Origin of the sequence: Pedobacter suwonensis (assembly GCF_900111825.1) — a bacterium.
Classification (GTDB): Bacteria; Bacteroidota; Bacteroidia; order Sphingobacteriales; family Sphingobacteriaceae; genus Pedobacter; species Pedobacter suwonensis.
In genome coordinates this window covers 1-172,489 of record NZ_FOJM01000017.1, presented here as the reverse complement: position 1 = coordinate 172,489, position 172,489 = coordinate 1, and the positions used below count along the sequence as shown (strand labels likewise).

Genomic DNA, 172,489 nt, shown 5'->3' with positions numbered 1-172,489 from the left:
CTGCCCGGAAGGTTCTTGCTGTCAGCAGGGTTTACCAGCGTAACCTCAAAACCATCAGACTCTAAAACATCATAAAGGGTAATCCAATAAACTCCCGTAGCTTCCATAGCAACATGGGTTATTGAACATTCTTTTAGATAGGCACTCAATTCCCTATAACAAGAAGTAAAAGTGCGGAAATTCCTTACTGTCTGGTTTTCTACAGAAACATAAACCTTTTCACTCCCAATATCAATGCCTGCACTATTGGGATAAATTTTGTTTAAAACACTCATTTCAAATAACAGAGCTTTTTAAATAAGAAGATAAGCTTAACGTATTTCTGATAAGGATATTACTACCATGCGGGATATCAAATGACTCACCAATATTGATTACTATTATACGCTAAAACAAAGCTCAGGAACAGGCTAATGCACTATTAAGGCGACTGTTATGCTGCTTATCTCCCTTAAACTCTACATAAAGTTAACGTCATTTATATTGATTTTTATATCATAAATTATCCCTCAGGATGACACATTAATCAGGTGGGTGATAAGTATTTCCGCGCTATCTGTGTTTCCGTGGCAATAGACTTTCTATGTTGATCTGTGGCTAACAGATCTTTCGACTCCGCTCAATGGATGGACGTATTAAATCCATCATCCCTTTTCCATCTTACATCGTCCAAGGTCTAAAACGCTTCCGCTAAACTGATATAAAATCCTGCCTGGCGTTTTTCATTTGGCAATTTTTCGCCAATACCGTAATCAAGGCGCACACTCAAACCTTTTGCCGGATCAAAAAAGTAACGGCCGCCAAGGCCATAATTAGGCTTTAGTCCATCGGCACTGAACTGGCCATTGCTAAATACCTTACCCGTACCTGCAAAAGCTACAATACCAAAGCGGTTCATAAAACGGTAGCGGATTTCAGCCTGTGCTGCCATTAAATTCTCATCGCGGTAGCGCCCGCTGTAATAGCCCCGCATCATTTGGTCATTTCCTAATTGCTGCAACAAATAAAATGGCGTGTTTTTACTTTGGATGGTGTAATAAATTCCCTGGATTCCCAAAACCACTTTTGGGGCTATGCTAAAGAAACCGCGGAGATCGATTTTGACCTGTGAGCCATTGAAATTTTCTCCTCCAAAAAAATCCGGGGCATATTGATAGGTTGCCCTTCCGAAAAAACCTTTGGTAGGATAGTTGTTGCTATTGCGGGTATCATAACTTTGCGATGCACCGATCCAGGCAACAGAACCACCATCTCTATCTATGATTTGCGGATTAGTGGAATAAATGCCTCCTGGCTGACGGTCTGTAAAATGATGATTTTCAAAACCCATTGAAACACCGGTATAAGCTTTTGGTAAAGTATTCATTTCGGCATCGAAAAGTGTTTTAAAAATCCGCTGATCTAATTTGTTTTCATCTGATTTTGTCGTGTAGTTGCCAATGCCATAAAAATTAAAAGGCTGATTTTTAAAACGGATGTCGCCAATAAAATGGTATTTGTTCCCTTTGGTCCACATATCGCCTTTTAGCATAAAGTTTGCGGTCTTTTTGGTGGAATAAGTCGTGTTCAGTGCGAAATTGGAACTGCGGTTCATTGTATCCTTACGGTCTACATAAAAGGAATAAATTGCGCCAGCACCAAATTCAAACCCGGTTTCCTGACTGTATCCAAAAGCTGGCAAAGGTAAAAAGCTGGCTTTACGTGTAGTATCCTTTTCGTTCGAGAGCATCTTCCTGATCAGTTTCATTTGTGCAAAAGAACTTCCTGAGACAAGCGCAAGTAAGATAACCAGATAATATTTTTTCATCACCGCAAAGAAAAGGAAATTTAATTACAGTTCATTAGTTCAATAGTCATTCGTTCATTGGTTATATTTGAATGCAAATTGCTGAAAAGTATAAGTTTTTGGAAAGCAGATACTGTAGCATTTGGGTTTGTATAGTCCCGCCCCCGCTTCTGCTCCAATTGAAGAAATCGGAGCATCTCGCTACGGTCGGGTTTAGGTGGCCTGGCATATGCAATAATTTGGGGTTGCAACGCGCATAATGAGGCTGTTTATTAGAATGGAATAGGGGAAGTTTTAATAGCAGTATAATATAGCTCACTTAAACCGGATACCATTTAATAATGGCTACCGTCATTGCTTTTTCAAATGAAAGATCCTTCGACTCCTTCCAGGATAACGGTCGCTAGGGAATTAATGCAATAACCACCGCCAGCTAAACCGGATTGGAGGGGAAAGCCCGCAGGTGAGGCACGAGCCGAGGACTTGTACCGAAAAGCCGGGCTGACTTTAAAAATAGCTACTGTCATTGCTTTCCAAAAAAAAATGTGATCACTTATCTGCATGAAAGATCCTGAAAACAATTTCAGGATGACGCTTGCTGGGAGAATGTTGCATTTGTATGCTGACATTACTTTCTAAATGATAGACTGTTCTACGCTGTTCAGGATGATGGTCGCGAGCGAAATTGTTGCATTTTTATACTGCTATTGCCTTTTAATAAACGAGTTCTTCAATTCTGTTCTGGATGACGATCGCTGGGAATTAATGTAATGACCTCCGCCAGCTAAACCGGATTGGAGGGGAAAGCCCGCAGGTGAGGCACGAGCCGAGGACTTGTACCGTAAAGCCGGGCTGACTTTAAAAATAGCTACTGTCATTGCTTTCCAAAAAAGATGTGATCATTTATCTGCATGAAAGATCCTGAAAACAAGTTCAGGATGACGCTTGCGAGGAGAATGTTGCATTGTATGCTGACATTACTTTCTAAATGATAGACTGTTCGACGCTGTTCAGGATGACAATTGCGGGGAATCGGTTAATTGGCAACATGCACTATGCCCCAAACGTCACACTCCAAACGCTATACGCTTTTAATGTTTTCACTTTCGACCTAAATACCTATTTTTGCGAAAAACAATACAAAACGAAATGAGCAATACAAGAGGACCGATATCTCAGTTTATGGAGCGTAATTACCTCCATTTTAATGCTGCTGCAATGATGGATGCGGCTAAAGGATATGAAACGCATTTAGATGAAGGTGGTAAAATGATGATCACACTTGCTGGTGCTATGAGTACTGCAGAATTGGGCATTTCACTTGCAGAAATGATCCGCCAGGATAAAGTGGCCATTATTTCTTGTACAGGTGCAAACCTTGAAGAAGATATTATGAATCTGGTAGCACATTCTCATTATAAACGTGTACCAAATTATCGTGATTTAAGTCCGCAGGATGAATGGGATCTTTTAGAGAACCATTATAACCGCGTTACCGATACCTGTATTCCGGAAGAAGAAGCTTTCCGCCGTTTACAAAAACATATCCACAAAATCTGGAAAGATGCAGATGATGCAGGTGAAAGATATTTCCCACATGAGTTCATGTATAAGATGTTGCTGAGTGGTGATCTGGAGCAATATTATGAAATCGATCCTAAAAATTCGTGGATGCTTGCTGCGGCAGAAAAGAATCTGCCAATCGTGGTGCCCGGATGGGAAGACTCAACCATGGGTAACATTTTCGCTTCTTATGTAATCAAAAATGAGTTCAAAGCAACCACAATGAAAAGCGGGATTGAATACATGGGCTGGCTGGCCGATTGGTATGTTAAAAACTCAGAGGGAAAGGGAATTGGTTTCTTTCAGATTGGTGGCGGTATTGCCGGCGATTTCCCGATCTGTGTAGTGCCGATGCTTTATCAGGATATGGAAATGGAAAATATTCCTTTCTGGAGTTATTTCTGCCAGATTTCTGATTCGACCACTTCTTACGGTTCATATTCTGGTGCCGTACCAAACGAAAAGATTACCTGGGGCAAACTGGATATCCACACACCTAAATTTATTGTAGAAAGTGATGCTACTATTGTCGCGCCATTAATGTTTGCCTGGATATTAAAACAATAATCAGAAAAAATAAATAAACCAAATTGGTTTGTACTGTGCCCATTGAAGATTCTTTATCAAAATGGGCATTTTTATTGTTAAAATGGCTTGAAATGGCATTTGTTTAGAATGATTATAAATTGTATTTCAAGTCACTATTATGTCATGGGATTTATTAATAAGTTATACTTTTGTTCAAGTTTTGGTGGGGCTACCCCTAGTTCAGCATCAATTTCACAACAAAAAGTAAATTAAATAAGTATAAAGTGTTCATTATGAGAGATATCTCGATGATTTTAAAAAGCGTTTGGAAGTCGTTATTCGTATTTTCAGCAATTTCCGTAATAGCGGTTTCTACCGTAAATGCGCAGGATGCTAAAGAAGGAAGAACGCTTTTCAAAGCAAAATGTTCTTCGTGCCACGCATTAGATGCTAAATTAGTTGGTCCGGCCTTAAAGGGTGTAAGTGATCGCCACTCGGAAGAGTTCCTTTTAAAATGGATTCCAAATTCGCAAGGCCTCGTAGCTTCTGGTAACCCTGAAGCTGTTAAACTTTTTAACGAAAATGGAAAAGTGCCAATGACGTCTTTTCCTGAGTTAGACGAAACCAAGGTAAAAGATATCTTAGCCTACATTAAAGAGGGTGAGCCAAAAGCAGCAGTTGATCCAAATGCGCCTAAAGCTGGTGCTGCAGAAAGCGGTACTTCAGGTTTATCAATCGCAGGTATCGTAGCTATCGTAGTTTTAGCCATCGTTATTTTAGTGATCTTAGGTCGTGCTTCTAAATTATTAGAGCGTTTGATTCTACAGAAACAAGGTATCGAGATTGAGGAAGATGTGCCATTAAAGGTTGGTGTGCGCAAGATGTTCAAAAACAAGAAATTTGTGATGTTCTTTATCTTGTGTTTAATCATCTGTTTAGGTTCATTCGGTTGGATGGGCATGTGGAACACTGGTGTTCATACTGGTTATCAACCGGTTCAGCCTATAAAATTCTCTCACGAGCTGCATGCGGGTATCAATCAGATCGATTGCCAGTATTGCCACTCGGGTGCATTTAAATCTAAAAATGCGTCTATACCATCATTAAATGTTTGTATGAACTGCCATAAAGCAGTACAGGCAAGAGATAAATATGATGGTGAAGTTTCTCCTGAGATCAAGAAAATCTATAATGCTTTGGGTTACGATCCTGAAACACAGAAATATGATGAGAGTAAAGCTAAACCAATGGAGTGGGTACGTGTACACAATCTTCCTGATTTTGCTTACTTCAACCACTCTCAGCACGTAGTTGTTGCCGAAGATGCCATCCGCAAAGCAAAAGGATTACAACCAACAGAGCCTGTATGTTTCGCCTGTCACGGCCCGGTTAATACGATGGAAGAAATTTATCAGTATTCTCCGTTAACCATGAAATGGTGTATCAACTGTCATAAAGAAACAGATATTTCTGGTCAGAAAAATAATGCTTTCTACGCTAAGGTGATCGAAGCGCATGAGAAGATTAAAAAAGGCGAGAAAATTACACCAGCGTTATTGGGTGGTTTAGAGTGTGGTAAATGCCACTATTAATAGATTAGAGTTTAGTAAGAACGTTCGAATAAACAGTAATATAGCTTAAATGGAAAGCAACAAAAAATACTGGAAAGGCTTAGAGGAGTATAACAATACACCCGATTTTGTTAAAAATAACAAAAACGAATTCGCCGAGCCACTTCCAATAGAAGATGTTTTAAATGAAGCAGGGTTAAGTACCGTTACCCCACGCCGCGACTTTTTAAAGGCGTTAGGTTTTGGTTTAGGTGCTGTAACTTTAGCAGCCTGTCAAACTGCTCCTGTTCATAAATCTATTCCTTACCTGGTAAAACCTGAAGAGGTTACTCCAGGTATTCCTAACTATTATACTTCGAGCTTTAATGGCCAGAGTATTTTAGTTAAAACCAGAGAGGGCCGCCCAATTAAAATTGAACCAAACCCAAATGCAGGTCAATTTTTCCGTGGTACAGATGCGAGAGCGCAGGCGTCGGTTTTAGATTTATATGATGTATCTAAACTAAAAGCACCAGCTTTAGTAAAAGATGGAAGAGTTGAAGAAACGACCTGGGCAAAAATCGACAGCTTTGTAAAAGGCGAGTTGGCAAAAGCACAGGCTGGTGGCAAAAAAATCCGTTTGGTATCATCAACCGTAAACAGCCCGTCGACTAATGCGGTGATTGCAACTTTTATTGCAAAATACCCTGCAGCTAAATTGGTTCAGTATGATGCTGTATCTTATACAGGTATGATCCAGGCCAACCAGAATAGTTTCGGTAAAGCAGTTTTACCTAAGTATAATTTTGATAAGGCTGATTTAATTGTAAGTTTCGGTGCAGATTTCTTAGGTACCTGGATTAGCGGAGAAGAGTTTACTGCTCAATATACGGCTAACCGTAACTACAAATCGTTAGAAAATAAAAAAATGAGCCGCCACATTCAGTTCGAAAGTGGAATGAGCTTAACAGGTACCAATGCAGATACCCGCGTTCCGGTTAAGTTATCGGAAGAAGGACCTGCTTTGATTGCTTTATATAATGCCATTACAGGTAATGCTTTACCAGGCGGAACATTGGGTAACAATGCTACTGCTGATAAAGTAATTAAACTGGTAGCTAAAGAATTGGTACAAGCTAAAGGTAAAGGCCTTGTGGTTTGTGGTTCTAATGATGTTTCTACTCAGATTTTAGTAAATGCCATTAACGCAGCTATCGGAAGTTATGGTACTACCATTGATTTAGATAACCCTTGTTATTTATATGCAGGTAACGATGCCGAATTTAGTGGCCTGGTTGCTGAAATGAACCGCGGCGAAGTTGGAGCTGTTTTATTCTTAAACACTAATCCGGTTTATGATGCTCCAAATGCAAAAGCATTTACTGATGCGTTAGCTAAGGTTCCTGCTAAAATTTCATTCTCTGATCGTGCAGACGAAACGGCTACGGCTTGTGATGCTATTGCCATTAACCATAACTATTTAGAATCATGGGGTGATGCAAATGCTTACGAAGGATATTATTCTATCGTTCAGCCAACAATCAACCCTGTTTTCAATAGCCGCCAGGCTGAAGAAAGTTTATTAACCTGGGCTGATGCTCCTGTTAAAGACTACTATCAGTTTGTACGCAGCAACTGGGAAGCTAAAATGTTACCAGCTGTTGGTTTGAAATGGGAAGAGGTTTTAGAAAAAGGTGTGGTTACTTCAGCCGCTAAACCTGCTGGTGCTTATTCATTCACACAATCTTTAGCTCAGGTTGCTACTTCAATTGCGAATAGCAGCAAAGCCTTTAAAGGTGGTGACCAGATTGAGTTACAGGTTTACGAAAATGTACCGATGCGCGATGGTAAAAATGCCAATAACGCATTTTTACAAGAATTGCCAGATCCGGTATCTAAAGTAACCTGGGATAACTTTGTTGCCCTTGCCCCTAAAACTGCAGAGAGATTAAAAGTTAAAGAGTTTGACGTAGTTTCTGTTAAAGGAAGTAACGGATATTCTGTAGATCTTCCGGTATTGATCCAGCCAGGACAAGCACAGGGAACTGCATCTATAGCATTAGGTTACGGCCGTACCAAAGCAGGTAAAGCAGGTAACGATGTTGGTAAAAATGCTTTCCCATTTGTATCTTTTGTAAATGGAACTATGCAATATGCTACAAACGTAACCATTACCCCAACAGGTGGTTACTACGAGCTTGCACAAACCCAAACTCACCACTCTTTCGAAGGCCGTGCGGTAATTAAAGAAGCTACTTTTGCAGCATACTTAAAAAATGCCGGTGCGGGTAACGAAAAAGGCGAGCATAAAAATTACGATCTTTGGGATCAATACGAAAAGCCAGGTAACAACTGGGTAATGGCAATCGATTTGAATGCTTGTACAGGTTGTGGTTCTTGTATTGTTGCCTGTAACGTAGAAAACAACATCCCTGTTGTAGGGCGTGATGAGGTTCGCCGTCGTCGTGAAATGCACTGGATCCGTATCGATCGTTATTACAGTTATGAAACCAAGAATGGTGATGTAACCAAAGAGAAAGAGATTGCTAAGTTAGAAGACTTAGATCATGTTTCGGTGGTTCACCAACCAATGTTGTGCCAACACTGTGATCATGCACCTTGCGAAACGGTTTGTCCGGTATTAGCTACTGTACACTCAAGTGATGGTTTAAACCATATGGCTTATAACCGTTGCGTAGGTACACGTTACTGTGCAAATAACTGTCCATACAAAGTACGTCGTTTCAACTGGTTTAACTACTGGAACGATTCACGTTTCGATAACTATTTGAATAACGAGTTTACCCAATTGGTTTTAAACCCTGATGTAACGACACGTTCAAGAGGGGTAATGGAAAAATGCTCAATGTGTATTCAACGTATACAAGGTGGCAAATTGCAAGCTAAACTGGAGAAACGTCCATTAAAAGATGGCGATATTAAAATGGCTTGTCAGGAAGCTTGTTCAGCAAATGCGATTGTATTTGGAGATGCAAACGATCCAAATTCAGAGGTTTCAAAAGCATTACGTTCTGAGCGTATCTACTACGTATTGGAAGAGATCAATGTGAAACCGGGTATCGGCTACATGACAAAAATTAGAAATACAGATACAACAGTACAAGCGTAAGCTTTAGTATATAGAAAATACAAATTATGTCAGGACATAACGAATCAATACTTAGAGAACCATTAATTACCGGCGATAATATCACGTACGCAAAAATTACGGATGATATTTTAATGCCGGTAGAAAATAAGCCAAATAAGGCTTGGTGGATTGGTTTCATCGTTTCAGCATTGGGTGCTTTACTTTGGGTGGTAGCTGTTAGTTACACCTTTTGGAATGGTATCGGTGCATGGGGCTTAAATAAAACAGTTGGTTGGGCATGGGATATCACCGGTTTCGTATGGTGGGTAGGTATCGGTCACGCCGGAACACTAATTTCAGCAGTACTTTTACTTTTCCGTCAGAACTGGCGTAACTCCATCAACCGTTCGGCAGAGGCGATGACTATTTTCGCGGTAATCTGTGCCGCAACTTATGTGGTGTCTCACATGGGCCGTCCTTGGTTAGCTTATTGGGTTTTACCTTTACCAAATCAATTCGGATCACTTTGGGTAAACTTTAACTCACCACTGGTATGGGATATGTTTGCGATCTCTACATACTTCTCTGTATCATTATTATTCTGGTACACCGGTTTATTACCAGATATCGCAACCATCCGCGACCGTGCCGTTGGTACCCGTAGAAAAATCTATTCTATCTTTTCTTTTGGATGGAGTGGAAGTGTTAAAACCTGGCAACGTTTCGAAGCAGTGTCTTTAATCTTAGCCGGTATTTCTACACCACTTGTGCTTTCAGTACACACCATTGTATCAATGGACTTTGCAACATCCGTAATACCAGGATGGCACACCACCATCTTCCCTCCATACTTCGTGGCAGGTGCGATTTTCTCTGGATTCGCGATGGTATTAACCCTATTATTGGTTGCACGTAAAGTGCTGGGCTTAGAGAATTACATCACCATGTTCCACATCGAGTCGATGAACAAAATCATCATCTTAACCGGATCAATTGTAGGTGTAGCTTATTTAACCGAGTTCTTTATCGCATGGTATTCAGGTTCAGAGTATGAGCAGTATGCATTTATCAACAGATCTACTGGTCCTTACTGGTGGTCGTACTGGATGATGATGACTTGTAACGTAATCTCTCCACAATTATTATGGTTCAAGAAAATCCGCCTAAGCATTAAAGCAACCTGGATTTTATCGATCGTGGTAAACGTAGGTATGTGGTTTGAGCGTTTTGTAATTATCGTTACTTCCCTACACCGCGATTATATTCCGTCAAGCTGGGCCATGTTCTATCCAACCTGGGTTGATATCAGTGTATTCGTTGGTTCAATTGGATTATTCTTCACCTTATTCTTATTGTTCTTAAGGGTATTGCCGTCAATCGCTATTGCAGAGGTTAAATTATTATTAAAATCTGCGAGTGAGCAAGCTAAAATGAAACAGATTAAAGAAGGGCATGAGAATAAAGAATATGTAGCAGAGTACATAGAGTCTTTAGAAAAATTTGATAGTGTTAAACAAGAAGATTACGCAAAAATATAACAATGAGTGATATCAAATATATTTTAGGCAGCTTTGGCGATCCTGACGAAATGATGCATGGCATCGAAAAGCTTCAGGAAAATAACATCAGTATTTATGATGTATATACACCGATGCCTATACACGGAATAGAAGCCAAATTAGGAATTAAAAGATCTAGAATCGATATCGCGGCATTTTGCTTTGGTATTACCGGTACCTGCTGTGCATTTGCTTTGATTTATTTCTGCGCGGTAATCGACTGGAGAGTAAACATAGGTGGTAAACCATCATTCGCATTACCGGATTTTATTCCGATAATGTTCGAGCTTACAGTATTATTCTGTGCTTTCGGTATGGTGTTAACTTATTATGCGTCTACTCACTTATTTCCAGGAAGAGCACCAAGAGTGATGGATCTACGTGCTACTGATGATCGCTTTGTTATTGCAGTTGATGCAAAAGATAATACAGCGCATACTGTAATTGATGGATTATTAAAAGATGCAGGTGCTTTAGAAATAAAGTATAATGAAAGGAAGTACATTAGCTATGAATAAGAATAAATTTGTTTACACAGCGTTTTTAGCTATCGCTTTTGCAGCTACCTTTTCTGCTTGTAAAGATAAACGCAGTACTGGCTTAGAATATGCCAGAAACATGTATGATCCGATTGCTTACAATCCGGATCAGCCAAACAAAAATTTTAAGGATGGTAAAACAGCTCAGTTACCACCTGCACATACCAAACCGGTAGGTTTTACTGAATATGATGAGTATCCTAATACTAAAGAAGGATATGAAGCAGCAGGAGTGAGTATGGTAAATCCTTTACCAGTTGATACTGTTAATTTGGCCCAGGGTAAACACTTGTTTACCGTTTTCTGTAGCCCTTGCCACGGAGATAAAGGTGATGGACAGGGACACCTGGTTAAAATTGAGAAATTTAGTGGTGTACCTGCTTATCAAACCGGTTCATCATCCAGAGGTGGTAACATGGTTGATCTTACCGCAGGTAAAATTTATCATACCATTACATACGGTGTAAATAACATGGGCTCGCATGCTTCGCAAATCTCACCAACAGATCGTTGGAAAGTGGTGATGTATGTTCAACAATTACAAAAAGGACAATAGTAAAGCAAATATAAATGGGAACTCACAATATTAATTTTAGTGAACAGTTTGAGTTTACAGGGAAAGTAAAAACGTTAAGCATTGTTGGTATCGTTATCGGTATTGCGGCTGTATTGTTCGGTTTTTTGGCGGGCGATAAAGTAATGCATGAGCGTACTTTTGCTAACCTGTTGCTTATGGCATATTACTTTGCATGCGTTTGTATGTCTGGTACGTTTTTCCTGGCTGTTCAATATGTAGCGCAGGCAGGATGGTCTGCATCAATTTTACGTGTACCACAAGCTATGGCCAAAACTTTGCCTATAGCGGCTGTAATACTTGTAGTGGTTATTTCAGCAGGATTATACTCGCACAATTTATATCACCACTGGCATGCTGAAGGTTTAACCGATCAGAACAGCCCTAATTATGATGCTATTATCGCAGGTAAATCGGTATTCTTAAATGTGCCTTTTTTCTTAGGCCGCCAGGTGGTATTCTTAGGTGTTTACAGTATATTTTCGATCATGTTTGTTAAGTTTTCTTACAATGAAGACTTGGCAGGCGGTTTAAATTCATACAGAAAAAGCTTCAAAAATGCCTGTATCTTCCTGGTAATTTACGGTTTTACTACTCCGGTATTTGCTTTTGATACCATCATGTCTTTAGAGGCACACTGGTTCTCTACCATGTTTGGCTGGTATAACTTCGCTGCAATGTGGGTAAGTAGTTTGGCAACTATTGCTGTTATCCTGATCTTATTAAGAAGAGCTGGTTATATGCAATGGGTTAACAATAGCCACTTGCATAACTTAGGCCAGTTTATTTTTGGTTTCTCTATCTTCTGGACTTATGTATGGTTTGCTCAATTCCTATTGATCTACTATGCAAATATGCCTGAGGAGACTGTATATTTCTACAAACGTTTTGAATATTATAAGTTCTGGTTTTTCTTAAACCTGGCCATGAATTTCTTAGCGCCTGTATTATTATTAATGGATAGAGATAACAAAAGAACAGATGCCAAATTATTATTCGTTTCTATCGTGGTATTGTTAGGTCATTGGGTAGATTATTACCAGATGATTATGCCAGGTGCGGTTGAAGATGGTCATAATGGTTTTGGAATTGTAGAAATCGGTATTGCATTAGGTTTCGTAGGATTGTTTACCTTTACGGTTTTATCATCATTAAGCAAAAAGCCTTTAATTGCGAAGAATCACCCATTATTACAAGAAAGTTTGCATCATCAGCTTTAGTGATGATAAGATAGAGCAAATATTTAATTATTATTATAATTAGCAGTACAGCGTACTACTTTTAAGAAAATGAGTTTAAGAAAGTTTATAACGAATAAAACGACCGCAGCTTTGGCAGTATTGATTACTGCTTTTGCAAACACTAGCGTATTTGCGCAAGATGCAGCAGCAGGTGCTGCCGCGGCACCGAAAGTTGATATGGGCGAGGTTTATAAATCGGTAATATTTTATATTCTGGTTTTCCTTGCGGTATGCTTATTCATTGCTATTATTGGTAAAGCAATAAAAGTATATGAGTTAAGCCGCGAAGCACAAGGTAAACCTGTTGGTATCAACTGGAACAGGGTACATGCAAGTTTGTTTGCATTGTTTCTTGTGATCGGTTTATATGGGGTATATTGGGAATATACGGTACATGGATCAATGTTACTTCCTGATGCTGCATCTGAGCATGGAAAGAAAATTGACAGAATGTTTAATTTAACATTAATCATTACCACAATCGTTTTCATAGCAACACACATCCTGTTGTTCGGATTTTCTTACATCTATAAATATTCTGCAAAGAGAAAAGCTTACTACTATCCACACAATAATACCATTGAAAAAATCTGGACCATTGTTCCGGCTTTAGTATTAACTGTTTTGGTTTTAATGGGTTTCTTAACCTGGAGATCTATTTTCTTCAAAGTTGAGGATCCAAATAACAAGCCATTGCAGATTGAAGTTACTTCTGAGCAGTTCAAATGGTCTATCCGCTATCCTGGAGCTGACGGAATTGTAGGTAAAAAGAATTATAAGTTAACTACAGCAACCAATACATTGGGTATTGATTTTAAAGATGTTAATTCTCGTGATGATGAAATGGCAGATGAGATGGTGCTTCCTGTGGGTAAACCAGTTAAACTTATTCTGACGAGTAAAGATGTAATTCACAGTTTTTATATGCCACACTTTAGGGTACAGTTAAATACCGTACCGGGTATGAGAACGGTTTTTGAATTTACGCCTACAAAAACGACTGCAGAAATGCAGCAGGAAACCAACGATCCGAATTTTAATTACCTTTTCTTATGTGCAAAAATCTGTGGATCTGGTCATTATAACATGCAAAAAGTTGTTCGTGTAGTCTCAGAGGCTGAATACAAAACCTGGATTGCAGAACAGAAAACATACTTAAATGACGATTTAAGAAAACAATTTAATTTGCCAGTGGCACCTGCACCTGTAAAATCAGAAGCAGATTCAGCAGCTAAAGATTCAGCAGCTGTAAAAACTAACCAAATGGCTTTAAATAAATAATATTAAGCAGGAGCGAACGAATTATGTCAACAATAGCATTACACGACGAACACAATCACGATCACGCTGATCATGGGCATCATAAAGAGACTTTGATTTCAAAGTATATCTTTAGTATGGATCATAAAATGATTGCCAAGCAATTTTTGATTACCGGTATTATCATGGCGGTAATTGCAATGGGCTTGTCAATCCTATTCCGTATCCAATTGGCATGGCCAGATCAAAACTTCCCTTTCTTAGAAACTTTCTTAGGCAAATGGGCTGAGGGCGGTCGTATAAAGCCCGACTTTTATCTGGCTTTGGTTACCATTCACGGTACCATTATGGTATTTTTTGTACTTACAGCTGGTTTAAGTGGAACGTTTAGTAACTTATTAATCCCACTTCAGATAGGTGCAAGAGACATGGCCTCACCATTCTTGAACATGTTGTCTTACTGGTTCTTCTTTATGGCTTGTGTGATCATGATGTCATCATTCTTCATTCAAACGGGACCAGCATCAGGTGGTTGGACGGTTTATCCGCCATTATCTGTTGTAGCTAAGGCTATGCCAGGTTCAGGCTTGGGTATGACTTTGTGGTTAATTAGTATGGTGCTTTTCGTAGCTTCATCTTTAATGGGTGGTATTAACTACGTAAGTACGATTTTAAATATGCGTACTAAAGGGATGGATCTTTGGAAAATGCCATTACCGATCTGGGCTTTCTTCTTAACCGCAATTTTAGGTATCCTATCTTTCCCGGTTCTTGTAGCTGGTGTAGTGTTAATGGTATTTGATCGCAGCTTCGGTACCAGTTTCTATTTATCAGATATCGTAATGGGTACTGATATTTTACCAAATGAAGGTGGTTCACCAATCTTATGGCAACACTTATTCTGGTTTTTAGGTCACCCTGAGGTTTATATCGTAATTATGCCGGCATTGGGTATCTCATCTGAAGTGATTTCAGTAAATGCACGTAAGCCAATTTTTGGTTACCATGCAATGGTTTACTCACTAATCGGTATTACCGTATTATCATTCATCGTTTGGGGTCACCACATGTTTGTAACGGGTATGAATCCATTATTGGGAGGTGTATTTATGATTACTACGTTAATCATTGCGGTACCATCTGCAGTAAAAACGTTTAACTATCTGGCTACATTATGGAGAGGTAATATCCGTTTTACGCCGGCCATGTTATTCGCTATTGGTTTAGTTTCATTCTTTATCTCTGGTGGTTTAACCGGTATCTTCTTAGGAAATGCTTCTTTGGATATTAACTTACACGATACTTATTTTGTTGTTGCCCACTTCCACCTGGTAATGGGATCTGCAGCAATTTTTGGTATGCTTGCAGGTGTTTATCACTGGTTTCCCAGAATGTTCGGTAGAATGATGAATGCTAAATTGGGATACTTACATTTCTGGTTAACTTTCATTGCAGCTTACCTGGTGTTCTTTCCACTTCACTTCTTAGGTTTAGATGGGGTACCACGTCGTTACTATGCGTTTACCGAGTTTGAATTTATGAAGAAATGGTTAACTGTTAACGTATTTGTAACCTGGGCAGCTATTATGGCGGCTCTGGCTCAGGTAGCGTTCCTATTTAACTTCTTTTACTCCATCTTTAAAGGAAAAGTAGCCCCTCAAAATCCTTGGGAAGCGAATACTTTAGAATGGACTGCACCTGTTGAACACTTGCATGGTAACTGGCCAGGTGAAATCCCAACGGTTTACAGATGGCCATATGATTATAGCAAGCCAGGACATGACGCAGATTTTATTCCGCAAACTGTTCCTTTCTCTCAAACGATGAGCTCTAACTTACCTCATGATTTTGAAGGAAATGAGGAAGCGGAAAAAATTCAGCAAGATTGGGAATTAGCTAATCCTGTTACAGAAAACAAGAGATAGTTTAAGCTTTAAATAAAATTTCAAAGGGGTATCTGATTAAGTTTCTGCTTATCCGGATACCCTTTTTATCTTATAGATATATGGTCAGCAGATCAGAACAGCGTTTCATTAACATTAATCTTACAACCATCATAGTCACACTATTGGTTGTACTTGCCGGAGGTATTGTACGTAGTACCGGATCCGGCATGGGGTGTCCGGATTGGCCAAAATGTTTCGACCGTTACATTCCGCCAACCGATGTATCTCAACTTCCTGCCAATTATAAGGAGAAATATGTAGCTGGCCGCTTGAAGAAGAATGAAAAATTCGCTAAATACCTGGAAAGTATGGGCAAAGTTGCCCTTGCTGATAGCATCAGGAACGATAGAAGTATAACTATACCAGAAGAATTTAATCCAGCCAAAACGTGGACAGAGTACCTGAACCGCTTAGTAGGCGTAGCTGCAGGCATCTTTCTATTGCTTACTGCTATTTATTCTTTTACCTATCGGAAAACGGCTAAACGAATCATTGTATTGAGTGTACTGAATATTTTTGTTGTGGGCTATCAAGCCTGGCTGGGATCTATTGTAGTATCAACCAATCTGGCACAATGGGTGGTAACCGTACACATGCTTTTAGCATTGGTAATATTGGCCATCTCAATATATACGTATAATTACGCAAAACAGCTCAATAAAGCACCTTCGGTAATTATGTATAAAATATTATGGCTTAAAGGCTTTTTGTTCTTCACACTTGCAGTGAGCATTATTCAGATTATTTTGGGCACCGATGTAAGGGAGGCAATAGATGTAATTGCCAAATCTTTAGGCTATAGTGAGAAGGCAACATGGATTTCGAAGGTGGGACATATTTTTTCTTATCATCGTGATTTGGCCATTTTGGTGGTAATCACCAACGGTGTGGTTTATAAAATGGTTATTGACCGTTTTAGTGGTAAAGCGGCTCCGTTGCTAACAGCCAAGTTTATTTTAGTTACGCTCTTTGTTCAATTATTAAGTGGTTTAGCTTTAGCATATATTGCTTTTCCACCAGCAGCGCAGGCACTGCACATTTTGTTCTCTACGCTGTTGTTTAGTTTACAGTTTTATCTGTACTTACTGGTTTACAGAACAAGTACATATAAACAATAATATTTAAGAAAATTGAAGCAATATCTTTCAGATTTTTCTAAACTTATCAAATTCAGGCTATCGTTTACGGTGGTGTTTTCGGCATCGATTTCTTTTTTGATCGGGCAGAAAATGCAGGTAGGCAGAGGCCATATCCCGAGTATTGATTGGGGCAACTGGTTAATATTAATTGCTGGGGGATTTTTGGTAACCGCTGCTGCAAACTGTTTTAACGAGATTATTGAAAAAGATCTGGATAAATTAATGTCTAGAACCAAAGACCGCCCGATGCCGGCAGGTAGAATGACCACCGGACAGGGATTGATTTTGGGCGTTTTTATGGCATTTTCAGGTACCTGGCTGTTGGGACACTTAAATCTGGAAACAGGGTTATTATCGGTATTTTCAATTTTATTATATGCTTTTGCGTATACACCATTGAAGAGAAAATCGCCAGTTGCTGTTTTTGTGGGTGCTATTCCAGGGGCTTTACCGCCACTTATTGGTTATCTTGCCGCATTTGGGAGCTTAAAGGCTGAAATGTTTCATGAAATTGACTATTACATCGCTGTTATTTTGTTTTTGATCCAGTTTGTATGGCAGTTCCCTCACTTCTGGGCAATTGCCTGGGTTTTAGATGATGACTACAAGAAAGCGGGTTTCAGGCTATTGCCTACCAAAAAAAGAGATAAATTAACCGCACTTTTAACTTTTTTAAGTACGCTGATTTTAATTCCGGTAAGTTTATTGCCAACCATTTATGGTTTTGGCGGTTATTATATTGCTGGTTTATCCCTGATTGCCGGACTCATTTTTAGCTGGTTGGCTTTTAAACTTTTAATGAGCAGAGAACTGGCAGATGCCAGGAAAGTAATGTTCTGTTCTTTTTTTTACATCCCGGCGGTACAGTTGGGCTTATTATTAAATTTTATAGCAAAATAATTTATGGTGCTAACAATGGAAAAGATGCAGGATACGTTTGACCCAAAACCAAGAAAATTTATCGTTTGGTTATTTGTCGTATCATCAACAATTATGTTTGGTGGTTTTACCAGTTATTACCTGGTATTTGCCGCCTCAAAAGGGAAGGGACACGGTTTGGTATTGCCTGACGCCTTTATTTATTCGAGTTTGGTTATTTTAGCCAGCAGTATTACCTTGGTGTTAGCCTCCAGGGCTTTAAAGAAACTGAATTTCAGCTTACAGCGTAACATGCTTTGGATTACCGTAATATTAGCTGTTGCTTTTGGTGTGATGCAGTTCAATGCCTGGGGAAGTATGGTGAGAACCGGAGCAACTTTGGTAGGAAACAATGCCGCAATATCATTTATTTATGTGGTATCTGGAATGCACCTTTTGCACATTATTGCAGGTGTTGGCCTTATTATAAGTGCTTTAGCCGGTAGCTATAAAAGCCTGCCTGTTGCCAAAGTTCAGTATAGAATGGAAATCGCTTCTATTTTTTGGCATTTTATAGATATATTATGGATATATCTGTATGTTTTTTTACTTTTGAACCGTTAAATTTGTTAACAAACTATTATACTATTTCCAAATGAATGCAGTATCACAATTAGATCAAGTTAAAACCGGGCCATGGAATGGTGGTCGTTCTCCGTGGTCGGTAGAATATGGTAAAATCATGATGTGGTTTTTCCTTTTATCAGATGCTTTTACTTTTTCATCTTTATTGATCTACTACGGCGCTCAGCGTTTTTCTAAATTAACATGGCCAGATCCTGATTTGGTTTTCCAGTCTATACCTGGTATTAAAGATACAGGTGCTCCATTAGTATTCGTGGGTATCATGACTTTTATCCTGATCTTAAGTTCTGTAACCATGGTTATGGCAGTTGAGGCTGGACACCGTCGCGCTAAAAAAGAAGTAATCGGATGGCTTGTAGCTACCATTATCTTTGGTTTCATGTTCCTGGGCTGCCAGGCTTTAGAATGGAGTCACCTGCACCATGAAGGTTTCTGGTGGGGAACTATTCCATCGGCTGAAGAATTGAAACATTTATTTGATGGGCCTGTTTCCTTGGTTGCTGCTCAGCAGTTTGCAAACTTATTCTTTACCATTACCGGTTTCCACGGTTTCCACGTATTTAGTGGGGTTATGATTAATGTGATCATTTTGATTATGACGATTAACGGAACTTTCGAAAAAAGAGGCCATTATTTAATGGTTGAAAAAGTGGGTTTATACTGGCACTTTGTAGATTTAGTATGGGTGTTTGTATTTACATTCTTCTATTTGGTTTAATTTTCAATTTATAAAAATATTTAACATGTCACAACATTCGCATTTAGAAGAAGGACACGAGCATGGCGAACATGCTGGAATGGATAAAGCAAAAATCTGGAAAGTAGCAGGTATTTTAACTTTAATCACCGCAATCGAATTTATCATTGCACTATGGGCAATTCCTGGCGGACATATTCCGCAACATGTAGGTAACTATATCTATATCGCATTAACTTTGGTAAAAGCATTTTATATTGTGGCCTATTTCATGCACTTAAAATATGAAAAATTAGGCTTACAGTTAGCCCTAACAGTATCGTTCATTTTCATTATTTACTTTATTGTTTTGATGTTAATTGAAGGTGGATTCTTAAACATCCACATGATGAGCCATTAATGAAAAGAAGCCCTATAAAAAAGGTATTAATCCTGGTAAGCATTTTAGCTATACCGGGATTTTTGTTTTTTTACTTATTGCCACACTTTGCAAAAAATAGGTATAAGAGTTTACCCATCTTCGGCAAAAAGACGGTAGCTACTACCTTTCACAGCGTAAAGGGGAAGAAAATTCCGGATACCATTTATCATCTGGTTCCCGATTTTAAACTTATCAACCAGCATAACGATACCGTCAGCTGGAAATCATTTGAGAATAAAATTGTAGTACTCAACTTATTCTATGCCGGCGCCAGAAGCCAGCAGGCGAATAAGTACATCAAGCAACTATCAGATGGCTACGAGCAAAAACCACTGGTTAAATTTATAAGTCTGTCTGTCGATCCTGCAGATGTAAATAAGCTGAAAGATTTTGCTGCAAATTTTAAGGCCAAAGAAGGTAAATGGGATCTTCTTGCAGGAGATACCGCGCAAATTTATCCATTGATCAGGCAAGGTTTATTGCTTGATGTGGTAGCCAATGAGTCCAAAGGAGAAAACAGCTTCATATTTAGTAATAAAACAGTTTTAATCGATAACCTACATCGAATACGTGGCATTTACGATACTGATAGTGCTGAGGCAAATGCCAAATTAGAAGATGAAATAAAAGTGCTTATTGCCGAATACTTAAGAAATGTTAAAGATGGCAGATAGTAAGGTTGGCGATTAGTATTTAGCACTTAGCGTTCGAACGCTACACAAAGCAAAATAATAATTATAAAAGATTTAATATTCATGGAAAATAGTCCGATCGAGAAAAAATATAGCAAGTGGATCATTATCCTTTCTATTTTTATACCGGTAGCCGTAGCTTTTCTATTTGTGGTAAAGCTCAAAGATCTTGGTATTGATGCGCCTACCCTGCCTTTTTTGCCACCAATATATGCTACCATTAACGGAATTACTGCGATAGTGTTAGTGATTGCAGTTTGGGCGATAAAAAATGGAAAGATACAATTACACCAAAATTTAATGAAAACAGCCATAGGCTGCTCTTTATTGTTTTTGGTGATGTATATTGCCTATCACATGACTACACCCTCAACTAAATTTGGAGGTGAGGGAACGATAAAATATCTTTACTTTTTTATTTTGTTAACCCATATATTATTGTCAATTGCTATCATTCCTTTGGTTTTGGTTACTTATGTAAGGGCTTTGGCCGAGCGTTTCGATCGTCATAGAAAAATTGCACGGGTTACATTTCCACTATGGCTTTATGTTGCTATAACCGGTGTGGTGGTTTATTTGATGATTTCGCCCTATTACCAATACTAATCGCTTTAGGAAACTTTCAAACTCCAAGTGAAGCCTTACTGTAAAAAGTAGGGCTTTTGTTTTTTTTAATACATTTTTTAGTGCACAAAATTTACTAATCTGTATATTTGGTTATAAAGTTGTATTGTGGTTAAGCTAAATCAATTTAGTTTTCCATATCTATTCATCTATCAGTTAAGTCTTGTAGTATAATTACGGGGCAATTAACAAACAAATTTATGGCGGTAAGTAATGTGGATAAAGAGCGCGCCCTGATTGATAAAATCGTGGAAGGAGACGAGCAAGCATTTTCTGTATTGTTCTTTAAATACCTTCCTGTACTCCACATTTTTGCCTCTAAATTTACAAAGTCAGATGATGCTGCAGAAGAAATTATTCAGGATGCATTTTTAAGGGTCTGGCTAAATCGCGATAAATTGGCGGAAGTAGAGAATGTGAAGGCCTATCTGTATAAATATGTTTCTAACGAGTGTTTAAGTTACCTGCGTAAAAAATTAAAAGAAGATCGGGTTGTTGATGCATTTACAGCCAAACAATTAAACATTCATAACAATACGGTAGAAACCATCAATTTAAATGAGGTAACGAGGATTGTTGCAGTAGCTATAGATAAATTACCTGAGCAAAGGAAAAATATATACCAGTTGAGCAGACGCGACGGTAAAACTATCCCTGAAATAGCGGAAATACTTAATATTTCTCCCAATACAGTTAAAAATGCCCTTGTAATTGCATTAAAATCTATACGTACCCACCTAGAGCAGCATGGTATAGTATTTTTTTATCCAATTGTTTTTTTCTTTTTAAAAATAAAATAGAAAAAATAATATTCCGATAGTCCTAATTTTCTTTTGCTGCTTCTTAGTATCAGCATCTTTATGGAAGAACGTATACATTATCTATTACAACAGTTTACTGCTAAGACCTTAAGTCAGACCGAAAAGGAAGAACTTTTAGTTTTAGTAGAAAACGACACGTCATTAATTTCTGGCGAAATCGTGAAAATGATTATCTCAGAGGAAGAACATGCCGTTAATGTTGATGATGAAAAATGGAATCCGGTTCTCGATAAAATTCTGAAAGTAGATAAGCCAATGCGGTCGACTAAGCGGATTTTAATGAGTAGTTTAAAATGGGCTGCTGCTGCCGTGGTATTTGTTGTATTTTCTTTAACGGCCTACATATCTCTGCATAAAAAGAAAGAACATGTTTTTACCACGGATATAGCCCCTGGAAAAAATAAAGCTATTCTTACTTTGGCTGATGGGAGGAAAATCTCCCTTTCAGATGCAATAAAGGGCGATGTCGTAAAAGAAGCCGGTTTCTCCATCACCAAAACGGACGATGGCCAGCTGGTTTATAATGTTGCCGAATCTGAAAATACTAACGATGATCGGTTAAATACCATTTCTACGCCAAACGGAGGTGAGTGGCAAATTAAATTACCGGATGGTTCTACAGTTTGGCTAAATGCGGCCTCTTCACTGCAATACGCATTAAACATTGGTACCGCAAAACAGCGTCTAGTGAAATTAGATGGTGAAGCTTATTTCGAAGTAGCTAAAAATGCAGCACATCCTTTTATTGTAGAAACCGATAAACAAACGGTTGAGGTATTGGGTACTCATTTTAACATCAATAGCTATAAAGATGAAAGCGTTACCAAAACTACTTTATTGGAAGGTAGTGTGCGGGTTTCTCATAAAAACACCAATGAAAGTGAGGTGCTTAAACCTGGAGAGCAATCGTTGGTAACCCTTTCCGGCATGGATGTAAAAGAAGTAGATGTTGATGAAGCAGTTGCCTGGAAAAAGGGCTATTTCATGTTTAACAACGAAAAGCAGGTAAGTATTTTACGCAAGGTAGCCCGCTGGTATAATGTAGAAATAGAATATGCCGATCCTGAAGCTAAAGATGTAATGTATTACGGTACAGTTAGCCGGTTCGAAAAAATATCAAAAGTACTTAGAAAGTTTGAGCAGACTGGAGAAGTACGCTTTGACATTAAGGACAATAAAGTGATTGTCTATAAAGAGTAACTGGAAGAAAGATGAAGAAGTAACTAACCTTTATCTATAAAAAAGAAACAACTAATTAATCAACCATAAACCTAACAACCATGAATAAACTTCGACAAAACTCCTGACGATCCAAAAGTTGAACGAATAAAAAAGGAGTGCTTCTAACACCCCTTTTTAGATCTGTTTAGCTGTTCCGTAAAGCGGAATCGATTAAAAATCAATTATTTCTTGGATAACCCGCGAAACGCAATTTTGCGTCCAAACTTCATTGCGCTTCGCACAAAAAACAGACTATTAAATGTACAAAATTTATATTGAAATTTTATGTACGCACCGACGCTACATACCTAAATTACTACTCATGATGAAGTTAATTACGGTTGTTCTGCTGGCCTCGTTAATGCAGGTAAGTGCAGCTTCATTCGGCCAGCTGGTTACATTGAAAGAGAAGAATGTAACATTGGAGAAAATGTTCAGGGAAATCAGGCAGCAGTCTGGTTATGATGTGTTACTATCGACTAATACCATTAAAAGTAATACCATCTTAAATGCAAACTTCAGCAATGCAACCATAGAAGAAGTAATGAATAAAATTATTTCCGGAAGGGATTTAACCTATACTATTGAAGACAAAACTATTTTGATCAAACCTGCCGAGAAATCTATTTTTGATAAGGTGATCGGATATTTTGTGGCAGTAAAAGTTTCGGGTAAAGTGCGCGATAAAAACGGCGGTATTTTACCCGGAGTAAGTGTTCGTGAGAAAGGTGCTCCTAATGCCGTGTCTACCAATGCGGCTGGTGAGTATTTAATCTCTGTTAAAGAAAATGCAACCTTGGTTTTCAGTTATATCGGCTATAAAACAGTAGAAATTCAGGTAGGTTCTAAAACTTTGATTAACGTTACGCTGGAAGAGGATGCTGCAGAATTAAAAGAAGTTAATGTGGTATCTACAGGTTATCAGCAGTTAGACCGGAAATTGTTTACTGGTTCTTCAACTTTGGTCAAAGCAGAAGATTCTCAGCGTAATGGTGTTCCTGATATTAGTCGTATGTTAGAGGGCCAGGTTGCTGGTGTATCGGTACAGAACGTTTCTGGTACTTTTGGTGCTGCTCCTAAAATCCGAGTTCGTGGAGCAACTTCGATATCGGGAGATAACAAACCACTTTGGGTTGTGGATGGTATTATTTTAGAAGATGTGGTAAACATTTCCAATGATGCATTATCAACCGGTGATGCCAATACCTTAATCGGATCATCTGTTGCAGGCTTAAACCCTGATGATATCGAAAGTTTTAATATTTTAAAAGATGCGGCAGCAACAGCAATGTATGGTGCACGCGCAATGAACGGGGTAATTGTAGTGACCACTAAAAAAGGCCGTCAAACAGAAGGTGCTCCACGTATCAGTTATACTACCAATTTAACTACCTACTTAAAACCCAGCTATTCACAATATGACATTCTAAATTCTGCAGATCAAATGTCGGTGATGTTAGAATTGGAGAATAAAGGATATTTTCAGCAAACCTCAACTAAAACTGCAAATGTTGGTCCTTTTGGTAAAATGTATAATGCATTGTATAACTATAATGCAGCAACAAATACTTATGAATTAAGAAATGATGTCATCAGTCGAACCAAATACTTAGAAAGATATGCAAATGCCAATACGGATTGGTTTGATGTTTTATTTAAAAACTCTTTACTTCAAGAGCATTCGTTGAGTGTTAGTTCTGGTACAGAAAAATTTCAAACTTATGCTTCAACATCATATTTGCATGATAGCGGCCAAACCTTAGGAAATAGTGTTGATCGTTTTACAGGTAATTTCAGGGTAAATTTTAAACTTAGCGATAAACTAAGTGGTGAGCTATTAGCCAATGGATCAGTAAGGGATCAACGAGCTCCTGGTACTTTAACCAGAACTTCAGACCCTGTATATGGTAAATTTTCACGTGATTTTGATATCAATCCTTATTCTTACGCATTAAACACCAGTAGGGCAGTAACAGCTTATAACGAGGATGGTAGTTTAGAATATTTTAACAGAGGTTATGCCCCATTTAATATCATCAATGAGTTAGAAAACAATTACCTGTCATTAGGCCAGATTGATTTTAAAATTCAAGGAGGTGTCAAGTATAAAATCATCCCTTCTTTAACTTATTCAATTGATGGAGCATATCGTTTTGCCAAGACAGACCGTCAGCATTATATCAAAGAGGGTTCAAATATGGCCCAGGTATTTAGAGCTGGAGCCCAGGATCCGACTGTTTTAGGCAGTAATCCATTTCTATATCAAAATCCTGATGATTTTTCTGCTTATCCAATTGTTGTTCTTCCTGAAGGTGGTTTTTATAATGTAAATTATGATAACCTAAAAAATTATTATTTCAGACAAAACCTTGAGTTTGATAAGACGATCAACGAAGTACATAAGCTTAATTTCTTTGGATCAATGGAAGCCCGCTATATTGACAGGCAGACTTCTCGATTTGATGGGGTTGGCTATCAGTATGAAAATGGAGGCATTGTTAATGCTAATTATTTTTATTTTAAGAAAGCACAAGAGGCTGCTGCACCTTATTACGCGATGAGTGTTGGTGCTGATCGTTTTGCATCTTTTGCATTGAGAGGAGCTTATGCATACAAAGATAAGTATAGCTTTAATGCTACAACACGTTATGATGGTTCTAACCTCATGGGTAAAAGTAGAACGGCAAGGTGGTTGCCGACCTGGAACGTTTCCGGTGCATGGAATATCGACGAAGAAAGTTTCTGGCCTAAAAATGATTATTTAACATCTGCTAGAATTAGAGGAACTTATGGTTTGGTAGCCAATCTGGGTAATGCCAATAACTCAGCTGCGGTGTTTTATAATCAGCTATCGAGAAGACCGTATGATAATGAGAAGGAAACTGTTACCTATATATCAGGCCTGGCGAATGATGAATTGACATGGGAAAAATTGAAAGAGGCTAATATCGGTGCTGATTTATCTTTAATTAAAGGACGAATCAACTTAACTGTAGATTTATATAAAAGAAATATTTATGATTTAATCGGAGATATCAAAACCTCTGGTATTGGTGGCCAGTTTACTAAAACAGCCAATTACGCCAAAATGAAATCAAAAGGTATTGAATTTACCCTTGCCGGTAATGCAATCAATAAGGACGATTTTAGGTGGAGAACTCAATTTAACTTCGCATTCAATAAAAATGAAATTACCTCATTAGAAGTTAATCCTCAGATATTTAATTTGGTTGATGATAATGGCGCAGCCACACTTGGTCATTCACAGGCAGGTTTATATTCTATCCAGTTTGCTGGTTTAGATCATGATTACGGTTACCCTTATTATACGGATGAAAAAGGTAATAAAAATACCTATATCAATTTGCAGAGTGATAAAATCGGATACCTAAAATATGAAGGACCTATCGATCCAACCTTTACCGGCGGTTTTTATAACCAGTTTAGGTATAAAGGATTCAGCCTTTCTGCACTTTTTACTTTTGCAGCTGGTAATTATATCCGCCTGGCACAAACATTTTCATCAACTTACCCTGATTTATATTCGATGTCTAAGTCAATGTTAAACAGATGGATTCAACCGGGAGATGAGGCATTTACCAATGTACCTGCTTTATTAGATCCGTATACTGCTGCGAGGATTATTAAGGATGCCGACGGTGCTACTTTAAATGCAGTTTATCCTTATAATCTATATAATTTTTCAAGTGAACGGGTTGCGAAAGGAGATTTCATCAGGTTTAAACAGATTTCCTTAACCTACGATATCCCTAAAAAAATTGCTGCAAAGTTACACATGTCTAATGCGGCAGTATCATTGATCGGAAATAACATCGCTTTATTATATTCTGATAAACGATTAAACGGTCAAGACCCGGAATTTTTTGGCAACGGTGGTGTAGCACTGCCAATTCCTAAACAATATACATTTTCACTTAAAGTTGGATTTTAAATAGAAAGAACATGAAAATTAAAAAATCGATATATTCAGTTTTAGGGATGTGTTTGTTATTTAGCACCCAAGGCTGTAATAAATATTTAGATAAAGAACCGGATAATAGAACCGAAATCAATTCTGTTGAAAAAGTAGCACAACTTGTAGCTACTGCTTATCCACAAGCCGATTATTATACTTTTACTGAAGCGGCTTCAGATAATGCGGAAGATAAAGGAAATGGTGTGGGTACAATTGATGACGTGTCTACCTTACCATATTTTTGGAAAGATGTTATTGGTGATGATACTGGTACATCAACCAGTTATTGGAATGGGTGTTATTCTGGAATTGCTGCCGCAAACCAGGCCTTGGAATCAATTGAGAAAAATAATTTAGGTAACGGAGCCTTACCTTACAAGGGTGAAGCATTGGTTGCAAGGGCATATGCCCACTTTATGCTGGTTACATTTTTTGCAAAGGAATATGTGATTGGCGGCACGAACGACTCTCCGGGTATCCCTTATGTAACAGCTCCTGAGACTAAAGTTGTTCAACAATATGATAGAGGGACGGTTCAATCTACTTATGAGAAGATTGAAAAAGATTTAACAGAAGGAATGGCTTTGTTATCAGCTACTGCCTATAAAGTTCCCAAATACCATTTCACTCCGGCAGCTGCTCATGCTTTTGCCAGTCGTTTTTATTTATTTAAAGGTGAATGGCAGAAAGTAATTGATCATGCAAATGCTGTTACGGTTGGGGGAGATTACACAGGTATTGTTAGGCCGATCAATAGCACATTGTTTGCTTTAAGCTCCGCTGATTACAGGGCCGCGTTTACCAGATCAGATCAAAAATACAATCTATTGTTGGCCAACCAATATTCCGTTTATCAGAGATTAACAAGCCCTAAATACGGTTACGGTGCAAACCTGGTTAAAATGTTTGCTGCAGGTGGTACTTATGGAAACATTACGGGTAAAGCCTATGCTAATAAAATTCTTAGTTATGGCGTCCCAAATTATACTACCTATAAATATTACGAATATTTTTTCTTAACGGATCAGGTTGCTCAAATTGGTTATCCATACTTAATGGCTCCGCTTTTAACTACTGATGAAGCCTTGTTAAACCGGGGAGAGGCCTATGCGAAGCTAGGCCAATATGAAAATGCACTTAAAGATGCAAACCTGATTTTAGCAAATACGGTAAGAGGTTATACTGCAACAGACGCTGCAACCCAGGCTAAAGTTGCCACGTTTTATAATACTGCTGATCCTAAAGAAGGTATTGTTAAATTAATATTGGATATTAAAAAAGCTCAATTTCTACAAGAAGGCATGAGATGGATGGATTTGGTAAGAAATCACTTACCGGTAAAACATAACCTCTTCGATGCCAGTGGCGTAGAAACAACAGTAACCTTAGAGGCTAACGATCCGCGCCGTGTTTTCCAGATTCCTGAGCAAGCCAAACTTTCTGGTGTTCCGTTAAACCCAAGATAAAATATAACTATCATGAAAAAGAATATATTTAAGATTTTAAGCTTTATTGTGCTTCTTGGTATGATTATTTCCTGCCGCAAAGAAGCAGCATTAAATGTTGACTTAACAAAATACAATATCGATAATCCTGTTGCTAACACAGATTTAGATGCTTGGTTAAAGACGACGTTTTTAGACGAGTATAATATGGACGTTATTTACCGTTACAGCAGGTATTATTATGACAATGATAAAAACGTTGCCCCAAGCAATATAGCAAGCGTTAGACCGCAAATGCAAACCGTATTAGACGGTTTTATTTTGCCTTACCGTAAAATTGCAGGTGTTGCTTTTATTAAAAAGAATGTGCCAAAAGAATGGGTTATGTATGGTTCAGGAGCTTACCAAACTGATGGATCCATGATATTGGCTACCGCATCAGCCGGTAGACGTGTAACCATTTACGATATCAATAATTTTAATGTAAATGATGCTTCTTTGGTTACTGGCAAACTAAAAACCATACACCATGAGTTTACACATATTTTGAATCAATTGGTTCCCATGCCGGCTGATTTTCAAAATATTACAAAATCTACTTATAATGCAACCTGGACAACAGTAGCTGATGCTACGGCTCGAGATAATGGTTATGTAACCCCTTATGCCTCAAGCGAACCAGTTGAAGATTTTGCAGAAGTAACTTCACATTTATTAGTCTTCGGACAGGCCTGGTATGATGCACGTGCAAATGCTTCAACAGCTGTTGGTAAAGCTGCACTTAAAGCAAAGGAGGCAAGCGTGGTACAATATTTCACCGTCAACTTAGGTGTTGATTTCAGGAAATTACAACAAGAAATACAAAATGTTGTAAGAAATCAATATAAATACGCTCCTGCAAGTTTTCCTTATTGGATGGGACAGAATTTGTTTAAAACAATGACTATCAATTTAGAAAGTCCAATCTATGCTGATAATGGTATTTCTTCAGATTTCGCAACGCCTTACAATGCATTCAAGGCTGCGGTTTTAGCTGCCAATTCAACACAGAAATATCATCTTGATTATATTCAGATGAGATTCGAATCAGCTACTGTGTTGACAGTAAGAGCAGCATTTTCTAATGCAACAACACAGTATTTTGGCGATTACTCGTTTAACTATACGGTTAATGCAACTACAGGAGCGGTAACATTTACTAAAGTAGCCAATGGTACCGGTACAACATTTAATAATGGTACACTATTTACTGCCTCTTTTACCAATACAATTCAGGCCTACCTCACAGGTAAAACATTTATAGCCAATTGGATGCCAGCAACTATTAATTCTGATAATTTTAATAGTTATGGTGGATTTTACCTTAGCGGAACTCCTACAAATTATTTCTATGGTGTATTAGGGCAAACTCTTTAAGACTTTATCATTATGAAAAAAATATTTTATTTATTATGCCTGGCTTTAGTGGTTCTGGCAGGATGTAAAAAGACTGACTTTGAATCTACATTTGAAAAGAGTCCTGAAGAAAGAATGGCTGATGCCATTGCTTTAGTCAGTAATACACTTACTTCAGCACCTAACGGATGGATTGCGACATTGCCTACCTCTGCTGGGGGAGGCTATGGTTTCTATATGAATTTTGATGCAAACCAAAAAGTAACCATGTACAGTGATATTTCGGATGCAGGTGCTGCAAATGGAGCAGTATCAACTTATCGGGTTACTACTGGCTCTGGTGCAATGCTAGCCTTTGATACGTATAATTTTATCTCAATGCTTCAAGATCCAAAATCATCAGTTCTTGGAGGTGTACAGGGTAGTGGCTTCTCGTCGGATGTGGAATTTACTTATGTGCGATCAACCCCAGATAGTTTGATTATGGTGGGCCGTCAATTCCGTCAGCCATTATTGATGGTAAAAGCAACAGCTGCTCAAAAGGCGGCTTTCCTTGCCGGTGACTATAAAACTGCAATCGATAAGTTTAAATCATTTTTCTCGGCTATAAAATATCCATATATAGAAATCGTATCAGGAAACGCAACTTTGAAGGCTGGAATTGCCGTTAATGTTACGAATAACATGACCGCAGGAAAAAGAGTAAGCTTTACGGGAGTATTAGAAGATAACAAAACTGTTGTTGGAGGCAATTCCAAATTCGCTTTTAAGTTGGCAGGAGCAGACCTTTTAGGATCCGGATTGGTTTATAACGGAATTAAGTTCGTGAAATTTGCCTGGAAAGATGACACAACGTTAGCTGTTTATGATTCAACAGGGAAAGAATATATTGTGAAGAGCAGCCCAACGCCGCTTACTCCACTTTATTTATTAATTGGTGCAGGTTATACATTGGTTACCGTGCCTAATGCCACTACTTACGCGGGTTGGGGAGCAGACTATGTAACGAGAAGAGCAACTGCCGCTTCCGCAATGTTAAATGGTGGATATGCTTTGCGTCTAGAACAAATGGCATATACTTTTAATAATACCACTAAAAAGTTAACCTTAACAGTAAACATGCCTCAAAATGCTACTTTATATGTTGGTACAATAAACTATACATATACAAGAACAGACGATGGCATATTCAAATTTAACTATGTAGATGCTGATGGAAATGGTGCAATCATCGTTCCTTTTATGGTTACTTTACTAGGACAAAGATTAAATGTAGATAATTTTACGGTCGATTATCTTACGGATCCGGTTACCGGTGGCTTGTTTGCACAATTTAAAAGTGTTCAAAATCCAACTTTTACATTTTCTGGAGTTTTACAATAAAAACTTATAACTAACGCGCTTAAGCCTCCGGAATTTTTCGGGGGCTTTTTCACTAAATAACAATACGCTAAAATTATAGCTGACTGTTTGGTTTTTTTAACTTTAAAACACTACTTTGTTTCAAATATATAGTCATAAATTTCCTTTCAGCGGTTTTGTTTTTAACACTAATCTAATTGACCAAAAAACAACTTAGGATTCTCATATAGTTTTTTGATAAATTTATTCGATATGAACCGTATATCTTTACAGCTCACAGCGTTTATTGTACTTATCTTTAACCATATTGTTTATGCCATTTTAGATGTCAAACACCCATTCTCTGCGATAGTGTTTGCTACAATAATGATCTGTCTCGCTCTTATTGTAATATTTCTTTACGATTATTATTGTCATTTTAAAAAAAGTGGAAAATTTACGATTCCATTGTTTATTCCATTTTTATATAGCACCTTGATGTGGCTTTTCTCCGGTTTGTATTTCGCAGCAGGACTAAATGTTATTTTATCTATTGCTTGTATGTTCTACTTAAGACGTCTTAAACCAGAATAACCTGATCATGACTATTTTTATGACATAATTTTTAAACCCCTCCATGCGTTTATTCCTATATTTGTAAACCATGAAGAAGAAAGCAATTTTTATCCTGTTTGTATTGGTAATTACCTTTGCTGTAAGCGCCAATGTTAATGCTCAATGTTCCATGTGTACCATTAATGCCGAGCAGGGTGTAAAAAATGGCAATACACAAACTGCTGGCTTAAATACAGGTGTATTGTATCTTTTATCTCTTCCTTATTTAATGGCTGTTATTGTTGGTGTGGTGTGGTACAAAAAATACCGTAAAAAGAATATACAGCTGAACATGAAAAAAGAACCTTTTAATTTAAATTAAAAGCATGTCTGATCAAACGACCTCAAAACTTTACGCCATTGTACATTGTAAATGCCCGCATTGCCGCAGGGGAGATATTTTCACGGGCAGTATGTATGGCTGGAACATTCAGCACACCAAAGAAATCTGCGGACATTGCGCACAGCGGATAGAAATTGAACCTGGTTACTTTTATGCAGCTATGTATGTAAGCTATGCCATGAATGTGATTGAAATGCTGATCGCCAGTTTTCTTACCTATTTAATTTTTGGTCCGCTTACCGATGAAACTTTCTGGCCATACCTGATTGTTATTTTTACCGGTTGTTTTGTACTGTATCCCTTTAATTACCGTTATTCCAGGATCATATTGCTTCACGTTTTATCGCCAAATATTAAGTACAAGCCGTATTACGATAAGTAATATGGGTTAATCGTTTAAATCGTATAAACTGTTTAATTGTTGGTTTAGCGGTTAGTGATAAGCGTCTGGCGATGATTAAACAAGGTAACAATATGCTCTACTAAACCAATGGCTACTGAACTGATGACCAATGAACCCTGAATGATGCTTAAAAAAGAAACCCTGAATTTTATAAAGGATGTTACGGAAAATAACAACCGCGAATGGTTTGCTGCTAATAAAGATGTGTATGAAGCGGCCAAAGCTGATGTTTTGGCATTGGTAGGTAAGCTTATTCCCGAATTGGCTAAGGTAGATCCTTTGCTTTCAGCAGAAGCTGATCCTAAAAAAAGCCTGTTGCGCATTTACCGCGACGTGCGTTTTAGTAAAAATAAAGATCCCTATAAAAATAACTTCGGTATCTGGTTTTCGGCAAAAAGTAAAGGGGGCAACGAGCCGGGCTATTATCTGCATATCCAGCCAGGAACGAGTTTTCTTGCCGGCGGCTACTGGATGCCTGATGCACCGCATTTAAAATTGATCAGGCAGGAGATTGATTATAATATAGGCGATTTTAAAGAAATTATAAACGAAAAGGATTTTAAGAAAAATTTTAAACTTGGATTTGATAATGCCCTTAAAAATGCACCTAAAGGTTATGATCCTGCAGATCCGAACATCGAATTTTTGAAGCTGAAAAGTTTCGAAGCCACACAGAAAATCGATGACGAAGAATTTTTGAAACCAAACCTCGTTAATAAGTTGATAAGTTCTTTCAAAACAATACAACCATTAGTTGCATTTTTACGGAATGCGATAGAGCAGTAGACAGTTAGCAGTTGTCAATAACCAAAAACTAATTGCCAGTCTTGCTACTTGCTACTAAATACTTGCTACTTAATACCCGCTACTTGCTACTAAAAACTAAACTCTTGAAACTTTAAACATGAAAAATACCTTTTTTGCTTTTGCCGTTCTCCTTTTTATTTCTTCATTAACTTCTTGCGTAGTGTTATCCCCTAAAAAGTATAAAGCTTTACTAGGGACTAAAGATTCGCTTTACACCGCTTTTAATGAAGGTTTGATCAAAATAGAAAATCTTGAAAAAGAAGTGGCAGGATTAAAAAAGGATACCACATTGATGGCTGAGGAGCTTCGCGATCTGCAAAATAGCTACAATACTGTTGATGCGAACTACAAAAAGCTTAAAAGTAATTCCTCCAGCGAAATCACCAAGTTATCAGGCGATCTGGCTGCCCGCGAAAAGCGTTTGAAAGAGGTTGAAGAGGTGCTACGCAAACGCGATGAAGCCACCAACTCGCTCAAAGAAAAATTGCAGCAGGCCCTGTTGGGCTTCACCAAAAGCGGTTTAACGGTAGAGATTAAAAATGGTAAAGTATATGTTTCACTAACCGATAAGCTTTTATTTCCTTCAGGAAGTATTATTATTGATGAAAAAGGTAAGCAGGCTTTAACACAATTGGCCAATGTATTAAAACAGCAGCCAGAAATTAATATTGCAGTTGAAGGCCATACCGATAACCAGAAAATAAATAACCTGGGGCAGATTAAAGACAATTGGGATTTAAGTGTATTAAGAGCTACTTCTGTAGTGCGTTATTTAACAGAGAACGAGAAGGTAGAAAGTGTAAGAATGACGGCTACAGGTAAAGGCGAGTTTCAGCCCCTGGGCTCTAACGCAAGTGCAGATGGAAGAAGCAAAAACAGAAGGATAGAGATTGTACTTTCGCCTAAGCTGGATGAGCTTTACAATTTAATAAAATAATAGTAGGGGATTAATGGGACGGACTAAAAGGTTCCTGGTTTTCAACTTAAAGATCAATTTTAGGATCAGGAAATGATAAGCGGAAAACGGGAGCAATCCCGGTGTTTTGACATGTGTGTGCGTTTCATCAAAAAATAATTTTGTTTTAAGGTTCGGAAACGATAGGTCTGTGGTTCTTGGCGGCCTGCAGTCCCGCCATGCGCTATAGCTCCGATGAAAAATCGGAGGCTGCCGCTACTGTCGGGTTTAGGAACAAAGGCTGGCGCCCTGCAAACGCTCAAAATGAAATACTGCCCTTACCACTTAGCCCCGGTTGAAGCGGTTACCCTGCAACAACGAGGTCCGAGGCAGCGAAGCGTAAAAGCGAAAACGGGAGGGAATTTAGTGTTGAGTACAGTCTTTGTGCTTCATATGAAATTATAGTTTTTTAGGAAACGATAGGTCTGTGATTCTTGGCGGCCTGCAGTCCTGCCATGCGCTATAGCTCCGATGAAAAATCGGAGGCTGCCGCTACTGTCGGGTTTAGGAACAAAGGTTGGCGCCCTGCAAACGCACAAAATGAAATACTGCCCTTGCCCTTTAGCCCCGGTTGAAGCGGTTACCTTGCAGCAACGAGGTACGAGGCAGCGAAGCGTAAAAGCGAAAAACGGGACGGAGTTTAGTGTTGAGCACAGGCCTTGCGCTTCTGTATAAAAAGATGCTAAACAAATGGCTAAATACCACCTATATTATAGATTTTGGTGTCGGCGATAAGATTTTAAGATCTTAAAAGTATGCTCAAATTCGTGGCTGCTAAAGTTAGCATAATCGGGCATGGAGCGTTTATGGGCTGTTAAAAAGTTCAGCAGTTCTTTAATTACATTTGAAACTTCTTCCGATTCATCGGTATGTTTCAGGGTGTCGATTTTACTTAACAGTAAGGTTATTTCATACATCTTAAAATTATTCTTTTTGGTAACAGCCAAGCCTGTATTGGCTTCTATAAGCGCTTGTTCATAATGGTGTGTAGCATTGTAAAAGTTTGCTTTAAAAACATTAAAGCTGGCCAATATAAAATTGGTATAATAGGTATAATCGCTGCTTATAATTTTATCTACGAAATGTATAATACGCTGTGCTTTCTTAAAATAATTTAACTTAACATAGGTTTGACCTAAATGAAGCAACAAAAAAGGAGAGAATACTGAATATCTGACGTAAAAAATATTGGGATATTTATGCAGTATAGCCATAATAAAACGGTGGCATTCTGCATAACTTTTTTGAGAAAACAAAACCATTAACACTAACCGATAAGAAAGTATTTCGGCTGAAGTGATTTCTTCATTTTTCTTTGGTTTACTCTGATCTATCTGCTGGCAAAGTTTTATGATTTTATCTTCCAGGCTTTTGCTCTCATTAGGTTTGTTAATCAGGTTATTATGGAAATAAAGTATTAAATCGTAAGGATTGATCGGAAAAAGTTCGTTTAATCTTTTATAATTCCTTTTTAATAACTGCATTGAATTGGCAAGTGCCAATTTATCAACATCAATAATATTAACATTGGATTCGATTACATGCAGGATAATCTGAATGTCCTCGTTCAGCACATTTTTCGATATTGTTCTGATGGTTTCTTTGTACAGGTTGCCCATCGTGCGCCCTGTAGTCATAATATCAATAAAATCGGTATCCACACTCAGTTTGTTGAAGTTCGCATTGGGCTTGCTTAACTCATATTTTGATACATAACAAATAAAATCGAAAGCATTATTCTTCTCGCGGTTAGAGAACGGTAGCCTGAAGATGTTTTTTAAGGCAGCAATTTCGTTACGGTTGATACAAAATCTGATCGACCAGTTCAGAATATGGTCTCTTTGAGCGCTTTGACAACGGAAACTCTTCAGGATGTACTCAAAAAAAGGTTTATCAGGTTTATATTCAAATTTATCAGTAATCTGTATAAACATAAAATAGGTATAAATATCGTCACTCAGAAAGCGAACGATCTCTGTAGGGATGGTTGTACTCAACCTTTTCTCTTCAATGATAATACCAGCGTTTAAAAGTTCTTCATACGTATCAGGATAACAATTAATGTAGCTCAAGATTTTTTCTTTGGAAACCCTTAGCTTCTTATTCCCCTCTGAAATGCAATCACTTATCTTTTTAAGCAAAAATATTTTTTCGGTGCTTTTTTTTGCCAGGAATACACGCTTTTCCAGAAAATAATTAATTAGTTCATAACATAATAATGGATTGTTCAGCTCAAGCTGCTGATTTTCGTCTTTGAGTTTGAAATAAACCTGTAACCAAAAAGGCGTTTTAAACTGCGTTAAAAGTGATGGACTTACGTCAGCACGGTTGATAATTTTATTTTCTAAATGGCTTAACGTGTAGAGTATCTCATCAACATTTAACGATGGTACATTACTTAGCGTTTCCTCATCGTAAAATAAACCCGTGTACCAGGCTTTTGTTAAAGATGCCGAACTGTAAATGGCCGGCTGAATATTAATCCAGGTATCTGTCCGCATACCAAATACCAGCTTAACAAAATTGTTTTCTTCTATGCTATATAGAAAATCGATAAATATTTTAAAATAATTGTTTTTGGCCAGATGCTCGTCAATACCATCAACAATAATAACAAAACGACCTTCGCGCTTTTCGGCATTTTTTTTGAAAAAACTGATTAACTCACTAAGGCTTCCGAATTTAAATTCTTTTAAAAACCACTCTTTTAATGTATCGCTGTTTTGGATAATGGTATTAAGACTGGTAGAATTAATCAATAAAACGATATCGTTTTTGTAAAGAGCATTTTCTGAAAAGAAAAAATACTCGACCATATGGGCAAGAAGTATTGATTTTCCTTGCCCCGGCTGTGCACTTATCGTCGTAAACTGGTAGTTGTTCTTTAGGAAATAATCAAAGTCCGGATAAAAAAAACTCCTGTTGGCGGTGGTCGTAAATGGAACCCCAGAATTATTTTTCTTGGCAATTAATGACACTTCTGTAATGGCATGTGCCTTTAACTTTAAATCCTGCCAGATACTTTGGGCTGAACTGGTTTGGTTTTCCTTATCCTTACAGAATGCATCCCAATCGTTATAACCTACATACTGAGAAAGGCTGTTTAAAGTGAACAAAGAAAATTTATGTAATGTGTTTGCAAAGCCAAAAAAACGTTTGATTGTTGTTTCACTTACATAATTCTTAGTTTCCTGATATACATACTCAGAAATTATCTTACAATGAGCCGGGTCGATATTTCTCAAACCAGATTTTAGAAGAACAAACTTCCGGAGTTCGATAAGGAGATCGTTAGCATTCATGAACTATCTTATAGGATGACTTTTGCTAATGTCATCATAATTTCACAATTGAAGAAATCTATTCACGAAGAAAGCCCTGTATGAATAAAATGAATAAATGAGGCATAATAAAAATGAATAGCAATGGATAAGGGAGGTAGCTATTCTAAATTTAGATTTGTCATGATTATATAATGCACTTGGGAAAAACAACCAAACAAGGGCATTTAGCACATCGTAAGTCTCCTAAATAACGCCTGATATGATGAAAAATTTTACTTTATTGACCCGCTTAGGGATAATCCGCAATGTATATATTGCAGTCATCATTGTATTAACGCTCTTCTCTACTCAATCGTATGCGCAGACTAAAATTTTTGCAAATACAGTATCTGCTCAAAGCAGAGTAGATAATGCAATCAATGCAACTTTAGACAATAACACTTTCGCTACTGTTAACTCATATGGTGGAATTGCGGTTGGAATTGGGTCATATAGTGGCGAGTTGGAATTAAAATATCCGGCTGCTGTTGCTGCTGGAATTACATCTTATATCAGGATAGATTTTGATGCCGATGTGCTGAACAGGTTGTTGGGGGGGAGTTTAGGAACCTTGCTGGCTAACGTAGGCGGAACGGTGGTTTTGGGAAACCATTCTTTCCAGGTAGGTGCCAGAAATGGTGCTTCGGTAGTTCCTCCGACAGGCGGTAGCAGTGTTGACGGATTTTCTTCAGAAAATCTGCGGTTGGTGAAAGATGCAAATGGTTTCTTTTACATTGCAATAACGCCTACACAGGCTTATGATCGGGTATTTGTTAAAGATGTAACCAATGCACTTCTGGTTTCGGTGGCTAATAATACAAAGGTTTATTATGCTTTTTATACCTCAGGTACCGATCCCTGTGCACAGGCATTTGCTACAGGATTTGAAGGAACCGGAATTACACTAGATGCCTTACAATTAGGCAGCTCAGGCGTAACCAATAGCGAAAGGGCAATTGATTCAGATTCAAATAATTTTTCTCAACTGAGTTTAGGAGTACTTGGCGTGGGATCATCCATTAGCCAAAATTTCTATTTTGCAACACCGTCAAATCCTGGCGATGATATTAACCTGAGGATCAGTGCTTCACCTGCATTGTTAACGGCGGGGCTGCTACAAAATATTTCTATAACAGCCTACAATGACGGTACTCAGGTATATACCGGTTCGGCCGCAAGTTTATTAAACCTGGATTTATTGGGCTTACTCAATAGTGGGCAGCCAGTATCAATACCTTTTTCTCCAGGTGCCAATGTAGTTTACGATAGGGTGAAGGTTACGCTCGGTTCAGTAGTTGCTTTAAACCTTACACAAACCATCAATTTATATGGTGTAATCCGTTCTGCAGGCAGGCCAACGCCAGTAAGCACAGCGATTGCTGCATGCTACAACAATACTGTGGCATTAAATGCTACTACGCCCAATACTAACGAATTGAGGTGGTATGAAGAAATAGAAGGCGGAACCGCATTACAAACGGTTGCTTTTAATGGCACTTTTACTACACCTGCGCTGAACGCTAATAAAACTTATTATGTCGCTGCCAGAAGGGTAGGCTGTACAGCCGAATCGGCAAGGATACCGGTTGTGATTACCGTAAATCCACAAATTATTTTCAATGGCGCTACTTTAACCAATGCCACGCCAGGTTTCGCCTATTCTAAACAATTGGATGCCGCCACAGGTGGAACTGCAGGCTATACTTATGCTTTGGCGCCAGGCAGTACGTTGCCGGCAGGTTTAAGTTTATCATCGGCCGGCGCAATTACCGGAACCCCAACGGTAGCGAATACCTATAGTTTTTCTGTCGTAGCAACTGATGCCAAAGGCTGTAAAGCAACTGCAACTTATAGTTTAACAGTTACGGCTGCATTGGTTCTTACCCCAGGTGCATTGCCAGATGGTTTAACAGGAACAGTCTATCCAACACAAACCATTCCCGCTGCAACCGGTGGAACCGGACCGTATATTTATACCGCAGCAGGGGTTCCTCCAGGCTTAACTTTTAATCCAACAACAAGAGAAATTACCGGAACACCAACCCAGCCTGGAACATATACGATACCAGTTGCGGTTGTTGATGCAAACAGTAATACACTAACATCTAATTATACCGTAAAAATAACCGATCCATTATTACTACCAACAGCAACTTTAGCTGATGGTACTACCGGAACAGTTTATACTACGCAGATTATACCAGGCGCAACAGGTGGAACCACGCCTTATACTTATTCGGCAACCGGTGTCCCTCCGGGTTTAACTTTCAATTCATCAACCAGGGCCATTACCGGTACGCCAACAACTGTTGGTTCTTATACTGTAACCGTTACGGTAACTGATGCTGACGGAAAAACGGTTACCACCAATTATACAATTAACATTAACAATCCGCTTCTTTTGCCTGCTGCAACCCTGCCAGATGGAACAGAAGGAACAGTTTATGCTACGCAAACTTTACCGGCCGCCACCGGTGGTGTGGGGCCTTATACTTATGCTGGTGCCAATCTTCCTGCCGGACTATCTTTTAACGCAAGCACCAGGGAGGTTATAGGTACACCAACACAGGCAGGTAATTATGTTATTGCTGTTACCGTTACTGATAGCCAGGGTAAGATAGCCAGTAACAATTATCCTGTTAAAGTAAACGGTACCTTAACCTTACCAACCAAAACTTTACCTAACGGTATTGTCGGTACTTCTTACCTAACGCAAACTTTACCGGCTGTAACCGGTGGAACCTCTCCATATACCTATGCGGCAACAAACCTTCCGCCGGGACTGTCGTTTAATTCAACTACCAGAGAGATTACCGGCACACCAACATTGGGTGGAATCTATAATATTTCTTTAACGGCTACAGATGCTGACAACAATAAGGCAACTACCACTTACGCCTTAACTGTAACGGTAAATGCGCCGGTTGTGGCTTCAGCTACCGTATGTACCGGAAGCGCAGCTACTTTAACGGTAAGTAACCTGCAGGCAGGCGTAACTTATAACTGGTATGCATCAACAGGAGGTGCACCATTGGCAACTGGCAATAATGGTACTTATGTAACACCGGAAGTAAACTCATCGACTGTATTTTATGTTGAAGCCGTTTCTGGAACAGCAATTAGCAGCAGGACATCGGTTACCGTTTCAGTTAACCCACCGGCAACGTTAGCAACCGTTACCACTAATAACCAGGTCATCAACTCCGGACAAACTACCACTTTAACCGCTACTGCTGATACTGGAAATACCATCGCCTGGTTTGATGCTCCATCAGCAGGTACGCAGGTTGGAACGGGGCCTTCATTCACAACGCCAGCTTTAACGGCAACGAAAACCTATTACATAGAAACCACAAGCAGCAATGGCTGTAAAAGTGCAGGCCGTGTTCCCGTTACTGTAACGGTAATTAACGGTGGTGGCGCAACAGCTTGTAACGTAGCAAACAGTCAAAATACGGGTATTAATGGGATCTGTTTATTATGTGCTGTAAATGGTGCAGGTAATTCTACTGATGCTGATGCCAATAACTTCACCAGAATTTCTCTTGCTGTGGGGGTTACGGCAACAGGCTACCAACAATTAATTTTCCCAACTGCCGGGGTTGCTGAGGATAGTATCCGTTTAGACCTGGCTTTACCAACAGGTTTAGCTGATGTTGGTCTTTTAAATAATATAACTGTTACCATATTAAATGGGAACACGGTTGTAAAAACAGTTCAATTAAATGGTGCATTGCTGAGTCTTCAACTGTTATCAGGCAACCGTTTTACGGCAACTGTTTTAGCGGGCGGGGCTTACGATAGGGTTCAGGTAAGCTTTGGTGCACTTGCATCCGCTTTAACCAGCCTGGATATTTATGGAGCGACAATAGTTTATCCCAATCCAACATTTATAGCCGGTGCACAATCTGTTTGTGCAGGCAGTACGGCAACAATTAGCGCAACTGCAAATGGTGGCACTACTTTAGCCTGGTTTGATGCTGCGACAGGCGGTAATCAAGTGGGTACAGGCGCAAACTTCACCACGCCTGCATTAACCGCTACAACAACTTATTATGTTCAGGTCAGTAAGGGAAATTGTTCAAATACCACAAGGGTTCCGGTGGTTATTACTGTTAATCCGGCAATTGTATTTACTGGTACTGCTTTAACCAATGCAACCATTGCCTCGCCCTATAGTAAACAACTTCCGATAGCTACCGGTGGAACACCAGGTTATACTTATGCTTTGGCTGCAGGTAGTTCTTTACCAGCAGGTTTCACTTTATCAGCTAATGGTCTGTTAAGCGGCACGCCAACTGCAACAGGTAACCCAACATTCGATGTTGTAGTAACAGATACAAAAAGCTGTAGCACAACAGCAACATTTACGCTAACCGTAACCCCAGCATTGGCATTAGCTCCGGGTGCATTGCCTAACGGCGTAACAGGTACAACTTATACCACCAATGGGATTCCTGCTGCAACCGGAGGAACAGGTCCTTATACTTATTCCGCTACCGGTGTTCCGCCAGGATTAACCTTTAGTCCTGCAACAAGAGAAATTACAGGTACGCCAACCCAGACCGGAACTTTTACCATTCCGGTTACGGTAACTGATGCCAATGGCAATACAGTTACGGCGAGCTACACACTTAAAATAACCGACCCATTGGTTTTACCTGCGGCAACTTTAGCCAATGGAACTACCGGTACCGTTTACCCTACTCAAACTATTCCATCTGCAACAGGCGGAACCGGTCCTTATATTTATGCGGCAACTGGTCTTCCTCCGGGATTAACTTTTAACCCCGCTACAAGAGAAATTACCGGGACACCAACACAATCAGGAACTTTTACGGTAGCCGTAACGGTAACCGATGCTGATGGAAAAACAATAACCACTAATTATGCAATAGTAGTGGTTGATCCACTATTATTGCCAGCAGCAACTTTGCCTGACGGAACTGAGGGAACAGTTTATGATACGCAAACCTTGCCATCTGCAACTGGTGGTGTTGGTCCTTACACTTATGTAGCAAGCAATCTGCCCGCTGGATTGACTTTTAATCCGGCAACAAGAGCAATTTCCGGAACACCTGCACAGGCTGGAAATTATTCGATCGCTGTAACCGCAACAGATAGTGAGGGCAGAACAGCAGGTAATAATTATGCACTTAAAGTAATAGGTGTATTATCGTTACCAGGTGCAACTTTGCCAAACGGTATTGTGGGTACACCTTACCCAACACAAACTTTGCCAGCAGTAACAGGTGGAACAGCGCCATATACTTACCTGGCTACAAACCTTCCCCCGGGCTTAAGTTTTAATACTACAACAAGGGAAATCACAGGAACGCCAGCTTTAGGCGGAACTTTTACCATCTCTTTAACGGCAACAGATGCTAACGGAAACAAAGCTACAACTGCATACAGTTTAACTGTTACGGTTGATGCTCCTGTAGTTGCTGCAGCAACGGTTTGTGCCGGAAGTTCAGCGACGTTAAGCGTTGGTAACTTGCAGGCCGGCGTAAGTTATAATTGGTATGCTTCTACCGGAAGTACACCATTAGTTACCAATAATACAGGTGTTTTTGTAACGCCCGCAGTAAACGCCTCAACTGTATTTTATGCTGAGGCAGTATCTGGAACTGCAGTAAGTTCGAGAACTTCCGTTAGTGTTTCGGTTAACCCACCGGCAACTGCGGCTACGGTAACTACCAACAGCCAGGTAATTAATGCCGGGCAGTCTACCGTATTGTTAGCAACAGCTGATGCTGGAAATACCATTCAATGGTATGATGCTGCTACAGGTGGAACACAGGTAGGTGCGGGTTCGTCATTTACCACACCAACACTGTCTGCTACTACCACCTATTATGTAGAAACTACAAATGCCAGCGGTTGTAAAAGTGCAAGCCGTGTGCCGGTAACGGTTACGGTGTTAAATAATGGCGGTGGTACTGCATGTAACGCAGCCAATGCGCAAAACACCGGAATTAATGGAATCTGTTTATTATGCGGTATAACCGGTGCAGGAAACTCTACTGATGCAGACCCTAATAATTTCACCAGGATATCGCTTGCAGCAGGTGTAGGCGGATCGGGTTACCAGCAATTGATTTTCCCTACCGCCGGAACAGCTACAGATAGTATTCGTTTAGATTTAGCCTTGCCTACCGGTTTGGCAGACTTAGGTTTGTTAAATAACGTAACTGTTACCGTGTTAAATGGTAGTACAGTTGTAAAAACAGCACAGTTAAATGGCGGATTGTTAAGTCTCAGACTTCTATCAGGTAACCGTTTTGCAGCAACGATATTGGCAGGTGGTACATATGATCGGGTACAGGTTAGTTTCGGTGCATTGGCTACTGTTTTAACCAGCCTGGATGTTTATGGTGCTAACGTAATTTATCCTGGTCCGGCAGTAACCGCCGGTGCTCAAACCATTTGTTCGGGAAGTACGGCAACATTAACTGCAACGGCAAACGGCGGTACAACATTGGCCTGGTACGATGCAGCAACTGGTGGGACACAACTGGCCACTGGCGAAACATTTACCACGCCAGCGTTAACAGCTACTACAACTTATTATATCCAGGTAAGCAAAGCTGGTTGCCCGAATACAAGTAGAATTCCGGTAACTGTTACCGTTACACCAGCATTACCAACGCCGGTGCTGGCAACTATTGCAGATGTTTGTGAGGGTTCGTCAGCAACCTTAGCGGTTGCTAATCCAGATGCTTCAATAACCTACAGATGGTATGATGCTGCAACAGGAGGAAACCTGATTTTTACAGGTGCAGTATTTTCAACACCGGCATTAACAGCTGCTACTACTTATTATGTAGAGGCTGCGCAAGGGAACTGTACAAGTGCCGCACGTGCTGCCGCAGCTGTATCGGTAAATCCTCGCCCGGCTTTACCTGGTGTAACCGCAAGTTCATCAACAGTAAGCACAGGACAAACTGTAATTTTAACAGCCAGTTCTGCAGATCCTACCCATACTTTCAATTGGTATACTTCAAATACCTCCACTACGCCTGTTTATATAGGTGCTACTTATGTTACACCGCCTTTATTGGCTACTACAACTTACTATGTAGAATCGGTTTCTACTAACGGTTGTACTTCAGCAAGCCGTGTTCAGGTTACCATTACTGTTGATGGAAACGGATCTCCAAACCCTGTACCATGCGAGGCCGCAACAACACAGATTGGTGGCGTTACAGGTGTAGCTTTATTAGCAGGTGTGTTTAACCCAACATTGGCTATTGATAACGATACGCAAACGGCTTCTTCTTTGGTGATGCCTGTTGGAGCACTCGGTGCCTCTGTTTATCAAAGAGTTGGTTTTGGGTCATTATCCAAAGTTGGAGATACGGTACGCGTTTTGGTCTCATCACCAGGAAAACTGTTATCACTTTCGCTCTTAGGAAACGCTTCAATTACTTCTTATGTCGGCACCAACAGCAATGGCGATTCCAAATTGTTAAATGATAACCTGCTCAATATTCAATTGTTGAGTGGTAATACCCAGGCCTTAATCACTTTTGTGCCAACAAATGTTTTCGATGGGGTAGAAGTTAGGTTAAACTCAGGTGTATTGGGTGCCTTAACATCTATTAACTTAAATTATGCACAGCGAATTCTTGTCGCGCCTGCTGTAGCATCAGCAAATGTTACCGCTTGCGTTGGCCAGACTGCGCAGCTTGAAGTAAGTAACCCGTCGGCAAGTTTAACTTACAGATGGTACGATGCTTCGGGTACCTATTTAACCGGTAAAGATGGTATCATATTCACCACACCGGTATTAACAGGCGATACGAAGTTTTACGTTGCCGCGGTTTCTGCTACGGGTTGTATAAGCTACAAAACTTTAATTAATGTAACCACAAACCCGGCACCGGTAGCGCCAGATTTACTTTCAGCATCTGTTAATACCTGTCCGAATACATCGGTTACGCTTCAGGTTAAAAATCCAATTGCAGGCACAACCTATAACTGGTACGATACCGCAACCTCAACAACCATCTTATTTACTGGCGACAATTTTACAACGCCATTAATTGCAGCTGATAGAAGTTATTTTGTTGCCGCAGTAAATGCCTGCGGCAGTTCATCAGCAAGAACTGAAGCCAAAATTATTTTGGGAACCATTGATGTTCCGGTAATTACACCTCCATCAATTACCATTAGTGAAGGGTCTGTGGCCGTATTAAAGGCAACATCAAGTACAGCAGGAGCAACCATTAACTGGTATACTACAGCAAACGGAACAGCTCCGGTATTTACTGGCGAAACCTATGTAACACCACAATTAAGCACAACCACTACCTATTATGTAGAAGCAACTATTCCGGGTGGCTGTACTGCGACCAGCAGGGCAACTGTAACGGTTACGGTAATTCCTAACGGTAACCCGATAACTACTCCTTGTGGGGTAGCTACAACAACAGTTGCAACTGGCGTAACAGGTGTAGCCGTATCGGCGGGAGTTTTCAACCCAACCTTTGCGGTCGATAACGACATCAATACCGGATCCAGTCTGGTTATTCCAGCGGGATTCTTAGGTGCTTCTGTTTATCATCAGGTTGGTTTTACAGGATTATCAAACATTGGCGATACACTAAGAGTGAAAATTACCGCTCCTGGTACATTGCTTTCAGCAGGTATATTATCTAATTTAACGATAACCACTTTCCAGGGTTCAGCCAGCAATAATGATGCGGTTTCAATAGCTAGCCCATTAATCAACTTACAATTATTATCTGGCGGAACATCGGCGATAATAACTTTGGTACCAACCAGTAGATTTGACGGCATGGAACTAAGGTTAAACTCCGGACTTCTTGGTGCGTTAACTTCTGTTAATCTAGATTACGCCCAAAGGGTAATTACTGCGCCAACCATCACAGCAGCTACTGCTAGTGCTTGTCAAGGATCATCAGCAACTTTAAGTGTGCAGAACCCGCAGGCAGGTGTGGTGTATAAATGGTACCTGAGAACCACTTATCAGGCAGGCAAAGATGGCGCAATTTTTACAACAGACCCTGCTTTGGCTGCGGGAACTTATGTTTATTCAGTAACTGCTACGGCTAATGGTTGTGAAACCCCTGGAACCAAAGTAACTGTAATCATTGTAACGCCACCGGCACCACCACTTCCATCAACTACCAATCCAACCTCAACCTGCATCGGTTCATCTGCTACTTTAAGCGTACAGGCCGTTGCAGGGGTAACTTATAACTGGTACGATGCTGCGGTAGCTGGAAATTTGCTGGTAACAAACAATAGTAGTTTTACTACATCTGCATCTCTTGCAGCAGGAACATATGATTATTATGTTGAAGCGGTAAGTGGAACAGGTTGTTCAAACGCAACGCGTACAAAAGTTTCCATTACGGTTAATCCATCCGCATTAGCTACTGATGTAACCGTAACCGGAACGACATCACTATGTGCTGCTGGTACTGCAGTGCTTACGGCTACCAGTACAACTGTAACCAGTCCGGTATTTACCTGGTATTCTGATGCGGCATTAACACAGGTTGCTTATGTAGGGCAGGTATTTAATACGCCAGCGCTTACCACAACCACTAAATACTATGTTACGGTTAGCGGAACAAATAAATGTGCAAACGCTGCAGGTAACGCAAAAGAGGTTACGATAACCGTAAACCCTGCAGCTACCCAAACTGACATTAACCTGGCTGGAACAGGTACCGTTTGCGGTGGAGCTTCAGTTACCTTAAATGCAACAAGTACAACCGTAATCAACCCGGTATTTACCTGGTACAGTGATGCAGCTTTAACTACAGTAGCATTTACCGGTGCTAATTTCATTACTCCGGTACTTACAGCAACAACCACCTATTATGTAACGGTTAAAGGAGATAATAAATGTGAAAATACAGCGGCTAATGCAAAATCAATCACCATTACCGTTAATCCTTCAGCCACTGACTCAGACATTGCCATTAGCGGGTTTACTTCAATCTGTAAAGGATCTCCAGCTGCACTATCTGCCTCAGCAACATCGGTGATCAATCCTGTATTTACCTGGTATAGCGATGCTAATTTAACTACAGTAGCTTATGTAGGTGCTAGCTTTACTACTCCTGCGCTTAATGCAACTACTAACTATTATGTAACTGTAAAGGGGGATAATAAATGCGAGAATTTAGCTGCAAGTGCTAAGATTGTTACGGTAACCGTTAAAGAATTTGCTACAGCTGCCGATATTGCAGTAAGCAATGCCCAAATCTGTTCAGGTTCTACCGTGATGTTAATGGCTTCAAGTACTACGGTTACTCAACCCGTATTTACCTGGTATAGCGATGCTTCATTAACAAACGCAGTATTTACCGGGCCAACATTTACGGTAGCGGGTTTAACTGCCACTACTACTTATTATGTGAGTGTTAAGGGGGCTAATAAATGTGAAAACAGTGCTGCAGATGCCAAAGCGGTAACCGTAACAGTTAATCCACTGGCTACTACTACTGATATAATCCTCAACGGAAGTACCATCGCCTGTGCAGGATCATCAGCGGTATTGAGCGCAACATCTCCATCAGTAACTAATCCCGTATTTACCTGGTACAGTGATGCAGCTTTAACCAATGTAAGTTTTATTGGCGCAACATTCACCACTCCACCATTAACTGCCACCACTACTTATTATGTAACCGTTAAAGGTGATAATAAATGTGAGAATGCGCCTGGTACAGCCAGAGTAGTCACCATTAATGTTAGCCCGGTCGCTACTGCTGCTGATGTTGCTTCCGCTGATGCGACAATATGCTCTGGTGCTGGTACAACTTTGGTAGCAAGTACAACAACCGTAACTAACCCTACATTTACCTGGTACAACGATGCGGCTTTAACTTCGGTAGCTTATGTAGGTGCATCATTTGCCACGCCTGCATTAACTGCAACAACTAATTATTATGTAACGGTTAAAGGCGATAACAAATGTGAAAACTCAGCAATCACCGCTAAAATGGTAACGGTAACTGTAAACGAAGGTGCAACAGCTGCAGATATTGCCTTATCTGTACCGCCCAAGCTGTGTGGTTCTGGTTCCGCCGTAATCAATGCAAGTTCAACAACGGTAACTAATCCGGTATTTACCTGGTACAACGATGCCTCATTAACCAGTGTAGCCTTTACCGGACCAACATTTAACACACCGGTATTAACCGCTACTACCACTTATTATGTAACTGTTAAAGGAACCAATAAGTGTGAAAATACGGCAGCTAATGCAAAACCGGTAACCGTAACGGTTAACCCAAATGCTGTAGCAGCGGATATTACGGTAAATGGATCAACCTCAGTTTGTGGCAATACTGCAGCAACATTAGCTGCAACGAGCACAGCGGTAACCAACCCGGTATTTACCTGGTATAGCGATGCTACTTTAAATACGGTGGTATTTACAGGGCCAGTATTTACGACACCGGTATTAGCGGCAAATACAACATATTACGTAACTGTTAAAGGCGATAACAGATGTGAAAATACGTCTGCAACAGCAAGGGCAGTAGTGATTACGGTAAATGCGTCGCCAGATAATCCGGTAGTATCAGTGCCAAATGGCGGGATATGCGCGGGTGACGGAGCAACACTTACCATAACCAATGCTCAGGCAGGTGTTACTTACGAGTGGTACAATGCAGCAGTTGGTGGTAATTTACTGTTTACTGGTACAATATTTAATGTAACAGCTTTAACAACAACAGATTACTATATTTTAGCCATTGGAACAGGCGGTTGTACCAATAACGGTGGCCGCGTTAAAGTAACGGTCACCGCCAATACAAAACCTTCGGTGCCAACGGTGGCTGCTACATCAGTTAGCGTTTGTACAGGAAGTACAGCAATATTAACCGTTACGAATCCCCAAACAGGTGTTGCCTACAATTGGTATACTACATCGGCAGGTGGAACGGCAGCTGGAACAGGTATAAACTTTACAACACCAGCGGTCAATGCAAATACCACTTACTATGTTGAAGGTGCAAATGGAACTTGTATATCATCATCCAGAACAGCCGTGAATGTAATTGCACTACCCGTACCGGTTGCACCGGCATTGGTAACAGCGGCAAATGGAACACTTTGCGCAGGTAGCTCAACGATATTAACAGTAAATAATCCGGTAGCAGGATTAGCATACAGATGGTATGCTGCAAGCTCGGGTGGAACAGTGCTGGCAGAAGGCACCGCTTTTACCACACCAAACTTAAATGTGACTACAATCTACTATGTAGAAGCAATTGCAGCAGGTGGCTGTGCAAGTGCAACAAGAACAGCTGTTACAATAACTGTGTTGCCGGTATTAGCAAAACCAACCGTAGTTGTACAAACTACAACAGCTAATAGTGTAACGTTTGCATGGACCGCGGTAGCAGGTGCTACAGCATACGAGGTTTCACTAAATAATGGTTTAACCTGGGTTATCCCAACGGGCGGATCAACCGGAACAACTTACCTTATAGCAGGCCTGAAACCAGATCAAAGTGTAAGTATCCTGGTAAGGGCTAAAGGCCAGATCGAATGCCAGACCAGCCAAAATGGTTCGGCAACCGGCAAAGCCGCTAATCCTTTTGGCGATCAGGTTTATATACCGAATGCATTTACGCCAAATAACGACGGTAAAAACGATGTATTTCTAATTTACGGTAATACCATATCAAGCGCGAAAATGAGTATTTACACACAATGGGGCCAGTTGATATTTCAGTCAGATAACGTTGCAAACGGATGGGACGGAACCTTCAAAGGAGTAAATCAGCCGAATGGAGTTTATGTGTACATGGTTGATATAACCTTCAGTAACGGAACAACATCAATGAGAAAAGGTACAGTAACGCTGATTAGATAAGAAAAAGGATTAATAATAAACAGATAAAATCAAAGACCATGAAAATACTATCGGCTTTAAAAATATATGTTGCAGTACTGGTATCGTTGCTGTTTACAGCTAAGTCCTTTGCACAAACTGATCCGCATTTTTCACAATATTATGCAAACCCATTATACCTAAACCCCGCCTTAACCGGGGTAATAGATGGCGATTACCGTGCAACTGTAAATTTTAAACAACAATGGAGTGCACTAAACAGCTCTTTTTTAACCGGCGGCGCATCTTTCGATATGGCTCCAAAAAAGAACTTCGCATTTGGTGCAACCATTTTAAATCAAAGGGCGGGAGAGTTGGATTTTAACTATTTATCTGCTTTGGTATCAGGTTCGTACCGTTTAAGGTTTGGTGCCGAAGGACTGCAGATGGTGAGCTTTGGCTTACAGGCTGGTATCATTAACCGTAGTTTCGATTTCTCCCAGGCCAGGTTTGGTAACCAGTTTAATCCGATTACGGGTTACGATGGAGGCATGATGAGTGGAGAAACACTTTCATCTCAATCATCTTTGGTTCCTGACGTAAACGCCGGTATCATGTTTTTTGATGGCGATCCCAACAGAAACATTAACGTTTTCCTGGGTGCTAGTGCGGCACATTTAACCAGGCCTATGGATCGTTTCTCAGGTACAAACTCACGCGTTCCGGTGCGTTTTACCGGACATGGTGGTGCGCGCATCAGGGCGTCAGAGCTATTGGATATTGTACCTAATGCCTTGTTTATGTATCAGGGTAATACAAACGAAGTGTCATTAGGCGCTTATGCACAACTTAATGTCAATCCATCCGCTAATATTTTGTTCGGAGGTAACTACCGTATTAAAGACGCAGCCATTGCTTTTGTTGGTTTACAGTTAAAAAACATGGTTTTCGGGTTAAGTTATGACGTAAATACCTCTTCCTTTAATCGTGCATCAAACAGTAATGGTGGTTTAGAACTCTCCATATCGCTTATAGGCCGTAATGGTATAATTGGTCCGAACTTCTTTTGTCCACGTTTATAATTATTCAGGATAATATGGTTATGACTTGGAAATCATGACGTTTTATCACTATTGAAAACAAGTTTAGAAAGATGAGAAAAATATTATTCTTTTTTTTATTGGCATTTGGCGGTTTTGCAAACGCACAGTATGTGGTAAATTATAAAAAGGTGGCAGATACTTATTTCGAGAATAAGGATTATTATGCTGCAGCTACCTTTTATAAAAAAGCATTAAAAATTACTGGAGATAGCAGTCAGGTAGTTTTGCCTTATGGCAAGGAAAGAAAATCGGCAACTGATGATAAGGTGATAGAAGATTATGAAGGGGCGATATATAATCTTGCGGAATCCAGCAGGCTTTATAGGGAATTTAACGATGCTGAAAAATATTATGCTATTGCCATAACCTTTACCAATACACGTTACAAAAAGGCATTATTTTATTATGCCGAGAGCTTAAGGGCAAATAAAAAATTTAACCAGGCTATTGATGCTTTTCAGCAGTTCATCCAGAAAAATCCTGGAGATCCTTTAACTAAAGATGCCAAAAAGGAAATAGAATCGTGCAAGTTTGCGATTGAAGAAATGCGTTTCCCACGTATGATACAGGTTAAGAAAGTTCCAGCCGGTATAAATGGCCTGGGATCTAATTATGCACCTGTTAAAATCAATAGTGAATTATATTTCACCTCATCCCGCCCGGTTACAGTAGGAAGTAAAAGAGATATGGTTAAAACAGCTACCGGAGAAATTCAGGTATCAACTAAAGCCAACCCATTTATTAATAACATTTATACGACTAAAGGAGAATTCAGTTCGGCTGAAATTGACGTAAAAAAAGTAGATATCAATTTTCCCAAAAATATTGAAATCGCTGCAGCTGCTTTTACGCCTGACAGAAATACCATGTACTTTACCGCCTGGAAGGATAAAGAAAAATATGCTATCTATTCGTCAAGGAAAGCCGGTGAAAAATGGTCAGATCCACAGCCGGTTGGTTTACAGGTAAATAGTAAAGATTTCAACTCTTCACAGCCTTTTGTTACCAGCGATGGTAAATTCCTGCTTTTTTCATCTGATAGAAGTGGCGGTTACGGCAAATTCGATCTTTGGTATTGTGCCATCCGCGAAGATGGTTCATTAGGTCAGGCGGTAAATTTTGGACCAGACATTAACACCGCAGATGATGAACATGCGCCATATTATAATACGCTAACTAAAAAGTTATTGTTCAGTACCGATGGGCGTGTTGGTTTTGGTGGCCTCGATTTCTTTGAATCAGAAGGAGATCTGGTAAACTGGTCTAAGCCAAAAAACCTGGGTTTTCCATTCAATTCGTCAAAAGATGATCTTTACTTTACCGCTAGCGATGACCAAGGAACCAAAGGCTACATTAGTTCTGATCGCGAATCATCTTGTTGTCTGGAAGTATTTGAAGTGAAAAAAGAATACCTTTCTATAGCCGGTCTTTTAACTGATTGTAAAACCAGGTTACCGCTGGCAGATGCCGATGTAACTTTGACCAATGCAGAAGGATCGCAAAAGATGATTACAGGTTCTGACGGTATTTATACGTTTAAAGTAGACTCTAAAAGACCGGTCAAGTTACTTTTTGCAAAAGATAATTATTTCGCGGTTACTAAAAACTATCTTTATGAGGAGTTGGCAAAAGCAGATACCCTGCTTGATAAAGAATACTGTTTGAGTCCTTTTAAACTGGGCATACCCATAACCTTGGAGAATATTTATTATGAATTTAACAGTGCAGAGCTTACAGAGCCTTCCAAAAAAGTCTTAGACTTCCTCATTCCGATTATGGAAGATAATCCTCAAATGGAAATCGAATTGAGTTCCCATACCGATAATATCGGAACAGAAGAATACAACCTGGACTTATCGAACAGAAGAGCAAAATCATGTACAGATTATTTGGAAAGTAAAGGAATAGCTGCGGCTAGAATGACTTCTAAAGGTTACGGAGAATCGATGCCTATTGAGCCGAACGAAATTATTGTAAAGCGCAAGAAAAAAGATAATCCTGAAGGAAGGGCAAAAAACAGAAGAACAGCGTTTAAAGTAATAAAGAAATAATACTTGTTATCATCCCAATTGAGCCATCTTCCTGAAATGGAGATGGCTTTTTTATGCCACCTGATTTATTGGTAAGCCACGCGATTATGCGTAGGATCTTCAATCTACTATTTAGAAAAGTTACAGTTTCCGATTACCATTTTGCAATAAATTGTTTCAGGCTCGAGCCGCCATGAACAAAAAATAATTATAAACTTAATGCTCATTATCCCTGCAGATGTTGTTTTGGAGATCAATAATTGAACAGATCGTCTCCAATTCTAAACTGAAAATTAATAATTGAATTAATCTTTGTAATTTTCGGCTTATCTTTTAACGCAATGAAGCTGACTATTCAACCAACCATAATTTTTAGAACCCCTAAATTTTCATATCAATCCGAGCTGGTAGATTGTTGGGAGGAATTGAAGTCTGCCATCTCCATATCTTCAGCTGCTTTTTACGAAACTATCAAAGAAGTAAAGGCAAACGAACTCCATGATCTTCCGCCTAAGGTTTATTTTACCATTTGGAAATATTTTAACCGTGCAAAATTCCGGTCGACTCCTTATGGAACGTTTGCTGGTTTCAGTTTGTTAAACGATGCCATTAAGCCATCTGAAAGTAGGATCGTAATTGATGAAGACCAGAAAATACGTGAGCTGATTGATTGGCCATACAAGAATAATATTCAACTGCCATTGCAAGATTTGTTGCAAAAGAACTGTCTGCTATTTAGTAACAGCAGCTATTATTTAACACCGGATAGTATCCGTTATATTGCCTGCACTGATGGTGTTTTTGAGCTGGCTGAGTTGGATCAGAACGAATTTGTACAACAGATATTGGCTGCCTGCCTAAAGCCGGTCCGACTTAATGATTTACTAAACCAACTAAGCTTAACTGATACTGAAACGCAAAATCTCTTTGGCTTGCTGCAAGATATGCATGATCTACAGCTCATTTTTACCAACTACGACCCCAATATTATAGGAGATGATTATTTTGAACGTTTGGGACTAACCGCCACCGAAGATCTGCCAAAATACCTTATTGCGCAACGTAGAGCTTTATCGGGATGCATCAATGACCGTTTGCTTCAGTCTGTTCCGGGTTTGATCAGTATATTACATAACATGATGCCAGTAAAAGGTCATGGTGCCCTTGATCAGTTTCGGAATAGGTTTAAGAAGAAATTCGAAGATCAGGAAGTACCGTTGTTACTGGCGCTAGACCCTGAAATGGGCGTAGGCTACGACGAATTGGAGCAAGCCGGTCAAAACAGCGGTTTTATAACACGTTTCATTAATAAGCCGGCTAAAAAAGAAGAAACAGAAAATCTGAAAACAGCATTAAAAAGTCATCTTGCCGAACAGAGATTTGAAAAAGATAAAACTATTTATCTGAACAAACTTGATTTACCACAGCATCAGAAGCTGGTGCCCTTACCTAACTCATTTAGCATGGTCATGTCGGTTCATGATGACCTGATTTTTGTAGAACAGATTGGTGGAGTTACATCCAACGCCTTAAGCGGAAGGTTTACCATGGCTGATGAAAGTGTAGCAAATTATGCAAAAGCCATTGCCGCTGCAGAACAAGAGGCAAATCCCGATGTTTTGTTTTTTGATGTGGCTTATATGGTAGAAGCTAATGTAGATAATGTAAACCGGCGGAAATTAATCTATGGGCATCAGTTGTCAATTTTAAATTTCGATACCTCATCTGTTCCACTTGCATTAAATGATATACAAATTTCAGTTAAGGGTACGGAGATTATCCTTCGCTCCAGGCAACTAAATAAAAGGTTGGTGCCAAGAATGGCCTCTGCCTATAATTATATCCGTTCAGACCTTTCTGTATTTAGGTTATTATGCGATTTGCAGCATCAGGGCTTGCAAACCAGTCTTTCCTTTCCGCTTGATGCCATTATTCCTGATCTTGACTACTACCCAAGGTTGCAATATCAGAATATTGTTTTAAGCAGCAACAAATGGAAAATTAAAAAAGAAGCGCTGTTGGGTACCGATAAAAAATTGCTTTCCATCACCGAGTGTAGATCATACCTCAAAAATTTAGGCATAAGTGAATATTTTAAAGCCGGTATGTCTGATCAGACCTTGTGCTTTGCCTTAAACAACGACGATGATATAAATGCTTTTTTGCAGTATGTGCAAAAACAGGGCAATACTTACGTTGAAGAAGTGATAATGCCTGAAAATAGCATTGTGGTTGATGAAGCCGCTAAGCCCTATTTCGCACAGTTTGTTCTAAGCATCAGCCATGGCGAACAAATTTACAGGCGTTTGGCTAAAACATCCGCAGATGAAGGTGTTACCCGTTTTTTTCTGCCAGGTAAAGAATGGCTGTATTTCGAAATTTATTGCCACCAGCAAAGGAGCGATGAGATTTTGATGGATGTAATCGCACCCTTCCTGATTACTTATGCAGATCAGGTAAAATCATGGTTTTTTATCCGTTACAACGAAAATGGAAACCACATTAGGTTTAGGGTTCAACTCAACAATCCAAATGGTGGGCAGTTGTTGATATCAAAGTTGATGGATGATCTGGAAGTGTTTGTAAATTCGGGTTTCGTGTCAGATGTGCAACTTAAAACGTATAAGCGCGAACTGGAACGTTATGGCAGTAATATAATCGAAGATGTAGAGAAACACTTTGGTATAGACAGTAGATTTGTATTATCGCTTTTAGAAACGCAAACCGATGATTTTAATAAATATAGATTATGTAGTGTTTTATTTTCTAAGGTTATTAAATCTAACATAATCGATAATTCGGCCATCAGTAAGATCGTGAGGTTAATGTCTGATAACTTTAATGAAGAGCATAGGTTGGATGCAGCCGATTTTAAGCAACTAAATATTCATTACCAGGAATTTCGGAAAACCGAATGGACAGCATTAACTGTAGAACAGGAGCAGTGGTTTAATGCTTTTTCTGATTCGTTGATCAAAACCCTTGCACAATGTGGCGCGGAAAATGCACCAAAGTTATTGACCGATTTAATGCATATGCACGTAAACCGGCTTTTCAACAAAGATCAGCGAACACATGAAATGGTGATGTACTATTTTCTGCTAAAGGATATCCAGCGCCAAAATGCGACAAGAACTTAACGGTTTAGCCTGGCCAATGGGTTATTTACCGTTACCTCTATTTCAGTAATATAACGGTTAAGCGGGTCTTGATAATACTTGAAGACATAGTCATTGCCATAAAAATTACTTAAACGTTTGCCAACATTTTCAATGCCTACATGATGGCTTTCTGTCTGTTTGCCATTATTATCATTAATCATATTTATGGTACTGATATTCAACTTGTCATTTTCGTAAGCAATTTTAATAATTGCCGGCTGGGTAGAGTGTGAAACGTTTCCGTGCTTAAATATATTTTCGACCAGTGTCAATAAAATAAGCGGAGGAAATCTTATCCCAAACATATCGCCTGTTACTTTAAGTTCCAGATTAATGGTATTAGCTGTACGGAGCTTATGGAGGTTGATCAGGTGTTCGATCTGTTCGATTTCTTCACTCAGCGGAACCATCTCTGATGCTGATGGGCGTTTTAGCGCATAACGCATCATTTCTGCCAGGTTCATAATGGCATCAGCCGCCATAGGCGCCTTTTTGCGCGCATCGTTATAAATGAAGTTTAAGGTATTAAACAGAAAGTGTGGATTGATCTGGCTACGCAGATAATTGTTTTGCGATTGAACAAGATCATTTTCCAAAGCCTGCTTTTCTATCTGTGTAACCAGATTCTGCCGTTCTAAGGCTTCTACTTTTTTCTGATCCTGAAATGATTTAACAACGTATATGTAGCCGGTAGAATAACCAATATATAATATGGAGCGATAAATGCATGGAAGTATAAATTCCATGTTAAACGATCTAGATGGATTTATTTCAATTAACCCGATCTGCTCAAACAAAATAATAAGCAGAAAGGTAGAAACAACGTATGCAAAAATGATTATGGTAATAAGGGCGGCAATCTTAAGAAGTTTTATGGGAAAGGATCCGGTTTTGAGTATTTTTTTTAGAAAAAAACCGTACACGTAAAAGGTAAAAATATTAACAATATAAACTAACAGGTAAGCTCCGGGTTCTCTGAATCTATGGGTAGCTAAACCCAGAATAAATACTTCATAAATGATATAAAGACTCCATACCAATAAGTGAAACTTATACTTTTCGTAGAATTTTTTTAAATGTAAAAAGCTCATTTTTTTCTTTTAATCTATTAAAATGGGGTTTTTATCTCCCAAAAACAGGGGTTGGTGTAAAAAAGTAGTTGGGGCTAATTTTGCGGTGCATCTTTACAGAAAATTAATCACAACGATAATAACAAAAATTTAAATACTATATATTATGAAAGCTCAACATACCAATCCTTCTGCAAAACTTGCTAAAAAAACTGTTTTTGTTTATAAAAATGTTAAAGCAAAAAACAACTTCTCTACTAACCCGACAGGAGATCAAAGCCACACGGTAATGACCAGTTTTATTATCGAATTTTAATTTCAAAATAACTCATTTTAATAGTTAACTCATCATTTTTAACATCATCATCATCATGAAAGTTCAACACACTGATTCTGCTGCAAAACTTGCTAAAAAAACTGTTTTTGTTTATAAAAATGTTAAAGCAAAAAACAACTTCTCTACTAATCCGACAGGAGATCAAAGCCACACGGTAATGACCAGCTTTATTATCGAATTTTAATTCTTAATAAGATATTCAATATTATATCATCATATTTAAACATCGCTACCATGAAAGCTCAGCACACAGGCAAACTTGCTAAAAAGACTGTTTTTGTTTATAAAAACGTTAAATCCAAAAACAACTTTTCCACTAACCCAACAGGAGACCAAAGTCACACGGTAATGACTAGCTTCATCTTCGGATTGTAGTCTCTTACTTCATCACTTATCCTATTAGTGAGAAACCAGAAGGGTATTAATTTCGGTTCGATTTTAATAAACTACTCTGTACATAGGCGAAGAAAGCCTCTTTGTAACCTTCTCCTATTTGTATCATCTCGTTATTGATGAGCCTGATTATATTTCCGTCTACTTTCTTAATTGCTGCCTTGGCAACAATATTTGATTTATTGACACGGATAAATGCATGATTTTCCAGGGCCTTTTCAATTTCCTTCAGCGTAAGGTAAGTAGTGTGGATCTCAGATTTTGTAATAATCTGTATATAATTCTGTAGTGCTTTGATATAAAGTATTTCATCTATAGCAATATTTGAAAAAGCATATTTGTGGTCGCCTTTAATATAAAGGGCGGCAACCTGATCAGCTTCTTTCGTTGTAGCCTTGTTGCTATTGTTTGATTCCTTCTTTAATATCCGATCAATACCTAATGCAAATTTTGCAAATGAAATAGGTTTTAATAAGTACTGATCTGATTGTACATCAAATGCTTGCAGGGCATAATCGGGATGCGCAGTTGTAAAAACAAGATACTTCGCCTTTTCCCTGATATTTTTGGCCAGTTCTAATCCGTTTATTCCTGGCATATCAATATCCATAAATAATAAATCAATTTCGTCTTCGATACTTATTTCGGTAAGTGCCTGGACAGGACTGGTAAAAGTTTTAAAAACAGTTAAACCAGGCATTTCTGCAATGTGGTCAGTTAATACTTCAATTGCATGTTGCTCGTCGTCTATAACAACGCATTTTAGATTCATGTGTAGAATTTGTGGGTTTATTTGATTTGAATGCAAGTTAAATAAAAATGAGTTGAATTAACAATTGCGCCTTAAAAAAACTTATCTCCCGGTTTTGTCTATTGAAAACCTGGGTTTCGTGTAATATTCCGGGTGGTTGATGTAAAAAAATTAACAGCGCTTCTTCTTTTTATAATCTTTATACTGTTTGCCAAAAACAAATGATTAGTAGTTAAACGTTACTAATTGCAAAAACATCTGCCTGCCCAATCTTGTGTAGCCTGTAGATAATAATATTAAAAACAGGCCATACAATACTGGGTTTGATAGTGAAAACCTAAAAAAAGAAATACCGGAAAACCAAATAAATATTCCCTACATCTACCCATCCTCCAAATGAAAAACAACGAATACGAATATTTACTTAATAAGATCTACTATAAGGGGATTCTGAAAAATCAAGGAATTAACTCAGACATGTACCAGAGAATGCAAAATGAATATAGCAATCTTAACGGACAGCAGCCTGTTAGAGGCCAATTGGAGCGTGAATATGCCTTCAGGAAATCTTTCCTGGTTGTACGTAATTATGTACAACAGGCAATAAAAGATGGTATGAGAAGTTTTCAGTTTAAGATGGAAACAAATGACATCAATAAATTGACTTATATGGTTGATATGTTGGACAGAAACTTTTTTGATAAACAAAGCTTAGATCAGATTATCGCTACAGCAAATTCGGTATTCAACCAGTATCATTTAAAAAATTAACTATCTATAATAGGTAACAATATGGAATTGAAAGACGAAATCGGGCAATTTGCCGTAAGAATTAAGAAAATGCTTCCGCAAGTTCAATCTGAGGATTTAACCAGGAATGCGTTGGTTATGCCTTTTATCCAAATCTTAGGATTTGATCCTTCTGAGGTTCAATCTGACGCTGTTCTAGACTTCGGAGTTAAAAAGAGTAAAAAAGTTGATTATACCATTATGAAAGATGGTGAGCCAACAATTCTGGTTGAATGTAAACACCACAATGACAATTTGGATATTCACGATTCGCGCTTATCTAAATACTTCCGTAAAACAAAAGCCAAATATGGTTTATTGACCAATGGTTTGGTGTACCGCTTTTATACGGAGAAAATGGTGAGATCAAAGAAAAATCAAGAGCCTTTGTTCGAGTTTAAAATAACCGATACCAAAGCGGCTATCATTGCAAAAATGATCGAAGATCACAAAGATTATTTTAATGTAGATCAAAAAGTAAATGTTGTAACAGCTGGCTAAGCCTATTAAAACTATTTTAAGCGTTCTCGAAAATGCTTTAAAAGTCTTGATCTGATCAGGACTTTTTTTGTGTCTTTATATCAAAAAGAAGGGAGAAACCGATCCGATTTCTCCCTTGAAAATGATAGTATAATAAAACTATATTAATTCTACACTTCTGCTTACAAAAGCAGTTAACTCTGCTCCGGTTAACATACCTTGCGCCAAAAGCGCTAAATCTACTGCTTGTTTAGCCAGGTTTTGCTGCTCTTCTCCTTCAGCATTTAAAATTTTTCCTACCAATTTATGGTTTCCGTTAATGGCAACTTTGTAATTGTCGGGCATTTGACCATAAAAGTTCATTCCGCCTCCCATTGCAGCCATATCCTTCATCCTGCGCATAAATTCGTCCATGGTAATTGTAACTGGTAACTCATCCGGATGTAAAGCTACAACTTCTACATGCATGCCAGGTTTGGTAATGGCTTTTTCAAAAATAGCGGTTACCTCTTTCACCTGATCCTCACTTAAAACATGCTCGTTCTGCTCATCTTTCTCAATTAATTTATCCACCACACTAGAGTCAACCCGTTTAATTGATGTTTTTTCTAATTTTTGCTCCAGTTGATTAATAAAGTGATTGTCAATCGGCGAATCTAACACCAAAACATCATAATCCTTTTTATTGGCTGATTGGATAAACGCATCTTGTTTTGCAGCGTCGTTAGTGTATAAATACACAACATTTCCATTTTTATCCGTTTGTAAGGCTGTTACTTTTTCTTTATATTCAGGAAGTGTATAAAGCTCATTTTTAGTATTGCCAACTAAAGCGAAGTCCTTGGCTTTATCGTAAAATTTCTCTTCGCTGATCATGCCGTATTTAACAAAAAGACCAATGTCTTTCCATTTATCTTCGTAGGCTTTGCGATCTTTAGCAAATAATTCACTTAATTTGTCTGCAACCTTTTTAGTAATGTAGTTATTGATTTTTTTAACGTTGCTGTCGGCCTGCAAGAAACTACGTGATACATTTAAAGGGATATCAGGAGAATCGATTACGCCGTGCAATAACATCAAAAACTCGGGAACAATATCTTTAACCTCGTCGGTAATAAATACCTGGCGGGAGTATAATTTAATTTTGTTGCGTTGCATTTCGAAATCGTTTTTCAACTTAGGGAAATACAGTACGCCGGTTAAATTAAAAGGATAATCAACATTCAGGTGGATCCAGAATAATGGTTCCTCGCTAAATGGGTATAATTCACGGTAGAATTTTAAATAATCCTCATCTGACAAATCTGCAGGCGCCTTTGTCCAGATCGGGTTAGTGGTATTGATGATGTTATCAACTTCAACATCTTTATATTTAGTTTTGCCTTCTTCATCGGTACCGTCTTCTACCGATTCGGTTTTAGTGCCAAATTTAATTGGAACCGGTAAAAATTTAGCGTATTTGTTAAGGATTTCCTGCAGTTTACTTTCTTCTAAAAATTCTTCCGAATCTTTGTTTACATGTAAGATAATATCTGTACCACGGGTAGTTTTAGTGCCTGCTGTAATTTCAAATTCTGTACTTCCATCGCAAACCCAGCGTGCAGGCTCAGCACCATCCTGATAAGATAAAGTTTCAATTTCAACCAGATCAGCAACCATAAAAGCCGAATAGAAGCCTAAACCGAATTTACCGATAATTTCGTTGGCATCTTTCGCATCTTTAAATTTCTCTACAAACTCACTTGCGCCAGAAAAAGCAACCTGGTTAATGTACTTTTTAATTTCCTCTGCCGTCATTCCCAGACCATTATCGCTAATGGTAATGGTTTTTGCATCCTTATCAACCGCAACTTGTACTAACGGTGCGCCAACTTCGCCATTAAACTGGCCTAATGAAGCAAGTCTTTTAATTTTCTGAACAGCATCTACTGCGTTAGAAACCAATTCACGAAGAAAAATTTCGTTATCAGAGTATAAAAACTTTTTAATTATCGGGAAAATATTCTCAGTATGTATAGAAATATTTCCTTTTTCCTGTATGCTCATATGTAAATAAATTGTTTAATCTACATCCTGCATATCAAGGGTTGTTCCAAAAGAATTTGTTTGCCAAAATGACAGTAAGATGTAAGATGGAAAATGGGAGATGGAGAAAGAATGATTAATTTCTTTAGTAAAGATTCAAGACGATCGGCACTTCGAACGAAGTGCAACGCAGTAGAAATTTAATGTGATTCCGGAGTCTGTGTCCTCAGAACACTATTCGTTTTTATTGTTATACAATTTAAACTATGATTTGAAACGCAAAACCTGTATTTCAATTCATCTTAACCCGCTGTATCTTCTGCCCTGGATGAAAAATCCTATCGTGTGAACACATCTTTTTTAAGAATGGTATGGGCATTTTGCTAGCCAACTTTATTAAAGCACGGATTTTAGCTAAGGACGCTGTCAACCCACTAGTTGTTTTTATTGTTATACAATTTAAACTATGATTTGGAAAGCAAAACCTGTATTTCAATTCACGTTAACCCCGCTGTACCTTCTGCCCCGATGAAAAATCGGGGGCATTTGTGCCATCGGGTTTAGATCATTTGGTGTTGGTGCTAATAGGAGCGGTTTCCACTCAAGGCGCCGATTCTATCGTCTTTATTTTAAGTTAAGCTCAGTTTTTGTTAGTTTAATACCATGGTTTTTACGGCCCACCGACAACAAGTATTTATTACTGCTCTTCTTCACTATAGGCCAATTCAATATCTATAAACTGGATAATCAGTGAACATACATTACCTTCTATATCAAAACCATAATAAACAGGGTAAGTGCCATCACCAAAGCCACTTTGAAAAAATGGAATATGATAATTAGTCTCTGGTATTTTCCAGTTAATCCAATCACCATCTTTACGTTGGTAATCAGGGTTCTCAGCATAGCTGGCTGCAAAAAGTGCAGCGAAATAGTCATCATAGAGGTTTTTACCTGGATGTTCGTTATGAAATTTATCCTGAAACGCACAGAAATGTTTTAAAGTTTCTTTATCCAGTACACAAGCCAAGCCTGCATCCACATTAAAACCGAAAAATTCACCTTCATTGAAATCAATCAGATTTTCTGTGCCAATTAATGCTTCTTCAAAGCGAATGGCATCATAAGCTGTAAACTGCACTTTAACGGCAGCATACCGCGCGCAATCATCGTCGCCAGGAATAATAATAGCCGCTGTTACCGGAAATTCACCAATAGGAACCTTAATCAAATATGGCTCGGCATTTTTCTGGATATATACCAGGGGATCTCTAACCAGAATTTCTCCTGTAGGGATAGATACACTTCCCAGTTCAAGGCGATCTATCTTTTTGCCAGCCACAGCTGTTTCTTCAAAATAATCGTTCAGGTTGTTGGGACAGGTTAATAATGCGCGTTTCTCGTTCCAGGTTTTTAACCATTCATTGCTTGGTATCATTAATATCAGGTTAATTTTTTTGAGAGATGATTTTGTGCTGTAAATAAAGAAGCCAAGAAAATTTAAGATCTTCTTGGCTGAATATTTAAATCTGAATGAGTTTAATTTAAAAGAAAACTTGGCTTATCTTCTTCCAGCGATAAGATTTTAGTGATTTTTTTTAGCAACACATCCATTTGGAAAGGTTTTGATAAAAAATCATCCTGGCCATAATTTAAGGTTGTAAAATCTTTTTGATCGTATAAGCCGGAGATAAGAAGGATAGGTATTTTAGAAGTGCTTTCAATAGATTTTAGCTGTTCACATAATACACGGCCATCTATATGGCCTAAAGAAATATCAAGTAAGATTAAATCAGGACTGAATTTTTCAATTCTGTTAAAAATTTCTTCACCATCATTTAGTGCCGAAACTTTAAACCCTCCAATTTCCAGGATCAATTGTATGGTTTCTAAAACCTCAATATCATCATCTACTACCAATATTCTCTTCATATGTGTGTGCAATTATATGCTTTTAAAAGTATAACAAAAGTTTGCGCGGATATGTTTACCATATTAAGCACATTTTAACAAATTATGATGTAAATGTATATTTTAACTTAACTGGCCTGTTGTGCAATGCCCTCTTTATTTAAGATGAAACTAAACAGCTCATCTATTGGTTTTTGTAAAATTTTGCCAGCTTCGATGCCGTTTTCCTGTAATACCGAAATGAGTTCATCCTGATAATAATAGGCTATGGAGCCTACGAAGTGGCAAGGTACGTTTTTGTATCTGGGATAGTCTTTAACGTTCGTATCTACAAATTCCTGAAAGCCATTTCTTAATATCTCCTGAATAAAAGGGTGGTCTTTATGGCTGGCCATGAAGCGGCTAAAGCTTGCCAGGTAGATGTTGGGGAAAGGTTTCTGATAAACATTGGTAATAATCTGCTCTTTTTCGGCGGGGAAGGATTTTTTAAATTCTGCTGCCAATGTTGATGGCATTTTTCCGTACAGATAGCTTAGGAGCACCTTTTTCCCAAAGAAGGTGCCAGAACCCTCATCACCTAAAACATAGCCCAGACCATGGTGACCATCATGAATTTTTTTGCCATCAAAATAACAGATATTAGATCCGGTACCTAAAATACAGTTTAATCCTTCGGCGCTTCCACAGGTAGCGTATACTGAACCCAGAAGGTCGTGGTCTACAGAAATAAAAGCACGGCTAAAAACAGCTGATAAACCGTTTGAAACCACCTCATGTTTATCTGGCGAAGAACAACCAGCTCCAAAAAAGTAAATCTCTTTCACCTCACCGGCGTATTGCAATAAGGATTCGTTTTTCGAAATCAGCTTGGTAATTTCTTGTTCACTTAAAAAATATGGGTTTATTCCAGGGGTATTAAATTTAATGGTTTCGCCATTATGATAACCCATCCAATCGGTTTTTGATGAGCCACTATCTGCAACAAGTATCATGGCCCTAAATATAAAAATTAATTATAGCATTTTATATTTGAAATAATTTCGTTACTTCTTTTAAAGCTTACTGGCACCGTTTTAGATATGGCTGTATTTTAGAAAGTTTGATAGTATGCCTTATGTCTGATTGCTCTTGGCAATGGATTGAAACTTATTAGTTCAGCAAATCAACACTTCCGCTAATTGTTTTTAAAGTGTTTTCGGCTATTTTTGCCTGATATTGCATTTCGATGAAACGGTTTTGAGCGTCGATGGCATTACGCTGTGCTTCTCTCAGTTCTAACGGAGCTATGCTGCCCAAACGGTATTTTGCCAGAGTAATATCTAAATTCTGTTTCGCTATATCTACATTCCGCTGTTCTAATCTAATCAGATCAAGATAAGTACTATAATTTTCATAGGCAGCAAGTAACTGCGCATTCACATCCAATCTGGTTTTGTTCAGGTTAAGAATCGAATTATCGATCTCGATTTTGGCATTGCGCTCTTGCTGACGCTGTAAAAAGCCATTAAATAAATTGATACTTGCTGTAACGCCATAGGTAAATCCATTGGCCGCAAATTTTTGGTTAAAACCCGTGGGGCTGGTACTGTTTGCCCTGCTGTAACCCGAGTTCAGGCTAACTGCCGGATAACGGGCCCCACGGATAGACTTTAAATTCAAAGAAGCAATGCGTTGATTGATAAATGCATTCTGCACATCAGGGTTCTGCTTTTCAGCCATTTCGGCCATCTTGCTAAATAAGATACCTTTGTCTACATCAATACTATCAGCAACAGAAAAAGTGGTTCCAATATCCCTAACCATTAATTGGTTTAAGCGAACTTTAGCGATCTGCAGCGCATTTTTGGTTTGCAGGTAATTTGATGTATCCGTATTATAATCAACCTGTGCGGTCAGCACGTCCAGTTTAGAACCACGTCCAAGCTGTAATTTCGTTTTGGCAATATTGGTGCGCAATATCGAAACATCCATAGCGCTATCCGCTGCTTTAACCAGTTGTTGTTGTCTTACAATATCATAATAGGCTGCAATTACATCAGCAACAGTAGTTAAAATGGTTAAGCGCGAATTTAATTCACCCTGTTTTTGCAATTCCTTTAAGCGATCGTAATTGGCAAACATGCGAAAGCCATCGAAAATGGTCCAGTTTAATTCTGCACCATAACTGTTATTGGTACTTTTAGCCCCGGTAATCACCCGATCAGGACCAGTTACAGGACTTTGCCTGGTATTTTGGATACTTCCGCCATTGGTGTAATTTCCGGTTATACTGGGTAGCATACCGGCATTGCCAATATTGGTATTGTTCTTTGCTATATCGATCTGATTTTTGCTGATTTTGATGTCGTAATTGTGCTGTAATGCAATGGAAATGGCTTCCTGAAGGCTTAACTTTTCTTGTGCAAAACCTGAAAACGATAAGCTTATCAGCATGATAAATGTTTTTAATTTCTTGCTCATCTTATTCTTCTGTATGTAAAGCTTCCTGTTCAAAACGATGTGCTTCTTTTAATTCTTGATTGGGCCGGTAAGGTTTTGCCCAATAAGAGTAAATGGCCGGTATTACAAATAGGGTTAATACCAAAGAGAATAAAGTTCCGCCTACAATAACGGTTCCCATGCTCATTCTGCTTTTTGCCGCAGCACCCAATGCGAGCGCGATAGGTAAGGCACCAATGGCAATGGCCAAACTGGTCATTAATATTGGGCGTAACCTCGAAACCGCAGCTTCCCTGATGGCCTCTGGGATGGGAATGCCTTTTTCTTTAAGCTGGTTGGCAAACTCTACAATTAAAATTCCGTTTTTAGTTACCAAACCGATCAGCATAATGGTACCGATCTGACTGAAGATATTCCAGCTTTGGCCACACAACCAGAGCGATAAAAATGCCCCTGCAACTGCCATTGGTACAGTTAAAATTATAATAACCGGATCTTTAAAACTCTCAAACTGCGCAGAAAGAATTAAATAAACCAAAAGCAGGGCCAAGCCAAACGCGAAAACGGTATTGGAAGAACTCTCCTTAAAATCGCGCGATTCTCCACCTAAGTCAGTAGAGAAAGTCTCATCCAATACTTTTTTTGAAATGGCATCCATCGCTTCTATACCTTCACCAATACTTTTGCCCGGTGCTAAACCTGCCGAAACGGTAGCGGCAATAAAGCGGTTATTACGGTACAGCTGTGGCGGACTGCTTTCTTCTTTGGCGGTTACCAGGTTATCAAGCTGCACCAATTCCCCTTTGTCGTTACGTACGTAAACTGAACTTAAATCCAATGGATCTTTTCTATCACCCCGGTCAAACTGCCCAATTACCTGATACTGTTTTCCATTCATAAAAAAGTACGAGAACCTTTGTCCGCTCAACCCTAAGTTCAGGGTTTGGGCAATGGCCGAAATAGAAACACCTAAATTTTTGGCCTTATCCCTGTCGATGGTCAGGTTAATTTCGGGTTTGTTAAATTTCAGGTTCACATCCGAAACGGTAAATGTGGGGTCTTTGGCTACAGCATCCATAAACAATGGAATTTTCTCACGTAGCTTTTCAAAATTTTGAGCCTGGATAATGTAGCTGATGGGTAAGCCACCACGGCGTCCTACTGATATGGTAGGTTGCTGGTTCACAATGGTTTTGCCTTCGGTATATTTCTTAGTTACGCGGGTAAGCATATCTGCAATCTCCTTTTGCGAACGCTCACGGGTTTCCGGATCGGTAAGGCCCATCCGTACATATCCAGAGTTTACCGCGCCAGAGCCGCCAAAACTTGGCGAAGTAATGGTAATGTTCACATTTTTTTCCGGAACAGAATCAATCACCAACTGATTCAGCTTCATGATAAACTTATCCGTGTAGGCAAATGAAGCGCCTTCCGGTGTAGATACGTTGATGTTGATGGCACTCCTGTCATCATATGGGGCAGTTTCTTTCGGTAATATCTTCCAGAAAAGGAAAATAAGCCCCATACAAACTAATATAATCGGCACAGAAAGCCATCTTTTAGCCAAAAATTTATTCAGGTTCGATCCGTATGCATCATTCAATTTTACAAAATAGGGTTCTGTCCAGTTGTAGAATCTAGATGGCTTATGCCCCCCTTTTTTCATCAGGTAGGCATTTAACATCGGTGTTAGGGTAAGCGATACAAAGGCAGATATCAATACTGCAGCGCCGATTACTACACCGAACTCCCTAAATAAGCGACCAACAAAGCCTTGTAAGAAGATTACAGGTAAGAATACGGCTGCAAGGGTAATGGAAATCGAAATTACCGCGAAAAAGATTTCATTGGATCCTTTAATGGCTGCCTCAAATGGCGACATCCCTTCTTCAACCTTTTTAAAGATATTCTCGGTAACTACAATACCATCATCTACCACCAGGCCCGTAGCAAGTACAATGGCCAATAAACTTAGTACGTTTATAGAAAAGCCAAAGGCATACATAATAAAGAAGGTAAAAATCAATGATACAGGGATATCAATCAATGGCCTGAAGGCGATGGCCCAATCCCTGAAAAAAAGATAGATGATTAAAATTACCAATACCAGCGACAAGCCAATCGTTTCAGCTACTTCGGTTACCGAACGTTTGATAAAAAGGGTATTATCTAATGCCACTTTTAGTTTAATATCCTGCGGTATATCGGCTTTTAACTTATCAAAACGTTTGTAAAACTCTTTACTGATGTCAAGATAATTAGCGCCCGGCTGGGGGATAATAGCGATGGCCACCATCGGTTTGCCCGATTCGCGTAAAATGGTTTCTTCGTTTTCTGGTCCCAAAACTGCAAAACCCACGTCTTTCAGTTTAACCACCTGGTTGCTGTCGGCTTTTAAGATTAGGTTGTTAAACTGACTTTCGTTGGTGAGTTTTCCTAAAGTTTTAACCGTTAGTTCAGTGGTAGCCCCGGTAATTTTTCCTGATGGGAGTTCTACGTTTTCATTATCTAAGGCCGTAACAATATCTTGTGAGGTTAAGCCATAAGCACTGAGCTTATTCGGGTCCATCCAGATACGCATGGCATATTTCCTTTGCCCTTGGATTTGTACACTACTAACGCCGGGAATGGTTTGAATCCGGTCGGCAATTACGTTTTCGGCAAAATCACTTAATTCGAGCGTATTGCGTTTATCACTCTGTATCGTCATCGATAAAATCGGATCGGAGTTGGCATCGGCTTTACTTACTACCGGTAAACCATCAATATCTTTTGGTAAAGTTCTGGCCGCTTGCGATACTTTATCACGTACATCATTTGCGGCCTCTTCAATATTTTTATCAAGGTTAAACTCTATGGTAATATTACTTGCTCCCTGGTTACTTGATGAAGAGATATTTCTGATCCCATCAATAGAATTGATCGATTTTTCTAACGGTTCAGTAATTTGTGATTCAATAATATCGGCGTTGGCCCCGGGGTAGGAGGTTCTTACCGAAACTACGGTCGGATCAATGGAAGGGTACTCGCGGACACCCAAAAAAGTGTAACCTATAATCCCGAAAAGAACAATTAGCAGGTTCATCACAATGGCCAGCACCGGCCTTTTTATACTCGTGGTAGAGATACTCATAATTATTCTTTAACCAAATGAACTTTAACCGGTGCACCTTTTTTCAAAGCCATTGATCCGGTGGTTAATACCGTGTCACCAGCTTTTAATCCTGATGTAATCACAATGTTTTCATCGGTACGCGTACCCGCTTCTACCTTAACCTCTTGTGCTTTACCATCTTTTTGGATATAAACGATCTTACCTTTTAAAACCGGAATAACTGCTTCGTTAGGAATCAGAATAGCATTTTGAAGGGTACTTAAAGCCAGTTTGATTTTCGCAAAGGAACCTGGTAGCAAAGTGTTGTCCGCATTGGGAGCTAAAGCCCTAATTTGTAAGGTTCTGGTAGCGGAATTAATCCCCGGTTCTATCGCATAAACTTTTCCCTTGTTTTCTTTTGAAGAGCCATCAGTAGTAAATATGATTTCGGAGTTCACTTTGATCTGCCCTGCATATTTCTCCGGAACCGAGAAAGTAACTTTAACAGGATTTGTACTCACCAGGTTGGCAATCACTGTGGCGGGCGTTAAATAAGTGCCGATAGAAATGTTACGTAAACCTATTCGGCCTGTAAAAGGTGCGCGGATAGTGGTTTTGGCTAATTGCGCCCGTACTAATTGTGCTTGGGCCTGCAACGACCTTAAATCTGCTAGGGAAGTATCGTATTCTTCCTGACTGATTGCCCCTTTTGCAAGCAATTGTTTTGCCCTGTTCTCATTTGTGCCGGAAAGTTTTTGTTTCGTCAGTGCATCCTGCAATTGCGCTTGTATATCCCGGTCATTTACTTTAACCAGTACACTTCCTTTTGATACCATAGTGCCTTCCTTAAAATAAATTCCGGTCACCAGTCCCGACACTTCACTTTTTAATACAACCGATTCGTTTGCGTCAATAGCGCCGGTTATTTCCAGGTCATTGTCAAACGATACCGGCTTTACAATAATTCCATCCACTGCCAGTGGAGCAGAGGCGCCTCCCTTACCAGCCTCTTTACCCTTTCCGGCACCAGCAGATGCACCACCTTTTCCTTCTAGTTTTTTATTTGCATTAATTCTGTAATATACCAGATAAGCCAGGCCTATTGCTAAAACAGCATAGATAATATACCTTTTCTTCATGTTATGATTTGTGTAGTGCGTATTCCAACGTTAAAATGATATTAATGTTTGGAATTAGAGCGTAAAAATATTCAAATAGTTTAGTCCTAATTTTGTTGTATTAAGGATGTTACCATCTCGGTCCGAAGTTCACAGCTTGGTTGCAGCATAATATTTATACTAAGTGTTATTCCTTCATAAATCAACCAGTTAATGCCTGATGACATTTGGTGCTAAATCGCCCTGAGTTTTTCGCAAATAGCCAAGCGCCAGACATAAATTGAACAGAAACAACTATTTTACACCACATTGAGCTATTTTATATTAAAACCCCATCAATAAATCTAAATTTGTAGCAAAACACAGTGAATATGTTTAATAAAAAATCAGTTTTAAGTTTAGTTTTACTACTAACGTGTATTATGGCAGCGAAGGCGCAGGTAAAAATAGGCTTCGAGGTTTCTTTCAAAGAACCGCAAGCGCATTATGCAGAAGTGCAGATGAATATTTCTGGACTGACAAAAGATTATGTAGATGTAAAAATGCCTGTATGGACACCAGGTTCTTATTTAGTGCGTGAGTTTGAAAAAAGTGTTGAAGAATTTAAGGCTACTGCGGGCGGTAAAGCGGCAAAGGTTGAAAAGGTTAGCAAAAACACCTGGAGGATTTTCTCGGCAAAGACTCCTAACATTCAGGTCAATTACCGGGTTTATGCATTTGAAATCTCAGTGCGTACACCATTTATTGATGAATCTCATGCTTTCTTATCACCAACAGGTATTTTTATGCACCCTGACGGCATGATCAAATCGGCAAGTACGGTAAAAATCGTTCCGTTCAATACCTGGAGTAAGGTTTCTACCGGCTTAGCTCCTGTTGCTGGCGAGCAGTTTACTTATAAGGCCAGCGATTTCGATATTCTGTACGATAGCCCTATTGAGGTAGGCAATCAGGACACTTTTGAATTTACAGCTGCCGGTGTTCGGCATGAAGTGGCTATGTATGGAGGCGGTAATTATGATAAAGAAAAACTAAAAGTTGATATGGCCAAAATTGTAGAAAAGGAAACTGCAGTTTATGGCGAAAATCCTAATAAATATTACCTGTTTATTGTTCATAATTTCTTAAAGGGGGGCGGTGGTCTGGAACACCTCAACTCCACTACTTTAGGTGCTACTAGAAACGCTTACAATACACCTGAAGGTTATAAAGGCTTTTTAAGCCTGGTTGCACATGAGTATCATCACCTGTGGAATGTGAAACGTTTGCGCCCTATTGCTTTAGGCCCTTTTGATTATGATAATGAAAATTACACCACCAACCTTTGGGTGGCTGAAGGTTTTACCTCATATTATGAGAACAAATACCTGCACCGCGCAGGTTTTACCGATGTGAACGAATTTTTGAAGGATTTAGTTGGTGGCGTGGGTACAGTCTTAAATACCCCGGGTGCCAAATACCAGTCGGCAGCTTCGTCTAGTTATGATGCCTGGATTATTGGTTACCGCCCGAATGAAAATTCGAAAAACAATTCAATCTCTTATTACAATAAAGGCGAAGTAATTGGTATTTTAATGGATCTGGAAATTATCAATGCCACCAAAGGTGCTAAAAGCCTGGATGATGTAATGAAAGCGATGTATCTGCAGTGCAAAACTTTAAAGCGAGGTTATACCGATGCCGAATTTAAAGCCATGGTGGAGAAAATATCCGGAATCAGCTTTACCAATTTTTGGGCTAAATATGTAAATGGGGTAGATGATGTAGAATATGTGAAGTACTTTGGTTATGCCGGTGTAGATGTTTCGACAGAAAATGCAACTCCAGGTAAGCCGGTTACCGGTGCTGCCGGACAGTTGACCAATGATGGTCTGGTAATTACTTCAACAACAAGAAATTCTGCGGCCTGGATCAGCGGATTGAACGTAAATGACGTTGTACTCAGTTTAGATGATACCTCATTAGGTGATGCGCTAGCAACAGTAAGGTTGAAAAGCCCGATGATTTCGTTGGATGTTATCCCGTTGGTAGGTAAAAAGAATATTGGTGATGTATTGAAACTTAAGGTTAGACGTGATGGATTAGAGAAAGAAATTTCGTTAACCCTGAAAGAGAATCCAAATGTACGCCTAAAAGCAACTGTTAACGAAAATGCCACACCGGAGCAAAAAGCAGTACTTAAAAAATGGACAGGAGTTTAATTTTTAATCGAGAATCTTTAGTCTATATATAAAGCACAAAAAAATCCCGTAAGGAATTAATCTTACGGGATTTTTTATTAAATGCTTTACTATACAAAGCTTAACGTCATGCGCTTAGCGCTAAACGTTATAACTAGAAAGTATATCTAAATCCTAGACCAAATCTTCCAGCATTAAAATCGCTGTTGTTGTCGCCAATGTAAAGTCTTGGTCTCCAATCTAAAGCCAATGCCAATGGTGCACCAGAGAATTTATAGTCTAAACCAACCATTGGAACAAGGTAAAAATTAGAACCGCCATCGTACAATTGAACTGAAGGACCACCACCTAAATACCAATCTAAACCTTTTGCACCACGGATAGATGAATTGTATTGAATGAAACCTTGAATAACAGTTGAATTTCCACCAAACAATACATCTCCCTGAATGGCCGCCTTAGGGCTGAAGTGGTGTCTGATTGAAGGACCTACCAATGTAGCGCCGTCTCCGAAGTCAATACCTAAGCCTAATCCGGTTTTGTAGTTTTGGGCTTTAACGTTTGTTGTACTAAGGGCAAATAATGCAATGCATCCTAAAATTGTAAATAACTTTTTCATAATTTAAATGTTTTGTAAATAATTATCAGCCTAACAACTTTAATGCCGTTTCTGTTTTTTCGGTAAAAATTTTAACCTGATAAAAAACAATGCTTGCATAGTAATTTTGTAATCGCTAAGTTTATTAAAAATATTTTAACGGAAAGTAAATACGGCATTTCACTCATTGCCAAGTATTATTTTCATTAATAAATACGCATAAAGTAACCATCTTTATGTTTGATTTTTTTAATTTAACCAAATAATATACAATTCATATGGCGGCAGAAATTAAACGGGTTTTTGATCTTTTAAAGTACAGCCTCGAAAATCCTAAGCAGGAATTCATCAGCGGAAAAATTAACGGGAAATGGATAAATTATAGTACAGTAGATTTTTGCAATGCTGTAGATAACTTAAGCCGTGGACTAATTAAACAAGGTATTGGGAAAGGGGGAAGGGTTGCTGTAATGTCTCACAACCGGCCTGAATGGAATATTGCTGATTTTGCTGCTAGCCAGATCGGGGCTTACCAGATCCCCTTATATCCAACCTTAGCCGAGCATGATATTCAATTTATCTTAAAAGATGCAGAAATAGCCATAATTTTTGTAGCTGACGAAGAATTGTATAAAAAAATTAAACCTTGTGCCGATGCCATAAATCCTGATATTAAGATTTATACTTTTAACGAAGTTACAGCAACCGAAAACTGGAATACCTTAATTGAACTCGGTAGGGCAAGTACGGATATTGACCTGGAAGCCTATCGGTCAAACGTGGAGCCAGATGATGTTTTGACCTTAATTTATACTTCAGGTACAACAGGAACGCCAAAGGGAGTAATGCTAACGCATAATAACTTAGTCGCAAACTTTGTAAACTCGGCTGTAGTTATGCCCGAGGGGGTCAACAAAAGTTTAAGTTTTCTGCCTTTATCGCACATTTTTGAGCGGATGATCATTTATCTATACCTGTTTAATTATACGGGGATCTATTATGCAGAAAGTATGGAAACCATTGTTGCCGATATTCAGCATGTAAAACCTAATGCCTTTTCTACTGTTCCAAGGCTTCTTGAAAAAGTGTACGATAAGATCATGGAAAAAGGGAAGGCGTTAACCGGGATAAAAAAAGGAATTTTCTTTTGGTCGGTAGCCTTGGCCGAAAAATATACCATCAATGCAGGTGCCTGGTACAATTTCAAGCTGGGTATTGCCCGTAAACTGGTGTTCAAAAAATGGAAAGAAGCTCTGGGTGGAGAAATCGTGGTCATCGTATCTGGCGGTGCTGCCCTCAATCCGCGATTGGCGAGGATTTTCTGGGCAGCTGGTATGCCTGTTTTTGAGGGTTATGGATTGACCGAAACCTCGCCTGTAATTACCGTTAATCATTTCGGCGGAACCATGTTTGGTACCGTTGGTGAGGTAATTAAAGGTGTGGAAGTTAAAATTGCCCCTGATGGGGAAGTATTGACCCGCGGGCACCAGGTGATGAAAGGTTATTATAACCGGCCCGACTTAACTCAGGAGGCTATAGATCAGGATGGATGGTTTCATACCGGAGATATTGGTGAGTTGGTTGATGGCCGTTTTTTAAGAATTACTGACCGTAAAAAAGAGATGTTTAAAACAGCTGGTGGTAAATACGTTGCCCCGCAAATGCTGGAGAATAAATATAAAGAATCGATTTTTATCGAGCAGATCATGGTTCTGGGCGAAAATAGAAAATTTCCTTCTGCATTGATTGTTCCTAATTTCGAAACCTTAAAAACCTGGGCAGGCAGAAAGGGCATTAATTTCAGCTCAAACGAAGAGATAATTAAAAATGAGCAGGTGCTTGCTAAATATAATGAGGTTATTGAAGCGGCAAATGTGGATTTTGGTAAATGGGAACAGGTAAAGCGATTTGCACTATTACCTAAAGAGTGGAGCATAGATGGCGGCGAGCTAACGCCAAAATTAAGTTTGAAAAGAAAAGTGATTACCGAAAAAAACAGTGAAATAATCGAAAAAATCTATCGGGATGCAGAAAACTATAAAGCCCCTCACTAATTATAAAAAATCAGCAATATACCTAAGCATGATGTTTTTATTGGCTGGTTGTGTAACCGGACAATTGGGTAAAAACAATAGTGGCGAATATAAAAACGGCATGGTGGTTTCAGCTCATCCGGAAGCATCTCAGGTAGGTATAGATATCTTAAAAAAGGGAGGAAATGCAGTTGATGCGGCTGTTGCTGTTCAGTTTGCCCTGGCAGTGGTTTATCCTAATGCGGGAAATATCGGGGGAGGCGGTTTTATGGTTTACCGCAGTTCAACCGGAGAAATAAATGCCCTGGATTTCAGGGAAAAAGCAGCAAAGGCTGCTGCCAGAGATATGTATCTGGATGGAGCCGGCAATCCAATTGTAGATAAAAGCCTTTATGGCCATTTAGCTGCGGGGGTACCAGGATCGGTAGATGGTATGGTAGAGGCGCATAAGAAATATGGAAAGCTTTCCTGGGCGCAGGTACTACAGCCAGCAATAGACCTGGCTCAAATTGGTTTTAAAATTACCAAAAGGCAGGCCGCTGAATTGAATGGTTTGCATAGAAAGTTTATGGAGTTTAACCCAAATGGAACAGCATTTGTAAATTTAGAAAGCACCTGGCAGGAAAATGATGTGTTGGTACAAAAAGAGCTGGCCAGTACTTTAAAGCTGATCCAGGAGAAAGGCAGAGCCGGTTTTTATGAAGGGGCTGTGGCCGATTCGCTTGTAGCCGAAATGCAGCGCGGAAAAGGACTTATTACAAAAGAAGATTTAAAAAATTATCATGCCGTTTGGCGTAAGCCGGTAACAGGCAATTACCGGGGCTATAAAATTATCACCATGCCGCCAACATCAAGCGGAGGCATTGCCCTCATCCAGCTGCTTCAGTCTGTAGAGCCTTATCCTTTAAAAAAATGGGGACATAATGCCGATTCAACCATACAGGTAATGGTCGAGTCAGAAAGAAGGGTATACGCCGATCGCGCAAAGCATTTGGGCGATCCTGATTTTTATGCCGTTCCGCAACAGCAGTTATTAGATGCTGCGTATAATAAAAACCGGATGGCAAACTTTAGCTGGGCCTCTGCAACTCCAAGTAGTGTTGTGTCAGCCGGTGAAATAAATGGCAAAGAACATGAAGAAACCACGCATTTCTCTATCGTAGACCGTGATGGAAATGCCGTTTCCATTACCACCACTTTAAACGGTTCTTATGGATCGTTGGTCGCCGTAAAAGGAGCAGGTTTTTTGTTGAACAACGAAATGGACGACTTTTCAGTTAAACCAGGCGCACCAAATATGTACGGCTTGGTTGGCGGCGAAGCTAATGCTATCGCCCCGAATAAAAGAATGTTGAGCTCCATGACGCCGAGCATTGTGGAGAAAGACGGAAGATTATTTATGGTGGTAGGTACACCAGGAGGTTCCACCATTATTACTTCTGTATTCCAAACCATTATTAATGTAATCGATTTCGATATGTCTATGCAATCGGCCGTTAATGCTAAAAAGTTTCATCACCAGTGGTTGCCAGATGAAGTGTATGTAGAAAAGGATGCTATTGACAGCTTATCAATATCGAAGTTAAAGGCAAAAGGTTATAAAATTTTACAGCGAGGCCCAATTGGCAGAGTTGATGCCATCTTAAGAACCAAATGGGGAAATTATCAGGGTGGTGCCGACCCAAGGGGTGATGATAAAGCCATTGGCTGGTAGCCATTTCGTTTCAATTCATTAATTTGATATTGTATCAAATTAGCTACATATTAATTGGCATAATTTGGTGTATGATATGCTCAATAATGGTATAACTAAACAATAGACCTCATAATTGCTTTTTACTATTTAACGTGAGCTTTGGATCTTAATTTGCCGACATGCATGAACGTTTGGCTAAGCCACAGCAGAAAATCTTCGTTCTCGGGATCACCGGCCTAACATCCCGATTGCTATCGGGATTCGGGAAGCACAGTCAAAGCCTACTCGCTGCCTTTAGCAGAAAAATTTTCAGCCGGCGTTTTTTGTTTCTTTCAAAAAGAAAGAAGCCATCCCGCCATGACAAATAGAATGCTCAATTAACATAAAAATACAGTTGTTATTATCGCAAATGATCTTTTAGATCCATAGTTCACGTTATTTAACAGAGGTTTCAATAGCGCAAATTGGTGTTGATAAGTTAATAAGTATTTTTACCGCGTTGTATTTTTGGTATGGCTATTGTAACGATTGTGAGACGCTATTTAACGTTAAACAGAAAATTATGAAACTACAATTATCTAAAGCCCTACCAGTTGCAATTGCTGGTTTATTAATCGGGTCGGTTGCTTCAGCTCAGGAAAGTCCGGCAACTTCAACTACAACATTAAGAACATGGTCTATTGGAGTAAACGCTGGTGTGCTAACGCCATTGTCACCACTGGGCGGAAAAAATGATTTCAGTAATAACAAATCAAGTTTGGGATATGGCCTATACATCAAAAAGCAGTTTACGCCTTATTTCTCTCTACGTTTAGATGGCGTTCGCGGTAAATTAAAAGGCGATAACTCCGAACCCTATGAAAGCGGTTTGGTAAACAACGCTCCGGTAAAATCTTTTGATACTGACTTATCTTATTCGGGAAGTTTAAATGCTGTTGTAAACATGTTCAATATCGATATGTTTAAAAAAGAAAATACTTTACAGCTTTATGCTTCTGCAGGAGCGGGTATTGCTGCTTACAAACCTACCATCACTACAGCAGCAGGAACTTCAGTATTTGGTAGTGGTGATAACATCCACGAATTGATTATTCCGGTAGGTTTAGGTGCTAAATTTAAAATTTCTGATGCCGTAAACTTTGATCTGGGTTGGACAATCAACTTTGTTGATGGCGATAACTTAGATGGTTACTATAAAAATGGAAACGATAAATACAACTATGCTTATGCAGGTTTAGAGTTTGCTTTAGGTAGTGGGAAACAACTGGCTTTCCATAATCCGGTAGCTTTAACTTATGATGAAGCCCTAAAGGCAAAACAAACTGCAGAAGGTTTACGGTCTGAATTGAATGCCCAAAAAGCTGATAATGCAAAGCTACGCTCAGAACTTAACGATGTATTGAAAGATTCAGATGGTGATGGCGTTGCTGATAAATTGGATAAATGTCCGGATACACCATCAGGTACCGTTGTGGATGGTGCTGGTTGCCCGTTAAAAACGCCGGAGAAAGTAGTAGAAAAAGTTATCGTAACAGAAGAAGACCGTAAAGTAGTTAACGAAGCGATTAAAAACTTAGAGTTCGATTTAGGTAAAGCTACTATTCGTTCTAAATCTTATGCTTCATTAAATAGGGTTGCAGCATTGTTGATACAGAAAAACTTTAGCTTAAAATTAGCTGGTCATACCGATAATACAGGATCAAAAGAACTAAACCTGCGTTTATCAAAAGAAAGAGCAGAATCTGTTAAAGCATACTTGGTTTCTCAGGGTGCCAACGCTTCACGTATTGAAGCTACAGGTTACGGCATGGGTCAACCGATTGCAACTAACAAAACAGCAGCCGGACGTCAACAAAACCGTCGTGTAGAGTTTACACTTTACTAAGTTGTTTTTAAACAATATTAAAAAGTCCTGGTGAAAATCAGGACTTTTTCAGTTTATGGTGTTTTATGTATGGTCGCTAGCTGATTTGGTTAATGGCTATAAATGCGGGTTGTCATCCTGAACGCAGAATCAATTTGCTTCAATGTAGGGGTAACTAAATGGCTATAAATACGAATTGTCATCCTGAACGCAGTGAAGGATCTTTCTTAGGCTTACTTGCGGCACGATTGGATTTGAAATTATGAGGAAATAGGTCTTATGGTAAAGATTCTTCACTGTGTTCAGAATGACAGCCTAATAATTAGTATTTGAAACCCAACTTATTTCAGTGATACAATCACCTTTTTAATCTCGCTTAAATCGTTCATCTCAAAATCCGGCGATTGCGGGTAAAAGCGTTGATAAATAATCTTATCATCTTTACTGTCGTATACACTGATGATTTTATCGTTATCTCGCTGCGTATAAACCACATATTTAACAGGAGCAGCGTTATTCAGGATTAAACTATCCAATGCTTTATACGATACAAACTTAAGTTTATAATTATAAGGTTCGGCAATAATTCCTGATGGTGGTAAGAGAGCTAATCTCGATGAAAAAACCTCCTTAATATATTCGGGTACATACAGCGTTTCTTTCGCCAGTTCCGGCAAACGCACTCTATTGTAAAATTGGTAATCTAAATTACAATTTTCGCTGGCGAGCAATCCATCGTTTATTTGTTTTAAATAACCGCTTAAAAAGCCGGGCGACCAATTATAGAAACTGGCTTTATTATAGAAATGAGATAAAATATTATTTTTTATCCTTCGTTTCGTGCCATATTGCTGATCCTGTGTTTCAACCAGGAAATTGGTACTCGGATCAGCAAAAAGCGCTACTGCCGCCAATAAAATTTCTTCTTTTACCTTAGGCTTTTTAGACGGTGTTATTAACTTCAGGGCATAAATAATATTTGTATTGTTAATAGTGTCTGACTTTTCGGTATAAGCATCAAAGTAAAAAAGTGAATAATTGGCAAGCGTATCATAACGACCCAACTCTTCGGGTTTAATGATTTTATATGGTGTGATTTTCCAGTTTTTTTTAATGGCCTGCTCAAATTTTTCCAATTCAGCATAGTCATTATACTGAAAGGTAAATAAAGTGGTTGTTTTTTTGAAAACCTCTAGCTTTTGACTGTTTAGAAGAGATTTTCCAAAATAGGCAACCTGGCTTTTTCCAATAGCCGCCCATGAAATAAAAAAACTAAACAAGAGTATTTGCTTTACTTTAAACATATTCTGCGGTTTCATTTTGTGTATGGCTATGATAAGAAAAAATTGACAAATATTTTGAATTTTTCTATTGCATTAACAAAATACATTCATTAGCTTTGTTATGCAAGCATAATAAATTAGTGAAAATGAAGCAACAACAAACCATAGATTACCATATTAAGTTTGCCTGGCAAAATATGTTTAATAAGTATAATCAAATGGCTTCCAGTTTCGGGATTACACAGGCTATTGGTTATATGCTTATTAATATAGATGATGTTGAGGGCACTGCGGTTTCAAATTTAGCTGGCTTGCTTGGGGTTAAAGCAACCAGTTTATCGCGTATGCTGAATAACATGGAAGAGGCTAACCTTATTTTTCGGGAAACATCAGTAGGGGATAAACGTTCGGTAAAGGTTTTTTTGACTGATTTTGGTAAAGAGAAAAAACAGTTGGCCAAGGGGGTTGTTCGGAAATTTAACGAATATCTTGATGAGCATTTTTCAAAAAAAGAAAAAGAGACCTTTATCAACCTTCTGATTAAATTGAATGACATAACAGTAGCCTATACTGTAGATTAATAAATATAGTAATGAAATCTGTTTGACAAGGACTGTATAAAACGGTTCGTCAGACTAATGAAAAGCAAATAGATGATGAAACGAAGCATTAATAAAGTTGCAGTTTTAGGGTCGGGTATTATGGGTTCGCGTATTGCATGCCACTTCGCCAATATTGGTGTTGAGGTATTGTTGTTGGATATCGCACCAAAAGAACTCAGCCCCGAGGAGCAGGCAAAAGGATTAACATTGGACAACCCCATTGTAAAAAACCGGATTGTAAATACTGCTTTGCAAACGGCCGTGAAAACAAATCCATCTCCGGTTTACTCAAAAAAAGCCTTAAATAAAATTAAAACCGGAAACTTCGAAGATGATATGTCTAAAATTGCCGCTTACGACTGGGTGATTGAAGTGGTTGTCGAAAACCTAGATATTAAGAAAAAGGTTTTCGAACAGGTAGAGCAATTCCGTAAACCGGGCACCTTAGTTACATCAAATACGTCTGGTATTCCCATTCATTTAATGGCTGAAGGAAGAAGCGAAGATTTTAAATCGCATTTCTGCGGGACACACTTTTTTAATCCGCCACGTTATTTAAAGTTGCTGGAAATTATTCCTACGCCACATACCAAGCCGGAAATTGTTGATTTTCTGATGCAATATGGTGATAAGTTTTTAGGGAAAACAACTGTTTTATGTAAAGATACCCCGGCGTTTATTGCCAATAGGGTTGGCGTTTATTCGATTATGGCACTTTTGCATCTGGTCGAAAAATTAGATTTAACGGTAGAAGAGGTTGATAAATTTACAGGGCCGGCATTGGGCAGACCAAAATCGGCCACATTCCGCACATCAGATGTTGTAGGTTTAGATACCATGATCAAAGTGGCAAAAGGGCTTTATGACAACTGCCCTGATGATAAAGCACACGATTTGTTTAAACTTCCTGCATACGTGCAAAAAATGGAAGAAAATAAATGGCTGGGCGATAAAACCAAACAGGGTTTTTATAAGAAAACCAAAACGGCTGACGGAAAAACTGAAATTCTTGCACTCGACTTAAAAACATTAGAATATAAGCCTCAGCAGAAGGTCAAATCGGCGACTTTAGAAATGACCAAGCCGGTGGAAAACCTTCGCGAGCGCATTAAGATTTTTGCCAAAGGAAAAGATAAGGCAGGCGAATTGTTCCGCCATTCTTCATTTGGTTTATTTGAATATGTATCAGATAGGATCCCAGAAATTTCTGATGAATTGTATCGTATTGATGATGCGATGCGGGCTGGTTTTGGCTGGGAACTCGGTCCTTTTGAATTGTGGGATGCCGTTGGCGTAAAAGAAGCCATCGAGGGGATGGATCAATATGGCAATAAAACTGCAGCCTGGGTACAAGAAATGCTGGACGCTGGAAATACGTCATTTTATAAAGTAGAAAACGGGGTTAAAAAATATTACGATATCCCTTCCAAAAGTTATAAAGCGCTACCAGGAACAGAGGAGTTTATCATTTTGGATAACCTGCGCGATAATAAAACGCTTTGGAAAAACTCTGGTGTTTCCATTATTGATCTCGGTGATGGCATTCTGAATGTAGAATTTCATACTAAAATGAATACCATTGGCGGTGACGTGATTTCGGGAATCAATAAGGCCATTGATATGGCAGAAAAAGATTACCGTGGTTTAGTTATCGGCAATGATGGCGCAAATTTTTCTGCCGGTGCCAACGTAGGGATGATTTTCATGATGGCGGTAGAACAGGAGTGGGATGAATTAAACATGGCGATCAAAATGTTCCAGAATACGTCAATGCGCATCCGATATTCTTCTATTCCGGTGGTGGTAGCCCCGCATAATTTAACCCTGGGCGGAGGCTGTGAATTTAGTTTACATGCTGATCATGTTCAGCTTTCTGCCGAAACCTATATGGGCCTGGTTGAATTTGGTGTAGGTGTAATTCCTGGCGGTGGCGGTACCAAAGAGTTTGCTTTGCGTGCTTCTGATGAGTTTAAAGACGATCAGATTGTGCAGAATGCCCTGAAAGATCGTTTCTTAACTATCGGTATGGCCAAAGTCTCCACTTCAGGTTACGAAGCTTATGAACTGGGTTATCTGCAAAAAGATAAATTCTCGATCTCAATGAACCGCAACCGTTTACTGGCCGATGCAAAAGCAAAAGCGATTGAGCTTGCAGATGCCGGTTATACCAAACCAGTACAACGTAACGATATTAAAGTATTAGGAAAGCAGGGATTGGGAATTGTTTATGCCGGTGCAAATAGTATGTACGCAGGTCATTTCATCTCCGAACATGATAAAAAAATCTCTGAGAAACTTGGCTATGTAATGTGTGGTGGTGATTTATCTGCACCCGCAGAAGTAACCGAACAATATTTACTGGATCTGGAAAGAGAGGCGTTTTTATCCCTTGCAGGAGAAAGGAAGTCATTAGAACGGATTCAGAGTATCATTACAAAAGGGAAACCGTTGAGAAATTAGATGTGAGACAGTAGACATTAGATTTGAGACAGTTTGCATCGTTCATAGCATCAGTAATAATAGAATATGAATAATTTAAAAGAGTTAAAAATTTGGAATAAGGCTATTAATTTAGCTGTTGATGTTTACAAAGCAACATCAACCTTTCCGACTGATGAGCGCTTTGGCTTAACCAGTCAATCTCGAAGGGCAGCTATCTCAATTCCATCTAACATTGCCGAAGGTGCCGGAAGAAATTCAGTCAAAGAATTTAATAATTTTTTAGGGATAGCTAATGGATCTTCTTATGAATTGCAAACTCAATTGGTAATCGCTAACAGACTTGATATTCTCGAATCTGAAATTTTAGATCTTTTACTGAATCAAATTGATGAACTACAAAAAATGACTTATGGTTTTCAGCAGATGCTGAATAAGAAAATTAATATGAAAAAGATGTGAGGGAGTAGATTTGAGGCCAATTATCATCTCGTGTCTCACATTTAATGCTTTAAATCTAAATACTAATCGATTTGAGTTATTAGTTTGGGTTAAGTCTCACATCTAATATCTCAAATCTCAAATTTCAAACAATGGAAGCATATATTATAGCCGGATATCGTACAGCAGTGGGTAAGGCACCCCGTGGCGTATTCCGTTTTACAAGAGCTGATGATTTGGCCGCAGAAGTAATCAGGGCTTTGGTAGCATCAGTCCCAAATTTGGATAAAGAACAGATTGATGATGTAATTGTGGGTAATGCTACGCCAGAGGCAGAACAAGGCCTGAATATTGGCCGTATGATCTCGCTGATGGGCCTGGATACAGATAAAGTACCAGGTGTTACCGTAAACCGTTACTGTGCATCAGGTTTGGATACCATTGCCACAGCAGTTGCCAAAATTAAAGCGGGCATGGCCGATTGTATTATCGCGGGTGGCGTAGAGGTAATGAGCGGAATGCCTTTTGGTGGCTGGAAACTGGTGCCAAATGCAGAGGTAGCAAAAAACAATCCAGACTGGTATTGGGGCATGGGCTTAACTGCTGAAGCGGTAGCCAAAGAATATAATGTAAGCCGTGAAGATCAGGATGCTTTTTCATTAAAATCTCATGAAAAAGCTATTCACGCCATAAAAAACGGTCATTTGAAAGACGGCATTTTGCCAATTACGGTAAATGAAAACTATCTGGATGACAACCTTAAAAAGAAAACCCGTTCTTATGTGGTTGATACTGATGAGGGACCACGTGCAGACACAACGCTGGAAAAGTTGGCGAAACTGAAACCTGTATTTGACGCAGTGGGCAGTGTAACGGCTGGTAATTCCTCGCAAACATCGGATGGGGCTGCATTCGTTCTGGTCGTTTCTGAAAAGAAAATGAAAGAATTAAATGCCGAGCCGATTGCCAGATTGGTAAGTTACGGTATTGCAGGTGTGCCGCCACGCATTATGGGCATTGGTCCGATTGAGGCGATTCCAAAAGCTTTGAAGCAAGCCGGATTGAAAAAGGAAGATATTGATTTAATCGAACTGAATGAAGCTTTTGCCTCACAATCGTTAGCGGTAATCAGAACATTGGATTTAAACCCAGATGTGATCAATGTAAACGGTGGAGCAATTGCCCTGGGCCATCCACTTGGTTGTACCGGAGCAAAGCTTACTGTGCAGATCATGAACGAGCTGAAAAGACAAAACAAAAAATACGGAATGGTAACCATGTGCGTAGGAACCGGGCAAGGTGCAGCTGGAATTTTTGAGCTTCTTTAGATCTGAGATCTTAGATGCGAGATTTGAGAAAATGTATAAGAACATGCCTGAGACAAATAATTTTTACAAAATGAATAATTTGAAAGCGCTAAAAATCTGGAATAAAGCAATTGATTTGGCCGTTGATTTATATAAAGCTACTTCAACATATCCGTCAGATGAACGTTTTGAATTGACTAGCCAATATCGAAGAGCAGCTGTATCAAATCCATCTAATATTGCAGAAGGAGCAGGCAGAAATTTGCCTAAGGAATTTAATAATTTTTTAGGCATAGCCAATTGATCTTCTTATGAATTACAAACTCAATTGGTTATTGCTAATAAACTCACAATTCTAAAATTTTGGGTTCTTAATCACTCAAATTGATGAATTACAAAAAATGACTTAAGGTTTTCAGCAGATGCTGGAAATGAAAATTAATAAAAAGGACATGAAACGACAGATATTAGATTTGAGATAATGTGGTTCGATCAAGAGAACTCAGATCTCACATCTGATATCTGAAAACTTACATAAAAATGATTTGAGTTTGAATTTGGGCAGGTCTCAAATCTCAAATCTCATTTCTCAAATCTCATAGCAATGGAAACAACTGAAAAAAAGACAATTAAAGGTGGCGAATTCTTAATTAAGGATACCACTTATCAGGAAGTATTTATCCCTGAAGAGTTTGACGAAGAGCAGCAGATGATTGCACAAACTTGTCGCGATTTTCTGGCGGCTGAGGTTTATCCCAATTTAGAAAAAATCGACAAGCAGGAAGATCCTGAACTTATGCCAACATTGTTAACCAAAGCTGGCGAACTGGGTATTCTTGGTGTTTCAGTACCGGAAGAATATGGCGGTTTCGGCAAAAATTTCAATACTTCCATGCTGGTTGCAGATGTGGTAGGTGCGGGCCACTCTTTTGCCGTTGCACTTTCTGCCCATACTGGAATTGGTACATTACCGATTTTATATTATGGCGACGAAGAACAAACAGCAAAGTATATTCCTAAACTTGGTTCGGGTGAATGGAAGGCAGCTTATTGCTTAACGGAACCAAACTCAGGTTCGGATGCAAACTCAGGAAAAACAAAGGCTAAATTGAGCGATGATGGTAAACACTACATCATCAATGGTCAGAAAATGTGGATCACTAATGGTGGTTTTGCTGATGTTTTTATCGTTTTTGCCAAGATAGACGACGATAAAAACTTAACTGCATTTATTGTAGAGAAAGATTTCGGCGGCATTACCATGAACCCGGAAGAACACAAAATGGGGATTAAGGGTTCTTCAACCCGTCAGGTTTTCTTTAACGATTGCCCGGTGCCTGTTGAGAACATGTTAAGTGAGCGCGAAAACGGCTTTAAAATCGCAGTAAATATTCTAAACATTGGCCGTATTAAATTATCTGCGGCAGCTATCGGAGCATCGAAGGCAACTTTAAATACGGCGATTAACTATTCAAATGAGCGGATCCAGTTTGGGCGCCCGATTTCTAAATATGGTGCAATCCGCTTTAAAATTGCAGAAATCGCATCTAAGCTTTATGCAGTTGATTCGGCAAACTATCGTGCAGGGCAAAATATTGATGATACTTACGATCAACTGGTTGCAGGTGGAATGGAATCTGGCAAAGCAAGATTAAAGTCTGTTGAACAATTTGCCGTAGAGTGTGCCATTTTAAAGGTTTGGGGTTCTGAAGTTTTAGATTACACGGTAGATGAAGGTGTGCAGATTTATGGGGGTATGGGTTTTAGTGCCGATGCACCTATGGATAGGGCCTACCGCGATGCCCGCATCAACCGTATTTTTGAAGGTACAAACGAAATTAACCGCTTGTTAACCGTTGATATGATGCTGAAACGCGCCATGAAAGGTGAGCTGGATTTAATGACGCCTGCTACAGCAGTTGCCGCCGAACTGATGAGTATACCTGATTTTGGTGAACAGGATGATACCTTATTTGCTGCAGAGAAAAAAGTACTTTCTAATCTGAAAAAGGCAACGTTAATGGTAGCTGGTGCTGCGGTTCAGAAACTAATGATGACCCTGAGCAAAGAACAGGAAATTTTAATGAACATTGCCGATATGGCCAGTTATGTTTATGTACTTGAATCAGCTTTGCTGAGGACGGAAAAATTAGTGCATACCCGGGGTGAAGAAGCATGTGCAGGTCAGCTGGATTTATTGCGGATTTACATGGTAGAAGCTGTAGATGGCATAGCCAAAGCGGGTAAAGAAGCACTTTGGGCTTTTGCGGAAGGTGATGAACTGCGCATGATGCAGGTTGGTTTACGCCGTTTTACCAAAGTTGAACCTTTTAATGTTAAAGATGCCCGTCAAAGAGTTGCACAGCAGCTTATTGAGGCAAATAAATATATTTTTTAAGGTTTAGTGCTTAAAGGTTAGGGTTTAAGGATTGGGTGTGTAACCAATACCTTAAACCCTTTTTTATTGTGCGATGCCTAATAATATGCTGTCATGCTGAGGCACGAAGCATCTGCAACCGATGAAACAGATGCTTCGTGCCTCAGCATGACAGAAGCTGAAAAATAATAAGTCCTTAGCTTTATGGTATAAAAATCATATTTTCGCGTATGATTAAATTTAGATTACTTACGATACTATTTTTAAGTGTAGCTGTTATTTCATCTTGTAAAAAAGACGAAGATCCCGAAAAACAGATTACAGATTTTATCAAAAAAAATAATATCAATGCCGTTAGAGATAACTCGGGTTTATATTATGAGATCATTAAGCCTGGATCGGGCTCATTTACTTATCCAAGCAATACCAAAATTACCATCAAATATGAGGGAAGGCTGTTAAATGGAAATGTATTTGATAATGGTGGTGGCAAAGAACAAACCTTTAACCTTGCAGAACTGATTCAAGGCTGGCGTATCGGTATTCCCAAAATCCAGAAAGGTGGAGAAATCAGGTTAATTGTTCCGCCAAGTTTAGGTTATGGTAGTAGTTCGGTAGGTCCTATCCCCGGAAATTCGGTGTTGGATTTTAATATTCAATTATCAAACGTGCAATAATTTGTCTGGCTCTTTTTTGCTTTACCTTAAACGCTTTAAAATTGTTAAAATAGGTTAAAAATTGTTGCAACCACATTAAAAGCTTATTTTTGCGAATAATGGTTAAGATTAAACATATTATGCTATTGATATGATATATTAACCATAACACTTACAGACGTACAATAATAAATGAACAAATTTACTAAACTTGGCCTATTCGCGATTTTACTGGCAACTGTCGTTTTCAGCTCATGCAAAAAAGAATATGAGTCTATTGAAAGCACAGATGATGCAGCTATTCAGGCCTATTTGAAAAAAAATAATCTTAATTTCGATAAAGATCCGACTAAAGGTTATTATTTTAAAATCAATACACAGGGTACGGGCAGTAAGGTCGCAAATCAGGATTCGGTTTATTATACTTATACTTTCAAAACATTATCCGGACAAGTTTTTTTTCAATCTACTGATTTAATGATACCAGGTAATTATTTAGGTTATACAGACAGGTTTACTTTTAATCAACAACAATTCCTTTTAACTCCAGTTAGAGAAGTGCTATCGAAATTAAATCGAGGTGGGAAAGCCACTCTGATTATGCCATCATATATGGTTTTTGGTAAAAATGGTCTGAGTGCTCTTAACATTGCATCAAATGAAAATGTTATTGTTGACCTAGGCCTATATCTTGAATCGAAGAGACATGAAATTGATGAATTGGAGATTAATAAGTTAATTTCCAATAATAATTTAACATTAACTAAGGATCCGTCAAGGGCAAGATACTCAATTATTACACCTGGTACGGGAACTGATGCTATTAATTTAAATTCTACAATAGTTGCAAATTATACATTAAGAACTTTAGATGGAGTTGTCGTACCACAACCTGCTCAAATAACGGATGTTTTAAGTAACTTATTTAAAGGTTGGCAATTAATATTACCTGGCAGGGTAACTGCTGGTGGAAAGCTTCGTTTGATTTTACCTTCTGATTTGGCTAATGGGATGCCTCTAGACTTCGATATTGAAATTGTAAGCGTTACAAATTAGATGAATCTATTCTCATTATAACGATATGCTCAACTAATAGTTGGGCATTTTTTATTACTTTTAAGTTTGTTAACTTATTTTTTAGTTGTATGTTTGATGTGTAAGGGAAAACATACAATCTAGTTATGATAAATAAATTTAATTTACGCTACTTAATACTACCTGTGCTGGTCAGTATCTTATTCGTTTCCTGTAAAAAGGATGCTAATGACGGAAATCAAAAAGAAAAACTTTTAACAAATGCGGTGAGCATTGAAAATGGATATTTAAAATTCAGAGATCAAAAGGCTTTTGATTCTTTGGTTAATATTTTGGTAAGACCTGAAAATTTTAATTCAAGGCCTAGAGAATTTGCAAACTTTAAATCTTATAAGGATATATTGCTTGAAATAGAAAAGGAATATGCAAATGTTAATACTAGTAAGGCATTTGATGATTTTAAAAATAAATATTTAGAATTAGTAGAAATTAAATCTGATAGCTCATTAACCTATAAGTTCGGAACACCTCTTTCAGCATTATTTATCAATATCAGAGGTGAGGTGAAGGTAGGTGACTTTACTACCGTTTATACAAAGGATCATAGAATGGTATCTTATTCTGGTAAATATAAGAATGAGCAAGAAGTTAATAACATCAGGAATACAAACGCTAAACAAGGTGTATTTGTGTCTGAAATTTTAAAAAATACCTCTACTGCAAAAACGGAGAATACTTATGGCCCTACCACAACTACGGCAATAAAGTCGGAATTATATTATAACGAAGATAGTAAGAGAAGACTTTTTGTTGATTTATGGAAAGAGGCAACTCCAAGAACTGATGGCTCTTGGAGCCCATCACAACCACAGATATCAATAATTCATTATTATTTCACATCCCGTCAGGAATTAAAAAAAACATTTGGAGGCTGGAGAACAAATGAAACAGACTACTATTTTAGTAACTTAAATTACACTTATACTTATGAGATGCCTCCGTCTGTATATCCAGGATCTACTAATTTTAACTTAGTAAGTTACAGCGTTCCCAATGCAACGGGGCCGATCATTATAGATTTAGGTACTAGGGAGGCTGTACATTATGGTATTAGCGGTACAGGCCGTTTTTTTACTGGTGGCGTTCCAAATGCACCTTCATTCAATGTTAATTAATTATCAGTTAACTCAACGCCTCTTTAAAAACTTTTAAAACCCTTTCCCTTGCAAAAGTATGCTCAACTATTGGTTGGGCATATTTTTTTGTGCCAAATTCTGGTACCCATTTTTTTATATATTCAAGTTTAGGGTCAAATCTTTTGGTCTGCAGTTCGGGGTTAAAAACCCTGAAATAAGGTGCCGCATCATTCCCTGATCCTGCGGCCCATTGCCAGCCACCAACATTACTCGCCATTTCGTAATCCAATAATTTTTCGGCAAAGTAGGCTTCTCCCCAGCGCCAGTCAATCAGTAAATGTTTGCTTAAAAAACTCCCTACAATCATCCGTACGCGATTGTGCATCCATCCGGTCTGGTTCAGCTGGCGCATGCCTGCATCAACAATCGGGTAGCCTGTATTACCTTCTCGCCAGGCCTTAAACTCCTCTTCGTTGTTGCGCCACTTAATTTTATCGTACTGTTTTTTAAACGAATCGAAAGCAGCGTAGGGGAAGTGCCAGATTATAGTCATGTAAAATTCCCGCCAGGCCAGTTCCGAAAGCCAGACATTCGATTTTGCTTCCAATGCATCTTTAACGGCTTTCCGAATGCTTAGGGTTCCAAAACGCAGGTGCAGCCCAACATGTGTGGTGCCATCAAGGGCGGGGAAATCGCGTTCTTTTGCATAACTATCGAGCTTGTCTTTGTAATCTATTTTCGGAAAATGCAGCTGACTCTTTTCAAAGCCCATTTCTTTTAAGCCCGGGCTTGGCAGGTGCCTGGTTTGTAACAGGTTTTTAAAATACTTTTTAGTTGGATAAGCCTTTACATAAAAATCGTTTAGTTTGGCGTGCCATTGTTTATAAAAAGGCGTAAAAACGGTATAAGGCGTTTTATCTGCCTTTAAAATTTCGTTTTTTTCAAAAATAACCTGGTCTTTATAGGTTTTAAACACAATTTTTTCGCTGGTTAAAAACTCAGCCATGTTATCATCGCGTTCGCGGGCATAAGGCTCATAATCGTGATTGGTATACACCTCTTTGACCTGGTATTCCTTTAAAATCTCTGGCCATATTTTTTCGGGTTTCCCGTATTTTACCAGTAAATCTGATCCTTGCTGCTGAAGTTCTTTCTTTAGCGCTTCAATGGTTTCATAAATGAAGCTTACACGAGCATCATCTTTTGGTAGTTTATCCAGTATATTCTGGTCAAAAATAAAAAGTGGTAACACCGGGTAATCGCCTTTAAGGGCGTGATATAAAGCGGCGTTATCTGTTAATCGCAAATCGCGACGGAACCAGAAGATGGATATTGGAGTCATTCGGGGAAATTATAAATTAATTATTTTACGTCATACTGAACTTGTTTTACAAGAAGAAATATTGTTTTCTATTGCCTTGTAGCTACTTCGTGGTCAGCATCTATCCTGGAAAGACCCTGAAATAAATCCGATAGCTATCGAATCAGGATGACGAAATTGACCAGTTAACCTATTTATAAAGATCTTTCAAAGCATCATCCAAATGTGTGAATTTAAATTTGAATCCTGCATCTAAAATCTTCTGTGCAGAGGTATTATTGCTCATCAAAACGGCATCTACACGCTCTCCCAATAATAATTCCAATGCTTTTTTAGGCACTTTTATGGGCCAGAACGGACGGCGGAGCTGTTTGGCAATAGCTTTGGTTAAGGCAATGTTCGTTACCGGAAATGGAGCACAAGCGTTGTAGCAGCCTTCCATTTTCGGGTTTTCGATGGCTTCGATATACATTTCCACCATATCGTCAATGTGTAGCCAGGGTGTCCATTGTTTGCCTGTACCTAAACCAGCCCCAACAAATAACTTTACCGGTTTATCCAGTTGGGGTAATGCGCCTCCATCATTGCTCAACACAATCCCGGTACGAAGTTTTACAATCCTTAGGCTCAGTTTTTTGCCTTGGTCTACCGCATCCTCCCAAAGTTTGCAGCAATCTGCCAAAAATCCATAACCTTTCGGGCTTTCTTCAGTTAAGATTTCATCGCCACAATCGCCATAAAAACCCACCGCAGAAGCCGAAATGAACGATTTTAGCTGAAGTTCAGGCTTTGATCTTATTGTTTTAAAGAGTAATTCGGTCGACTTTACACGGCTGTCAATAATCTGCTTTTTGCGTTCATCTGTCCATTTTTTATCGGCAACCGGCTCGCCCGCTAAATGGACGATGGCATCTACACCATTCAAACAGTCAGCCTCAATAGTTCCCTTATAAACATCCCATACAAAATTATTTGCATCGTCAGCTTTCTTCCGCGAAAGTGTATTCACCTCATAACCCTTGTTCAGCAAGTGTTTTTTTAGTTCAGTACCCACAAGCCCTGTAGCGCCGGTAATCAGAATCTTTTTTGCCATCTTTTTTAAACACCAAAGATACAAAAGGGTTTGGTTGAGGCGCCTAAAATGCATTAACCTGGTTCTAATTCTTTTGTTTCCTATTTGTAAAGAATTACTTAGCCATTGGATGAAGAATAAAAATAAGATAAATTTGTAAAGCGTTCTTATACCCTTTTCGATAAAATATGTCCAAAAAAATTCTAGTCTGGTTTAGAAATGATCTTCGCTTGCATGATAACGAAATGCTGGTGGAAGCGATTGCTAAATCTGATGCGATTTTACCTGTTTACATTCTAGATCACCGTTCTTTTGGCGAAACCAGGTACGGGAGTTTAAAAACAGGTAATATCAGAGCGCAGTTTATTTTAGAAAGTGTTTTGGGCTTGCGCAATGCTTTAAAACAGATTGGCGGAAATTTGCTGATTGCTGAAGGTAAGCCCGAAGATATTATTCCTCAGCTTGTTCAGGAATATGAGATTACTGAAGTTTACCATCACCGCGAAGTAGCACGTGAAGAAACACATATTTCTACGCTGGTAGAAAATGCACTTTGGAAATTACGGGTCAACCTGAAACATTTTATCGGCCATACCTTATATAATAAGGAAGATTTGCCTTTCCCCATTAAGGATATTCCTGATGCTTTTAACCAGTTCAAAAAGAAAATCGAGCGCGATTCGATTATCAAACCATGTTTTGCAGCACCAGATCGGATTAACGTAGCGGAGGTGATTGATTGGGGTACCTTACCTTCTTTGGAAAAACTTAATCTATTGCCGCAGCAAAAAGACCTCCGTGCTGATTTTGAATTTAAAGGTGGGGAAGCTGAAGGTCTGGCTCATCTTCAAAAGGTGATTTTGGCCATGCAACAAGCGGCCACCACAAAAAATTTAATTCTTGCTTCTAAACTCTCTGCATGGTTAGCCATTGGAAGTTTATCTCCGCGCAAAGTGTACTGGGAAATAAAAAAGATGGAGAGTGTACCCAATACCAAAGCAATGTTCAATCATATTTTATTGGGCCTGCTGTGGAGGGATTATTTCCGTTTCATGTTTAAAAAGTACGGTAATACGTTTTTTAGTCCGAATGGGTTTGGTAGCCAGGGCCTGGTTGATGTGGCAAATGAGCAGGAGAATTTTAATAAATGGCGCAATGCACAGACTGGTTTTGCTGTGGTAGATGCGGTAATGACAGAGTTAAACCAAACTGGTTTTATTTCGAACATTGCCCGCCAAACAGCAGCGCTTTACCTGATTAATAATTTAGAGGTAAGCTGGGTTTTAGGTGCTGCCTATTTTGAAGAAAAATTGATTGATTATAATCCTGCGAGTAATTGGGGCAATTGGGCCAATGTTGCCGGTGTAGGTAATGATCAAAAATCAAAAAGTGTTTTCGATCTTGATAAAAATATCAAAAATCTCGACCCTAAAGGCAACTACTCCATAACTTGGGCATCATAGTTGTGAGGATTGGATTAAAAATGGCTGGCTGTTAAATGAGCGCATTTGGGTAATTGAATTTTAACAGATTCTACCCATATTTTGTATAACAGGCTGGTTCATTTACGCACTCGCAAATTTAAAGCCCGCTCATTTATTTTAATCGAGATTTTTGCCGTTTATATAAGGTAAAATTCTAATTTTGTAATGCTTATAGTAAATAGTTAATAATGGATAAATTATCTTATCTTAATGGCGCAAACGCCGAATATATAGAGTCTTTATATCAATCCTACCAGCAAGATCCGTCATCTGTTGAGTTTGGATGGCAGAAATTTTTCGAAGGTTTTGATTTTGGAAGAGGATCGGAAGCACCTGCAGTAACCGCAGAAACACCAGAACACTTTTTAAAAGAGGTTAATGTTTTAAATCTAATTGATGGTTACCGTAGCCGCGGACATTTGTTTACGCACACTAATCCTGTGCGCGAACGGCGTAAACATCTACCAACATTGGATCTTGCAAATTTTGGATTATCCGATGCCGATCTGGAAACTGTTTTCAATTCTGGTGTAGAGATTGGTATTGGTGCGGCAAAATTAAAGGACATTGTAGCCTTTTTAAAACAAACATATGCAGGTTCTATAGGAGCCGAATTTAAATTTTTACGTACGCCGGAAGTGTTGAACTGGATTCAGCAAAAAATGGAAAGTGCACGTAATACCCCTAATTTTTCCATCGATGAGAAAAAGCGTATCCTACGTAAATTAAACGAAGCGGTAAGTTTTGAAAATTTCCTGGGTACAAAGTTTTTGGGGCAAAAGCGTTTTTCTTTAGAAGGTGCAGAAGCTTTGATTCCTGCTTTGGATTCGGTCATCGAAAAAGGTGCTGAATTGGGGATAGAGGAATTTGTAATTGGTATGGCACACCGCGGTCGTTTAAACGTACTGGCCAATATCATGCAAAAAACATATAAAGATATTTTTGCGGAATTTGAAGGTAAAAGTTATAGTCCTGATACCCCATACGGTGGTGATGTAAAATACCATTTAGGTTATTCTACAGATATAGCTACTGTTTCAGGCAAAAGCGTTCACTTAAGTTTATGTCCTAACCCATCGCACTTAGAAACCGTTGATGGTGTGGTAGAAGGTATGAGCCGCTCTAAAATCGATTTCAAATATGGTGGCGACAACAGTCGTTTAGCCCCGATTTTGATTCATGGTGATGCATCAGTTGCCGGACAGGGAATTGTTTATGAAGTTATTCAGATGGCAGGCCTTGAAGGTTACAAAACAGGAGGTACCATTCACCTTGTAATTAATAACCAGATCGGTTTTACCACCAACTATAAAGATGCCCGTACCAGTACTTACTGTACCGATATTGCGAAAGTAACGTTATCTCCGGTTTTCCATGTGAATGGTGATGATCCTGAAGCTTTGGTTTATGCCATTAATTTAGCCATGGAATACCGTCAGAAATATAAAAACGATGTTTTTATTGATATTCTTTGTTATCGTCGCTTCGGTCATAATGAGTCTGATGAGCCTAAATTTACGCAGCCGTTATTATATAAAACGATCGAAAAACACCCTAACCCAAGGGAAATATATATTGATCAGCTAACTAAAGAAGGTAAGCTGGAAGCTGGTTTGGCAAAAGAGATGGAAAAAGATTTCCGTGGAATTTTGCAGGAACGCTTAAATGAAGCCAAAGAATATGTGGCCAGCAACAGCGAAGTTAAATTTGGTGGTGCATGGGCAGATTTGCGGATGGCTACACCTAAAGATTTCGAAGCCTCACCGGTTACGGCCGTTAAAAAAAGTACTTTATTGGAAATCGGTAAACGCATTACCACTTTACCGTCAAATAAAAAATTCTTCAAGAAAATCGAAAAACTATTTGCCGAACGTACCAAAATGGTAAACGAAACGCTGGTTTTCGATTGGGCAATGGGCGAGCAGCTTGCATATGGTACTTTGTTATCAGAAGGTAAACGCGTACGTTTAAGTGGTCAGGATGTGGAGCGAGGTACTTTCTCTCACCGTCACGCGGTATTAACACTTGAAGACAGCGAGGAAGAATATGTGCCATTGGCCAATATCTCAGATCAACAGGCTTCATTTGATATTTACAATTCACACTTATCAGAGTATGGTGTTTTAGGTTTTGAATATGGATATGCCATGGCCAATCCAAACGCCTTAACCATTTGGGAAGCACAGTTTGGTGATTTCTTTAACGGTGCGCAGATTGTTGTCGATCAGTATATTGCAAGTGCTGAAACCAAGTGGCAACGTGAAAATGGTTTGGTGATGTTGTTGCCTCACGGTTACGAAGGGCAGGGACCAGAGCATTCGTCAGCGCGTATTGAACGTTTTATGGAGCTTTGTGCAGATTATAATATGCAGGTAACCAACTGTACCACTCCGGCAAACTTCTTCCATGTTTTACGTCGCCAGTTTAAACGCGATTTCCGTAAACCTTTGGTGGTATTTACGCCAAAAAGTTTGTTACGTCACCCGGCCTGTGTTTCTAAATTAGAAGAATTTACCGAAGGTGGTTTTAAAGAAGTAATTGACGATGCAAATGCTAAAGTTGCAGACGTAACGCGTATTGTTTTCTGTAGCGGCAAAATTTATTATGAATTGTTGGAGAAACAACAGGCTGACAAAATTAGCCATGTAGCCCTGGTTCGTGTAGAGCAGTTATATCCAACCCCGGTTGATCAGATGGAAGCCATTCAGAAGAAATATAAAAATGCAAAAGAAATTTTCTGGGTACAGGAAGAACCGGAAAACATGGGCGCATGGCCATATTTGTTCCGCAAGCTGTATAAAACCGGTTTAAAAGGCATTGATGTAATTTCGAGAAGAGAAAGCAGTAGTACAGCTACAGGTTTTGCAAAACAACATTCAAACCAGCAAGCTTATATTTTAGCCAAAGCTTTAGAAGTTTCGGTTACGGAGGATGTAAAGGATATTGCTAAAAAAGCTACAAAAAAATTAGTTCAAATAGATTAAATGAGGTTTAAGGTGTAGGGTTTGAGGTAGAAGGATGAGCAGCCCGGGCATTTCAACTTGATAATACTTAACCTTTAACAATAAAAAATATAACATTACAAAAATGAGTTTAGAGATAAAAGTTCCACCTGTTGGTGAATCGATTACCGAAGTTGTTTTATCAAGGTGGATAAAAAACGACGGCGATGTTGTTGAAATGGATGAAGTTATTGCCGAATTAGAATCGGATAAAGCAACATTCGAATTAACTGCAGAACAGGCCGGAACTTTAAAAACCATAGCAGCCGAAGGCGATACCTTAGCCATTGGCGCAGTAGTTTGTCAAATTGAAGAAGGTGGTGCAGCTTCTGGTCCTAAGGCCGAAGTTGAAAGTCCTAAAGCTGATGCACAAGCCCCGGCTGCAGTAGCGGAAGCACCAAAGGCTCAGGATACAGCTGCTTCTAAAGATTCTTATGCTTCGGGAACGCCTTCACCTGCTGCGGGTAAAATCCTTGCTGAAAAAGGCATTGATGCTGCCGCTGTAAAAGGCACAGGTGTTGATGGCCGTATTACCAAAGATGATGCTGTAAAGGCAGAAGCGGGTAAAAAAGCCGAAGCGCCAAAAGCAAGTGCTCCGGTTGCAGCTGCTGCTCCTGCAGGTAGCCGTAGCGAGCGCCGTGAAAAAATGTCGCCATTGCGTAGAACCGTTGCAAAACGTTTGGTTGCTGTGAAAAATGAAACCGCAATGTTAACCACTTTTAACGAGGTTAATATGAAACCAATTATGGATTTACGCGGAAAATATAAAGATCAGTTTAAAGAGAAATTTGGCGTTGGTTTAGGATTTATGAGCTTTTTCACCAAAGCTGTTACCGAAGCATTAAAAGATTTCCCTGCTGTAAATGGTCGCATCGAAGGTGACGAATTGGTATTTAATGATTTTGCTGATATTTCTATCGCCGTTTCTGCACCAAAAGGTTTAGTGGTACCCGTTATCCGTAATGCAGAAAGCATGACATTGGCTCAGATTGAAAAATCGGTATTGGAATTGGCTTTAAAAGCACGAGATAGCAAATTAACGATCGAAGAGATGACTGGTGGAACATTTACCATCACCAATGGTGGTGTATTTGGTTCAATGATGTCTACTCCAATTATTAATTCACCACAGTCGGCTATTTTAGGTATGCACAACATTGTTGAGCGTCCGGTAGCTGAAAAAGGTGAAGTGGTGATCCGTCCGATGATGTATGTTGCTTTATCTTACGACCACAGAATTATAGACGGACGTGAGTCTGTTGGTTTTCTGGTTCGTGTGAAACAATTATTAGAAGACCCGGCTAGATTGTTACTGGGTGTTTAATCCAAAACCTGATTAATCGGTATTAATATAAGAAGTCAAGTTTTATTAGCCATTGTGCGATAAAAAACTTGACTTCTTTTTTATGACCAAAAATGAAATTAACGTTCAACTTAAAATTTCTCTTCATTTTTTTAGCGATATTCCTGATTGAAGTTCTAATCGCAAAATATCTTCACGATGCTTTTATCAGGCCTTTTGGCGGTGATGTGTTGGTGGTGGTATTAATTTATGCATTCTTCAGAATTTTTTTAGTAACCAATAACAAAAGGCTTGCTTTCGGTGTATTACTTTTTTCTTTTATAATCGAATTCTTACAGGCCGTTCATTATGTAAACTGGCTGGGCCTGCAGGATAATAAGTTCTGGAGTATTGTTTTAGGGACTTACTTTTCTGTTTATGACCTGCTTGCTTACTTTATCGGCTATCTGATCTGTTTGTGTTTTAAGGGTTAATAAGGTGTTGGTCCGGATTTGTAATCCGGAACTGTTATGCTTTTCATAATCCAGTTCAACATTATATTAATAGATACATTTTTAGAGGATTATAAAATCCTTAGTTCAAAAGACGGGATTACAAATCCTGACTAACAATCAGGATTGAGGTGAAACACTTTCTTATCTTGAAAGTGCTTTAATGGGGTTCAGATCCAGTTGTTTAAATTCTACTTCGCTACCTTCTGCCTGTAAAGCAATTTGACCACTACTTGCAGTACAATTGGTGCCATGGTTTACCAGAATGCCGTTTACCCAAACTTTTATTTCATTGTTTAGACATTGTATAATCATGGTATTCCATTCGCCAGCTGGTTTTTCACTATCGTCTGTTAAGTTTTTTATACGGCGTAGCTTGTCGCCATTTATACCCCAGTTTTCTTTTGGTCCACGCCTGTTTACCATGTCCGGTACAGTGATGTCTTCCTCAATGCACCAAAAATCGCCCGCATCTTTATGTTGCATCTGAACCTCCATGGATTTTGGAAACATTCCATACAGTATGCGTGGGGTTGAGGCGTGTACTAAAATGCCACAATTGCCTGGCCTGCCGGCAAAGCGGTACTTTACGGTTAATTGATAATTTTTATAAATTTTATCGGTTATCAAATGTCCGCCAGGTGTACCTAAACTCACCAACATGCCATTGCGAACAATAAATGGGTTGATGGTGTCTGGCTTGCTGTCCATTGCAGGCACGTCTATGTGCCAGCCATCTAAATTTTTGCCGTTAAAAAGGCTCTTCTGGGCAAATGCCGGCACATTTAATGTGAAGAATAACAGCAGGCTGAAACGAAATTTCATGATATTTGGTTTTATATCTCAAATATACTTATTATCAAAATGTTAATGTCTGTATATTTTATTTAAAATGGTTTGCAACAGGCATAAATCCGTTGTGGTAAAGCGGTTGAAAACATCAACCCCGATAAAAAATTGCATTTGCATTACCCTGTATTGTCTATTTTTGCAAGAGTTGATTTAGTTCCTATTCTTTAACTCCCGTACTAATAAATGGGGAATACACTATTTTGATTTATCGCAGTAGCAAATTGCATTTTTAGGCATAAAACAATGACCAAGAATCAGAATCATTACGACGTATTAATTATCGGTGCCGGCCCGATAGGGATGGCCTGTGCAATTGAAGCCAAAAGAGCAAACCTAAGTTACATAATTATAGAAAAAGGTGCCTTGGTAAACAGTTTGTTCAACTATCCGGTATTTATGACCTTCTTCTCTACTTCACAGAAATTGGAGATAGGGGGCGTGCCTTTTGTAACCATTAGTCCGAAACCAAATCGTAATGAAGCTGTAGAATATTATCGCCGTGTGGCCGAAAAATTTGATTTAAAGATCAATCTTTTTGAACGTGTGCAACAGGTGGTTAAAAACGAATCTGATGTTTTTGAAATCAAGACTTCTAAAACAGGTTATACAGCAAAGAATGTAATTGTTGCCACAGGATTTTATGATGTGCCTTTGTTGATGAACGTGCCGGGCGAGGATCTGCCAAAAGTAACGCACTACTATAAAGATCCGCATTTGTATGCCTTTCAGAATGTAGTGGTAGTTGGTGCCAATAATTCTGGAGTTGATGCGGCTTTAGAAACCTATCGTAAAGGGGCAAACGTTACCATGGTGGTGAGAAGTGGTGAACTAGGTCCGCATGTTAAATATTGGGTGCGCCCGGATATACAGAACAGGATTAAAGATGGCGAAATTACGGCGTTTTTCCATTCGGAATTGGTTGAAATACGAGAGGGTGAGGTTGATATTAAAACGCCCGAGGGAATAAAAACCATTCCAAATGATTTTGTAATTGCCATGACAGGTTACCAACCCGATTTTTCGATGTTGAAGAAATTCGGTATTGAATTACCAGAAAGCCTTTGCCCGGTCTACAATGAAGAAACCATGGAAACCAACGTAAAGGGTTTATACCTGGCTGGTGTAGTTTGCGGTGGATTAGATACACATAAATTGTTTATCGAAAACTCTAGGGTACATGCTGAAATGATTGTGAAGAATATTGTAGGCTAGGAACGATTTCTTTTAAGCTTGGATTAATTTGGCTTAGCATTTTCTAGTAATGGTAGAATGTTGGAGAGATCGTCATTCCCAACTTGATTGGGAATCGTAATACAAGCGCTTTAAGATTCCCGCATGCGCGGGAATGACGAACACACTAGTGGATTCTGGCAATGGTATTGAGTGTGCAGGCAGCTCGGGAATCACGAGTGCTCAGCTAAGTTAAATCTATTTAGATAGATCTCTCCATTCCACTGCGTTGCAGTCAGAAATGACGTTTTTTACTGAACGGAGACCTTCAGCGTACGCTCTACAAAACTTTCAACTGCCTTTTGCACGCCTGGCAAATCTTTCGAAGTAATATAAGATCCCATTACGTGATTACCAGCATTAGGTATAGCTACTTTTATTTTTAAATGGTCTGGTGTACCCAGTTCATCAAACATTTTCAGCATGGCATCTACGCGAACAACAGGATCCTGTTCGAGTTCATTTTTATAATAATAAAGCATTAAAACAGGTTGCTTTACTTTCTGGAAAGTTTTTTTTACCATACTGCGTTCAATAAATTCTTCCAGTTCCACTAACGATTCGAGCCGGTAATTGGTGTACCAGTACTTTTTGTATTCGTCGGTGCGGTCGTCTACTTTACGTTCATCAGCACCAACAACCCGTCTGGCAATTTGCAAACCCCACGGATTATTCAAAAGCCAGGCGTTTTTATCATTGATGGCCACATTTGGCGACATTAAAATCAGGCTGTAAATTTCAGGATAAGTCGCTGCTAGTTTTAAAGCCACCGTTCCACCGGTAGAAGTACCCACTAGAATGACCTTTTTGCCCAGTTTTTTACCTATGGCATAGGCCTGTTTGCTGGTTTTCCAAAGACGGTCTGCGGTAAAATATTGCATGGGCGCCAAAGTATCAATGCCATGGTCGGACAGGCGGGCAAGGTATAAATTAGCATGGAGCGCTTTAGCCAAGTTTAAATGTACCGGATTGCCTTCTGTTTTTGAGGCTGAAAAACCATGTAAATACACAATGGCATATTCAGTTTGCTGGTGGTGCATATCGGCCCAAACAATTTCGGCTTCATTACCTGGTTTTATCTTATGCATGGATTCTACGCTGGCGATGTAGTTATCCAGATCACCAAGATCGGGTACTTTAGTCAACGCTTTGCTAAATAATGGCTTTTTGGGCTTCGGGCCTAATAAGTAGGTCGCAACAACAAGTACAGATAGGCCAAGTATAATTTTGTAGCGTTTTTTCATTGATGCCAGCTTAAACGGGTTTAAATGTAAAGCTTGAAATTAAATAATGCTAATATTTCGAAGATTTATTATGCGCCATGAGGGGAATCTTACTGGTACAGCCCTTTCGATATAAACCTGATAGCGCCAAATAGCCCGCAGCCCGAAGCATGAGGGTGAGGACTATAGGCAATAGCAGGGGTGAAGATGTTAAATATCGCTGTCCGTGGCTTTCCAAATCCTTAATAATAAGACTATAGATTACCTTTTTATGGGAAATTAGCTTAAGTTTGCAATCAAAATTTTTCGACTTAATGCCGGGGATCGAACAGATAAAAACACCTATAGCTGCTGATATAAAAGCGTTTGAAAAAACCTTTAAGGAATCGATGCATAGCGACGCACCGTTGCTGGATAGGATTACCCATTATATTGTAAAACAAAAAGGCAAACAAATGCGGCCTATGTTCGTGTTTTTTGCGGCTAAATTATGCGGTGGAATTACAGATTCGACCCACCGTGGGGCGGCTTTGGTTGAGCTTTTACATACCGCCACTTTAGTGCATGATGATGTAGTGGATAATGCTTATGAGCGTCGCGGCTTTTTCTCTATTAATGCTTTATGGAAAAATAAAATTGCCGTTTTAGTTGGCGATTACCTGCTGGCTAAAGGATTATTGCTCTCGGTAAACAATAATGAGCACCGTTTGTTACAGATTGTATCAGAAGCGGTAAAACAGATGAGTGAGGGTGAGTTGTTGCAGGTGGAAAAGGTACGGAGAATGGACATATCGGAAGATTTATATTTTGATGTGATCCGCCAGAAAACCGCTTCTCTGATTGCTTCCTGTTGTGCTGCTGGGGCAGCTTCGGCAGGTGCTGATGATGAAACGATAGAAAAAATGCGCCTGTTCGGCGAAAAAGTTGGTATTGCCTTTCAGATTAAAGATGATACTTTCGATTTTGGGACCGATGACGTGGGAAAACCATTGGGAATTGATATTAAAGAGAAGAAAGTAACGCTACCTCTGATTTATGCCTTAAACAAGGCGGAGAAAGCAGAACGTAAAAAAATGATCAACCTGGTGAAAAATCATCAGGACGATCCGGTTAAAATACAGCAGATTATTGATTTCGTAAACAACCATAAGGGCGTTTATTATGCAAACCAAAAAATGTTGGATTACCAAAATGAAGCATTTGAGCTACTGCACGGTTTTGATGCAGGCGAAGCCAGAACGGGTTTAGAACAACTTGTACTCTATACCACTGAACGTAAAAAATGATGGGTAACGAATTACTTTTTAGCTTAGGTTTTCTACTTTTTATTGTATTGATTCTGGCTCTAGACCTGGGTTTATTCAGCAGGAAAGATCATGTAGTAAGCTTAAAACAGGCAGGGATCATGAGCGTGATTATGGTGGCCCTGGCCATAGGGTTTTATTTTATCCTGCTGGTTGAGGGGCATCAGTTGCATGGAATAAAGGACTTTGCACATCTGCAGGAAATTGTAACGTTGCACCAACACCATATTAAATTAATCCCTGATGATTTTGATGCCAGTTTAGCAATTTACAAGCAAAATCTTGGGCTCGAATTTTTAACGGGTTATGTTATTGAATACGCCCTTTCGGTAGATAATATCTTTGTAATCGTCCTCATCTTCTCGGCATTTGCGGTTGAGGAAAAATATTATCACAGAGTATTGTTCTGGGGGATATTGGGCGCTATTATTATGCGCTTTATCTTCATTTTTGTCGGGGCGGCATTAATTACCAAATTTGCATGGATCCTGTATGTTTTTGGGGCCTTTTTGGTATTTACCGGGGTGAAAATGTTTTTCAGCAAAGAAGAAGATGATAAAATTGATCCCGAAAACCATCCTGTAGTAAAATGGGCTTCAAAGATATTTTCCATTCATCCAAAATATGAGGGTAAAAACTTCTTTGTTAAGATCAATCATAAAAGAATGGTTACGCCATTGTTTCTGGTGTTATTGATTGTCGAGTTCACTGATCTTTTATTTGCGGTGGATTCTATCCCAGCTATTTTTGCGGTAACCAAAGACCCCTATATTGTATTTTTCTCTAATATTTTTGCCATCATGGGCTTAAGGTCTATGTTCTTTTTATTGGTGAATATTATTCATAAATTCCATTACTTAAAAACTGGTCTAGCTTTTTTACTGGCTTTTATCGGCGTGAAAATGTTGGGGCATACCTATCTCGAAAAATGGGGTTTTACCACCGAGCATTCGCTTATTGTGATCTTAAGTATCCTCGTGATCAGTATTGTCGCTTCGTTGGCATTTCCGAAGAAAGTGAATCATATTAAAAATTAATTTTTCCAATCAATAAATACGTCATCTCGACTGTAGCGCAGCGAAATGGAGAGATCTATCGAGACAGATTTCTCGACTGCGTTGCACTCCGCTCGAAATGACGAGTATGCGAGAAAAGCAAAATAAACGTTACAGCTGGTAATCTCTATTGAAAATTTGTACTTTCAGCAGATATAACTAAACCTAATGAAATACCTTTTCTCTACTGCTCTTCTGTGTACCGCGTTATTCGCTAATGCGCAAGATCAATTCGGAGCTGTTTTTGCCAAAATCAATGCTGATGTACAGCAAAACTCAAAAGCTTATCAAACCCTTAAATATGAAACCGAGACAATCGGTCACCGTTTAACAGGTTCGGAAAATGGAGCAAAGGCAGAGCAATATGCCTTCGACTTATTAAAAACATATGGTTGTGAGGTTAAATTTCAGCCTTTTGAAGTCGAAAGCTGGGCAAGAAAAACAATCAGTGTAGAAATCGGTAATGATAAAAATAGCTTTACCAAAATAAAGGCTGTTACGCTCGCACATTCGCCGGTAAGTGCTGATGTTACAGGTGAAATTGTTGATGCAGGTAATGGCTTGGAGGCAGATTACCAGGCAAATCCTGAAAAGTTTAAAGGTAAAATTGCACTGATTTATCTGGGGGTATTGCCAGGCTCAGCAGCAGGAACCAAATCATTGCACCGTTCAGAAAAAACTGCTATCGCTACCAAGTATGGCGCCATTGGGGTAATCATTATCAATACCGTAAAAGATGGCGTGCTTTTAACCGGAACGGCTTCCGTAACGGGTAAATTGATTCCAATACCTGCCGTTTGTATCGGTTTGGAAGATGGAATGGCTTTGAAAGATAAAATTAAATCGCAAACACAGATTGCGCACATCGCTATGACGAATTTCTCGGGTTTGATCAAAGCAAGAAACGTAATCGCTACTTTTAAAGGAACAGCATTGCCTAAAGATAAAATTGTAGTTGGCGGACATTTGGATAGCTGGGATTTGGCAACTGGTGCCATCGACAATGGAATAGGATCTTTCGCCATTATGGATATGGCCCGGACTTTTAAAAAGCTAAATCTAAAAACCAAACGTACGGTAGAGTTTGTATTGTTTATGGGCGAGGAGCAAGGTTTGTTAGGCTCTAAAGCATACATCGATCAGGCTAAGAAAGACAAAACCTTGAACCAGGTAAAGTTTATGCTCAACTATGACATGACCAACGACCCTAAAGGTTTTTCTACTTCACGAGATGAAATGAAAGAATTATTTACGGCCTGGGGAGCTGATATCGTAAAAATTGATACCGGATTTAAAAACCTGTTTAATGCAGGCGCAGGTTTGCACAGCGATCATCAGCCATTTATGCTGGAAGGTATTCCTACAGGTGGTGGTTTTGGTGGTAAACTGCCCAATAACTCAGGACCTTTTTACCATTCAGATGGCGATAGTTTCAAACTGGTTGATGAGCAGGAGCTCAAAAATACGGTACGGTATAGTGCCATGTTGACTTATGCTTTAGCCAATACACCGAAAATCCCGGTAGATGTTCAGGGCGAAGAGGAGTTGAGGGCTTTTCTGGAATCTCAGAATTTAAAAGAACCTTTAACTATTGCTGGTGAATGGAGATGGAAGTAATGATTTGCTAGATTCGCTTCGCGGATGATTACACAGATTAAGAGATTGTAAAGATTTATATATATAGTTCATGTGAGACAATTCGTCATTTGCGCCGAAGTGGAGAAATCTTTACGCTAACTGTCATGGGCAATATATACTCATATAACCATTACCCGCTAATATAACTTTCCAGTTGCGAAATGGTCTGTTTTTGATCTGCAATAATAAATTTTACCACATCACCGATGGATACCATACCTTTTACTTCGCCATTTTCCACAATTGGCAAATGGCGGATGTGTTTATCCGTCATCAGTTCCATGCAATGATCAATACTATCGCTCAACCTGATGGTAATAGGGTTAGCGGTCATTACTTCTTTAATGAGCGTATCTCTTGATGATTTCCCTTGCAGAATGATTTTGCGGGCATAATCGCGTTCAGTAAAAATGCCACTAAGTTGTTCGTCTTCCATCACCAATACGGCACTGATATTTTTTTCTGTCATTACTTTTAAGGCATCCAGAACAGAAATGTTTTCGGTTACAGAAATAATGATGGACTGTTTGGTGTCCAGTAATTGTTTTACGCTTTTCATAACTGTTAATTTGGTTATAACAATTTAAGAAATAATTAGCTGGATATCAAAGTTTTATTTTGATATTTTGAAAGAAGTCAGGGGTCTAATTAATCTAAAACAGGAACGGCAGCCTCCGATTCTTCATCGGAGCTGTAGTGTATGGCAGGACGGAACCTGACCTGAGAACTGCCGATTTTGCTTTTCAAATAAATTTTATCTAACCAATAATATATGTTTCACCGATTTTTAAGTGGTTTTGCATCAATAGTGGTATGCAAAGAACCACCAGGCGAATTCTTGGCTGAGGCAAGGTGTCCTGTCGTAATTTTACCAACTGAGAAAGCCCTCCTTATCAGGCAATTAAATCTGAGCCTCGAATTAGTAAAATTAGAAGACCAGGTAAGGTTTAAATCTTTAACTGGCCCATTTTTGTCAAAATCAAGCTGTACGCCAGAACTAATAGTACTTCCGGAAATTTTATTGGTTTGAGTTGATCCATCTGGTTTAGTAAAACTTACTTGACCTTCGTAATTTTCGGGAAGCGATGCAGGTATTACCCAATTGTTTTGTCCATCAAGGTACCCAACCTGGACTTCGTAAGCTATAGTTACATAACTTGATTCATAGGGGTCTCTTTTGCAGCCGAATAGTGAAACTGCAATTAAGAGGGACGTTAATATTTTTTTCACCTCCAAAATTAGTCATAAAATATTGGCTAATCCAGGCTGACTTAGGAATTCATTATCGATTCTTCCGTTACTTAGCTTACTATATTTACTTTTTTAAATTGCCGTTTGTCATAATTAGCTGTAAATCAATTTTTATTTTAGTTTTTTCTAGGCTTTACAAACAGCGCACAGTTTTTTTATGTAATATAAACCTGACAGGAATGGCAGCCTCCGATTCTTCATCGGAGCTATAATGTATGGCAGGACCGAAGCGGACCTACGAACCACTGAACTTGCTTTCCAAAAAACAAAAAAGCTTTGAACTTAGGGATAAAAAATTACATTACTATTTTACAATCCTCTAACTCACCCACTTCTTAATTATTTGGCTTTCACAAAGGGATGCCGTAACTTTGCATCACATTTAAAAACAAATAATTATGTCATCAGTAGAGACTACATACGTTCCTTACAAAGTTAAGGACATTTCACTGGCAGAATGGGGCCGTAAAGAAATCGAATTAGCCGAAGCAGAAATGCCAGGTTTAATGAGTTTGCGTAAAGAATTCGGTCCATCACAACCGTTAAAAGGTGCGCGCATTGCAGGCTGTCTGCACATGACCATACAAACGGCTGTATTAATCGAAACATTGGTGGCCCTTGGTGCTGAAGTTACCTGGTCATCTTGCAATATTTTTTCTACACAAGATCATGCTGCGGCTGCAATTGCTGCTGCGGGTATTCAGGTTTATGCCTGGAAAGGGTTAAATGAAGAAGAATTCGACTGGTGTATTGAGCAAACTTTACACTTCGGTCCTGATCAACAACCATTAAACATGATTTTGGATGATGGTGGCGATTTAACCAACATGGTTTTCGATAAATATCCTGAGCTAATTGCAGGTATCAGAGGTTTATCAGAAGAAACGACGACTGGTGTTCACCGTTTGTACGAAAGAATGAAAAACGGAACCTTGCACTTGCCTGCAATCAACGTAAACGATTCAGTTACTAAATCTAAATTTGATAACAAATACGGATGCCGTGAGTCATTAGTTGATGCGATCCGTCGTGCTACCGATGTAATGATGGCTGGTAAAGTAGCCGTGGTTTGTGGTTATGGTGATGTGGGTAAAGGTTCTGCAGAATCATTAAGCTCACAAGGTGTACGTGTTATTGTAACTGAAATTGACCCAATCTGTGCTTTACAGGCTGCAATGGAAGGTTATGAAGTGAAAAAATTAGCTAATGCCATTAAAGAAGCTGATATTGTAGTGACTACAACTGGTAACTGTGATATCGTTCGCGAGCAACACTTCAGGGCGTTAAAAGATAAAGCGATTGTTTGTAACATTGGTCACTTCGATAACGAGATCGATATGGCCTGGTTAAACGGCGCTTATGGCGATACCAAAGTAGAGATTAAACCTCAGGTTGATAAATATACGATAGATGGTAAAGACGTTATCGTTCTTGCCGAAGGTCGTTTGGTTAACTTAGGTTGTGCAACTGGCCACCCAAGTTTTGTAATGAGTAATTCTTTTACCAACCAGACTTTAGCGCAGATCGAACTTTGGACCAATACTGACAAGTATGAAAACAAAGTATATACTTTGCCTAAACATTTAGATGAAAAAGTTGCCCGTTTACACTTAGAAAAAATCGGTGTAGAATTAGATGTTTTAGATCAACACCAGGCTGATTATATCGGCGTACCGGTTGAAGGTCCTTTCAAAGCAGATACTTACAGGTACTAGTTCAGTTTACAGTTTTTAGTTAGCAGTTAACATAAGACAAATAATATATAGGGATGTGCAGATTTGCATGTCCCTTTTTTATTTCCCTCTCCCAGAGGGGTGCCTGTAAGGCGGGGTATCCCTGTAGTTTTTTGAAAACGTACGTTCAATGCTCTTCGGAGGCAATAGTCCTGCTATCCCTTCAAGTCCTCACTCATGCTTCACTTCGGTCTTTCCGTTCTATCAGGTTTATTTTACAGCGGGCTGTGATTCTTTTGCTACTGAAAACTTACATTTGAAAAAATAATAGCGATGAAAAAGTTAATATTTGCGCTGATACTTGGTGTATTTTCAGTTGCTGCGAATGCGCAAACCAGTCCTCAAAAAACAGCAAAAGTAATTACTAAACAGGTGGTTGATATTGCCTGTGGCGAATGTCAGTTTAAAATGAAAGGTAAAGACTGTGAACTGGCGGTTAAAATTGATGGCAAACCTTATTTTGTGGATGGAAAAGGAATTGATGATTTTGGTGACGCCCATGGTGAACATGGTTTCTGCAATGCCGTAAATAAAGCAGAAGTGACTGGCGAGATTGTAAGCAACCGCTTTAAAGCCAAGGAAATAAAGTTATTGACAATTAAGAAGTAGCTTTACCGCAAAGAACGCAAAGTTTTCCGCAAAGATGCGCCAAGGTTGATTCAAAAGATCTGCACCTGGCTTTGTGTTCTTTGTGACTTTTTCTCTGTGTTCTCTGCGGTTAAAAAACGTGATAGATTATTCAAATTCTTTCTCCAAACCCTGCCTTAAATCGAAAAGCAACCACTGTTTATTCTTTACATCAGCCTGTTTCGTTTTTAGCAACTGGATAAAATCTTTCACTCCAATTTCTTCATTGCCATTGCCATGGATCAGTACAATGCTGCCGGCGTTAGGTTGTTGTCCTTTGGCTAACCAGGCATCGCTTCCAACAGGTATTAATCCATAAGCTTCGATTCTTTCAACAATTTTTTGATCAGATACCAGTCCAGGAAAGCGGAAAAATACTGAAGGGGTTAGCCCATTTTTTAACATGAGTTTTTCGTTTTCCAATACCTCTACATCTAGGTTGGTTCCAGGTGCCAACAGGAAATTCTCAGCCAATGGCAATTTATTTACCTCGTGATTGTAGGTATGATTGACCCAGGTAATATCCAGTTCCTTATTCTTTACTAAACTTTTTAACCAATTCAAATCATCCTGGTGTTTTAACATCCATTTGCCTGAAACAGAAATCGCTAATGGCGCAGGCTGTTCTGTTTTTTTAAATTCATCGAAAACAGATTGAAAAATAATCCTGTCTAAAGCCTTATGCGAAGGACAAAGATCTATGGTTAGTGTGATGCCCTTTTCCTTTGGAATGGCATGATCGATGCCGGCATTCTGAAGTTGCAAATCTCTGGCTGCTGCGGCTTCAATTGATTTGATATAAGCTGTGTTTTTAAAAATGGCAAGTACGTTGGAATATTGCAGACCTCTGGTGCTGTAATTACTGGCCAGATCTACTTTGGTATCTAAAGTTTCAGGGTTTACCAGCAGTAAGTATTTTTGGTTATTTGCAGAAAAGCTTCTAAGCGCAATCAACCGCTCATTGTCATGCGTTGCCAGGGCAAAATTTACTTTATAGCGTTTAATATCTTCAAAATTTTGGGCAAAGATTTCAGTGCAGAAAAAGCAGATACAAAAAAGGCTGAGCAACGCGGGTTTAGATAACTTCATATTTCCTTATTTAAAATCTTTCTAATTTAAGCCAAATCCATTATCTTTACAAACGTCGCCATGAACAAAGAAAAATTAAAATTATGGTTTAAGCGGGTAGGGCTGGTTGGTTTTTTATTCTTCCTGATTAAAGGATTAATATGGCTTGTTGTATTCTACTTTATCGGCAAAAATGTGAGTTAGGTAGTTCATTAGGTCGCTGGCCATTCGTTCATTGGTTCGTGCCAGTGGTGTAAAATCTTTATCCGACCGTGATCCCGATCCAATTGCTATCCGATTTGTTTCATGATCTTTCTGGTAAATATTCTAACAACTACTTAAATGTAAACAACATATTGGCCAAAAAATTCCAGACAAATACAATTACAATCGCGAAAAATTTCGCCACATAAAAATTGGTTCCGTTTTTCCGTTGGTGGAAAAGATAGATGATAAAGGTATTTAAACCTAGGCCGATTAAACTCACTATTAAGAACTTAGTGAATTCAGTTCCCCAGTGGCTGTTGGTACTCTGGAATGTCCATATCCGGTTAATCAGGTAATTATTGGTTACGGCTAAAGTAAAACCGATGGCATTAGCAATGTATTTGTTGATTTTGATTTTTTCTTTACACAGCCAGGTTGCTCCAAAGTCGATCGCCATTCCGAGCAGGCCGGTCAATCCAAATTTTATAATGCGAAAGAATAAATCCATTTTAATGCAATTTAACCAGGTAAAAATGTTCTAATAGCTGAGAACGCGTTTGCGCATTGATAAATTTTAGGCTGAGCTTGGTGATGTGATAGTAATCGAACGATTTTAGCACTTGGGCGCCATATTCATTTTTCAGTTTTGCCAGTTCCGATTCTGGCGCGTAAATCACGAGGTCTTTTATATCTTTTGATTTATCCAGTTCCTCATAACTCCAAAAGTATTTCGGTTCCCCACTGGAATAAAAATCGAATGAATAAGCGTCAGGATACATTAAAACAGCAGCTTTGGCTTTAGGGTAATTTTCTTTTAACCAGTTTCCCGCTTCCATGCCCGATTCATATTTCAGCACCGACGGATAGAAAAATACCGATAGAAAAATCATCAAGCCAACAGAAATCATAGCACTTCTGGCCAGTAGGTTTTCGGTTTTTAATCCTTTGAAGATTGAAAACGAAACTGCCAATAAAATAACTAAAACAACAATCGCTATATAATGATTTGTAAACCTGAAAAAGATTGCAACGGTAGATAAAATCAAAACAATTAAAACTGCCAGTGTATTTTGGACGGTAAAAAATACTTTCAAGCTTTTGCCTTCCAATTTCTGTATATATAAAGCCGTAATGATGGCGAATTGTGGCAAAATAATCAGGATGTAATGCGGCAACTGGAATTTCGAAAGAGAAAACAATAAAAAGGTAATGGCTGCACTCGTCCAGATCATGATGCTTGCTGCAGGTAACATTATTCTATTTTTCTTTTTAAAAAGGTTAACCACGGCGGTGTAAAACAAAATCGACCAAGGTAAAAAAGCCCACAGCGTGGTATGCAAAAAGAAGGAAATATCGCCTTTACCTTTTATAGGGCCGTTGTTAAAGAAGCGACCGAACTGGCTGTCCCAAAAGAAAAACTTCAAACCAGATACGCCGGTTTTTCCAAATACTACCTTTTCGGGGTGCAAGTCGAACTGTATATATAAAGTATATAATTCCGGGATAATAAAAATAAAAATCAATGTAATGGCAATCCACCATTTGAGCTTTAGCAACTGTTTCCATTGCTTGGTGAGCAACCAGTAAATGATAAAGCCACCAAAAACGGGGATGAGTACAAATATGCCTTTAATCATGATGGCGCATGCAGCGAAAAAAGAGCCTGCAACAATATGCCAGAAAGAACCCTGATGAGCTTTATAATAATGATAAATGGCTGCTAAAGTAAATGTGGTGATATAAACCTCAGCACGAACATCGAAAGTAGAAATGAGGATGTGCAGCGAACTTAAAAAAATCAACGCACTGATTAATCCTGTTTTTTCATTGTAAATGTCTTTTGCCAGTTTATAAAGGTACCATGCGCCTAATAGTCCAAATAAGAAAGAAGGAAGTTTATAGGCAAAGGCTGTGATTCCAAAAGCTTTAAATGAAGCAGCGGCCAGCCAAAAAGTTAAATGTGGTTTGTCTAACCAATCTGCACCACGGACATAAATATTCACCAAATCGTTGCGCTGCACCATGTTTTTGGCTATGGAGGCATAAAGTGCAGAATCTGGTTCCATTATACCGCCAAAAAGTGCTGGCACACTGACCAGTGCAACCAAAGCGATTAAAGTTTTATATAACGTGGTCTCTTTTAAGTTCATTTACAGGAAGCAAATATGAGCAAAAAAAAGTCAAATTTTTTTAAGGTTTAAGATTAACAGGGGCAAAGCCTTATCTTTGCGTTATGACAAAGTTATCGGTTAACATCAATAAAATTGCTACACTCCGCAACAGTCGCGGAGGCAATAATCCTGATTTGGTAAAGGTTGCGTTAGACTGCGAACGTTTCGGTGCGCAGGGAATTACGGTACACCCGCGCCCTGATGAACGCCACATCCGTTACCAGGATGTTTACGATCTAAAGGCGGTTATTGCGACCGAGTTTAACATTGAAGGAAATTGTAAGGAAGATAAATTTGTCGACCTGGTTTTGGCCAACAAACCAGCCCAGGTTACCCTGGTACCAGATGCCGAAGGACAGATCACTTCCAATCATGGCTGGGATACCATCAAAAATAGAGATTACCTGAAAGAAATGGTTTCGGTTTTTCAGAAGGAGGGTATCCGCGTTTCGATTTTTGTTGATCCGGTGGTAGAAATGGTTGAAGTGGCAGCTGAAACCGGAACAGATCGGATCGAATTATATACCGAAGCCTATGCACATAACTATTTTGCAGATCGCGAAAAGGCAGTAGTGAGTTACATTGCTGCAGCACATCATGCCAATAAATTAGGCTTAGGCATTAATGCCGGCCACGACCTGGATCTGCACAACCTGCATTATTTCGCACAAAGCATCCCAGGCTTATTAGAAGTATCAATTGGGCATGCCTTAATTAGTGATGCGCTTTATTTAGGTTTAGAAACGACCATTCAGAAATATTTACAACAACTGGTTTAGTTTTTAACCGCTAAGACTGCAAAGAAAAAGGCCGCAAAGAAACGCGAAGCCGGGAGCATAGATTTAATTAATTTTTGCGCTGCTTTGCGAAACCCTGGCGTCCTTTGCGGTTAAATATTGGAATTTATGCTTAAAGGAATTCTCCTTGTTTTTTTTGGTGCCTGTAGTTTCGGCATCCTGTCTACTTTTGTTAAACTGGCTTATCATGAAGGTTATACTTTGGGTGATGTTACCGGCGCTCAGGCTTTTTTTGGCGCGGTAATTTTATGGGTATTATTTTTCTTCCAAAGTAGAACCACAGCCTATAAAGCTAAGGCTGTGCCCGCTAAAACACCCTGGTGGCAAATGGTCATTGCAGGAACCTGTACGGGTATGGTTAGTATTTTTTACTATCAATGTGTAAAGCTGGTGCCCAATTCGGTGGCCATTATTTTATTGATGCAGTTCATCTGGATGAGTATTTTAATGGAATACCTCATTTTTAAAAAGAAACCCGCTGGTTTGCAATTGGTTGCTATTTTTTTTGTTCTGGCAGGTACAGTTTTGGCCAGTGGAATGGCAGAAACCAGTATAGGTAGCATGAATTTAAAAGGGATTGGTTTCGGTTTACTGGCTGCATTATGTTATGCCGGCTTTTTGTTGTTGAGTGGTAGGATCGGAAATGAATATGTGCCGCTAAAGAAAAGTGCGCTGATGATTACTGGTGCCTGTATTTTGATTTTCATCATCTTTCCTCCTGCATTTTTGTTTAATGGCGCTTTGGGCGGAAGTTTACTGAAATGGGGATTGATTATCTCTGTTTTCGGTACCGTGATTCCACCGCTCTTTTACGCCGAAGGAGTGCCACGAATTGGCACTGCTATTAGTTCTATTTTGAGCGCTGCAGAATTACCGGTCGCTGTGATGATGGCCGGTTTTGTATTGCAAGAACAGGTTTCGTTTTTAAGATGGGTTGGTGTTGTGGTCATTCTATCGGCAATGGTTTTACCAAACCTGATTTATCTGAAAAAGAAGTAATTTTATTTTTTGCCACAAAGAACATGGAGTTAGGCACAGAGGACACAAAGCTAAGGCCAGGATAGTTAACAAAAAACAAACTTTGAATGTTTATTTATATATAGATTGCTTGATGAGCTCTGTTCTCTCTGTGAGCACTTGGTGTGCTCTGTGGTTTATATTAGTTGTATTACAAAAAAATAAATACCTTTAAAAAGCATATAGCATTTACATATGAAAAAAATAACCATTTATATCTTATCCCTGATCATTATCGGCATAGCTGGGTGCAAAACCAAAACCACCATCAACCAGGATGAGGCTGCTGAAGTGATTACAAATTATTTAAAAGCTAATCCAGAATATAAAACCACCAGGTTTAAATTTGGTGAGATGAAATTTAACAGTACGAACGATATGTTCGAACTGGGGAAATATAAATCTTTGGCCAGCAAAGGTTTGGTTACCTTAAGCTTAAAAGAAGCCAAAAAGAAATTTCTTTCTAAAGACAGCAGTTTTGTTTACCAGATTACCTTAACCGATAAAGCGAGTCCACTGGTGTTGAAACAGGATCGCGACAGGGCAACGGTAAAAGTGGTAGAATATGTTTTATCAGACGAAAAACCGGTTGATTTTGCGCAGGTAAACTCCAGCACAGCAAAGGTGACCGTATCACTTAAAATGACCACTACTGATTTCGAACTTTTTGATAAGGATGCAAACAAAAACAGCAACTTTATTACCAAAACCTATAAATTAAAGTTAAGTAAAGATGAAGGATGGAAAGTGCAGAAATAAGCAGGTTAGTCCGCGTTAAACTAACCTGCCTATTGATGGGGTAATCTATCTATTCTTTTGTAAACTTAAATTCTTTTCCGCCCTGTTTCAGTATCATTTGGCTTTCTGTGGGGTTGAAGGACAGGATGATGCCTGCATCTTCGAATATAAACTCATGGTTACCTTTGGAGCTTAATCTTATTGCAGGTTGGCCTGTGGCCTGCGCGATTAAAGTTGTATTGTCTTTCGTAATGGTGATTTTTATCGGGATTGCCGTTGATGCATAGGTGCCTAAATGTTTATTTAAGTCTGTAGTGCTTTGCTCAGCTGTTTTAAAATCAGGAATTTGATATTCCTTATTAAAAACAGCACTTAATACGGCCAGTGAAATGGAATTATTGTTGAAATTTGCACCATTACCCGTTAGAGCATAAGCTATATTTCCATCTCTGAAATAAGAAAATGTAGCGCTGAAACCATCTATACTGCCCGAATGACCAAAACCTGCTTTATCGTAAAACGGAATAGCCAAAATACCCATGCCGTATTTGCCGTTAACGGTTTTCATCTGAGCTAAACTATTTTGAGAAATCACTTTTCCTTCAAATAAGGCTGTGCTGAATTTTACCAGATCAATCGGGGTTGAAACAATCCCTCCGGCACCGAGTGGAATCGAAATATCAGTTTCATCGGCTAATTTCCAATTCCCTTCAAAATGGTACGAGCTGGCTTCGTTATTTTTAGAATTGATCTTTTTGCCTAAAAAAGTGTTGGTCAGGGCGAGGGGTTTAACGATGTACTTGTCCAATATTTGGGCATAAGGCATTTTAAACGTTTTTTCAAGAATATAAGATAGCAGTAAGTAGTTCGAATTGCTGTAATCAGATTGAGTGTCCGGCTCAAAATCAATCCCGCCCTTACTCATTATGGCAAGCATTTCTTTTTCGGTCTTGGGTTGTGTGTGCCATTTCAAGTATTCCTCTTTGTCATCTGTAAAATCATGTATTCCACTTCTGTGGTAAAGCAAATTCGCAATGGTGATTTTATCGGCATTTTTAATGTCAGGGAAAAATTTCTGGATCGTTTGATCAAGGCTGATTTTCTTTTCGTCGATAGCTTTAAATATTAAAGCGGCGGTAAAGGTTTTAGAAATTGATCCGATCCTGTATTTGGTGTTTTCATTTGCTTTTTGCTGTTCTTTAAGGTTTGCGAAACCCAATGTGCGGTTATAAATCACATGCCCATTTTGAGCAACAGTTACACTCCCCATAAACTTATTGTATTTGGCAAGCGTGTCGAAGTAGGCATCCAGCTTAATCTTATCAAATGATTGTGAAAAGCTGAAATGGACCAGAATTGTCAGAAAGGTAAAGAGTGTTAATTTTTTAATCATGATCTTATTTGTTAATTGTTCTTTTTAATTTAAGAAGTAGGGTGATGATGAGATAAAGTGCAATAGCCGAAACAACCATTGTGGGAATAAACCAGTTACCTAGAAGTTCATCGACAGGATTTGCCAGGCCTTTTGAAAGGCCGAGTATGAAAACTTCACCTGGTTTATAGAAAAAGCCTACCTGTGATGGATTCCATAGTTTAGCACCAATCAAAAACACAAAACCAGACAGAAACAGGTACAGTACAAAAAATATGATGTAAGATATGCCGTTGGTTAAATTGAGCAATAAAGCTTTAAAAACATGTATAGGGTTAAATGTTTTAGTGGCTTCTGCCAATTTTTTGTCAGCCACCAATGGTTTGAGTATTTCCTCGGGTCTTCCTAATTTTTCCAGGATATTAAGTAGTTTTTCTACTTCGTTTCCGGTTGGATGTTCTTGCAGGTTTTCATAAATATGACTGTTCAGCTCCATCAATATTTCATCCTGATTTTGCTGATTGAGGCCTCTAACCTCTTTTTTTATTCTGTACAGATAATCTTTGTAAATCCGCTCAGCCGATTGATCGTTAAATGGTATTTCTTTTAATTTCATTTCGTAATTTTTGAGATAGAGTGGTTTAGGTTGTGCCAGTATTCTTCCATTTTGGTTACCGTGTTTTTCCCCTCCGGCGTAATGCTGTAATATTTTCTGGGGATACCCGATTCTTGCTCCACCCATTCTGATAGGATCAATTTTTCATCTTTAAGCCGGTTCATCAGCGGGTACAGCGTTCCTTCGGCAATTTCGATCTCCGTAATCTTTTTTATCTCATTGATCAGATCATAGCCGTAATAAGCTTTGCCACTTTTCAAAACATTGAGCACAATAAAGGATAAGGTTCCCTTTTTAACCTGCGATATCCATTTATGAATAAAATCTTCGTTCATAGATCAAAGGTATAACAAAATACATAGTATAACAATGTATATGCTGTTTTGATTAAATTTTTCGCGTAAATTGCTGATAATGAGTTTGATGTTTTTTTGTTAGGATTTGATTCAAAAGTTTAGTTCTTCAAACCTTGGTTTGTTGCAGTTTCCATTGTGTCTAAACCCGACAGCAGTGGAAATCCTTTTTGCTGCAGATGCTTTGTACCTCGGTGCGAAAAAGTAGCAAAAAGATTGTAGCGAATGGCGGGAACAGACTTAAATTTTAGCGCAGCCACTGCTTTCCAAATAATCAAGAAAACAGCCTAAAACTAGACAAGCGTTTGTCAGGCTTTTTACTCATAAAATCTATCTGTTTTGTCGCTTTTGAGTGTAAATAAGACGCCTTTTTTACACTGATTGATAGTGAAATACAGCTTCATTTTTGCTACCTTTGCACGCAAATTTATTATTCATACCGCATGAGCTTAAATATCCACTACAAGGAAGATTTTCAAAATCGTCATATTGCTCCTAATGAGGCTGATACAGCCGAAATGTTGCAAACTGTTGGCGTAAATTCTATCGACGAGCTGATTGAACAGACTGTTCCGACGGCAATCAGGTTAAAGCAACCGTTAAACTTGCCTGCAGCGAAATCAGAAACTGAATATCTTGGTGCTTTAAAACAAACTTCATTGTTGAATAAAGTTTTCAAAAGCTTTATCGGTCAGGGTTATTACGATACCATTACGCCTGGTGTTATTTTACGTAACGTATTCGAAAACCCGGGATGGTACACACAATACACGCCATATCAGGCAGAAATTGCACAGGGCCGTTTACAGGCTTTATTAAATTTCCAAACCATGGTTATCGATTTAACCGGAATGGAAATTGCCAATGCATCTTTACTGGATGAAGGTACAGCTGCGGCTGAGGCTATGTTTATGCAATACAGCTTACGCAAAAACCAGGCAGCTAAAAAGTTTTTCGTTTCTGAATTACTTTTCCCTCAAACCATCGATATTTTAAAAACACGTGCCAATCCTTATGGTATTGAGCTGGTTATCGGAAGCCATTTAGATTTTACTGCTAGCGGAGAATTTTTTGGTGCAATTGTTCAGTACCCGGCAGGAAATGGCGAAGTTTTCAATTATGAAGCTTTCGCATCAGCTTTACACAGTCAAAATATTAAATTAACCGTGGTTGCCGATATCTTAAGCTTAACCTTATTAACGCCTCCGGGCGAGTGGGGTGCTGATGTAGTTGTAGGTACTACACAGCGTTTAGGTATACCAATGGGTTTTGGTGGACCGCACGCTGCATTTTTTGCCACTAAAGAAGAATACAAACGTAATATCCCTGGTCGTATTATCGGTGTAACCATCGATAGCCATGGCGATTATGCTTTACGTATGGCCTTGCAAACGCGCGAGCAGCACATCCGTAGAGATAAAGCTACTTCAAACATTTGTACCGCACAGGCATTGTTGGCTATCATGGCCGGTTTCTATGCCGCTTACCATGGTCCGAAAGGATTAAAAGCCATTGCTGAGCGCACACACGGTTTAGCCATCAGTTTGGCATCAACCCTTAAAAATTTAGGCTATGAGCAACTAAATTCAGCTTATTTCGATACCATTCGTTTCGATTTGGGCGATTTAAAAGGTGGTATCCATGCTTATTGTTTAGATAACGAAATCAACTTAAATTATGTGGGTAATACGGTGACCATTTCGGTTGATGAAACCACTACTTTTCAAGACATTACTTTAATTGCTAAAATCTTTGCAAGAGCAAAAGGCATTGCTGGAGATCAGGTAGAGGTTGTCGAGAATGTAGAAACGGTTATTCCAGCCCCTCTGCAACGTACTTCTGCTTATTTAACACACCCGATTTTTAACTCGCACCACTCGGAACACGAAATGTTGCGTTATATCAAATCGTTGGAAGCAAAAGATTTATCGCTTTGCCACTCGATGATCGCTTTGGGTAGCTGTACCATGAAATTAAATGCTACGGCAGAGATGATTCCGGTTACCTGGTCTCACTTCGGTCGCATCCACCCATTTGCCCCGGCCGATCAGGTATTGGGCTATTATTCTGTTTTTAACGAACTGGATAAGTGGTTAAGCGAAATTACCGGTTTTGCGGCCATGAGCTTACAGCCAAATGCTGGTGCTCAGGGTGAGTATGCAGGTTTGATGGTTATCCGAGCTTACCACCACGATAGGGGCGATTTCCACCGTAACGTGGCGTTAATTCCGGCTTCGGCACATGGAACAAACCCTGCTTCTGCTGCAATGGCCGATATGAAAATTGTAGTGGTTAAATCTTTAGAAAACGGTAACATCGATGTTGAAGATTTAAAAGCTAAGGCAGAATTACATAAAGACAACTTATCGTGTTTAATGGTAACTTATCCATCTACTCACGGCGTATTTGAAGAAAGCATAATCGAAATCTGTGAAACGATCCACGCTAACGGCGGACAGGTTTATATGGATGGTGCGAATATGAATGCACAGGTGGGTTTAACAAGTCCGGCCAATATTGGTGCCGATGTTTGCCACTTAAACCTGCATAAAACTTTCTGTATCCCTCACGGTGGTGGTGGTCCTGGTATGGGCCCAATCGGTGTGGCTAAACACCTGGTTCCTTATCTTCCGGGGCATGCTGTGGTTGATATCGACAAAGGGAAATCTATTTCTGCAGTTTCGTCTGCTCCATGGGGTTCGGCTTCTATCCTGATCATTTCTCACGCCTATATTGCGATGATGGGTGCTGAAGGTTTAACGAATGCTACCAAATATGCCATTTTAAATGCGAACTACATGAAAGCACGTTTAGAGCAGCACTATCCGGTACTTTATTCAGGCGCTCAGGGCCGTTGCGCACATGAGATGATTTTAGATTGCCGTTCATTCAAAACTTTTGGAATTGAAGTAACTGACATTGCAAAACGTTTAATGGATTATGGTTTCCACGCACCAACGGTTTCGTTCCCGGTTGCGGGTACTTTAATGGTTGAGCCTACAGAATCGGAACCTAAACATGAGTTAGATCGTTTCTGTGATGCATTGATCGCCATTAAAAATGAAATAGATCAGGTAGAGAATTTAACTTTCGATAAGACGGATAACCCACTAAAAAATGCGCCTCACACCGTTTCAGTAATTACTGCTGACAATTGGGAGCATGCTTATAGCCGTCAAACTGCTGCATTCCCGCTTCCTTATGTGTTAGAACGCAAGTTCTGGCCATCGGTCGGCCGGGTTAACGATAGTCATGGCGATAGATCTTTGATCTGTGCATGCCCTCCAGTGGAGAGTTATTTGGAAGAGATAGTTCCTTAGTGAGGTAGAAGGCGGGAAGATAGAGGGTTTAAGGTTTTTTGCGGGGTGCGTAAAGCATACAGCAGAAAATTTTAAACCTTTTTTAATTGTAATGCTGAACTTTGTTTAAGTTAAGAAGAGATTTTCTATCGCGATATCGTCCTTTCGAGCGGAGCGCAGCGAAGTTGAGAACCCGAAGGCTCAGCGAAGCTAAATCTATCTCCAATAGATCTCTCCATTCCACTGCGTTTCAGTCGAGATGACGATTTTTCTTATGAATATATCAATGTAAGATACAAAGCATTTTTTTGGAAATGAATGTCGGTTTTCCATCGGCGGCTGCAGCCCTGCCATTCGCTTCAATCTTTTTGTGGTGTTTGCTCTTCTTTGTCGTCATTGCGAGAAGGAACGACGAAGCAATCTTTCACGATAAGTGCCAACAAAAAGGATTTTCGCTGCTGTCAGGTTTAGCATGAATGGTGGTGGCCTGGATCGTCCATTTCCACTTTTTCTTGATCGATTAAACCCTTAAAGATAACCGGAGTCAATAGCATGATTTAAATAATACGATTATTATTGAAAAAACTTAACATAGGTCAACAACGAGAGATGGGTTGTTCATCTATATTTGTATCAAATTTTAAAAAACCAGAAAATGAAATTAAAAATCTCTTCAATTTTTTTGTTAGTTGCAGTTGTTTCTTTATCAGCTTTTACAACTATTAAACCAGTAACTTATACTGTAGATGCAGCAAAATCAACCATTACCTGGATTGGTAAAAAAGTAACCGGTTCTCACAACGGAACAGTGGCTTTACAGTCAGGTACATTAGCAGTTAATGGTAAAAGCGTAACAGGTGGTACTTTTGTAATCGATATGACTTCAATTAAAGATGCTGATGGTAGTGCTAAATTAGAAGGTCACTTAAAGGCAGATGATTTCTTTGGTACAACTAAATTCCCAACTTCAACTTTCGTTATTACTAAAGTTGCAGGTTCAGGTGCTAACGTAACCGTAACCGGTAATTTAACCATCAAAGGTATCACTAAACCATTAAGCTTCCCTGCAACTGTAACGGTTAATGCAGATGGTACAGCTTCAGCTTTAGCGGGTAAAATCATTGTAGACAGAACTAAATATGACATCAAATATGGTTCAAAATCATTCTTTGATAGCATTGGCGACAAAGCAATTGACGATAACTTCGAATTGTCTGTTAAATTGGTAGCTAAAAAATAATTTCCGGTCTCGGAAAAAGGAAGGCCTCGACGAAAGTTGGGGCTTTTTTCGTTTAACTGCTTAGTGATGTCAGTCTGAGCGGAGTCGAAGACTAACCACCGAGCGCATAGAGTTTTTACACAGAGGAAGCCGAGTTTTTCACAGAGAAGCGCAGAGTTTATCAATAATACTAAATATTGCACCCAACTCTGTTTACTTTGTGCCTTCTCCGTGGCCCTTTGTGGTAAAAAGCAACTCTGCGCGCTTTGCGCTTCCTTCTTTGCGTGCTTTGCGGTAAAAAATAGAGACTTTAAAAACTCAGGATAATGCAAGAAACCAGGCGGCAAGGTGCTGCAAAGTCCAAAGATCTCTCCACTTCGCGCTGCTCCGGTCGAGATGACGAAACGATGTAAGTGCGTACCGAAATAAAATAAATTGATTTTTTAAACTTAAATTATACTAATCACTTCAGGATCTGTTTTCCCTAAACCCTAAACCCTAAACCCTAAACCCTAAACCCTAAACCCTAAGCCCTAAACCCTAAGCCCTAAGCCCTAAACCTATCTTATCCGAAACCCACCTTCAATAACATCCACAAAACCAGTTGCTGCACTTTTGCCATGATAGAACAAACACTCCCAATTCTCTTCAGCTGCTCTTTTACCAAACTCTTTCCGTAATTCCATTGCCTTGCGACCGTCGAAATCGTATTTGGCGATAAAATTTTTAACCAGTTCTTCTGGTTCAGGTAAAACATCACCGCCAAAAAATACTTTTTGATTGCCTTCTGTTAAAAGAAAAACCTGGTGGTTCGGACAGTGGGCACCGGTAAATTCGTATGCAATAGTTTCATCCAAAGCGCCATCCCCCTCCACAAATTTCAATTGTGCATTACGTTGCACGAAATCGAAAATATCGGTATGGTAAGATGACGAAGTGCTGCTGAAAGCCGTTTCCCATTCGCCCCGGTTAATTACATATTCAGCATCAGGAAAACTCAGTTCTATTTTATCATTGCTTTGTTTGTGGATCATCCCGCCAGAATGGTCGTAATGTAAGTGCGACATTAAAACTTTGGTCACATCAGTTGGATCGAAACCTGCATTGCGGATATTTTTGTGTAAAATCAGTTCGCCATGGTCATCACTAAAACCTAAACCTGTATCGAAAAGTACGAGGTCGTTTTTCAGTTCAACCAAAAAAGGCTGAACATTGATAAATAATGAAGCAGGTCTGTCTTTAAAGCTGTGTATAGCGGAATCGAAAGGCACAAATTTCTTTGATGCGTCAACAGAATAGGTTCCTTCGAATAGGGTGTGAACTTGCAAAATATAAATCTTTTAAATGTGTGTACAAAGGTAACAATCTAAACATTAGTATTTATCATAAGGGCAGGTCTAATCAATTTCGATAGGGCTTTTCAGCATGACATGATTAAACAATCTTTACTGTTTGAAGTTAAATCTAACTTTTTGTATTTAAATGCTTTGTAGGGCAGCGCACTCAAGTTTAGCGCCATCGTATCCAATTAAAATGTATATTTACTGTTCGGAGACAGTATAAAATGGAAAAAAGATGGGTGCTGGCATCAGATTGTGATGATGATACAGTAGCAAAAGTAGCAGAACAACTTAACATAGACCGTTCATTGGCACAGATTCTTGTGCAGCGGAATATCTGTGATTTTGATCAGGCGAAAAGTTTCTTCAGACCAGATCTTAATCACCTTCATGATCCTTTTTTAATGAAGGATATGGATGTGGCTATTGCCCGTATCGAAACCGCACTGGCCAGCCACGAAAAGATATTGATTTATGGGGATTATGATGTGGATGGCACCACTTCGGTTGCACTCGCTTATAGTTTCTTTTCAAAGCTCACTAAAAATATAGAATATTATATCCCAGATCGTTATCTGGAAGGTTATGGCATTTCTACTGCCGGAATTGACTATGCCAATGAAAATGGGTTCTCCCTTATTATTGCATTAGACTGTGGCATAAAATCGATCGATAAAATTGATTATGCCAATAACCTGGGGATCGATTTCATTATCTGCGATCACCATTTACCCGGAGATGAACTTCCACAGGCCATAGCCGTTTTGGACCCTAAACGTTCAGACTGCGCATATCCTTTTAAAGAATTGGCCGGCTGCGGAATTGGTTTTAAACTGGCGCAGGCTTATGCACAAAAACATCAGCTTCCAAAAGAAACCTATCTGCAATATTTAGATCTGGTGATGGTAAGTATTGCAGCAGATATTGTACCTGTAGTAGGCGAGAACCGAATTTTAGCTTATTACGGACTGAAAAAATTGAACGCTAATCCTTGCGAAGGTTTACGGGCTTTGATGGAGGTTTCGGGCAAAACAGAAAATTACACCATTACCGATGTGGTTTTTACATTAGGTCCGCGGATTAATGCTGCCGGAAGAATCGATCATGCGAAACATGCCGTTGCCATGCTGCTTTGCCAAGTAGATAGCAATTCCCTGGAACAAAGTGAACTCATCAACCTTAAAAATACCGAACGCAAAACCTATGATCAGGACATTACCCGCGAGGCTTTGGCTTTAATTGGGGAAAGTGAAATCCTCATCAATAGAAAAACCACCGTGGTGTTTAACGAAAACTGGCACAAGGGGGTCATTGGGATAGTAGCTTCGCGCCTGACAGAAAAATATTACCGCCCGACAATTGTACTCACTAAGTCTAACGGACATGTAGCTGGCTCGTGCCGATCGGTAGTAGGTTTTGATTTGTATGAAGCTTTAAGCGGTTGTGCACATTTATTAGATCAGTATGGCGGACATAAATTTGCTGCAGGCTTAACCATGCAGGAGCAAAATGTAAATGCTTTTGCCGATAAATTTGAAGAAATTGTATCGGCGAGTATTACAGAAGAGTTGCTGACACCCATGATCAGGATTGATGCCGAAATTGAACTGGCACAAATCGACGGTAAATTCTTCCGGGTTTTATCGCAGATGGGCCCTTTCGGGCCGGAAAATATGGCACCAATATTTGTTACTCATAACGTATATCTTGCACAGCATGCCATGGCAGTTGGTCAAAATCATTTAAAAATTAACATAAAGCAACAAAATTCGCCTATTTTTGAGGGCATTGCATTTGGATTGGCAGAATTTCAAAATCTTTTGCAACCCAGGGTGCCGTTTTCCGTTTGTTATACATTAGAAGAGAACGTATGGCGGGATAAGAAACGCTTACAGTTAAATATTAAAGGAATAAAAGTTAATTAATTGAAACCTTAAAGGTTTTTAAAACCTGTAAGGTTTAGCTAATAAGTATGATACTAAAAGCCGAAAATCTGGTTAAAAAATATAAACAGCGTACTGTTGTAAACAACGTTTCCTTTAACGTAAGCCAAGGGGAAATTGTGGGGCTTTTAGGTCCGAACGGGGCAGGGAAAACAACTTCTTTTTACATGATCGTTGGTTTAATTAAACCGAATGAGGGGCGTATCTTTTTAGAAGAAGAAGATATTACCGAAGATCCGATGTACCGCAGGGCGCAAAAAGGAATCGGCTATCTGGCACAGGAAGCATCAGTTTTTAGAAAACTTACCGTAGAAGATAACATTCTGGCCATTTTGGAAATGAGCAATTTAACTAAGGAAGAACAGCGTGATAAACTCGAAGAGCTGATCAATGAATTTAGTTTACATAAAGTACGTAAAAACCGTGGTGATTTATTATCCGGAGGCGAGCGTCGCCGTACCGAAATTGCCCGGGCTTTAGCTGCAAATCCTAATTTTATATTGTTAGATGAACCTTTTGCCGGGGTAGATCCTATTGCGGTAGAGGAAATTCAAAGTATTGTGGCTAAACTGAAGCATAAAAATATAGGGATTTTAATCACCGACCACAACGTACAGGAAACACTATCCATTACCGATAGGGCATATCTACTTTTTGAGGGAAAAATCCTGGAACAAGGCGTTCCGGAAGTGCTTGCTGAGAATGAAATGGTGAGAAAAGTATATTTGGGATCAAATTTTGTATTGAAACGTAAGAAATTTGATATTTAAAATAGTTACAAACAAAATTCAACCTGGCATGTTGCCTATTCGCAAGGTTAAACCAAAAGCTACTAAATTTATTGTGTATAAAAATCTCTGTATATTCCCATTTAACCAAAGGGCTGGTGTGAAAGTCTGTGGCGGCAAGGCACCCGTTAGTTTTAGCATTTAAAAATGGCAATTGTAAATTCAATTTTTACCTGGTTAATGAAAAAGCGGATCCACCAGATCGAGCTTTTTATGAAATATCCGCACGATGTTCAGGAAGAATGGTTTCACAGTCTGATTGATAGTGCAGAAAATACCGAGTGGGGTAAATTGTACGATTATAAATCAATTTTAACGCCGCAACAATACCAGCAGCGCGTTCCCATTCAGAACTACGATACCCTAAAACCTTACATTGAGCGTATGCTTAATGGCGAACAGAACATCCTTTGGCCGTCTGATATTAAATGGTTTGCAAAATCATCGGGTACCACCAGCGACAGAAGTAAGTTTATCCCAGTCTCTGAGGAGTCATTGGAAGAATGCCACTTTAAAGGGGGAAAGGATATGCTTTCTATCTATTGTAATAACCGTCCCGATAACCAGATGTTTACCGGAAAAGGTTTGGTTTTGGGTGGGAGCCATCAGGTTAACCAGTTAAACGAAGATTGTTTTTATGGTGATTTATCTGCTGTACTGATTAAAAACCTTCCTATCTGGGCCGAATATTACCGCACACCCGATATGTCTATCGCTTTGATGGACAATTACGAAATTAAGATGGATAGAATGGCAGAAGCCACCGTCAGTGAAAACGTTACCAGTATTTCTGGTGTACCCACCTGGACCATCGTGTTGGCTAAAAAAGTACTCGAACTTACCGGAAAGCAAAATTTATTGGAAGTTTGGCCTAACCTTGAATTGTATATCCACGGGGCAGTAAATTTTGCACCTTATCGCGAACAGTTTAAACAGTTGATTCCTTCCGCTGAAATGTATTATCTCGAAACTTATAACGCATCAGAAGGATTTTTCGGCATCCAGGATCAGGATCATTCAGAAGAAATGTTGCTGATGCTTGATTATGGGATTTTCTATGAATTTGTGCCGATGGAAAATATAGGAGAAGAAAATCCTAAGGCGCTGTTGCTAGGAGAGGTAGAGCTGCATAAAAATTACGCGATAGTTATTTCTACAAACGGTGGTTTATGGCGATACATGATCGGCGACACCATTCAGTTTACCTCCCTTTCTCCTTACCGCATAAAAATTACCGGGCGTACAAAACATTTTATTAATGCCTTTGGCGAAGAGGTGATCATCGATAATGCGGAGCAGGCCTTAACTAAAGCCTGCCAGCAAACAGGCGCTGAAATAAAAGATTATACCGCAGGGCCGATTTATTTTAAGGATGAAAAGGCGGGCGGACACGAATGGATCATAGAATTTGATAAGCAGCCTGATGATTTTGAAAAATTTGTGGATGTGATGGACCAAACCCTGCGCGAGGTAAACTCAGATTACGATGCCAAACGTTTTAAAGATATGGCGCTGGCCCGTCCTAAAGTACATAATGCACCTGCTCACACTTTTTACAACTGGTTAAAGGCGAAAGATAAATTGGGCGGGCAGCATAAAGTGCCCCGGTTAGCCAATGAGCGTAAGTATGTAGATGATATTTTGGAGATGATGAAATCAGCTTAATTTTTATTTAGACATGTCAGTGAGAACTGTAGAAACACATTTAGCGGTGTCGCAGCATATTATTATTGACAGACACCCTAAAAAAAGTCGTCCTTACGAAGAGGAACGACGAAGCAATCTTTCATGCTGATGATCCTTGCTATAAAGATTGCTTCGTCGGCTGAAAAAGTCTTCTCAGCAATGACGATCCCCGGAGAGGTTTATTTCAATTAGATGTTGCTCTCAATAATATTGGTTTTATAAAATAAATTATTCCTTAGTGTGCCGGCTATAAATAACTTCACTCCATCATGAAAAATATCATACTTTTTTTCTTTATTTTAGGATCATCAATATACCAATCAAAAGCCCAGGTAAAAGAAAGCTACAAAGCACAAATTGCCTATAAAATTGTTGAAACTTCTCCTCGTTGTAAACAGCTTACCAAAGGACTCTACGAAAGGATTGTTAAAAATGGTGGTACCTCTTATGGTGTTATGCTTGAGAGCAGCCCCAATCCTAAAACTGACCCATCGCAGGGATACTCCAAAACCTATAATTTTAACCTCCACGAAAGTTATGCAGATAGAATGCCTATTCTAGCCAGGTTTGTATTTGATCCAAAAAAGCAACAGCTTTACGAGGAGGATGTACTAAATGATAAACTGATAGCCATCGCTTTTGACAAAAAGTTATTGAAGCGCTTTAATAAAACAAGATGAAAAGTATCAGGCCGTTGTACCAGATATGCGGAACACAACTATGATGCTTTTGGCCGTTAATTTGTAATATGCTAAACCATGAAGTTAAACAGGGAAAAAATATTAGGTTTTTTTAAGAAATCGCAAAGCAAAGCCTCAGTGATTTTAAGTGATAAAACCAAAGCCAGCAATACCATCAAAGATGCTTTAGGTAAGGCGGTTACCAATAAGGGAGATTTAGAAGGTGTTTGGACTAAACTGGTTCTGCTTTTTGCGGTATCTAAAGATTATGTGAATGGTGATTATACTGAAATCCCTAAAAGATCGATCATTGCCATTTTAGGAGGACTGATTTATTTCCTATCCCCAATTGATGTAATTCCTGATTTTGTGCCTGTTCTGGGATTCATTGATGACATATACGTTCTAAATCTGGTGTACAGACAGGTACTTAAAGATTTGGAAAGATATAAAGCCTGGAAAGATGGCCAGGGAAAAATAATTGACATAAATGGCTCGACCGCATAAAACCTTTTTAGAATGGTTGGGCGAACATCTTTTTAGTTGTCCGTTTAAAACTCATTTCGGTATTGACTGTCCTGGCTGTGGCCTGCAGCGCTCCGTTTTGGCTTTGTTTAAAGGTGATTTATCCGCATCATTTAAGTTTTATCCTGCAACAATCCCGCTTATTTTTCTGGTATTATTTACTCTGATTCACTTAAAATTAGACTTTAAATTTGGGGCGCAGCTGATCAAAATCGTTTTTGCAGGGGTTGCAGTAATTATTTTAATCAATTACATTTACAAAATATACACTCACCAATTGATCTAAATATCTATGTCAGAAGAACAGGAAACCCCTCAAGAAAATAAACCTATTGATCTTTCTAAAGGTCAACAGTCAGAACCTGCACCATTTCAGCCCCTGGGGAACGGGCCGGTAACCCCGCCGCCTTTTCAACAGCCACCACCATTTGGCCAGTTTGGAGGTGGAGGTTTTGGTCAGCAGAATTTGCCAAATGCTACAGCTGCACTTGTATTGGGTATTATAGCTATCCCCGCATGTTGTTTTTACGGCATATTTGGGTTAGTATTTGGTGTAATAGCCTGGATATTAGGTGCTGGTGATATGAAAAAATATCAGCTTAATCCGGGTTTATATACCGAGTCATCATATAAAAATGCAAAAGCAGGCAAGATCTGCGGAATGATTGCGACTATTTTAAGTGCATTATTTATTGTGATCTTTATATTGATTATAGCGGGAGCGATTACCAACCCTCAAATGTTTGATAATTTTATCAAAGGAATGAAATAGGTTATTAATTTTACCTTAAAAATATAAATCGGATGGTGCATGCCATTCGATTTTCTTATTTTTGTACTATTGATATTGTAAATAAAAAACTAAGATAATGTATCCAGAATATTTAGTAGAGCCAATGCGTAAGGAATTAACCAACGTTGGTTTTCAAGAGTTAAAAAATGCAGCAGACGTAGATCAGGCGATTAAAGGCGAAGGAACTGTATTGGTGGTTGTAAATTCTGTTTGTGGTTGTGCAGCAGCAAACGCACGTCCGGCAGCCCGCGCAGCGGCAGCACACGAAAAACATCCTGATAAATTGGTTACCGTTTTTGCAGGTATGGAAAAAGAAGCAGTAGATCAGGCTAGAAATTACATGATGCCTTTTCCTCCATCTTCTCCGGCAATGGCTTTGTTTAAAGATGGTAAATTGGTACATATGATCGAGCGCCACCAGATTGAGGGCAGACCAGCACAAATGATTGCTGACAACCTGATCGGTGCTTTTGAACAATATTGCTAATAAATGATTGCACAGATTATTGGATTACACCGGTAATTAGCTGATTTAAATTATAATGAAATGGTGAATGGCAACATTCACCATTTTGCGTTTAAATGGATTGATGAAATGATTATTTTTTATTTACGAGACTTCTACTTGATCGTCATGCTGATGCGACAGCTATCGGATTTATTTCAGCAAAAATCCCCTCTCTGGTCTCAGCGTCCCACAGCTGGTCTTAGCGTCTCGCTAAGACTTTAATTAGGTTGTTCCTTTAACCCCATAACATTAAATAAATAACAGGTCTTAGCGAGATGCTAAGACTAGAGAAGAGTCGGAAAGGCTAGAGGATTAAAGATTCTTCACTGCGTTCAGAATGACAGTAATGTGAAAATTTGTGCTTTAAAAATCTTTGTTAAGCAATTTCTCCAGTTCGCCGAAAGAAACATTCATTCTTACACGGCCTTGTTTGGCATAAGATATTTCTCCTGTTTCTTCAGATATAATTACGGCCACCGCATCAGTGGTTTCAGAAACGCCGATACCTGCCCGGTGCCTTAAGCCGAATTGAGGGGGCAACTGGTCATTATCTGTTAAAGGCAAAATGCAACTCGCGCTTTTAATTCTGTTTTCAGAGATTACTACGGCGCCGTCGTGCAGCGGACTGTTTTTCTGGAAAATGCTTTCCAGTAAACGTTTTGATATTTTGGAATCAACAAATTCGCAGCTATTGGCAAAAAACTGTTCATCATAAAATTTAACAAATACGATTAAGGCTCCTGTACGCGTTTTCTTCATGCTTTTACAAGCATCGATAATAGGCTTTATACGGGTTAAATTGTTTCTTTCAATTTCTTTCCGGCCAAATAAATAACCCCACCAGGCTTTGTTTTTTTGTAAAAAGGCATTTTTCCCGATCAGCAAAAGAAAACGCCTGATTTCAGGGTGGAAAATTACAATAAGGGCAATAATCCCCACACTCATAAATCTGTCTATAATGGCAGTCAGTAATTCCATGTGCAGGGCCTTTACTATCCAGTAAAAAACGGTGATAATAAACATCCCAACCAGAAGGTTAACAGCTAAAGTGTTTCGGATCAGGGTATAAACATAGTAAATTAATAAAGCCACCAAAATGATATCAACGATATCAGTTGGTGATACTTTAAGGAAATCAAAATCAAAACCTTTCATTAGTGGCAAGATAGCAAAACGGATTCCAGTTTACAAGCAGGATAGGTTAACTGTTTAAACTGGTTAATCGGTTAATTGCTGATGAAATATTATAGATGTATAAAAGACGCTGTTCGCTAACCGCCATGCGCTAACCGCTCCACCAACCGCACACACTCTACCGCTTCTTTCACATCGTGTACCCTTAAAATACCCGCACCTTTTTGTAGCGCAATGGTGTTAAGTACTGAAGTGCCGTTTAAAGCCTCTGGTGCTGTAATGCCAAGTGTTTTATAGACCATTCCCTTTCTCGAGAAACCCACTAAAACAGGAAGTTTGAAGATTTTAAACGCTTCCATTTGTTTGAGCAGTTCATAATTATGTTCAGTGGTTTTCCCAAAGCCAAAACCCGGGTCAATAATCACATCATGGATGTGCAGTGCTTTAAGTGCAGCAACTTTTTTTGCCAGATCATCGATCACTTCGAGCAATACATTATTATAAACCGGATTTTGCTGCATATTTTGTGGTGTACCCTTCATGTGCATCATGATGTATGGCACCTGCATCCTGGCTACTGTTTCGAACATCTGCTCGTCCAGATTTCCGGCTGCAATGTCGTTAATGATATGTGCACCAGCTTCAATGGTTTCCCGGGCAACCTTTGCCCTGAAAGTATCAATGGAAATAATCGCTTCCGGAAATGCTTTTACCAAACTTTCTACCACAGGTACCAAACGGTCTGTTTCTTCACTGGTAGAGATATCCTGAGCGCCTGGCCTTGATGAGTAACCACCAACATCAATAAATGTAGCCCCTTCACTTAAAAATTGTGCTGCTTTACTCAAAGCTTCATCAATCGTTTTTGTACGGCTGTTGTGATAAAAGGAATCAGGAGTGATATTTAAAATTCCCATTACTTTTGGCGTGCTTAAGTCGATAAGTCTGCCTTTTATATTTAAGCTTTGTTTGGGCTCAAAAAAGTTTTTTTCTGCCATAATAAACCCTTTCGGGATTTGGGTTTCGCTTTAAAAATGTATCTTTAGCTTTTGTTTTTTCACGACAAAAATACACTAAAAACTAAATAATTATTGGCTTTGGCACAAACAAATACCTCTACAGAATTTGACGAAGTGATTGCGTTTTGCAGATCATTATTTTTAAAAAAAACTAAAGATTACGGAACTGCATGGCGGATTTTGAGACCAAGTTCAATAACTGATCAGATTTTTATCAAAGCGCAGCGCATCCGTACGCTGGAAGAAAAAAAAGTAAGTAAGGTGGGAGAGGGTGTGATATCTGAATACATCGGGATTGTAAACTATTGCGTGATTGCCATGATGCAACTCGAATTAACGGAAAGCGACCCGAATGAAATGCCTTTTGAAGAAGTTGAAAAAAGGTTTGACGATAAGGTAACGGAAACCAAAGATTTGATGTTTGCCAAGAATCACGATTATGGAGAGGCCTGGCGAGATATGCGCATTAGTTCGTTAACCGATCTGATTTTAATGAAAATTTTTAGGGTTAAACAGATCGAAGATAACGAAGGACAAACGCTGGCTTCAGAAGGTGTTAATGCGAATTATCAGGATATGTTAAACTATTCTGTTTTTGCACTGATCAAACTCGGCGTAAAATAGCAAAATAGCCTTTAAAATAGATACATAGATGCGAAATATAGTTTTAAGATTCTCCAGGATTTTTGTCGGTGCTTTATTCATATTTTCAGGATTAATCAAAGCGAATGATCCGCTTGGCTTTGGCTATAAACTACAAGAATATTTTGAAGTTTTTCATATGAATTTCCTGAGTGGAATGGCTACTGGTATTGCCATTTTACTTTGTACCTTAGAAATTGTGCTCGGTGCCTTATTGTTATTAGGTTTCTGGAGCAAAAAAGTAGCCTGGGGCCTGTTGCTGCTCATTATCTTTTTTACCCTGCTTACCTTTATATCCGCAGCATTTAAAGTAGTAACCAGTTGTGGATGTTTCGGCGATGCCATTCCGCTTACACCGTGGCAGTCGTTTACCAAGGATCTGATTCTTTTGGCAATGATTATTGTTATTTTCCTTAATAAAAATCTCATCCATCCATTATTTAAAAAAGAAGCAACACAAAGAAATATTGCCCTTTTAGTAACGGTTGTATCTTTAGGTTTTGGATTATATACTTACAATGTTTTACCCATTATTGATTTTTTGCCCTATAAAGTCGGCGCACATATTCCGTCGTTAATGGTCATTCCTCCAGGAGAAAAGCCTGACGAATTTGAGATCATGTATCATCTCAAAAATAAGAAAACCAAAGAGGAAAAAGACATGAGCGATAAAGCCTATCTTAAAACGGAGATCTGGAAAGATAACAATTGGGAAATTATCGGCGAACCGGCAAAAAGGCTGGTTAAAAAAGGATTTGAGCCTAAAATCAAAGATTTGAACATTACGGATGCTTCCGGAACTGATTATACAAAGGAACTGATCGAAAACCCATACTATAATTTAATTTTTGTGGCTTACGATCTGTACGCAACCAATGAAGCTGCTATTGGTAAATTAAACGCACTGGCCTTAAATGCCACCCAACAGTTTAATATCCGTACAGTATTGCTTACTTCTAATTCGGCACAGGATGCACAAGCATTTATTAAAAAAAATAACCTGTTCTCAGAAGTATTTTTTACAGATGCCGTTCCGCTAAAAAGTATGGTAAGGGCAAATCCTGGTGTTTTATTGATGAAAAACGGAGTGGTGATCAATAAGTGGCATTACCATAATGTACCCACTTTCGACCAACTCAGCCGGAAATATTTCGATAAATAAACATGATCGGATATGCACTAAAAAAACTCATGTATGGACTGCTGGTGATGGGCGGTGTAATATTGGTTGTTTTTGTGCTGTTCAACATTTTACCCGGCGACCCTGCAAGGATGACAATGGGGCAGCGGACCGATGTACAGTCACTTGAGGCTGTTCGTAAAGAATTTGGTTTAGATCGATCGAAGCCGGTTCAGTTTATTTTATATCTGAACGACTTATCGCCTGTCAGTATTTTGGATAATAACAGTGCCAGTCAACAGAAATACCATTACGCCAAACTCATAACTTTTGATCAAAAAGTGTTGGCATTAAAATGGCCCTATCTGCGTAGTTCTTACCAAACTAAGCGAGATGTTACTGCGATTCTTTCCGAAACGGTGCCTAATACTTTTATCCTTGCATTAACAGCAATGATTTTTGCTACCATAATAGGCGTGTTGCTGGGAGTGCTGTCTGCAGTATATAGAGATTCGTGGATTGATAAAACAGCTAATGCATTTGCTATTTTAGGAATATCCGCCCCTTCATTTTTCGCGGGAATTATTATTGCCTGGCTATTTGGCTTTGTGCTGAGCGATTTTACAGGCTTAAAAATGAATGGGAGTCTTTATTCCTACGATCCATTTAATGGAGAGGTGTTAACGTTAAGGAACTTGTGGTTACCAATGATTACACTGGGGTTAAGGCCATTGGCCATTATTGTTCAGTTAACCCGTAGCGCCATGCTGGATGTTTTGGCGCAGGACTACATTAGAACTGCAAAGGCGAAAGGTTTAAGCAAAAATGCGATTATATATAGGCATGCCTTAAGAAATGCCATGAATCCTGTTATTACAGCTATTTCCGGATGGTTTGCATCTTTATTGGCAGGCTCTTTCTTTGTCGAATACATTTTCGGCTATAACGGTTTAGGGAGGACAACAGTAACCGCCTTAGAAATGTCTGATTTTCCGGTAGTCATGGGATCAATTCTTTTTATTGCCTTTGTTTTTGTAGTCATTAATATTCTAGTCGACATTTTATATGCCTATGTTGATCCGAGGGTTAAATTAAGTTAAGTACGATGAGTGAAGAGGAAATCATTAAGTATACTGAACTTGCCGATAGACGGATTATCGAAATATTTAAGCAGGCAACTATTGAACTGCCTGATGCAGAACGTTTGTTCAGCCATGTGCTTAATGCACAGCATATTTGGGCGCAACGTATTTTTGGCAAAAAACCGGTTTACGGTGTTTGGGATATTCACCCCAGAGAAAATTTTGAAAGTATCTCTTTAGAAAATTTCAGACTGATTAAAGAGGCATTGAATAATTACACTTTAGATCAAAGGATTTTATATTCGAACTCCAGAGGGGATCAATATGAAAACCGTGTAGATGAAATTTTATTTCATTTGTTTAATCATACTACTTATCATCGCGGACAGGTGGTAACCTTATTAAAGAAGGCTGGGTTTACGCCACCTGTAACCGACTATATTATGTTAAAACGCGACCATTTATTTTAGGTCGGCAATCAGAAATCACATGAAAATTTTCCTTATCGGCTATATGGGCTGCGGCAAAAGTACCAAAGCAAAACAACTGGCACACCGTTTAGCATGTCCGGTGATTGATCTGGATGCCGAAATCGTTACGAAAACAGGTAAAAGCATTGCAGAATATTTTGCAGAATTTGGAGAAAGTGGTTTCAGGGATTATGAAAGTGAAATGCTTAAAACCTTTAACTATCCGGAAAGCTGTGTGGTGGCTACCGGAGGTGGATTACCTTGTTTCTTCGATAATATGGAATGGATGAATGCACATGGCACTACGGTTTATCTGCAAATGGAACCTGCTGCTTTGGTTTCACGCTTACATAACCGCCAAAAGCGTCCGTTGATTAAAGATTTGGATGATGAGCAACTCCTGGTCTTTATAAAAGAAAAACTCCATGAACGTGAGCCTTTTTATACCCGGGCGAAAATAATTGTAGATGCGTTTGATCTTGATGGAGAGCAGTTGGAGGAAGCCGTTAAGAGAGGTTGTTAGTCTGCAGTCCATAGTCTTTAGTTTTCAGTTGATTAATCGCTTTTAGCAATATTGCGATAGGTCGTAAGCGATCAACTATAGACCATCAAACCATTGACCCAATGGCTATGAACTATTAAACCACTAAACGAATATCATCATCAATAATCTTAGCAGATAATAAAGCCAATGGGATTCCGCCACCTGGATGTACGCTACCACCGCAGAAGTAAAGATTCTTCACTTTAGAACTGAAGTTGGAGTGCCTTAAAAATGCTGAAAACTGATTGTTGGAGCTATTGCCATATAAAGCGCCCTGATATGATCCTGTTTTGCTTTCAATAGTTCTTGGATCAAGGATTTGTTCGCAAATGATATCTTTTTCAATGTTCCGGTTTAAAATCCGGCTGATTTTTTTGATGATATTTACCTTCGCTTCCTTGATCAACTGATCCCAGTTTTGTCCGGTATTGGCAGGTACATTAATCATCACAAACCAATTCTCAGCATGGGCTGGTGCATCCGTTCTGATGTGTTTAGAACTGATGTTAATGTAAACGGTAGGGTCGCTGCTCACGGTTTTATCTTTCCAGATGGCATTAAATTCCTTTTGATAATCTTCGGTAAAGAAAATGTTGTGCAGGCCTAGCTCACTATAATTGCTGTCCATGCCCCAGTAGAAAATTAAGGCCGAACTACTTCGTTCCTGCGTTAATAGTTTTTTCGGCTCTGCTATGCCTTTCAATAAATTTTTATAAGTAAACCAGATATCGAGGTTAGAGATTACGATGTCTGCTTTGTAGATTTTATCGTTAACTTTAACACCCTTTGTTTTAGGTTTGCCTGCATCGGTGTATAGAATTTCTTCAACTTTCTGGCTGTAATGAAACCTAATGGCCAGTTCTTCAGCCAATTTTACTAAAGCGCTTACAATACCATACATTCCATCTTTTGGGATAAAAGCACCAAAATGATATTCAAAATGCGGAATTACATTTAGTGTAGCTGGTGCCTGATAGGGGTCTGAACCATTATATGTAGCGTACCGGTTAAAAAGCTGGGTAATGCGCCCGTCTTTAAAAAATGCCTGGTTTGCCATAGCCTGTGTTCTGAAAGCATCAATCTGACCAAAACGGAATATCGATTTTAAAGTATCCCAATGCAGGTAACTTTTAAGTTTATGTAAACTCCTTTCTAAAAAAACGCGATGTGTAACGTCATAGATTGTCTCGCTTTTTTTTAAATAACGCTGTACTTCAGCTGCGGTTGAATGGGTTTTTTCTTCAATATCCCGGGCAAATTTGTCAAGATCAGCGGTGGCATTTAGCCTTAAACCATCTTCATAAAAGTAACGGCAGATTTCTTTTAATTTAATGTATTTAAAATAATCTTCAGGATCTTTCCCGGCCAGTTTAAAGAGTTCATCTACATATTGTGGCATGGTAAAAAGACTTGGACCTGCATCAAACCTGAAACCATTCGTTTTTATTTCCCCTAGTTTACCTCCGGCTTTTGAGTTGGCTTCAAAAACATCAACTTGATAACCTTTAATAGCGAGGCGAATGGCAGAAGCAATTCCCGCGATTCCGGCTCCGATAATTATGGCTTTTGGTTTAGGCATAATACGAAAATAGCATAAATATTTTACTAACTTGACGCAATGACTAAGGATGAAATTATTATTTATAAAAATGAAGCAGGACTGCCAGCAATAGAAGTGGTTTTCGGTAATGATACTGTTTGGCTTACTCAACAGCAGATGCAACTGCTTTTTAACAAAACTAAACAAAATATTAGTCTCCACATTAAGAATATATTTACTGAAAATGAACTGGATAAAAGTTCAACTGTCAAGAAATCCTTGACAGTTCAAAAAGAAGGTAATAGGTCAGTTAGCAGAGAAATCGAATTTTATTCTTTAGATGTGGTTATATCAGTTGGCTATCGGGTAAAATCGGTTGAGGGAACAAAATTTCGTATATGGGCTAACCAGATTTTAAAAGATTATCTACTAAATGGATATGCCTTAAATTACAAAAGATTACAAGAACAAAGCCAGCAACTCATTGAATTAAAGCAAGCCATTAAGTTGGTTAATGCTGTTCAAAATAGCCACATGCTTAATAATGAAGAATTAAAAGATACTTTTAAAATTCTTACAGATTATGTTTATGCTTTAGATGTTCTTGACCGTTACGACCATCAACAGTTAGAAAATGAAGTTTCTGGCCATAAGGGTGATTTTAGAATAGATTACAATTCTGCACTTGAAGCAATAGAAGATTTGAGAGTGAAATTTGGTGGAAGCAAACTTTTTGGAAATGAAAAAGATCAGTCATTTAAAAGTTCATTGTACACCATTTATCAAACATTTGATGGGGAAGAACTTTATCCGAGTATGGAAGAAAAGGCGGCAAATCTATTATATTTTGTAGTAAAAAACCATTCATTTTCTGATGGCAATAAACGGATCGCTGCCTTTTTATTTGTTTGGTTTCTAGATAAAAATAAAATGCTCTATCGAGAAGATGGCACAAAAAGAATTGCCGATAACGCGTTGGTTGCACTCACCTTACTCATAGCAGAAAGTGATCCTAAAGAAAAGGAAATGATGGTTAAAGTAATTATTAATTTGATCAACTATAAAAATTAACCTATCTCAATTCCTCCAGATACGCTTTTGTCTGTTTTTCGATCTCATTAGTGGCAAATTTAATGGACGAACCTACTCTCGTAGTTTCTGTTTTAACGGGCATTTTATTGATGGTTGCCAATGCATCAACGTACCATTTGCCCCAAACCTCAATAATATGTTTCTCATCATCTGCCGATTTTCCATTCGCAATTGCTTTTTTGCTGAGCTCAAATTCTGTTTTTAAGCGGATCAGCGCATCTTCTTTAACTTGATAAACAGTAGCAATAGCCGTATTTTCGTCTGCAGAAATTAAGGTATAGGCCGCAGTTAAACTACTGATGCCGACGTTTTTCATCTCTGTTGCCGAAACTTTATCGATTCTATCATTATCGGTATGATAAAATACATCGGTAAAGTGCCACATCAGCAAACCTGGTATTTTATTTTGTAAAAACGGAGTGTGGTCGCTGCCGCCCTCAAAAGGATTATAGTTAACCGTCCAATTGGCAAATTTACCCTGTGCTTTACAGATATCGAAAATAAAATCGTTGAAATAATGCGGGAAAAGATCTTTCTCACTCACATCACCAGCGCCCCATTCAGTATGTTTATCCATACCTCTTGTCCAAATTGCTGATGGATCGGGCATTTTTTCGATTAAGAAAGAGCCACCGGTTTTTTTGGTGTCTTCGCCAACCATATCTAGACTCATTCCCCACATAATGCCTTTGGCTCTCGTGGTATCCTCGGTAATATATCTTCTAGTTGATACGATTTCATCGCCCCATAAAAAGGTCAAGCTGCGTTCAGGTTTTATCTTTTTTGCCTGATACAGTTCTGCAGTTAATCTTGCCATTTCTGCTAATGTGCCAACACCACTGGCATTATCGTTTGCACCAGGCTCCTGAACATGTGCACTGAAAACAAAACGTTCATCAGGATTTGTACTGCCTTTAACATTTGCCACAATGGTTAATTCTTCGGAAGGATATATTTTAGTCTGAATATTGACTTTTAATTTAGTATCACCTTTTAGGCAAGCGGCTTTTAACTTTTCTTTTGCTGCATAGGAAAGGAGCAATGTCCACACTTCGCTATTGGCTTTCATGCTGCCAAACTGAATAGAAGTTTGATGAATTTCCGGTTGGGTGTATTTTGGCATTGAATAGCCTAAAACCCCAATGGCCCCTGCTTTAGTTGCGATTTGTAGTAAACGCGATGGATTATTTTCAGAAAACAGGATTTTTCCTTTCAAATCCATCTTTTCTATTTCTGCTGCAACTATTTTTTCGATGTAAACCACGTTAGCCGTTACACCAGCAGCAGCAGCAGTTGAGCCACAATTAATGGGAATCATGTTACGGTTGGTTTTATAAGAAATAAGCGGTTGTGTCTCACCTATAATATTGATATTGGCATCAATAGGCTCCCAGGTGTTATTTTTCATCGCTCTTTTTTCAATCCGATAAGTTAAGGGCGCTTCAAACTCATTTTTTTTCTGTTCTACAAAACCAGCCTTTTTAAGGATGTTTTCAACGTAATGAATACTGGCGTTAAAGCCAGTATTGCCAGGTACACGAAAGTATTTTTCTACAAAGGCCGTTGTTTCGTAGGCATTTTTTTCCTGAAACCCTGCTCTTGTCATTTTGAAAAATCCATCTGTCGTGTTTTGCGCATAACAGGTAACGCCCGCTAAAAGCAGTAGAAAAAGTATCTTCGTTTTCATGATCATTAGTAAAAACGAAAGATACTAAGAATTTAATGTTGTTTAGTCGTAACGCTTTCCCATTTTACGTTTTAATCCTTCATCAACCGATAGTGGTCCAGAGCCAACTACCCAAAAAATGATAAGAAGAAATAAAATTAACACGGAGAACCAGAGTTCTGAATTCAGGGGTGAGAATCCTATAGTAAGGTTAACGAAAAATACGGCAAACAATAAAATTGGAAGCTGAATAACGACTGCAAAGCGGGTAACTAAACCTAAAGTGATCAAAATACCACCGACTAAATGTGCAAATGCGACAACATGAATGGCAACACTGATCAACATGCCTGAAAAACCAAATACGTTGTTTTGTGTAATCATGTTCTGAAGAACAGAGGTGTCGCTGACAAAAGAAACACCTTTTCCAAAAATGATCAGGCCAAGTACAATCCGAAGATAATCCAGCCATTTTGCGTGATGAACATCTCCCCAATGTTCAATTTTACGGATAACGTTCATACGAACCTCCATTTTTATGTAAATGATATATTAAGTTACGGATTTATATTTAGTTATCAAATAAGTATTTAGAAATCAGTGGGATATTTAAATTAAAAGAAAGAAAGCAAAATCTTTATCTTTCTGATAAAAGATTAACAGAAAATTAACCTATACCGTTTTGGTTTTTGGTCTGAATTTTGTATTATTGCTTAAATAGATTCGTTTTTTATCATGAGCAAGGAGATACTAGAGTTTTCTGTACAAGTGGATGAAAAATTCGACCTAAAATTTAACTGGTTGGGCGGCTTTTGGGACGCAGCATTTAGATTTTTTGGAAAATAATTTTTTAAAGCCATAATTATTGAAGAAGCATCAGCTTCCGGGTGGAAAGTTATGGCTTGATTTTTCTGGTTCTTCAGTCTATCGCGCTCTTTATTGCTGGTTTCAATCTTTTTGACCGACAGTTTTTAAGCCTTCTGTCTTTCTGTCCTACACCTTCAACCTCTTTTTCCTATCTTTGCAAAATAATGAGTAGAAGAAAACCTGGTACGGTAACTATTGTTCCAAACGTACAAATAATTGATATTGCTGAAGAAGGAAAAGGTGTTGGCAAGGCTGATGAATTGGTCATCTTTGTGGATAAAGCTGTTCCTGGTGATGTAGTAGATGTGCGGTTGACCAAAAAGAAAAAGAATTTTGCAGAAGCAATCATTGATCAGTTGCATGAAAAATCAGCATTGCGTACTGATCCTTTTTGTCCTCATTTCGGAACCTGTGGTGGTTGTAAATGGCAGCACATGGGTTACGATGCTCAATTAAAGTTTAAGCAGAAAAATGTTGAGGCAGCTTTACAGCGCTTAGGCAAAATAGATACCTCTGGCTCAGAACCGATTCTGGGTTCTGCAAAAAACAGATATTACCGCAATAAATTAGAATTTACTTTCTCGAACAAACGTTGGTTGGAGAAAACTGATGTAGAACGCGATGAAGATTTTGATATGAACGCATTGGGTTTTCACGTACCCTTACGTTTCGATAAAATTTTAGATATCGAACATTGTTATTTACAGGATGAACCCTCCAACTCCATCAGAAACGCTGTCCGTAAATATGCTTTGGAAAATGAGTTGTCTTTTTACGATCTGCGTAACCATGAGGGCGTTTTGCGTAACCTGATTATCCGTACTTCCAGTACAGGAGAAGTAATGGTGGCGGTGGTATTTGCTTATCCTGAACAAACACAGGTTGATGGTTTAATGGGGTTTCTAAAAAATGGATTCCCGCAAATTACCTCTTTACTTTATATTATTAACCAAAAGAAAAACGATACTATTTTTGATCAGGATGTCGTAGTTTTCTCTGGTCGCGATCATATTTTCGAAGAAATGGATGGCATCCGCTTTAAAATCGGGGTAAAATCTTTTTACCAGACCAATTCTGAACAAGCCTTCGAACTCTATAAAATTACCAGGGAATTTGCCGGATTTAAAGGTGACGAACTGGTTTATGATTTGTACACCGGGGCAGGAACAATTGCCAACTTTGTGGCCCGAAATGTAAAACAGGTGGTAGGCGTAGAATATGTACCTACCGCGATTGAAGATGCTAAGTTCAATTCTGAACTCAACGGAATTGATAATACGATCTTTTATGCCGGTGACATGAAAGACATTCTTACTTCCGAATTTATATCGGCCCATGGTAAGCCTGATGTAGTAATCACCGATCCGCCACGTGCGGGAATGCATGCAGATGTGGTGCAGAGATTATTGGAAATGGAAGCTGAAAAAATAGTTTATGTTAGCTGTAATGCCGCAACACAGGCCAGAGACCTCGAACTGTTAAAGGAAAAATATGATGTAGCCCGCATTAAGCCGGTAGATATGTTTCCGCATACGCAGCATGTAGAGAATGTGGTACTTTTGAGATTAAAGGCGTAAAATGTAAAATGGAAGAGGTTTGATGGGCTTTAAACGGTCTAACATTTAAACCCTCCAACAACAAAGAAATGGATAGAGAAGAATTATTAAGTGCAACACCAGAAGATAGTGGGGCGCCACAACGTAAACAGGAAAGTCCACTGATAAGCTTAGAAAAAGACCTGGAGTTTTATGCTGATGCGATCAAAGAAGTGGCCATTGAGATTATGGTTGAAGGGATTTCTGCGAATCCGATTTTCATTGCTCATCAGCACGAGGTAAATATTGGTGAAGTGATTTTAAATAAAGAAGAGCTCAATACCAATTGGACCATACAAGCCTCTACATTAGAAGAATTTGTAGAAAAAGGAATTATAAGCAAGGAGAAAAAAGAACCATTCTTAAAAGTTTATAAGAAACCGGAAGACTTTATGTGTGTATTCGTGATCGTTCCTGAAGGTGCTAACTTTATTTATTATCCGTATAAAAGAGTTAGAGGGTAGAACGATGGAGGGGTAAAGATTTATGTGCCAATGCCAATAATAGCCAGAATCTGTATAATCTTCGAGTATCTGGGAATTTTTTTATAAAGAAGACGCTGCTTGCATCCACAGAGCAGCGCCTATCATTAACTAAACTAAACTTTTAATTTACGTGGTGCACATCCCCACTTTTTGAGCTTGATGTTTTTTTAAGTGACGCGTTCCCCTTATAACTTACATCGCCACCGCCACTTGCACTTGCTTCCAAGCCTTTGTTTACGTAAAGATTTACATCAGAACCACCAGAAGCCTGGACCTTTGCATAATCTGCAATTAATTCATAAGCATCGATATCGCTACCGCCACTGGATTGAATGGTCATATTTTCTGCTTTTCCTTTTAAATCAATGTCGCTGCCTCCGCTTGATTGGATAGATAGATCTTTACAAACTACACTAAGTTTCAGATCCGATCCACCGGATGACCGGATGGCAAGTTTATCTGTCTTGATCTGATTTTGTGTAAAAACATCTGAACCTCCCGAAGCTGCTATTGCATTTAAGCTTTTAAAACTGACGTAAGCTTTAATGGTACGGTTTTTAAACATACTTCCCCAGTTGATGCCATCTTTAAATTTGATGGTAACATTGCTGCCACTTTGCTCCACAACAATATCTTTTAATATTTCCGAATCAGCTTTTACATTTACACTTTCGCTTCCACCCTGGGTTAAGTACAAATCAATTCCGCTACTTACCCCAATGCTGCTGAAGTTTTTAACTGTGAAACTTTTGGTTTCCTGTGCTTTAGCTATGTAGCTAGCTGCCACTATAAATAAGATGGCGGATGATTTGATAAAGATTTTCATATTTGTTTTTCGTTAAATGATTATGAAGCTGTTGAAATTCAATATTTGCATCTCAAGGCTTCGGTTCTCGTTTTGGTTACAGATTAGACGCATCTCTGGCGAAAACGTTGCAAACGATCGAAATTATTTTTTAAATAGTTTGAATTTCATCCTTAAAATCGTTCTTTTTGTATTCAATCCGATTATACAATGGCATCGCAATTACTTATTCTTAACAAAAAACAAATTCAGCAAAAAATAGATCGTATCGCTTATCAGATTTTGGAAGATAACCTGAACGAGAAAGAAGTGGTACTTGCCGGTATTTGGGACCGCGGTTATAAATTAGCGCAAAGATTAGAGAAAGTGCTTAAAAAGATTTCAGGCTTTAAACTTACGCTGTTGCGTATCGATCTGCAGAAGGAAAGCAGCAAACTGGTAGCTTCAACAGATTTGGATGAAAGCCATTGGAAAAACAAAGTGATTATTATTGTTGATGATGTATTGAATAGTGGTAAAACCCTTGCTTATGGTTTAGGTGTTTTCTTAAACACGCCACATAAAAAAATCCGCACGGTGGTTTTGGTTGACCGCAGTCATAAAATCTTTCCCATTGCCACTGATTTTGTTGGACTTGAACTTGCCACGGTTTTAAAAGAGCATGTTGATGTAGTGATGGATGTGGAGGGTGAGGAAGACCGGGTTTATTTGAGCTAGGATTGATGTAAGATGGAAGAGGTGGTATGGGCGATGGGATAGTATAACTGATATTGTTGCGCGTACTACAACTACTCAATATCGTCCTCGTTTGTAACGAGGATGTATGAAAAACGCGATTTATCGCTTATTTAATTATTTATATTTTAGATATTTGCGCCACATTACAAATGTGGATCTCTCTGATCCTCGTTTCAAACGAGGACCATAATTTTATCTTGGATTTAGCTTAATTTTGGCGTTTTTTTATATTGCGATATCGTCCTCGTTTGTAACGAGGATGCATGAAAAGAGCGATTTTATCGCTCTCTTTAAATCAATTCAATTTTTATTAAACCCTCAATTCCTGCATAATCCCTGGCGCTACTGTAAATATATTGTTTAGGAGATTCAACTATACCAGCTTTAACTGGGTTCTCATGGATATAATGTAGTTTTTGATATGCATCTATTTCTTGCAAATCGATAGGATGATTGTCATCTTGCCAGATTTTATAATTTTCGGCCCTATTGGTTTTTCTAGCTTCAAAATTAAACTTATCTAAAAGCCAATCTTTTCTGCTTTCAGGTATTTCCTTAATTGCTGTTGCAAGTTTTTTAGATGTAAATTTTTTAAAATCTCTCAGAAAATCAGACATTTTATTTGGCTCTTCACATCTTCCAATAAAATGAATGTGATTCGTCATCAGAACCCAAGCATTCAGTATTAATCCTTTACACTCAATACAGTGCTTTAACGAATCAACAATTATGTTTTTATATTCCGGTCGCGTAAATAAATCGATCCAACCGACTATTGTGCAGGTTATGAAATAAGTTTGATGCTGACCCGTAATGATGTATCTGCTTCCTCCCATAATAACAGATATTTAAATCTTTCAATAAAATTATGCCATCGGTAATGCAATATTTGGGAGATTTACAGTAAATATAAATAAATATTCGTTTGTTATAATAAGATTATAGTCATCGTTTGGAACTTGGATGTATGAAAAAAGTGGTGAATTGCTTATTGCGAAATTATTATACAGTTTTCATCACATCAGAAATGTGAATCTCGCTGATCCTAGTTAAAAACGATGAACATCAATTCATCAAAACAATCTTTTTAATCATCTATATATAGTACACATTTGCAATTAACCTCAATTTTTTGCAATTTTCCGAAATGTATCAGCCCAGAAAAAATAATCTGATTTTCAAATTTTTCTCATGGTATATTCAGTTTATTATCAAAAAAGATTTTGCTGCATTCAATTATAATGCAGTAGAAATAAAATCGGATTCTTCTATTTTGATCCTGGCCAATCATTTCAGCTGGTGGGATGGTTTTTTTCTGTTTTACATCAACAAAAAAGTGTTAAAAAAACAGTTTCATGTTTTGGTGAATGCCGAGAACTACACTAAAATAGGTTTTTTGAAGTATTTAGGTGCTTTTGCTGCCGAAAATAAAGGTAAAGATGTGCTGGAGACGCTCAACTATGCAGGCGAATTGTTAGATAATCCTGCAAACCTGGTGCTGGTATTTCCACAAGGCAAATTGTATTCTAACCATTTAAACGGTATTAATTTTGAAAAAGGGGTCATGCAGATCATTAATGCCAGCCAGAAAAAAATCAATATCATTTTTGCTGCTACTTTTATCGATTATTTTGCCAAGAGAAAGCCTACAGTTTATAATTATTTACAGCGTTGGGAAACTGAAGAGTATGTGAGTTTGCAATTGCTAAAAAGTGCCTATAATAAACATTACGATCAATCGGTTGTTAAACAAAATCAACTAATTGAATGACAGTTTTTATTTACGCCGTTTTAATTTTTCTGGTCATCCGCGTTTCGGTTACGGTTTTCAATTTCCTTTCTAACCCAAAGTTGCCAAGGGTAGTTAAACATCATCATGACCTGGTTTCGATTCTCATTCCTGCAAGAAATGAGGCGGAGAATATTTTAGAATTGCTTATTTCGATAAAAAATCAGGATTATACCAATTATGAGGTTTTTGTTTTGGATGATAACAGCAATGATAATACTTTCGGGGTAGTCGAAAAATTTTGCCTTGATAATCCGAAATTCAAGGTGGTAAGTGGTAAAGCGTTACCTCCAGACTGGTTGGGTAAAAACTATGCCTGTCACCAGCTTAGCGAATTGGCCACCGGTAAATACTTATTATTCATTGATGCTGATGAAACCATTAAAAGAGGATTGATCAACAGCCTCATCAGCAGGATGGAAATTGCAAGCCTTACGTTACTCAGCGTTTTTACCAATCAAACAATGAAATCGATAGGTGAATGGTTAACTGTGCCTTTGATGCATTTTATCCTGTTGAATTTATTGCCTTTGCGATTGGTGAAGCTTTCTAAAAATCCGGCTTTTGCAGCAGCCAGTGGGCAATGTATGTTTTTTAATGCCCATAATTATAAAGAAAACCGTTGGCATGAGCGGGTTAAACATCATGTTGTGGAAGATGTGGAAATTATGAAACTGGTAAAACAGGAAAAATTTAATGCAGAAGCACTTCTGGGCAACGGATTGATTTATTGCAGAATGTATAAGAATTTGAGCGAAAGCATAAATGGCTTTAGTAAAAATTTACTTGCAGGTTTTGGTAATAACATCATAATATTATTACTTTACCAGCTTTTGGTAACGGTAGGACCATTGGTTTTGATCTTAAACTTTAATGTTACTTTACTTGTATTACCATTAACTTTAATAGTATTAAGCAGAATGATGATTTCCTATTTATCCGGACAGCGTGTTTTGATAAATCTGATTCTACATCCTTTACAGATGTTGTTCTTCTTAATCATTTCACTCATTTCTATAAAAAAACACATTTTTAAAACGAGCACATGGAAGGGCAGAACGATCAAAACGATTTAAAGGTTAAAAGAATTGCAGTTGCAATAATTGTCGTTTTTCATGTAGTTGGCTTGTTTGGCTTCATAATCCCCGCTGCACAGCCTTATTTTGTAAAATTAGTCCCTTTTCATTTATTGCTGATGTTTGCCATAATTGTTTTTTCATACAATGGCGATGTAAAAAGATTATTATTGTTCGTTTCAGGAGTATTTCTCTGTGGCTTTTTAGTCGAAGTATTGGGCGTACATACGGGAAAGATATTTGGCAGCTACTACTATGGTGATACACTGGGTTACAAAGTTGCTGCAGTTCCATTGCTAATGGGTGTGAACTGGGTGATCCTGATATTCAGTATTGGACAAATGATGAAAAGTATAAAAATCAGACATAGTATTTTGGCATCGGTTATAGGGGCCTTTGCACTTGTGGGGCTTGATTTCTTTTTAGAACCGGTGGCTATGAAGTTCGATTACTGGCATTGGGACTGGCACGAAATTCCGGTTCAGAATTATGTGGCCTGGTTTATTGTTTCGGTAATTTTGCTGAAGTTTTATTATGCTTTAGGCTTAAAACAGCAGAAATATATTGGTGTGACTATGTTTGCCTCACAGCTAATCTTTTTTGTTGTCTTATACATGACAACCGGAACAAATATTTTTGCTTAATTTTGTATGTTAATTCTAATTAATTTGCATGATGGAAACGCTAATCGTACAGCCTAAAAATAAAAAACAGCTTTTGGCGGTTGAGGCCGTTTTACAAGCATTAAATGTAACTTTTAAAAAAGAGAAGAGCTATAGTCGTGAATTCATAAATGACATAGCCAAAGGAGAAGAAGATATAAAAAATGGACGTTTAACAAGGGTTAAGGATGTTCAAAATATATGGGAAAGTATTTTGTAGACATTACAGATCAAGCTAAAAAGCAATTAGCTGAGATTTTTAAATCAGGAGACAAAGCTTCCATTAAAAAACTTCAGCAAATTTTTATAGAATTAAGTATTCATCCAAAATCAGGTGTAGGTAAACCTGAACAGTTAAAATTTGAATTTTCCGGTTATTGGTCAAGGCAAGTAAATAAAAAGATAGATTAGTTTATAGAATTGATGAAGAGATTATTGCTGTATTTGTAATTTCTGCAAAGGGACACTACCATGATAAATAACTAATCCTAAGAAAAAAATGAGCAATCTAAACTTACAGGTTAATATCGATAAATCATCAGGCTTTTGCTTTGGCGTAGTATATGCTATAGAAATGGCAGAAGACATTCTGGATAACGAAGGTTATTTATATTGCCTTGGCGATATTGTGCATAATGATGAAGAAGTAGCGCGTTTAACCAATCGCGGATTAAAAATTATCGATCATGAGTTCCTAAAAAACTTAAAGAACGAAAAAGTTTTGATCAGGGCACACGGTGAGGCACCTTCAACCTATCAACTGGCTTTAGAAAATAACCTTACATTAATAGATGCTTCATGCCCGGTTGTGCTTAAATTACAGAACAGGATTAAAAATTCGCATGATGATAATGAGCAGGTTCTTATTTTTGGTAAGCATGGCCATGCTGAAGTGATCGGATTACAAGGCCAAACAGCTGGTAAAGCCATTGTTTTTCAGGATTTGGCCGAATTAGATCAGGTTGAGCTTCCGGCTAAATTTACCTTATACAGCCAAACTACTAAAAGCACCGATAAATTCTATCACATTAAAGATGAATTATTGAGTCGTGGTTACGAAGTTAAGGCCAACGATACCATTTGCAGACAAGTATCTAACCGATATGAAGAACTGGAAGATTTTGTGAGTCATTATGATAAGATCGTTTTTGTTTCGGGAAAGAAATCTTCAAACGGAAAAGTGCTTTATGATGTTTGTAAGAAATATAATGCTAATTCTTACTTCATTTCGAATGTAGAAGAGTTGGAGCAAGGCTGGTTTGCTGAAAACGATAGGGTAGGTATCTGCGGAGCTACCTCTACCCCAATGTGGCTGATGGAAAATGTTAAAGCCGCTTTGGAGCAGTATTAGATTATAAGAAGATCTGATAAGTATTCTATAGTAGAATCGTCATCTCGACTGTAACGCAGTGGAATGGAGAGATCTGCTTTGATAGATCTCTCGACTTCGTTGCACTTCGCTCGAGATGACGATCACATATTTTGATATAAAAAATTGAAAAAGATAAATCCATATGCCGGAATTCTGGTTGCGTTAACCGTAATTACCTGTTGGTTTATTTCTCTTTATTTTTTGCTGATATGGGATTTTAAATGGAGCAATCCTTTGGTTTATCTCATGGTTTTTGTTCAGATGCACTTGTACACCGGCTTGTTTATAACCGCCCACGATGCCATGCATGGAACAATAGCGCCGAACACAAAGGCGAATAATTTTATTGGTTATCTATCTGTTTTTCTCTACGCTGGTTTTTTTTATAACCGTTTGTATGCGAAACATCACCAACATCACCGTCATGTACATACTGAAAAGGATCCGGATTTTGCGCCACATGGCTTTTGGAAATGGTATTTCCGTTTTATGTTAAATTATGTTACCATTATTCAATTGGTTATTATGGCCATAGCTTTTAATGTTTTAAAAATCTGGATTGATGAAAAAAATCTCTTACTATTTTGGGTACTGCCATCTTTGTTAAGCACTTTTCAACTCTTTTATTTTGGAACATATTTGCCTCATAGAGGAGAGCATGATAATGAATACCATTCGAATACGTTACAGAAAAACCATTTTGTAGCTTTTATAACCTGTTACTTTTTTGGTTATCACTTTGAGCACCATCAAAAGCCAGGTATGCCCTGGTGGCAGCTTTATAAAACGAAGGGATAACAGTATCATCAGTAGTGAGGCCGGGTTAGCAACATCTGATCATAGCGTAAGATGTTTTTACCTTACACTAAATAAACAACCTCTAATTTCCTAAAGAATCTTTTGCTGGTTTCTCCAACTGTCAGATAGTAAAATCCGGCTGCACAGCGATAGTAGCCGCTACAAATAAGAGTTAATAAGGTCTAAAAACGTTAAAAACTTGCACAAAACTGCGTACATAAACCTGACTGGACGAAAATCCTTTTTGAGGTATGAACGTTTAAATAGCATTACCTGCCACAAAAAGATTGTAGGGAAGGCAGGACCATACTTAAATGTACTTGCTATCTTCGCTTTTCTAATAAATAGGTAGCCAATACAAGTTTTTTGACCAAAAAATGGCGGCCATTAAATTTTTACATAGGGAAAAAGCAATAAAAAGGCGATATTTGCGCCACAAAACATATTCTTGGTATAAATGAGCAAAAAGGGAATTTTACTGGTAAATTTAGGAACACCTGATAGTCCGGCAACAGCTGATGTTAGAAGATACTTAGACCAATTTTTAATGGATGAAAGGGTAATCGATATTCCCAAACTGAACAGGACATTATTGGTTAAAGGTATTATTGTTCCCTTCCGTAGTCCTAAAACTGCAAAATTATATAAAGAAATCTGGAATGAAGATGGCTCACCGTTGCTGTTTTACAGCAGGGTACAGGCTAAAATGCTTCAGGAAAGATTAGGTGATGAATACCATGTAGAACTGGCTATGCGTTACCAAAATCCATCTATTGCCTCTGCTCTGGCCAATTTAAAAGCAGGTTTGGTAGAAAGTATACAGGTAATCCCCATGTTTCCACAATATGCTTCTGCCAGTACCGGTTCGGTAATGCAGCTGGTAATGGAATTGGTGAGTAAATGGCCAACAGTTCCCCCCATCTCTTTCATTAATTCATTCCACGATAACGAATTAATGATAAAAGTTTTTGCCGAAAATGCAAGAAAACATCACGTAGAAAGTTATGACCACGTATTGTTTAGTTTCCACGGCTTACCAGAACGTCAGCTTTTAAAATGCGATCATACCGGGAGTTATTGTTTAAAAAATGCCGATTGCTGCCAAACATTAAATGATACTAATAAATTCTGCTATTCTGCCCAGGGACATGATACCGCCAGGTTAATCGCTCAGGAATTAAACCTGTCAAAAGATCAATATACTGTTTGTTTTCAGTCCCGTTTAGGTAAGGAACCATGGGTACAGCCTTACACTACCGATGTGTTAAAGAAATTGGCTGCCGAAGGCAAAAAACGCCTTTTAGTTTTTAGCCCGGCTTTTGTGGCTGATTGTTTGGAAACGCTTTACGAAATCACGGTAGAATACCACGAAGAATTTAAAGCGTTGGGTGGCGAACATGTTCAGTTGGTGGAAAGTTTAAACGATAGTCCTGTATTTATTGAGGCTTTGGCCGGAATGGTAAAATAGATCAACGATGGGAAGTTTTATTATTTTAATGGGCGTATCAGGAAGTGGTAAAACAGTAATCGGAAAAGCCCTGGCCCCAAAAATAAATGCGGAATTTATAGATGGTGATAACCTGCATTCACAACGGAACGTAGATAAAATGGCAGCTGGGATTGCTTTGACAGATGCTGATCGCTTAGATTGGCTACAGTTGATTGCTAAAGTTGGCCGTGAACATGCTCACAATGGAGGCAATTGTATTATCGCCTGTTCTGCACTTAAAAAATCTTACCGGGATCTGTTGAGAGCAGATAATAAATCCATACATTTTGTGTATCTGAAAGGAAGTTTCGATTTGATCCACGATCGCATTGTTAAACGCAGTCATCAATACATGCCTTCCAGCTTATTACAAAGCCAGTTTGAAACCTTAGAAGAGCCACAAGCAGATGAACCGGATGTATTTACCGTTTCTATTGACCAAAGTATATCTGAAATAGTTGAAGAAATTGCTAAGGCTGATCTGGTTGAGTAATTACAGAAACAATCTGACCTGTTGCCCCTTTGTTATCCCCCACATATTTGCTGGCCGCATTCGCTGCGTGTCGATCGCTTGCAAAAGCATTAAAGGCATCAATTAGTTCTTCAGCTGATGTTATGCTTCTCGCCGCACCGATGGCAATAAGATCTTTTGCTTCCTGAAATTTATCGTATTTAGGTCCGAAAATTACCGGTAACCCAAATGCAGCAGCTTCTAAAGTGTTGTGAATACCTATGCCGAAGCCGCCGCCGATATAGGCCAGCTTACCATATTGATATAATGACGAAAGCATACCAATGTTGTCGATGATTAAAATTTGAGATTTTAGATTTGAGCGTTGAGAACTGCTGACTTCTGACTGGGAACTGAAAACTGAAAACCGTACACTGCCAACTGAAAACTGTTTCTCAATACTTTCTATATGGCTTTCGTGGATCTCGTGTGGGGCAATGATAAATTTCCAATTCGGATATTGCCGAGGTAATGCAGATAATATTTTTTCATCTTCGGGCCAGGTACTTCCGCAAACTAAAGTAGGGGCGCTACCGATAAAGCTTTCAATAATATCGAGCTGTTTTGGTGATTGCGCATTTTCGTAAACCCTGTCGAAACGGGTATCGCCACTAATGGTCACATCATTTAATTCGATTGATTTTAAAAGGTTTGCGCTTTCCTCATTTTGCACAAAAAAGTAGGTGACCGATTTTAATATGTTCCGGTAAAAGCTGCCATACCATTTAAAAAACACCTGACTTTCTCTGAAAATCCCGGAAATCACATATAAAGGAATGCCCTTGACTTTTAGTTCCTTAAAATAGAAATGCCAAAATTCATATTTGGTAAAAATCGCCATTTCAGGGTTAATGGCTGCTATGAAACGTTTAGCGTTAGCCGCAGTATCAATCGGGAGATAAAATACGTCAGCCAAGGCATAATTTTTTCTAATCTCGTATCCCGAAGGTGAGAAAAAAGTAACTACAATTTTCTTTGTCGGGTAAAGAGCTTTCAGTTTTTCTAAAACCGGCCGGCCTTGTTCAAATTCGCCTAAAGAAGCAAAATGAAACCATACATGTTTTTCTGCTGGATTAACTTTCTGGGCAATCGAGGTAAAGATATTTTTGCGGCCATTGATAAACAATTTTGCCTTTGGATTAAATAATGAGAATATCCTGATGAGTAAAGTATAGCCCCAGATTCCGATGATGTAAAGTAATTTCATATCTTCGTGCCAAGATAAAAGGAATATATTTAAAAAGCTTAAAATATATGAAAGCCTTGCGTTTTACTGATATTAATGGATAAACAGACTTCACTGCCTGCCTTTTAGCTAATCAAAATAAAATGAGAAATCGGCCTGAAAAATAAAATCATTTTTGGTGGCCGGAATTGATACGATTTGAAAAAAATGACCGATCTTGGCTATAATTATAACGCCAAAGGTAGAAGACTATAAACTCCTGTTTACCATTGTGGATAACATCAAAAATATATTGAATAAGATTATTAAAAAATATGAGCGAAATAAAGGAAAAATTCCCTTCGGAAAGTTTGGGGAGTAGAAAGAGAATATTGATTACAGGCGCAGCCGGATTTTTAGGCTCACACCTTTGTGATCGTTTTGTAAAAGAGGATTATCACGTGATCGGGATGGATAACCTGATTACCGGAGATATAGCTAATATCGAACACCTGTTTAAACTGGAAAATTTTGAGTTTTATAACCACGATGTTTCCAAATTTGTTCACATTCCAGGTAAGCTCGATTATATTTTACATTTTGCTTCACCTGCAAGTCCGATCGATTATCTTAAAATTCCAATCCAGACCCTTAAGGTAGGATCTCTGGGCACACATAATCTTTTGGGTTTGGCGCGTAATAAGAACGCCAGGATGCTCATTGCATCGACCTCAGAAGTGTATGGTGATCCGAATGTAAATCCTCAGCCGGAAGAGTATTGGGGAAATGTAAATCCGGTGGGGCCACGTGGTGTTTACGATGAGGCCAAGCGTTTTCAGGAAGCCATAACTATGGCTTACCATACTTTCCATGGCGTAGAAACCAGAATTGTTAGGATTTTTAATACCTACGGACCAAGAATGCGACTAAATGATGGACGTGTTTTACCTGCTTTTATCGGACAGGCTTTAAGAGGGGAAGATTTAACTGTTTTTGGTGATGGAAGTCAGACACGCTCTTTTTGTTATGTTGATGATCTGATAGAGGGTATATACCGTTTATTAATGAGTGACTATGCTCAGCCGGTAAACATTGGTAATCCGGATGAAATCACGATCAAACAGTTTTGTGAGGAAATCATCAAGCTTACTGGTACTACACAAAAAATTGTTTACAAGGAACTTCCGCAGGATGATCCGAAACAGCGTAGGCCGGATATCTCCAAAGCGAAAGAGCTATTGGGTTGGGAGCCAAAAATAGGTCGTGCAGAGGGATTAAAAATTACATATGAATACTTTAAATCTCTGTCTTCAGAGGCTTTGGAAAAAATAGAACATAAAGATTTTACCACATTTAACCGTTAAAATGGCAAAAATATTAGTTACTGGCGGAACAGGATATATCGGTTCGCACACAGCAGTAGAATTACACAACGCAGGATACGAGGTTGTAATTATCGATAACCTTTCTAATTCGAATATCAAGATTTTAACCCAGCTGCATGCCATCACCGGTAAATGGTTTGATTTTCATGAAATTGATTTACAGGATGAAAAAGCAGTAAGGGAATTTGCTGAAAACCATGCTGATATAGATGGAATTATCCATTTTGCTGCTTACAAGGCGGTGGGTGAATCGGTAGAACAACCCTTAAAATATTATAAAAATAACTTTTTCGGATTAATTAACCTGCTTACTTCATTTAACAGGAAAATTAATTTTGTGTTTTCTTCATCATGTACAGTTTATGGTCAGCCAGATACTTTGCCGGTAACCGAAGCTGCATCAGTTAAAAAAGCAGAATCTCCTTATGGCAATACCAAACAGATTGCTGAAGAGATACTGGCAGAAACTGCTGCGGTAACGCCTGATCTAAGTGTAATCGCTTTGCGTTATTTTAATCCGGTTGGTGCACATGAAACTGCTTTGATTGGTGAGCTGCCAAATGGTGTGCCTGCAAACCTTGTTCCCTTTATTACCCAATCAGCTATTGGAAAACGTGGTCCGATTACTGTTCACGGAAATGATTATGATACGCCGGATGGTTCCGCTATCCGCGATTATATCCATGTGGTTGATCTTGCAAAAGCACATGTTGCCGCTATAAAAAAATTAGAAGATGGGAATCCTAACGGTAACTATGATGTATTCAATATCGGTACCGGTAAAGGATTTTCAGTTTTGGAGATTATTGCTGCTTTCGAAAAAGCAAATGGACAGAAACTGGATTATAAAATCGGGCCAAGAAGGGCAGGAGATGTTGTGGAGATTTATGGTGATGTAGAGAAATCAAATAACGAATTGGGCTGGAAGGCCGCCCTTGATATCAATGAAATGATGCGCTCTGCCTGGGAGTGGGAAAAATACATTAAGGCTAATCCTTTTTAAATGAAATTATCGGAGCACAAAGATTTAAAAACCGCTATTGCCGCATTGCCTGTTAAAGAAAAAGACAAGCTGTTATTGCGTCTGGTAGCAAAAGATAAAGTGCTTACCGAACACCTTCATTATAAGCTATTAGAGGATGAGGCGGATCTGGAAGACCGTAAAGAAAGGATTAAGGCTGAAGTTGAGGAGCAGATTACTGAGCTTAAAAAACTGAATGCAAAAGAAGCTTTAGTAAAAGTGAGGAAGATGATCACTGCTGTCAATCATTTTTACAAAGTGACAAAAGATCCTGTTGGAGAGGTTGAGCTAAAATTGTTTATTCTAAATACTATCCCTCTGGATTATAAAAAGTCAATTTTTGGTTACCGCGATTTTATGATGCTTTTTAGTGTTTATTACATTAAAACGGTTGCGGTAACCATCAATAAATTCAAAAAACTTCATGAAGACCTGCAGTTCGACTTTGCGGAAAACCTAAATCAACTGCTTGATAAAATTTATTCCTCTAAATTCGCTGGTGCTGCAGAAGCCAGCAATTTACCAAAAGAAATCGTCTAAAGCTATGGCCTGTCGTTAGGCTCGGATTACAGCACTACTGAACCAGTTTATTCATACCTTAACGCCTCTACAGGATCCAGTCTGGAAGCTTTTTTTGCAGGATAATAACCAGATAAAATTCCAACCAATACACATAATACAAAACCACCAATAATAAACAACCACGGGATTAAAAATGAACCACCCATGGCCAGGGAGATTAAGTTTCCTAATACAATGCCGAGGAAAATCCCGAATACACCACCCATTAAGCAGATTACTACAGCTTCAATTAAAAACTGGCGACGGATGACTTTTGGATTGGCCCCAATGGCTTTGCGTATACCAATTTCGCGCGTACGTTCGGTAACAGAAACCAGCATGATATTCATCAAACCTATCGAGGCTCCAATTAAAGTAATAATACCGATTGCAACACCACCGATGGCTACAAACGCCAGGTTTTCGAACAAGGTTTGGGCAATGGCATCACTTTTCGTAATTTCGAAATTGTTGGGTTCGCTAACCTTTACTTTGCGTATATTTCTGAATAGCGCAGTAGATTCACCAATAATGTTTTCCTGCATGTCATTACTAGGTACCATTACTGTAATGGTATAAGATGGGTTGGCATTGGCATTAATTTGCTTTGCTTTCAACAGCGGCACATAAACGGCCCTGTCTCCACTAAAGCCCATACTCGATCCTTTTTTCTCCAAAATACCAACAATTTTAAATCGGTTATTGCCTACATTGATCAACTTATCCAAGGGATCTGAATCTTTGAAGAGTTTTTCAACTACTTCGCCACCAACTATACAAACATTACTCCCCAACTGTATTTCAGAAACGCTAAAATTTCTTCCCTGTGAGAGGTTTAAGCCCTGAGCGGCTAAACCGTTTTCATCAATTCCCTGAACGTTAATATTTGGGTTGGTTTTTAAACTACCATATTTTATAGTAGAACCACCACTGGCAAAAACACTTACTGCCACGGTAGCGGGGGTATTCAGGCTATCTTTAAACTTAACGGCATCTTCGTAACGGATGGCTTTAAAAGGTTTGGGTCTTTTCCCGTTTCCAATTCTGATTCCCGTACCCCGGTTTCTGATGGTAAATGAGTTGGCTCCCATGCTACTAAAAGCATCTGTCATACTTTTTTTTACAGCATCAAGAGTGGTTAAAATCCCCACCAAAGCCATTAAACCAATGGCAATAATCAAGGCGGTAAGCATGGTACGCAAGCGGTTCGCTTTAATAGATTCTAATGCCAGTCGGATGTTTTCTCTGTAATTCATTTATTGTAAGTGCCAGGTCAGGTATTGAGTATTAAGTATGGAGATGGGATTTAACCTTATACCCTACACCTTTTGCCTTAAACCATTATGTGTAAAAATAAAAAAAGTCCCGATGTTTAGACAAGGGGACTGTATGATATGTTACAATAATATTTTATTTATGCCGAGAAACTCGTGCCACAGCCACAGGTGCTGGTTGCATTGGGGTTAATGAAGGTAAAACCACGTGAATTTAAGCCGTCCTGCCAATCAATCATCATGCCCATTAAGTACATCTGGTGTGCTTTGTTCATGAAAACCTTGATGCCGTTGATCAGAAATTCCTGATCGCCATCTTTTTTCTGATCAAAACCTAAAACGTAATTCATGCCGGCACAGCCACCACCTTCAACGCCAACGCGCAATCCGTAATCATCGCCAATTTCCTGCTGATCTTTTAATTTATATAACTCTTTGGCTGCCCCTTCGGAAAAACTAACTGGTGCAAATGCTGTATCAACTGTTGTGCTCATGTTATTTAAATTTAATCTGTTACAAATATAAATAATAATGTACATTTTTGCTTTTAGCAGGCAGTTAATATTACTGTACTTAAACAATACTTATGAATACACAACAGATTTTAGTTGATATAATAATCTTATTTGCAGGCATTTTTATGGCCTTAATGGCAACTTATTACATTTTAAGAAACGATATTCAACGTTTTTTTAATTTAAAAACCATCGAACTGAACAAAGAGAGCCGGGCGCAGATTTTACCCCTGCGCTTACAGGCCCATGAACGTTTGATTATATTTGTTGACCGTATTAATCCTGCTAATTTGCTTGTTCGGTTGCATCAGCAAGGGATTGCCATCGCTACTTTACAAGCTGGTATTTTAAATGAAATCCGTGCAGAATATCAACATAACATTACCCAGCAGCTGTATATAGATAGTGTAACCTGGGGAGTGGTAAGAAAACTAAAAGATGATACCATTGCCATGATCAATAACGCGGTGCCAGGTTTACCAGCCGATGCAAATGGGATCGAACTCAGTAAAGCAATTTTACAGCACATGGCCGGTATAGATGAAAATCCGTATGATTTAACAATTGAGATGATTAAGAAAGATATTTATAAACTGTTTTAGGGTTGATTGTTAAATGAAATCTGGTGCATAGCTGATTTTACAGCTATCGATTAGCCGTTTTCGATAAGTAACCACGAACTGCTGGCTATGGGCCTGTAAAGCACAAAAAACTAATGGCTAATGAAGCATTGAACTAATAAACTAACCAAATGAGCGAGAAAAAGCATACTACTACTTCGGGGATTGAAATAAGAGCCTTATATACAGAAGCGAAGCCCATGAAAGAGCTGCCTGGTGAATTTCCTTTTACCAGGGGAATCCAAAAAGATATGTACCGTGGGCGCTTATGGACGATGCGGCAGTATGCTGGTTTCTCGACCGCTGAAGAATCAAACAAACGTTATCATTATTTATTGGCGCAGGGAACAACTGGTTTGTCTGTTGCTTTTGATCTTCCCACGCAAATTGGTTTCGACTCTGATCATGAAATGGCTGAAGGAGAGGTGGGCAAAGTTGGAGTGGCTATTGATTCATTAAAGGATCTTGAAATTTTATTTGATGGTATCGAGCTGAAAGACATCACGACCTCAATGACGATCAATGCAACGGCTTCAATTTTATTGGCCATGTACATTGCGCTGGCTAAAAAACAAGGGGCAGATTTAAAGCAGATTTCGGGTACAATACAGAACGACATCCTTAAAGAGTATGCAGCAAGGGGAACATATATCTATCCGCCAAAGCCATCGATGCGTTTGATTACTGATATTTTTGAGTTTTGCAGTAACGAAGTACCAAAATGGAATACCATTTCTATATCTGGCTATCATATCCGTGAAGCTGGATCTACCGCGGTGCAGGAACTTGCTTTTACATTGGCCAATGGCAAAGCTTATTTAAAAGCTGCTTTAGATAAAGGTTTAGATATTAACATCTTTGCGAAACGTTTGTCATTCTTCTTCAACTGCCACAATAATTTCTTTGAAGAAATAGCCAAGTTTAGGGCCGCAAGGCGCATGTGGGCAAAAATTACCAAAGATCTGGGCGCGACAGATGAAAAGGCCCAGATGTTGAGGTTTCACACCCAAACCGGAGGTTCAACCTTAACTGCGCAACAACCATTAAACAATGTAATCAGGGTTAGCAACCAGGCCATGGCTGCGGTTTTAGGCGGGACCCAATCCTTACATACCAACGGTTATGACGAAGCATTGTCACTACCAACAGAATCGGCGGCGAAAATTGCTTTACGCACTCAGCAAATCATTGCCTTTGAAAGCGGGGTTACCGATACGGTAGATCCGTTAGCAGGCTCATTTTTTGTAGAAAGCCTAACCGATGAGGTAGAAGCTGCAGCCTGGGCTTATATTGATAGGATAGATGCTATGGGAGGATCAGTTAATGCCATTGAAAATGATTATATGCAAAATGAAATTGCCGGTGCTGCGTATCAATATCAAAAGGAAATTGAAAACGGCGAAAGGATTTCTGTCGGCGTAAATAAGTTTACCCAGGAGGAAGAAGGTTTTACCGAAGTGTTTAATATAGATGATTCCATCCGCAAGCTGCAATCTGAAAAGCTGGATCATTTAAAATCAACCCGAGATCAGCTTGCGGTTGAGCAAGCATTACAGCAATTAAAAGAAGCGGCCAAAGGCGAAACGAACCTGATGCCATTGATCATTGACGCCGTTGAGAAATATGCTACACTTGGAGAAATTGCAGATGTATTTAGAGTCGCTTTCGGCGTTTATTAACTGAATATTTAACGCATTGGTGTTCCTTTGCTTTGAAAGTAAATTTTAAAGTGTTCTGCTTTGATAAACAATCGCAGCGTAGCAAAAATTTTCGTTCTTCGATAATGAAAATATCAGCACTAAACTGTCGTAAAATTAATTCAGTGATAAAACGCCGGGAGATATATTATGCCATATTTTTAATTCAATATTAATTTATCTAAGCTATGGTTTTGATTCTCAGTTTATTTGAAATCTAAAATGCTAAAACGGTTAAGTGTGGTTAAAAATGGCTTAGATTTTGCTTTTCAGGAGCCGTTCGAAGTGAAGAACGGATATTGGCGATAAATCGTGATTAATGTGGATAACCAGTGTTAATAAATAGTTATCAACATAAAAAATTGAGGTTAACAGGTATACTGTATTACCTATCAATAGGTTACGATTTATTTAAAATTTTTGTTTAAAATGTTGATAATTATGTCAATATTCGTAGTCCCTAAACGGACCATCCCTTTAATTCGAATAGGTACTGTTAACCAATAAATTATAGAAATCGCAATGGAAAAAACTTGTACAGAAGTATGGAAGAACTGTCTTCAAATTATTAAGGATAACATTCCGGGCCAAAGTTTCAAAACTTGGTTCGAGCCGATAACGGCTCTTAAATTGGAAGGCAAGGTTTTAACCATACAGGTGCCAAGTTTGTTCTTTTACGAATGGCTTGAAGAACATTATGTGGGCTTGCTGCGCAAGACCGTAAAGAAACAACTTGGAGAGGATGGCAGGTTGGAATATAACATCGTTGTAGATAAATCATCAAACAGCGGTAATCCTTATACTACCAATATGCCCTCAAATGGAAATGGAGCGGAGGCAAAGGTACAATCGATGCCGATTCCGGTTTCCATTAACAAGGATATTAAAAACCCATTTATTATCCCTGGATTAAAAAAATTAAATGTTGATCCGCAATTAAACGCTAACTATACTTTCGAAAATTATATTGAGGGAGATTGTAATCGCCTGGCGCGTTCTGCAGGTTACGCTGTAGCGGCTAAACCGGGTGGCACGTCTTTTAACCCTTTAATGATTTATGGCGGAGTTGGTTTGGGTAAAACGCATCTGGCACAGGCAATCGGTAATGAGATTAAACGGAGTATGCCAGATAAATTGGTAATTTACGTAAGCTGCGAGAAATTCTGTCAGCAGTTTGTAGATTCCTTAAAAAACAACACCATTAACGATTTCGTTAACTTTTACCAGGCAATGGATGTAATCATTATGGATGATGTGCACAACTTCGCAGGTAAAGAAAAAACACAGGATATTTTCTTCCACATCTTCAACCACTTGCATCAATCGGGCAAACAGGTAATTTTAACTTCTGATAAAGCACCGAAAGATTTAGCCGGTTTGGAAGAACGTTTGTTAAGTCGTTTTAAATGGGGTCTATCTGCTGATCTGCAAATTCCTGATCTGGAGACGCGTATCGCTATTTTAAGGAAGAAAATGTATGCAGATGGTATTGAGTTACCTGGTGAGGTGGTGGAGTATGTTGCGCACAACATTGATAATAATGTGCGTGAATTAGAAGGTGCTATGGTATCTCTTTTGGCACAGGCCACGCTAAATAAAAAAGAAATTGATTTGGCGCTAGCTAAGCAGATGTTGAAAAACTTTATTAAAAATACCTCGAAGGAAATTTCAATGGAGTACATCCAGAAATTGGTTTGCGAGTATTTTGAGGTTCCTGTTGATATGGTGAAATCGCAAACACGTAAACGCGAAATTGTTCAGGCTCGTCAGATTTCAATGTATCTCTCTAAAAGCCATACTAAATCATCATTAAAAACAATTGGTGCTTTCTTTGGTGGACGGGATCACAGTACGGTAATTTATGCCTGCCAAACCGTTGAAGATTTAATCGATACTGATAAGAAGTTCAAAGCTTACGTACACGATATCCAAAAGAAATTGAAAATGAGCTAAACTTTTACGAGCTTATTGCTAATAATAAAAGCAGCCAGACGTTTAGCATCTGGCTGCTTTTTTTACCTGTAATTTTTGAGATGGGAATAAGGGGCCTGTCTCAGATTTTACAAACCCTTGGCTATTTCCTGGAACCCATAAAACAAAGCTGCAACATGTAAGGCCTGAGCTATTTTGTTTTCATTAATCAGTTGCTTTACTTCATCAACAGTATACTCTTCAACATTTAAAATTTCGTGTTCATCTAAATGCTGTTCATGGGTTTTGATACCACCTGTTAAAAAATAGGTAAATGTTCGGTTGTTCGATGTTGCAGGATTGGGATAAAGTTCGACAATAAATTTACAGCTTTTAAAACTGTAACCTGTCTCTTCCAGCAGCTCACGCTTTACTGCAAACTCCGGATCTTCGTCACCATCAATCACGCCACCTGGAACTTCCAGGGAAACTATATCGGCTGCATGGCGGTACTGGCGTACCATAATTATTTTTCCTTCTTCTGTTAACGCAATGGCATTTACCCAATTTGGGTATTCTAAAACGTAATAATCATCCTTTATTACGCCACCCGGAAGTTTCACTTCATCAACGCGCAAGGTAGCCCATTGTTCACGTACTAAATATTTAGAGGCAATTTTCTGCCACTTTTCTATAATCATTTAATTTATGTTGTTTATTTTGTTTGGCGCCATGCGCTGGCGTTTAGCGCAGGTATTGTTGTATTGTTTTCTGACGGTGCAGGTTTACCAAATGTACAATCTTATGTTCATCCGACAGGTATTGATATACAAAATTAAGTTTTGGCGCAACAGTCTGGTTACGCTCTTGACTTATGCCTAACTCATAATATAAAAATTCGCTTAACGAATCAAGTTTTTCGGGAGGAAGATTGCTTGCCACGAGCCAATTTTCAAAAACAGACAGATCTTTATTTTCTAAAATTTCTTTCGGCAATTGAAAACCACTTTCCATAGTTTCTTCGAAAAGTCGATCGGCTTCAGCTAATTTACCCTCTAATTTGAGTCCCATGATGCGGGCTAAAACCTGGGCCAGTTTCTGTATTTCAGCTGTAATTAAATCTCTTCGGTACATGGATGTAAGTTGAAATGTTATTTTGTTGGAAAATTAAAATGTTCTGTAACGCTCAAAACAAAACCTTTTCCAATCTATGGACTATGGACTATGGACTATGGACTATAGACTATGGACTATGGACTATGGACTATGGACTAAAGCTACCAGCTTCCGCTGCTGCCCCCTCCACCAAAACTGCCTCCTCCAAAACCACCGAATCCGCCGCCTCCGCCACCGGAAGAACCGCCTCCCCAGCCACCACTGCTACGGCCACCGCCACTTCCAAATAACATCGCCCAGAAAAGCGCGTTAGATGCTCCTCGTCCGCCGATAACTTCGCTTCCGCCTCCACCACCTTTTCTCATGATGATGATAATCACAATTACAATAATGATAATAATGGCAATGCTACCTGAGCCGCCTTTCTTTGAAGAAGCTTTCGGATTATCATTTTTATATTCTCCTCTGGTATATTTTATAATGGATGTAGTAGCCTCATCTAAGCCTGCATAATAATTTCCTGCTCTAAAATTGGGTTTAATATCATTATCAATAATACGCTTGGCATAAATATCGGGTAAGGCGCCTTCAAGGCCGTAACCGGTTTGTATAGAGATTTTTCGGTCGCCAACTGCCACCACGATCATAATACCATTGTTTTTGCCGCTTTGTCCAACGCCCCATTTTCGGCCCAGTTCTACAGCATACTCATTAATATCATAATCGCCTACCGATTTTAAAATAGCAACAGCAATCTGTGTAGAAGACGAATCGTTAAAGGTTACCAGTTTATTTTCGAGTTCCTGTTTCTGATCGGCCGATAATACATTGGCATAATCGTTAACCAAAGTACCAGGCTTTTCCGGAAAATCCTGCGCAAAAGCAAAAGCAAATAATAAACTGAATAATGATAAAAGGAATATTTTCTTCATCTCTTATTTGTTTTCAAGGTTATCCATAAAAACAATATCGTTCGGTAATTCATTGATATCACCTTTTTGCGGAGGGAAGAACAAGGCTAACTTTTCTCCAGCCAATGCTACACCTGCAATAATACCATCAGCCAGATTACCTTTTGCAAAATGCGCTGTCATGGCAATTTTAGTCGTTTCCCAAAAGTTGTCAGGTACTACTTTGTGAATGCCAACATCGCCGATAATGGCAAATTTATGATCAGCATGTGCCAGATAAATCAGCACGCCATTTCTTTTTGCAGTTTTATCCATATCCAGTTTAGCAAAATATTCGGTGGCTTTTTCGTATGGATCGCCTGCGCAATGTTTATCAATAGCGATTCTAATTTCTCCGGAGGTTGCCCTTTCTGCATCGGAAATCGCATTTGCTATTTTTTCTTGTTCAATATCTGAAAATAACGACATGTACTTATTTTTATATGAAGTAAAAAGGGTAATAAATGTTCAATTCATAAACATTCACTACCCTGGTATTTGGTGTCGGGAATATTAAAATTCTACTTTAGGTGCATCTTTGGCAGAAGCATCAGCCTCAAAATATCCTTTAGGTTTAAATCCGAACATCCCGGCTGTTAAATTGGTAGGGAAAGACCTGATTTTTCCATTGTATTCCTGCACTGCATCATTAAAATCTTTACGGGCAACAGTAATTCTGTTTTCGGTACTCTCTAACTGTGCAGATAAATCGCTGAACTGTTGTGTAGCCCTTAATTCAGGGTAACTTTCAGTAATCGATAATAATTTACCCAGTGCCTGACTCAATTGTCCCTGAGCAGCCTGGTATTTCTGGATATTCTCAGGAGTTAGTTCATCAGCTTTAACCGTCATCTGTGTTGCTTTTGCACGTGCTTCCGTTACTGCAGTTAGTGTTCCCTGCTCAAATTTAGCAGCTCCTTTTACAGTTGCTACCAGGTTCGGAATCAAATCCGCTCTTCGTTGGTACTGGGTTTGCACCGTTCCCCATTTCGATTTAACGTTCTCGTCGAGTTTAACCATGCTGTTATAACCGCATGAACTTAAAGTACTCACCGCAATAACTGCAGCTAAAAATCCAAATATTAATCTTTTCATTTTTATGGTTTTGTCTTTTTAATAGAATTGATTGATGGTCAATTTACGAATTAGATATCAAATTGCATGCCTTTGTTACACTTTGTATGTTTATATGACAGGTTGGCAAGCACTCTGCCCGAACTCGCCTACCGTATTGGCTCTTTTTTAAGAAATTAATATTCAATTTAGCGGTTTTTATCGAGCGATCAATGCTAAAAATTAGACCTGTAGCACGGAAAACCTAAATATTAGCAGAAAATAACCCACCTAAACCAGATCGCAGGATGCCCACGGCCTTTACAGGGGCAGGAGGTAGAGCGGGGAGAAACTGACCTGTGGAATACTGAAACTGCGTTTATGAAAAGGGAAAAATTACGCATTACTCAGCAAATAAATTTCAGGGTGCATTCTGGAAATCAACGAATATTCTTTCCAGATGTTTATCTTTGTACTGTTCAGGATAAAAACCTGACTTATTTATGCAAAAAGACATCGAAATTACTTTGCTCCCTGATCAGGTTGAGCAGACTGAAGTTATTAAACAGAAACTTGCGGCCGGTTTAAAACTTTCTGAAACGAGGATAAAAGGCTATGAAATTCTAAAAAGATCGATTGATGCCCGTTCAAGAAAGGTGATTTTTCGTTTACAGGTAAGGGTTTTTGTAGATGAAGAAGCAGTTCCCGAAGTTTATCACATCAACTATCCCAACGTAAGCGAAGCCAAACCTGTCATTATTATCGGTGCTGGTCCGGCGGGTTTGTTTGCTGCACTGCAATGCATCGAAAATGGATTAAAACCCATTATTGTCGAAAGAGGAAAAGATGTTAAACAGCGGCGTAGAGATTTGGCGGCCATAAATAAGCAGGGTTTGGTTAACACCGAATCTAATTACTGTTATGGCGAAGGTGGTGCCGGAACCTATTCTGACGGTAAGCTATATACACGCTCTAATAAACGTGGCGACATCAATAAAGTACTGCAGGTTTTTGTAAACCATGGGGCAGAAGCCGATATTGCGATCGATGCCCGTCCACATATTGGTACAAATAAACTTCCCCATATCATTACATCTATAAAAGATACGATCTTAAATGCCGGCGGTGAAGTGATGTTCGATAGCAGGATGACTGATATTTTGATCGAATTTGGAAAAGTAAAAGGCGTTGAGATAAATTTTGAAGAAAAGTTGTTCGCTGATGATATTATTTTGGCAACAGGTCATTCTGCAAGAGATGTGTACGAATTATTGAACAGTAAAAATATCCTAATTGAAGCAAAACCATTTGCGTTAGGTGTCCGGATTGAACATCCTCAGGCAATTATTGATTCGGCTCAATACCATTGCGATATCCGCTCTGAATTTTTGCCGCCAGCTTATTACAGTTTGGTTGAGCAGGTTGGTACACGTGGCGTATTTTCTTTTTGCATGTGTCCCGGAGGAATCATTGCACCTTGTTCCACCGGCGAAAATGAGATTGTGGTTAACGGCTGGTCGCCATCTAAACGGAATAATCCCTTCGCCAATTCCGGAACTGTGGTTCAGATCACATTAAACGATGTTCAGGGTTATGATCCGTTGAGAATGTTAAATTTTCAGTCTGAAATCGAAAAAGCCGCTTTTGAAGCCGGCGGCGGTAATTTGGTGGCTCCTGCACAGCGAATGGTCGACTTTGTGAACAATAAATTATCAATCGATCTGCCAAAAAACTCCTATCTGCCTGGTACCAAAAGTTCGATGCTGGATAATATCCTGCCCAATTTCGTATCTGATAGTCTGCGTGCGGCATTGCCCCTGTTTGGAAAAAAAATTAGAGGATATTACACAAACGAAGCCATTCTGGTTGGGGTAGAAAGCAGGACATCCTCACCGGTCAGGATTCCGAGAGATAAAGAAACCTATCAGCATCCTCAGGTAAAAGGTTTATATCCTTGTGCAGAAGGAGCGGGTTATGCCGGTGGGATTGTCTCGGCAGCAATTGATGGAATTAACTGTGCAAATGCAATATTGAGCGCATCTTAACAAACTTTTACCGTGTACCAATTGTTATCCGGGTATGTTTACTATTACGAACGAAATAAAAAAAGCTTTTAATGGCGATGCCTGGCATGGTAACCATGTGATGCAAACGCTCAATAATGTTAATCCAGAAAGCGCGTTTAGCCATTTTGTTCCGGGTGCGCATTCTATTGCTGAAATCGCCCTGCATTTAACCGCATGGACGGAAGAAGTTTCTTCCAGACTGATAGGCAAACCAGCTGCTGAACCTGAAAGGGGTGACTGGCCTGAACCCGAAGAGCGCACAGCCCAGGCCTGGGAACGCATTATTTTTGATTTTAAGATCGCCAACGAAGAGCTGATCCGCCTTTGCGAAAGTTTAAAAGACAGCCAGTGGAATGAGGATGTAAAAAACGAACGAAATCCCGCGCTTGGCACCGGGGTAACCCATGCGGAACTTGTAAGTGGACTGGCACAGCACCATGCCTATCACTCCGGCCAAATTGCTTTATTATCGAAATTTTAGGCTGTGTAATCCTTCATCTCTGTAATCATTTGTTATGAAAAAGACTTTAATTATCGGCGCATCGCCAGATCCATCCAGGTATGCATACAAGGCAGCCCATATGCTCAAGCGTTTCAATCATGACATTGTTAATGTTGGGATAAAGAAAGGGGAAGTAGCAGGTGTTGAAATCGAAAAGCCTGGAGAAATCCATCAGGATATTGATACCATCACCTTATACATCGGTCCGGCTTTGCAGCCACAATACCACGATTATATTTTATCTACAAAACCAAAAAGGGTGATCTTCAATCCGGGTACCGAAAATTATGAATTGGAGAAATTATTAGACTTGCACGGTATAGAACCTGTTGAAGCCTGCACCTTGGTTTTGCTTAGCACAGGGCAATATTAAAATTTATAAACTACACCCCAGTTTACGAAATCGGCCTGGGCAAAATGCATATAGGTTTTGGCCTGTAAACCCAAATGTGGGGTGATGTTGAAAGTTGGGCCAAAGGTCCAATACCAGGTTGCTTTATCCATCAATCTATTGAAATGGATGTATTTACCGATCTGTCCCGCAACGGTTACCCGCCATAGGTTAATGTCAGCACCTATACTGATGCCGGTTCGCCATTGATCATATGAAGTGCCATAGTTTTGAAATGTATTACCATAGTTGTTGGGATCGAAAGTAGTATAATAATAAACTGCATCGGCACCCGCCTTAAGCGACATTACATCATTCAAATAAAAGTTATAACCTGCATATAACCCGCTTTTGTACAGGCTTTTATTTCTGTTCTCAAATACGCCCCTCGCGCCCAAACCTACACTAAGTTCAATCGAATTACGCTGTAAGGTTGTGTAGGTGCTTTTCCTTTCCTCAGTTAATGTTTTTGGATTGTTGAGTTTAAGCCCGATGTAAACATTCCCGGTATTCAATCCGCCATTGGGAACAGTAGCCCCTCCGTTTGATGCATGTAGAAAACCGAAACCAGCCAATAAATCAAAGTACTTACTGACTGCCAGCTCCATACCTAAATCTGCTTTAATGATTTCGTTAACCGCACTTCCCAAAAACCTGTTTTTAGTATTATTATAATAATACTTGTTTGTGTAACCCAGGCCCACACCAGGTGTGAAGTTAAATCTGGCTCTTCCGGTTTTGAATAATTGAAAGTCCATCTGGGCCACTAAGCCATATATTTGCCCAAAGGCATTGGCCGATGTATCTTTTGTGCCTTTCAGTTTACTTAAATTCCTAAAAACAAAGCCAATTCCGTAAGATTTTGCCCCGCTGAATCCAATCCATTTATCACTGTTCTGGCTAATATCCTTAAAATAAGCCGCGTCTAAACCTGTAATCTGATCCTGAAACAAATGTCCCTGATCGTTATTGATATGTGTACCAAATATGGGCTTAAAAATAATAGAACGATTTTCTGGGCCGATCTGAGCCCTGGCAAATGAATAGCCTATGGTGACTAAAATCAACAATAAGAGTAGCTGTTTTTTCATTAGTTTTTACTAAAACGGTAAGCAAGACTATAAAAGGCATAACGATAGCCTTTGGCGCTATGTTGAACCTCGTTTGAAGTAAAGGTAGCGGTATAATTGGCTGTCCAGCGCGCGATGCTAAAAGTTAGGCCCACCTGCGTGGTAAAAACCATGGGCTTCGGCTTGAAGGTAACCGGACCCTTATCGTTCAGGAACAAGCCGCCCTGAAGGCTCGAATCATAGGCTATTGCGTGTAGCTGTGGTGCCACCGAAAGGAAAAGTTCATATTTACGTTTAGCATGATTTTTATGATGATTGCTTATCAAACTGTTAAATGCAGCTGAGCCATCCATTTCATTAAATTTTCCTAATCTGAGTAATGCGCCAACATTTGCTTTCGTTATTACATTGCCCGCAGCTGCCGAAGCAGTTCCTGTAACATCAAATATTTCATTAGGTGTAGCCAGCAGGCGTTTGTTGTATTCAATACCAAGATTAAGCGTGGGTTCGCTATTTAGTCCATATTCCCAGCCGGCAATTTGATTCTGGCCAACGAGTTTATGGTAAGTTTTCTGGAATTCTTCGCCTAGGGCATCCTTTCCTGTTAGGCCAACCTGTGCCGAAACCTTTAAGAGTTGTTTGTTTTGATAGAATCTGCTGTAATTAGCCTCACCATAAAGATAGGCCGTAAAAGGACGGTCGTGCAGGGCCGGGTTCGGAGCAAAACTATAATAAGGATTGTATATTTTCTGTCCCAATTCGAAACCAATAACTTCCTTACTACGTCCGGTTTTAAGGTTGTTGCCATCTAGGGCATGCCTGTATTTAATAAAAAAACCATTAGTGTAATATTTATCGCTCGTAATATCTATGTAAGCGTCATTCTCTGTAATAACCACGAGTTCATTTTTGTAATTCTGGGCCTGGCTAAGCTTTGCCATAAAGATAAAGAGCAGCGGTAAGTATGTTTTAAGCGCAATTTTCATTAATAAGGATGTTTATTACGTGGTAAAAGTATTAATTATTGTTTAATATCCCGATAATTCAATTATTCACTTATTGTGCTATTGTTTATTAGCAAAGCAGGGTCAGTGGTACTATATAAGCATGTTCCCGCTATTTGCTCCAAATCCTCGCTGCGCTGCGGGTTTTCCGCTGCTATCGGGTTTAGGTGGGCAGTTTCTTCCGAAGTTTCAAGTGGTTTGGCGCAGGGGAAACTTCGGAAGTTTAGCGTCAGATCTGCCATCCTGAGCGTAGCCGAAGGATCTTTTTGTCGTCCTGGCTACCGGACCTTATCAGATCCTAGAACTGTTCAAGACGGTGTCAAACAGGCAAAAGGCATAATTGTTTTGGCCTGGCAAAAAATATTTCCCGTTGAAAACCATTTACTTAGGCTGAGATGAACAGCATTTAATAAATATCCTTTGGTGTTTTACGGATTTTTCCTACTTTTGC

Annotated in this window: 142 protein-coding genes; 98 read left to right on the top strand and 44 right to left on the bottom strand. The window is 38.9% G+C overall.

Features of this window, described 5'->3' with window-relative positions; all coding sequences use genetic code 11:
- Both BM107_RS20415 and BM107_RS20410 read right to left on the bottom strand, forming a co-directional pair.
- A partial coding sequence (locus tag BM107_RS20415; RefSeq protein ID WP_139222315.1) for an IS110 family transposase occupies positions 1–275 on the bottom strand: 275 nt, incomplete at its 3' end.
- Between the two features lie 401 nt (positions 276–676).
- Positions 677–1,807: a BamA/TamA family outer membrane protein gene (locus BM107_RS20410; RefSeq protein WP_090986775.1), complete on the bottom strand. Its 1,131-nt coding sequence runs from the start codon at positions 1,805–1,807 to the stop codon at positions 677–679.
- Between the two features lie 1,128 nt (positions 1,808–2,935).
- Here BM107_RS20410 and BM107_RS20400 point away from each other — a divergent pair.
- From BM107_RS20400 to BM107_RS20270, 26 genes are all read left to right on the top strand, one after another.
- Positions 2,936–3,916, top strand: a complete 981-nt coding sequence (locus BM107_RS20400) for a deoxyhypusine synthase family protein (protein WP_090986771.1) — start codon at positions 2,936–2,938, stop codon at positions 3,914–3,916.
- A 254-nt stretch (positions 3,917–4,170) separates the two neighbouring features.
- Entirely contained in the window at positions 4,171–5,469 is a 1,299-nt protein-coding gene (locus BM107_RS20395; protein WP_090986768.1) for a c-type cytochrome, read from the top strand.
- A gap of 49 nt (positions 5,470–5,518) precedes the next feature.
- Positions 5,519–8,557: a TAT-variant-translocated molybdopterin oxidoreductase gene (locus tag BM107_RS20390; protein ID WP_090986766.1), complete on the top strand. Its 3,039-nt coding sequence runs from the start codon at positions 5,519–5,521 to the stop codon at positions 8,555–8,557.
- A 26-nt stretch (positions 8,558–8,583) separates the two neighbouring features.
- Entirely contained in the window at positions 8,584–10,056 is a 1,473-nt protein-coding gene (gene nrfD / locus BM107_RS20385) for an NrfD/PsrC family molybdoenzyme membrane anchor subunit (protein ID WP_090765459.1), read from the top strand.
- 2 nt (positions 10,057–10,058) lie between these two features.
- Positions 10,059–10,595, top strand: a complete 537-nt coding sequence (locus BM107_RS20380) for a DUF3341 domain-containing protein (protein ID WP_090986764.1) — start codon at positions 10,059–10,061, stop codon at positions 10,593–10,595.
- Positions 10,567–11,172, top strand: a complete 606-nt coding sequence (locus tag BM107_RS20375) for a c-type cytochrome (protein WP_090986762.1) — start codon at positions 10,567–10,569, stop codon at positions 11,170–11,172. The genes BM107_RS20380 and BM107_RS20375 overlap by 29 nt, the downstream gene beginning before the upstream one ends.
- Before the next feature lie 14 nt (positions 11,173–11,186).
- Positions 11,187–12,410, top strand: a complete 1,224-nt coding sequence (locus BM107_RS20370; RefSeq protein WP_090986760.1) for a quinol:cytochrome C oxidoreductase — start codon at positions 11,187–11,189, stop codon at positions 12,408–12,410.
- Positions 12,411–12,479: 69 nt separating this feature from the next.
- Positions 12,480–13,712, top strand: a complete 1,233-nt coding sequence (locus BM107_RS20365) for a cytochrome c oxidase subunit II (RefSeq protein ID WP_090986758.1) — start codon at positions 12,480–12,482, stop codon at positions 13,710–13,712.
- Between the two features lie 23 nt (positions 13,713–13,735).
- Complete coding sequence (locus BM107_RS20360) at positions 13,736–15,616, top strand: cytochrome c oxidase subunit I (RefSeq protein WP_208864433.1); 1,881 nt, start codon at positions 13,736–13,738, stop codon at positions 15,614–15,616.
- A gap of 80 nt (positions 15,617–15,696) precedes the next feature.
- Positions 15,697–16,755: a COX15/CtaA family protein gene (locus tag BM107_RS20355; RefSeq protein ID WP_090986755.1), complete on the top strand. Its 1,059-nt coding sequence runs from the start codon at positions 15,697–15,699 to the stop codon at positions 16,753–16,755.
- 12 nt (positions 16,756–16,767) lie between these two features.
- On the top strand, positions 16,768–17,676 hold the full coding sequence (gene cyoE / locus BM107_RS20350) for a heme o synthase (RefSeq protein ID WP_090986752.1): 909 nt from the start codon (positions 16,768–16,770) through the stop codon (positions 17,674–17,676).
- 15 nt (positions 17,677–17,691) lie between these two features.
- Entirely contained in the window at positions 17,692–18,258 is a 567-nt protein-coding gene (locus tag BM107_RS20345) for a cytochrome c oxidase subunit 3 (protein ID WP_090498431.1), read from the top strand.
- Between the two features lie 31 nt (positions 18,259–18,289).
- Entirely contained in the window at positions 18,290–18,997 is a 708-nt protein-coding gene (locus BM107_RS20340; RefSeq protein WP_025144059.1) for a cytochrome c oxidase subunit 3, read from the top strand.
- A gap of 25 nt (positions 18,998–19,022) precedes the next feature.
- Positions 19,023–19,376 (top strand): cytochrome C oxidase subunit IV family protein, encoded by a 354-nt coding sequence (locus BM107_RS20335; protein ID WP_090986750.1) that lies wholly within the window; start codon positions 19,023–19,025, stop codon positions 19,374–19,376.
- Positions 19,376–20,071, top strand: a complete 696-nt coding sequence (locus BM107_RS20330) for an SCO family protein (protein WP_090986748.1) — start codon at positions 19,376–19,378, stop codon at positions 20,069–20,071. Before BM107_RS20335 ends, BM107_RS20330 begins: the two co-directional genes overlap by 1 nt.
- Positions 20,072–20,152: 81 nt before the next feature.
- Positions 20,153–20,695 carry a DUF420 domain-containing protein gene (locus BM107_RS20325; RefSeq protein WP_090986747.1) on the top strand — a complete coding sequence of 181 codons (543 nt, stop codon included), beginning with the start codon at positions 20,153–20,155 and terminating at the stop codon, positions 20,693–20,695.
- Positions 20,696–20,913: 218 nt separating this feature from the next.
- The gene (locus tag BM107_RS20320; RefSeq protein WP_090986745.1) at positions 20,914–21,513 is read left to right on the top strand and encodes an RNA polymerase sigma-70 factor; all 600 of its coding nucleotides are present in this window, start codon (positions 20,914–20,916) and stop codon (positions 21,511–21,513) included.
- A 60-nt stretch (positions 21,514–21,573) separates the two neighbouring features.
- A complete protein-coding gene (locus BM107_RS20315) occupies positions 21,574–22,734 on the top strand; it encodes a FecR family protein (protein WP_090986743.1) in 1,161 nt (386 codons plus the stop codon).
- A gap of 343 nt (positions 22,735–23,077) precedes the next feature.
- On the top strand, positions 23,078–26,707 hold the full coding sequence (locus BM107_RS20310; protein WP_244278872.1) for a SusC/RagA family TonB-linked outer membrane protein: 3,630 nt from the start codon (positions 23,078–23,080) through the stop codon (positions 26,705–26,707).
- Between the two features lie 11 nt (positions 26,708–26,718).
- Positions 26,719–28,197: a RagB/SusD family nutrient uptake outer membrane protein gene (locus BM107_RS20305; RefSeq protein ID WP_208864432.1), complete on the top strand. Its 1,479-nt coding sequence runs from the start codon at positions 26,719–26,721 to the stop codon at positions 28,195–28,197.
- Positions 28,198–28,209: 12 nt separating this feature from the next.
- Positions 28,210–29,592 (top strand): substrate import-associated zinc metallohydrolase lipoprotein, encoded by a 1,383-nt coding sequence (locus tag BM107_RS20300; protein WP_090986741.1) that lies wholly within the window; start codon positions 28,210–28,212, stop codon positions 29,590–29,592.
- A gap of 12 nt (positions 29,593–29,604) precedes the next feature.
- Positions 29,605–30,954, top strand: coding sequence for a DUF4302 domain-containing protein (locus BM107_RS20295; RefSeq protein WP_090986739.1), 1,350 nt, complete (start codon positions 29,605–29,607; stop codon positions 30,952–30,954).
- A gap of 622 nt (positions 30,955–31,576) precedes the next feature.
- Positions 31,577–31,849 carry a hypothetical protein gene (locus BM107_RS20285; RefSeq protein WP_090986734.1) on the top strand — a complete coding sequence of 91 codons (273 nt, stop codon included), beginning with the start codon at positions 31,577–31,579 and terminating at the stop codon, positions 31,847–31,849.
- A 4-nt stretch (positions 31,850–31,853) separates the two neighbouring features.
- Positions 31,854–32,252: a DUF983 domain-containing protein gene (locus BM107_RS24790; protein WP_090986732.1), complete on the top strand. Its 399-nt coding sequence runs from the start codon at positions 31,854–31,856 to the stop codon at positions 32,250–32,252.
- A 141-nt stretch (positions 32,253–32,393) separates the two neighbouring features.
- Entirely contained in the window at positions 32,394–33,059 is a 666-nt protein-coding gene (locus BM107_RS20275; protein ID WP_244278871.1) for a DUF2461 domain-containing protein, read from the top strand.
- A 118-nt stretch (positions 33,060–33,177) separates the two neighbouring features.
- The gene (locus BM107_RS20270; protein WP_090986730.1) at positions 33,178–34,017 is read left to right on the top strand and encodes an OmpA/MotB family protein; all 840 of its coding nucleotides are present in this window, start codon (positions 33,178–33,180) and stop codon (positions 34,015–34,017) included.
- Positions 34,018–34,745: 728 nt separating this feature from the next.
- Here BM107_RS20270 and BM107_RS20260 read toward each other — a convergent pair.
- On the bottom strand, positions 34,746–37,337 hold the full coding sequence (locus tag BM107_RS20260; RefSeq protein WP_090986726.1) for an NACHT domain-containing protein: 2,592 nt from the start codon (positions 37,335–37,337) through the stop codon (positions 34,746–34,748).
- Positions 37,338–37,578: 241 nt separating this feature from the next.
- Here BM107_RS20260 and BM107_RS20255 point away from each other — a divergent pair, with 241 nt between their 5' ends.
- The 4 genes from BM107_RS20255 to BM107_RS20240 all read left to right on the top strand — a co-directional run bounded on the left by BM107_RS20255 (position 37,579) and on the right by BM107_RS20240 (position 56,460).
- A complete protein-coding gene (locus tag BM107_RS20255) occupies positions 37,579–50,229 on the top strand; it encodes an Ig-like domain-containing protein (protein WP_090986724.1) in 12,651 nt (4,216 codons plus the stop codon).
- A 38-nt stretch (positions 50,230–50,267) separates the two neighbouring features.
- Complete coding sequence (locus BM107_RS20250) at positions 50,268–51,269, top strand: PorP/SprF family type IX secretion system membrane protein (RefSeq protein WP_090986722.1); 1,002 nt, start codon at positions 50,268–50,270, stop codon at positions 51,267–51,269.
- Positions 51,270–51,340: 71 nt separating this feature from the next.
- On the top strand, positions 51,341–53,341 hold the full coding sequence (locus BM107_RS20245; protein ID WP_090986720.1) for an OmpA family protein: 2,001 nt from the start codon (positions 51,341–51,343) through the stop codon (positions 53,339–53,341).
- A gap of 320 nt (positions 53,342–53,661) precedes the next feature.
- Positions 53,662–56,460 (top strand): lantibiotic dehydratase, encoded by a 2,799-nt coding sequence (locus BM107_RS20240; protein ID WP_090986718.1) that lies wholly within the window; start codon positions 53,662–53,664, stop codon positions 56,458–56,460.
- Here the strand turns inward: BM107_RS20240 and BM107_RS20235 are convergent.
- Positions 56,457–57,572, bottom strand: coding sequence for a sensor histidine kinase (locus BM107_RS20235; RefSeq protein WP_090986716.1), 1,116 nt, complete (start codon positions 57,570–57,572; stop codon positions 56,457–56,459). The two genes, BM107_RS20240 and BM107_RS20235, sit on opposite strands and share 4 nt — an antisense overlap.
- A 145-nt stretch (positions 57,573–57,717) precedes the next feature.
- Here BM107_RS20235 and BM107_RS24775 point away from each other — a divergent pair, with 145 nt between their 5' ends.
- Complete coding sequence (locus BM107_RS24775; RefSeq protein ID WP_159435288.1) at positions 57,718–57,867, top strand: hypothetical protein; 150 nt, start codon at positions 57,718–57,720, stop codon at positions 57,865–57,867.
- Between the two features lie 55 nt (positions 57,868–57,922).
- Complete coding sequence (locus BM107_RS24770; RefSeq protein ID WP_159435287.1) at positions 57,923–58,072, top strand: hypothetical protein; 150 nt, start codon at positions 57,923–57,925, stop codon at positions 58,070–58,072.
- 237 nt (positions 58,073–58,309) lie between these two features.
- Here BM107_RS24770 and BM107_RS20230 read toward each other — a convergent pair whose 3' ends face one another.
- Positions 58,310–59,053: a LytR/AlgR family response regulator transcription factor gene (locus BM107_RS20230; protein WP_090986714.1), complete on the bottom strand. Its 744-nt coding sequence runs from the start codon at positions 59,051–59,053 to the stop codon at positions 58,310–58,312.
- A gap of 375 nt (positions 59,054–59,428) precedes the next feature.
- Between BM107_RS20230 and BM107_RS20225 the strand changes: the two genes are divergently transcribed.
- Both BM107_RS20225 and BM107_RS20220 read left to right on the top strand, forming a co-directional pair.
- Positions 59,429–59,803 carry a hypothetical protein gene (locus BM107_RS20225; RefSeq protein WP_090986711.1) on the top strand — a complete coding sequence of 125 codons (375 nt, stop codon included), beginning with the start codon at positions 59,429–59,431 and terminating at the stop codon, positions 59,801–59,803.
- Positions 59,804–59,824: 21 nt separating this feature from the next.
- A complete protein-coding gene (locus tag BM107_RS20220) occupies positions 59,825–60,322 on the top strand; it encodes a type I restriction enzyme HsdR N-terminal domain-containing protein (RefSeq protein WP_090986709.1) in 498 nt (165 codons plus the stop codon).
- Between the two features lie 138 nt (positions 60,323–60,460).
- On the opposite strand, the gene htpG is transcribed toward BM107_RS20220, so the two are convergent.
- The 7 genes from htpG to BM107_RS20185 form a co-directional block, all read right to left on the bottom strand.
- Positions 60,461–62,347: a molecular chaperone HtpG gene (gene htpG / locus BM107_RS20215; RefSeq protein WP_208864431.1), complete on the bottom strand. Its 1,887-nt coding sequence runs from the start codon at positions 62,345–62,347 to the stop codon at positions 60,461–60,463.
- 676 nt (positions 62,348–63,023) lie between these two features.
- Positions 63,024–63,764, bottom strand: a complete 741-nt coding sequence (locus tag BM107_RS20210) for a DUF4241 domain-containing protein (RefSeq protein ID WP_090986707.1) — start codon at positions 63,762–63,764, stop codon at positions 63,024–63,026.
- Between the two features lie 101 nt (positions 63,765–63,865).
- On the bottom strand, positions 63,866–64,258 hold the full coding sequence (locus tag BM107_RS20205) for a response regulator (RefSeq protein WP_090498477.1): 393 nt from the start codon (positions 64,256–64,258) through the stop codon (positions 63,866–63,868).
- Positions 64,259–64,365: 107 nt separating this feature from the next.
- Entirely contained in the window at positions 64,366–65,229 is an 864-nt protein-coding gene (locus tag BM107_RS20200) for an N-acetylglucosamine kinase (protein WP_244278870.1), read from the bottom strand.
- 157 nt (positions 65,230–65,386) lie between these two features.
- Positions 65,387–66,697 (bottom strand): TolC family protein, encoded by a 1,311-nt coding sequence (locus BM107_RS20195; RefSeq protein WP_090986705.1) that lies wholly within the window; start codon positions 66,695–66,697, stop codon positions 65,387–65,389.
- Between the two features lies 1 nt (position 66,698).
- Positions 66,699–69,809 (bottom strand): efflux RND transporter permease subunit, encoded by a 3,111-nt coding sequence (locus BM107_RS20190; RefSeq protein WP_090986703.1) that lies wholly within the window; start codon positions 69,807–69,809, stop codon positions 66,699–66,701.
- Positions 69,810–69,811: 2 nt separating this feature from the next.
- Complete coding sequence (locus BM107_RS20185) at positions 69,812–70,909, bottom strand: efflux RND transporter periplasmic adaptor subunit (RefSeq protein ID WP_090986701.1); 1,098 nt, start codon at positions 70,907–70,909, stop codon at positions 69,812–69,814.
- Between the two features lie 350 nt (positions 70,910–71,259).
- Here BM107_RS20185 and BM107_RS20180 point away from each other — a divergent pair, with 350 nt between their 5' ends.
- Positions 71,260–73,089 carry a M61 family metallopeptidase gene (locus BM107_RS20180; protein ID WP_090986698.1) on the top strand — a complete coding sequence of 610 codons (1,830 nt, stop codon included), beginning with the start codon at positions 71,260–71,262 and terminating at the stop codon, positions 73,087–73,089.
- A gap of 133 nt (positions 73,090–73,222) precedes the next feature.
- Here BM107_RS20180 and BM107_RS20175 read toward each other — a convergent pair whose 3' ends face one another.
- Complete coding sequence (locus BM107_RS20175; protein ID WP_090986696.1) at positions 73,223–73,687, bottom strand: hypothetical protein; 465 nt, start codon at positions 73,685–73,687, stop codon at positions 73,223–73,225.
- A 257-nt stretch (positions 73,688–73,944) separates the two neighbouring features.
- On the opposite strand from BM107_RS20175, the gene BM107_RS20170 reads away from it, so the two are divergent.
- From BM107_RS20170 to BM107_RS20160, 3 genes are all read left to right on the top strand, one after another.
- Positions 73,945–75,720: an AMP-dependent synthetase/ligase gene (locus tag BM107_RS20170; RefSeq protein WP_090986694.1), complete on the top strand. Its 1,776-nt coding sequence runs from the start codon at positions 73,945–73,947 to the stop codon at positions 75,718–75,720.
- Positions 75,692–77,413, top strand: coding sequence for a gamma-glutamyltransferase (gene ggt / locus BM107_RS20165; RefSeq protein WP_090986692.1), 1,722 nt, complete (start codon positions 75,692–75,694; stop codon positions 77,411–77,413). Before BM107_RS20170 ends, ggt begins: the two co-directional genes overlap by 29 nt.
- A 544-nt stretch (positions 77,414–77,957) precedes the next feature.
- On the top strand, positions 77,958–79,280 hold the full coding sequence (locus tag BM107_RS20160; protein ID WP_090986690.1) for an OmpA family protein: 1,323 nt from the start codon (positions 77,958–77,960) through the stop codon (positions 79,278–79,280).
- A 320-nt stretch (positions 79,281–79,600) separates the two neighbouring features.
- On the opposite strand, the gene BM107_RS20155 is transcribed toward BM107_RS20160, so the two are convergent.
- Positions 79,601–80,578, bottom strand: coding sequence for a hypothetical protein (locus tag BM107_RS20155; RefSeq protein WP_090986688.1), 978 nt, complete (start codon positions 80,576–80,578; stop codon positions 79,601–79,603).
- A gap of 110 nt (positions 80,579–80,688) precedes the next feature.
- Here BM107_RS20155 and BM107_RS20150 point away from each other — a divergent pair, with 110 nt between their 5' ends.
- The 9 genes from BM107_RS20150 (at position 80,689) to BM107_RS20110 (ending at position 90,574) form a co-directional block, all read left to right on the top strand.
- On the top strand, positions 80,689–81,123 hold the full coding sequence (locus BM107_RS20150) for a MarR family winged helix-turn-helix transcriptional regulator (RefSeq protein ID WP_090986686.1): 435 nt from the start codon (positions 80,689–80,691) through the stop codon (positions 81,121–81,123).
- Between the two features lie 75 nt (positions 81,124–81,198).
- Positions 81,199–83,604 (top strand): 3-hydroxyacyl-CoA dehydrogenase/enoyl-CoA hydratase family protein, encoded by a 2,406-nt coding sequence (locus BM107_RS20145; protein ID WP_208864434.1) that lies wholly within the window; start codon positions 81,199–81,201, stop codon positions 83,602–83,604.
- 66 nt (positions 83,605–83,670) lie between these two features.
- A complete protein-coding gene (locus BM107_RS20140) occupies positions 83,671–84,045 on the top strand; it encodes a four helix bundle protein (RefSeq protein ID WP_090986682.1) in 375 nt (124 codons plus the stop codon).
- Positions 84,046–84,176: 131 nt separating this feature from the next.
- On the top strand, positions 84,177–85,352 hold the full coding sequence (locus BM107_RS20135) for an acetyl-CoA C-acyltransferase (protein ID WP_090986680.1): 1,176 nt from the start codon (positions 84,177–84,179) through the stop codon (positions 85,350–85,352).
- 70 nt (positions 85,353–85,422) lie between these two features.
- Positions 85,423–85,635 carry a four helix bundle protein gene (locus tag BM107_RS20130; RefSeq protein ID WP_244278869.1) on the top strand — a complete coding sequence of 71 codons (213 nt, stop codon included), beginning with the start codon at positions 85,423–85,425 and terminating at the stop codon, positions 85,633–85,635.
- A gap of 300 nt (positions 85,636–85,935) precedes the next feature.
- On the top strand, positions 85,936–87,729 hold the full coding sequence (locus BM107_RS20125; protein WP_090986678.1) for an acyl-CoA dehydrogenase family protein: 1,794 nt from the start codon (positions 85,936–85,938) through the stop codon (positions 87,727–87,729).
- Between the two features lie 209 nt (positions 87,730–87,938).
- Positions 87,939–88,385, top strand: a complete 447-nt coding sequence (locus BM107_RS20120) for an FKBP-type peptidyl-prolyl cis-trans isomerase (protein WP_090986676.1) — start codon at positions 87,939–87,941, stop codon at positions 88,383–88,385.
- A gap of 171 nt (positions 88,386–88,556) precedes the next feature.
- Entirely contained in the window at positions 88,557–89,420 is an 864-nt protein-coding gene (locus BM107_RS20115) for an FKBP-type peptidyl-prolyl cis-trans isomerase (protein ID WP_090986674.1), read from the top strand.
- A 125-nt stretch (positions 89,421–89,545) separates the two neighbouring features.
- Positions 89,546–90,574 carry a hypothetical protein gene (locus BM107_RS20110; protein ID WP_090986672.1) on the top strand — a complete coding sequence of 343 codons (1,029 nt, stop codon included), beginning with the start codon at positions 89,546–89,548 and terminating at the stop codon, positions 90,572–90,574.
- Positions 90,575–90,581: 7 nt separating this feature from the next.
- Here BM107_RS20110 and BM107_RS20105 read toward each other — a convergent pair whose 3' ends face one another.
- Positions 90,582–91,877 (bottom strand): cryptochrome/photolyase family protein, encoded by a 1,296-nt coding sequence (locus BM107_RS20105; RefSeq protein WP_090986670.1) that lies wholly within the window; start codon positions 91,875–91,877, stop codon positions 90,582–90,584.
- Between the two features lie 169 nt (positions 91,878–92,046).
- Complete coding sequence (locus BM107_RS20100; protein WP_090986668.1) at positions 92,047–92,949, bottom strand: TIGR01777 family oxidoreductase; 903 nt, start codon at positions 92,947–92,949, stop codon at positions 92,047–92,049.
- 167 nt (positions 92,950–93,116) lie between these two features.
- Here BM107_RS20100 and BM107_RS20095 point away from each other — a divergent pair, with 167 nt between their 5' ends.
- The 4 genes from BM107_RS20095 (at position 93,117) to BM107_RS20080 (ending at position 99,190) form a co-directional block, all read left to right on the top strand.
- Entirely contained in the window at positions 93,117–94,391 is a 1,275-nt protein-coding gene (locus BM107_RS20095) for a DASH family cryptochrome (RefSeq protein ID WP_090986667.1), read from the top strand.
- A gap of 209 nt (positions 94,392–94,600) precedes the next feature.
- A complete protein-coding gene (locus tag BM107_RS20090; protein ID WP_090986665.1) occupies positions 94,601–97,396 on the top strand; it encodes a 2-oxoglutarate dehydrogenase E1 component in 2,796 nt (931 codons plus the stop codon).
- Between the two features lie 103 nt (positions 97,397–97,499).
- Positions 97,500–98,738 carry a 2-oxoglutarate dehydrogenase complex dihydrolipoyllysine-residue succinyltransferase gene (gene odhB, locus BM107_RS20085; RefSeq protein ID WP_090986663.1) on the top strand — a complete coding sequence of 413 codons (1,239 nt, stop codon included), beginning with the start codon at positions 97,500–97,502 and terminating at the stop codon, positions 98,736–98,738.
- A 92-nt stretch (positions 98,739–98,830) separates the two neighbouring features.
- Positions 98,831–99,190, top strand: a complete 360-nt coding sequence (locus tag BM107_RS20080) for a ribosomal maturation YjgA family protein (RefSeq protein ID WP_090986661.1) — start codon at positions 98,831–98,833, stop codon at positions 99,188–99,190.
- A 162-nt stretch (positions 99,191–99,352) separates the two neighbouring features.
- Here the strand turns inward: BM107_RS20080 and BM107_RS20075 are convergent, their stop codons facing one another.
- Positions 99,353–100,033 (bottom strand): 3-keto-disaccharide hydrolase, encoded by a 681-nt coding sequence (locus BM107_RS20075; protein ID WP_090986659.1) that lies wholly within the window; start codon positions 100,031–100,033, stop codon positions 99,353–99,355.
- A 270-nt stretch (positions 100,034–100,303) separates the two neighbouring features.
- On the opposite strand from BM107_RS20075, the gene BM107_RS20070 reads away from it, so the two are divergent.
- Entirely contained in the window at positions 100,304–101,272 is a 969-nt protein-coding gene (locus BM107_RS20070) for a YpdA family putative bacillithiol disulfide reductase (RefSeq protein ID WP_090986657.1), read from the top strand.
- Between the two features lie 269 nt (positions 101,273–101,541).
- On the opposite strand, the gene BM107_RS20065 is transcribed toward BM107_RS20070, so the two are convergent.
- Positions 101,542–102,534: an alpha/beta hydrolase gene (locus BM107_RS20065; RefSeq protein ID WP_090986655.1), complete on the bottom strand. Its 993-nt coding sequence runs from the start codon at positions 102,532–102,534 to the stop codon at positions 101,542–101,544.
- A gap of 293 nt (positions 102,535–102,827) precedes the next feature.
- On the opposite strand from BM107_RS20065, the gene BM107_RS20060 reads away from it, so the two are divergent.
- The 3 genes from BM107_RS20060 to BM107_RS20050 all read left to right on the top strand — a co-directional run bounded on the left by BM107_RS20060 (position 102,828) and on the right by BM107_RS20050 (position 106,489).
- Positions 102,828–103,799 carry a polyprenyl synthetase family protein gene (locus BM107_RS20060; protein WP_090986653.1) on the top strand — a complete coding sequence of 324 codons (972 nt, stop codon included), beginning with the start codon at positions 102,828–102,830 and terminating at the stop codon, positions 103,797–103,799.
- Positions 103,796–104,854 (top strand): TerC family protein, encoded by a 1,059-nt coding sequence (locus tag BM107_RS20055; RefSeq protein WP_317614807.1) that lies wholly within the window; start codon positions 103,796–103,798, stop codon positions 104,852–104,854. The genes BM107_RS20060 and BM107_RS20055 overlap by 4 nt, the downstream gene beginning before the upstream one ends.
- A gap of 186 nt (positions 104,855–105,040) precedes the next feature.
- Positions 105,041–106,489: a M20/M25/M40 family metallo-hydrolase gene (locus BM107_RS20050; RefSeq protein WP_090986651.1), complete on the top strand. Its 1,449-nt coding sequence runs from the start codon at positions 105,041–105,043 to the stop codon at positions 106,487–106,489.
- 151 nt (positions 106,490–106,640) lie between these two features.
- Here BM107_RS20050 and BM107_RS20045 read toward each other — a convergent pair whose 3' ends face one another.
- Together BM107_RS20045 and BM107_RS20040 are read right to left on the bottom strand one after the other, a co-directional pair.
- A complete protein-coding gene (locus BM107_RS20045; protein ID WP_090986650.1) occupies positions 106,641–107,069 on the bottom strand; it encodes a CBS domain-containing protein in 429 nt (142 codons plus the stop codon).
- Between the two features lie 218 nt (positions 107,070–107,287).
- Positions 107,288–107,740, bottom strand: a complete 453-nt coding sequence (locus BM107_RS20040; protein WP_134204726.1) for a hypothetical protein — start codon at positions 107,738–107,740, stop codon at positions 107,288–107,290.
- A 419-nt stretch (positions 107,741–108,159) separates the two neighbouring features.
- On the opposite strand from BM107_RS20040, the gene ahcY reads away from it, so the two are divergent.
- Positions 108,160–109,476, top strand: coding sequence for an adenosylhomocysteinase (gene ahcY / locus BM107_RS20035; RefSeq protein WP_090986646.1), 1,317 nt, complete (start codon positions 108,160–108,162; stop codon positions 109,474–109,476).
- A 291-nt stretch (positions 109,477–109,767) separates the two neighbouring features.
- Positions 109,768–110,103, top strand: a complete 336-nt coding sequence (locus tag BM107_RS20030; RefSeq protein ID WP_090986644.1) for a DUF6370 family protein — start codon at positions 109,768–109,770, stop codon at positions 110,101–110,103.
- Positions 110,104–110,229: 126 nt separating this feature from the next.
- Here BM107_RS20030 and BM107_RS20025 read toward each other — a convergent pair whose 3' ends face one another.
- Positions 110,230–111,210 (bottom strand): polysaccharide deacetylase family protein, encoded by a 981-nt coding sequence (locus BM107_RS20025; RefSeq protein WP_090986642.1) that lies wholly within the window; start codon positions 111,208–111,210, stop codon positions 110,230–110,232.
- 60 nt (positions 111,211–111,270) lie between these two features.
- On the opposite strand from BM107_RS20025, the gene BM107_RS25230 reads away from it, so the two are divergent.
- A complete protein-coding gene (locus BM107_RS25230; RefSeq protein ID WP_262987388.1) occupies positions 111,271–111,393 on the top strand; it encodes a hypothetical protein in 123 nt (40 codons plus the stop codon).
- A 130-nt stretch (positions 111,394–111,523) separates the two neighbouring features.
- Here the strand turns inward: BM107_RS25230 and BM107_RS20020 are convergent, their stop codons facing one another.
- On the bottom strand, positions 111,524–111,904 hold the full coding sequence (locus BM107_RS20020; protein ID WP_090986641.1) for a GtrA family protein: 381 nt from the start codon (positions 111,902–111,904) through the stop codon (positions 111,524–111,526).
- A 1-nt stretch (position 111,905) separates the two neighbouring features.
- On the bottom strand, positions 111,906–113,546 hold the full coding sequence (locus tag BM107_RS20015) for an ArnT family glycosyltransferase (protein WP_090986639.1): 1,641 nt from the start codon (positions 113,544–113,546) through the stop codon (positions 111,906–111,908).
- An 83-nt stretch (positions 113,547–113,629) separates the two neighbouring features.
- On the opposite strand from BM107_RS20015, the gene BM107_RS20010 reads away from it, so the two are divergent.
- From BM107_RS20010 to BM107_RS20000, 3 genes are all read left to right on the top strand, one after another.
- Positions 113,630–114,346, top strand: coding sequence for a pyridoxine 5'-phosphate synthase (locus BM107_RS20010; RefSeq protein ID WP_090986637.1), 717 nt, complete (start codon positions 113,630–113,632; stop codon positions 114,344–114,346).
- Positions 114,347–114,472: 126 nt separating this feature from the next.
- Positions 114,473–115,363 carry an EamA family transporter gene (locus tag BM107_RS20005; protein ID WP_208864430.1) on the top strand — a complete coding sequence of 297 codons (891 nt, stop codon included), beginning with the start codon at positions 114,473–114,475 and terminating at the stop codon, positions 115,361–115,363.
- 213 nt (positions 115,364–115,576) lie between these two features.
- Positions 115,577–116,140: a hypothetical protein gene (locus BM107_RS20000; protein WP_090986633.1), complete on the top strand. Its 564-nt coding sequence runs from the start codon at positions 115,577–115,579 to the stop codon at positions 116,138–116,140.
- 49 nt (positions 116,141–116,189) lie between these two features.
- Here the strand turns inward: BM107_RS20000 and BM107_RS19995 are convergent, their stop codons facing one another.
- From BM107_RS19995 to BM107_RS19985, 3 genes are read right to left on the bottom strand one after another with little or no spacing between them, the layout of a single operon-like run.
- Positions 116,190–117,512 carry a serine hydrolase domain-containing protein gene (locus tag BM107_RS19995; RefSeq protein ID WP_090986631.1) on the bottom strand — a complete coding sequence of 441 codons (1,323 nt, stop codon included), beginning with the start codon at positions 117,510–117,512 and terminating at the stop codon, positions 116,190–116,192.
- 4 nt (positions 117,513–117,516) lie between these two features.
- Entirely contained in the window at positions 117,517–118,107 is a 591-nt protein-coding gene (locus BM107_RS19990; RefSeq protein WP_090986629.1) for an HAAS signaling domain-containing protein, read from the bottom strand.
- Positions 118,104–118,442, bottom strand: coding sequence for a PadR family transcriptional regulator (locus tag BM107_RS19985; protein WP_090986627.1), 339 nt, complete (start codon positions 118,440–118,442; stop codon positions 118,104–118,106). The genes BM107_RS19990 and BM107_RS19985 overlap by 4 nt, the downstream gene beginning before the upstream one ends.
- A 461-nt stretch (positions 118,443–118,903) precedes the next feature.
- Here BM107_RS19985 and gcvP point away from each other — a divergent pair, with 461 nt between their 5' ends.
- Together gcvP and BM107_RS19975 are read left to right on the top strand one after the other, a co-directional pair.
- Entirely contained in the window at positions 118,904–121,780 is a 2,877-nt protein-coding gene (gcvP, locus tag BM107_RS19980; RefSeq protein WP_090986625.1) for an aminomethyl-transferring glycine dehydrogenase, read from the top strand.
- Positions 121,781–122,414: 634 nt separating this feature from the next.
- Positions 122,415–122,999, top strand: a complete 585-nt coding sequence (locus tag BM107_RS19975) for a YceI family protein (RefSeq protein WP_090986623.1) — start codon at positions 122,415–122,417, stop codon at positions 122,997–122,999.
- Positions 123,000–123,538: 539 nt separating this feature from the next.
- On the opposite strand, the gene BM107_RS19970 is transcribed toward BM107_RS19975, so the two are convergent.
- On the bottom strand, positions 123,539–124,306 hold the full coding sequence (locus BM107_RS19970) for an MBL fold metallo-hydrolase (protein WP_208864429.1): 768 nt from the start codon (positions 124,304–124,306) through the stop codon (positions 123,539–123,541).
- A gap of 236 nt (positions 124,307–124,542) precedes the next feature.
- Here BM107_RS19970 and recJ point away from each other — a divergent pair, with 236 nt between their 5' ends.
- The 8 genes from recJ to BM107_RS19930 all read left to right on the top strand — a co-directional run bounded on the left by recJ (position 124,543) and on the right by BM107_RS19930 (position 131,220).
- A complete protein-coding gene (gene recJ, locus BM107_RS19965) occupies positions 124,543–126,243 on the top strand; it encodes a single-stranded-DNA-specific exonuclease RecJ (RefSeq protein ID WP_090986619.1) in 1,701 nt (566 codons plus the stop codon).
- Positions 126,244–126,290: 47 nt separating this feature from the next.
- Complete coding sequence (gene lptB, locus BM107_RS19960; protein WP_090986617.1) at positions 126,291–127,031, top strand: LPS export ABC transporter ATP-binding protein; 741 nt, start codon at positions 126,291–126,293, stop codon at positions 127,029–127,031.
- A gap of 165 nt (positions 127,032–127,196) precedes the next feature.
- Positions 127,197–128,714, top strand: coding sequence for a GH3 auxin-responsive promoter family protein (locus BM107_RS19955; RefSeq protein WP_090986615.1), 1,518 nt, complete (start codon positions 127,197–127,199; stop codon positions 128,712–128,714).
- A gap of 290 nt (positions 128,715–129,004) precedes the next feature.
- Positions 129,005–129,415: a hypothetical protein gene (locus BM107_RS19950; protein WP_090986613.1), complete on the top strand. Its 411-nt coding sequence runs from the start codon at positions 129,005–129,007 to the stop codon at positions 129,413–129,415.
- 78 nt (positions 129,416–129,493) lie between these two features.
- On the top strand, positions 129,494–129,922 hold the full coding sequence (locus BM107_RS19945; RefSeq protein WP_090986611.1) for a YkvA family protein: 429 nt from the start codon (positions 129,494–129,496) through the stop codon (positions 129,920–129,922).
- A complete protein-coding gene (locus tag BM107_RS25365) occupies positions 129,906–130,226 on the top strand; it encodes a DUF2752 domain-containing protein (RefSeq protein ID WP_090986609.1) in 321 nt (106 codons plus the stop codon). Before BM107_RS19945 ends, BM107_RS25365 begins: the two co-directional genes overlap by 17 nt.
- 6 nt (positions 130,227–130,232) lie before the next feature.
- Positions 130,233–130,712, top strand: a complete 480-nt coding sequence (locus BM107_RS24960; RefSeq protein ID WP_208864428.1) for a CCC motif membrane protein — start codon at positions 130,233–130,235, stop codon at positions 130,710–130,712.
- A gap of 97 nt (positions 130,713–130,809) precedes the next feature.
- Positions 130,810–131,220: a BrxA/BrxB family bacilliredoxin gene (locus BM107_RS19930; protein WP_025145566.1), complete on the top strand. Its 411-nt coding sequence runs from the start codon at positions 130,810–130,812 to the stop codon at positions 131,218–131,220.
- 384 nt (positions 131,221–131,604) lie between these two features.
- Here the strand turns inward: BM107_RS19930 and cdaA are convergent, their stop codons facing one another.
- Entirely contained in the window at positions 131,605–132,396 is a 792-nt protein-coding gene (gene cdaA / locus BM107_RS19925; protein WP_090986607.1) for a diadenylate cyclase CdaA, read from the bottom strand.
- A 116-nt stretch (positions 132,397–132,512) separates the two neighbouring features.
- The gene (gene folP, locus BM107_RS19920) at positions 132,513–133,373 is read right to left on the bottom strand and encodes a dihydropteroate synthase (protein WP_090986606.1); all 861 of its coding nucleotides are present in this window, start codon (positions 133,371–133,373) and stop codon (positions 132,513–132,515) included.
- A 99-nt stretch (positions 133,374–133,472) separates the two neighbouring features.
- Between folP and BM107_RS19915 the strand changes: the two genes are divergently transcribed.
- From BM107_RS19915 to BM107_RS19895, 5 genes are read left to right on the top strand one after another with little or no spacing between them, the layout of a single operon-like run.
- Positions 133,473–134,018, top strand: coding sequence for a DUF1599 domain-containing protein (locus BM107_RS19915; RefSeq protein WP_090986783.1), 546 nt, complete (start codon positions 133,473–133,475; stop codon positions 134,016–134,018).
- Positions 134,019–134,046: 28 nt separating this feature from the next.
- Positions 134,047–135,198, top strand: coding sequence for a BT_3928 family protein (locus BM107_RS19910; RefSeq protein ID WP_090986604.1), 1,152 nt, complete (start codon positions 134,047–134,049; stop codon positions 135,196–135,198).
- Between the two features lie 2 nt (positions 135,199–135,200).
- Positions 135,201–136,256, top strand: coding sequence for an ABC transporter permease (locus tag BM107_RS19905; RefSeq protein WP_090986601.1), 1,056 nt, complete (start codon positions 135,201–135,203; stop codon positions 136,254–136,256).
- A gap of 5 nt (positions 136,257–136,261) precedes the next feature.
- Complete coding sequence (locus BM107_RS19900) at positions 136,262–136,708, top strand: DinB family protein (RefSeq protein ID WP_090986599.1); 447 nt, start codon at positions 136,262–136,264, stop codon at positions 136,706–136,708.
- Positions 136,709–136,727: 19 nt separating this feature from the next.
- Complete coding sequence (locus BM107_RS19895; RefSeq protein WP_090986597.1) at positions 136,728–137,231, top strand: shikimate kinase; 504 nt, start codon at positions 136,728–136,730, stop codon at positions 137,229–137,231.
- A 115-nt stretch (positions 137,232–137,346) separates the two neighbouring features.
- Here BM107_RS19895 and crtD read toward each other — a convergent pair whose 3' ends face one another.
- Positions 137,347–138,831 (bottom strand): 1-hydroxycarotenoid 3,4-desaturase CrtD, encoded by a 1,485-nt coding sequence (crtD, locus tag BM107_RS19890; RefSeq protein ID WP_090986595.1) that lies wholly within the window; start codon positions 138,829–138,831, stop codon positions 137,347–137,349.
- A gap of 39 nt (positions 138,832–138,870) precedes the next feature.
- On the opposite strand from crtD, the gene rhuM reads away from it, so the two are divergent.
- The gene (gene rhuM, locus BM107_RS19885; protein ID WP_090986593.1) at positions 138,871–139,863 is read left to right on the top strand and encodes a virulence RhuM family protein/type II toxin-antitoxin system death-on-curing family toxin; all 993 of its coding nucleotides are present in this window, start codon (positions 138,871–138,873) and stop codon (positions 139,861–139,863) included.
- Position 139,864: 1 nt separating this feature from the next.
- Here the strand turns inward: rhuM and BM107_RS19880 are convergent, their stop codons facing one another.
- Positions 139,865–141,571 (bottom strand): M28 family peptidase, encoded by a 1,707-nt coding sequence (locus tag BM107_RS19880; RefSeq protein WP_090986781.1) that lies wholly within the window; start codon positions 141,569–141,571, stop codon positions 139,865–139,867.
- Between the two features lie 42 nt (positions 141,572–141,613).
- Positions 141,614–142,072 carry a DoxX family protein gene (locus BM107_RS19875; RefSeq protein ID WP_090986591.1) on the bottom strand — a complete coding sequence of 153 codons (459 nt, stop codon included), beginning with the start codon at positions 142,070–142,072 and terminating at the stop codon, positions 141,614–141,616.
- Positions 142,073–142,581: 509 nt separating this feature from the next.
- On the opposite strand from BM107_RS19875, the gene rlmD reads away from it, so the two are divergent.
- On the top strand, positions 142,582–143,994 hold the full coding sequence (rlmD, locus tag BM107_RS19865) for a 23S rRNA (uracil(1939)-C(5))-methyltransferase RlmD (protein ID WP_090986587.1): 1,413 nt from the start codon (positions 142,582–142,584) through the stop codon (positions 143,992–143,994).
- A 68-nt stretch (positions 143,995–144,062) separates the two neighbouring features.
- Positions 144,063–144,476: a hypothetical protein gene (locus BM107_RS19860; protein ID WP_090986585.1), complete on the top strand. Its 414-nt coding sequence runs from the start codon at positions 144,063–144,065 to the stop codon at positions 144,474–144,476.
- Between the two features lie 142 nt (positions 144,477–144,618).
- Here BM107_RS19860 and BM107_RS19855 read toward each other — a convergent pair whose 3' ends face one another.
- Positions 144,619–145,323 (bottom strand): head GIN domain-containing protein, encoded by a 705-nt coding sequence (locus BM107_RS19855; RefSeq protein ID WP_090986582.1) that lies wholly within the window; start codon positions 145,321–145,323, stop codon positions 144,619–144,621.
- 189 nt (positions 145,324–145,512) lie between these two features.
- Here BM107_RS19855 and BM107_RS19850 point away from each other — a divergent pair, with 189 nt between their 5' ends.
- Positions 145,513–146,019, top strand: a complete 507-nt coding sequence (locus tag BM107_RS19850; protein ID WP_090986580.1) for a phosphoribosyltransferase family protein — start codon at positions 145,513–145,515, stop codon at positions 146,017–146,019.
- A gap of 311 nt (positions 146,020–146,330) precedes the next feature.
- On the opposite strand, the gene BM107_RS19845 is transcribed toward BM107_RS19850, so the two are convergent.
- On the bottom strand, positions 146,331–146,876 hold the full coding sequence (locus BM107_RS19845; protein ID WP_090986578.1) for an REP-associated tyrosine transposase: 546 nt from the start codon (positions 146,874–146,876) through the stop codon (positions 146,331–146,333).
- Positions 146,877–147,172: 296 nt separating this feature from the next.
- On the opposite strand from BM107_RS19845, the gene BM107_RS19840 reads away from it, so the two are divergent.
- The 9 genes from BM107_RS19840 to BM107_RS19800 all read left to right on the top strand — a co-directional run bounded on the left by BM107_RS19840 (position 147,173) and on the right by BM107_RS19800 (position 153,719).
- Positions 147,173–147,811 carry a 1-acyl-sn-glycerol-3-phosphate acyltransferase gene (locus BM107_RS19840; RefSeq protein ID WP_244278868.1) on the top strand — a complete coding sequence of 213 codons (639 nt, stop codon included), beginning with the start codon at positions 147,173–147,175 and terminating at the stop codon, positions 147,809–147,811.
- Positions 147,808–148,905, top strand: coding sequence for a glycosyltransferase family 2 protein (locus tag BM107_RS19835; RefSeq protein WP_090986574.1), 1,098 nt, complete (start codon positions 147,808–147,810; stop codon positions 148,903–148,905). Before BM107_RS19840 ends, BM107_RS19835 begins: the two co-directional genes overlap by 4 nt.
- Positions 148,875–149,549, top strand: a complete 675-nt coding sequence (locus BM107_RS19830; RefSeq protein WP_090986572.1) for a carotenoid biosynthesis protein — start codon at positions 148,875–148,877, stop codon at positions 149,547–149,549. The genes BM107_RS19835 and BM107_RS19830 overlap by 31 nt, the downstream gene beginning before the upstream one ends.
- 28 nt (positions 149,550–149,577) lie before the next feature.
- Entirely contained in the window at positions 149,578–149,787 is a 210-nt protein-coding gene (locus BM107_RS19825; RefSeq protein ID WP_090986570.1) for a DUF2683 family protein, read from the top strand.
- Positions 149,769–149,978 carry a type II toxin-antitoxin system YoeB family toxin gene (locus BM107_RS19820; protein ID WP_244278867.1) on the top strand — a complete coding sequence of 70 codons (210 nt, stop codon included), beginning with the start codon at positions 149,769–149,771 and terminating at the stop codon, positions 149,976–149,978. The genes BM107_RS19825 and BM107_RS19820 overlap by 19 nt, the downstream gene beginning before the upstream one ends.
- 88 nt (positions 149,979–150,066) lie before the next feature.
- Positions 150,067–150,918: a 4-hydroxy-3-methylbut-2-enyl diphosphate reductase gene (locus BM107_RS19815; RefSeq protein ID WP_090986568.1), complete on the top strand. Its 852-nt coding sequence runs from the start codon at positions 150,067–150,069 to the stop codon at positions 150,916–150,918.
- Positions 150,919–151,062: 144 nt separating this feature from the next.
- The gene (locus BM107_RS19810) at positions 151,063–151,737 is read left to right on the top strand and encodes a fatty acid desaturase (protein WP_090986566.1); all 675 of its coding nucleotides are present in this window, start codon (positions 151,063–151,065) and stop codon (positions 151,735–151,737) included.
- A 457-nt stretch (positions 151,738–152,194) separates the two neighbouring features.
- Positions 152,195–153,205, top strand: a complete 1,011-nt coding sequence (hemH, locus tag BM107_RS19805; RefSeq protein WP_090986564.1) for a ferrochelatase — start codon at positions 152,195–152,197, stop codon at positions 153,203–153,205.
- 7 nt (positions 153,206–153,212) lie between these two features.
- Entirely contained in the window at positions 153,213–153,719 is a 507-nt protein-coding gene (locus BM107_RS19800; protein WP_090986562.1) for a gluconokinase, read from the top strand.
- Here BM107_RS19800 and BM107_RS19795 read toward each other — a convergent pair.
- Positions 153,697–154,944, bottom strand: a complete 1,248-nt coding sequence (locus BM107_RS19795) for a 3-deoxy-D-manno-octulosonic acid transferase (RefSeq protein WP_090986560.1) — start codon at positions 154,942–154,944, stop codon at positions 153,697–153,699. The genes BM107_RS19800 and BM107_RS19795 overlap by 23 nt on opposite strands.
- 293 nt (positions 154,945–155,237) lie before the next feature.
- Here BM107_RS19795 and BM107_RS19790 point away from each other — a divergent pair, with 293 nt between their 5' ends.
- The 3 genes from BM107_RS19790 to BM107_RS19780 are packed head-to-tail and all read left to right on the top strand — an operon-like array spanning position 155,238 to position 157,848.
- Positions 155,238–156,266 carry a UDP-glucuronic acid decarboxylase family protein gene (locus BM107_RS19790; protein ID WP_090986558.1) on the top strand — a complete coding sequence of 343 codons (1,029 nt, stop codon included), beginning with the start codon at positions 155,238–155,240 and terminating at the stop codon, positions 156,264–156,266.
- Between the two features lies 1 nt (position 156,267).
- Complete coding sequence (gene galE, locus BM107_RS19785; RefSeq protein ID WP_090986556.1) at positions 156,268–157,290, top strand: UDP-glucose 4-epimerase GalE; 1,023 nt, start codon at positions 156,268–156,270, stop codon at positions 157,288–157,290.
- On the top strand, positions 157,291–157,848 hold the full coding sequence (locus BM107_RS19780) for a hypothetical protein (protein ID WP_090986554.1): 558 nt from the start codon (positions 157,291–157,293) through the stop codon (positions 157,846–157,848).
- Positions 157,849–157,895: 47 nt separating this feature from the next.
- Here the strand turns inward: BM107_RS19780 and BM107_RS19775 are convergent, their stop codons facing one another.
- Both BM107_RS19775 and BM107_RS19770 read right to left on the bottom strand, forming a co-directional pair.
- On the bottom strand, positions 157,896–159,125 hold the full coding sequence (locus BM107_RS19775) for an ABC transporter permease (RefSeq protein ID WP_090986552.1): 1,230 nt from the start codon (positions 159,123–159,125) through the stop codon (positions 157,896–157,898).
- Positions 159,126–159,283: 158 nt separating this feature from the next.
- Positions 159,284–159,637, bottom strand: coding sequence for a HesB/IscA family protein (locus BM107_RS19770; RefSeq protein WP_090986779.1), 354 nt, complete (start codon positions 159,635–159,637; stop codon positions 159,284–159,286).
- 92 nt (positions 159,638–159,729) lie between these two features.
- Between BM107_RS19770 and BM107_RS19765 the strand changes: the two genes are divergently transcribed.
- The 3 genes from BM107_RS19765 (at position 159,730) to dnaA (ending at position 163,928) form a co-directional block, all read left to right on the top strand.
- A complete protein-coding gene (locus BM107_RS19765; protein WP_090986550.1) occupies positions 159,730–160,260 on the top strand; it encodes a DUF7935 family protein in 531 nt (176 codons plus the stop codon).
- Positions 160,261–160,409: 149 nt separating this feature from the next.
- Entirely contained in the window at positions 160,410–161,957 is a 1,548-nt protein-coding gene (locus BM107_RS19760) for an acyl-CoA mutase large subunit family protein (RefSeq protein WP_090986548.1), read from the top strand.
- A gap of 540 nt (positions 161,958–162,497) precedes the next feature.
- Positions 162,498–163,928, top strand: a complete 1,431-nt coding sequence (gene dnaA, locus BM107_RS19755; RefSeq protein WP_090502090.1) for a chromosomal replication initiator protein DnaA — start codon at positions 162,498–162,500, stop codon at positions 163,926–163,928.
- Positions 163,929–164,035: 107 nt separating this feature from the next.
- Here the strand turns inward: dnaA and BM107_RS19750 are convergent, their stop codons facing one another.
- The 5 genes from BM107_RS19750 to BM107_RS19730 form a co-directional block, all read right to left on the bottom strand.
- Complete coding sequence (locus BM107_RS19750; protein ID WP_208864427.1) at positions 164,036–164,587, bottom strand: NUDIX hydrolase; 552 nt, start codon at positions 164,585–164,587, stop codon at positions 164,036–164,038.
- Positions 164,588–164,630: 43 nt separating this feature from the next.
- Complete coding sequence (locus BM107_RS19745; protein ID WP_090986546.1) at positions 164,631–165,020, bottom strand: hypothetical protein; 390 nt, start codon at positions 165,018–165,020, stop codon at positions 164,631–164,633.
- Between the two features lie 143 nt (positions 165,021–165,163).
- Positions 165,164–165,934: a TPM domain-containing protein gene (locus BM107_RS19740; protein WP_090986544.1), complete on the bottom strand. Its 771-nt coding sequence runs from the start codon at positions 165,932–165,934 to the stop codon at positions 165,164–165,166.
- Between the two features lie 3 nt (positions 165,935–165,937).
- Positions 165,938–166,381 carry a TPM domain-containing protein gene (locus BM107_RS19735; protein WP_090986542.1) on the bottom strand — a complete coding sequence of 148 codons (444 nt, stop codon included), beginning with the start codon at positions 166,379–166,381 and terminating at the stop codon, positions 165,938–165,940.
- A gap of 84 nt (positions 166,382–166,465) precedes the next feature.
- Positions 166,466–167,047 carry a LemA family protein gene (locus tag BM107_RS19730; protein ID WP_090986541.1) on the bottom strand — a complete coding sequence of 194 codons (582 nt, stop codon included), beginning with the start codon at positions 167,045–167,047 and terminating at the stop codon, positions 166,466–166,468.
- A 461-nt stretch (positions 167,048–167,508) separates the two neighbouring features.
- On the opposite strand from BM107_RS19730, the gene BM107_RS19725 reads away from it, so the two are divergent.
- The 3 genes from BM107_RS19725 to BM107_RS19715 are packed head-to-tail and all read left to right on the top strand — an operon-like array spanning position 167,509 to position 169,946.
- Positions 167,509–169,050 (top strand): NAD(P)/FAD-dependent oxidoreductase, encoded by a 1,542-nt coding sequence (locus BM107_RS19725; protein ID WP_090986539.1) that lies wholly within the window; start codon positions 167,509–167,511, stop codon positions 169,048–169,050.
- Between the two features lie 34 nt (positions 169,051–169,084).
- Positions 169,085–169,552 (top strand): DinB family protein, encoded by a 468-nt coding sequence (locus BM107_RS19720; RefSeq protein WP_090986537.1) that lies wholly within the window; start codon positions 169,085–169,087, stop codon positions 169,550–169,552.
- A 34-nt stretch (positions 169,553–169,586) separates the two neighbouring features.
- Positions 169,587–169,946, top strand: a complete 360-nt coding sequence (locus BM107_RS19715; protein ID WP_090986535.1) for a CoA-binding protein — start codon at positions 169,587–169,589, stop codon at positions 169,944–169,946.
- On the opposite strand, the gene BM107_RS19710 is transcribed toward BM107_RS19715, so the two are convergent.
- A complete protein-coding gene (locus tag BM107_RS19710; protein ID WP_090986533.1) occupies positions 169,943–171,055 on the bottom strand; it encodes an acyloxyacyl hydrolase in 1,113 nt (370 codons plus the stop codon). The two genes, BM107_RS19715 and BM107_RS19710, sit on opposite strands and share 4 nt — an antisense overlap.
- Positions 171,055–172,020: a lipid A deacylase LpxR family protein gene (locus BM107_RS19705; RefSeq protein ID WP_090986531.1), complete on the bottom strand. Its 966-nt coding sequence runs from the start codon at positions 172,018–172,020 to the stop codon at positions 171,055–171,057. Before BM107_RS19705 ends, BM107_RS19710 begins: the two co-directional genes overlap by 1 nt.
- Positions 172,021–172,489: the final 469 nt, after the last annotated feature.

Excerpts from the sequence above, each read along its gene's own strand:
- BM107_RS20410 (WP_090986775.1), bottom strand. The coding sequence starts at position 1,807 with ATGAAAAAATATTATCTGGTTATCTTACTTGCGCTTGTCTCAGGAAGT.
- BM107_RS20400 (WP_090986771.1), top strand. The coding sequence starts at position 2,936 with ATGAGCAATACAAGAGGACCGATATCTCAGTTTATGGAGCGTAATTAC.
- BM107_RS20395 (WP_090986768.1), top strand. The coding sequence starts at position 4,171 with ATGAGAGATATCTCGATGATTTTAAAAAGCGTTTGGAAGTCGTTATTC.
- BM107_RS20390 (WP_090986766.1), top strand. The coding sequence starts at position 5,519 with ATGGAAAGCAACAAAAAATACTGGAAAGGCTTAGAGGAGTATAACAAT.
- nrfD (WP_090765459.1), top strand. The coding sequence starts at position 8,584 with ATGTCAGGACATAACGAATCAATACTTAGAGAACCATTAATTACCGGC.
- BM107_RS20380 (WP_090986764.1), top strand. The coding sequence starts at position 10,059 with ATGAGTGATATCAAATATATTTTAGGCAGCTTTGGCGATCCTGACGAA.
- BM107_RS20375 (WP_090986762.1), top strand. The coding sequence starts at position 10,567 with ATGAAAGGAAGTACATTAGCTATGAATAAGAATAAATTTGTTTACACA.
- BM107_RS20370 (WP_090986760.1), top strand. The coding sequence starts at position 11,187 with ATGGGAACTCACAATATTAATTTTAGTGAACAGTTTGAGTTTACAGGG.
- BM107_RS20365 (WP_090986758.1), top strand. The coding sequence starts at position 12,480 with ATGAGTTTAAGAAAGTTTATAACGAATAAAACGACCGCAGCTTTGGCA.
- BM107_RS20360 (WP_208864433.1), top strand. The coding sequence starts at position 13,736 with ATGTCAACAATAGCATTACACGACGAACACAATCACGATCACGCTGAT.
- BM107_RS20355 (WP_090986755.1), top strand. The coding sequence starts at position 15,697 with ATGGTCAGCAGATCAGAACAGCGTTTCATTAACATTAATCTTACAACC.
- BM107_RS20345 (WP_090498431.1), top strand. The coding sequence starts at position 17,692 with ATGGAAAAGATGCAGGATACGTTTGACCCAAAACCAAGAAAATTTATC.
- BM107_RS20340 (WP_025144059.1), top strand. The coding sequence starts at position 18,290 with ATGAATGCAGTATCACAATTAGATCAAGTTAAAACCGGGCCATGGAAT.
- BM107_RS20335 (WP_090986750.1), top strand. The coding sequence starts at position 19,023 with ATGTCACAACATTCGCATTTAGAAGAAGGACACGAGCATGGCGAACAT.
- BM107_RS20330 (WP_090986748.1), top strand. The coding sequence starts at position 19,376 with ATGAAAAGAAGCCCTATAAAAAAGGTATTAATCCTGGTAAGCATTTTA.
- BM107_RS20325 (WP_090986747.1), top strand. The coding sequence starts at position 20,153 with ATGGAAAATAGTCCGATCGAGAAAAAATATAGCAAGTGGATCATTATC.
- BM107_RS20320 (WP_090986745.1), top strand. The coding sequence starts at position 20,914 with ATGGCGGTAAGTAATGTGGATAAAGAGCGCGCCCTGATTGATAAAATC.
- BM107_RS20315 (WP_090986743.1), top strand. The coding sequence starts at position 21,574 with ATGGAAGAACGTATACATTATCTATTACAACAGTTTACTGCTAAGACC.
- BM107_RS20310 (WP_244278872.1), top strand. The coding sequence starts at position 23,078 with ATGATGAAGTTAATTACGGTTGTTCTGCTGGCCTCGTTAATGCAGGTA.
- BM107_RS20305 (WP_208864432.1), top strand. The coding sequence starts at position 26,719 with ATGAAAATTAAAAAATCGATATATTCAGTTTTAGGGATGTGTTTGTTA.
- BM107_RS20300 (WP_090986741.1), top strand. The coding sequence starts at position 28,210 with ATGAAAAAGAATATATTTAAGATTTTAAGCTTTATTGTGCTTCTTGGT.
- BM107_RS20295 (WP_090986739.1), top strand. The coding sequence starts at position 29,605 with ATGAAAAAAATATTTTATTTATTATGCCTGGCTTTAGTGGTTCTGGCA.
- BM107_RS20285 (WP_090986734.1), top strand. The coding sequence starts at position 31,577 with ATGAAGAAGAAAGCAATTTTTATCCTGTTTGTATTGGTAATTACCTTT.
- BM107_RS24790 (WP_090986732.1), top strand. The coding sequence starts at position 31,854 with ATGTCTGATCAAACGACCTCAAAACTTTACGCCATTGTACATTGTAAA.
- BM107_RS20275 (WP_244278871.1), top strand. The coding sequence starts at position 32,394 with ATGATGCTTAAAAAAGAAACCCTGAATTTTATAAAGGATGTTACGGAA.
- BM107_RS20270 (WP_090986730.1), top strand. The coding sequence starts at position 33,178 with ATGAAAAATACCTTTTTTGCTTTTGCCGTTCTCCTTTTTATTTCTTCA.
- BM107_RS20260 (WP_090986726.1), bottom strand. The coding sequence starts at position 37,337 with ATGAATGCTAACGATCTCCTTATCGAACTCCGGAAGTTTGTTCTTCTA.
- BM107_RS20255 (WP_090986724.1), top strand. The coding sequence starts at position 37,579 with ATGATGAAAAATTTTACTTTATTGACCCGCTTAGGGATAATCCGCAAT.
- BM107_RS20250 (WP_090986722.1), top strand. The coding sequence starts at position 50,268 with ATGAAAATACTATCGGCTTTAAAAATATATGTTGCAGTACTGGTATCG.
- BM107_RS20245 (WP_090986720.1), top strand. The coding sequence starts at position 51,341 with ATGAGAAAAATATTATTCTTTTTTTTATTGGCATTTGGCGGTTTTGCA.
- BM107_RS20240 (WP_090986718.1), top strand. The coding sequence starts at position 53,662 with ATGAAGCTGACTATTCAACCAACCATAATTTTTAGAACCCCTAAATTT.
- BM107_RS20235 (WP_090986716.1), bottom strand. The coding sequence starts at position 57,572 with ATGAGCTTTTTACATTTAAAAAAATTCTACGAAAAGTATAAGTTTCAC.
- BM107_RS24775 (WP_159435288.1), top strand. The coding sequence starts at position 57,718 with ATGAAAGCTCAACATACCAATCCTTCTGCAAAACTTGCTAAAAAAACT.
- BM107_RS24770 (WP_159435287.1), top strand. The coding sequence starts at position 57,923 with ATGAAAGTTCAACACACTGATTCTGCTGCAAAACTTGCTAAAAAAACT.
- BM107_RS20230 (WP_090986714.1), bottom strand. The coding sequence starts at position 59,053 with ATGAATCTAAAATGCGTTGTTATAGACGACGAGCAACATGCAATTGAA.
- BM107_RS20225 (WP_090986711.1), top strand. The coding sequence starts at position 59,429 with ATGAAAAACAACGAATACGAATATTTACTTAATAAGATCTACTATAAG.
- BM107_RS20220 (WP_090986709.1), top strand. The coding sequence starts at position 59,825 with ATGGAATTGAAAGACGAAATCGGGCAATTTGCCGTAAGAATTAAGAAA.
- htpG (WP_208864431.1), bottom strand. The coding sequence starts at position 62,347 with ATGAGCATACAGGAAAAAGGAAATATTTCTATACATACTGAGAATATT.
- BM107_RS20210 (WP_090986707.1), bottom strand. The coding sequence starts at position 63,764 with ATGATACCAAGCAATGAATGGTTAAAAACCTGGAACGAGAAACGCGCA.
- BM107_RS20205 (WP_090498477.1), bottom strand. The coding sequence starts at position 64,258 with ATGAAGAGAATATTGGTAGTAGATGATGATATTGAGGTTTTAGAAACC.
- BM107_RS20200 (WP_244278870.1), bottom strand. The coding sequence starts at position 65,229 with ATGATACTTGTTGCAGATAGTGGCTCATCAAAAACCGATTGGATGGGT.
- BM107_RS20195 (WP_090986705.1), bottom strand. The coding sequence starts at position 66,697 with ATGAGCAAGAAATTAAAAACATTTATCATGCTGATAAGCTTATCGTTT.
- BM107_RS20190 (WP_090986703.1), bottom strand. The coding sequence starts at position 69,809 with ATGAGTATCTCTACCACGAGTATAAAAAGGCCGGTGCTGGCCATTGTG.
- BM107_RS20185 (WP_090986701.1), bottom strand. The coding sequence starts at position 70,909 with ATGAAGAAAAGGTATATTATCTATGCTGTTTTAGCAATAGGCCTGGCT.
- BM107_RS20180 (WP_090986698.1), top strand. The coding sequence starts at position 71,260 with ATGTTTAATAAAAAATCAGTTTTAAGTTTAGTTTTACTACTAACGTGT.
- BM107_RS20175 (WP_090986696.1), bottom strand. The coding sequence starts at position 73,687 with ATGAAAAAGTTATTTACAATTTTAGGATGCATTGCATTATTTGCCCTT.
- BM107_RS20170 (WP_090986694.1), top strand. The coding sequence starts at position 73,945 with ATGGCGGCAGAAATTAAACGGGTTTTTGATCTTTTAAAGTACAGCCTC.
- ggt (WP_090986692.1), top strand. The coding sequence starts at position 75,692 with ATGCAGAAAACTATAAAGCCCCTCACTAATTATAAAAAATCAGCAATA.
- BM107_RS20160 (WP_090986690.1), top strand. The coding sequence starts at position 77,958 with ATGAAACTACAATTATCTAAAGCCCTACCAGTTGCAATTGCTGGTTTA.
- BM107_RS20155 (WP_090986688.1), bottom strand. The coding sequence starts at position 80,578 with ATGAAACCGCAGAATATGTTTAAAGTAAAGCAAATACTCTTGTTTAGT.
- BM107_RS20150 (WP_090986686.1), top strand. The coding sequence starts at position 80,689 with ATGAAGCAACAACAAACCATAGATTACCATATTAAGTTTGCCTGGCAA.
- BM107_RS20145 (WP_208864434.1), top strand. The coding sequence starts at position 81,199 with ATGAAACGAAGCATTAATAAAGTTGCAGTTTTAGGGTCGGGTATTATG.
- BM107_RS20140 (WP_090986682.1), top strand. The coding sequence starts at position 83,671 with ATGAATAATTTAAAAGAGTTAAAAATTTGGAATAAGGCTATTAATTTA.
- BM107_RS20135 (WP_090986680.1), top strand. The coding sequence starts at position 84,177 with ATGGAAGCATATATTATAGCCGGATATCGTACAGCAGTGGGTAAGGCA.
- BM107_RS20130 (WP_244278869.1), top strand. The coding sequence starts at position 85,423 with ATGAATAATTTGAAAGCGCTAAAAATCTGGAATAAAGCAATTGATTTG.
- BM107_RS20125 (WP_090986678.1), top strand. The coding sequence starts at position 85,936 with ATGGAAACAACTGAAAAAAAGACAATTAAAGGTGGCGAATTCTTAATT.
- BM107_RS20120 (WP_090986676.1), top strand. The coding sequence starts at position 87,939 with ATGATTAAATTTAGATTACTTACGATACTATTTTTAAGTGTAGCTGTT.
- BM107_RS20115 (WP_090986674.1), top strand. The coding sequence starts at position 88,557 with ATGAACAAATTTACTAAACTTGGCCTATTCGCGATTTTACTGGCAACT.
- BM107_RS20110 (WP_090986672.1), top strand. The coding sequence starts at position 89,546 with ATGATAAATAAATTTAATTTACGCTACTTAATACTACCTGTGCTGGTC.
- BM107_RS20105 (WP_090986670.1), bottom strand. The coding sequence starts at position 91,877 with ATGACTCCAATATCCATCTTCTGGTTCCGTCGCGATTTGCGATTAACA.
- BM107_RS20100 (WP_090986668.1), bottom strand. The coding sequence starts at position 92,949 with ATGGCAAAAAAGATTCTGATTACCGGCGCTACAGGGCTTGTGGGTACT.
- BM107_RS20095 (WP_090986667.1), top strand. The coding sequence starts at position 93,117 with ATGTCCAAAAAAATTCTAGTCTGGTTTAGAAATGATCTTCGCTTGCAT.
- BM107_RS20090 (WP_090986665.1), top strand. The coding sequence starts at position 94,601 with ATGGATAAATTATCTTATCTTAATGGCGCAAACGCCGAATATATAGAG.
- odhB (WP_090986663.1), top strand. The coding sequence starts at position 97,500 with ATGAGTTTAGAGATAAAAGTTCCACCTGTTGGTGAATCGATTACCGAA.
- BM107_RS20080 (WP_090986661.1), top strand. The coding sequence starts at position 98,831 with ATGAAATTAACGTTCAACTTAAAATTTCTCTTCATTTTTTTAGCGATA.
- BM107_RS20075 (WP_090986659.1), bottom strand. The coding sequence starts at position 100,033 with ATGAAATTTCGTTTCAGCCTGCTGTTATTCTTCACATTAAATGTGCCG.
- BM107_RS20070 (WP_090986657.1), top strand. The coding sequence starts at position 100,304 with ATGACCAAGAATCAGAATCATTACGACGTATTAATTATCGGTGCCGGC.
- BM107_RS20065 (WP_090986655.1), bottom strand. The coding sequence starts at position 102,534 with ATGAAAAAACGCTACAAAATTATACTTGGCCTATCTGTACTTGTTGTT.
- BM107_RS20060 (WP_090986653.1), top strand. The coding sequence starts at position 102,828 with ATGCCGGGGATCGAACAGATAAAAACACCTATAGCTGCTGATATAAAA.
- BM107_RS20055 (WP_317614807.1), top strand. The coding sequence starts at position 103,796 with ATGATGGGTAACGAATTACTTTTTAGCTTAGGTTTTCTACTTTTTATT.
- BM107_RS20050 (WP_090986651.1), top strand. The coding sequence starts at position 105,041 with ATGAAATACCTTTTCTCTACTGCTCTTCTGTGTACCGCGTTATTCGCT.
- BM107_RS20045 (WP_090986650.1), bottom strand. The coding sequence starts at position 107,069 with ATGAAAAGCGTAAAACAATTACTGGACACCAAACAGTCCATCATTATT.
- ahcY (WP_090986646.1), top strand. The coding sequence starts at position 108,160 with ATGTCATCAGTAGAGACTACATACGTTCCTTACAAAGTTAAGGACATT.
- BM107_RS20030 (WP_090986644.1), top strand. The coding sequence starts at position 109,768 with ATGAAAAAGTTAATATTTGCGCTGATACTTGGTGTATTTTCAGTTGCT.
- BM107_RS20025 (WP_090986642.1), bottom strand. The coding sequence starts at position 111,210 with ATGAAGTTATCTAAACCCGCGTTGCTCAGCCTTTTTTGTATCTGCTTT.
- BM107_RS25230 (WP_262987388.1), top strand. The coding sequence starts at position 111,271 with ATGAACAAAGAAAAATTAAAATTATGGTTTAAGCGGGTAGGGCTGGTT.
- BM107_RS20020 (WP_090986641.1), bottom strand. The coding sequence starts at position 111,904 with ATGGATTTATTCTTTCGCATTATAAAATTTGGATTGACCGGCCTGCTC.
- BM107_RS20015 (WP_090986639.1), bottom strand. The coding sequence starts at position 113,546 with ATGAACTTAAAAGAGACCACGTTATATAAAACTTTAATCGCTTTGGTT.
- BM107_RS20010 (WP_090986637.1), top strand. The coding sequence starts at position 113,630 with ATGACAAAGTTATCGGTTAACATCAATAAAATTGCTACACTCCGCAAC.
- BM107_RS20005 (WP_208864430.1), top strand. The coding sequence starts at position 114,473 with ATGCTTAAAGGAATTCTCCTTGTTTTTTTTGGTGCCTGTAGTTTCGGC.
- BM107_RS20000 (WP_090986633.1), top strand. The coding sequence starts at position 115,577 with ATGAAAAAAATAACCATTTATATCTTATCCCTGATCATTATCGGCATA.
- BM107_RS19995 (WP_090986631.1), bottom strand. The coding sequence starts at position 117,512 with ATGATTAAAAAATTAACACTCTTTACCTTTCTGACAATTCTGGTCCAT.
- BM107_RS19990 (WP_090986629.1), bottom strand. The coding sequence starts at position 118,107 with ATGAAATTAAAAGAAATACCATTTAACGATCAATCGGCTGAGCGGATT.
- BM107_RS19985 (WP_090986627.1), bottom strand. The coding sequence starts at position 118,442 with ATGAACGAAGATTTTATTCATAAATGGATATCGCAGGTTAAAAAGGGA.
- gcvP (WP_090986625.1), top strand. The coding sequence starts at position 118,904 with ATGAGCTTAAATATCCACTACAAGGAAGATTTTCAAAATCGTCATATT.
- BM107_RS19975 (WP_090986623.1), top strand. The coding sequence starts at position 122,415 with ATGAAATTAAAAATCTCTTCAATTTTTTTGTTAGTTGCAGTTGTTTCT.
- recJ (WP_090986619.1), top strand. The coding sequence starts at position 124,543 with ATGGAAAAAAGATGGGTGCTGGCATCAGATTGTGATGATGATACAGTA.
- lptB (WP_090986617.1), top strand. The coding sequence starts at position 126,291 with ATGATACTAAAAGCCGAAAATCTGGTTAAAAAATATAAACAGCGTACT.
- BM107_RS19955 (WP_090986615.1), top strand. The coding sequence starts at position 127,197 with ATGGCAATTGTAAATTCAATTTTTACCTGGTTAATGAAAAAGCGGATC.
- BM107_RS19950 (WP_090986613.1), top strand. The coding sequence starts at position 129,005 with ATGAAAAATATCATACTTTTTTTCTTTATTTTAGGATCATCAATATAC.
- BM107_RS19945 (WP_090986611.1), top strand. The coding sequence starts at position 129,494 with ATGAAGTTAAACAGGGAAAAAATATTAGGTTTTTTTAAGAAATCGCAA.
- BM107_RS25365 (WP_090986609.1), top strand. The coding sequence starts at position 129,906 with ATGGCTCGACCGCATAAAACCTTTTTAGAATGGTTGGGCGAACATCTT.
- BM107_RS24960 (WP_208864428.1), top strand. The coding sequence starts at position 130,233 with ATGTCAGAAGAACAGGAAACCCCTCAAGAAAATAAACCTATTGATCTT.
- BM107_RS19930 (WP_025145566.1), top strand. The coding sequence starts at position 130,810 with ATGTATCCAGAATATTTAGTAGAGCCAATGCGTAAGGAATTAACCAAC.
- cdaA (WP_090986607.1), bottom strand. The coding sequence starts at position 132,396 with ATGAAAGGTTTTGATTTTGATTTCCTTAAAGTATCACCAACTGATATC.
- folP (WP_090986606.1), bottom strand. The coding sequence starts at position 133,373 with ATGGCAGAAAAAAACTTTTTTGAGCCCAAACAAAGCTTAAATATAAAA.
- BM107_RS19910 (WP_090986604.1), top strand. The coding sequence starts at position 134,047 with ATGCGAAATATAGTTTTAAGATTCTCCAGGATTTTTGTCGGTGCTTTA.
- BM107_RS19905 (WP_090986601.1), top strand. The coding sequence starts at position 135,201 with ATGATCGGATATGCACTAAAAAAACTCATGTATGGACTGCTGGTGATG.
- BM107_RS19900 (WP_090986599.1), top strand. The coding sequence starts at position 136,262 with ATGAGTGAAGAGGAAATCATTAAGTATACTGAACTTGCCGATAGACGG.
- BM107_RS19895 (WP_090986597.1), top strand. The coding sequence starts at position 136,728 with ATGAAAATTTTCCTTATCGGCTATATGGGCTGCGGCAAAAGTACCAAA.
- crtD (WP_090986595.1), bottom strand. The coding sequence starts at position 138,831 with ATGCCTAAACCAAAAGCCATAATTATCGGAGCCGGAATCGCGGGAATT.
- rhuM (WP_090986593.1), top strand. The coding sequence starts at position 138,871 with ATGACTAAGGATGAAATTATTATTTATAAAAATGAAGCAGGACTGCCA.
- BM107_RS19880 (WP_090986781.1), bottom strand. The coding sequence starts at position 141,571 with ATGAAAACGAAGATACTTTTTCTACTGCTTTTAGCGGGCGTTACCTGT.
- BM107_RS19875 (WP_090986591.1), bottom strand. The coding sequence starts at position 142,072 with ATGAACGTTATCCGTAAAATTGAACATTGGGGAGATGTTCATCACGCA.
- rlmD (WP_090986587.1), top strand. The coding sequence starts at position 142,582 with ATGAGTAGAAGAAAACCTGGTACGGTAACTATTGTTCCAAACGTACAA.
- BM107_RS19860 (WP_090986585.1), top strand. The coding sequence starts at position 144,063 with ATGGATAGAGAAGAATTATTAAGTGCAACACCAGAAGATAGTGGGGCG.
- BM107_RS19855 (WP_090986582.1), bottom strand. The coding sequence starts at position 145,323 with ATGAAAATCTTTATCAAATCATCCGCCATCTTATTTATAGTGGCAGCT.
- BM107_RS19850 (WP_090986580.1), top strand. The coding sequence starts at position 145,513 with ATGGCATCGCAATTACTTATTCTTAACAAAAAACAAATTCAGCAAAAA.
- BM107_RS19845 (WP_090986578.1), bottom strand. The coding sequence starts at position 146,876 with ATGGGAGGAAGCAGATACATCATTACGGGTCAGCATCAAACTTATTTC.
- BM107_RS19835 (WP_090986574.1), top strand. The coding sequence starts at position 147,808 with ATGACAGTTTTTATTTACGCCGTTTTAATTTTTCTGGTCATCCGCGTT.
- BM107_RS19830 (WP_090986572.1), top strand. The coding sequence starts at position 148,875 with ATGGAAGGGCAGAACGATCAAAACGATTTAAAGGTTAAAAGAATTGCA.
- BM107_RS19825 (WP_090986570.1), top strand. The coding sequence starts at position 149,578 with ATGATGGAAACGCTAATCGTACAGCCTAAAAATAAAAAACAGCTTTTG.
- BM107_RS19820 (WP_244278867.1), top strand. The coding sequence starts at position 149,769 with ATGGGAAAGTATTTTGTAGACATTACAGATCAAGCTAAAAAGCAATTA.
- BM107_RS19815 (WP_090986568.1), top strand. The coding sequence starts at position 150,067 with ATGAGCAATCTAAACTTACAGGTTAATATCGATAAATCATCAGGCTTT.
- hemH (WP_090986564.1), top strand. The coding sequence starts at position 152,195 with ATGAGCAAAAAGGGAATTTTACTGGTAAATTTAGGAACACCTGATAGT.
- BM107_RS19800 (WP_090986562.1), top strand. The coding sequence starts at position 153,213 with ATGGGAAGTTTTATTATTTTAATGGGCGTATCAGGAAGTGGTAAAACA.
- BM107_RS19795 (WP_090986560.1), bottom strand. The coding sequence starts at position 154,944 with ATGAAATTACTTTACATCATCGGAATCTGGGGCTATACTTTACTCATC.
- BM107_RS19790 (WP_090986558.1), top strand. The coding sequence starts at position 155,238 with ATGAGCGAAATAAAGGAAAAATTCCCTTCGGAAAGTTTGGGGAGTAGA.
- galE (WP_090986556.1), top strand. The coding sequence starts at position 156,268 with ATGGCAAAAATATTAGTTACTGGCGGAACAGGATATATCGGTTCGCAC.
- BM107_RS19780 (WP_090986554.1), top strand. The coding sequence starts at position 157,291 with ATGAAATTATCGGAGCACAAAGATTTAAAAACCGCTATTGCCGCATTG.
- BM107_RS19775 (WP_090986552.1), bottom strand. The coding sequence starts at position 159,125 with ATGAATTACAGAGAAAACATCCGACTGGCATTAGAATCTATTAAAGCG.
- BM107_RS19770 (WP_090986779.1), bottom strand. The coding sequence starts at position 159,637 with ATGAGCACAACAGTTGATACAGCATTTGCACCAGTTAGTTTTTCCGAA.
- BM107_RS19765 (WP_090986550.1), top strand. The coding sequence starts at position 159,730 with ATGAATACACAACAGATTTTAGTTGATATAATAATCTTATTTGCAGGC.
- BM107_RS19760 (WP_090986548.1), top strand. The coding sequence starts at position 160,410 with ATGAGCGAGAAAAAGCATACTACTACTTCGGGGATTGAAATAAGAGCC.
- dnaA (WP_090502090.1), top strand. The coding sequence starts at position 162,498 with ATGGAAAAAACTTGTACAGAAGTATGGAAGAACTGTCTTCAAATTATT.
- BM107_RS19750 (WP_208864427.1), bottom strand. The coding sequence starts at position 164,587 with ATGATTATAGAAAAGTGGCAGAAAATTGCCTCTAAATATTTAGTACGT.
- BM107_RS19745 (WP_090986546.1), bottom strand. The coding sequence starts at position 165,020 with ATGTACCGAAGAGATTTAATTACAGCTGAAATACAGAAACTGGCCCAG.
- BM107_RS19740 (WP_090986544.1), bottom strand. The coding sequence starts at position 165,934 with ATGAAGAAAATATTCCTTTTATCATTATTCAGTTTATTATTTGCTTTT.
- BM107_RS19735 (WP_090986542.1), bottom strand. The coding sequence starts at position 166,381 with ATGTCGTTATTTTCAGATATTGAACAAGAAAAAATAGCAAATGCGATT.
- BM107_RS19730 (WP_090986541.1), bottom strand. The coding sequence starts at position 167,047 with ATGAAAAGATTAATATTTGGATTTTTAGCTGCAGTTATTGCGGTGAGT.
- BM107_RS19725 (WP_090986539.1), top strand. The coding sequence starts at position 167,509 with ATGCAAAAAGACATCGAAATTACTTTGCTCCCTGATCAGGTTGAGCAG.
- BM107_RS19720 (WP_090986537.1), top strand. The coding sequence starts at position 169,085 with ATGTTTACTATTACGAACGAAATAAAAAAAGCTTTTAATGGCGATGCC.
- BM107_RS19715 (WP_090986535.1), top strand. The coding sequence starts at position 169,587 with ATGAAAAAGACTTTAATTATCGGCGCATCGCCAGATCCATCCAGGTAT.
- BM107_RS19710 (WP_090986533.1), bottom strand. The coding sequence starts at position 171,055 with ATGAAAAAACAGCTACTCTTATTGTTGATTTTAGTCACCATAGGCTAT.
- BM107_RS19705 (WP_090986531.1), bottom strand. The coding sequence starts at position 172,020 with ATGAAAATTGCGCTTAAAACATACTTACCGCTGCTCTTTATCTTTATG.